This window comes from Burkholderia pulmonis (genome assembly GCF_984667975.1).
The window spans coordinates 2,954,000-3,181,977 of the sequence record NZ_OZ480187.1; the positions used below are offsets into that span (position 1 = coordinate 2,954,000).

General features: G+C 66.0%; 212 protein-coding genes (2 of these 212 running past the window's edge). 106 read left to right on the forward strand and 106 right to left on the reverse strand.

Annotated elements, in window-relative coordinates:
- Positions 1-484, reverse strand: partial view of an NAD(P)/FAD-dependent oxidoreductase gene (locus tag AC5LXK_RS30000; RefSeq protein WP_493392267.1) — the 5' portion only. Its footprint begins 977 nt before the window's first position; 484 of the gene's 1,461 nt are visible here — the first part of the coding sequence; the start codon lies at positions 482-484; the stop codon falls past the left edge of the window.
- Positions 485-569: 85 nt separating this feature from the next.
- On the reverse strand, positions 570-914 hold the full coding sequence (locus AC5LXK_RS30005; protein ID WP_493392268.1) for a cupin domain-containing protein: 345 nt from the start codon (positions 912-914) through the stop codon (positions 570-572).
- Between the two features lie 197 nt (positions 915-1,111).
- On the opposite strand from AC5LXK_RS30005, the gene AC5LXK_RS30010 reads away from it, so the two are divergent.
- The 7 genes from AC5LXK_RS30010 (at position 1,112) to AC5LXK_RS30040 (ending at position 9,073) form a co-directional block, all read left to right on the forward strand.
- A complete protein-coding gene (locus AC5LXK_RS30010) occupies positions 1,112-1,993 on the forward strand; it encodes a helix-turn-helix transcriptional regulator (protein WP_493392269.1) in 882 nt (293 codons plus the stop codon).
- 159 nt (positions 1,994-2,152) lie between these two features.
- Complete coding sequence (gene speB, locus AC5LXK_RS30015) at positions 2,153-3,103, forward strand: agmatinase (protein ID WP_493392270.1); 951 nt, start codon at positions 2,153-2,155, stop codon at positions 3,101-3,103.
- 22 nt (positions 3,104-3,125) lie between these two features.
- Positions 3,126-4,607 carry an aldehyde dehydrogenase family protein gene (locus AC5LXK_RS30020; protein ID WP_493392271.1) on the forward strand — a complete coding sequence of 494 codons (1,482 nt, stop codon included), beginning with the start codon at positions 3,126-3,128 and terminating at the stop codon, positions 4,605-4,607.
- A gap of 474 nt (positions 4,608-5,081) precedes the next feature.
- Positions 5,082-5,951, forward strand: coding sequence for a flagellar motor stator protein MotA (gene motA, locus AC5LXK_RS30025; RefSeq protein WP_493392272.1), 870 nt, complete (start codon positions 5,082-5,084; stop codon positions 5,949-5,951).
- A gap of 27 nt (positions 5,952-5,978) precedes the next feature.
- The gene (gene motB, locus AC5LXK_RS30030; protein WP_493392273.1) at positions 5,979-6,947 is read left to right on the forward strand and encodes a flagellar motor protein MotB; all 969 of its coding nucleotides are present in this window, start codon (positions 5,979-5,981) and stop codon (positions 6,945-6,947) included.
- Between the two features lie 119 nt (positions 6,948-7,066).
- Positions 7,067-7,606 (forward strand): hypothetical protein, encoded by a 540-nt coding sequence (locus AC5LXK_RS30035; RefSeq protein WP_493392274.1) that lies wholly within the window; start codon positions 7,067-7,069, stop codon positions 7,604-7,606.
- Between the two features lie 120 nt (positions 7,607-7,726).
- Positions 7,727-9,073 carry a DUF2325 domain-containing protein gene (locus AC5LXK_RS30040; protein ID WP_493392275.1) on the forward strand — a complete coding sequence of 449 codons (1,347 nt, stop codon included), beginning with the start codon at positions 7,727-7,729 and terminating at the stop codon, positions 9,071-9,073.
- Positions 9,074-9,090: 17 nt separating this feature from the next.
- On the opposite strand, the gene AC5LXK_RS30045 is transcribed toward AC5LXK_RS30040, so the two are convergent.
- The 4 genes from AC5LXK_RS30045 to AC5LXK_RS30060 form a co-directional block, all read right to left on the reverse strand.
- A complete protein-coding gene (locus AC5LXK_RS30045; protein WP_493392276.1) occupies positions 9,091-9,414 on the reverse strand; it encodes a winged helix-turn-helix domain-containing protein in 324 nt (107 codons plus the stop codon).
- A 120-nt stretch (positions 9,415-9,534) separates the two neighbouring features.
- Entirely contained in the window at positions 9,535-10,026 is a 492-nt protein-coding gene (locus tag AC5LXK_RS30050; RefSeq protein WP_493392277.1) for a molybdopterin-dependent oxidoreductase, read from the reverse strand.
- Between the two features lie 141 nt (positions 10,027-10,167).
- The gene (locus AC5LXK_RS30055; RefSeq protein ID WP_493392278.1) at positions 10,168-10,935 is read right to left on the reverse strand and encodes a DeoR/GlpR family DNA-binding transcription regulator; all 768 of its coding nucleotides are present in this window, start codon (positions 10,933-10,935) and stop codon (positions 10,168-10,170) included.
- Positions 10,936-10,979: 44 nt separating this feature from the next.
- Positions 10,980-11,660, reverse strand: coding sequence for an MgtC/SapB family protein (locus AC5LXK_RS30060; protein ID WP_493392279.1), 681 nt, complete (start codon positions 11,658-11,660; stop codon positions 10,980-10,982).
- Positions 11,661-11,914: 254 nt separating this feature from the next.
- On the opposite strand from AC5LXK_RS30060, the gene AC5LXK_RS30065 reads away from it, so the two are divergent.
- From AC5LXK_RS30065 to AC5LXK_RS30080, 4 genes are read left to right on the forward strand one after another with little or no spacing between them, the layout of a single operon-like run.
- Entirely contained in the window at positions 11,915-12,859 is a 945-nt protein-coding gene (locus tag AC5LXK_RS30065) for a choline ABC transporter substrate-binding protein (protein ID WP_493392280.1), read from the forward strand.
- 23 nt (positions 12,860-12,882) lie between these two features.
- On the forward strand, positions 12,883-13,563 hold the full coding sequence (locus AC5LXK_RS30070) for an HAD family hydrolase (RefSeq protein WP_493392281.1): 681 nt from the start codon (positions 12,883-12,885) through the stop codon (positions 13,561-13,563).
- 45 nt (positions 13,564-13,608) lie between these two features.
- Positions 13,609-13,869: a hypothetical protein gene (locus AC5LXK_RS30075; RefSeq protein WP_493392282.1), complete on the forward strand. Its 261-nt coding sequence runs from the start codon at positions 13,609-13,611 to the stop codon at positions 13,867-13,869.
- Positions 13,870-13,910: 41 nt separating this feature from the next.
- A complete protein-coding gene (locus AC5LXK_RS30080) occupies positions 13,911-16,355 on the forward strand; it encodes a phosphocholine-specific phospholipase C (protein WP_493392283.1) in 2,445 nt (814 codons plus the stop codon).
- A 75-nt stretch (positions 16,356-16,430) separates the two neighbouring features.
- On the opposite strand, the gene AC5LXK_RS30085 is transcribed toward AC5LXK_RS30080, so the two are convergent.
- Entirely contained in the window at positions 16,431-17,090 is a 660-nt protein-coding gene (locus tag AC5LXK_RS30085) for a M24 family metallopeptidase (RefSeq protein WP_493392284.1), read from the reverse strand.
- Positions 17,091-17,249: 159 nt separating this feature from the next.
- Positions 17,250-18,413 (reverse strand): porin, encoded by a 1,164-nt coding sequence (locus tag AC5LXK_RS30090; protein ID WP_493392285.1) that lies wholly within the window; start codon positions 18,411-18,413, stop codon positions 17,250-17,252.
- A gap of 755 nt (positions 18,414-19,168) precedes the next feature.
- Between AC5LXK_RS30090 and AC5LXK_RS30095 the strand changes: the two genes are divergently transcribed.
- A complete protein-coding gene (locus tag AC5LXK_RS30095) occupies positions 19,169-19,759 on the forward strand; it encodes a GNAT family N-acetyltransferase (RefSeq protein WP_493392286.1) in 591 nt (196 codons plus the stop codon).
- A gap of 30 nt (positions 19,760-19,789) precedes the next feature.
- Here the strand turns inward: AC5LXK_RS30095 and tam are convergent, their stop codons facing one another.
- Entirely contained in the window at positions 19,790-20,575 is a 786-nt protein-coding gene (gene tam, locus AC5LXK_RS30100; RefSeq protein ID WP_493392287.1) for a trans-aconitate 2-methyltransferase, read from the reverse strand.
- Positions 20,576-20,713: 138 nt separating this feature from the next.
- Here tam and AC5LXK_RS30105 point away from each other — a divergent pair, with 138 nt between their 5' ends.
- From AC5LXK_RS30105 to AC5LXK_RS30115, 3 genes are all read left to right on the forward strand, one after another.
- Positions 20,714-21,610 carry a LysR family transcriptional regulator gene (locus AC5LXK_RS30105; RefSeq protein ID WP_493392288.1) on the forward strand — a complete coding sequence of 299 codons (897 nt, stop codon included), beginning with the start codon at positions 20,714-20,716 and terminating at the stop codon, positions 21,608-21,610.
- A gap of 140 nt (positions 21,611-21,750) precedes the next feature.
- Positions 21,751-23,034: a cystathionine gamma-synthase family protein gene (locus tag AC5LXK_RS30110; protein ID WP_493392289.1), complete on the forward strand. Its 1,284-nt coding sequence runs from the start codon at positions 21,751-21,753 to the stop codon at positions 23,032-23,034.
- Positions 23,035-23,224: 190 nt separating this feature from the next.
- The gene (locus tag AC5LXK_RS30115) at positions 23,225-23,749 is read left to right on the forward strand and encodes a hypothetical protein (protein ID WP_493392290.1); all 525 of its coding nucleotides are present in this window, start codon (positions 23,225-23,227) and stop codon (positions 23,747-23,749) included.
- Between the two features lie 28 nt (positions 23,750-23,777).
- Here AC5LXK_RS30115 and AC5LXK_RS30120 read toward each other — a convergent pair whose 3' ends face one another.
- From AC5LXK_RS30120 to AC5LXK_RS30160, 9 genes are all read right to left on the reverse strand, one after another.
- Entirely contained in the window at positions 23,778-24,212 is a 435-nt protein-coding gene (locus tag AC5LXK_RS30120; RefSeq protein WP_493392291.1) for a GNAT family N-acetyltransferase, read from the reverse strand.
- A 95-nt stretch (positions 24,213-24,307) separates the two neighbouring features.
- The gene (locus AC5LXK_RS30125; protein ID WP_493392292.1) at positions 24,308-25,138 is read right to left on the reverse strand and encodes a hypothetical protein; all 831 of its coding nucleotides are present in this window, start codon (positions 25,136-25,138) and stop codon (positions 24,308-24,310) included.
- A gap of 187 nt (positions 25,139-25,325) precedes the next feature.
- Positions 25,326-26,165 (reverse strand): ABC transporter permease subunit, encoded by an 840-nt coding sequence (locus AC5LXK_RS30130; protein ID WP_493392293.1) that lies wholly within the window; start codon positions 26,163-26,165, stop codon positions 25,326-25,328.
- Positions 26,162-27,148, reverse strand: coding sequence for an ABC transporter permease subunit (locus AC5LXK_RS30135; RefSeq protein WP_493389652.1), 987 nt, complete (start codon positions 27,146-27,148; stop codon positions 26,162-26,164). Before AC5LXK_RS30135 ends, AC5LXK_RS30130 begins: the two co-directional genes overlap by 4 nt.
- A gap of 10 nt (positions 27,149-27,158) precedes the next feature.
- The gene (locus AC5LXK_RS30140) at positions 27,159-28,259 is read right to left on the reverse strand and encodes an ABC transporter ATP-binding protein (RefSeq protein ID WP_493392294.1); all 1,101 of its coding nucleotides are present in this window, start codon (positions 28,257-28,259) and stop codon (positions 27,159-27,161) included.
- 91 nt (positions 28,260-28,350) lie between these two features.
- On the reverse strand, positions 28,351-28,530 hold the full coding sequence (locus tag AC5LXK_RS30145; protein WP_493392295.1) for a hypothetical protein: 180 nt from the start codon (positions 28,528-28,530) through the stop codon (positions 28,351-28,353).
- A 254-nt stretch (positions 28,531-28,784) separates the two neighbouring features.
- Positions 28,785-29,252 carry a nucleoside deaminase gene (locus AC5LXK_RS30150; protein ID WP_493392296.1) on the reverse strand — a complete coding sequence of 156 codons (468 nt, stop codon included), beginning with the start codon at positions 29,250-29,252 and terminating at the stop codon, positions 28,785-28,787.
- Positions 29,253-29,357: 105 nt separating this feature from the next.
- Positions 29,358-29,828 carry a cyanase gene (gene cynS / locus AC5LXK_RS30155; protein WP_493392297.1) on the reverse strand — a complete coding sequence of 157 codons (471 nt, stop codon included), beginning with the start codon at positions 29,826-29,828 and terminating at the stop codon, positions 29,358-29,360.
- A 36-nt stretch (positions 29,829-29,864) separates the two neighbouring features.
- On the reverse strand, positions 29,865-30,524 hold the full coding sequence (locus AC5LXK_RS30160; protein WP_493392298.1) for a carbonic anhydrase: 660 nt from the start codon (positions 30,522-30,524) through the stop codon (positions 29,865-29,867).
- A gap of 113 nt (positions 30,525-30,637) precedes the next feature.
- Here AC5LXK_RS30160 and cynR point away from each other — a divergent pair, with 113 nt between their 5' ends.
- Both cynR and AC5LXK_RS30170 read left to right on the forward strand, forming a co-directional pair.
- Positions 30,638-31,534, forward strand: coding sequence for a transcriptional regulator CynR (gene cynR / locus AC5LXK_RS30165; protein WP_493392299.1), 897 nt, complete (start codon positions 30,638-30,640; stop codon positions 31,532-31,534).
- A complete protein-coding gene (locus tag AC5LXK_RS30170) occupies positions 31,476-32,069 on the forward strand; it encodes a DUF3304 domain-containing protein (RefSeq protein WP_493392300.1) in 594 nt (197 codons plus the stop codon). The genes cynR and AC5LXK_RS30170 overlap by 59 nt, the downstream gene beginning before the upstream one ends.
- Before the next feature lie 58 nt (positions 32,070-32,127).
- Here the strand turns inward: AC5LXK_RS30170 and AC5LXK_RS30175 are convergent, their stop codons facing one another.
- Together AC5LXK_RS30175 and AC5LXK_RS30180 are read right to left on the reverse strand one after the other, a co-directional pair.
- Positions 32,128-32,331 carry a hypothetical protein gene (locus AC5LXK_RS30175; protein ID WP_493392301.1) on the reverse strand — a complete coding sequence of 68 codons (204 nt, stop codon included), beginning with the start codon at positions 32,329-32,331 and terminating at the stop codon, positions 32,128-32,130.
- Positions 32,332-32,365: 34 nt separating this feature from the next.
- On the reverse strand, positions 32,366-33,685 hold the full coding sequence (locus AC5LXK_RS30180; RefSeq protein ID WP_493392302.1) for a DUF3422 family protein: 1,320 nt from the start codon (positions 33,683-33,685) through the stop codon (positions 32,366-32,368).
- A gap of 161 nt (positions 33,686-33,846) precedes the next feature.
- On the opposite strand from AC5LXK_RS30180, the gene AC5LXK_RS30185 reads away from it, so the two are divergent.
- Positions 33,847-34,722, forward strand: a complete 876-nt coding sequence (locus tag AC5LXK_RS30185; RefSeq protein ID WP_222905942.1) for a LysR family transcriptional regulator — start codon at positions 33,847-33,849, stop codon at positions 34,720-34,722.
- Here the strand turns inward: AC5LXK_RS30185 and AC5LXK_RS30190 are convergent, their stop codons facing one another.
- From AC5LXK_RS30190 to AC5LXK_RS30200, 3 genes are all read right to left on the reverse strand, one after another.
- Positions 34,723-35,283 carry a hypothetical protein gene (locus tag AC5LXK_RS30190; RefSeq protein ID WP_493392303.1) on the reverse strand — a complete coding sequence of 187 codons (561 nt, stop codon included), beginning with the start codon at positions 35,281-35,283 and terminating at the stop codon, positions 34,723-34,725.
- Between the two features lie 144 nt (positions 35,284-35,427).
- Positions 35,428-35,778, reverse strand: coding sequence for a hypothetical protein (locus AC5LXK_RS30195; protein ID WP_493392304.1), 351 nt, complete (start codon positions 35,776-35,778; stop codon positions 35,428-35,430).
- A gap of 157 nt (positions 35,779-35,935) precedes the next feature.
- Positions 35,936-36,949, reverse strand: coding sequence for a LysR family transcriptional regulator (locus AC5LXK_RS30200; protein WP_493392305.1), 1,014 nt, complete (start codon positions 36,947-36,949; stop codon positions 35,936-35,938).
- A gap of 326 nt (positions 36,950-37,275) precedes the next feature.
- Between AC5LXK_RS30200 and fae the strand changes: the two genes are divergently transcribed.
- The 4 genes from fae to AC5LXK_RS30220 all read left to right on the forward strand — a co-directional run bounded on the left by fae (position 37,276) and on the right by AC5LXK_RS30220 (position 41,826).
- Positions 37,276-37,800 carry a formaldehyde-activating enzyme gene (gene fae / locus AC5LXK_RS30205; protein WP_493392306.1) on the forward strand — a complete coding sequence of 175 codons (525 nt, stop codon included), beginning with the start codon at positions 37,276-37,278 and terminating at the stop codon, positions 37,798-37,800.
- A gap of 40 nt (positions 37,801-37,840) precedes the next feature.
- The gene (locus AC5LXK_RS30210; protein WP_493392307.1) at positions 37,841-38,863 is read left to right on the forward strand and encodes an aldo/keto reductase; all 1,023 of its coding nucleotides are present in this window, start codon (positions 37,841-37,843) and stop codon (positions 38,861-38,863) included.
- 26 nt (positions 38,864-38,889) lie between these two features.
- Positions 38,890-40,341, forward strand: coding sequence for an NAD-dependent succinate-semialdehyde dehydrogenase (locus AC5LXK_RS30215; RefSeq protein ID WP_493392308.1), 1,452 nt, complete (start codon positions 38,890-38,892; stop codon positions 40,339-40,341).
- An 87-nt stretch (positions 40,342-40,428) separates the two neighbouring features.
- Positions 40,429-41,826 carry an MFS transporter gene (locus tag AC5LXK_RS30220; protein WP_493392309.1) on the forward strand — a complete coding sequence of 466 codons (1,398 nt, stop codon included), beginning with the start codon at positions 40,429-40,431 and terminating at the stop codon, positions 41,824-41,826.
- A 158-nt stretch (positions 41,827-41,984) separates the two neighbouring features.
- Here the strand turns inward: AC5LXK_RS30220 and AC5LXK_RS30225 are convergent, their stop codons facing one another.
- Together AC5LXK_RS30225 and AC5LXK_RS30230 are read right to left on the reverse strand one after the other, a co-directional pair.
- On the reverse strand, positions 41,985-42,284 hold the full coding sequence (locus AC5LXK_RS30225; RefSeq protein WP_493394083.1) for a type II toxin-antitoxin system RelE/ParE family toxin: 300 nt from the start codon (positions 42,282-42,284) through the stop codon (positions 41,985-41,987).
- Positions 42,281-42,538 carry a type II toxin-antitoxin system ParD family antitoxin gene (locus tag AC5LXK_RS30230; protein WP_493392310.1) on the reverse strand — a complete coding sequence of 86 codons (258 nt, stop codon included), beginning with the start codon at positions 42,536-42,538 and terminating at the stop codon, positions 42,281-42,283. The genes AC5LXK_RS30225 and AC5LXK_RS30230 overlap by 4 nt, the downstream gene beginning before the upstream one ends.
- A gap of 227 nt (positions 42,539-42,765) precedes the next feature.
- Between AC5LXK_RS30230 and AC5LXK_RS30235 the strand changes: the two genes are divergently transcribed.
- The 3 genes from AC5LXK_RS30235 (at position 42,766) to AC5LXK_RS30245 (ending at position 44,669) form a co-directional block, all read left to right on the forward strand.
- A complete protein-coding gene (locus AC5LXK_RS30235) occupies positions 42,766-43,485 on the forward strand; it encodes a hypothetical protein (protein ID WP_493392311.1) in 720 nt (239 codons plus the stop codon).
- A gap of 75 nt (positions 43,486-43,560) precedes the next feature.
- On the forward strand, positions 43,561-44,319 hold the full coding sequence (locus AC5LXK_RS30240) for a hypothetical protein (protein ID WP_493392312.1): 759 nt from the start codon (positions 43,561-43,563) through the stop codon (positions 44,317-44,319).
- Positions 44,316-44,669 carry a hypothetical protein gene (locus AC5LXK_RS30245; RefSeq protein WP_493392313.1) on the forward strand — a complete coding sequence of 118 codons (354 nt, stop codon included), beginning with the start codon at positions 44,316-44,318 and terminating at the stop codon, positions 44,667-44,669. Before AC5LXK_RS30240 ends, AC5LXK_RS30245 begins: the two co-directional genes overlap by 4 nt.
- A 165-nt stretch (positions 44,670-44,834) precedes the next feature.
- On the opposite strand, the gene AC5LXK_RS30250 is transcribed toward AC5LXK_RS30245, so the two are convergent.
- Positions 44,835-45,710, reverse strand: coding sequence for a LysR substrate-binding domain-containing protein (locus AC5LXK_RS30250; RefSeq protein ID WP_493392314.1), 876 nt, complete (start codon positions 45,708-45,710; stop codon positions 44,835-44,837).
- A 228-nt stretch (positions 45,711-45,938) separates the two neighbouring features.
- Here AC5LXK_RS30250 and AC5LXK_RS30255 point away from each other — a divergent pair, with 228 nt between their 5' ends.
- From AC5LXK_RS30255 to AC5LXK_RS30275, 5 genes are all read left to right on the forward strand, one after another.
- Positions 45,939-46,877, forward strand: coding sequence for a LysR substrate-binding domain-containing protein (locus AC5LXK_RS30255; protein ID WP_493394084.1), 939 nt, complete (start codon positions 45,939-45,941; stop codon positions 46,875-46,877).
- A 304-nt stretch (positions 46,878-47,181) separates the two neighbouring features.
- The gene (aldA, locus tag AC5LXK_RS30260; protein WP_493392315.1) at positions 47,182-48,606 is read left to right on the forward strand and encodes an aldehyde dehydrogenase; all 1,425 of its coding nucleotides are present in this window, start codon (positions 47,182-47,184) and stop codon (positions 48,604-48,606) included.
- 130 nt (positions 48,607-48,736) lie between these two features.
- Positions 48,737-50,059, forward strand: coding sequence for an MFS transporter (locus tag AC5LXK_RS30265; protein WP_493392316.1), 1,323 nt, complete (start codon positions 48,737-48,739; stop codon positions 50,057-50,059).
- Complete coding sequence (locus AC5LXK_RS30270) at positions 50,056-51,273, forward strand: mandelate racemase/muconate lactonizing enzyme family protein (RefSeq protein ID WP_493392317.1); 1,218 nt, start codon at positions 50,056-50,058, stop codon at positions 51,271-51,273. The genes AC5LXK_RS30265 and AC5LXK_RS30270 overlap by 4 nt, the downstream gene beginning before the upstream one ends.
- A gap of 16 nt (positions 51,274-51,289) precedes the next feature.
- Positions 51,290-52,957 carry a GMC family oxidoreductase gene (locus tag AC5LXK_RS30275; protein ID WP_493392318.1) on the forward strand — a complete coding sequence of 556 codons (1,668 nt, stop codon included), beginning with the start codon at positions 51,290-51,292 and terminating at the stop codon, positions 52,955-52,957.
- A 130-nt stretch (positions 52,958-53,087) separates the two neighbouring features.
- Here AC5LXK_RS30275 and AC5LXK_RS30280 read toward each other — a convergent pair whose 3' ends face one another.
- The 4 genes from AC5LXK_RS30280 to AC5LXK_RS30295 form a co-directional block, all read right to left on the reverse strand.
- Complete coding sequence (locus AC5LXK_RS30280; RefSeq protein ID WP_493392319.1) at positions 53,088-53,390, reverse strand: barstar family protein; 303 nt, start codon at positions 53,388-53,390, stop codon at positions 53,088-53,090.
- A 211-nt stretch (positions 53,391-53,601) separates the two neighbouring features.
- The gene (locus AC5LXK_RS30285; RefSeq protein WP_493392320.1) at positions 53,602-54,423 is read right to left on the reverse strand and encodes a quaternary amine ABC transporter ATP-binding protein; all 822 of its coding nucleotides are present in this window, start codon (positions 54,421-54,423) and stop codon (positions 53,602-53,604) included.
- A 14-nt stretch (positions 54,424-54,437) separates the two neighbouring features.
- On the reverse strand, positions 54,438-55,403 hold the full coding sequence (locus tag AC5LXK_RS30290; RefSeq protein ID WP_493392321.1) for an ABC transporter permease: 966 nt from the start codon (positions 55,401-55,403) through the stop codon (positions 54,438-54,440).
- 70 nt (positions 55,404-55,473) lie between these two features.
- Positions 55,474-56,511: an ABC transporter substrate-binding protein gene (locus AC5LXK_RS30295; RefSeq protein WP_493392322.1), complete on the reverse strand. Its 1,038-nt coding sequence runs from the start codon at positions 56,509-56,511 to the stop codon at positions 55,474-55,476.
- A 571-nt stretch (positions 56,512-57,082) separates the two neighbouring features.
- On the opposite strand from AC5LXK_RS30295, the gene AC5LXK_RS30300 reads away from it, so the two are divergent.
- From AC5LXK_RS30300 to AC5LXK_RS30310, 3 genes are all read left to right on the forward strand, one after another.
- Positions 57,083-58,234: a porin gene (locus AC5LXK_RS30300; protein ID WP_493392323.1), complete on the forward strand. Its 1,152-nt coding sequence runs from the start codon at positions 57,083-57,085 to the stop codon at positions 58,232-58,234.
- A 307-nt stretch (positions 58,235-58,541) separates the two neighbouring features.
- Positions 58,542-59,351 (forward strand): OXA-1043 family class D beta-lactamase, encoded by an 810-nt coding sequence (blaOXA, locus tag AC5LXK_RS30305; RefSeq protein WP_493392324.1) that lies wholly within the window; start codon positions 58,542-58,544, stop codon positions 59,349-59,351.
- Positions 59,348-60,487 (forward strand): acyltransferase family protein, encoded by a 1,140-nt coding sequence (locus tag AC5LXK_RS30310; RefSeq protein WP_493392325.1) that lies wholly within the window; start codon positions 59,348-59,350, stop codon positions 60,485-60,487. Before blaOXA ends, AC5LXK_RS30310 begins: the two co-directional genes overlap by 4 nt.
- Positions 60,488-60,590: 103 nt before the next feature.
- Here AC5LXK_RS30310 and AC5LXK_RS30315 read toward each other — a convergent pair whose 3' ends face one another.
- From AC5LXK_RS30315 to AC5LXK_RS30335, 5 genes are all read right to left on the reverse strand, one after another.
- Complete coding sequence (locus AC5LXK_RS30315) at positions 60,591-61,328, reverse strand: hypothetical protein (protein WP_493392326.1); 738 nt, start codon at positions 61,326-61,328, stop codon at positions 60,591-60,593.
- A 34-nt stretch (positions 61,329-61,362) separates the two neighbouring features.
- A complete protein-coding gene (locus tag AC5LXK_RS30320; RefSeq protein WP_493392327.1) occupies positions 61,363-62,754 on the reverse strand; it encodes an alkaline phosphatase in 1,392 nt (463 codons plus the stop codon).
- A 32-nt stretch (positions 62,755-62,786) separates the two neighbouring features.
- A complete protein-coding gene (locus AC5LXK_RS30325) occupies positions 62,787-64,220 on the reverse strand; it encodes an alkaline phosphatase (protein ID WP_493392328.1) in 1,434 nt (477 codons plus the stop codon).
- A 153-nt stretch (positions 64,221-64,373) separates the two neighbouring features.
- Entirely contained in the window at positions 64,374-64,964 is a 591-nt protein-coding gene (locus AC5LXK_RS30330; protein WP_493392329.1) for a class I SAM-dependent methyltransferase, read from the reverse strand.
- A gap of 227 nt (positions 64,965-65,191) precedes the next feature.
- Positions 65,192-66,175, reverse strand: a complete 984-nt coding sequence (locus tag AC5LXK_RS30335; protein WP_493392330.1) for an aldo/keto reductase — start codon at positions 66,173-66,175, stop codon at positions 65,192-65,194.
- A gap of 112 nt (positions 66,176-66,287) precedes the next feature.
- On the opposite strand from AC5LXK_RS30335, the gene AC5LXK_RS30340 reads away from it, so the two are divergent.
- On the forward strand, positions 66,288-67,205 hold the full coding sequence (locus tag AC5LXK_RS30340; RefSeq protein WP_493392331.1) for a LysR family transcriptional regulator: 918 nt from the start codon (positions 66,288-66,290) through the stop codon (positions 67,203-67,205).
- A gap of 32 nt (positions 67,206-67,237) precedes the next feature.
- Here the strand turns inward: AC5LXK_RS30340 and AC5LXK_RS30345 are convergent, their stop codons facing one another.
- The 3 genes from AC5LXK_RS30345 to AC5LXK_RS30355 all read right to left on the reverse strand — a co-directional run bounded on the left by AC5LXK_RS30345 (position 67,238) and on the right by AC5LXK_RS30355 (position 70,226).
- On the reverse strand, positions 67,238-67,678 hold the full coding sequence (locus tag AC5LXK_RS30345) for a GNAT family N-acetyltransferase (RefSeq protein WP_493392332.1): 441 nt from the start codon (positions 67,676-67,678) through the stop codon (positions 67,238-67,240).
- Between the two features lie 62 nt (positions 67,679-67,740).
- Positions 67,741-69,462: a ubiquinone-dependent pyruvate dehydrogenase gene (gene poxB, locus AC5LXK_RS30350; RefSeq protein ID WP_493392333.1), complete on the reverse strand. Its 1,722-nt coding sequence runs from the start codon at positions 69,460-69,462 to the stop codon at positions 67,741-67,743.
- A 236-nt stretch (positions 69,463-69,698) separates the two neighbouring features.
- A complete protein-coding gene (locus tag AC5LXK_RS30355; RefSeq protein WP_493392334.1) occupies positions 69,699-70,226 on the reverse strand; it encodes an Lrp/AsnC family transcriptional regulator in 528 nt (175 codons plus the stop codon).
- Positions 70,227-70,390: 164 nt separating this feature from the next.
- Here AC5LXK_RS30355 and mdeB point away from each other — a divergent pair, with 164 nt between their 5' ends.
- Positions 70,391-73,123 carry an alpha-ketoglutarate dehydrogenase gene (gene mdeB / locus AC5LXK_RS30360; protein ID WP_493392335.1) on the forward strand — a complete coding sequence of 911 codons (2,733 nt, stop codon included), beginning with the start codon at positions 70,391-70,393 and terminating at the stop codon, positions 73,121-73,123.
- 128 nt (positions 73,124-73,251) lie between these two features.
- Here the strand turns inward: mdeB and AC5LXK_RS30365 are convergent, their stop codons facing one another.
- The gene (locus AC5LXK_RS30365) at positions 73,252-73,752 is read right to left on the reverse strand and encodes an Lrp/AsnC family transcriptional regulator (protein WP_493392336.1); all 501 of its coding nucleotides are present in this window, start codon (positions 73,750-73,752) and stop codon (positions 73,252-73,254) included.
- Between the two features lie 197 nt (positions 73,753-73,949).
- Between AC5LXK_RS30365 and AC5LXK_RS30370 the strand changes: the two genes are divergently transcribed.
- Positions 73,950-74,966, forward strand: a complete 1,017-nt coding sequence (locus AC5LXK_RS30370) for a 1-aminocyclopropane-1-carboxylate deaminase (RefSeq protein WP_493392337.1) — start codon at positions 73,950-73,952, stop codon at positions 74,964-74,966.
- A gap of 56 nt (positions 74,967-75,022) precedes the next feature.
- Here AC5LXK_RS30370 and AC5LXK_RS30375 read toward each other — a convergent pair whose 3' ends face one another.
- The 3 genes from AC5LXK_RS30375 to AC5LXK_RS30385 all read right to left on the reverse strand — a co-directional run bounded on the left by AC5LXK_RS30375 (position 75,023) and on the right by AC5LXK_RS30385 (position 76,338).
- Complete coding sequence (locus tag AC5LXK_RS30375) at positions 75,023-75,223, reverse strand: hypothetical protein (RefSeq protein ID WP_493392338.1); 201 nt, start codon at positions 75,221-75,223, stop codon at positions 75,023-75,025.
- A 105-nt stretch (positions 75,224-75,328) separates the two neighbouring features.
- Positions 75,329-75,811, reverse strand: coding sequence for a hypothetical protein (locus AC5LXK_RS30380; RefSeq protein WP_493392339.1), 483 nt, complete (start codon positions 75,809-75,811; stop codon positions 75,329-75,331).
- Entirely contained in the window at positions 75,802-76,338 is a 537-nt protein-coding gene (locus AC5LXK_RS30385; protein WP_493392340.1) for a pilus assembly protein, read from the reverse strand. Before AC5LXK_RS30385 ends, AC5LXK_RS30380 begins: the two co-directional genes overlap by 10 nt.
- A gap of 312 nt (positions 76,339-76,650) precedes the next feature.
- Between AC5LXK_RS30385 and AC5LXK_RS30390 the strand changes: the two genes are divergently transcribed.
- Positions 76,651-76,851, forward strand: a complete 201-nt coding sequence (locus tag AC5LXK_RS30390) for a hypothetical protein (RefSeq protein WP_493392341.1) — start codon at positions 76,651-76,653, stop codon at positions 76,849-76,851.
- A 119-nt stretch (positions 76,852-76,970) separates the two neighbouring features.
- Here AC5LXK_RS30390 and AC5LXK_RS30395 read toward each other — a convergent pair whose 3' ends face one another.
- From AC5LXK_RS30395 to AC5LXK_RS30415, 5 genes are all read right to left on the reverse strand, one after another.
- Positions 76,971-77,636: a hypothetical protein gene (locus AC5LXK_RS30395; RefSeq protein WP_493392342.1), complete on the reverse strand. Its 666-nt coding sequence runs from the start codon at positions 77,634-77,636 to the stop codon at positions 76,971-76,973.
- A 14-nt stretch (positions 77,637-77,650) separates the two neighbouring features.
- Entirely contained in the window at positions 77,651-78,205 is a 555-nt protein-coding gene (locus tag AC5LXK_RS30400; protein ID WP_493392343.1) for a CS1 type fimbrial major subunit, read from the reverse strand.
- Between the two features lie 8 nt (positions 78,206-78,213).
- A complete protein-coding gene (locus tag AC5LXK_RS30405; RefSeq protein ID WP_493392344.1) occupies positions 78,214-79,209 on the reverse strand; it encodes a hypothetical protein in 996 nt (331 codons plus the stop codon).
- A gap of 29 nt (positions 79,210-79,238) precedes the next feature.
- On the reverse strand, positions 79,239-81,368 hold the full coding sequence (locus AC5LXK_RS30410; protein WP_493394085.1) for a TcfC E-set like domain-containing protein: 2,130 nt from the start codon (positions 81,366-81,368) through the stop codon (positions 79,239-79,241).
- Positions 81,369-81,597: 229 nt separating this feature from the next.
- A complete protein-coding gene (locus AC5LXK_RS30415; RefSeq protein ID WP_493392345.1) occupies positions 81,598-82,128 on the reverse strand; it encodes a CS1 type fimbrial major subunit in 531 nt (176 codons plus the stop codon).
- A gap of 591 nt (positions 82,129-82,719) precedes the next feature.
- Here AC5LXK_RS30415 and AC5LXK_RS30420 point away from each other — a divergent pair.
- The 4 genes from AC5LXK_RS30420 (at position 82,720) to AC5LXK_RS30435 (ending at position 88,567) form a co-directional block, all read left to right on the forward strand.
- Positions 82,720-83,721, forward strand: coding sequence for a fimbrial protein (locus AC5LXK_RS30420; protein WP_493392346.1), 1,002 nt, complete (start codon positions 82,720-82,722; stop codon positions 83,719-83,721).
- 549 nt (positions 83,722-84,270) lie between these two features.
- The gene (locus tag AC5LXK_RS30425; RefSeq protein ID WP_493392347.1) at positions 84,271-84,861 is read left to right on the forward strand and encodes a fimbrial protein; all 591 of its coding nucleotides are present in this window, start codon (positions 84,271-84,273) and stop codon (positions 84,859-84,861) included.
- A gap of 133 nt (positions 84,862-84,994) precedes the next feature.
- Entirely contained in the window at positions 84,995-85,741 is a 747-nt protein-coding gene (locus AC5LXK_RS30430; RefSeq protein ID WP_493392348.1) for a fimbrial biogenesis chaperone, read from the forward strand.
- Positions 85,742-85,933: 192 nt separating this feature from the next.
- A complete protein-coding gene (locus AC5LXK_RS30435) occupies positions 85,934-88,567 on the forward strand; it encodes a fimbria/pilus outer membrane usher protein (protein WP_493392349.1) in 2,634 nt (877 codons plus the stop codon).
- Between the two features lie 130 nt (positions 88,568-88,697).
- Here AC5LXK_RS30435 and AC5LXK_RS30440 read toward each other — a convergent pair whose 3' ends face one another.
- From AC5LXK_RS30440 to AC5LXK_RS30470, 7 genes are all read right to left on the reverse strand, one after another.
- On the reverse strand, positions 88,698-91,682 hold the full coding sequence (locus AC5LXK_RS30440) for an ATP-binding protein (protein ID WP_493392350.1): 2,985 nt from the start codon (positions 91,680-91,682) through the stop codon (positions 88,698-88,700).
- 58 nt (positions 91,683-91,740) lie between these two features.
- The gene (locus AC5LXK_RS30445) at positions 91,741-92,400 is read right to left on the reverse strand and encodes a response regulator (protein WP_493392351.1); all 660 of its coding nucleotides are present in this window, start codon (positions 92,398-92,400) and stop codon (positions 91,741-91,743) included.
- Between the two features lie 303 nt (positions 92,401-92,703).
- Positions 92,704-92,889, reverse strand: a complete 186-nt coding sequence (locus AC5LXK_RS30450; RefSeq protein WP_493394101.1) for a hypothetical protein — start codon at positions 92,887-92,889, stop codon at positions 92,704-92,706.
- Positions 92,890-92,975: 86 nt separating this feature from the next.
- A complete protein-coding gene (locus AC5LXK_RS30455) occupies positions 92,976-96,065 on the reverse strand; it encodes an ATP-binding protein (RefSeq protein WP_493392352.1) in 3,090 nt (1,029 codons plus the stop codon).
- A gap of 389 nt (positions 96,066-96,454) precedes the next feature.
- Positions 96,455-97,471 carry a hypothetical protein gene (locus tag AC5LXK_RS30460; RefSeq protein WP_493392353.1) on the reverse strand — a complete coding sequence of 339 codons (1,017 nt, stop codon included), beginning with the start codon at positions 97,469-97,471 and terminating at the stop codon, positions 96,455-96,457.
- Positions 97,472-97,585: 114 nt separating this feature from the next.
- Complete coding sequence (locus tag AC5LXK_RS30465; protein WP_493392354.1) at positions 97,586-98,413, reverse strand: hypothetical protein; 828 nt, start codon at positions 98,411-98,413, stop codon at positions 97,586-97,588.
- Positions 98,414-98,534: 121 nt separating this feature from the next.
- A complete protein-coding gene (locus tag AC5LXK_RS30470; RefSeq protein WP_493392355.1) occupies positions 98,535-99,122 on the reverse strand; it encodes a tetratricopeptide repeat protein in 588 nt (195 codons plus the stop codon).
- 364 nt (positions 99,123-99,486) lie between these two features.
- Here AC5LXK_RS30470 and AC5LXK_RS30475 point away from each other — a divergent pair, with 364 nt between their 5' ends.
- From AC5LXK_RS30475 to atsR, 3 genes are read left to right on the forward strand one after another with little or no spacing between them, the layout of a single operon-like run.
- Positions 99,487-100,359 (forward strand): response regulator, encoded by an 873-nt coding sequence (locus tag AC5LXK_RS30475; RefSeq protein ID WP_493392356.1) that lies wholly within the window; start codon positions 99,487-99,489, stop codon positions 100,357-100,359.
- Between the two features lie 55 nt (positions 100,360-100,414).
- Positions 100,415-100,918: a putative pterin-binding protein gene (locus AC5LXK_RS30480; protein ID WP_493392357.1), complete on the forward strand. Its 504-nt coding sequence runs from the start codon at positions 100,415-100,417 to the stop codon at positions 100,916-100,918.
- Position 100,919: 1 nt separating this feature from the next.
- Positions 100,920-102,740, forward strand: a complete 1,821-nt coding sequence (atsR, locus tag AC5LXK_RS30485) for a hybrid sensor histidine kinase/response regulator AtsR (RefSeq protein ID WP_493392358.1) — start codon at positions 100,920-100,922, stop codon at positions 102,738-102,740.
- A gap of 41 nt (positions 102,741-102,781) precedes the next feature.
- Here the strand turns inward: atsR and AC5LXK_RS30490 are convergent, their stop codons facing one another.
- Both AC5LXK_RS30490 and AC5LXK_RS30495 read right to left on the reverse strand, forming a co-directional pair.
- Positions 102,782-103,201, reverse strand: coding sequence for a secondary thiamine-phosphate synthase enzyme YjbQ (locus AC5LXK_RS30490; RefSeq protein ID WP_493392359.1), 420 nt, complete (start codon positions 103,199-103,201; stop codon positions 102,782-102,784).
- A 10-nt stretch (positions 103,202-103,211) separates the two neighbouring features.
- The gene (locus AC5LXK_RS30495; protein WP_493392360.1) at positions 103,212-103,538 is read right to left on the reverse strand and encodes a thioredoxin family protein; all 327 of its coding nucleotides are present in this window, start codon (positions 103,536-103,538) and stop codon (positions 103,212-103,214) included.
- Between the two features lie 229 nt (positions 103,539-103,767).
- Here AC5LXK_RS30495 and AC5LXK_RS30500 point away from each other — a divergent pair, with 229 nt between their 5' ends.
- The gene (locus AC5LXK_RS30500; protein ID WP_493392361.1) at positions 103,768-104,469 is read left to right on the forward strand and encodes a flavin reductase family protein; all 702 of its coding nucleotides are present in this window, start codon (positions 103,768-103,770) and stop codon (positions 104,467-104,469) included.
- Positions 104,470-104,485: 16 nt separating this feature from the next.
- Positions 104,486-105,925 (forward strand): MFS transporter, encoded by a 1,440-nt coding sequence (locus AC5LXK_RS30505; protein WP_493392362.1) that lies wholly within the window; start codon positions 104,486-104,488, stop codon positions 105,923-105,925.
- A gap of 99 nt (positions 105,926-106,024) precedes the next feature.
- On the opposite strand, the gene AC5LXK_RS30510 is transcribed toward AC5LXK_RS30505, so the two are convergent.
- Both AC5LXK_RS30510 and AC5LXK_RS30515 read right to left on the reverse strand, forming a co-directional pair.
- A complete protein-coding gene (locus AC5LXK_RS30510) occupies positions 106,025-107,425 on the reverse strand; it encodes an APC family permease (protein ID WP_493392363.1) in 1,401 nt (466 codons plus the stop codon).
- Between the two features lie 75 nt (positions 107,426-107,500).
- Positions 107,501-109,072, reverse strand: coding sequence for a carboxylesterase/lipase family protein (locus AC5LXK_RS30515; protein WP_493392364.1), 1,572 nt, complete (start codon positions 109,070-109,072; stop codon positions 107,501-107,503).
- Between the two features lie 162 nt (positions 109,073-109,234).
- Between AC5LXK_RS30515 and AC5LXK_RS30520 the strand changes: the two genes are divergently transcribed.
- From AC5LXK_RS30520 to AC5LXK_RS30540, 5 genes are all read left to right on the forward strand, one after another.
- Positions 109,235-109,786, forward strand: a complete 552-nt coding sequence (locus AC5LXK_RS30520) for a TetR/AcrR family transcriptional regulator (RefSeq protein WP_493392365.1) — start codon at positions 109,235-109,237, stop codon at positions 109,784-109,786.
- Between the two features lie 369 nt (positions 109,787-110,155).
- Complete coding sequence (locus AC5LXK_RS30525; RefSeq protein WP_493392366.1) at positions 110,156-110,488, forward strand: DUF2322 family protein; 333 nt, start codon at positions 110,156-110,158, stop codon at positions 110,486-110,488.
- Positions 110,489-110,576: 88 nt separating this feature from the next.
- A complete protein-coding gene (locus AC5LXK_RS30530) occupies positions 110,577-111,428 on the forward strand; it encodes a hypothetical protein (RefSeq protein WP_493394086.1) in 852 nt (283 codons plus the stop codon).
- A 145-nt stretch (positions 111,429-111,573) separates the two neighbouring features.
- On the forward strand, positions 111,574-112,206 hold the full coding sequence (locus AC5LXK_RS30535; protein ID WP_493392367.1) for a LysE family translocator: 633 nt from the start codon (positions 111,574-111,576) through the stop codon (positions 112,204-112,206).
- 53 nt (positions 112,207-112,259) lie between these two features.
- Positions 112,260-112,445: a hypothetical protein gene (locus AC5LXK_RS30540; protein WP_493392368.1), complete on the forward strand. Its 186-nt coding sequence runs from the start codon at positions 112,260-112,262 to the stop codon at positions 112,443-112,445.
- Positions 112,446-112,490: 45 nt separating this feature from the next.
- Here the strand turns inward: AC5LXK_RS30540 and AC5LXK_RS30545 are convergent, their stop codons facing one another.
- From AC5LXK_RS30545 to AC5LXK_RS30555, 3 genes are all read right to left on the reverse strand, one after another.
- Positions 112,491-113,192 carry a YebB family permuted papain-like enzyme gene (locus AC5LXK_RS30545; RefSeq protein ID WP_493392369.1) on the reverse strand — a complete coding sequence of 234 codons (702 nt, stop codon included), beginning with the start codon at positions 113,190-113,192 and terminating at the stop codon, positions 112,491-112,493.
- A gap of 141 nt (positions 113,193-113,333) precedes the next feature.
- A complete protein-coding gene (locus AC5LXK_RS30550) occupies positions 113,334-113,903 on the reverse strand; it encodes a hypothetical protein (RefSeq protein ID WP_493392370.1) in 570 nt (189 codons plus the stop codon).
- A gap of 220 nt (positions 113,904-114,123) precedes the next feature.
- Positions 114,124-114,582, reverse strand: a complete 459-nt coding sequence (locus AC5LXK_RS30555; protein WP_006486309.1) for an Lrp/AsnC family transcriptional regulator — start codon at positions 114,580-114,582, stop codon at positions 114,124-114,126.
- Between the two features lie 125 nt (positions 114,583-114,707).
- On the opposite strand from AC5LXK_RS30555, the gene AC5LXK_RS30560 reads away from it, so the two are divergent.
- The 3 genes from AC5LXK_RS30560 (at position 114,708) to surE (ending at position 116,722) form a co-directional block, all read left to right on the forward strand.
- Positions 114,708-115,442 (forward strand): AzlC family ABC transporter permease, encoded by a 735-nt coding sequence (locus tag AC5LXK_RS30560; RefSeq protein WP_493392371.1) that lies wholly within the window; start codon positions 114,708-114,710, stop codon positions 115,440-115,442.
- Positions 115,435-115,743, forward strand: a complete 309-nt coding sequence (locus tag AC5LXK_RS30565) for an AzlD family protein (protein WP_059237885.1) — start codon at positions 115,435-115,437, stop codon at positions 115,741-115,743. The genes AC5LXK_RS30560 and AC5LXK_RS30565 overlap by 8 nt, the downstream gene beginning before the upstream one ends.
- A 199-nt stretch (positions 115,744-115,942) precedes the next feature.
- A complete protein-coding gene (gene surE, locus AC5LXK_RS30570) occupies positions 115,943-116,722 on the forward strand; it encodes a 5'/3'-nucleotidase SurE (protein ID WP_493392372.1) in 780 nt (259 codons plus the stop codon).
- A gap of 80 nt (positions 116,723-116,802) precedes the next feature.
- Here the strand turns inward: surE and AC5LXK_RS30575 are convergent, their stop codons facing one another.
- The 3 genes from AC5LXK_RS30575 to AC5LXK_RS30585 are packed head-to-tail and all read right to left on the reverse strand — an operon-like array spanning position 116,803 to position 119,625.
- Positions 116,803-117,624, reverse strand: coding sequence for an SDR family NAD(P)-dependent oxidoreductase (locus AC5LXK_RS30575; RefSeq protein ID WP_309286989.1), 822 nt, complete (start codon positions 117,622-117,624; stop codon positions 116,803-116,805).
- 14 nt (positions 117,625-117,638) lie between these two features.
- Positions 117,639-118,880, reverse strand: a complete 1,242-nt coding sequence (locus tag AC5LXK_RS30580; RefSeq protein ID WP_493392373.1) for an MFS transporter — start codon at positions 118,878-118,880, stop codon at positions 117,639-117,641.
- Between the two features lie 4 nt (positions 118,881-118,884).
- On the reverse strand, positions 118,885-119,625 hold the full coding sequence (locus tag AC5LXK_RS30585; RefSeq protein WP_493392375.1) for an MBL fold metallo-hydrolase: 741 nt from the start codon (positions 119,623-119,625) through the stop codon (positions 118,885-118,887).
- Between the two features lie 73 nt (positions 119,626-119,698).
- Between AC5LXK_RS30585 and AC5LXK_RS30590 the strand changes: the two genes are divergently transcribed.
- The gene (locus tag AC5LXK_RS30590) at positions 119,699-120,373 is read left to right on the forward strand and encodes an ArsR/SmtB family transcription factor (protein WP_493392376.1); all 675 of its coding nucleotides are present in this window, start codon (positions 119,699-119,701) and stop codon (positions 120,371-120,373) included.
- A 37-nt stretch (positions 120,374-120,410) separates the two neighbouring features.
- Here AC5LXK_RS30590 and AC5LXK_RS30595 read toward each other — a convergent pair whose 3' ends face one another.
- The 4 genes from AC5LXK_RS30595 to AC5LXK_RS30610 form a co-directional block, all read right to left on the reverse strand.
- A complete protein-coding gene (locus AC5LXK_RS30595; RefSeq protein ID WP_493392377.1) occupies positions 120,411-123,074 on the reverse strand; it encodes a GH92 family glycosyl hydrolase in 2,664 nt (887 codons plus the stop codon).
- A 64-nt stretch (positions 123,075-123,138) separates the two neighbouring features.
- Positions 123,139-125,622 (reverse strand): GH92 family glycosyl hydrolase, encoded by a 2,484-nt coding sequence (locus AC5LXK_RS30600; protein ID WP_493392378.1) that lies wholly within the window; start codon positions 125,620-125,622, stop codon positions 123,139-123,141.
- Positions 125,623-125,951: 329 nt separating this feature from the next.
- Positions 125,952-126,419: a cupin domain-containing protein gene (locus AC5LXK_RS30605; protein ID WP_493394087.1), complete on the reverse strand. Its 468-nt coding sequence runs from the start codon at positions 126,417-126,419 to the stop codon at positions 125,952-125,954.
- A gap of 119 nt (positions 126,420-126,538) precedes the next feature.
- Positions 126,539-127,762, reverse strand: a complete 1,224-nt coding sequence (locus AC5LXK_RS30610; protein WP_493392379.1) for a Zn-dependent hydrolase — start codon at positions 127,760-127,762, stop codon at positions 126,539-126,541.
- Positions 127,763-127,906: 144 nt separating this feature from the next.
- Between AC5LXK_RS30610 and AC5LXK_RS30615 the strand changes: the two genes are divergently transcribed.
- On the forward strand, positions 127,907-128,824 hold the full coding sequence (locus AC5LXK_RS30615; RefSeq protein ID WP_493392380.1) for a LysR substrate-binding domain-containing protein: 918 nt from the start codon (positions 127,907-127,909) through the stop codon (positions 128,822-128,824).
- A gap of 3 nt (positions 128,825-128,827) precedes the next feature.
- Here AC5LXK_RS30615 and AC5LXK_RS30620 read toward each other — a convergent pair whose 3' ends face one another.
- The 8 genes from AC5LXK_RS30620 to AC5LXK_RS30655 form a co-directional block, all read right to left on the reverse strand.
- A complete protein-coding gene (locus tag AC5LXK_RS30620; RefSeq protein ID WP_493392381.1) occupies positions 128,828-130,180 on the reverse strand; it encodes a pyridoxal phosphate-dependent decarboxylase family protein in 1,353 nt (450 codons plus the stop codon).
- Positions 130,181-130,200: 20 nt separating this feature from the next.
- Positions 130,201-130,500, reverse strand: a complete 300-nt coding sequence (locus tag AC5LXK_RS30625) for an ArsR/SmtB family transcription factor (protein WP_493392382.1) — start codon at positions 130,498-130,500, stop codon at positions 130,201-130,203.
- A gap of 279 nt (positions 130,501-130,779) precedes the next feature.
- Complete coding sequence (locus AC5LXK_RS30630) at positions 130,780-132,540, reverse strand: ShlB/FhaC/HecB family hemolysin secretion/activation protein (RefSeq protein WP_493392383.1); 1,761 nt, start codon at positions 132,538-132,540, stop codon at positions 130,780-130,782.
- Between the two features lie 112 nt (positions 132,541-132,652).
- Complete coding sequence (locus AC5LXK_RS30635) at positions 132,653-132,997, reverse strand: Imm42 family immunity protein (protein ID WP_493394088.1); 345 nt, start codon at positions 132,995-132,997, stop codon at positions 132,653-132,655.
- Between the two features lie 30 nt (positions 132,998-133,027).
- Positions 133,028-133,306 carry a hypothetical protein gene (locus AC5LXK_RS30640; protein WP_493392384.1) on the reverse strand — a complete coding sequence of 93 codons (279 nt, stop codon included), beginning with the start codon at positions 133,304-133,306 and terminating at the stop codon, positions 133,028-133,030.
- 362 nt (positions 133,307-133,668) lie between these two features.
- Positions 133,669-133,956: a hypothetical protein gene (locus tag AC5LXK_RS30645; protein ID WP_493392385.1), complete on the reverse strand. Its 288-nt coding sequence runs from the start codon at positions 133,954-133,956 to the stop codon at positions 133,669-133,671.
- A gap of 12 nt (positions 133,957-133,968) precedes the next feature.
- Positions 133,969-143,166 carry a hemagglutinin repeat-containing protein gene (locus tag AC5LXK_RS30650; RefSeq protein ID WP_493392386.1) on the reverse strand — a complete coding sequence of 3,066 codons (9,198 nt, stop codon included), beginning with the start codon at positions 143,164-143,166 and terminating at the stop codon, positions 133,969-133,971.
- A 317-nt stretch (positions 143,167-143,483) separates the two neighbouring features.
- The gene (locus tag AC5LXK_RS30655; protein ID WP_493392387.1) at positions 143,484-144,371 is read right to left on the reverse strand and encodes a LysR family transcriptional regulator; all 888 of its coding nucleotides are present in this window, start codon (positions 144,369-144,371) and stop codon (positions 143,484-143,486) included.
- Positions 144,372-144,498: 127 nt separating this feature from the next.
- Between AC5LXK_RS30655 and AC5LXK_RS30660 the strand changes: the two genes are divergently transcribed.
- Together AC5LXK_RS30660 and AC5LXK_RS30665 are read left to right on the forward strand one after the other, a co-directional pair.
- Positions 144,499-145,536, forward strand: a complete 1,038-nt coding sequence (locus AC5LXK_RS30660) for an aldo/keto reductase (RefSeq protein WP_493392388.1) — start codon at positions 144,499-144,501, stop codon at positions 145,534-145,536.
- A 252-nt stretch (positions 145,537-145,788) separates the two neighbouring features.
- On the forward strand, positions 145,789-146,265 hold the full coding sequence (locus AC5LXK_RS30665; RefSeq protein ID WP_493392389.1) for a GNAT family N-acetyltransferase: 477 nt from the start codon (positions 145,789-145,791) through the stop codon (positions 146,263-146,265).
- An 18-nt stretch (positions 146,266-146,283) separates the two neighbouring features.
- On the opposite strand, the gene AC5LXK_RS30670 is transcribed toward AC5LXK_RS30665, so the two are convergent.
- The 3 genes from AC5LXK_RS30670 to AC5LXK_RS30680 all read right to left on the reverse strand — a co-directional run bounded on the left by AC5LXK_RS30670 (position 146,284) and on the right by AC5LXK_RS30680 (position 147,801).
- Positions 146,284-147,009, reverse strand: coding sequence for a class I SAM-dependent methyltransferase (locus AC5LXK_RS30670; RefSeq protein WP_493392390.1), 726 nt, complete (start codon positions 147,007-147,009; stop codon positions 146,284-146,286).
- A gap of 121 nt (positions 147,010-147,130) precedes the next feature.
- The gene (locus tag AC5LXK_RS30675; protein WP_023477201.1) at positions 147,131-147,550 is read right to left on the reverse strand and encodes a type II toxin-antitoxin system VapC family toxin; all 420 of its coding nucleotides are present in this window, start codon (positions 147,548-147,550) and stop codon (positions 147,131-147,133) included.
- Positions 147,550-147,801, reverse strand: a complete 252-nt coding sequence (locus tag AC5LXK_RS30680) for a type II toxin-antitoxin system Phd/YefM family antitoxin (RefSeq protein ID WP_493392391.1) — start codon at positions 147,799-147,801, stop codon at positions 147,550-147,552. Before AC5LXK_RS30680 ends, AC5LXK_RS30675 begins: the two co-directional genes overlap by 1 nt.
- Before the next feature lie 183 nt (positions 147,802-147,984).
- Between AC5LXK_RS30680 and AC5LXK_RS30685 the strand changes: the two genes are divergently transcribed.
- From AC5LXK_RS30685 to AC5LXK_RS30695, 3 genes are all read left to right on the forward strand, one after another.
- Positions 147,985-148,986 carry a hypothetical protein gene (locus AC5LXK_RS30685; RefSeq protein WP_493392392.1) on the forward strand — a complete coding sequence of 334 codons (1,002 nt, stop codon included), beginning with the start codon at positions 147,985-147,987 and terminating at the stop codon, positions 148,984-148,986.
- Between the two features lie 221 nt (positions 148,987-149,207).
- Positions 149,208-149,798 (forward strand): DUF4410 domain-containing protein, encoded by a 591-nt coding sequence (locus tag AC5LXK_RS30690; protein WP_493392393.1) that lies wholly within the window; start codon positions 149,208-149,210, stop codon positions 149,796-149,798.
- A gap of 457 nt (positions 149,799-150,255) precedes the next feature.
- Positions 150,256-151,065, forward strand: a complete 810-nt coding sequence (locus AC5LXK_RS30695) for a TlpA family protein disulfide reductase (protein ID WP_493392394.1) — start codon at positions 150,256-150,258, stop codon at positions 151,063-151,065.
- 39 nt (positions 151,066-151,104) lie between these two features.
- On the opposite strand, the gene AC5LXK_RS30700 is transcribed toward AC5LXK_RS30695, so the two are convergent.
- Positions 151,105-152,136: a LysR family transcriptional regulator gene (locus AC5LXK_RS30700; RefSeq protein WP_493392395.1), complete on the reverse strand. Its 1,032-nt coding sequence runs from the start codon at positions 152,134-152,136 to the stop codon at positions 151,105-151,107.
- Between AC5LXK_RS30700 and AC5LXK_RS30705 the strand changes: the two genes are divergently transcribed.
- Positions 152,135-152,734, forward strand: a complete 600-nt coding sequence (locus tag AC5LXK_RS30705; RefSeq protein WP_493392396.1) for an FMN-dependent NADH-azoreductase — start codon at positions 152,135-152,137, stop codon at positions 152,732-152,734. The genes AC5LXK_RS30700 and AC5LXK_RS30705 overlap by 2 nt on opposite strands.
- 100 nt (positions 152,735-152,834) lie before the next feature.
- Here AC5LXK_RS30705 and AC5LXK_RS30710 read toward each other — a convergent pair whose 3' ends face one another.
- Positions 152,835-153,689, reverse strand: a complete 855-nt coding sequence (locus AC5LXK_RS30710; protein ID WP_493392397.1) for a hypothetical protein — start codon at positions 153,687-153,689, stop codon at positions 152,835-152,837.
- A 345-nt stretch (positions 153,690-154,034) separates the two neighbouring features.
- On the opposite strand from AC5LXK_RS30710, the gene AC5LXK_RS30715 reads away from it, so the two are divergent.
- The 3 genes from AC5LXK_RS30715 to AC5LXK_RS30725 all read left to right on the forward strand — a co-directional run bounded on the left by AC5LXK_RS30715 (position 154,035) and on the right by AC5LXK_RS30725 (position 155,244).
- The gene (locus AC5LXK_RS30715; protein ID WP_493392398.1) at positions 154,035-154,340 is read left to right on the forward strand and encodes a hypothetical protein; all 306 of its coding nucleotides are present in this window, start codon (positions 154,035-154,037) and stop codon (positions 154,338-154,340) included.
- Positions 154,341-154,585: 245 nt separating this feature from the next.
- Positions 154,586-154,927: a SymE family type I addiction module toxin gene (locus AC5LXK_RS30720; protein WP_493392399.1), complete on the forward strand. Its 342-nt coding sequence runs from the start codon at positions 154,586-154,588 to the stop codon at positions 154,925-154,927.
- Positions 154,924-155,244, forward strand: a complete 321-nt coding sequence (locus AC5LXK_RS30725) for a helix-turn-helix domain-containing protein (RefSeq protein ID WP_493392400.1) — start codon at positions 154,924-154,926, stop codon at positions 155,242-155,244. The genes AC5LXK_RS30720 and AC5LXK_RS30725 overlap by 4 nt, the downstream gene beginning before the upstream one ends.
- Positions 155,245-155,450: 206 nt before the next feature.
- Here the strand turns inward: AC5LXK_RS30725 and leuA are convergent, their stop codons facing one another.
- Positions 155,451-157,160 (reverse strand): 2-isopropylmalate synthase, encoded by a 1,710-nt coding sequence (gene leuA, locus AC5LXK_RS30730; protein ID WP_493394089.1) that lies wholly within the window; start codon positions 157,158-157,160, stop codon positions 155,451-155,453.
- A 945-nt stretch (positions 157,161-158,105) separates the two neighbouring features.
- Here leuA and AC5LXK_RS30735 point away from each other — a divergent pair.
- The 3 genes from AC5LXK_RS30735 (at position 158,106) to AC5LXK_RS30745 (ending at position 160,649) form a co-directional block, all read left to right on the forward strand.
- Complete coding sequence (locus tag AC5LXK_RS30735; RefSeq protein WP_493392401.1) at positions 158,106-158,495, forward strand: fucose-binding lectin II; 390 nt, start codon at positions 158,106-158,108, stop codon at positions 158,493-158,495.
- A gap of 82 nt (positions 158,496-158,577) precedes the next feature.
- Positions 158,578-159,039 carry a hypothetical protein gene (locus AC5LXK_RS30740; protein WP_493392402.1) on the forward strand — a complete coding sequence of 154 codons (462 nt, stop codon included), beginning with the start codon at positions 158,578-158,580 and terminating at the stop codon, positions 159,037-159,039.
- A 404-nt stretch (positions 159,040-159,443) separates the two neighbouring features.
- Positions 159,444-160,649: an NAD(P)/FAD-dependent oxidoreductase gene (locus AC5LXK_RS30745; protein ID WP_493392403.1), complete on the forward strand. Its 1,206-nt coding sequence runs from the start codon at positions 159,444-159,446 to the stop codon at positions 160,647-160,649.
- A 75-nt stretch (positions 160,650-160,724) separates the two neighbouring features.
- Here AC5LXK_RS30745 and AC5LXK_RS30750 read toward each other — a convergent pair whose 3' ends face one another.
- Positions 160,725-161,246: an RrF2 family transcriptional regulator gene (locus AC5LXK_RS30750; RefSeq protein ID WP_493392404.1), complete on the reverse strand. Its 522-nt coding sequence runs from the start codon at positions 161,244-161,246 to the stop codon at positions 160,725-160,727.
- A 169-nt stretch (positions 161,247-161,415) separates the two neighbouring features.
- Here AC5LXK_RS30750 and AC5LXK_RS30755 point away from each other — a divergent pair, with 169 nt between their 5' ends.
- Positions 161,416-162,255: an AraC family transcriptional regulator gene (locus AC5LXK_RS30755; protein ID WP_493392405.1), complete on the forward strand. Its 840-nt coding sequence runs from the start codon at positions 161,416-161,418 to the stop codon at positions 162,253-162,255.
- A 22-nt stretch (positions 162,256-162,277) separates the two neighbouring features.
- On the opposite strand, the gene AC5LXK_RS30760 is transcribed toward AC5LXK_RS30755, so the two are convergent.
- Entirely contained in the window at positions 162,278-163,651 is a 1,374-nt protein-coding gene (locus AC5LXK_RS30760) for a M23 family metallopeptidase (protein ID WP_493392406.1), read from the reverse strand.
- A 281-nt stretch (positions 163,652-163,932) separates the two neighbouring features.
- On the opposite strand from AC5LXK_RS30760, the gene AC5LXK_RS30765 reads away from it, so the two are divergent.
- The gene (locus tag AC5LXK_RS30765; RefSeq protein ID WP_493392407.1) at positions 163,933-164,802 is read left to right on the forward strand and encodes a mechanosensitive ion channel family protein; all 870 of its coding nucleotides are present in this window, start codon (positions 163,933-163,935) and stop codon (positions 164,800-164,802) included.
- A gap of 226 nt (positions 164,803-165,028) precedes the next feature.
- On the opposite strand, the gene AC5LXK_RS30770 is transcribed toward AC5LXK_RS30765, so the two are convergent.
- Together AC5LXK_RS30770 and AC5LXK_RS30775 are read right to left on the reverse strand one after the other, a co-directional pair.
- Positions 165,029-166,171, reverse strand: coding sequence for a branched-chain amino acid ABC transporter substrate-binding protein (locus tag AC5LXK_RS30770; RefSeq protein ID WP_493392409.1), 1,143 nt, complete (start codon positions 166,169-166,171; stop codon positions 165,029-165,031).
- A gap of 71 nt (positions 166,172-166,242) precedes the next feature.
- Complete coding sequence (locus AC5LXK_RS30775) at positions 166,243-167,280, reverse strand: histone deacetylase family protein (RefSeq protein ID WP_493392410.1); 1,038 nt, start codon at positions 167,278-167,280, stop codon at positions 166,243-166,245.
- A gap of 128 nt (positions 167,281-167,408) precedes the next feature.
- Between AC5LXK_RS30775 and AC5LXK_RS30780 the strand changes: the two genes are divergently transcribed.
- From AC5LXK_RS30780 to dbpA, 5 genes are all read left to right on the forward strand, one after another.
- Positions 167,409-167,897 carry an Lrp/AsnC family transcriptional regulator gene (locus AC5LXK_RS30780; protein WP_493392412.1) on the forward strand — a complete coding sequence of 163 codons (489 nt, stop codon included), beginning with the start codon at positions 167,409-167,411 and terminating at the stop codon, positions 167,895-167,897.
- 69 nt (positions 167,898-167,966) lie between these two features.
- A complete protein-coding gene (locus AC5LXK_RS30785; RefSeq protein ID WP_493392413.1) occupies positions 167,967-168,278 on the forward strand; it encodes a hypothetical protein in 312 nt (103 codons plus the stop codon).
- 550 nt (positions 168,279-168,828) lie between these two features.
- Positions 168,829-170,472 carry a malate dehydrogenase (quinone) gene (gene mqo, locus AC5LXK_RS30790; protein WP_493392415.1) on the forward strand — a complete coding sequence of 548 codons (1,644 nt, stop codon included), beginning with the start codon at positions 168,829-168,831 and terminating at the stop codon, positions 170,470-170,472.
- 330 nt (positions 170,473-170,802) lie between these two features.
- Positions 170,803-171,000, forward strand: a complete 198-nt coding sequence (locus tag AC5LXK_RS30795; RefSeq protein ID WP_124454371.1) for a hypothetical protein — start codon at positions 170,803-170,805, stop codon at positions 170,998-171,000.
- Positions 170,997-172,394: an ATP-dependent RNA helicase DbpA gene (gene dbpA / locus AC5LXK_RS30800; RefSeq protein ID WP_493392417.1), complete on the forward strand. Its 1,398-nt coding sequence runs from the start codon at positions 170,997-170,999 to the stop codon at positions 172,392-172,394. The genes AC5LXK_RS30795 and dbpA overlap by 4 nt, the downstream gene beginning before the upstream one ends.
- 47 nt (positions 172,395-172,441) lie before the next feature.
- On the opposite strand, the gene AC5LXK_RS30805 is transcribed toward dbpA, so the two are convergent.
- Complete coding sequence (locus tag AC5LXK_RS30805) at positions 172,442-173,266, reverse strand: phosphate/phosphite/phosphonate ABC transporter substrate-binding protein (RefSeq protein ID WP_493392418.1); 825 nt, start codon at positions 173,264-173,266, stop codon at positions 172,442-172,444.
- A gap of 243 nt (positions 173,267-173,509) precedes the next feature.
- Here AC5LXK_RS30805 and AC5LXK_RS30810 point away from each other — a divergent pair, with 243 nt between their 5' ends.
- Positions 173,510-174,535: a fatty acid desaturase gene (locus AC5LXK_RS30810; protein ID WP_493392419.1), complete on the forward strand. Its 1,026-nt coding sequence runs from the start codon at positions 173,510-173,512 to the stop codon at positions 174,533-174,535.
- Between the two features lie 192 nt (positions 174,536-174,727).
- Positions 174,728-175,930, forward strand: a complete 1,203-nt coding sequence (locus tag AC5LXK_RS30815) for a benzoate/H(+) symporter BenE family transporter (RefSeq protein ID WP_493392420.1) — start codon at positions 174,728-174,730, stop codon at positions 175,928-175,930.
- A 25-nt stretch (positions 175,931-175,955) separates the two neighbouring features.
- On the opposite strand, the gene AC5LXK_RS30820 is transcribed toward AC5LXK_RS30815, so the two are convergent.
- Together AC5LXK_RS30820 and AC5LXK_RS30825 are read right to left on the reverse strand one after the other, a co-directional pair.
- Positions 175,956-176,843: an NAD(P)H-binding protein gene (locus tag AC5LXK_RS30820; RefSeq protein WP_493392422.1), complete on the reverse strand. Its 888-nt coding sequence runs from the start codon at positions 176,841-176,843 to the stop codon at positions 175,956-175,958.
- 133 nt (positions 176,844-176,976) lie between these two features.
- Complete coding sequence (locus AC5LXK_RS30825) at positions 176,977-177,900, reverse strand: helix-turn-helix domain-containing protein (protein ID WP_493392423.1); 924 nt, start codon at positions 177,898-177,900, stop codon at positions 176,977-176,979.
- A gap of 192 nt (positions 177,901-178,092) precedes the next feature.
- Between AC5LXK_RS30825 and AC5LXK_RS30830 the strand changes: the two genes are divergently transcribed.
- A complete protein-coding gene (locus AC5LXK_RS30830) occupies positions 178,093-178,284 on the forward strand; it encodes a hypothetical protein (RefSeq protein WP_493392424.1) in 192 nt (63 codons plus the stop codon).
- Between the two features lie 21 nt (positions 178,285-178,305).
- Here the strand turns inward: AC5LXK_RS30830 and AC5LXK_RS30835 are convergent, their stop codons facing one another.
- Positions 178,306-179,259 (reverse strand): LysR family transcriptional regulator, encoded by a 954-nt coding sequence (locus tag AC5LXK_RS30835; RefSeq protein ID WP_493392425.1) that lies wholly within the window; start codon positions 179,257-179,259, stop codon positions 178,306-178,308.
- 99 nt (positions 179,260-179,358) lie between these two features.
- On the opposite strand from AC5LXK_RS30835, the gene AC5LXK_RS30840 reads away from it, so the two are divergent.
- The 3 genes from AC5LXK_RS30840 (at position 179,359) to AC5LXK_RS30850 (ending at position 183,282) form a co-directional block, all read left to right on the forward strand.
- A complete protein-coding gene (locus AC5LXK_RS30840) occupies positions 179,359-180,717 on the forward strand; it encodes an NAD(P)/FAD-dependent oxidoreductase (protein ID WP_493392427.1) in 1,359 nt (452 codons plus the stop codon).
- 326 nt (positions 180,718-181,043) lie between these two features.
- Positions 181,044-181,478, forward strand: a complete 435-nt coding sequence (locus AC5LXK_RS30845) for an HAD family hydrolase (protein WP_493392428.1) — start codon at positions 181,044-181,046, stop codon at positions 181,476-181,478.
- Between the two features lie 178 nt (positions 181,479-181,656).
- Positions 181,657-183,282: a histidine-type phosphatase gene (locus tag AC5LXK_RS30850; RefSeq protein WP_493392429.1), complete on the forward strand. Its 1,626-nt coding sequence runs from the start codon at positions 181,657-181,659 to the stop codon at positions 183,280-183,282.
- A gap of 22 nt (positions 183,283-183,304) precedes the next feature.
- Here the strand turns inward: AC5LXK_RS30850 and AC5LXK_RS30855 are convergent, their stop codons facing one another.
- Both AC5LXK_RS30855 and AC5LXK_RS30860 read right to left on the reverse strand, forming a co-directional pair.
- Positions 183,305-183,985, reverse strand: coding sequence for an alanyl-tRNA editing protein (locus AC5LXK_RS30855; protein ID WP_493392430.1), 681 nt, complete (start codon positions 183,983-183,985; stop codon positions 183,305-183,307).
- A gap of 36 nt (positions 183,986-184,021) precedes the next feature.
- Positions 184,022-185,044: a sterol desaturase family protein gene (locus AC5LXK_RS30860; protein WP_493394090.1), complete on the reverse strand. Its 1,023-nt coding sequence runs from the start codon at positions 185,042-185,044 to the stop codon at positions 184,022-184,024.
- Positions 185,045-185,138: 94 nt separating this feature from the next.
- On the opposite strand from AC5LXK_RS30860, the gene AC5LXK_RS30865 reads away from it, so the two are divergent.
- Positions 185,139-186,185 (forward strand): AraC family transcriptional regulator, encoded by a 1,047-nt coding sequence (locus AC5LXK_RS30865; RefSeq protein WP_493392431.1) that lies wholly within the window; start codon positions 185,139-185,141, stop codon positions 186,183-186,185.
- Positions 186,186-186,268: 83 nt separating this feature from the next.
- Complete coding sequence (locus AC5LXK_RS30870) at positions 186,269-186,574, forward strand: hypothetical protein (protein WP_493392433.1); 306 nt, start codon at positions 186,269-186,271, stop codon at positions 186,572-186,574.
- Between the two features lie 35 nt (positions 186,575-186,609).
- On the opposite strand, the gene AC5LXK_RS30875 is transcribed toward AC5LXK_RS30870, so the two are convergent.
- Positions 186,610-186,732 (reverse strand): hypothetical protein, encoded by a 123-nt coding sequence (locus AC5LXK_RS30875; RefSeq protein WP_493392435.1) that lies wholly within the window; start codon positions 186,730-186,732, stop codon positions 186,610-186,612.
- A gap of 161 nt (positions 186,733-186,893) precedes the next feature.
- On the reverse strand, positions 186,894-187,298 hold the full coding sequence (locus AC5LXK_RS30880; protein ID WP_493394102.1) for a hypothetical protein: 405 nt from the start codon (positions 187,296-187,298) through the stop codon (positions 186,894-186,896).
- Here AC5LXK_RS30880 and AC5LXK_RS30885 point away from each other — a divergent pair.
- Positions 187,186-188,790: an EAL domain-containing protein gene (locus tag AC5LXK_RS30885; protein WP_493392437.1), complete on the forward strand. Its 1,605-nt coding sequence runs from the start codon at positions 187,186-187,188 to the stop codon at positions 188,788-188,790. The genes AC5LXK_RS30880 and AC5LXK_RS30885 overlap by 113 nt on opposite strands.
- A 31-nt stretch (positions 188,791-188,821) precedes the next feature.
- On the opposite strand, the gene AC5LXK_RS30890 is transcribed toward AC5LXK_RS30885, so the two are convergent.
- The 4 genes from AC5LXK_RS30890 to kduI form a co-directional block, all read right to left on the reverse strand.
- Positions 188,822-189,193, reverse strand: a complete 372-nt coding sequence (locus tag AC5LXK_RS30890) for an SH3 domain-containing protein (RefSeq protein WP_493394091.1) — start codon at positions 189,191-189,193, stop codon at positions 188,822-188,824.
- Positions 189,194-189,282: 89 nt separating this feature from the next.
- Positions 189,283-190,176, reverse strand: a complete 894-nt coding sequence (kdgR, locus tag AC5LXK_RS30895) for a DNA-binding transcriptional regulator KdgR (RefSeq protein ID WP_493392438.1) — start codon at positions 190,174-190,176, stop codon at positions 189,283-189,285.
- Positions 190,177-190,232: 56 nt separating this feature from the next.
- Positions 190,233-191,039: a 2-dehydro-3-deoxy-D-gluconate 5-dehydrogenase KduD gene (gene kduD, locus AC5LXK_RS30900; RefSeq protein WP_493392440.1), complete on the reverse strand. Its 807-nt coding sequence runs from the start codon at positions 191,037-191,039 to the stop codon at positions 190,233-190,235.
- Between the two features lie 4 nt (positions 191,040-191,043).
- Complete coding sequence (kduI, locus tag AC5LXK_RS30905; RefSeq protein ID WP_493392441.1) at positions 191,044-191,880, reverse strand: 5-dehydro-4-deoxy-D-glucuronate isomerase; 837 nt, start codon at positions 191,878-191,880, stop codon at positions 191,044-191,046.
- 280 nt (positions 191,881-192,160) lie between these two features.
- Between kduI and kdgT the strand changes: the two genes are divergently transcribed.
- A complete protein-coding gene (kdgT, locus tag AC5LXK_RS30910) occupies positions 192,161-193,180 on the forward strand; it encodes a 2-keto-3-deoxygluconate transporter (RefSeq protein WP_493392442.1) in 1,020 nt (339 codons plus the stop codon).
- 76 nt (positions 193,181-193,256) lie between these two features.
- Here kdgT and AC5LXK_RS30915 read toward each other — a convergent pair whose 3' ends face one another.
- Entirely contained in the window at positions 193,257-194,174 is a 918-nt protein-coding gene (locus tag AC5LXK_RS30915) for a hypothetical protein (RefSeq protein WP_493392443.1), read from the reverse strand.
- Between the two features lie 531 nt (positions 194,175-194,705).
- Between AC5LXK_RS30915 and AC5LXK_RS30920 the strand changes: the two genes are divergently transcribed.
- Positions 194,706-195,020: a hypothetical protein gene (locus tag AC5LXK_RS30920; RefSeq protein WP_493392444.1), complete on the forward strand. Its 315-nt coding sequence runs from the start codon at positions 194,706-194,708 to the stop codon at positions 195,018-195,020.
- Between the two features lie 31 nt (positions 195,021-195,051).
- Here AC5LXK_RS30920 and AC5LXK_RS30925 read toward each other — a convergent pair whose 3' ends face one another.
- Positions 195,052-195,540 carry a hypothetical protein gene (locus AC5LXK_RS30925; RefSeq protein ID WP_493392445.1) on the reverse strand — a complete coding sequence of 163 codons (489 nt, stop codon included), beginning with the start codon at positions 195,538-195,540 and terminating at the stop codon, positions 195,052-195,054.
- A 248-nt stretch (positions 195,541-195,788) separates the two neighbouring features.
- Positions 195,789-196,163, reverse strand: coding sequence for a nuclear transport factor 2 family protein (locus tag AC5LXK_RS30930; protein ID WP_493392446.1), 375 nt, complete (start codon positions 196,161-196,163; stop codon positions 195,789-195,791).
- Between the two features lie 103 nt (positions 196,164-196,266).
- On the opposite strand from AC5LXK_RS30930, the gene AC5LXK_RS30935 reads away from it, so the two are divergent.
- The 4 genes from AC5LXK_RS30935 (at position 196,267) to AC5LXK_RS30950 (ending at position 201,640) form a co-directional block, all read left to right on the forward strand.
- Positions 196,267-197,247 carry a LysR family transcriptional regulator gene (locus AC5LXK_RS30935; RefSeq protein ID WP_493392447.1) on the forward strand — a complete coding sequence of 327 codons (981 nt, stop codon included), beginning with the start codon at positions 196,267-196,269 and terminating at the stop codon, positions 197,245-197,247.
- Between the two features lie 326 nt (positions 197,248-197,573).
- Entirely contained in the window at positions 197,574-199,958 is a 2,385-nt protein-coding gene (locus tag AC5LXK_RS30940) for a DNA polymerase II (RefSeq protein WP_493392448.1), read from the forward strand.
- Positions 199,959-200,113: 155 nt separating this feature from the next.
- Positions 200,114-200,431 carry a DUF4148 domain-containing protein gene (locus AC5LXK_RS30945; protein WP_493392449.1) on the forward strand — a complete coding sequence of 106 codons (318 nt, stop codon included), beginning with the start codon at positions 200,114-200,116 and terminating at the stop codon, positions 200,429-200,431.
- An 81-nt stretch (positions 200,432-200,512) separates the two neighbouring features.
- Positions 200,513-201,640, forward strand: coding sequence for a J domain-containing protein (locus tag AC5LXK_RS30950; RefSeq protein ID WP_493392450.1), 1,128 nt, complete (start codon positions 200,513-200,515; stop codon positions 201,638-201,640).
- 81 nt (positions 201,641-201,721) lie between these two features.
- Here the strand turns inward: AC5LXK_RS30950 and AC5LXK_RS30955 are convergent, their stop codons facing one another.
- The gene (locus AC5LXK_RS30955; RefSeq protein WP_493392451.1) at positions 201,722-203,098 is read right to left on the reverse strand and encodes a pectin acetylesterase-family hydrolase; all 1,377 of its coding nucleotides are present in this window, start codon (positions 203,096-203,098) and stop codon (positions 201,722-201,724) included.
- 66 nt (positions 203,099-203,164) lie between these two features.
- Complete coding sequence (plcR, locus tag AC5LXK_RS30960; RefSeq protein WP_493392452.1) at positions 203,165-203,875, reverse strand: phospholipase C accessory protein PlcR; 711 nt, start codon at positions 203,873-203,875, stop codon at positions 203,165-203,167.
- A 430-nt stretch (positions 203,876-204,305) separates the two neighbouring features.
- Between plcR and AC5LXK_RS30965 the strand changes: the two genes are divergently transcribed.
- The 5 genes from AC5LXK_RS30965 to AC5LXK_RS30985 all read left to right on the forward strand — a co-directional run bounded on the left by AC5LXK_RS30965 (position 204,306) and on the right by AC5LXK_RS30985 (position 210,631).
- Positions 204,306-205,532: an amino acid deaminase/aldolase gene (locus tag AC5LXK_RS30965; RefSeq protein WP_493392453.1), complete on the forward strand. Its 1,227-nt coding sequence runs from the start codon at positions 204,306-204,308 to the stop codon at positions 205,530-205,532.
- A 68-nt stretch (positions 205,533-205,600) separates the two neighbouring features.
- Complete coding sequence (locus AC5LXK_RS30970) at positions 205,601-207,001, forward strand: D-arabinono-1,4-lactone oxidase (RefSeq protein ID WP_493392454.1); 1,401 nt, start codon at positions 205,601-205,603, stop codon at positions 206,999-207,001.
- Positions 206,998-208,182 (forward strand): MFS transporter, encoded by a 1,185-nt coding sequence (locus AC5LXK_RS30975; RefSeq protein WP_493392455.1) that lies wholly within the window; start codon positions 206,998-207,000, stop codon positions 208,180-208,182. The genes AC5LXK_RS30970 and AC5LXK_RS30975 overlap by 4 nt, the downstream gene beginning before the upstream one ends.
- 138 nt (positions 208,183-208,320) lie before the next feature.
- Positions 208,321-209,517 carry a porin gene (locus tag AC5LXK_RS30980; protein WP_493392456.1) on the forward strand — a complete coding sequence of 399 codons (1,197 nt, stop codon included), beginning with the start codon at positions 208,321-208,323 and terminating at the stop codon, positions 209,515-209,517.
- A gap of 94 nt (positions 209,518-209,611) precedes the next feature.
- Positions 209,612-210,631, forward strand: coding sequence for an AraC family transcriptional regulator (locus AC5LXK_RS30985; protein ID WP_493392457.1), 1,020 nt, complete (start codon positions 209,612-209,614; stop codon positions 210,629-210,631).
- A 27-nt stretch (positions 210,632-210,658) separates the two neighbouring features.
- Here AC5LXK_RS30985 and ertE read toward each other — a convergent pair whose 3' ends face one another.
- Together ertE and ertD are read right to left on the reverse strand one after the other, a co-directional pair.
- The gene (gene ertE / locus AC5LXK_RS30990) at positions 210,659-211,936 is read right to left on the reverse strand and encodes an N-carbamyl-l-glutamate amidohydrolase ErtE (RefSeq protein WP_493392458.1); all 1,278 of its coding nucleotides are present in this window, start codon (positions 211,934-211,936) and stop codon (positions 210,659-210,661) included.
- Complete coding sequence (gene ertD, locus AC5LXK_RS30995; protein ID WP_493392459.1) at positions 211,933-213,318, reverse strand: hydantoin-5-propionate amidohydrolase; 1,386 nt, start codon at positions 213,316-213,318, stop codon at positions 211,933-211,935. The genes ertE and ertD overlap by 4 nt, the downstream gene beginning before the upstream one ends.
- A gap of 99 nt (positions 213,319-213,417) precedes the next feature.
- Between ertD and AC5LXK_RS31000 the strand changes: the two genes are divergently transcribed.
- The 7 genes from AC5LXK_RS31000 to AC5LXK_RS31030 all read left to right on the forward strand — a co-directional run bounded on the left by AC5LXK_RS31000 (position 213,418) and on the right by AC5LXK_RS31030 (position 222,715).
- The gene (locus AC5LXK_RS31000; RefSeq protein WP_493392460.1) at positions 213,418-214,308 is read left to right on the forward strand and encodes a LysR family transcriptional regulator; all 891 of its coding nucleotides are present in this window, start codon (positions 213,418-213,420) and stop codon (positions 214,306-214,308) included.
- A 260-nt stretch (positions 214,309-214,568) separates the two neighbouring features.
- The gene (gene ertC, locus AC5LXK_RS31005) at positions 214,569-215,660 is read left to right on the forward strand and encodes a thiohydantoin desulfurase (RefSeq protein WP_493392461.1); all 1,092 of its coding nucleotides are present in this window, start codon (positions 214,569-214,571) and stop codon (positions 215,658-215,660) included.
- Between the two features lie 12 nt (positions 215,661-215,672).
- Complete coding sequence (gene ertB / locus AC5LXK_RS31010; RefSeq protein ID WP_493392462.1) at positions 215,673-217,316, forward strand: thiourocanate hydratase; 1,644 nt, start codon at positions 215,673-215,675, stop codon at positions 217,314-217,316.
- A gap of 30 nt (positions 217,317-217,346) precedes the next feature.
- Positions 217,347-218,669 (forward strand): MFS transporter, encoded by a 1,323-nt coding sequence (locus tag AC5LXK_RS31015; protein WP_493392463.1) that lies wholly within the window; start codon positions 217,347-217,349, stop codon positions 218,667-218,669.
- A 17-nt stretch (positions 218,670-218,686) separates the two neighbouring features.
- A complete protein-coding gene (locus tag AC5LXK_RS31020) occupies positions 218,687-220,321 on the forward strand; it encodes an HAL/PAL/TAL family ammonia-lyase (protein ID WP_493392464.1) in 1,635 nt (544 codons plus the stop codon).
- Between the two features lie 158 nt (positions 220,322-220,479).
- Positions 220,480-221,580 (forward strand): porin, encoded by a 1,101-nt coding sequence (locus AC5LXK_RS31025; RefSeq protein ID WP_493392465.1) that lies wholly within the window; start codon positions 220,480-220,482, stop codon positions 221,578-221,580.
- 64 nt (positions 221,581-221,644) lie between these two features.
- Positions 221,645-222,715, forward strand: coding sequence for a porin (locus AC5LXK_RS31030; protein ID WP_493392466.1), 1,071 nt, complete (start codon positions 221,645-221,647; stop codon positions 222,713-222,715).
- A gap of 17 nt (positions 222,716-222,732) precedes the next feature.
- Here AC5LXK_RS31030 and AC5LXK_RS31035 read toward each other — a convergent pair whose 3' ends face one another.
- Entirely contained in the window at positions 222,733-223,437 is a 705-nt protein-coding gene (locus tag AC5LXK_RS31035) for a GntR family transcriptional regulator (protein WP_493392467.1), read from the reverse strand.
- Between the two features lie 183 nt (positions 223,438-223,620).
- Between AC5LXK_RS31035 and AC5LXK_RS31040 the strand changes: the two genes are divergently transcribed.
- The 4 genes from AC5LXK_RS31040 to AC5LXK_RS31055 form a co-directional block, all read left to right on the forward strand.
- Positions 223,621-224,841, forward strand: coding sequence for a pyridoxal-phosphate-dependent aminotransferase family protein (locus AC5LXK_RS31040; RefSeq protein ID WP_493392468.1), 1,221 nt, complete (start codon positions 223,621-223,623; stop codon positions 224,839-224,841).
- 150 nt (positions 224,842-224,991) lie between these two features.
- Positions 224,992-226,266, forward strand: a complete 1,275-nt coding sequence (locus AC5LXK_RS31045) for an MFS transporter (RefSeq protein WP_493392469.1) — start codon at positions 224,992-224,994, stop codon at positions 226,264-226,266.
- Between the two features lie 53 nt (positions 226,267-226,319).
- Complete coding sequence (locus AC5LXK_RS31050) at positions 226,320-227,081, forward strand: 2-keto-4-pentenoate hydratase (RefSeq protein WP_493392470.1); 762 nt, start codon at positions 226,320-226,322, stop codon at positions 227,079-227,081.
- A 40-nt stretch (positions 227,082-227,121) separates the two neighbouring features.
- Positions 227,122-227,978: the 5' portion of an FAD-binding and (Fe-S)-binding domain-containing protein gene (locus tag AC5LXK_RS31055; protein ID WP_493392471.1), read on the forward strand. 2,200 nt of this gene lie beyond the right edge of the window; 857 of the gene's 3,057 nt are visible here — the first part of the coding sequence; it begins with the start codon at positions 227,122-227,124; its stop codon lies off the right edge, out of view.

Genomic DNA, 227,978 nt, shown 5'->3' on the forward strand with positions numbered 1-227,978 from the left:
CCACCGTCATCTCGCCGTTCCATTCGATGTCGGCGTCGATGTCGTAGCGCTTCAGCGTTTCCTCGAAGCCGTCGAGGTTGTGGTGGCCGAACGTCTCGAGCTCCGCGATGTCGTTCGGGAACACGCGCACCGCATTCGGCAGCCCGTGCATCACCGACGTCGAAATGATCCCGCCCGCGCGGCCCGATGCGCCGTGCGCGACCTTGCCGGCCTCGATCAGCACCACGTTCAGGTGCGGCATCTGTTCCTTCGCCTGCACGGCCGACCACAGCCCCGTGAAACCGCCGCCGACGATCAGCAGGTCGGCCGTCACGTCGCCGACGAGTTCCGGCTCGATGGCCGGCGCGGCCGGGTTGTCGAGCCAGTACGGGAACAGCTTCGTGTTCGCGAGCGCCGCCTCGACGCCCAGCGCGACCGGCGCGCCACGCAGCGCGTGCGCCTGCACCGGCGCGGTCTGTTTTGCTTCGTTGACTTCCATTTCCATGATCCCAGCCATCACACGCGAAAAACGAAACCGCCGCCGGGTGCGCGTCACACGGACGACGACACCACGGCGGCGGCTTCGGGCATCACGACTTCTCGAGCAGCACGTAGAACTTCTTCGCGTCCTCGATCGTCTCCCAGCGGCCCGCGAAACCGGCCGGCAGCAGGTAGCCCTGGCCCGGCGTGAATTCCTTGCGGTTGCCTTCGACGTCGGTCAGCGCGATCCGGCCCTCGACGAGCCATACGGCTTCGTCGGCTGCCGTTTCCGGAAACTCCACCGAGCCGGCCTTGCCTTCCCACCAGCCGACGATGTAGTTGCCGCTCTTGCCTTCGGCCGCGCGCCAGTCGCTTTCGTCCATCCCGAAGTCGAGCTTCGTGAATTCGCCTACGCCTGCACCCAGCGGCAGGATGTCCTTGATCAGTTTGGTCATCTGAATCGTTCGTCTCTTGATTGAAAAAAGCAGAGACAAAGTTACTCATTTACACTGCCCCGGTATGCCCCCCTCCAGGGGGGACAAGCGATGTTTTGCGGGGCAAACGGGTCGGCAGGACAACCGACGGTGTTTCCCCCTAATGACGTTTCAGGCCCTGAACGCTACAATCGCGCCGCTTTTCACCGGGGAACCGCATGCTGCTGAACGTGAACCCCTTCCACCGCGACAACGACCGCTTCAACGTGTCGTTCAAGGCGCTGGGCGATCTGATCGAGACGGTCGGCACGCCGCACTTCGTGCCGCGCCTCACGCAACTGCTGAACGACGTCGTGCCGCTCGACGTCGCGCACGTCGAGCGCTCGCGCGTCGACGGCACGATGCCCACCGGCTACCGGTGCGAATGGATCGGCAGCAGCGGCATCGGCACCGAATCCACCGAAATCTCCGACGTGATGACGCTCTACTACGAGCGCTTTCTCGACAGCGATCCGCTGTTCGCGGGGCTGCGCGGCAAGACGGGCACGATGCTCGTCGTGCGCGACATCGCGGCGATTCCGCCCGGCGAATTCCGCCAGCGGCTGTTCGACGACGTGCGTATCGGCCACGAATGCGTGCTCGCGCGCGGCACGCGCTATTCGCAGCACTCGATCGCACTGGAGCGCGGCCGCGACCGGCCGCCGTTCACGCTCGCCGAGATGAATCGCTTCCGCAGCATCAGCGACGTGCTGTTCCCGCTGCTCGAACTGCATGCGTCGACCACCGCCGTGCGACGCGTCGCGCATCCGACACCGGAAGTCCATCCGCTCGCGCAGTTCGACGCGCGCATCGCGGCCGACGGCGTGAAGCTGTCGAAACGCGAATACGAAACCTGCAAGCACCTGATCTCCGGCAAGACCGTGCCGGAAACCGCCGACATCCTCGGCGTGCGCGTCGCGTCGGCCGAGTCGTACGTGAAGCGCGCGTTCGCGAAGCTCGGCGTGCGGACCAAACGCGAACTCGCCGCGTGGGGTTCGGCGACAACGGCCTTCCCTGCTGCCTCGCACGACGGCGCCGCGCCACCCGCCTTCTCCGACTGACCCGATCCGCTCCCCCAGCTTCGGTTGCGCCGCGTCGATGCGGCAGCGTTACTCGCATCGAGACCCGTCGATGTAAACGTTGCGACTTCAAAATCTTCGCGTGGGCGTTCTCCTCTACCATCGGCCGATCGCTTCACCTCAGAAAAAGGAGACGGCCCCATGCCCCGCGAACTCAATCAACCGATGGGCGGCAACGACATGCCGCGCTTTGGCGGCATCGCCACGATGATGCGGCTGCCGCAGGCCGCGACGACCGACGGCCTCGACGTATGCTTCGTCGGCGTGCCGCTCGATCTCGGCACGTCGAACCGCTCGGGCTCGCGCTTTGGCCCGCGCCAGATCCGCACCGAATCCGTGCTGCTGCGCCCGTACAACATGGCCACGCGCGCCGCCCCGTTCGATTCGCTGCAGGTGGCCGACATCGGCGACGTCGCGACCAACCCGTACGACCTGAAGGACTCGGTGCGCCGCATCGAGGAAGCCTACGACGAGATCGTCGCGAACGGCTGCCGGCCGATCACGCTCGGCGGCGACCACACGATCGCGTGGCCGATCCTGCGCGCGCTGCATAAAAAGTACGGCAAGGTCGCCGTCGTGCACATCGACGCGCATGCGGACGTGAACGACACGATGTTCGGCGAGAAGATCGCGCACGGCACGCCGTTCCGTCGCGCGGTGGAAGACGGGCTGCTGCAGTGCGACAAGGTCACGCAGATCGGCCTGCGCGGCACCGGCTACCACGCGGACGATTTCGACTGGTGCCGCGAGCAGGGCTTCACCGTCGTGCAGGCGGAAGAATGCTGGAACAAGTCGCTCGTGCCGCTGATGGCGCAGGTGCGCGAACGCGTCGGCGACACGCCGGTCTACCTGAGCTTCGACATCGACGGCCTCGATCCGTCGTTCGCGCCCGGCACCGGCACACCGGAAATCGGCGGCCTCACCGTGCAGCAAGGCCTGGAAATCATCCGCGGGATGAAGGGCCTGAATATCGTCGGCGCGGATCTCGTCGAAGTGTCGCCGCCGTACGATCCGGCCGGCACCACCGCGCTCACCGGCGCGAACCTCGCGTTCGAGATGCTCTGCGTGATGCCGGGCGTCGCCTACCGCTAACCCGACCGACAGGATGCCCCTCATGTCCACTGCCGAGCTTTCCCGTTCCATGACCTCGTTCGTGCTGCCCGCCGCGCGCATCGCCGGCCAGCCGGTGCGCACGCATTCCGATACCGCCGGCGCGCCGATCTTCAACGCGTCGACCGGTGTCGCGATCGGCTGGCAGGAATTCGCGACGCCCGCGCACGTCGACGCCGCGGTTCGCGCCGCGCGCGACGCGTTCGCCGGCTGGCGCGACACGCCGCCCGCCGAGCGCGGCCGCGTACTCGCGACTGTCGCCGAGCGCGTCGAAGCCGCGCGCGATCGTCTGGCCGCATTGCAGATGCAGGTGAGCGGCAAGCCGCCGTTCGAAGCGGAAGCCGATGTCGGCGACGTCGCCGCGACGTTCGCGTACTACGCGAAGCTGTGCGAAGACCCCGCGCTGTTCGCGGCCGAACCCGTCGCATTGCCGAGCGACGCCGTCACGGCCGAACGCTTCCACGACGCGGTCGGCGTCGCCGCGCTGGTGATGCCGTGGAACTTCCCGATGGTCACGACCGCATGGAAGCTCGCGCCCGCGCTCGCGGCCGGCTGCGCGGTCGTGCTGAAGCCGTCCGAACTCACTTCGCCGACCGAGCACGCGCTGCTCGACATCATCGTCGAAGCCGGCGTGCCGACCGGCGTCGTCAACGTCGTGAACGGCGGCGCCGATGTCGGCGCGGCGCTGACCGCGCATCCGCTGATCGACAAGATTTCGTTCACCGGCAGCACCGCGGCCGGCCGCAAGGTGATGCAGGCCGCCGCCGTCGACATGAAACGCGTGACGCTCGAACTCGGCGGCAAGTCGTCGCTGATCGTGCGCGACGATGCCGATCTCGACGTCGCGGTGTCGCTCGCGGTGGCGGGTGCGTTCGCGAACGCGGGCCAGATGTGCTCGGCCACCGCGCGCATCCTCGTGCACGACAGCCTCTACCGCAGTTTCATGGCCGCGTTCGAGACGGCCGTGCGCGCGCTCGTCGTCGCGCCGCCGGCCGCCGAACAGGTCGCGATGGGGCCGTTGATCTCGGCCGCGCAGCGCACGCGGGTCGAAGCGATGCTCCAGCAAGGCATCGATGCGGGCGCACGCGTCGCATTCAGCGGCCGCGTGACGGATGCCGGCGGTGAAGGCTTCTTCATGGCGCCCGTCGTGATCGCCGAACCGGCCGCCGACAATCCGCTGTGGACCGACGAAGTGTTCGGCCCCGTCGCATGCGTGAAGTCGTTCCGCACGGATGACGAAGCGATTGCGCTCGCGAACGACACGCGCTACGGGCTCGTCGCGACCGTCGTCACGCGCGACGCGGCCATCGCAAAACAGTTCCAGCAGCGCGTGCGCGCGGGGCTCGTGTGGATCAATGCGCCGCAGCTGATCTATCCGCACGTGTGCTGGGGCGGCTTCGGCCTCAGCGGGATCGGCCGCGAACTCGGCGTCACCGGGCTGCGCAGCTATCAGGAACTGCGCCACGCGATGCGCGCGATCGACTGACCAGTGCGGCCGTCCAGGCCGTTGGCGACATCGCGGAATGGGCCGCGATGTCGCTTTTTTTTCGTCTCTTCACCGCGTCAAACCGGACGGCCGGCAAGCGCCCCGTCATCCGCCCCGTTGTTTGAGGGTCGCATCGGCACACTTTTTTGATCTCGATCAAGAAAACCGCATGCCGCGTACCGCGACGTCATTGCGCATTCCGCAGCAACTCGCCCGCCAGCCCGGCACACCGGCCGTCAGCACACGAAAAGCGCGCCGCCCGTGATACACGGAATCACGGGTTCAGTTGCGCGGACCGCTGCCGTTATTGCATCAACACCCGCCGACGGGCAACGCAGCCGGATCGAACCTGCAACGCGATGCGCCACTGCCGTGCGGGAACGATGCGGAACCGGTCATGCCGTCCGGCAAACCCGTCCCGCTCGCATTTTCGATCACAACACGCAGCCGCGCACCAGTCGCAAAGAGGTAACCATGTTTGTCGCAATCGGGTGGATCGTCGTCATCGGGTCGGTGATCGGCAGTTTCGTCGGCGTCGGCGGCCATCTTCCGGCGCTGCTGCAACCGTTCGAGCTGCTATGCATTTTCGGGGCCGCGCTGGGCGCCTTCGTCGTCAGCAATCCGGTCACGACGCTGAAGAAGACGCTCAAGAGCCTGCCGACCTGCTTCAAGGGCGGCGGCTATACGAAGCAGCAATACGTCGAACTGATCGCGCTGCTGTTCGAGCTGCTGCAGAAGGCGCGCAAGGACGGCATGATGGCCCTCGAAGCCGACGTCGATGCGCCCGAGCAGAGCCCGCTGTTCCAGAAATATTCTCATGTACTCGAAGACCATCACCTGCTCGACTTCATCGTCGACTACTTGCGGATGATGTCGAGCGGCAACGTGAACGTGCTGGAAATGCAGGATCTGATGGACGAGGAACTGCACACGCATCATGCGGAAGCATCGGTCGCGGCCAACGCGATCCAGAAGATGGCGGACGGCCTGCCGGCATTCGGCATCGTCGCCGCGGTGATGGGCGTCGTGCACACGATGGGCTCGGTCGGCGCGCCGCCCGCCATGCTCGGCAAGATGATCGCCGGCGCGCTCGTCGGCACGTTCCTCGGCATCCTGCTCGCCTATGGCTTCGTCGGTCCGCTCGCGGATCTGCTCAACGCGAAGGGCCGCGCCGCGGGCAAACCGTTCCATTGCGTGAAGGCTGTACTGCTCGCATCGATGAGCGGCTACGCGCCGTCGGTCGCGGTGGAGTTCGGCCGCAAGGTGCTGTTCACCGCCGATCGCCCGAGCTTCAAGGAGCTCGACGAAGCCGTGCGCGCGACCAAGTCGCCCAAGGCAGCGTAACGGATACGCGAGGACACGGAACACGCCATGGCCGACCATCGCTCCAGTTCGTCGAAGCAGTCCGCAACGCCCTCGCTCGTCGTCGTGCGTCGCAGGAAAGGCGAAGACCATGACGCCCACCACGGCGGCGCGTGGAAAATCGCCTACGCCGATTTCGTCACGGCGATGATGGCGTTCTTCCTGCTGATGTGGCTGCTCGGCTCGGTCTCCAAGTACGACAGGCAGGGGATCGAGGACTACTTCAACACGCCGTTGTCGACGCTCCTGTCCGGCGGAAAGGACGCGGAAGCGCCGCGCCCGAACGTCGTGCAGGGCGGCGGCCGCGACATGTCGGACCCGGCGCCCGCAATCGACAGGAAGACGCCGGCGCCGGCCGATTCGCCCGCGGCGCTCGCCGGCATCGTGGATACGCAAAAGCTGGCACGCCTGAAGGCCACGCTGACCGCGGCGATTGCCCGCAGCCCGTCGCTGCGCGCGTACCAGGACCAGATCCGGATCGCGATCACCAACGAAGGCTTGCGCATCGAGATCGTCGATTCGCTCAAGCGCCCGATGTTCGCATCGGGGAGTGCGCAACCGGAAAGCTATGCGACCGCGATCCTCACGCAGATCGGCGCGGCGCTCGACAAGGTAGAGAACCGCGTATCGATCGCGGGGCATACCGATTCGACACCCTATCCCGACGGCCGCACCGGCTATTCGAACTGGGAGCTGTCCAGCGACCGGGCCAACGCCGCGCGGCGCGCGCTGGTCGCCGGCGGGTTGCAGGAGGACAAACTGCTCCAGGTGCGCGGGCTCGCGGACGTGCTGCCGCTCGACAAGAACGTCGCGGACGAGCCGACCAATCGCCGCATCAGCATCCTCGTGATGAACCATGCCGCCGAGCAGGCGTTCTTTCGCGACGGCGGCCGGACGACCGTCGACGAGACGCCCGGCATCCGGGCGGCCGTCCTGCCGGTTGCAATTACGCGGCAGCACCCGGCGGCGATCGACTGACGGGCACGGCCGTCCAGGCCGTTGGCGGCACCGTGTTTCGCGACACGGTGCCGCCCTTTTTTGCGCATTCGATATATTCCGTAGAATATATCGCTATCCACCCACCCCGGAGAAACACCATGGCCCGCCCGTCGACGGATCGCATCCCGCAGCACAGCGCCCGGGAACGGCCGCTCGCGCGCCGGATCAGCGCGCTCAAGCCGCTGTCGAGCGACGCGCGTGCGCAGCAGGTCACCGATGTCGTCGATGCGTTCCGGCGCCTGCGCGGCAGCATCGCGCGTTTCATCCGGATGTTCTCGGCCGCACACGCCGACGCCATGCCGGACGACGCGCTGTCGGCCATGAGCTTTCGTGAACTGCTGTCGACGCTCGAACACGAAGCCCGCACCGCACGCTTCGCGCGGCTGTCCGATCTCGAACGCGCGATCGGCCACGCGCGCCGCCTCGAACGTACGCGCGACGACGTGTTTTCCGACTCGTTCAGCAACGATCCGGCCGCAATGCGCAACGCGGTTACCGCACTGGAACGCGTCGACGTGCTGTTCGTCGGGCTGTGCGTCGAATCCGTGATGGCGCGCCATGCACCGGCATCGCTCCCCGTTTCGGCCGCAATCCCTGCCGTCCTGCCGCAAAACGACGATTCGACGGTGCCCTGCTGAGCGCGGCAACCGGCCGCGCCCGGTGGTTTCCCCCGAATTTCACCCGCTATATTCCGTGGTATATTTCGCGAATCTTTCGCGCATCCGTCTCCGGCATGATCGTGCCGGATAGAGGTCAACATGCACGCTCCGCCCTTTCGCCTTGCCCGCACGGCGGATCTCACGTCGCCGGGCGGCAATCCTCCCGCGGCCGCCGGCGCGCGGATCGACGCGTGCTGCGCGCCGTCCCGCGCACAGCAGGCCGAGCTGAAGCGCCGCACGCGCCTGTCCGAACTCGATGCCAACCTGCACTGCTCGATCATCGGCACCTGCCTGACCACGCACGAGCTGCGCAAGCTGGTGCCGAAGTTCGCCGATCTCGACCGCCAGCACGCGACCGATCTCGACATCCATCACGCGGCCGTCGAGCTCGCGATCGGCGGCGCGGCCGGCGCCAAGGCGTTGCACAAGGCGCTCGACGAGCGCTACGCCGGGGCGATACGCGCGTTCGACAGCGCGAAGGACGCCGACGAACTCCTCGCACGCTGGAAGGACGCACTCAAGAGCGGCGACATCCCGCCCGCGTACTGGGCGCTGATGACGCATCCGCGCACGACGATGGGCGTGCGCCAGGCCGCGTTCGGCGACCTGCACATGCTGTCGCACCTGGTCGGCGCGGCCAATCGCGCCGATATCCGGCGGCTGGTCGCGCTGGAAGAAGAGAATGCGGAACTGCACGCGAAGATCGAGCGGCAGCAGGCGCGCCTGCACGAGATGAGCACGCAGCGAGATGCAGCGCTGCAGGAACTGGAAGCGCTCCACGCGCGCCAGAATGCCCAGCCGCTGGCCGCCGAAAGCGTGTTGCGAGACGAAGTGCATGAACTGCGCGAAGCACTGGCCGCACGCGACGAGCGGCTTGCGCTGCACACGAGCCGCCGCGAGGCGGCCGAGCAGCGGATCGCCGCGGAACAGGCGAGCGCCCGCGCGATGCGCACACGGCTCGACGACCTGATGGCGATGGTGAAGACGCTGCGCGCGGAAGCGAGCGCGATCGAGCAGGCGGTGCAGGCGTCAACCGACGATCCGGCCGACCCGGCGACGGATTCGCTGTCGATGCTCCAGGGCAGGCGCCTCGTGTATGTGGGCGGGCGGCCCGGCTCGAACCGGGTGATCCGGCGGATCGTCGAAACGGCGGGCGGGGACATGACGCTGCACGACGGCGGCATCGAGGATCGCAAGGGCCTGCTGGCCGCGGCGCTGCCGGGCGCGCACATGGTCGTGTTCCCGGTCGACTGCATCGACCACGATTCGATGAACCTGCTCAAGCGCATTTGCGAGCGCCATCACATCGCGTACTACCCGCTGCGGACCGCCAGCGTGGCCAGCTTCGTCGAACTGATCGGGCGGCTCGATGCGCAGGCCCGCGACGTCATCGCGCCGGATGCCGCCGCGAGCGATACGTCACGCTTCTGCCTGCGGCACGGGTAATCGGGCGACAGCGCTGCTCAGCGGCGCACCATTTTCGTGAGCGAGGCGATCTCTTCAGCGCAGGCCGCATACGCGCGTTCTTCGATCCCGCGATAGAGGCGGATGATCTCCTCGCCGACCGGCGTCAGCACGCTGCCGCCGCCGCTCTGCCCGCCATGTTCGGACACCGTCGCCGGCGATTTCAGCGAACGGTTCAGTTCGTCCATCAGCAGCCATGCACGCCGGTACGACATTTTCAGGCTGCGCGCCGCCGCCGAGATCGAACCGTGCTCGCGCACCGCTTCGAGCAGCGCGACCTTGCCCGGGCCGAGCGCGATCGTGTCGGCCTGCTGGATACGCATTCTGAACCGCACCTCAGGCTTGGGGTGTGCCGAAGTCTTCATGTTGTCCGCCGAGTGATCGATGCGGGCAAGCATACACGATGGCCGGCGCGGCGAACGCCGGCGGCACACGCGCCGCGTTCAGAGCTCGAGCACGCGCGCGACGATGCCGGCCAGCCGCTTCACGTGGCGCGGCGCGGGCAACAGGTCGGCGCCCGAGAACAGCAGCGGCGCACCGTCGTCGATCGACAGCGGCGCGTCGCCGCATTCGAACGCGACGATCACGTGTTCGCCGACGGGCGTGTTGAACAGCTCGTGCCACGAAAACGTGACCGCATAGCCGTCGTGCGCATGCGCGATGAACACCATGCGCTTGAAGTCGCCGGGCGCGTCGTTGCGCAGGCCGGCCGCGTCGAGCAGGTCCTTCAGCCGCGCACCGCGATACGGCGCGACCGAGCGGATGAAGCGATTCGTCGTGAAGCAGCGCAGGTCGAACGGCGCGGCCGTCGCGCTCGCGTGCCGGCGCAGATCGTCGAGCGTCACCGTCATCGGCCGCTCGAACGCGCCCGTCAGCGCGATCGCGCCTGCCGCCGCCTGATGCGCCGAAGGCGCCGCCGTCCCTGCCATTTCCATCGCCCGCCTCCGTGACGGCCCGCCGGTGGGCGCGCCTGCGTTGTATCGACGGATATATTACGCCGGGAAAAAGCCGACAGGCAGAATGCGCGCCGCATGAGCGGTATACGAGCGGCCGATCGTGCCCCGCGCCAGCCGGCGCTATGAAAGCACGATGTTCCGGATCACCTTCTTGATGCTCTTGTAGCTGGCGACCGATTCCGCCTTCTGGTCGGTCACCAGCGTGCCGATGCGTGCCGGCTCGCAGAAGCCGATCCGGCTGTTCGCGCCGAGCTTGCTGAAATCGGCCAGGATCGCGACCTCCGCCGCGTTGCCGACCATCGCGCGCGCCACCTCGGTTTCCATCCGGTCGTAGTTCGTCGCGCCGCGCACGTGGTCGACGCCGACCGGCGACAGCAGCGCGAGATCGGCGCGATAGCGAAAGATTTCGGCAATCGTGCCGTCGCCGACCGTCGCGGCCGCGCGGCTGCCGATCATCCCGCCCAGCAGGATCGTTTCGTTCCTGGTCTGCCCCGGATCGCCCGAGCGCATCTTCAGCGCTACGTCGATCGAGTTCGTGACGATCGTGAGGCCCGACAGCCTCGCCAGTTCCTCGGCCAGCAGCGTGGTGGTCGTACCGGCGTCGATGAACAGCGTCTGCGAGCCCGTGACCAGCCGCGCCGCCGCGCGGGCGATCGCCAGCTTCGCCTTCACGTGCGTCTGCGCGCGCTCGGCGATCGGCGCTTCGTCGCCCACCTGCACCGCGCCGCCATGCACGCGCTTCAGCTCACCGAGCGCCTCGAGGTCGACGAGATCGCGCCGCACCGTTTCCCTCGACACGTTCAGGTCTGCCATGATCCGGTCGGTGGAAACGCGCTGCGTCTTCGATAACAGAAGCCGGATCCTCTGGTATCGCTCTTCTTGCCACATGAAATGTCCTCGGAAATGTCTGTCAATATTATTCGAACGACCGTCTACCCAGCACTTTCTTCCATCTTTTTGATCCCGACGAGGGTCTGCAGGGATTGACGGACCAACTGGAACTCGCTGCTCGTCATCTTCGAAAACACCACGTGGATGCGGTCGTCGTCGGGCGTCGCGTCGTCCTGCTCGATGATGAACTGGACGATCCGCGCCTGATCGATGCCGGGCATCGCCTGCAGCGACGTCAGCTTCACGGCGCCGCGGCTCGCGAGGATCCGCACGCCCCAGCGCTGCCGTGCGGCGAAGAAGCGCTTCTCGATCGGCTTCAACCCGGCCAGGATCGCCAGCACGATCGCCGTCGCGGCGATCGCGGCCACGTACATCCCGCCGCCCACGGCCAGCCCGACCGCCGCGACGACCCACAGGCTCGCCGCCGTCGTCAGCCCGCGGATGATCTCGCCGCGCAGCATGATCGACCCTGCACCGAGAAAGCCGATACCCGACACCACCTGCGCGGCGACCCGCGACGGATCCAGCGACACGTTCTTCGCGTCCTGGATATCCGCGAAGCCGAACGCCGACACGACCATCACGAGCGCCGCGCCCACCGCGACCAGCATGTGCGTGCGCAACCCGGCCGCCCACGACAACCGCTCGCGCTCGATGCCGACGATGCTGCCGAGCAAGGCTGCCAGCAACAGGCGGGCAATGATTTCCATTTGACTGATCATTGAGGTCTCCTCTTTCTTTCGATCCGCTTGATGAAGCGCCTGTCCCGGCCGCCCCGACTTGTCCTGATTTCATCCCGCTGCCGTCACATCCGGCAGGTTGTATTTTTGTGCGATCTTGCGATTTTGTGCGTTCTAATATACGGTACGCAAAACGACAAAGCCAGACCCAAGTTCGTTTGTTTCATCCGATCCACACGATCAATCGTCAGACCAATCAGGCAACACGATCCGAAACACTTGCTTAGGATACCAACATGATCAAGAAGGCATGGATGCTGGCCGCAACGCTGCTGGCGGCACTGGTAACGGCCCCCGTTCACGCGTCCGAGGGCGACGTCTGCAAGAAGGTGACGCTCGGCGACGTCGGCTGGAGCGACATCGCGGCCACCACCGGCGTCGCGATGATGCTGCTGGACGGGCTCGGCTACGAGGCGACCAAGACGATCGCGTCGCCGCCGATCGTGCTGGCCGGCGTGAAGAAGGCGCAGATCGATGCGTTCCTCGGCTACTGGGATCCGAGCATGACGCCGACGGTGAAGCCGTTCGTCGATGCCGGCGCCGTTCACCTGCTGCCGCAACCGAACCTGGTCGGCGCGCGCTACACGCTGGCCGTGCCGCAGTACGCATCCGACAAGGGGCTCAAGAGCTTTGCCGACATCGCGAAGTTCCGCGATCAGCTCGACGGCAAGATCTACGGGATCGGCGCCGGCAACAACGGCAATGCGCTGATCCAGCGGATGATCGACAAGAACGAGTTCGGGCTCGGCGGCTTCAAGCTGGTCGAATCGAGCGAAGCCGGGATGCTCGTGCAGGTGACGCGCGCGGTGCAGGAACACCGGATGATCGTGTTCCTCGCGTGGGAGCCGCATCCGATGAACATCAACTTCAAGATCACCTATCTCGACGGCGGCGACACCGTGTTCGGCGCGAATTACGGATCGGCGAAGGTCTACACGCTCGTTACGCCCGGCTATCTCGAACGCTGCCCGAACGTCGGCCGGCTGCTGACCAACCTGAAATTCACGACCGACGAAGAGAACCAGCTGATGGTGCCGATCATGAATCACGCCGATCCGGTCGCGGTCGCGAAGGAATGGGCGAAGAAGAACCCCGGCGTGCTGTCGAAGTGGCTCGACGGCGTCACGACCATCGACGGGAAGAATGCGAAGGACGCGATCGAGAAGCTCATCGGCGCGTAAATACGTCACACAAGGAACGACCCATGCACAAGAATCTCGCGCTGTTCGACCTCGACCATACGCTGTTGCCGCTCGACAGCGACCAGGCCTGGAGCCGCTTCATCACGCGGGTGGGCTGGCGGGAAGACGACGCGCATACGGCGCTGATCGACGAGCACTACGGCCACTACGCGGCCGGCACGCTCGACATGGACGCGTATCTCGCCGTGACGCTCGCGCCGCTCACGCGCTATCCGCGCAAGCTGCTCGAAAGCTGGCACGCGCAGTTCATGGACGAGGTGATCCGGCCGGCCATCACGCCGCAGGCGCGCGCGCTGGTCGACCGGCATCGCGAGAGCGGCGACCTGTGCTGCATCGTGACGGCGACCAACGTCTTCGTCACGCGACCGATCGCGGCCGAGTTCGGCATCGAGCACCTGCTCGGCATCGAACTCGCGACCGACGACGGTACGCCCGACGGAGAGTTCACCGGCCGCAGCATGGGCGTGCCGAGCTTCCGCGAAGGCAAGATCGTGCGTACGACCGAGTGGCTCGAATCACTCGGCTATGCACCGTCCGATTTCGAACGAACCTACTTCTACAGCGATTCGATCAACGACGTGCCGCTGCTCGACTACGTCACGCATCCGGTCGCGACCAATCCCGACTCTAGGCTGTCCCAGATGGCCGGCACGCGCGGCTGGCCTGTCATGAAGTTGTTCTGATTCGGGCGATATTCTCTGCTGTCCATTTTCATGTCTGGAGGGGAAATGAAATACGGAGCACGCAGTAACCAAGCCAATCAATCAGGAATCCGATTCGAATCGGATCACCAGAACGTCGTACCGCCCCGCCATGCGGAAAACCGCATTCCGCACTGGCGCGGCATTTTCATGATCGCACTCCTGTGCACGCTGGCCGCCTGCGGCGACGGCGATTCGGGCCCGGCGGGCACCGTCGCCGCCGCACAGGCGTCGGCACCGGGATCGGCATCCGCGCCGGTCATTCACTGTGCCAGCGAGTGTCACTGACCGGCGCAAGCCCAACCTGCCATCCAGGACAGAGAGCGATCATGCAAAACAAACCCACGACACGACGTCAGTTCCTCGCCGATGCGCTGAAACTCGCGGGCGCCACCGCGGTGACGGGCATGCTGCCCGAAAGCATCCTGCGCGCGCAATCGATCCGGGCCGCGACCGTCACCGGCACCATTCAGGACGTGCAGCACGTCGTCATCCTGATGCAGGAGAACCGGTCGTTCGACCACTATCTCGGCACGCTGCAAGGCGCGCGCGGCTTCGGCGATCCGCGGCCGGTCGTGATTTCCAGCGGCTATCCGGTCTGGCGCCAGCCGTCGGCGCTGTCCTACGTGTTTCCGTTCAACCCGTCGCCGCCCGTTTCCGGCGTCGCGAACGGCGACACATACTACGGCGACCTCGATCACAGCTGGAGCACCACACACAGCGCGTGGAACAACGGCCGCTACGACAACTGGGTCGCGGCTAAGACCAGCGGCACGATGTACTACTTCACGCAGAACGACATCCCGTTCTATTACGCGCTGGCGAGCGCATTCACCGTGTGCGACGACTACCACTGCTCGATGCTCGGCCCGACGGATCCGAACCGGCTGTATCTGTGGACCGGCTGCTGCGGCAACGTCGCCGGCTATTCGCCGTACACGGACAACACGATGACCGGCACCGGCTGGACCACGATGCCGGAGCGGCTGAACACGGCCGGCGTCACGTGGAAGTTCTACCAGGACAAGGGCAACGGGGTGGATGCCGCCCACCAGTACGGCTATGCCACCAGCAGCGGCAGCGAACTCTGGTGGAACGGCAACTACGGCGACAACGTCATCCTGAACTTCAACCAGTACCAGAACCTCGGCGCAACCGATCCGCTTGCGCCGGCGCTCAACGGCACGCAGATCTCGCCGACCGGCAGCGGCACCGAGTACGACACGAACCTGTTCAGCCAGTTGCGTGCCGACGTCGCGAACGGGACGCTCCCGCAGGTATCGTGGATCGCCGCTCCCTACGCGTATTGCGAACACCCGTCGTGGGCCGCGAGCGGCGGCGAATGGTACGTGAGCAACGTCCTCAATGCGCTGACCTCGAATCCGGCGGTGTGGGCCAGCACGGTGCTGCTCGTGATGTACGACGAGAACGACGGCCTGTTCGACCACGTGCCGCCGGCCGTCCCCGCGAGCACGGCCGCCGGCACCGGCCAGTCGACGGTGTCCACGGCGGCGGAATTCGTCGCCAGCAGCGGCAGCGCATCGGACGGCTCGGCAAGCGGCGACGTGCCGATCGGGCTCGGCCCGCGCGTGCCGATGTTCGTGATCTCGCCGTGGTCGAAGGGCGGCAAGGTCAACTCGCAGGTCTTCGATCACACGTCGGTGATCCGCTTCCTGGAAGCGCGCTTCGGGCTGCAGGAAACCAACATCACGGCGTGGCGCCGTAGCGTGTGCGGCGACCTGACGTCGGCTTTCGATTTCACGAATGCCGACCAGACGCTTCCGGCGATTCCGGCCGCAGTCAGCAACATGAACCCGAACGGTTCGACGGTCGCGATTCCCGCGGCGACCACCACGGCGGTCCCGTCACAAACGGCCGGACGCAACACCGCGTGCCGGTTGCCGTACGAGTTCTTCGTGCAGGGCCGGGTCAACCGGTCGGGCCAGACGCTCGCGCTGACGATGACGAATACCGGCACGGCCGGCGTGCATCTGCAGGCATGGGTGGACGGCACGAGCACGACGCCGCGGCAATACACGATCGGCGCCGGCACGGGGACGTGCGTCACGGATTCGCTCGCGCTGAATTCGGGCGGCTACGACTATTCGGTCTACGGCCCGAACGGCTTCCTGCAGACGTTCCGCGGCAACATCGGCGCGTCGGGAAACGCGGGTTCGACGGCCGAAATCACCCTGTGCTACGACGTGCAGAACGCCAACGTGCAGATCACGCTCGACAACTCCGCCGGCTCGAGCGCAACGACATTCCAGCTCGTCGACAACGCATACGGGATGAACACCGCGCAATCGGTCAGCGTGCCGGCCGGCGCGACGCAGGCCGTCACGTGGTACGGCGACGCCGGCTGGTACGACGCAAGCATCCGCGACGCGAACGATCCGAACTTCCTGCGCCGCATCGCCGGCTGTGTCCAGGCGCAATCGGGCACGGTGCTGACGGATTCGGCGATCGGCAATACGAACGGGAAGTTCGTCCCGGTGCTGGCGTCGCAGGGGCCGTCGTACGGCACGCTGCGGTTCGACTACGTCGTGCCGCCGTGGCGCCACAGCCCGAAGAACTGGGTGGGCATCTATCCGCGCGGCGCGCAGCCGACCAAGGGGGGCTACCAGTCGTGGGCGTACCTGCCCAAAAGCACCGGCTCGCTGCTGTTCTCGTCGACCGCGAGCAGCTCGCTGGCATCGGGCCAGTACGACGCGTGGCTGCTGTTCGACGATGGCTACACGCCGCTCGCCGGCCCCATCGCGATCAGCATCTGAGGTCGCGGCGGTTGCACCGTCGTTCCAACGTCCCGGCCGGCGCGCATGCGTGACGCGCGCCGCCGGGCGTCACGCCTATACGAGCAGGTCTTCGTAGAACGCGCCGAACGGCCGCGTCGGGTGAGCGATCTGGATTTCGAGGATCCACAGCCCGGCGGCCGGCGCGGCATCGAAATCGCCGAGATTGCCGGCCTTGTAGATCGCGTGCGGGAAATCGCTGACACGATGGCCCTTGATGTCGACGTTCAACCGGAAGCCGTGCGCATCCGCGCGCTGCGCCGCGAATTCGTACAGCGCGATGCCCGCGCAGCCGGTGGTCCGCCAGTGATGCTCGACTTCGCCGTAGATGATGCCCGCCGCACGCGCACAGGCATGCATGTCCGGATCGTCACCGCACTCGAACGTCGCGCCCGCGTCGCCCTCGTGCCGTGCCCAGACGGCGCCGAGATCGATGAAGAAAATGTCGTCGTCGGCAAGGACGGGGTCCGCCACCGAGCGCTCCTTGAACGTGCGCAGCGTGTTTTCGCCGAAGCGCACGAGGACCGGATGCCAGATCCGGTCCATGCCGAGATCCTTCAGCACGCTCATCCCCAGCGCGTTGGCCTCCGATTCCCGCATGCCGGGCCGGACGCCCTTGGCGATCGCGTCGACGGCCTGCCAGGTCATGGTTCTTGCGTGCTGCATCGCGTCGAGCGAAAAGGCTTCGCCGACGGCTTCGCGTTGCGTCGAATTCAAGATGATGCTCCGTGCAGTGAATGTGGGTCGGGTCAATCGTCGCTTCGTTATGCACAGGAGAATATATCGATTTGCCAACCGGCGCTGTGTTGCGTTTCGTCGCGCGCCACAGCAAAACGGGCGCCCCGACGGGGCGCCCGTTCCCGGGTCATGCGTCGATCAGAACTTGTGACGCAGGCCGATCCGCGAGACGAACTGCGTGTTCGCGCCCGCGTTGCCGATGAACGACCCCGACGAGCCGATCTCGGCCTGCACCGGCGTCGCGCGGCCGTTGATCGTGTTGCTGCCCGATGCCTTCTGGTAGGCCGCGCTCACGTATACGTCCGTGCGTTTCGACAGCGCATAGTCGACTGCGGCGTTGACCTGGTGCCACTTGCCGTCGAAGCGGCCGTCGAGCTTCGAGAACGTATAGCCCAGGCCGCCGCTCAACGCCGGCGTAAACGCATAGCGGCCGCCGATTTCATAATTGTTCAGCTTCGACGATTCGCCCGACAGCGGCGTGAACTTCGTATGCGTCCAGTTCGCCCACACGAGGCCCGCCGCGATCGCGTAACGCGCACCGACACCGACCGTCTCGAGATCGCGCAGCCCGAGCGTGTTGATGTTCGCGATGCTCACGCCGAATGCCGGCGTCGCGCCGTTCGGGAAGCGGATGTTCGTGTACGCGGCGCCGATGCCGAACGGCCCTTGCGCGTAGTTCGCGCCGAAGCTGTACGCGCTCGACGAACCCTGCGAACCGTTCGTGCCGGTCGTCGTCGGCGTACCCGCGAACTGCGTCGAGTTCGAGAAGCCGTACATCGCACCGAACGTGAGGCCCGCGAAGTTCGCGCTCTGGAACTTCACCGCGTTGTTGATGCGGCTCGACGTCAGCTGGTCGAGATCGTTGATGTGATACGCGTAGTTGCCGGCCGGCGTCTGGCTGCCCATCGTGTAGTTCGCGCCGATGTAGTCGGTCGAGAACGAGTACTGGCGGCCGAACGTCAGCGAGCCGATCCCGTTCTTCGACAGGCCGACGAACGCCTGCCGGCCGAACATCGCGCCGCCCTGGCCGATCGTGCCGTCGCCGCTGCTGAAACCGTTCTCCAGCACGAACAGCGCCTTCAGCCCGCCGCCGAGATCCTCGGTGCCGCGAATGCCCCAGCGGCTGCCCGATGCCACGCCGTCACCGTACTTGACGAGCTTGCCGTGGCCGCCCGGCGTCGCGACCTTGTTCGAATACGTGATACCGGCGTCGATCAGCCCGTAGAGCGTGACGCTGCTTTGCGCGTGTGCGGCGGTGCCGAACATCCCGAGTGCGGCCGCGGCCACGATGGTCTTTTTCATGCTGTTTCCTTTTGTTGTAGGCGCGCGCCTGCATCGCTGCGAAACGCGCGGCGAGTTGACGAAAAACGTATGACGGACGGGCGCAAGCCTGCGGACCGACGGAACGCCGGACACGCCGACACCTCATGCGTGCGCACGAAGTTCCGTTTCGATGCCGATGTGGGCTTGCTGAAGCGGCATGCCACAGGGCGGCCGCTCGTGTTGCGGCGTCGGGAAGCGCGCGCACCGGATGCGCATGCCATGACGACGCCTTGCTCCGGCGATGCAGGTCAGAATCTCTTCCGGCTTTCGTGGAGCGGGTGGACGGCGTGACACCTGACGGCATCACGACCTTCGATATATATTTCGAAATATATCGAGTTGTCACCAAACGGTAAACAATTATTCGGGTTCCTGTCGTCTTTCATCCACAGGCGATCGGTATCGAGCCGGGGGCAGCGTGCGGCGCGTGCGGGTATTCATCAGACGGGCGACCGAATCTGGGCAGCGCCGAAATCCAGCATAATCAGGCGGTTGAACGCGCACCCCGGCCGGACGCGCACCCGTCGCAAACGTGTGCGACGCCGCCCGGTTCGCGGCTGACCGCGTTCGGCCGTCGCCAACGCGACCGGTCTGTGCCGGTTTCGCGCGCGGCGAACTGTGCAGGTGCAAAAACGAAGAACGGAAGACGATGCGATCCGGCGCAGGTCAAGGCGCCGGCGATCGCGTCGCTAACCAGACCACACGCCATCCCGCCGAAGACAGGACACCGACATATGGACCGAGCCGAACACATCAGCATCGAACCGGCGAACGCGCTTGCCGCCGACGAACTGGACGGATGCGATTTCTCGTTCGACATCGCATGGGAATTGAACGCGCCGTATCAGGACTTGCTCGACCTTCGCGCGCTGCCGGTGCAACGCAAGGACTACGGCTTCGATCCGGCCGGCTGGGCGGGCGAAGCGTCGGGCAGAACGGCGCTCTTTCGCGCGACGGCGGGCGAGCGGCTTGCCGGGTTCGTCGCGATCGAGGAGAGCTGGAACGGGATGGCCGAGATCGCGGAACTGGCCGTCGACCGCCACTGCCGGCGCCAGGGCATCGGGCAGTTCCTGCTGGCGGCCGCGGAAGCCTGGGCGCGCAGCCACGGGTTCGGCTTCATACGGCTGGAAACGCAGGCGAACAACGTCGCGGCCTGCTCGACGTACGCGCGCGCTGGCTTCGCGCTCGGCGGCCACGACCGCTTCCTGTACGCCGATGGCGAGAACGCCGGCGAAGTCGCCCTCTTCTGGTACAAGGACCTGCGCGACGGGCAGACCGCGCGCAGCCGCACGGTCGACCCGGCATCGGTGCAGCCGGTGCGCTGACGCACCGCCGCCCGTCACGTCATGGCCGCGTTACTTCCGGGTCGCGACGATGAACAGGCGCGGGAACGGCAGCAGCACGGTGCCGTCGTCTTGCGCCGGATAGCCGTTCGGCCCGGCGATCGCATCGCGATAGCGCGCGACGAATGCGCGCTGTTCGGCGTCGTCGAGCGCGGCGAGGAACGGCCGCAGCGCGCTGCCCTTGAACCATTCGACGACCGCGTCCGCGCCGCCGCGCAGCGGATGGTAGTAGGTCGTGCGCCATACGTCTACGCGCGAACACAGCGGCGACAGCAGCGCGTAGTAGTACCGTGCATCGAACCGCTCGGTGCGCGCCGCCCCCTTCAGCTTGTCTGCCCACGGCCCGGCCGCGGCGACTTCGCGCATCAGCCGGTGCGCCGGTTCGTCGAGGTTGTCGGGCATCTGCACCGCCAGATGGCCGCCCGGCGCAAGCCGGCCGACGAGCGACGGGAACAGCGTGTCGTGCGCCGGCACCCATTGCAGCACCGCGTTCGACAGGATCAGGTCGTAGCCGCCCGGATCGTCCCACGTGGCGACATCCGCGATATCGAAACGCAAGGCGGGCAGGCGCTTGCGGGCGGCCGCGATCATGTCCGCCGACGCGTCGATCCCGTGGATCGTCGCGTCCGGCGCGCGGGCAATCAGCGCTTCCGTCGAATTGCCGGGCCCGCAGCCGATGTCGATCGCGGTATGGATCGGCGTCTTCGGCACGGCGGCCAGCAGGTCGCGCACCGGCCGCGTGCGTTCGTCCTCGAACTGCACGTACTGGTTCGCGTATTGATCGAGTGGGGTCGTCATGATGGTTCTCCTTGTCGGCGTGGGCAGCTGCGGCGCATCCTGATACGGACTGCGACGAGCCGCCGATGCAGCGCATTCTGCGACGACCGCCAACCTTCAGTAAAATGAATTTAATATCGTGATTGATTCAAAATTCTGATGAAGATCGATACGCTCGGTGTCCAGGCTTTCGTCGCCATTGCCGACGGCGGCAGCTTCAGGCAGGCAGCCGACACGCTGCACGTCACGCAAACGGCGATCACGCAGCGGCTGCGCAAGCTCGAATCGTATCTCGGCGTTGCGCTGGTCGAGCGCACGACGCGCCGCACCACGCTGACCGAGATCGGCCGGCGCTTCCTGCCGCAGGCGCGCCGGCTGCTGAACGAGCTGTCGGACGCGCTGACCGAAATCCGCGAGACGGGCCTGAGCCAGCGCGGCGACGTCACGATCGCGTGCGTGCCGACGGTCGGCGTGCAGTACCTGCCGCGCATCCTGCGCGCGTTCTCCGGGCACCGGCCGCACGACCGCGTGAAGATCCTCGATCACGCATCGGCGTCGGTGCTGCAGGCCGTGCTGCGACGCGAGGCCGAATTCGGCATCAGTATCGCCGGCGACCAGCACCCCGAACTCGTCAACGTGCCGCTCACGCACGACCCCTATGTGCTCGTGTGCCGCGACGATCATCCGCTCGCGAAGCGGCGGCGCATCCGCTGGGCGGCGCTGCAGCCGCATCCGCTGATCTTCGCCGGTGAAGTGAGCGGCAATCGCGGGCTGCTCGAAGGCGCACTGAAGACAAGCGGCGTGTCGCTGCATTCATTCTACGAAGTACAGCGCAGCTCGACGGCGCTCGGGCTCGTCGCGGAAGGGCTCGGCGCGGCCGTCGTGCCGAAGCTCGCGATCCAGAAGAATGCGTATCCGATGATCCGCACGATCGAGCTCGTCGAGCCGTCGGTGTCGCGCACGCTCGTGCTCGTCACGCGCAAGAGCGCGCAACTGTCGCCGGCCGCCCGTGCGCTGTACGACATGATCGTCGAGCGGGCGACACCCTGTCCATAGTGTCAGTAGCGCGTCACGCAGCAGCGCCTTAGGGTTAGTATCGGCACATGCGGCCGCCACGAACGGCGCCTACCCGGCGCTGCACGCGTGATGCCGCCGCTGCAACGGCCGTTCCTCACCACCCCTGCACGGAGCACTGCATGGCCTATCGCAACTACCACAAGCGCAAGATTGCAGACCGGGAACTCCATCCCGAAACCCAGATGATGTCGTACGGCTACGATCCGTTCCTGTCGGAAGGATCGGTGAAGCCGCCCGTGTTCCTCACGTCGACGTTCGCGTTCCGCACGGCCGAGGACGGCGCCGAGTTCTTCGACGTCGTGGCCGGGCGCAAGCCGCTGCCGGAAGGCGAAGGCGCGGGCCTCGTCTACAGCCGCTTCAATCACCCGAACCTGGAGATCGTCGAGGATCGCCTCGCACTGCTCGACGATTCAGAAGCCGCCGTCGTCACGTCGAGCGGCATGTCCGCGATCGCGGCGATCCTGCTGACGTTCCTGCGGCCGGGCGACTGTGTCGTCCAGTCGGTGCCGCTGTACGGCGGCACCGAGACGCTGATCTCGAAGTTCCTGCCCGAGTGGGGCATTCGCTCCGAAGCGATTGCCGACGGGCTGTCCACCGGTGCGATCCGCGCCGCGCTCGAAGCCGCCGCGCAAAAGGGCAACGTGCGGATGTGCTACATCGAGACGCCCGCCAACCCGACCAACGCGCTGTTCGACCTCGACGGGCTGCGCCGCGAGATCGACGCGTTCGAGGCGCGCCACGGCTATCGGCCGCTGTCGGTCTGCGACAACACGCTGCTCGGGCCGCTGTACCAGAAGCCGTCGCGGCACGGCATCGACCTGAGCGTGTACTCGCTGACGAAATACATCGGCGGGCACAGCGACCTCGTCGCCGGCGGCGTCACCGGCAACCGCGACCTGATCACGAAGATCCGCTCGCTCCGCAGCACGCTCGGCTCGCAGCTCGACCCGCATTCGTCGTGGATGATCACGCGCTCGATGGAAACGCTCGTGCTGCGCATGCAGCAGGCGGCGCGCAGCGGCAGCGCGGTCGCCCGCTGGCTCGCCGGCAATCCGCATCGTCCGGTGCGCGTGCTGCATCCCGAGTTCATCGACGATCTGGCCTACCAGGCCGTCTATCAACGCCAGTGCAGCGGGCCCGGCTCGACGTTCGCCTTCATCCTCGACGGCGGCCGCGAGCAGGCGTTCCGCTTCATCAACCACCTGACGCTCTTCAAGTCGGCCGTCAGTCTCGGCGGCACGGAATCGCTGATCTGCCATCCGGCATCGACCACGCACTCGGGCGTGCCGGCCGATGCGCGCGCCGCGGCAGGCGTATCGGAAGGATTGATTCGCGTATCGGTCGGGCTCGAACATCCGGACGACCTGATCGCCGATCTGTCGTACGCGCTGGAGCATTGCTGATTCAGGTAGCGTGTGCCCCGTCGCCGTTCGCACGGGGCACCGGCCGGTGCGGCAGGCTGGCGGCCGTGCCTGCCGCACCGGGATGCCGGCATTCCAGCACCGTCATCGTGTCTGCAAAAGGACATGCACCATGGACATCGCACGGCATCGATACCGGATCACCGATCTGCAGAACGCGTGGCTCGCGACGATGACGATCGCGCAGGGGATCGACGCGGCCGGCGGGCAGTCCGTCCAATACTGCACGGGCCGCGTGACTGTCGAGTTCGAATACCTGGACGCGTCATCCGGATCGCCCACGCCAGCCACGAAATTCCCGCTCGACGCGAAGTGGTTTCCCGAACATCCATCGCCCGTACCGTCGTTCACGATGCGCATCGGCGACTTCATCCTGCCACCGGAATTGTGCCGGCGCGGCATCGGCACACTGTGCTGGTCGGAGATATATCGAACGTTTCCCCTTCCGCCCGGCTTCTCGCTCATCCTCAGCGGCGGGCTCAGCGACAAGGATGCGACGATGACCGGCACGATCCTCGGAAAGGCACAAACGATCGACAACATTGCTCGCCGCGATTCGTTCTGGCAACGCATGCTGGATCCGGCAACGCTGACGTTCGAATCCGACGAGCAAGGCGAAGGGTTTTTCCGGGGCCGGTTCGTGGATCCGGCCGGTCATCTCGGCTATATCCCGAAGGCGATCGCCACGAGAATCTGACCGCGCGCCGCGAACCGGTTGAACCGGTTTACAGCGCCTTCACCATGAATACGCGCGACGTTCCTTCCGGCTCGCACGGCACTTCGCCGAATGCTTCGTAACCCTGCTTCCGGTAGAAGTCCGGCGCCTGGAACGAGATCGTGTAGAGCACCGCGCGTGCGCACCCGCGCCGCTTCGCTTCCGTTTCGGCCTCGCGCAGCAGCCGGCTGCCGAATCCGCCGCCGCGCAGCGACTCGGGCAGGTAGAACAGGTCGATGAAGAAGAGGCCGAGCGACGTCCGGCCGGTGAGGCCGCCCAATACCTCGCCGGTCGCGGGATCCGTCACGTAGACGTCGAGCGCGGCAGCATCGGTGCGCCCCGTCATCGCATGGTTGAATTCGCCGAGCTTGCGGCTGATGAAGTCTCGGGCCGCCGGCTGCTCGGTGTCGGTCAGTCGAAGGATCACGTCGGAATGGGCTGTCATCGGAAGCACGCTTGTGTGAAAGGGACGTCGGGGGTGCCGCACCGTGAGCGGGCAGCGCACAACCATCGCGCATCGCCCGCTGCGTGGAGACCGTGCTATTCGCGCGCGATATCGCGCGCCATGTGGAATTCCCACGCATTGTTCGGCCACATCGGGAATCCGAATCCCGGCACCGAAGGCACCGTCGCGAATCGCGACGGCTGTGCGGCCTTGCAGGTGGCATCGTCGCCGTAGCCGACCAGCTCGGTCACGAGCGCCCCCGCGTTCTTCAGCGACTCGTCGGCCGAACCATCGACCATCGAAGGTTCGAACCCGCTCTGCACATTCGCGCGCAGGACGACCCGTCCGACCGACGGCGCATACCACGACACTTCCCTGCTGTAACCGGACACCGTGCACTCCGGCTTGTCGCAATGCATGCCCATGTCGCGCAGCGTCGCATCGGTAGTACCGGGATCGCTCTTGGTCCACGACGTGGTGCGCACGATCACGAACGTGTCGTACGTGCCCGCGCCAACCTGCCGCTTCTCCGTACCGATCACCTCGCTCGACGCAACGGCCTTGTAGCGGTAGTGCCACGCCCAGCCGCGGCCGATGCTCGCGGTCACGGTTTCGTCGAAACGGTCCTCCCACTGCTTGCCCTGCTTCAGCGGAAACACGAGCAGCCTGCGCTCGCCGTGGCGCGCCGGATTCGGCGTCGTATAGGTCGGGATGTCCTCGTCGATCTTCACCGGCGCGGCGGCCGGCCCGACGTCATAGCTCGCGATGCCGTCATGCACGGCCTTGAGCGTCATCGGCGTCATGCGGCCCTCGCCGATGCTGTAGCACCACGTCGTGCCGACGGCCGGCAGTGTCCGGGCGTCGGCGTCCGATGCGGCGGCGGCCCATTGCCCGTGGCTCATCGCGGCGACGGCAATGCCGATCATCGGCGCCATTCTTCTTGTCAGGTGGCAGTACATGGCAGGATCGCATGTCGTGGAATTGTCTGACATGATGCCAGCAAAGCACGCGGCACACGACCGTCCGGCGACGCTGCCCCGCAAGCGCTCGACTCACGCAAACGGCGGGCCCGCTGCACCCGCCGTCGCTTTCGTCACGCCGTCACGCGTGCGCTCACGCCATCGCGAACGCCGCCTTCAAGTCAGCCATGCGGCGTCGTTCCCGCGCGATCATCATCCGGTTCACGACGATCACGCCGATCGTCACGGCCGTGATGAACAGCGTCGCCAGCGCGTTCATCTCCGGGTTCAGCCCCAGCCGCACGCGCGAGAACACCACCAGCGGCAGCGTCGTCGACCCCGGCCCCGACAGGAACGCCGACAGCACCAGGTCGTCGATCGACAGCGTGAACGACAGCAGCCACCCCGACAGCAGCGCCTGCGAGATCAGCGGCAGCGTCACCACGAAGAACACCTTCAGCGGCGTCGCACCCAGATCCAGCGCGGCCTCCTCCAGCGATTTGTTCATCTCCTTCACGCGCGACTGCACGATGATCGCCACGTACGACACGCACAACATCACGTGACCGATCCAGATCGTCACCATCCCGCGACCCTTCGGCCACCCGAACATCTGCTCCAGCGCCACGAACAGCAGCAGCAGCGAGATGCCCTGGATCACCTCCGGAATCACCAGCGGCGCGTTGATCATCCCCGTGTACAGCGTGAAGCCCCGGAAGCGGCCGAAGCGCGCGAGCACGAAGCCCGCCCACGTGCCGATCACCACCGACGCGGTGGCCGTCAGCAGGCCGATCTTCAGCGACAGCCACGCGGCCGTCAGCAACTCGTCGTCCTGCAGCAGCGCCGCATACCACTTCAGCGAGAAGCCCGACCACACCGTCACCAGCTTCGACTCGTTGAACGAGTACACGATCAGGCTGATGATCGGGATGTACAGGAACAGGAAGCCGAAGGCGAGAACGCCCGTCGACAGCGGTTTGCTCGGCTTGATCATTTCGCGTCCTCCAGTTCCTTGACCTGGTAGTACTGGAACAGCGCCATCGGCACCAGCAGCAGCATCACCATCGCGACCGTCACCGCGGACGCCATCGGCCAGTCCATGTTGTTGAAGAATTCATCCCACATCACGCGGCCGATCATCAGCGTGTCGGCCCCGCCGAGCAGCTCCGGAATCACGTACTCGCCCACCGCCGGGATGAACACCAGCAGGCTGCCGGCGATGATCCCGTTCTTCGACAGCGGCAGCGTGATGCGCGTGAACGCGACCCACGGCTTCGCCCCGAGGTCGTATGCGGCTTCGAGCAGCGTCAGGTCCATCTTCACGAGGTGCGCGTACAGCGGCATCACCATGAACGGCAGGTACGAATAGACCATCCCGATGTAGACGCCCGCATCGCTGTGATAGAGGCGCAGCGGCGTGTGGATGATGCCGAGCGCGATCAGCGTGTGGTTCAGCAGGCCGTCGTCCTTCAGGATGCCGATCCAGGCGTACACGCGGATCAGGAACGAGGTCCAGAACGGCAGCATCACGGCCATCATCAGCACGTTGCGGCGGTTCGGTTCCGAGCGCGCGATGTAGTACGCCATCGGGTACCCGATCAGCAGGCACAGCACCGTCGACACGGCGGCCATCTTCAGCGAGCTGAGGTAGGTCGCGATGTACAGGTCGTCCTGCAGCAGGAACGCGTAGTGCGACAGCTGCAGCGCGAAGTGCACGACGCCGTCCTTGAACTCGACGAGCGACGTGTACGGCGGGATGCCCATCACCTGGTCGGCGAAGCTGATCTTCAGCACCAGCACGAACGGCAGCGCGAAGAACACGGCGAGCCACAGGAACGGCACGCCGATCGCGACGCTGCGGCCCGACGGCAGGAAGCGCGACAGCACGGCGAAGCGGCCCGGGCGCGACCGGCCGGCGCCGGCGCTCGCGGCGCCGGTCGACACCGGCGTGGAGGGCGTGGAAGCGGAGGTTCTCATCGTGTCGTCCTCATTGCGTCAGCACGACGCCGCTGGCGGGCGACCACGACACGAACACGTCGTCGTTCCACGCCGGCGCATCGTCGCTCATCAGGTGCGAGCTCGACAGGTTCGACACGACCGTCTTGCCGCTCGGCAGGCGCACGTGGTACAGCGAGTAGCTGCCCATGTACGCGATGTCGGTCACCACGCCGCGCGCCCAGTTGTGTTTCGAGCCCGGCTTCTCGCGCGACACGTGCACGCGCTCCGGGCGCACCGAGATGCCGACCGGCATGCCGAGCGGGCCGGTGATGCCGTGGCTCACGTGCATGCGTGCTTCGAGGTCGTCGCTCTCGACGAAGATGTGATCGGGTTCGTCCTCGACCACGCGGCCCTCGAACAGGTTGGTCGAGCCGATGAACTCGGCGGAGAAGCGGCTGTTCGGAAACTCGTACACCTCGCCCGGCGCGCCGATCTGCACGATCTTGCCTTCGCTCATCACCGCGAGGCGGCTGGCCATCGTCATCGCCTCTTCCTGGTCGTGCGTGACCATCACGCAGGTCACGTCGACCTTCTCGATGATGTTCACGAGTTCGAGCTGGGTCTTCTGGCGGATCTTCTTGTCGAGCGCGGACATCGGCTCGTCGAGCAGCAGCAGCTTCGGGCGCTTGACCAGCGAGCGGGCCAGCGCGACGCGCTGCTGCTGGCCGCCGGAGAGCTGGTGCGGCTTGCGCTTCGTGTACTTGCTCATCTGCACGAGCGCGAGCGCATCGGCCACGCGCTCCCTGATCTCGTTCTTCGGCGTGCCTTCCTGCTTCAGGCCGAACGCGACGTTCGATTCGACCGTCATGTGCGGGAACAGCGCGTAGGACTGGAACATCATGTTCACCGGGCGGCGGTACGGCGGCAGCGACGCGAGATCCTCGCCGTCGACGAAGATCTTGCCGGAGGTGGCCGTCTCGAGCCCGGCGAGCATGCGCAGCAGCGTCGACTTGCCGCAGCCGGAGCTGCCGAGCAGCGCGAACAGCTCGTTCTTCGCGATCGTCAGGTTCACGTTGTCGACGGCCGTGCTGTCGCCGAATTTCTTCACGACGTTCTCGATTCGGACGAATGCGTCGTTCGGCTTGAGCATGTCCGTCGTCGCGCGATGCAATGCATCAGGGTTACTGAATGAATCCCGTTTCATGATGGTCCGTATTGGGCAGGTAGGCGAAACTCGGGCGTCAGGCGCGACCGGTCGACCGGTCGCGCAGCGTCGGTGGAGCGGAATCGAACGATTCCTCGTCCGGAACGCAAGGCGCAACGAAGAACGGGCGGGGGACAGGCACGGCGATCCGCGGCAATCCGCGTCGCCCGGCATCGGCCGGCGCACTGGCTGTCATGATCATTTCATCGGTTTTCATCGGGCTTTCCGCACGTTTCCGTCGTCTCCAGGGCGAATTTTTAAACGTGTCAAAAACCTTTTGGATCGCGGATTTCCGTTCCGGACATTGAGCGGAATCGATGTATGGGGAGGTGGGAAAACGGGGCACGCCACGAACGCGTGCTGCAGTGCGGGCGCCCGGCGGCACGGGCGCCGCCGGGCGAATCGGATGGGTGGGGAAAACGAGCAGCCGGGGAGGCTGCCACGCGCGGCTCGGGCGCCGCGCGGGTTACGTCACTTCGCGTTCAGTTCCTTCCAGCGCCGGTACACGTCGATCGCGCCGCTGTGCTTCTGCTGCACCATCGGCAGCCGGCGTTCCTCGATCGGCTTCGCAAATTCGGCATAGAACGTGTCGAGTTCGAAGTACTTGCGGTCGTCGCGGTAGAACGGCGCGTAATCCTCGCGCGTCGTGATGTAGATCACGCGCTTCGGGCTGCAGTAGTACAGCGAGCCGAGGCACATCGGGCACGGGCTCGCGAGGATGTAGATCTCGCAGTCGGTCAGGTGTTCGGTGCCGAGCTTGCGGCATGCGTCGCGCACCGCGAGGATCTCCGCGTGCGCGGTCGGGTCGCTGGTCTGCGCGACGAGGTTCGGACTCTGAGCGACGATCTCGCCGTCGCGAACGATCACCGTCGCGAACGGGCGGCCGCCCTCTTCCACGTTCTTCATCGCGAGATCGATCGTGCGTTTCACAAAATCCATGACTGTGTCCTCGTTGAAACGGAATGGCGGGAACGCGCGCCGGCCGATGGCCGGCGCACGTCGGGCGAACCGGTGCGGCACCGCCGCTGCGGCACCGCGCGGGCGTCAGAACGGCTTGGTCGGCAGGTACTTGCCGTCGAGCGTGATCACCGCGCGCGAACCGCCTTCGGGATCGTCGACCTTCTTCACGTCGAGCCGGAAATTGATCGCGCTGATGATGCCGTCGCCGAACTTCTCGTGGACGAGCGCCTTCAGCGTCGTGCCGTACACCTGCAGCATTTCGTAGAAGCGGTAGATCGTCGGATCGGTCGGCACGCGATCGTCGATGCTGCCGCGCAGCGGGATCGTCTGCAGCAACAGCACCGCATCGTCGTCGAGGCCGAGCTTGTCGGCGACGACGCGCGCCGCATCGGCCGGCAGCGCATGCTGGCCGAGCAGCGCGGCCGTGACGAACGCTTCGCTCAGGCCCGTGCCTTCGGTGAGCTGCGCGAACGACAGGTCTTTACGCGCCTTCGCGAGGACGACGGTTTCCGCAAGTGCGTGGCGGGCAGTCTGGCTGTGCTGGGACTGGATCATGACAATTCCTCGTAGTGGGGTGGGAGCAATCCGGATTCAGGCCGCGACCGGAAGCGTCGCGGGAGTGGCGCGGACACCGGGATGGTCCGCGAGGGACACGAACCGGCCGGTCGCGCCGTCATGGGCGTCGATGCAGCCCGATTCGATGTCGTAGACCCAGCCGTGCAGCGCAAGTCGCCCTTCTTCGAGCGCGAGCCGCACGGCGGGGTGCGTCTTCAGGTTGGCCAGTTGCGCGACGACGTTCTCGCGCACCATCGAGTCGATCCGATCGCGTTCGCTGTGATGCGTACGCGCCTCGTTCACGACGCGCGCCGAATCGGCATAGCGCAGCCAGTGGCCAACGGCCGGCATGTGGTCCATGCACTGGCACGTCGCGATCGCGGTCATCGCGCCGCAATCGGAATGCCCGCAGATCACGACGTCGGTCACGCGCAGCGCGGCGACCGCATATTCGACCGACGCCGACACGCCGCCCGGCTCGGGGCCGTACGACGGCACGATGTTGCCGGCATTGCGGATCACGAACAGGTCACCCGGTTCGCGCTGCGTGACGAGTTCGGGTACGAGGCGGCTGTCCGAGCACGAAATGAACAGCGCCCGCGGGTTCTGGCTTCGGGCGAGATCGCGGAACAGCGCGGCGCGTTCCGGATAGGCGTCGCGCTGGAACTTCAGGAAGCCTTCAATGATGTCCTTCATCGCGTGTTCTCCGGTGCAGGTGGAATCGATGAAGAGCAGGTTACGCCGGACTTCCAATAACGTAAAAGACTGATTTATGATCTACTGGATAAGCACGACTTATAGGAATCGCCATGCTGCTGCGCCATATCAACTACTTCCTCGCCGTGGCCGAACACCGCAGCTTCACGCGTGCGGCCGCCGCGCTGCACGTGTCGCAACCCGCGCTGTCGCAGCAGATCCGCCAGCTCGAGGAGACGCTCGGTGCGCAACTGTTCGATCGCACCGGGCGCGTCACGAAGCTGACGGACGCCGGCGATGTCTATTTCCGCTATGCGCGGCAGGCGCTGCACGATCTCGCGGAAGGCCGGCGCGCGATTCACGACGTGCAGGACCTGAGCCGCGGCTCGCTGCGCATTGCGGTCACGCCGACCTTCACGAGCTATCTCGTCGGGCCGCTCGTCGAAGCGTTTCACGGCCGCTATCCCGACGTGTCGCTGTCGGTGCGCGAGATGTCGCAGGAGCGCATCGAGGCGCTGCTCGTCGACGACGAGCTCGATGTCGGCATTGCATTCGAGGATGTGCAAACGGCGGATATCGAAGCGCAGACGCTGCTGGTCGAAACGCTCGCGCTCGTCGTGAACCGCGGGCATGCGCTCGCCGGAAAACGCAAGGCCGGCCTGCGCACGCTGCATGACGCGACGCTCGTGCTGCTCACCGCCGAATTCGCGACGCGCGTGCAGATCGACCGCTATTTCCGCGAGCACGACGTGCAGCCGCGCGTGCTGATGGAGGCGAATTCGCTCGGCGCGGTGATCGAGATCGTGCGCCGCACGAGCCTCGCGACGCTGCTGCCCGCGACGATCGCGACCGGCCACGACGATCTGGTCGCCGTCGCGCTCGATCCGGCCGTATTGCGGCGCACGGCCGTGTTGCTGCAGCGCAAGGGCGCGTACCGGAGCGCGGCCGCGCGTGCATTCGTCGAGCTGGCGCTCGCGCACGGGAAGGGAGCGGCGACGCGCCAGCGATGACACCGGCCGCCGCGGGAAATACCGGGTTCGCGCACATCACCGGCGACGACTCGCCGGACACGAACCGACTCACGGCAGCATCGACATGCCGAATCAGCTGCGCCGCTTTGCACTCGCGCCGCTGGCCATCACCGCGATGCTGACGGGGGCTGCGGGGACGCTACGCGCACAGATGCTGGCTGACGGCCCGTATCGCGTCGTCGGATTCAATTACACCGAGCGCGGTGTCTACAACTTCGTGGTCGACGGCTTCGGCGCCGGCAGCGTGCACGCGCGCCAGTTCGGCGGCGGCACGGTGTGCTGCATGAGCGTCCCGCGGAGCAAGAAGAATTGGCACGTCAGGATCACATACGACCTGACGCCAGAAGAAGACGCCCGGAACCAGGCGCCTGAAATCGATGAAACCGACGTCGCCGTGCCCGCGCTGCCGGACAGGCACGACGGTCATATCGAGTTTCATTTTCTGCCCGGCCGCAAGGTCGACGCCCGGTGGGTCAATTACCCGACGATGCCGCGCATGCGTGCCGGCGACTAGCCCGGCGACGCACGCATGCGAGCCCTCCGCGACCGGGCGAAACGCACGTTCTGCCGCGTCAGTTGTACCCGAGAATCGCTACTGCCGCGACATCCGGTCGATCGTGCGTATTCCCGACGAGCGACGTCATCGGCTCCTGCAGCACGGCCTGATACGACGTCACGCGCGCCGCCTCCGGCACACCGGCATCGTCCGCTGCCGGCTCGTCGAACGCGGCATCGAAACCGCCATGAAACCCTGCTTGATTGTGCGAAAAAGTCATCTCCACTCCTTTCCTTGATTATGTTTTCGTTGGTCTAACCGGCCTGCTTCAACACCGCCGCATGCGCAGGCGTACCGTCCTGCCCCGCTTCCGATCGCGCCAGCTGCGCACGCGTGCGCCGCGTAATGTGAATCACGGCAAACACGACCGGCGCGATCAGCAAACCTTCCGCCAGTTCCGGATCGACCGGCAGGTTCATCACGTGCAGCGCCTTGAACGCCGCCGTTGCGAGCGACAGCACGTAGTACGAAATGGCCGCCACCGACAGCCCTTCGACCGCGTGCTGCAGATGAAGCTGGTTGCGCGCGGTGCGCTCCATTCCCGCCAGCAGGCGCGTCACGTCCTTTTCCTGCGCGAGATTCACGCGCGTCCTCAACAGGTCGACCGCGCGGGCGATCCGCGCGGCGATCTGCTCGTGGCGCGCCCACACGCTGCGGCACGTTTCCATTGCGGGCGCGAAACGCCGCTCCATGAATTCGGCGATCGTCGGCATCCCTTCGATCCGCTCTTCGCGCAGTTCGTGAATACGCGCCAGCACGAGCTTTTCGTATGCGCGTGACGCACTGAAGCGCGCGCCCGCCCCCGCCAGCGATTCGACCCGCACCGCGAGATGCGTGAGCTTGACGAGCAGCGCCGTATCGTCGCCGTCGGTGCCGCTCGCGTCCATCCGCTGCATCAATGCATGCAGCGCAGCATGGATCTCGTCGAGCTCGCGGCTCATCCGGCGCGCGACGGGCAGCGCAAGCAGCGCCATCATCCGGTACGTTTCGATTTCATACAGGCGCTGCAGCAGGCGGCCGCCCTGCTCCTCGCGGAAATCCTCGTCGACGACGAGAAAGCGCATGAAGCCGTCGTCGCGCACGTGCCAGTCGCAGAACACCTTGCCGCCGCCGAGCACGCTGCTGCCGACGAGCGCGGGCCCGTCGATCCAGCGCCGCAGGTCGCCGCAGACGAGCCACGCGGCATCGCCCGACAGCAGTTCCATCCGGACTGCTACGAAACGGATGCCGGCCAGCCGCGCGAACCACGCGGCCGGAATGCCTTCGATCGCGAGATCGTCGAAGTAGCCGGTGTCGCGGCGCGGCGCGACGAACGTGAAGGTCGAGAATTCGGTGTGGCGCTCCCACTTCAGGTGCCAGCCGCACGGCGACTGCACCGCGTAGTGCGTCGCGCCTTCGTGCGGCGCGGCGATGCCGGTATCGCGGCACAGCGCGTGCAGCAGCGTTTCGTGGATGTCGGGCTGGCCGTCCGCGTAGATCGCGTAGTGCGTGAGCGACACGGCTTCGGCGAGCCGCAGGAACGGCCGGGCATGCAATTCCGCGGCCAGTGCGGCGCGCAACGGATGGTCGATCATCGATACACCACGCTTCCTTGTTCAGTCCCGCCCGCCGGCTTGGCCGGCCCGACCGCCGTACACCCTTCGGGCGAAACGCCAGCGTGATCGCACTATGGCAGACACACATCAACAATAAAAACGCATAATGCTGATCGTTACGTTCAGTTTTCCTGATACCGATGAAGATGCTCGATCACGACGTGCTGACCACCGTCGTCGCCGTCGCGGAGACCGGCAACATGACCCGCGCGGCCGAAGCCGTGAACCGCTCGCAGTCGGCCGTGAGCATGCAGATCAAGAGCCTGGAAGACGCGATCGGCCGGCCGCTGTTCGTGCGCAAGCCGCGCAGCATCGTGCTGACGCGCGAAGGCGAGGTCCTGCTGGGATTCGCCAGACGAATGCTGGCGCTGCGCGACGAGGCATGGGCGGCCGTCGTGCGGCCGGAAGTGACCGGCAAGGTCGTGATCGGCGTGCCGGACGACTATGCGTCGTCGCTGCTGCCGTCCGTCCTGAAGAAATTCTCGGCAACCTACCCGAAGGTCGAGATCCAGGTGATGGGGCTGCCCAGCAGCGCGCTCGCGCCGCTGATCAAGGACGGCACCGTCGATCTCGTGTGCGGTACGCGCATCAAGGGGCTGACCGGCGATTTCATCCGCCACGAGCCGATGGCGTGGGCCGCGATGACGAACGGGCCGCGCGTATGGGAGGAGCGGCCGCTGCCGATCGCGGTGTTCATGCCGGGCAGCGTCGCGCGCGAGAACGCGATCCGCAGCCTCGAACGCGCGAAGGTGCCGTACCGCACGTCGTATGAAAGCCCGAGCCTGCTCGGGCTGCTCAGCATGGTCGAGGCCGGGCTCGCGGTCGCGCCGCTCGCACGCTGCGCGATTCCCGCGCAACTGTCGATGCTCGGCCGCTCGCACGGGTTGCCCGACCTGCCGCCGCTCGAGCTGATCCTCGCGCGCAGCACGAAATCGAAGCGGCCGCCGTGCGACTTTCTCGCGGAACAGTTGATGGAAGACCTGCAGCGGCAAACCGGGCAGACCGGCGACGCGTAATCAGCGCGTCGTACCGAGCCCGGCCTCGGCCAGCGCCGCGTTGACGTTCGCGGCGATCGCATCGACGAGTGCCTCGAGCGTATCGCCGTACACCATCCGGTGTTCCGGCGCGATGTGCTCGGCACGTTGCCAGCCCCACTGCGCGCCCGACGCGACCGACAGCGTCGCACCGAACCGGTTGCCGTGGCGGTGGCCGAAGATGCTCACGCGCCGCTCGGCCACATATTCCTGCTCAGGCAGACAGAGCCGGATCTCGACCGCGACCTGGCCGGGATCGTTGACGCGCGCGGCCGGGCTGACCGTCGCCCCGAACACCTTGCCGATACGCCAGGTCACACAGCTCTCCCAGGCCGCGAGCGGCCCCCCGATCGCGTCGACCCGCTCGGTGTCGACCGACCACTGATGCCTGGCAGGCAAAACGATCGCCTGATGCAGCAGCACTTCCGCCACGCGCACCGTCGTCAGGAGCTGACGCGCGAGCTGCTGGCCCGACGGCAGCGCCGCCGTCCGCGCGCGGCGGCTTGCCGGCCGCGCGACATGCACTTCTTCCGACAGGTACATGGACACTCCGTATTCAGGGGGTGGCGCCGCGTACGGCGCGGCGCACGAACGTCCGCCGCCACCGGCTGGCGGGCAACATGGCGACCGGCGAACCGGTGCGGCGCAGACGAACCATCAACGCATGAGCAACAACCGTTCCCGGTTTCACCGGGCCTTCGGCCCGACACGCAACCGGCGCGCGACGGGCCCGATCACCGCATCGGCCTGCTGCGCGATCAGCATGTGCAGCGTGAAATCCAGGTCTTCCGGCGCGATGTCGAAGTGCACGTGGATCACGTCGCGCACGGCGCGCGCGCGGACGACGTACACGCCGAGCGGCGAATGCAGCAGCGCGGCCAGCCGGTCGCGCGCGTGTTCGCCCGAATCGGCCGTCAACGTGACGGGCAACTGCAGGCGCGGGCGCGGCGGTGGAAACGGAATGACGTTGGTACGGGTACCGGCGCGCACCTGGCGGCCGGCGACATCGAAGGCGGGAAACGGATGGATGAAGGTCATGGAGCGGACGGAAGCCGTCCCGGCTGTTCGACACACCCCCAGCTTAGAAGAGACCGCATAAACGTCGTGCAAAAAAACGGGGCGGCCGTGCAAAAAGCGGCATGCGGGCGTCGCGATCGCGCCCCGCGCGCGCCGCCGCCCCTTCGCGATCGCCGCGTTACGCGAACGCCTCGAGCGACGCGCGCCGCCGTTCGTCGACCATCGATTCGATCAGCGAGACGAGATCGTCGGTCAGCGGATCGCAGATGCCGGGCGAGCGATGCAGCTCGAGATCGGCCGCCGGCAGCGGCGGCAGCCCGTCCGCCTCGCCGAGCACGCGCCAGTTCCCGGGCAGCGTGCAGCGATCGATCATCGTCACGGCCGCGCCGTGGTTCACCGCGATCTTGATGCCGGTCGGGCTCTGGCTCGTATAGACGACGTGATACGGCCGCTCGGCCGTCGCCAGCGCCTGCAGCCCGCGCTGCCGGTAGCAGCACGTCTCGGGAAACAGCGCGAGCGGCACCGACGCATGCGGGCCGAGCGCGAAATCCCGGTGCGCGGCCCACACGACATCGTGACGGCCGAGCAGCCGCCCGCCCGCGTTCGGCCCGTGCCGCACGACAAGCGCGACGTCGAGCTCGCCGGCCTGCAGCCGCTCGAGCAGTTCGAGCGACGTGCGGCAATGCACGTGCAGGCGCGCACCCGGCCGCAGCGCATAGAACGACTTCAGCAGGTCGGGCAGCCACAGCTCCGCGTAGTCCTCCGGCAACCCGAAACGCACGATGCCGCGATCGCTGCTCGCCTGCTTCAGCGCACGGATCGCATCGTTCTGCACCTGGATGATCCGCCGGGCGTGAATCAGGAAATTCTCGCCGTCGCGCGACAGCTCGAGCCGCCGGCTGTTGCGCATGAACAGGTGCGTGTCGAGTCGCTCCTCGAGCGTGCGGATGCGCAGGCTGATCGTCGACTGCGTGCGATGCAGCTGCCGGGCCGCCGCGGTGAAGCCGCCGCTTTCGACGACGGCGACGAATGCGCGGATCAGCTCGGGGTCGAGCGACGTCAGTTTCGACCAGTCGGGCTTCGAGAAAGCGCCGGGCCGCCCCAGGTTCTCCGCCCCGGAGGAAGTCGCCTGGAACGCGTGCTCCCCCTGGGGATGCGGGCGCGAAGCGTCGGATTTCTCAATGGCAGCCATCGGAATTACTCGCTTTCGAAAATGGAAGGGAAGACGAAAGATAGGGCTCGGAGTACGCCGATTGTTGTCCGGATGCGCCCGGCCCTCCAACCCCTGCCCGGGTATGACAAACCCGGAGCCGGAACGCGAACGCCCTTCCGCCCGCCCCACGCCGCCCGTCGTCAGAACGGCGGCCGCGGGCCGCCCGGCGGGCGTCTGCGTGCCGGGTCAAGGGCTTTCCCGGAGACGACGAAAACTCATACCTCGATCAGAAAACATCGATTCACCGGCCGTGTCGCGGCCCACCACAATCGCCTCACACCCAACCTCATCGACGAGACACCGCAATGACCGCATCCCAATCCAGGCAGCTTTTCATCGGCGAAGGCTTCGAAGGCCCCGGCGTCAACCTCGCGCACATCAACGTGCTGGTCGGCCCGCGCAACGGCCCGGCCGGGCAGGCCTTCGCGACCGCGCTCGCGACGCCGTCGGCCGGCCATGCGCCGTTCGTCGTGATCGCGCAGCCGGGCGTGCCGACCAAGCCGCTCACGCTGTACGTGAACAAGGCGCAGATCGCCGGCGACTTCCACGGCAATGCCACGTGGGGCGCATCGCAGGCCGGCATCGCGAAGGCCGTGGCCGAAGCGCTCGAGAACGGCACGCTGCCGCCCGAAGCGGAGAACGACTGGGTCGTCGTGTCGGCCAACTGGGTGAACCCGCAGACCGACGACCTCGACGCGGTGTTCGAGAACAACTACCGCGCGTGCCGCAACGCGATCGTCGCCGCGATGGAAGGGCTGCCGCATCGCGATGCCGTGTTCGCCGCCGCGCGCGACGTGTCGAACCCGTTCTACACGCCGAAAAAGAACTGACAGACAACGCACGGCCGGCAAGGCCGCACCAGGAGGAAGCATGGAATACGTCCGCCTCGGCCAGTCCGGCCTGAAGGTGTCCCGCCTGTGTCTCGGCACAATGAACATGGGCACGCCCGAGTGGAAGCCGTGGATCTTCGACGAAGCGCAGAGCGAGCCGATCGTGCGCCGCGCGCTCGACGCCGGCGTCAACTTCATCGATCTCGCCGATTTCTATTCGACGGGCGTCGGCGAGGAAGTGGTCGGCCGCATCCTGAAGCGCAACGCGCGCCGCGAGGAGCTCGTCGTGACGACCAAGGTCGGCTACGACATGGGCAGCTATCCGAACGCGGGCGGCCATTCGCGCAAGCACGTGCTCGACGGCATCGACGGCTCGCTGAAGCGGCTCGGGATGGATTACGTCGACATCTTCATGCTGCATTTCTTCGACGTGAATACACCCGTCGAGGAAACGATGAGCACGCTGCACGACATCGTGCGCGCCGGCAAGGCGCGCTATATCGGCGTATCGACGATGTACACGTGGCAGTTCGCGAAGATCATGCAGGCATGCGAACGAAACGGCTGGGACAAGCCGATCAACATGCAGCTGCAGCTCAACCTCGCGTATCGCGAGGAAGAGCGCGAAATGGTGCCGTACTGCATCGACCAGGGTGTCGGCGTGTCGGTGTTCAGCCCGCTCGCGCGCGGGCTGCTGACCTGCGAGCCGCAATCCACGCGCAACCAGACCGACTTCTTCACCGCGCAGATGTACGGCGACGCATCATCGCTCGCGATCGCCGCGTCGGTCGCGAAGGTCGCGAAGCGGCGCGGCGTGCCGCCCGCGCAGATCGCGCAGGCGTGGGTGCTGAGCCGCCCGGGCATCGCGAGCATGCTGGTCGGCGCGGATTCCGTCGCGCAGTTCGACAGCGCGCTCGGCGCGCTCGAAACGCGGCTGACCGACGAAGAGCTGCACGAACTGGAACGCAACTACACGCCGTGCGACCTGATCAACGACTACACGGCCGGCAAGCGCATCGCGCGCGAATCGCGCGCGGCGCAGGGCAGTTTCGCGACGGACTGAAGCACTGAAGGAAGGAACGACAGACGATGAACGAATTTCTGAGGACCGGCCATTACATCGGCGGTGAATGGTACGAATCGCACGGCGCGAGCGACGCAACCTATCCGGTGCTGAACCCGGCGACCGGCGAAACGATCGCAAAGGTCGCGAAAGGCGGCGCCGACGACACGCAGCGTGCGATCGATGCGGCCGCGCACGCGTTCCCCGCGTGGCGTTCGCTGACCGCGAAGGAACGCGGCGCCCGCGTCAAGCGCTGGGGCGAACTGATGCTCGAACACCGCGACGCGCTCGCCGAACTGCTGACGCGCGAGCAGGGCAAGCCGCTCGCGGAAGCACGCGGCGAAGTGGCCTACGCGGCGAGCTTTCTCGAATGGTTCGCGGAAGAAGCGAAGCGCATGTACGGCGACGTGATCCCGAGCCCGAAGCCGGATTCGCAGATCGTCGTCACGCGCGAGCCGGTCGGCGTCGTCGCGGCGATCACGCCGTGGAATTTCCCGCTCGCGATGATCACGCGCAAGGCCGGCCCCGCACTCGCGGCCGGCTGCACGATGGTGCTGAAGCCATCCGAGGAAACGCCGCTGTCGGCGTTCGCGCTCGCGGTGCTCGCCGAGCGTGCAGGCGTGCCGGCCGGCGTGTTCAACGTGGTGTCGGGCGACGCGGTCGCGATCGGCGAAACGCTGACGAGTTCGTCCGTCGTGCGCAAGCTGTCGTTCACGGGCTCGACGCGGGTCGGCAAGCTGCTCGCGAAGCAGTCGGCCGACACGCTGAAGAAGCTGTCGCTCGAACTCGGCGGCAACGCGCCGTTCATCGTGTTCGACGATGCCGATCTCGATGCCGCGGTCGTTGGCGCGATCGCGTCGAAGTTCCGCAATACCGGGCAGACCTGCGTGTGCGTGAACCGCTTCCTCGTGCAGGACGGCGTGTACGACGCGTTCACGCGCAAGCTGGCGGACGCCGTGCGAAAGCTGCGCGTCGGCAATGCGCTCGCCGGTGAAGTCGACCAGGGGCCGCTGATCAACGAAGCGGCGCTCGCCAAGGTCGAGCGGCACGTGGCCGATGCGACCGCGAAGGGCGCGCACGCGCTGACCGGCGGCAAGCGTCACGCGCTCGGCGGCACGTTCTACGAGCCGACCGTGCTGACCGGCATGACACCCGACATGCTGATCGCCGAAGAGGAAACCTTCGGCCCCGTCGCCGGCTGCTTCCGCTTCGCGACCGAAGAGGAAGCCGTCGCCGCGGCCAACGACACGCCGTTCGGGCTGTCCGCGTACTTCTATACGCGCGACCTCGGCCGCGCATGGCGTGTGTCGGGCGCGCTGGAAAGCGGGATGGTCGGCGTCAACGACGGGATCATCTCGACCGAAGTCGCGCCGTTCGGCGGCGTCAAGCAATCGGGGCTCGGCCGCGAAGGCTCGAAGTACGGCCTCGACGAATACGTGGAACTCAAGTACACGCTGATGGCCGGCCTCGGCCGCTGACCGCTCCCCGCGGTCGATCCGCGCCGCGCGCCGCCCGGCCGCGCGGCGCCTCGCACGGCTCGCGCGGCGTCGTCCGACGCCCGCCCCATGCATGACAATTCCGGAGGCAGCTTGACCCAAGCCAACGTTCCATCCGGCACCGCGCGCGCGTTGCCGCTGCCGCGCGGCGCCGATGCGCCGCACCGCCCCGTCGCGCTCGACGACGTGCCGCTCAACCGCTTCCACGTGAAGATCGCCGGCCTGACGTTCGGCGCGCATTTCACCGAGGGCTACACGCTCGGCACGATCGGCTATGCGCTCGCCGCGCTCGGCAAGCAGATGCCGATCGACGCATTCTGGATGGGGATGATCGGCAGCTCGGCGCTGATCGGCATCTTCTTCGGCAGCCTCGTGTTCGGCTGGCTGTCCGATCGGATGGGCCGGCAGAAGATCTTCCTGACGAGCTTCGTGATCATCACGGCGGCCGCGTTCGCGCAGTTCTACGTCAGCTCGCCGCTCGAACTATGCGTGCTGCGCGTGCTGATCGGCTTCGGGATGGGCGGCGATTTCACGGTCGGCCACGCGATCCTCGCCGAATTCTCGCCGCGCAAGCATCGCGGCGCGCTGCTCGGTTCGTTCAGCGTGATCTGGACGATCGGCTATGTGGCCGCGAACGTGCTCGGCCTGGCGTACAGCGATGTCACGCCGGACGCATGGCGCTGGCTGCTCGCGTCGGCCGCGTTGCCCGCGCTGGTCGTGCTCGTGCTGCGGATCGGCACGCCGGAATCGCCGCGCTGGCTGCTCGGCAAGGGCCGCGTGCAGGAGGCGCGCGCGATCGTCGCGAAGCATTTCGGGCCGCACGTGATGCTCGACGGCTCGGCCGAACCGCATGCGAATGCGGGCTTCTCGCGCTTGTTCCAGCCCGACCTGATCCGGCGGACGGCCTTCAACTGCGCGTTCTTCGTGTGCCTCGTGATTCCGTACTTCGCGATCTACACGTTCCTGCCGACGATCCTGAAGACGATCGGCCTCGCCGAAGGCTTCGGCGCGGACCTGCTGCTGAACGGCTTCCTCGTGCTGGGCGCGCTGATCGGCATCTGGCTGACGATCCGGCTGTCGCGGCGCGGCTTCCTGATCGGCTCGTTCGCGGTGACGTGCGCATCGCTCGTCGCGCTCGCGGTACTGCCGTCGGCGGCGGCCATCGCGATGATCGTCGCGTTCGCGGTCTTCACGCTGACGATGTCGGCGTTCAGCAATCTCGTCGGCGTGTTCCCGCCCGAGTGCTTCCCGACCGAAGTGCGCGCGAGCGGCGTGGGCCTCGCGATCGCGTGCAGCCGGCTCGGCTCGGCGATCGGCACGTTCCTGCTGCCGGTCGGCATCGCGACGCTCGGGTTTCACGCGACGATGTTCGCGCTGGCGGGCGTGCTGCTGGTGGGGATGCTCGTATCGATCGCGTGGGCGCCGGAGACGAAGCACCTGACGCTGGAGGAGGCGTCGGGGCATTGACGATGGCGGCGGGTGACGTGCCGGCCGGCGTCGTCACGATCGAAGTTGATGCGTCGACGGGCCGGGCAGGCGCTGTGCGCGTGACGCAATCCGGTTCGAACGAACCCGGCTACGGCCGGGTTCTCGCATTCCAGGCCCGATGCGATACGCGCATTCGCTCAGAACAGAATCGACGCGTAGTCCCTCGCGCCGTGCAGGACGTGAAGAATGTCGATCCGCACCGGCGGATCGCCGACGACCCGATAGAAGATCTGATAGTTGCCGTACACGCGATGACGCACACCGTGGCGCTCGAAACGCGGCACCAGCGGAAACGCCAACGGCATCGCGGCAAGACTCAGGCACTTGTCGCGAATCTCCCGCACGAAAGTCACCGCACGTTGCGGATTGTCACGCGCGATGTAATCGGCGATCGCTTCAAGTTCAGCAATCGCGAAATCAGACAGCCGCACGGTCAGTCCTGACGATCCGCCCGGGCCCGGTACTTCGCCTCGAGACGATCGAACACCTCCGCCGCATCGGCGCCGCGTCCGGCTTCCGCATCGGCCAGGCTGCGCGCGATCACCGCATCCAGCGCGTTCAATTGCGCCTCGCGATCCTGGATCAGCCGCACGCCTTCGCGAAGCACCTCGCTCTTGGATCCGTAACGCCCCGATTCGACCAGCTTCGCGACGTAAGCCTCCAGTTGCTGGCCCAGTTCCGCACTGATCATGGCGACCTCCCGACTGCGATGAATTCGATGCACGGAGCGTATCCCGGTTATCAACTATTATCAAGAAGGTGATCTCCAGACGGATCGGTGCGGATGCTTGCGCGACCGATCGGGTGGATGGACGAAACGGATGCGCTTCGGGCGCGCTGCAGCGGCACCGGGCACTCATCCGGCCTTCGCATGCGCTCGTGTAGCCTTGCTGAACCGTCACAGTGCTAACCCCGATCATGATCGAAAACATCGTCACGCCTCAACCTGGCCTGAAGGTCTATCCGTCCGATGCCGACGTGTTCGCCGAGCCCGCTGCCGCGCTCGCGCGCCACCTGCATCCGCTCGTATCGATCGACCTGTCGGCGGTCGATCCGTCGTGGCAGGGCTGGATCCACCTGCTCAGCCCCGTCGAACCGGTCGACGGGCTCGTCGGGCAGAGCACGACGGCCTTCCACAACGACTATCTGCGCGCGAACTGGATCGGCTTCCGGCTCGACGAGAACAACCGCTATACGCTGCTCGGCGACCTCCGCTACTTCTATCTGGAAAACGCGCCCGGCCCGCGCGACGCGCGCTACCGCGAGGAACTGGCGCAGCACTACGCCGAACAGCAGGCCAGCCTCGAAGCCGCGCGCCTGCGCTTCGCGGAACACGGGCGCCTCTACTCGTCCAACCGGTATGCGCCGGCCGGGCGCGATTTCAGCCAGGAAAAGCCGTGCAACCTGATCGACCAGCTCGGCGGGACGGTCGGCTGGGGCAACTGGTCGGGCACCGCCGACTTTCCGGTCGACGACAGCGATCCGGACGACATCCGGCCGATCGGCCCCGACGGTGCGCGCTTTCGTTTCGTCGCCGGCGTGACGGGGTGGGAATACCGCGCGATGGGCGCGGACTGGATCCTGCTGTTTTACGAACCGGTCAGCCGCCTGGCGCTGCTGACGTTCGACTGGTCGTAACGCGGGCGAGCGCGGCGACCGCGCCGTCTCTTGATTGGCCGTTTGGCGGACTCTGCGAACCGGATTCGCGGCGATATGCTGGGTGCTTTCCACTCACCGCCCGCAGCCATGCCCGCCCAGCGCGTCGATCTCAGCCATGTCCTGCCGTACGAGACGACCCACTTCGACGATCGGCTCACGATCGATCGAAACGATCTCGATATCGCTGCGTTGCTCGGCGTGGACGGCGGCGTTTCCGATGCGCTGCTGGTTTCGTTGTGCGGGGCGCCTGCCGGGTCGGACATTCAGGCGTATCTCGACAGCGCGGACAGGTTGACGTTCGGTGTCACGCATCCGGAATTGATCCGGTCGGAGAATCGCATCTCCGTGCTCAAAACCCCGGACACACGCGTACTCGAATTGGGATCCATCGATCTTGTCGATACCGCCGTCGCCGGACTCGGCGCAGCGATGCTATGGCGAATCGTAAGAGCATGCGATAGGTTGAGGATTGCCCGGATCAGTGCGTTCGCGATAGGCGGTCGCCAAGCCGCTCCGGAACCCGGCGGGCCAAAGCTCTCCGGATACTACGCATGGCCCAGGTTCGGCTTCGATGCGCCGATTCCGAATCGGCACGGTGACGAGGCTGCGCTGTTCCAGCATTTCCCCGGATATCCGGTCGGGTTGGCCGACCGGTCGCTTCGGTCGCTACGTGCACTCTACGCAACGCGATTCGGGCGGGACTTCTGGCGAGTCGCCGGGTCACATCGCTGGATGACATTCGAGGTTGCCCCGCATGGTCATTCGGTGCTGACGCTGCAGCAATACCTGATCGAAAAAGGAATTTACGAATGACCCCAAAGCACCAACCGATCACGGGCTTCCGTTTCGTGAAGCAAATAGCCAGGCGTAGCCGCACGACGAACAAGCATCGCCCCATTCGTCTCTCGGAAATCCGGCTGCTCATTGGCGAACTCGTCGCGAGCACACGCCATCACGGTCAAGCGCAGGCGACGCTGACATCTGCCGTCGAATACCGCGCACAACAGGCCGGCAAGCCGGTATCACCGCCGCAAAGAAAAGTCTTCGACGTGGGGCCGATCGATCACTCGAAGAGCACATTGCAGATCATATCGATGGCCGATGCAGAAGCCCGTTGTCGCCGGGAAACACTCCTGCACTTCGGACAGGACCCCGACCTGTAACCCGCGGCAATGGAACGCAACCGCACGGCTCGGTTCAACGACGATCTGGCCAGTCTTCGGTTCGTAACGATCTTTGACAGACACCCAAGCAGGAAGCACTGCACGACAGGCGCGGACTGATCCGATTTTTCCCACATTCCAATCAGCCGCGTCCCACCCCGCCCCCTACCCCCGCCTCGCCGCCTGCTCCCGCAACCACGCGGCAAACGCAACCACATGCTCGACCGCGACACTCTCCGGCTCGACATCGAGCCAGTAACCGAACGGCCCGATCGGCTGCACCGGCGACAACCGCACGAGGCTGCCTTCGCCGATCTCCTCCTCGATCATGTTCAGGTCGACCACCGCGAGCCCCGCGCCCTTGCGCGCCGCGCGGATCGCCTGTTCGAGCGTGGAGAATTCGATGCCGTCGCCGATCCGCTCGAGCGGCACGCCCGCCTGCCCGCACCAGTCGGCCCACAGTGCGAGGCGCTTGCCCTCGTGCAACACGTGCAGCGACGGCAGCCGGCCGAGCAGCACGTCGAGCGCGTCGCCGCGATAACGCGGCGCACCGACGAGCGCATGGCGCTCCATCATCAACAGCTCCGATTGCATCCCGGCGCGCGCCACGCGCCCGAAGCGGATATGGCAATGACAATCGTCGTCCGGCTCGGTGCGGATCGACAGCTCGACGTCGGGCAGCGCCTCCGCGAGCGTGCCGAGCCGCGGCGAGAACCACTGCGTCGCGAACGTCGGCGGCAGCGACACCGTCAGGCGCCGCTTCGCGCCCGGCCGCGTGGCGGCGATTTCACCGACGCCGCGCTCGATCGTGTCGAACGCCTGTCCGATGAACGGCAACAGGCGCTGCCCCGCATCGGTCAGGCGCACGCCCTTGTGATCGCGCTCGAACAGCCGCGCGCCGAGCGCTTCCTCGAGCAGCCGGATCTGCCGGCTTACCGCGCCTTGCGTCACGCACAGCGAAACCGCCGCGCGATTGAAGCTCAGGTGACGCGCGGTCTCCTCGAAAAATCGCAGCGCGATCAACGATGGCAGGCGTCGCATGATGTGTGTCCCTTTCGTTCGTATTGTTTGTATCGTTCGTCGTGTTGCCGGCCGGCAGCGCCGGCCATCCTGCGGGCAGCTTGATCGCAAAAGGCGCGCCGGCCGTCATGCCGTGACAACCCCGAGGCCCGGCGCCCTCCACCGCTTCATTCATCGCCCCGCCGCACCGGCCTCCCGCCTACAATAAGCATCCCGCACCAAACACGACACCGCCCCGTGAGACGCAAGATGCCGGCGCTGAATGCGCTGAAAGCCTTCGAGATGGCCGGCCGCACCGGCAGCTTCACGCGCGCGGCCGAACTGCTCAACGTGACGCAGAGCGCGGTGAGCCGTCAGGTCCGCCAGCTCGAAGGCCAGCTCGGCGAAACGCTGCTCGAGCGGCGCCATCACCAGCTCGAACTGACGGCGGCCGGCCGCGTGCTGCTGCGCGCGCTGCAACAGTCGTTCGACAAGATCGAGCTGACCGTGCGCAGCCTGCAGGAAAAAACCCACCTGAACCGCCTGCGCGCGAACGTGCCGCCGACCTTTGCCGCGCGCTGGCTGATGCCGCGCCTCGGCCGGCTGCGCGACGCGCATCCCGAATTCGAGCTGAGCCTCACGACACGCATCCACGACAGCCTCGGCGAATCGCGCGTGCTCGACTGCGCGATCCGGTTCGGAGACGGCGAATGGGACGGCTTCGACAATGCGCTGCTGATGCAGGAGCAGCATATCGCCGTCTGCGCACCCGCGCTGTATGCGCGGCTGCGACAGGACGGCGCGCCGATCGACCTGAACCGTTTCACGTTGCTGCACGTGCTCGCGACCGACGACCAGCGCTACCTCACCTGGCAGCATTGGCTGAAGGCCGCCGGCATCGCCGACGTCGACACGCGCGGCGGCTACGAATTCGACCTGCTCGACCACGCGATCCGCGCGGCGATCGACGGCCTCGGCATCACGATCGCCGACCGCCACATGGTCGCGCGCGAACTCGCCGCCGGGCAACTGATGCAGGTACTCAACGTGCACGTCGACGGCCACCAGTCGTACTGGTTCGTCACGCGCCCCGAGCAGACGAACCTGCCGCACATCGTGCAGTTCCGCGACTGGCTGCAGCAGGAAGTCTGGCTCGCGAAACGCCACCTCGAGCCGTCGTCGCCGCTGCCGCAGGTGCCGCTGACCTGACGCGCGATCCCGCCCCGGCCTTCGGCCGCGGGGCGACACCTTACCGGCTCCCGCGCCGGTCCGCATGCCCTCTGCCGGAAATACGACAGGGCCGCCGCACGCGCCCCGTCCCGCCGTGCCCACGGCAGCCTTGCCGGACGGGCGACTCCGGTCGATTCGCCAAGTAACGTGCATTTTTCTCATACTCGGCACGAAAATAAGTCGTTTGTCGTGCGCTAAACGCATGAACAGAATGGTCTCTGTCCCGTGCCGCGCGTGTCGCCACTCGAAGCGATCCGCCCGCATTCATCGGAGGAGTCACTTCATGCGCACCGAACGCAACTACGTGAACGGCCGTTTCGTCGCCCCCGAAAGCGACGCGTTCATCGTCGTCCACAATCCCGCCACCGAGGCGCCGTTCGCGCGTGTGCCGGCGGCCACCCCGGCCGACGCGCTCGCCGCCGTCGACGCCGCGGCCGCCGCGCAGAAAGCGTGGCGCAGGCTGCCGAGCGTCGAGCGGGCCGCGTACCTGCACCGCTTCGCCGATGCGCTGACCGCCCGCGCGCCCGAGATCGGCGCGGCGCTCGCGCAGGAATCCGGCAAGAGCGTCGACGATGCGTCGAACGAAGCCGTCTACGCGGGCCAGATCACGCGCTACCACGCCGAGTGGGCCCGCCGGATCGAAGGCGAAATCATCCCGAGCGACACGCCCGACGAGAACCTGTTCCTGCAACGCGAGCCGATCGGCGTCGTCGCATGCCTGATCCCGTTCAACTATCCCGTCTACACGCTGCTGCGCAAGGTCGCGCCCGCGCTGATCGCCGGCAATACCGTGATCGTGCGGCCGAGCAACCACACGCCGGTGTCCGCGTTCGAGATCGCGAAGGCCGTCGACGATGCCGGCTTCCCGCCGGGCGTCGTCAACATCCTGACGATGGACCACGCGACGGCCGAGGCGCTGTGCACGCATCCGGCGGTCGGGATGATCACGCTGACAGGCAGCGTGAACGCGGGCCGCAAGGTGCTCGACTACTGCAAGGCGAACATCGCGAAGCCGTCGCTCGAACTCGGCGGCAAGACGCCTGCGATCATCGAGCCCGACACCGACCTCGAACGCGCGGCCGCCGCGCTCGTCGCGTCGAAAACGACCCATTGCGGCCAGCTCTGCACGGCGATCGAGCGCGTGTACGTGCACGACAGCGTGCACGACCGCTTCGTCGCACTGCTGAAGGAAAAGATGGGCGCGGTGCGCAGCGGCGACCGCGCGGAAGACGCCGCGCGGATGGGCCCGCTCGTCAGCGCCTCGGCGCGCGCACACATCCACGGGATGGTCGAACGCGCGATCGCGGCAGGTGCGACGCTCGAAACCGGCGGTGCGATCCCCGACGGCCCCGGCTTCTTCTACCCGGCCACGCTGCTGACGAACTGCCGGCAGGACATGGAAATCGTGCAGGAGGAAACCTTCGGCCCGATCATGCCCGTGCTGCGCTACCGGACGATCGACGAGGCCATCGGCTTCGCGAACGACCACCAGTTCGGGCTGTCGTCGGTGCTGTACACCGAGAACTACCGCACCGCGATGACCGTCGCGAACGCGATCGAGGCGGGCGAGCTGTACGTGAACCGCACGCCGGCCGATCCGTACCAGGGCTTCCATGCCGGGTGGAAACGCTCGGGCCTCGGCGGCGACGACGGCAAGCACGGGATGCTCGAATTCACGCAGACGCGCCTCGTCGTCATGAAGTACTGACGCAACGCCGACGCACCGTTTCCGGCGCGCGCACCCCGACACCACGCCGCGCACGCCGCCCCCGATCCGAACCAACACAAAACAAATCTGCAGACCTCCGAACCAAGGAAGTCTGATGGAGGAAGACATCATGCCGACCCAACCGTCGACGCCTGCCGCGTCGCTCGCGTTGCACGACGACGCACACGCGCCGCAGCACGCCCGCACGCAACGCTACCTGCAACTGCTGCTGCTCGTGATCGCCGCGGGCGCGATCTACCCGATGCTGTACCTGCGGCAGGTGTACCAGCCGACGATGCTGCAGTTCTTCCGCATCGACGACGTGCAGCTCGGCTACCTGTACTCGTCGCTCGGCACGATCTTTCTCGTCAGCTACCTGCCGAGCGGCTGGCTCGCCGACCGCCTGTCACCGCGCTGGCTAATCTGCTTCTCGCTGCTCGCCACGGGCGCGCTCGGGCTCGTCTACGCCACCGGGCCGTCGTTCGACACGCTCGTGCTGATCTTCGGCGGCTGGGGGCTGACCACCGGCCTCACGTTCTGGGCGGCCGTGATCAAGCGCGTGAACATGATCGCGGGCCCCGACGAACAGGGCCGCTTCTTCGGGCTGCTCGACGGCGGCCGCGGGCTCGTCGAGGCGCTGCTCGCGACGATCGCGATCACGCTGTTCGCCTATGTGACGCAAGCGCACGGCGGCACCGATGCGGCCGGCTTCAGGCTTGTCGTGCACCTGTATGCGTTCTTCTGCGTCGCGCTCGGCGTGCTGCTCGCACTGGTGAAGGATCCGGCGCGCGACGGCGACCGTGCCGCGGCCGCGACGCGCGCCAAGGGCAACGTACTGACCGACCTCAGGACGCTCGCGGCGATTCCCGAGCTGTGGCTCGTCGCGGCGATCGTGTTCTGCGGCTACCAGGTGTTCTGGGCGACCTACAGCTTCTCGGCATACCTGCACGAAGGCAACTTCGGGCTCAGCGCGACGGCGGCCGGATTCATCACGACGCTCAAGCTGTGGATGCGCCCAGTCGGCGGCATCGGCGGCGGCTTCCTTGGCGACCGCGTGTCGAAGGTATCCGTGCTGTTCTGGGCGCTCGTGCTCGCCGCGCTGTCGCTCGTCGGGCTGATCGCAGCGCCCGCGCACAGCCCGCAGGCGATGCTCGTCGTGCTCGTGCTGTTCATCGGCATCCTCACTTACGCGATCCGCGGCCTGTACTGGTCGCTGCTCGACGACTGCAAGGTGCCGACGCATTGCGCGGGCCTCGCGATCGGCCTGATCTCGGTGCTCGGTTACTCGCCCGACGTGTTCGTGCCGCTGATCAACGGCTACGTGACGCAGACGTACCCGGGCGCGCACGGCTACCAGCTCTATTTCGGCTATATCGCGGCGATCGCGCTCTGCGGCGCGGGCGCCGCCGCATTCCTCAAATACCGCCTCAACCGCCTCCAGGAGTCCGCATGAAGATCGTTTCGCTCGAAACCCATATCGTCGCCGTGCCGCCGCCGCATGTCGGCGGGATGTACTGGATCTTCGTGAAGCTCACGACCGATGACGGCATCGAAGGCGTCGGCGAGATCTATGCGGCAACGTTCGGCCCGAAGGCCATGGCACCGATCATCGACGACGTGTTCGACCGCTACCTGCTGAACCACGACCCGCACCACGTCGAGCGGCTGTTCCGCCAGGCATATTCGAGCGGCTTCACGCAGCGCCCCGATCTCACGATGATGGGTGTCGTCAGCGGCCTCGAGATGGCGTGCTGGGACATCATCGGCAAGGCCGCCGGCAAGCCCGTGTACGAGCTGCTCGGCGGCAAGATCCACGACCGGCTGCGCTCGTACACGTACCTGTATCCGAAGAACGCACAGGGCGAATACGACTACGACGATCCCGATCTGGCGGCCGAATGCGCGGCCGAGAACGTGAAGCTCGGCTTCACGGCCGTCAAGTTCGACCCGGCCGGCCCGTACACGGCCTACTCGGGCAACCAGTTGTCGCTGGAAGTGCTCGACCGCTGCGAGCTGTTCTGCCGGCGCGTGCGCGAGGCCGTCGGCAGCAAGGCCGACCTGCTGTTCGGCACGCACGGGCAGATGGTGCCGTCGTCGGCGATCCGGCTCGCGAAGCGGCTCGAAAAGTACGACCCGCTGTGGTTCGAGGAACCCGTGCCGCCGGGGCAGGAAGAAGCGATCGCCGAAGTCGCGAAGCACACGTCGATTCCGATCGCGACCGGCGAGCGCCTGACGACCAAGTACGAATTCCACAAGCTGCTGCAGGCCGGCGGCGCATCGATCCTGCAACTGAACGTCGCACGCGTGGGCGGCCTGCTCGAAGCGAAGAAGATCGCGACGCTCGCCGAAGTGCACTACGCGCAGATCGCGCCGCACCTGTACAACGGGCCGGTGGGTGCTGCCGCCAGCATCCAGCTCGCGACCTGCACGCCGAACTTCCTGATCCAGGAAAGCATCATGACGTGGGGCGGCTTCCATTCGGAAGTCGTGAAGACGCCGATCCGCTGGGAAGACGGCTACATCATCCCGTCGAGCGAACCGGGCCTCGGCATCGAGCTCGACATGGACGTCGTGCGTCGTCACACGCCGTACACGGGCAAGCGGCTGCACCTGCAGATGGGCGAGAAGCCCGTCGACGTGAAAGATCTCGCGCCCGCGAAAGGCTGAGCACACAGGACACGACATGAGCTACGACTACATCATCGTCGGCGCGGGCTCGGCCGGCTGCATCCTCGCGAACCGACTCAGCGAATCGGGCCGGCACTCGGTGCTGCTGCTCGAAGCGGGCGAACGCGACGCATCGTTCTGGTTCAAGGTGCCGGTCGGCTTCACGAAGACCTACTACAACCGCCGCTACAACTGGATGTACTACAGCGAGCCCGAGGCACAGCTCGCCGACCGCAAGCTGTACTGTCCGCGCGGCAAGGTGGTCGGCGGATCGGGCTCGATCAACGCGATGGTCTACGTGCGCGGCCAGCGCAGCGACTACGACGACTGGGCGAACGCCGGCAATCCGGGCTGGGCGTACGACGACGTGCTGCCGTATTTCCGCAAGCTCGAAACCCATGCGGCCGGCGCGACCGATCCGCAGCATCACGGTTCGACCGGGCCGATCCACATCACGTCGATGAAGGCCGACGTGCATCCGATCGTCCACGAGTTCCTGAAGGGCTGTGGGCAGTTGAACCTGCCGCGTACCGACGACTTCAATGGCGCGCAGTTCGAGGGCGCGGGCATCTACGACCTGAACACGAAGAACGGCGAACGCTGCTCCAGCAGCTTCGCGTACCTGCGGCCCGCGCTGGGCCGCTTGAACCTCACGCTGCGCTCGGGCGTGCTCGTGCGGCGCGTGACTTTCGACGGCACGCGTGCGACCGGCGTGGTCGTCGCGGGCGAGCAAGGCGATGAAACGCTCGTCGCCGCGCGCGAAGTGATTCTTGCGGCCGGCGCGGTCGATACGCCGAAGCTGCTGCAGCTGTCGGGCGTCGGCGATCCCGCGCTGCTCGCGCGCCACCGCGTGCCGCTCATCCATGCGCTGCCGGCCGTCGGCCGCAACCTGCAGGATCACCTGTGCGTGAGCTTCTACTTCAAGGCGAACCGGCCGACACTGAACGACGAAATGGGCACGCTGCTCGGCAAGATGAAGATTGGCTTGCGCTACCTGCTGACGAAGCGCGGCCCGCTCGCGATGAGCGTGAACCAGGCCGGCGGTTTCTTCCGCGGATCGGACGACGCGCAGGAGCCGAACCTGCAGCTGTACTTCAACCCGCTGTCGTATCGGATTCCGAAGAGCGACCGTGCGAGCATCAAGCCCGAGCCGTATTCAGGTTTCCTGATCGCGTTCAACCCGTGCCGGCCGACTAGCCGCGGCACGATCGAGATCGCATCGAACCGGGCGGAAGACGCCGCGAAGATCCACATCAACGCACTGACCACGCAGAAGGATCTCGACGAAGTCGTACAGGGCAGCAAGGTGATCCGTGCGCTGATGCGCGCGCCGGCGCTGAAGTCGATGACCGTCGAGGAAATCTCGCCGGGGCCGCAGGTCGATTCCGACGCAGCGATGCTGCAGTACTTCCGCGAGCAGTCGGGCTCGATCTACCACCTGTGCGGCTCGTGCGCGATGGGGCCCGACGCGGCGACGTCGGTCGTCGATGCGTCGCTGCGCGTGCACGGGCTGCAGGCGCTGCGGATCGTCGATGCGTCGGTGTTCCCGAACATCACGTCGGGCAACATCAACGCACCGACGATGATGGTTGCGGAGAAAGGCGCGGATCTGGTTCTGGCGGATGCGGTGCGGGGTGACATGACGGCCGCTCCGGCGAGCGCGCGCGAGACTGTCGAGCACTGACGTCCGCGCCGACGGCGATCGGCATACGCAACGACCGAACCCGTACCGTCTGACAACAGATCAGAATGGGCGACGACCCCGGTACGGATGACCCGTACCGGGGTTCTGCTTTATCGATCGTCCCGGCAATCTATGCCCAGAAAGACAACACCATCAACGGGTCGCCGCCTGCTTTCGTCGCCCGCCAATTGATGAACGCACTGCACTCCACGAGCGCGTCAAAGACCTCCCGGTTCATCGCCTTCAGTTCGGCTGCATCGTCGATGTGAAGCGACACCATGCCGTGCTCGTAGCAGTAATCGCTCATGCAATCGTTCCATGCATCCATGTTCCGGCCGTAATAAGCCGGGAAACGAAAGGTCTCCACGAAGAAGTCGTGAAACGCCGGCCAGTTCGCGATTGTCTTCCCATTCACATTGAACTTGCTTACCACGCTGTTGCCCTCCCGCATCCATACCGTTCAGCCTGCAGCCGCTGATGCGCCCGCCCGTCGCCACGGACATTGTGGCTGAGGTGCATCGTGTCAGACTTTCCGGCAACGCGTTCGTCAACCGCCAATAAAGGCCAGCATCGGCGCGCTCGCCGCAAGCAAAAAGGCGCACCGCGATACGCAGTGCGCCTTTCTCACATCCTGCCGCGATTGTTCAGTTCACACTCGTCCGCTTCTCCACAAACCTCCGCACATAATCATCCGCCGGCCGCGACAGAATATCGTCCGGCGTGCCGACCTGCACGAGCGCGCCGTCGCGCAGGATCGCGATCCGGTCGCCGATGCGCAGCGCCTCGTCGAGATCGTGCGTGATGAACACGATCGTCTTCGCCAGCGTCGCCTGCAGTTCGAGCAGCTGATCCTGCATCTCGGTGCGAATCAGCGGATCCAGCGCCGAGAACGCCTCGTCCATCAGCAGCACGTCGGTGTCGGCCGCCAGCGCGCGCGCCAGCCCGACGCGCTGCCGCATCCCGCCCGACAGCTCGTCCGGGTAATGATCGCCGTAACCGTCGAGCCCGACCTTCGTCAGCCAGTTGCGCGCCGCGTCGGCCGCGTCGTGCCGCTTCTCGCCGCGCGTGCGCAGCGCATACGCGGCGTTGTCGAGCACGGTCTGGTGCGGCAGCAGCCCGAAGTTCTGGAACACCATGCTGACCTTGAAGCGGCGCAGCTCGCGCAGCCCGTGCGCATCGAGCTTGATCACGTCGCGGCCGTCGATCACGATCTCGCCGGCCGTCGGCTCGATCAGCCGGTTGAAGTGCCGCACGAGCGTCGACTTCCCGGAGCCCGACAGTCCCATGATCACGAAGATCTCGCCGGATTCGATGCCGAGGCTCACGTCGTTGAGCCCGACGTTGCAGCCGGTTTCGGCCAGCACGTCGGCCTTGCGCTTGCCGGCCCGCAGCAGGTCGAGCACGCGCGCATGCACAGCCGGCGGCCCGAACAGCTTGTACACGTGTTTGACGTCGATGGTCTCCATGTCTGTCTCCGTTCCTATGCGCGCGACGACTGCGTCGCCTGATTCGAATCGACGCCCGCCGCCGACGCCTTGCGCGGCAGCCGGTACGGCACGCGCGACGCGCCCTTCTGCCGGCGCTGCTGCGCGAGCCGTCGCCGCGCGCGCCGTTCCTGGCCGAAGCCCTGGCTGATCCGGTCGATCACGATCGCGAGAATCACGATCGCAAGGCCGGCCTGCGTGCCCTTGCCGACGTCGAGCGTCTGGATGCCGGCCAGCACGTCCTCGCCGAGCCCGCGGGAACCGATCATCGACGCGATCACGACCATCGACAGCGCCATCATCGTCGTCTGGTTGATGCCGGCCATGATGCTCGGCCGTGCGAGCGGCAACTGCACGTTGACGAGCAATTGCCAGCGCGTGGTGCCGAACGCGCGCGCGGCTTCCGTCACGTCCGGATCGACCTGGCGGATGCCGAGATCGGTCAGGCGGATCAGCGGCGGCAGCGCGTAGATGATCGTCGCGAGGATCGCGGGCACCTTGCCGAGGCCGAACAGCATCAGCACCGGGATCAGGTACACGAAGCTCGGCAATGTCTGCATCACGTCGAGCACCGGCAGCAGCATCCGGCGCAACCAGGCGCTGCGCGAGGCCAGAATGCCGACCGGCACGCCGACCGCAACCGACAGCACCGTCGCGACGAGCATCAGCGCGAGCGTCTGCATCAGCTTGTCCCACAGGCCGAAGCAGCCGATCGCGTAGAGCAGCAGCATGAAGAGCGCGCCGAGGCCGATGCGGCGCGTCGCATTCCACGCGATCGCACCGACGACCACCAGCACGAGCCACGGCGGCGCCACACGCAGCGCACCCTCGAGCGGTACCAGCAGGTAGCGCAGCACCAGCACGCTGAAGTGATGAAAACTGTCGCCGTATTGCGCGACGAAAGTCTCGAGCGCGCTGTTGACCCAGTCGGCGATCGACAGGTGCAGGAAGAAGCCATTCATCTTGATTCTCCGTCGCGCCGCGAAGGCGCGTGACGGCGGCGGCGAGCGCGGGCCCGCCGCCGCGCGCAGGTTACGCGCCCTTCAGGCTGCCGGCGATCTTCTGCGCGACGTCGGCCGGCACCCACTGCTTCCACATGTCCGGGCGGGTCTTCAGGAACTGCGTGGCCATTGCCGCGCCGTCGATCTTCTTCGTCGTCATCTCGAGGATCGTCTGGTTCAGGAAGTCCATCGGAAAACGCACCTTGCCGAATACGCCGACGAGGTCGGGGTTCGCATCGGCGAACGGCTTCGACACGCCGACCGTGAGCCGCGACACCATGTATGACGACGCGCACTGGTGCGTGCTGCTCTCGTCGCGCAGCGTCTTCCAGCAGGCTTCGTTATAGGCCGGCATCTTCAGCGCGGTGAACTTGTATTTCGCCATCAGCGCGGCCGGGCCCCAGTAATAGAACACGATCGGCGCGCCGCGCTGGTACGCGGACGCGATCGCGGCGTCCAGCGCCGCCCCCGTGCCCGGATGGAAGTTCGTGTACGACTGGTCGAGCTTCAGCACGCGCAGCAGGCGCGTGTTCACGCGCTCGCAGTCCCAGCCGGTCGGGCAATTCAGGAAGCGGCCCTTGTCCGGCTCCTCCTCGTCGGCGAACACCTGCTTGTACTTCGGCAGATCGTCGACCGACACGAGCCCCGGCGCGACCGGCTTGATGTTGCGCGCCGGGTCGCCCTTCACCACGTAGTCGGGCACGAACCAGCCTTCGGTCGTGCCGCCCGGCAGCGTGTCGCCGATCAGCTTCACGGCACCCGACGCGACGGCCTTCGCGGTGATCTCGCTGCGGCCCGTCCACTGCTCGGCCCAGATCTGCAGGTCGTTGCGCGCGAGCGCCGTTTCGGTCGCGGCCGTGCTGCCCGGCACGACGTCCGTCTTGCAGCCGTAGCCCTTCTCCATGATCTGCCGCAGCACCTCGGTCGCGAACGACCCGCTCTCCCACGTGATGCCCGCGAAATGGACCGTCTTGCCGTCGGCGCACGCGCCGGCGGCCGCGTGGGCCGCGGGCGCGGACAGGATCGCCGCGGCGGCGAGAAGGACCGTTTTCAGTCGTCGAATCTGCATGGTGGGTCGTCTCCGAATCGAATCTGTTGTTTGTGCGTCGCGGCATGCGCGGCGGCCGGCGAATCGTGAACGCATCCACGCCCGGTCAGCCTGCATGTTTGAGCGGCCAATTTGTTTAGGGAAACGAGTAATTCCGATCATTGCAATCGGCAGCGCCAATCGATCCCCGGAAACCCTGCCAGCCCCGCCGGGCGGGCTTCCCGGCCGATCTGGCAAAGCCTGGCGCGGCCCGGTGCCGGCTGCATCTGGCCCCCGCGCGACGGTTGCCCGGCCGGCATCGGCCGACGGCATCGCGCACGCCGTTCCGGCCATCGAAACAACCCGTCGCGCCCCATTGGCGAACCCGATTCCATCCATCGAAATTACTCGCTTTCGATTCCTTTTCGGCTTGGGAAGAATGCGCGGTGTCATCGGAGGAGACACGGCCCGACGCCGCCCGTTGCCGCGCCGCCGCGCATCGCGCGATCCGGCGCCGCGCGCGCTGCGCCGGATCGCCCCGGATGACGGGGTGCGCCTCGCCGGACGCGCTCACGACAACCGATACAAGCTGGATATCCCGGAGATCTCATCAATGAAAAAGACCCTGACGGCGCTCGCCGTAACGGCAACCTTCGCCACGCCCGTGTTCGCGCAAAGCAGCGTCACGCTGTACGGCGTGATCGACGAAGGCCTGAACTACACGAACAACGTCGGCACCGGCCACGTCTACGAGATGGCGAGCGGCTACGCGCAGGGCAGCCGCTGGGGCCTGAAGGGCAACGAGGATCTCGGCGGCGGCATGAAGGCGATCTTCCAGCTCGAAAACGGCTTCGACGTGAACAGCGGCAAGCTCGGCCAGGGCGGCCGCATGTTCGGCCGCCAGGCGTACGTCGGCCTGAGCCAGACGCAGTACGGCACGCTGACGTTCGGCCGCCAGTACGACTCTGTCGTCGACTATCTCGCGCCGACCACCGCCAACGGCAACTGGGGCGGCTACCTGCTCGCGCACCCGTTCGACAACGACAACACCGACAACTCGTTCCGCCTCGACAACACGGTCAAGTACGCGAGCCCGAATTTCGGCGGCTTCACGTTCGGCGGCGCGTACAGCTTCAGCAACAGCACGAGCTTCTCGGACAACCGTGCGTACAGCTTCGGCGCGCAGTACCAGAACAACGGGCTCCTGATCGGCGCCGCGTACCTGCAGGCGAACCATCCGGGCGACGGCTCGGCCGGCGCGATCACCGCGAACGACGCGAGCTACATCGCGGAGCGCATGCGCGTGTTCGGCGCGGGCATCAACTACACGTTCGGGCCCGCGACGGTCGGCTTCGCGTACACGAACTCGAACTACAAGAACCCGACCGGCAACGGCTATCTCGGCACACCGGGCGCGATCATCGCGCCGGGGGCGACGGTCAGTGCGATCAAGTACCAGAACTTCGAGGTGAACGGGTCGTACCAGATCACGCCGGCGTTCATGGTCGGCGCGCAGTACGTGCTGTCGCTCGAGAAATACGACGCCTCGACCGGCGACGCGAAGCCGAAGATCCACTCGGTCGGGCTGATGGCCGACTACAACCTGTCGAAGCGCACCGACGTGTACGTGCAGGCCGCGTACCAGCACATCGCCGGCGACAAGACGAACTCGATCCTCGACAACGCGTTCATCCCCGGCACCGACGCGCCCTCGTCCACGTCGAACCAGTTGGCCGTGCGTCTCGCGCTGCGCCACAAGTTCTGACGCAACCCGGTTCTCCGTTCTTCACGCGACACCCGCGCCGGTCGGCCCGAGGTGTCTTCGCCCGCCCGCAGGTGCAAGCCTGCCGGCGGGTTTTTTCATGGATGACGCAACGCGTGGCCGGATCCGCCGAAAGCCGCGCGCGCTGACAACCATGACAGTTCGGGTGCCGGCGTTCCACCGATACACTGTGTACCATCCCGACGGCCGCGCTTCGCATCATCCCCGATACCGGCCGCCGCTTCGGTTGCGCACGGCGTCCCGCTTTCCGCCCGCCCCGCGCACGGTCCGCCCGCTCAAGGAGCCGCACTTGAAGTACTGGTGTCGCACGCTGTTCACCTTCGCCGCAGGCCTCCTGGCCGCCGCATCCTCTCAGGCCCGTCCCGTCTGTACCGTCGTCGCCGACGCCGCCACCGGCCAGGTGCTCGTGCAGCAGGGCGACTGCGCGACCCGCGTGACGCCCGCGTCGACGTTCAAGGTCGCCATCAGCCTGATGGGCTTCGATGCCGGCGTGCTGAAGGACGAGCACACACCCACGCTCGACTTCCACGCGGGCTACCCCGACTGGGGCGGTGCGCCGTGGCGCGAGCCCACCGACCCGGCGCGCTGGATCAAGCTGTCGGTCTTCTGGTATTCGGAGCAGGTCGCACAGGCGCTCGGGCAGGCACGCTTCCAGCAGTACACGAGCGCGTTCGGCTACGGCAACGCCGACGTCACCAGCAAGCAAGGCGAACTGAGCGGCGTGATGGGTGCGTGGGTCAACTCTTCGCTGCGGATCTCGCCGCTCGAACAGGTCGCGTTCATGCGCAAGATCGTGCGCCGCACGCTGCCCGTCAGCGCGCACGCAACCGACATGACCGAGCGCATCACGCTGATCGACGCGCAACCGGGCGGCTGGACCGTGCACGGCAAGACCGGCACCGGCTCGCCGGGCCTCAAGTACGACGCCGCGCACGCGTACGGCTGGTTCGTCGGCTGGGCCACGAAGGGGCCGCGCACGCTGGTATTCGCGAACCTGATCCAGGACGACAAGCGGCAGACGCCGAATGCCGGCCTGCGCTCGCGCGACACGTTCCTCGCCGCGCTGCCGGCGCTTGCCGAACCGGGCCGCGCACAATGAGCGCCGGGCCGCGTAACGCTCGGATCGACCTGCTGCGCGGCGTGTCGATCCTGCTCGTGCTGCTACATCACTTCAACATCGCGTATCCGCTGCGCGACACGGCGCTCGCGCGCGTGTTCGGCTGGGATGCGATCCATGCGATCGTGCGCAACGGCAACTACGGCGTGACGATGTTCTTCGCGATCTCGGGCTACCTGATCACGTCGAATGCGCGCCGCCGCTGGGGCAGCCTCGGCGCGCTCGACGTGCGCGCGTTCTATGTGTCGCGTGTCGCGCGGATCGTCCCCTGCCTGCTCCTGCTGCTCGCGCTCGTCAACGGCCTCGCGGCAGCCGGCGTACCGATCTTCACGAACCATGCGCCGCAGGGCATCGCCGTGTCGTACTGGCTCGTGAATCTCGCATCGCTCACGTTCTGGATGAACGTGCTGATCGGCGCGTACGGATGGGTCAATTACGCACTCGGCGTGCTGTGGTCGCTGTCGGTCGAAGAGGTGTTCTACCTGTCGTTTCCGCTGCTGTGCATCGCGTTGCGCCGCGACGCGCGGCTGGTCGCGTTCTGGCTGCTGATTGCGGCGATCGGTCCCGTGTACCGCTACACGCATCCGGGCGACGAAGGCGGGTTCCTCTACGCGTACTTCGCGTGCTTCGACGGCATCGCGATCGGCTGCTGCACCGCGCTGCTGGCCGAGCGCGCGCACTGGCAGCGGCTGGCGGCCGCGCCCGTGCAATGGCTCGTCGCGGCGCTGATGGCCGTGCTCTATCTCGCGTGGCCGATCGCCGAAAGCCACGTACTCGGAGTCTCCGCAATGGCGCTCGGCACGGCCGCGCTGCTGATCGGTGCGCATGCCGAACGCGCACCCGCACACGGCCGCGTGCTCGCGGCGCTGCGCTGGAGCGGCCGGCTCAGCTACGAGCTGTATCTGTTCCACCTGATCGTGCTCGGCGCGCTGCGCACGTTCCGGCCGCCTTCGGCGATGCACGGCGACGGCAAGCTCGCGTTGCTCGTCGCGTATCTGGCGCTGTCGGCCGGATTGAGCACGGCGATCGCGCGTGGTTATGCGGCGCCGCTCGACCGCTTGATCAAGCGGGTCGCGTTACGGCCGGCGGCGCACGTGACGGACAGTGCGCGCGTGTAGCGTCCCGCGCATGACGGCGAGCAAAGAAAAATCGGCCAGGACCCGGCCGTATCGTGCAACGATACGGCCGGCCTGACCGCAAGCCCCGCCAACGACACTTCGATCAATCGAGATAATCCGCGTATTCCTTGCGCGCGTAACCGGCGAGCGTTTGCCACGGCAGCGTGTCCCGCCGCGCAGCCGGTGCCGGCGTCAGCGTCAGCTTGCGTACGGCGCGCCCGTCCGCACTCCGGTATTCGACCGACAGCGGCGCCTGCAGCCGTTCGCTCCACAGGATCCGGTTCACCCCGCGCGCACCGGGCGTGTCGACCGCCTGCTCGTACCAGACGGTACCGGGCGCATTGCCGCGCTTCGCGACCGCGAGCCGCTTCAGCTGCGACGGCGGCGTGACGTAGTACGCGTTGTCCCACGAGCCGTCGAAGCCCGTGGTTTCGTACTCGGCCGGCGGCACGCTGACGACCGTCCGGTTCGCGGCGTCCACGTACTCGATGCGCGCCGTCTTGCCGTCGTACGTGACGTGCCGCGCGGCCGCCTGGAAGTTGAAGTGCTTGTGGCCCGCGTGAGCCGCGGCCGGCTGCACACCGGCGCGCCGGCCGGCGTCGTGGTCATGGTCGTGATCGTCGCCATGACTGCCGCCCGCCACCGCGGCGGGCAGCACGCGCTCGACCCACACGTGCCCGTCGCGCCGCACCATCCGTTCGCGATACGACGTCGTGCGCGTCACGCCGTCGGCCGTGACCGTACGGCTTTCGTGCTGCAACACGGCGTCGAGATCGGCCGCGGCAAAGGCCGGCAGCGCGGCCAGTCCGCAAGCGAGCGCACAGAGAAGCTGACGTTTCATCGATCGTTCCCGTTCATACACGCGATCATCGGGCTCAGAAGCCGAACGCCGAGCGCACGAGACCGAACACCTTCGTGTTGTCGATCGTGCCCTTGAACGCCTTCGCGTCCGCGCCGTCGGCAAACAGCATCACGTCGCCGCCGCCGTGCGTCTCGGAACCCGCGCTGCCCATCCGCACGCCGACTTCCTGCAGATACGCCTCGTTCGTCGCGGTGGCCGAATCGACCGACGTGCGCACGTTCGGCCGGTTCGCGCCGTTGCCGAACACGAGCGTCGTGTAGGTATTGCCGTCGGCATCCTTGCTCGGCTGGCCATCGCGATAGTTGCGGCTGATGTCGAGAATGGGATTGCCGCGCTTCGAATAGCCGTTGATCGTCATCGTGTGGTCGTGGTCGGCCGTCACGACGATCAGCGTATTCGACAGGTCGACCTTCGACAGCGCGACGCGGATCGCTTCGTCGAACGCCGCCGTATCCTCGAGCGCGCGCTTCGCGTTGGTGCCGTGCAGCGCGTGATCGATCCGGCCGCCTTCGACCATCAGGAAATAGCCGTTCGAATTCTTCGACAACACGTCGATCGCCTTCGACGTCATGTCGGCCAGGCTCGGCTGCGTCGGCCCTTCGCCCTTGCCCGCGACGCGGTCGAGTTCATACTCGAGATGGCTCGTCGAACTGAAGAGGCCGACCAGCTTGCCGTTGCCGGCCTGCGCGAGCTGATCCTTGGTCGCGACGACCGTGTAGCCCTTCGTCTTCATTTCGTTGAGCAGGTTGCGCCCGTCCGCGCGCCCGCGCTTGTTCGACACCGAATCGAACGGCGTCCAGTGGTTGCGGCCGCCGCCCATCAGCACGTCGACGCCGTCGCCGAGCGCCGCGTTGTAGCCGGCGCCGCCCGGTGCCGCCTGCGCGGCGATGTCGTACTGCGCATCGCGATGGCAGATGTGCGAATAGGTCGCGGCCGGCGTCGCGTGCGTGAGCTCGGTCGTCGTGATCGCGCCGACCGCCTTGCCGCGTGCCTTCGCCAGTTCCAGCAGCGTCGAGACCGGCTGACCGTTACCCGGCGCGCAGTTGTTGACCGTCTTGTTGCCGTTGGCGTCATTGCCCGGCGCGACCGCCCGCGTGTCGGACGACATCGACAGCACTTCGTTGTTCATCTTCACGCCGGTCATGTACGCGGCCATCGACGGTGCGCTGTCGGTCGTCTGCGCGTCGTTCGAGAAGGTCTTGACGCGCGCGGTGCGGGCCAGCTTCTCCATCGTCAGTTGTCCCGACTCACCGACCTTGTAGATCCGGCTCGCCGTCACCGTCGTCGGCCCCATGCCGTCGCCGAGAAAGAAAATCACGTTCTTCGCCTGGCCGGCGGCCTGCGCCGCGCCGCACGCGAAACCCGCGACGGCCAGCGCCGCCGCGATGCATTTGATGGTCGACATCCTGTATTCCCCTGTACCCGTGTTGTCGGCGCTCAAAGCTGCACCGCGTTGCGCACCAGCTCGAAAACCTTGTTGTTCTCGATCACGCCGTGGAACGCATCCGCGCCGCGACCGATCGCACCGAGGAACACATCGGTGCCGCCGTGCGTCTCGTTGCCCTTGTCCATCCGCACCACCGCCTCCTGGCGATAGTCGTCGGCGCCCGTCACCGCATCGGTGAGCGCGGTGCCCGCGCGGCTGCCCTGCACGCGGTTCTCGCCGTTGCCGAAGCCGATGATCGTGTACGGCGCGCCGTCCGCGTCCTTCGCGATCGCGCCCGTCTGATAGCTGCGCAGCACGCCGAGCACACCGGGCTTGCCCGCTTCGGTCTTGCCGGTGCGCGCCGCATAGCCGTTCAGCACCAGCGTGTGGTCGTGATCGGCCGTGACGACGATCAGCGTGTTCTTCAGGTCGGGATCGGTCTTGCGCACCTTGTCGAGCGTCGCCTTGATCGCGTTGTCGAACGCAACCGTGTCCTGCAGCGCGCGCTTCGCATTGGTGTCGTGCAGCGCGTGATCGATCCGGCCGCCCTCGACCATCAGGAAATAGCCGTTCGGGTTGTTCTGCAGCACGTCGAGCGCACGCGTCGCCATGTCGGTGAGGCTCGGCTCTTTGGTCGCGCCGCGATCGAGGTCGTAGCTCATGTGGCTCGACGAGAACAGGCCGACCAGCTTGCCGCTCTTCGTCGCGTCGGCGGACAGCAGATCGTCGCGGTTCTGCGCGACCGCGTAGCCCTTCGCCTTCAGCTCGTTAACCAGGTTGCGGCCGTCGGTGCGCTTGCCGCCGCCGTCCTTCGGCACGAAGAACTGCGTGCCGCCGCCGAGCACGACGTCGACGCCGTCACCCAGCGCGCCGTTGTAGCCCGCGCCGCCCGGCACGAGCTGCGCGGCGATGTCGTTCTCGGCATCGCGATGGCACACGTGCGCATAGGTCGCAGCAGGCGTCGCGTGCGTGACGCGGGTGGTCGTCACGACACCGGTGGCCAGCCCCTTCGCCTTCGCGATTTCGAGCAACGTCGCTGCCGACTTGCCGTTGTTCGCGCCGCAGTTGCCGGTGAGGCCGGCCGTCGGCTCGATCGCCTTCGTGTCCGGCGACATCGAGATCACTTCGTTGTTGGTCTTCACGCCGGTCATGTACGCCGACATCGACGGCGCGCTGTCCGTCACCTGTGCGTCGTTCGAGTAGGTCTTCACGAACGCGGTTTCCGGCAGCGTGTCGATCGTGAGCGCGCCGTCTTCGCCGACGCCGTAGATGCGCGCGGCCGTCAGCGTCGTCATCCCCATCCCGTCGCCAAGGAAGAAGATCACGTTGCGCGCCGCCGCCTTCACGGGCGCGGGCGTCGAGCTGGTCGGGCCGTCGTCGCTGCCGCAGCCGGCCAGCGCAAAGGCGCCGGCACACAGCAGCGCCGCCATTTTGATTCGATTCATGTACCGGTTCTCCCCGCCGTTGATGCTTTCGAAATGAAAGGCGATGGTAGGAACCGGATGTGACGTCAATGTGAATGGTAATTGGAAGGATTCGTATGGCTGATGAAAGAATCCATCGAAGCGCCGTGTCCGGCCGCCTCGCGCACGGCCGGGTCAGCCGGCGTGTTCGGCGGCGGCGCAGCGTACGGTCACGATGCGCGCCGGCGGGATATTTGCCCAGACGATGCGGCTGTCGCGGGTAACGAATGCCGGATCGCCGAGCGGATGACGGCTAGGCGGCCGCAGGTCGTACGTGAACTGGATCATCACGCCGTCGGCCGACAGCACGCGATGGCATTGGTCGACGATCGCCGTCACGGCCTCGCGCGGCAGCGTGCGCAGCGGCAGGCACGACACGATCGCATCGACGCGCGCATCGGGCGGCAGCAGTCGTTCGAGCTGCCGCGCATCGCCCGACACGATCGAGATCCCGGGAAAGCGCCGTCGCAGGTGCTGCACAAACGCCGGCGCGCGTTCGACCACGACGAGGCGCTGCGGCGCGACGCCGCGCTCGAGCAATGCCGCGGTGATCGCGCCGGTGCCGCCGCCGAGTTCGACGACCAGCCCGTCGCCGTCCGGCACCGCGTCGGCCATCTCGCGCGCCAGGTGCCGCGAACTCGGGCACAACGCGCCCACCGCGGCCGGCCGGCCGACCCACTCGCGCACGAACAGTGCCGAGACCCGCCACGCGTTCGGCCACATCATCGGCAGACCTTGAGCGGTTGCGCCGTCGGCTTCGACGTGCCGGCGGCTTCATGAAACAGCGCTACGGCGACACGGGGCGTTGGCATGCGCATCCTCCTGGACGAATCGGTCCGTCGCAGGAAGAGCGACGATCAAATCGATTCTAGGAAACGCAAACTTAAGGCGACGTGAAGATTGTCCCTGATTTGCCTGATCAATTCGTGCCCGATCGGCCGCCGGGCGCCCGGTCAGCGGTCGACGCGCTGCTGCAGGTGCGCGGGGTAACGTTCGCCGACGATCCGGATCTGCTGCAGCGCGGCCTCGATCGCGGCGAGATCGTCGGCCGTCAGCGTGACGGCGGCCGCGCCGACGTTCTCGTCGAGCCGGTGCAGCTTCGTCGTGCCCGGAATCGGCACGATCCACGGTTTGCGGGCCAGCAGCCACGCCAGCGCGATCTGCGCGCGCGTCGCGCCTTTGTCGGTCGCGATCCGGCCGAGCAGATCGACGAGGCCCGCATTGGCCTTGCGGTTTTCCTCGGAGAACCGCGGCACGACATTGCGGAAATCGTTGTCGGCGAACGTCGTGTTCGCATCGATCGCGCCAGTCAGGAAGCCTTTCCCGAGCGGGCTGAACGGCACGAAGCCGATGCCGAGTTCCTCGAGCGTCGGCAGAATCCGCGCCTCCGGCTCGCGCCACCACAGCGAGTACTCGCTCTGCAGCGCGGCGACCGGTTGCACCGCGTGCGCGCGGCGAATCGTCTGCTCGCCGGCTTCCGACAGCCCGAAGTGCGCGACCTTGCCCTCGCGGATCAGGTCCTTGACCGTGCCGGCCACGTCCTCGATCGGCACGTTCGGATCGACGCGATGCTGATAGAACAGATCGATGCGATCGACCTTCAGCCGCTTCAGCGCCGCCTCGGCCACCTCACGGATATGCGACGGCCGGCTGTCGACGCCCTTCATCGCCTCGCCGTTCTCGAAGCCGAACTTGGTGGCGATCACGACCTGGTCGCGAAACGGCGCAACCGCCTCGCCGACCAGTTCCTCGTTGACGAACGGGCCATACGCTTCCGCCGTATCGAAGAACGTCACGCCACGCTCGAACGCGGCACGAATCAGCGCGACGGCGCTGGTCTTGTCGGTCGCCGGGCCGTAGCCGTAACTCAATCCCATGCAGCCGAGCCCGATTGCCGAGACTTCGAGGCCGCTGTTTCCCAGTGCACGTTTTTGCATCACTTGCTCCTGCCGAAAGTTGAAGGCGAATGTCGAGGAAACCAGTGTAGGTTGATGGATACCGCTCAACAATCGGCGTACCATTTCATGCGTTATTGAGGAAATTTCACAAATGCTGCGCACGGGCATCGGCGAACTGACGACTTTCATCACGATCGCGGAGCAGCGCAGCTTCAGCGGGGCGGCGCGCATCCTGGGCGTCTCGCCGTCGGCGCTGAGCCATGCGATCCGCCACCTCGAAGCGCGGCTCGGCGTGCGCCTGTTCAACCGCACGACGCGTTCCGTCGCGCTGACGGAAGCCGGCGAACAGCTGCTGTTGCGCGTACGGCCCGCGGTGGTCGATCTCGAGGATGCGCTGAACGATGCCGCGACCGCCCGCAACCGGCCGTCCGGCCAGATCCGGATCAGCGCATCGGAAGCGGCCTCGCGTCCGCTGATCCTGCACGTGCTGCCGGCGTTCGCCGCGCGCTATCCCGATATCCATGTCGAATTCGTCGTCGATTCGCGGCTGATCGACATCGTCGAGCACGGCTTCGACGCCGGCATCCGCGTGCACGAAGACGTGCCGCGCGACATGATCGCGGTGCGCTTCGGCGATCCGATGCGCTTCGTCGCGGTGGCGTCGCCCGCCTACCTGTCGCGGCACGCCGCGCCGGAGAGCCCGCAGGACCTCACGCGTTACCCGTGCATCCGCTTCCGGTTCGAAAGCGGCGCACTGTATCGCTGGGACCTGATGCGCGACGGCAAGCGCGTGAGCGTCGATGTCGACGGGCCGCTGACGCTCGGCAACCAGAACCTGATGATCGATGCCGCACTGTCCGGCATCGGGATCGCATGGGTCGCGGAATCGCGCGTGACCGATCACCTGGCAGCCGGACAACTGGTGCGCGTGCTGCCCGAGTGGAGCCAGACCTTCGACGGCCTGTGCCTCTACTATCCGGCGAACCGCCATCCACCGGCCGCGCTGCGGCTCTTCATCGAAGCCGTGCGCGAATGGGCAGCTGCCGGACGCGAAGCAGCCGCGGACTGAGCGCACGCGGCACGCGAATCTGGCCGGCGCGTTCAGCGCGTCGAACGCATCAGGATGTTCGCGAACGGCAGGCCGTCGTCGTCTTCGTCGCGCCGTGAAATTTCCTCGAAGCCCAGCCGTTCGTAAAACGCGCACGCGCCGCGATTGTCGGCGTAGACCTCCAGGTCGAGCGCGCCCTTGATCGCGAGCGCATGCTCGACCAGCGCGCGGCCGATCCCGTGGCCATGCATCGACGGCGCGACGAACAACCCGCCGATCGACGCATCGAGCAGGCCGATGAAGCCCACCGGCTCGTCCGCTCGACACGCGACCCAGGTTTCCGAACGAGGCAGGTAGATGTCCTCGACGAGCGTGCGCTGCCGGCGCAGGCGCGCAGCGCCGAGGAACGGATGCGCGAGCAGCGATGCATCGAACCAGATGGCCGACAGTGCGTGCAGGTCGGATGGCGTATAGGCGCGAATCGGGATATCCATGCTTCCGTGTTGTTCGACCGGCTGTGCAGAACGGGCGCGGCCTCGACGCGCCCCGTCCCGCCTCACCGCAGGTTGGTTCTCGCGAGCTCGACGATCTCGTCGCCGCGCCCGCTGAGGATCGCGCGCAGCATGAACAGGCTGAAACCCTTCGCATGCGCGAGCTCGATCTTCGGCGGCATCGCCAGCTCGTACTTCGACGTGACGACGTCGACCACCGCCGGCCCGTCATGCGCTAACGCCATGCGCAGTGCTTCCTCGACGTTCTCCGAATGTTCGACGCGCACGCTGAAGATGCCCGCGCCCTTCGCGATCGCCGCGAAATCGGTCGGACTCAGGTCGACGTTCGTGTCGAGATAGCCGGCCGCCTTCAGTTCCATCGACACGAAGCCGAGCAGGCTGTTGTTGTACACGACGATCTTGATCGGCAGGTTGAGCTGGCGCGCGCTCAGCAGATCGCCGAGCAGCATCGACAGCCCGCCGTCGCCGGACAGCGACACGACCTGCCGGCCCGGATGCGCGCCCTGCGCGCCGAGCGCCTGCGGCATCGCGTTCGCCATCGACCCGTGATTGAACGACCCGTGCAGTTGCCGCTTGCCGTTCATCGTCAGGTAGCGCGCGGCCCACAGCGTCGGCGTGCCGACGTCGGCCGTGAAAATCGCGTCGTCGGCCGCGACTTCGTCGACGATCTTCGTCAGGTACTGCGGATGAATCGCGCGGCCCGGCGGCTCGGCCACCGCGAGATCGTCGAGCCCCTGGCGCGCCGCCGCGTAGTGCTTCAGCGCATTCTCGAGGAAGCGCCGCTGCGTCTTGCGCGTCAGGCGCGGCAGCAGCGCCGTGATCGTTTCCTTCACGGTGCCGACGAGGCCGAGCGCGAGCGGCGCGCGGTGGCCGAGCTGCGAGCCCTTCCAGTCGATCTGCGCGACCTTCGCATTCGCCGGATAAAACGGCCGGTACGGGAAATCCGTGCCGAGCATCAGCAGCGTGTCGCACGATTCCATCGCGTGATAGCCCGAGCTGAAGCCGATCAGCCCCGTCATTCCGACGTCGAACGGGTTGTCCCACTCGACGAACTGCTTGCCGCGCAACGCATGCACGACCGGTGCGCCGAGCGTGTCGGCCAGCGCGACCACTTCGTCGTGCGCGCCCTGCGTGCCGCTGCCGCACAGCAGCGTGACCGCGTCCGACGCGTTGAGGAGCGCCGCGAGCCGGTCGAGATCGGCATCGGCCGGCAGGATCGACGGCGGCGACGATTCGCTCCACGCAGGCGCCTCTTCCGGGCCGTCGCCGAGCGCGATATCGCCCGGCAGCACGATCACCGCGACGCCGCGCTCCTCGATCGCGGTGCGCATCGCCCGCGCGAGCACGCGCGGAAACTGCGACGCATTCGTCACGAGTTCGGCGAAGTGGCTGCACTCGCGGAACAGTTCCTGCGGATGGGTTTCCTGGAAGTAGCCGAGGCCGATCTCGGTCGACGGGATGTGCGCGGCGATCGCGAGCACCGGCTGGTGATTGCGGTGGCAGTCGTACAGCCCGTTGATCAGGTGCAGGTTGCCGGGGCCGCAGCTGCCCGCGCACACCGCGAGCCGCCCGGTCGACGCCGCATCGGCGCCGGCCGCGAACGCGGCGCTTTCCTCGTGCCGCGTATGCATCCAGCGGATCGAGCCGATCTGGCCCAGGCTGAACGACAGGCCGTTCAGGCTGTCGCCCGTCACGCCCCAGATGCGCTCGACGCCCGCTGCCGCCAGCGTCTTCGCCAGATATTCCGCCATCGTCTGTCTTGCCATGATGCCCTCATTCGTTGATTGACCGAGACATGCATGAACCGTCCGCGCATTCACCTGCGCCGTCGACCGGACGAGCATACGCGCGTTGCCCGCTCGACGTCGTGGCCGCGAGAGCGATCCGACTGACGTATGAGGGGCGTTCACGCGATTCGTTCGATGCGCGGTGTGCGCGCATTCGTTCGTCATCGAATCGTCACCGCCGCGTCAGCCCGTGGACAGCCCGACGGCCGGCGCGTTCAGCTCCAGTCGGACGCCGCTTCGTCCGGATCGACGAGCGTGAGCCCCGCCGCCGGCAGCGGCAGCGCGGTCTTGTAGCGCACCTGCTTCAGCGCGAAGCTCGACCGGATGTTCGACACGCCGGGGATCGTCGTCAGCCGCTCGATGATGAAGCGCTCGAGCGTGCGCATGTCGGGCATCACGACGCGCAGCAGGTAATCGGCGTCGCCCGACATCAGATAGCACTCCATCACCTCGGGCCGGTGCGAGATCGCCTCTTCGAAGCGCTGCAACGCATCCTCGACCTGCTTTTCCAGGCTGACCTGGATGAACACGTTGATCCGCAGCCCGAGCGGCTCGGGATCGAGCAGCGTGACCTGCTGCCGGAACAGCCCGAGCTTCTCCAGCGCGCGCACGCGGTTGAAACACGGGGTGGCCGACAGGTTCACCGCCTTCGCGAGTTCCGCGTTCGTGATCCGCGCGTTCTGCTGAAGCTGGTTCAGGATGCCGATGTCGATGCGGTCGAGCCGCCGCGGGTTTGCGCTCATGGTCGAAATATTCCGGAAGAGTGGCCATAACCGGAATATTTACACTATCCGCGATGGAAATCCCAATGAAATCAGACGCATATTTTGCCGATCGGCGGGTAGCATGATCCGACCGATTGCCACTGATTGCGCGCCGCCCCGAACCGGCGCGCGGGAGACCTGCGATGACGGACCTGTCGAACGGAATCGACGCCACGCGGCGCGCGGGCCTCGCGCACGCCGATGCCGACCCCGAAGAAACCGCCGAATGGCTGGAAGCGCTCGATGCGGTCGTCGCGCACGTCGGCAAGGATCGCGCGCAATTCCTGCTCGACCGGCTCGCCGCCCATGCGCACACGCGCGGGCTCGCGGCGGCACGCGGAGCCGTCACGCCGTACGTGAACACGATCGCCGCGCATGAGCAGCCGGCGTATCCGGGCGACGCCGATCTCGAAGAACGGCTGTCGGCCGCGCTGCGCTGGAACGCGCTCGCGATGGTCGTGCGCGCGAACCGCGCGTACGGCGAACTCGGCGGCCACATCGCGAGCTACGCGTCGGCGTCCGACCTGTTCGAAGTCGGCTTCAACCATTTCTTCCGCGCGGCGACGGCTGACGACAACGACGGAAGCGGCGCCGGCGGCGACCTCGTCTACTTCCAGCCGCATTCGTCGCCGGGCGTCTATGCGCGTGCGTATCTCGAAGGCTTCCTCGACGAGGAACACCTGAAGCACTACCGCCGCGAAATCGCCGGGCCCGGCCTGTGTTCGTATCCGCATCCGTGGCTGATGCCCGACTTCTGGCAGTTCCCGACCGGCTCGATGGGCATCGGCCCGATCAACGCGATCTACCAGGCGCGTTTCATGCGCTACCTGCAGCATCGCGGCCTCGCGAACACCGCGAACCGCACCGTGTGGGGCTTCTTCGGCGACGGCGAGATGGACGAGCCCGAATCGCTCGGCGCGCTGTCGCTCGCCGCGCGCGACGGCCTCGACAACCTCGTGTTCGTGATCAACTGCAACCTGCAGCGGCTCGACGGCCCGGTGCGCGGCAACGGCCGCGTGATCGACGAGCTCGAGGCGCTGTTCGCCGGCGCCGGCTGGAACGTGATCAAGGTGTTGTGGGGTTCCGACTGGGATCCGCTGTTCGCACGCGATCACGCGGGCGCCCTCGCCCGTGCGTTCGCCGATACCGTCGACGGCCAGTTCCAGACCTTCTCCGCGAACGACGGCGCGTACAACCGCGCACGCTTCTTCAGCCGCGACCCGACGCTCGACGCGCTCGCCGCCCAGCTCACCGACGCGGAGATCGACCGCCTGCGCCGCGGCGGCCACGACGCGCGCAAGCTGCACGCCGCGTATGCGCGCGCGCTCGGCCATCGCGGCCAGCCGACCGTGATCCTCGCGAAGACGATGAAAGGTTACGGGATGGGCGCGGCCGGCCAGGGGCGGATGACGACCCACCAGCAGAAGAAGCTCGACGTCGACGACCTCAAGGCGTTCCGCGACCGCTTCCGCCTGCCGCTGTCGGATCTCGACGTCGAGCAGCTCACGTTCTACAAACCGGCCGAAGACAGCCGCGAGATGCGTTACCTGCATGCTCGCCGGGCTGCCCTGGGCGGCTATCTGCCCAGAAGGCGGATGGCGGCATCGAAGGGGCTGACCGTCCCGCCGATGCCGGCCTGGGGTGCGTTCGCGCTGGAAGCGGCGAACCGCGAGATGTCGACGACGATGGCGCTCGTGCGCATGCTGGCCGCGCTGCTGAAGGATCCTGCGCTCGGCCCGCGCGTCGTGCCGATCGTCGCGGACGAAGCGCGCACGTTCGGGATGGCGAGCCTGTTCCGGCAGGTCGGCATCTATTCGCCGCTTGGGCAGCGCTACGAGCCCGAGGATCTCGGCTCGATGCTGTACTACCGCGAGGACACGCGCGGCCAGATTCTCGAGGAAGGGATTTCGGAGGCCGGCGCGGTGTCGTCGTGGATCGCCGCCGCGACCGCGTACAGCGTGCACGACCTGCCGATGCTGCCGTTCTACATCTACTACTCGATGTTCGGCTTCCAGCGCATCGGCGACCTGATCTGGGCGGCCGCCGACCAGCGCTCGCGCGGCTTCCTCGTCGGCGCGACGTCCGGCCGCACGACGCTCGGCGGCGAGGGCCTGCAGCACCAGGACGGCAGCAGCCATCTCGCCGCTTCGACGATCCCGAACTGCCGCGCGTACGATCCGGCGCTCGCATACGAAGTCGCGACGATCGTCGATGCCGGCATGCGCGAGATGGTCGAGCAGCAGCGCGACGTGTTCTATTACGTGACCGTCATGAACGAGAACTACGCGCAGCCGTCGATGCCCGACGACGACGCGGCCGCGCGACGCGAAGGCATCCTGAAGGGGATGCACCGGCTGCCGTCCGGTTCGAACGCAACGGCGCGCGTGCAGTTGCTCGGCGCGGGCGCGATCCTCGGCGAAGTGCTCGCCGCGCAGCGGATGCTGAAGGATGAATGGGACATCGATGCAGACGTGTGGAGCGTGACGAGCTTCAGCGAACTGCAGCGCGACGGGATGGAAGCCGAGCGGCTGTCGCGGCTCTGTGCGACGGCGGATGAGCCGTATGTCACGCGGACGCTTGCGGCAACGCAAGGCCCGGTGATCGCCGCGACCGACTACGTGCGCGCCGTGCCCGAGCTGATCCGCGCGTATGTGCCGCGCCGCTACGTGACGCTCGGTACCGACGGGTTCGGCCGCAGCGACACGCGCGAAGCGTTGCGTGCGTTCTTCGAGGTCGATCGCGCGAGCATCGTGCTTGCCGCGCTGAAGGCGCTGGCCGATGACGGTGAAATCGATGCGCAGGTGGTCCACGCGGCGCGCGAACGGCTCGGCAAGCGTGCACAATCGCCCGATGGTGCCGCACCCTGGCAGCGCTGAGCGCACGCACGTTCTCCATCACGCCACGCTGCCCCTTTCGGCAACGCCATCAATCTCTCCCTTTTCCGCCGGGCGTGCTGCTGTAACGCAGCACGCCCGGCCGGCCATTCGTCACGCATGCCGCCGCGCTACAGCGGCAGCGCGTGCGTCGACAAGATCTCCTTGAGCACCATGAACGAGCGCACCTGCCGCACACCCGGCAGGTAAAGCAGCTGCTCGGCGTGCAGCCGGTTGAAGCTGTCGTTGTCGCGCGTGCGCACCAGCATGAAGTAGTCGAATTCGCCGGTCACGACGTGGCACTCGACGCACCCCGACACTTTCTGCGCGGCCTTCTCGAACGCGGCGAACGCTTCCGGCGTCGAGCGATCGAGCACGAAGCCGATCACGACCAGCATCCCGGCCCCGAGCGGCTTCGGGTCGAGCAACGCGACGATGCCGCGGATCAACCCCATTTCCTTCAGTCGCTCGACACGCCGCAGGCACGCGGGCGCGCTCAGCTTCACCTTCGCCGCGAGGCTCACGTTCGAGATCGATGCGTCCTGCTGCAACTGCCGCAGGATCGCGCGGTCGATGCGATCGAGCGCCGGCGCGGCGTCGGCCGGTGTTGCATTGCTGCGATCTAATTTCATTGCGTCATCCTCCACTTCAACGAATCGAAATTGTTTATTCCATGATCGTCTCGTCGATAACGTAGGTCACATCCATTTATTTCGCAAGCTCATTTCTCGCGCTTCTGCCTATCATTTTTCTCATCGGAACACGGCCTGCCGGCCTGACCCGATCGATCCGATTTCCCGCCCAGTCCACTGCTTTCCGGAGCCCGCCGATGAACCTGCAACGCTTCCCCCGTTATCCGCTGACGTTCGGCCCGACGCCCATCCAGCCGCTCAAGCGCCTGAGCGCGCATCTCGGCGGCAAGGTCGAGCTGTACGCGAAACGCGAGGACTGCAACAGCGGCCTCGCGTTCGGCGGCAACAAGACGCGCAAGCTCGAATACCTCATCCCCGATGCGCTCGCGCAAGGCGCGGACACGCTCGTGTCGATCGGCGGCGTGCAGTCGAACCAGACGCGCCAGGTTGCAGCCGTCGCCGCGCATCTCGGGATGAAGTGCGTGCTCGTGCAGGAGCACTGGGTCAACTATGAGGATCCGGTGTACGACCGCGTCGGCAACATCCAGCTGTCGCGGATGATGGGTGCCGACGTGCGGCTGGTATCCGACGGCTTCGACATCGGCATCCGCCGCAGCTGGGAAGAAGCGATGGAGAGCGTGCGACAGGCGGGTGGCAAGCCGTATCCGATTCCGGCCGGCTGTTCCGAGCATCCGCTTGGCGGGCTCGGGTTCGTCGGCTTCGCGGAAGAGGTGCGTGCGCAGGAAGCGGAACTCGGGTTCAAGTTCGATTACGTCGTCGTCTGCTCGGTGACGGGCAGCACGCAGGCAGGGATGATCGTCGGCTTCGCGGCCGACGGGCGCGCGGATCGCGTGATCGGCATCGATGCGTCGGCGAAGCCCGAACAGACGCGCGAACAGATCACGCGGATTGCGCGCCATACGGCCGAGCTGGTCAGCCTTGGTCGCGATATCGTCCCGCAGGATGTCGTGCTCGATACGCGGTACGGCGGGCCCGAGTATGGGTTGCCGAGCGACGGCACGCTGGAAGCGATTCGTCTGTGCGCGCGGCTGGAAGGCATGCTGACCGATCCCGTCTATGAAGGGAAATCGATGCACGGGATGATCGACAAGGTGCGGCTCGGGGAATTCGAACCGGGGTCGAAGGTGCTGTACGCGCATCTCGGCGGGGTGCCTGCGTTGAGCGCGTATAGCAGGATTTTCGCGGAAGGTTGAGGCAGGCAGGGCGCATGCGCAGCATGCGCCCACTTCGGCTCCGCGCATATGCCCGACTATCGCAATACCGTCATCTCGATGTCGCCGTAGTACCTCGTCCGTTCGGTTACATCGGACGGACGAGTCTTCCACCACCACTTGTAGAGGCCGAGCTTGAAATAGGCCTGATCGTCGGTCGGGAACGCGTTCGGTACGCCCGCGACATGCACGACGCGCTCTCCGTTCCGGAACACGTCGGTCTGCACTTCGACGCCCAACTGCGCGTTCCAGCGATTGATGAAGTTCTATTTGCGCGGCCACGTGATCGCCACGAACAGCAACCGCTCCCCCAAGCGACGGATATCGATTGACGACTCACATCGCTACCGATCCGAACCGCTGCGTTGATAAATCACGACGCCATACCCGATGCTGATCAATATCGGTGCTGCCAAACCGTCTTGCGCGCCATTGGTCACCGCCACGCGCTGCGTCGGGCGAAACGTGACTCGCCACACCTGCGTCTGTTGCGGCTCACCAAACGCCTTCATGTTCATCTGGTATGTCTGACCGGGCGCCAGCGCGAGCCGATTCGGCTGAACCAGCAAGCCGGGCCGTTCGACCTCGGTGACCGGAACGAGACGCTCCGGATACTCCCCAGGGTTCGTCACCAGATGCTGATCGATATTCAGGTAGAGCGGCGTATCGCCCACATTCTCTACATTCAGTTCGCCGGCCGGCTTACCAGGTTCCAGCGTCAATTCGACGCGAGACAGCTTCAGGACGCCCTCGGCCATGCAGGACGAACACGCCAACGCGACGAGCATGGGCAGTGCGACACGTAACCCGGCCGCCATCACGGACATGTCAGCGTCGCGGGATTGTCGTCGACCTGCATCGACATATGCTTCGTCGCAAAATGCTGCGGCGTGCCGGGAAACACGGCGATCGTTTGCGGCGTCTTCACCTTGTCATAGACGACATTCGCAAACACCTGACGCACATTGCCGGTATTTTCGAGCGTCATGCCGTTGGCGTCGCAACGATGCGTCCACGCCGATTTCTGCTTGCCTGGCGCCGGCATGTGCCGGACCAGTACGCCGTAGCCGATCGCCACCGACATCGGCGCAGTGATCTTGTCGTCCGGCGCATTGTCGATCTTCAGCGACCTGACGGGCAGGACGTACAACCGATACAGTTCTTCCTGCTCCGGTTCGGCCAGCGACTTCAGCGTGATCGAACGCGTCTGGCTCGGGCCGAGCGTCAGCTTGTCGGGACTCGCCAGCATGCCCGGCCGTGCAACGTCACCCAGATCCACCTTCTTTTCCGGCGTGACGCCGGGGTTCATGACCTTCTGCACGTTGATGTTCAGATATAGCGGCGCGTCGCCCATGTTCCTGACCGTCACGGTCTGCTCGTGCGCATTGAAGACCTTCGTGGATGCCGGCATCACCATCAACTCGCCTTCCGCGTGAGCGAATTCGGCCGAAGCCATCAGCATGCCGAACAACAGTAAAAGCGGCGTCACTCGTTTCATTGCATATCCTCTGTTAGATTTTCGCGATCGTCATTTGCAGCGAAATGCGTTTTCCGTTGCGTCCTTCGGATCGCATGTCGTACGGTTGTATTCGTTCGCGACCATCGCGAACCTCGGCCTCTTCTTGCAGACAACCGAGCGCAGACGAAGCCCCATGGCGGCGACCTGTTGAACAACGCCTGGATCACGCCCAGCCTGCGGCTCGCACTGCAGGCGTATCGCTGCGTATCGCCCAACGGCAATCAGGTCGGACTGATTGCCCGCGTCATCGAAGCAAGCTCTACCGTCGGCATGGTCGGCAGTACCGCTACCGTCCGCCTCGACCTCGGTTCGGTTGACGGCAGCAGGCACTTCGCGCCGATGCGGTAGCGCTCCGTGAAGCCGGCCGGTATCGGCCTGCCGGATACGTGAAATTGAAGACTCAGCGAGCACGGCCCGGGACGCGCACGAAATTCCGAGACTCGCAACGTGCTCGGTCATTCGTCAAACTAACGTCCCTCGCAGATTTGATGCCCCGGGATCTCGACCACGCGCCCCGGAACGGAAATAGGCACGCCCGGATAGACGTTGAAACCATCCAATGCCACGTGGTCGGCCTTTGCTCCAGCGACACGGTATCGAACGGTTCCCGTCGCCTTCAGCAAAGCCCCGTCGGCTTCACACGCTACTGCGAGCTTCTCGTGTTGCTTGGCAGGTAGCTGTCGAACCAGACCACTAAAGGCCAAGTTGACGACAACGCTTCCCGACGTCGTTTTCGAATCCGTACCCAATACCTTGACGATCGGCTTCACATCGAGCCGGTACACCACCTCGGTCTCGACCGGTTTCACGGCTTTGAGCGTGACAACCTTCGTCTGTCCCGGGCCCAGGCTCATGCGAAACGGCGAAGCATAGAGAGATGGCTGGCTGACTTCGGTCACGGGATCGAGTTGCTCCTCGTCCACCGGTACGCCCGGATTACGCAAACGCGACAACGAAATGCTGACGTACTCCGCCCGTTCGCCGTTATTGATCACTCTGACCTTCGCGATACCCTGCTCGATCGTGATCTCTTTCGGAATCAGATCGATTGCCGCGAACGACGACACCGGCACGCTCAAACCAACCGCCACACCGACGACAGCCGATACCGAACAAAGCCTCGCCATGCTCATGTATTCATCTCGCATCAAGGTGCCTTGATCAAAGGTTCGAACGTCATGGACAGGACACCGCTATATGTGCCGGTAGTACTCTTGAAGTCACCCACTGGGGGATACGCCGACACCGCAAGACTGTAGTAGCCCACCGAATCGACATCGGGCGCCGGCGCCGCAGGATTCCGAAACTCGATATTGCTTCCGACCACGAGTGGGATGAGCGTCCCGCTCTCCGCCCCAAGCTTGACAACAGGGGTTCGGAATACCATCGCCGGATTCGACTGATGCGTGATCGCCAACGGCGAATCCAGCCGAACCTGAAACACGCCGGTCGTCGACACCACCTTCAAACGTGCCTGCACTTCGTAGGGTGTGTCCCATCCACCTAGTTGCTCCATCTTCAGGCCCCCGTCAAACCAGGTGCCTTTGTCATCGGTAACGAACAAGTTGTTCGGTCGCTTCACGCGTGCGGTGACTTTGCTGGAAATTTTTCCAGTCAGCGTCACGTCAACCGTTTCGGAGAACGCTGTCAGATGAAACATGCCGAACAAAATCACAAGCACGTACTTTGCCGAATTGGACACGCCACCCCCTATGACTTCGTAATGACAGTGAATGTCAATACATCGCTATAATCCCCCTCCTTCATCGACGACTTCACCGATGCGTTAAATACAGGCACAAAACACGTTGCCCCGGAGCTATCCAGCTCGACCGCACTAAAATTTGAATTCGGCAAATTGAAAGAACCCACACCACCAACCATTTTCACGGAATACGGGACAATCTGCGCTGAATCATCAGCATTCTTCAGCTGAAATTTATTATTGGCAATGCCATTTGAATTAGTTGCATAGATGATAAATTTCTTGCTCTCAACCATCGATGCGGTGTAAGTCAAACACAGCTGATCCTTTCTTGCCGTGAATATTTTTTCACTCTCACCCACCGGCAACTCGCCCAAATCCCAATCAGGGGCAGTCATATTGATGGAAATAGCAGGCGGCGGGGGCAACGTCGGATCAATCATTGCGCACGTACCATCTTCTTGATAAGCGCCTATATAGGCGCTTTTCGAATTCTCCAAATACATCCCATTCAGATACAAATTCCCCGCACGGATCGAAACTGCCTGCCACTGCTTGACAGCATGAGCCGTCAAAGCAACCTTCACATTAGTCGAAAATGCATACGGATCGGACCAGGGTCTCTGGTACAAAGAAGAAAACACTGCATATTCATCTGTCGAGGACTCCGCGCCGTGCCTCTTGTCATCCAAATACGCCCCTCCGCTATTCAACGGCATAGGAACCATTGACCCGTTTTTGTCATAGGTATACACCACAATAGCTCGCGATAGAAACAATCCGTACTTTTCATCAAACGGCGCCACCGTTGATTTAAATTTAATCGTCACATTCGCATAGGCCCCTTCGTTCCCCACCCGCTTCACCCACGAACAACTACTGTACCCATCGATAATCGAGGCTTCTGTCACGTTTGCTTTTGCAAATACCACCTCACACATACCAAACTGAACAATTGCCACCATCACAATGAGCAGTGAAAGTGAGTTGTGCTTTTTCATTGATCTTTCTCTTGGATAGTTAGCAACCACTACTTGCAAATGAAGCGACTTTCCTTGGCATTCCTCAGATCACACGTCACTTGACTCCCTTCGCGTTCGACGGTAATGGTGGCGAGAAACTTCTTGCTGACCATGGAGAACAACCCGTTCTTGTGAGCCGTATCTCCCGTCTCGACGATCGTTCCGGTGACCGGCTTCCCGCCCTCGTCTTCCAGGAAGCCGCTGTAAATCATGCTGATGTCGACGCGCGCCTTCGCCGAATACACCTGCCCCGGATGCGCCCGTACGACATTCGCCGGCACTTCGATGTTCATGTCCAGATTCTCGTTGTTGCCGAACACGCGAGCGAACGGCACATCGTTGTATGCGTTGAGCGGCACAGCGTAGGTACCGCCGCCCGCTACCGGGCTACCTTCGACGTTGAATCCGTACTTCATGCCGTCCAGATTCGGTGTCCTCAGCAATAACGCGCTGCCGCTCGAGCTGTAGCGCCCGAAAGCCACACCGTCCTTGCTTGCCGCGACCATGCCGCGATAGTTGAAGTCGACGTTGCTGCCGCCATTGCCGGCGCCGAGGTTCAGCGATGCATCGCCGCGCGTACCGGAACGCGTGCCGTAAAGATTGACTCCGTAGTTGTTGCCCGCACGGTTGCCCGAGACACCGACCGTCGACATGCCGAAGCCGTCCGTGAAATCCTTGCGGACATCCCCGCTCAGCGTTGTCTGGCCGCCCGAATGGGCGGCACTGAAGCTTCCCTGGACCTTGTCCAGCGTCATCGTCGTGTTGAAATACACGCCGTATCCACCGCCACCGCTCTGGTAGCCGCCTTTCTGCACACCGAGCGCGAACGTCGCCCACAGGCCGTTCGGCCGGTAGTTCCAGCGGACTTCCGCCTGATGCGATGCCCCGCCGAAGCCGGCCTTCTGGTAGTTGTAGCCGAGAATCACCTTGCGGACGTTACGGCTATACGACACGCTCGTGCTCGGCTGCCCGCTGTAGAAACGCGACACGTCCGTGCTCTGGTAACGGCTCACCGTCAAGCTGCCGAGCGCCTCGCTGGCCATCGAGATGTTGATGTAACCACCCACGCCACGCTCACCGCCCAGCACACCGAGCGTCGGTGCGATATCAAGGCCCGCAACCTGCGTCGGGCGCGTGACGTTGATTTCCGCCGCCCACTTGCCGCCCTGACCGGCCAGCGCCGATGCGTTCATGTAGAACTGCTTCAGGTTGCGGCTGACCGCAGCTTCGAGCAAAACCCCGCCGCTGCCCATCTCCTTGCCGGCCGTGAAATGCCACGCATTGCCGGAGGCGCCGAAGTTCAGGTTGTTGACTTCACGGCGCTCGCGGCTGACCACGTTGCCGTTGCGATCCACAAGGCGGACTTCGAGCGAGTAGTAGCCGCCCGGCAGGTCGGCAAAACTGATTTCGTTACGGCCGATCGATGCCGGCCGCTTCAGGATCAGACGGTCGTTGCGGTAAAACTCGTAGTTGCCTTCGGCCGTCGCATACAGGATCAACGAACCGGCGTTGGTATTGACTTTCAGGTGCGCCTGGCTGCCGACCGTCACGAACTGATCGAAGCTCGGCGATAGCAGCGTGCTGACCGATCCCGATGAATAGTCAATGCTGTTTTGCCTACCCGCACGCACATACGTACTGGCAAAATTCTTCTGAAGATAGTACGACGACACGCCACGGTCGTTGCCGCTGTAACCACGCGCGGTCGTCTGGTTTGCGTACCAGCTCACATAGCCGAAACTCTGCGACGGCAGCCCGACCCAGGTGTTGGCGTTGATGTTCGCCGCGCGGTAGCCGTCGGACGACGCGCGCAAGTCGAACGACTGGTTGTTGACGATACCCAGATTCGTCTGCGGCGCGACGTAGTCCTCCCGAGCGTCACGGATGGCGATCGACCGCTTCAGCTTGTCGACGGTGACGTGGTAGCCGTCGATCTCCAGATCGCAGCCCTTGCTGCAGCGCTTGTAATCGAGTTGTGCGACGACACGCTTGAGCGTCGCGACATCGTCCGCCGAAATACCGTTTGCTTCGAATTTCGCGGCATCGAACGTCAGCACGCCATCCGTTTGCGAGAAACCGATAAACCCTGGCAGGGTCTGCCCGTTGAACGTCGCAACGAAATTGGCCGTATCGTCCATTTCGGCCGCACTGAATCCCTCCGGGACGCCGTACGAAATCTTCACCTCTGCAAATGCATGCGACGAAGCGAATAGAAACGCACCCAACCACAGCTTGTTGAAGCGAAAAGGGATTTGATCGGCGAACACGCTTTATCTGCTCTACGGGGGAAGAGAGGGGATGGGCATGAAGAAACTTGCCAGCCCTGTGTAGGGAGGAAGCCCTGCAGCGAGGGCTTCCCGCGCCCCCTTACTTCGTTTCTGCCGCGGCCAGCGGCTCGAACACGGCGACGAGATCGCCGCTGTAGCTGCCGTTCGTGCTCAGCGTGCCGACTTGCGTGGGCGCGTCGACGCTGATCTTCAGATCGTGGATTTCGTCGTAGCCGCCGTTGCCGGTGGTGGTCTGCGTGATCTTCTGGACTGCGCCGAACTGGACTTCCGAGTCGCCCGCGGTGCTGCCCATCGTGACCTTCACGTTCTTCATTTCGTACTTGCCGTTCGACATCTTCAGCGGCTGCGCCAGCGAGACGTTGAAATCGGGGTTCTTCGTCCACACGCGAACCGGCAGCGACTTCGAGAACTTCGTCTGCGTGTAGTCGTTGGCCTCCAGCGCTTCCGTGCCGTACCAGGTCGAGCCGTCCGGCTTCGACACGAAGATGCCGTCGTTGATTTGTGCCGTCAGGGTGACCTTCTTCGACGTCGCGTCGGCTTGCGCCGTATTTGCCACGCCGAACAGTGCCGTGGTCACGCCCAGCGCCAGAACGAGTTTGTTGAGTTTCATCGGATGGTCTCTATAAAGCGAGTTTCGGAAACGAGTTGTCGAGATTAATCAACACTCAGTACGTGGAAGATCATTTCCACTGACGCTATTTTCCGAGAGAGACTTCCGGCACTGAATAGGATGCCCCTTACAACTACGGCAGCAAAGGGTCGTACCGGTACGAATATTTAATCCCCGAGAATTCGATCTCACGAATACCCGATCACGTTTGCACCTGCAAGGTGTCTGACGACGCTAAATCACATCAGCCGCATCGCAGGATTCTGATGTTCGGCGGCATCGGCTGGCCGCCACTCGGGCATCATCCGTTCATACGCTCCTTCATCCGACAACACGCCGCTCGACATGTATTGCCGAAATCACATCTTCACCATGCCTTGCATACCGAGACGCATTACGCTCACTTCCTGAGTTTCAATTTAGTACTTGTCCCATTAGATCTCGATGAGCTTTCGTACATTTCCCGTACAAAGCACACAATAAATCCAATAGTCTTAACGACTTCCTCTTATCCCTGCTCCGAATCGACAATGCACTGGCGACAGGCGAATGCGTTCGCGTGAGCAGCCGCCCTCTCATCACGAGTCCGCCATGAAACGTCTAACCTTATGCGCCGCCGCTGCCGCGATCGCATCACTCCCGGCTTCCGCTTTCGCGAAGTGCACGGTCGAACTCAATGACGGAACGCCCGTCGACGCCCAGGAACTGGTTTTTCCAGCCTTCAAACCCGCCGTTTTCGATCCCAACGTTCCCGACGGAACCGTCCTGTTTGAAAGCGCCGGCACGGCAAGCGGCCAGGCGGCCCAGGTGACTTGCGACGCCAACGCCGGCAAACGGATTTATGCCGGTGTCGGCACTTACAACGAAACCTACAAGACTTACCCCACCCCCATCTCGGGAATCGGCTATCGGATCAGGGGAGCGCTCAACCCCGATCAATGGTGGCCACAAAGCGATATCTACAACGGCAAGTGGCCACCTTTGGGCGGCGGGGCAAACTTCACGATCCAGTTGGTCAAGACAGGGCCGATCACGGCCACCGGCAGTTTGTCCGGCCTGGTCGGTACGACGAGTTTCCCTGATCACGACAACAAGGTCGTTCGACGCATCATGATGACGGGCGGACTGCCGATCAGGCCGACCGTACCGACATGCACCGTACAGAAATCCGCCATCGGCGTTCCGCTCGGCTTCGTCACCACATACGCCCTTGATCAGGGGAACTCTTCGCCATACAAACCGTTCTCGATCGATCTCAAGTGTTCGGGTGGCTCGACGGGAACCGCGACCAAGATGCACGTCACCCTGACCGACGCGACCGACCCTGCCAATCGAAGCGGCCTGCTGTCGCTGTCATCCACTGGCGCCAACGCGGCGCAGGGGGTCGCCGTCGAGATCCGGCGCGCGGACGATTCGGTCGTCCATTTCGGTCCCGATTCGGCAGCAACCGGCAATCCCAATCAATGGTTCATCGGCACATTCGGCAATATCGACGTGTCGATTCCGATGAAGGCGCATTATGTGAAAGTACCGGGCACGGTCAAGGCAGGCGAGGCCAATGCCAAGGCTACATTCACGATGAGCTATCAATAACCTTCGATGTCCGGGCGGGCCTCCTTCGCGGAGGCATCCGCTTGCGCGTGGCAAATCCGGCCGCCCACGTTACGCGATCGCAACGCAGCGCCTGCGCTCCCAAGCCGACGTTCAGCTTCGCCTCCTAAAGCAACGCAGCCGCCGCTCCCCATTCAACACGACCAACGCCTGACAAACGGCATCGTCCGACGTGACGCATGGCGACATTCGTCATGCGCCGCCATACCCCATCCACATTCGGCGAGGATGCGGCCTGAATGGATCGCGGCCCTCCACTTCGATCGCTTTATTCCGCCCACTCGTCACCACTCTCTGACATTGCATGGGCAGATCTTCGAGCAAAACGATTCAATGCGATTCGTAAAAACTGGATTTCTTAATAATTTCGTACTTGTCCCATGCTTATCAAAAAACCAATCGTTCTCGTCCTGTTTAGACAAGTCCCACAAGTCCAGATAATTGATCCTGATTCGCATCGCTCCATCTCAATGCACGCATTACATGGTGCGTCGCGTTTCATCACATCAACCATCCGTAAGGGATCAAACAATGAAACTCGCGACGAGTACTAAAGTCATTTCCACGCTTCTGGCAGTTGCCGGCATCGGCCTGACGTCGGCCGCTCACGCTGCTGACGGCACGATCACGTTCACCGGCAACGTTACCGCGTCGACCTGCAAGATCGACGGCTCGGACGCCTCGCTCACGGCCGACAAGTCCGTCACGATGCCGACGGTCAGCGCACGCTCGCTGAACGCGTCCGGCTCGGTCGCAGGCCGTACGGCATTCGGTTTCGCACTGACGGGTTGCAAGGTCGACGACGAAACGAGCAAGGGCAACCCGACCAAGGTCCAGGTCGCGTTCGAAAACGCAACCAACGTGACGACCGACGGCAAGCTGTCGCTCGACAAGGGCACGACCGAAGCACCGGAGGCCTCCAATGTCGTGCTGCAGATCCTGAACGACAAGCAGGAGCCGATCAAGGTGGGTGCCAACACGCCGGACCAGAACTCGCAAGTCGTGTCGATCAACACGGACGGCACGGCGCAACTGAACTTCTTCGCCGAATACCTGGCAACGGGCGCGGCAACCGGCGGTTCGGCCAACTCGAAGGTCCAGTACTCGCTGACCTACCAGTAACACGACGCATGTTCGAGGCCTGCCCGTCAGGGCAGCCTCGTCAGCGACGCGCGTTGCGCGTCGCTTCCCTCCGTTGTCCCTGTAACACCCATCGACGGAAATCATCACCACGCCCTTACTATTCCGAGCCGCCATGAAAGTCATCCCCCGATCGTTCAACGCCATTGCCCTGATATCCGCCCTGTTCGCCTCGCACGCTTATGCCAGCGTGGTGATCTCCGGCACCCGTGTGATCTTCCCCGGGGACGAACGCGAGGTGACGGTCAAGCTGACGAACGACGGCAAGATCCCCGCACTGGTGCAGACGTGGATCGACCGCGGCGATCAGGATGCGTCGCCGGATACGGTCGAGGTGCCGTTCGTGATGACGCCTGCGATGTTCCGCATGGAACCGAACAAAGGTCAGACGCTCCGCCTGATCTATACGCACGATCCGCTCCCGTCGGACAAGGAATCGCTGTTCTGGCTCAACGTGCTCGAGATTCCGCCGAAAGCAACGGATGGCGCCGATCGCAACCAGCTTCAGATCGCATTCCGCTCCCGTATCAAGCTCATGTTCCGTCCGAAAGGATTGCCGGACAGCTCGGCTGCGGCACCGGCCAAACTGAACTGGAAAGTCGCGCATGACGCAAATGGCAAGTATGTGCTGAAGGCATCCAATCCGACGCCTTACGTCGTCAATCTCGGCAGCATCCAGTTTCAATCCGGCGGCCACAAGTTCGAAGCCGGTTCGGGCTACGTACTGCCAGGCGTCAGCCAGGATTTCCCGATCCAGGGGCTTGGCTCGCCGCCGTCACCCGATGCCAAGGTCCGGTTCGGCAGCATCAACGACTGGGGCGCATCGACCAACAACGAGCAGCCCGTTTCGCTGCAGCCTTGACGCCGAATTTCGCGCATCGCGATTGCCTGTGAGGGAGGCATCCGTTTCGCCACGCCCCGTCGGCGTGGCACCGCACTCACCTCGCTCACATTGAGACCGCACAGATCTGACCCGTGACTGGCGTGCGGCGACTTAAACGACATCGCCGCTTTCCCCGGCCGATCTCATAAATGAATTAAGGAGTCCGGGCTAATGAACTCGCCGATTCGGCATCCTCGCCTGGATGCGCCCAACCCGCCACGGCTCAGCCCGATGTATGCGCTGGTACTGTCGAGCCTCGCCGCGTGGTCTACCAACGCTCGCGCGGACACTGCCGATTCAGCGCCGGCGCTGCCGGAATCATTCCAGATCGCGCAAACCGAATTCGCACAGGTTCAGTTCGATCCCGGCTTCCTGAACAACGGCACCCACCAGCCGATCGACATCTCGCGCTTCGAGCGCGGCAACTTCACGCAACCGGGCACCTACAGCGTCGATCTCGTCGTCGGCCAGAACTGGATCGGCCGCTACGACGTCACGTTCAAGGCCGCGTCCGGCACGCCCGAAGCACAGCCGTGCTTCGACGAAGCGACACTGCGCCGAATCGGCATCGACTTCACGAAGTTACCTGCGGAAACGGTCGCCGCGATCGCCGTCAAAGGCGAGTGCCGACGTATCGGCCAGATCGTGCCGGAAGCCAGTGCGTCGTTCGACTTCAGCGAGCAGCGCCTGACGCTCAGCATCCCGCAGGCGTCGCTCGTGCGCACGGCACGCGGCTATGTGAGCCCCGACCAGTGGGATTCGGGGGTCCCCGTCGCGATGGTCGGCTACCAGGCGAACGTCTATCGGTCGAAGGCCAAGGGTGCCACCGCCGATACGCAAGCCTTTGTCGGCATCAACGGCGGCTTCAACCTCGGCAACTGGCATTTCCGGCACAACGGTTCGTATTCGTGGTCACCGCGTGGCGGCAGCCAGTATCAGGCCGCCAACACCTACGTCAAGCGTGACCTCCCGTCGCTGGAGGCCCAACTCACGCTCGGCGACGCCACGACGACGGGCGACGTGTTCGATTCGTCCCAGTTCCGCGGCGTACGTCTCGCGACCGACGATCGCATGTTGCCCGACTCGCTGCGCGGCTATGCGCCGGTCGTGCGTGGCCTCGCCAACACCAACGCGAAGGTCACGATTCGCCAGAACGGCGTAACGCTCTACGAAACCACCGTTTCGCCTGGGCCGTTCGAGATCAACGATCTTTATCCGACCGGGTACGGCGGGGACCTGCAGGTGACCGTTACCGAGGCGGACGGATCGACGCATTCGTTCGCGGTGCCGTACGCGGCAGTGCCGATGTCGCTGCGCCCCGGTATCCAGCGCTACAGCTTCGTCGCGGGCACGCTGCGCAATCAGCAGGATTCCAGCAATCCGCTGTTTGCACAGGTGACCTACCAGCGCGGCCTGTCCAACCTGCTGACCGGATACGGCGGCATCACCGTCGCTGCCGGCTATGCGGCCGCGATGATCGGGGGCGCATTCAATACGCGCGTCGGCGCATTTGGCCTCGACGTCACGCAGGCCAGCACATCGATCCCGGGCGTGAAGCGCTTCAACGGATCGAGCGTGCGCGTCAGCTATGCGAAGTCGGTCGAGCCGACCGGCACGGACATCTCGATCGCCGCCTACCGCTATTCGACGAACGGCTATTTCAACCTCAACGACGCGATGAGCACGCGCGACGCGGTTCGCAATGGCTATTCAGTCGATACGGTCTGGCGTCAGCGCAATCGCGCCACGCTCACGCTCAACCAGCGCCTTGGCGAGAAAGCCGGCCGGCTGAACATCAGCGCGCTCGCCGCCAACTACTGGAATCGCCCCGGCTCCGACGTCAGCTATTCGGTCGGCTACAGCAACTCGTTCCGCAACCTCTCGTACAGCCTGTCCGCGTCACGTCAGCGCAACTCCGGCGGCGAAATGAGCACGCTGTACTACGCCAGCGTAACGATCCCGCTAGGCAAGACGCGCCCGGCATCGCTTACTGCGAACGTGTCGCAGGACACGCGAGGCCGCACCCAGGTGCAGTCGATGCTGTCCGGTTCGCTCGGTACGGACAACAACCTGTCGTATGGCGTTTCCACCGACTATTCGAGCGGCCGGGGCAACACCACCGCCGGCGGCAATGCGAACATGACGTATCGCGGTCGCTATGCGGAGCTGGGCGTCGCCGCAGGTGGCAGTTCGGATTACCAGCAGGGCTCGCTCTCGCTGCGCGGCGGGGTGGTCGCACACCCGGGCGGCGTCACGCTGTCCCAGCCGCTGTCCGACACGTTCGGGATCGTGGAGGCGAAGGGCGCCGAAGGTGCGCGCGTCACCAACGCGTCGGGCGTGAAGATCGACGGCCGCGGCTATGCAATCGTGCCGTATCTCACGCCGTACAACCTGAACACGGTCGAGATCGATCCGATCGGCACCTCGATGGATGTCGAGCTGAAGGAAACCAGCCAGCAGATCGCACCGCGCGACGGCGCGGTACCGTTCCTCAAGTTCAGCACCAGCACCGGGCGCTCGGCCGTGATTCAGGCACGCAAGTCGGACGGCACACCGCTGCCGTTCGGTGCCGCAGTCACCGACGAAACCGGCAAGGAGTTGGGCGTTGTCGGACAAGCCAGCAGGATTTTCGCGCGCGGCTTGAACGACAAGGGCGAACTCACCGTCAAGTGGGGCGACAACAACAGCTCGCTGTGCCGCATCAGCTATGACCTGCCGGTCAAGACAAGCGTACGCAAGAACGCGTCGTTCCAGCTTGTCACCGGCGTGTGCCAAACCGGGAAATCCGTGCTCGGTTCGAAGTAATGTCCTCAAGCGGGGCGATCATCCGGCCGTCGATACCGTCGGCTGCGTGATCGCCCCGCTCGCTTCGCGTTAGCGCTCGACACATTCCCGTCGCTCTTCCATCACCCCGCAATTACGCGGCATGTGCGAGTCAGGCCGTTTCCGACAGCCGCACCAACGCCGCGTCAATTTCGGCTCGGCATTCCGGCCAATCGGCTGCCAATGCATCGATACCGCCCACGGCCAGGCGCTGTTCGGCCCGCGCACACGCATCGCTCACCGTCGCATCCCCTGCCAGCGCGAAACCGCCACGCATTGAGTGAAGTTCAATCCGGATCGCATCCACGTCGCGCGCTGCCAATGCATCGCGCATGACGTCGAGCGACTGCAGCGTCGCCTCGCGCAATCGTTGACGAATCTCGTCTGTCAGCGCCGGCGAAGGTCGCGCGCCGAGCCTGCGATCCACGGCCTCGGGCTTGCGCACCGCATGCCGCCGCAGCACGGCATCGAGCGCATCGATCGACAGCGGCTTCAGCACAACCTCCACCGCCCCTGCCTGCGTGCAACGCCGATAATCGTCGTCCGTCGCGTGCGCCGTCATCGCAATCACCGGCACGGTCGCACCTTGCTCCCGCAGGAAATTCGCAAGCGCAAAGCCATCGAGCTCCGGCATGCCGAGATCGGTCAGCACGAGGTCGAACGGCTGTCCGAAATACTCACGCATTGCCTCCTTGCCGTTCGTCACGATCGTTGCATCGTGGCCCAGCACGGCGAACTGGTCACGCAGCAGCGCGCGACTGGCCGGGTGGTCCTCGGCGACCAGCACGCGTAACGTCGGGATGTCCTCTTCATCCGGCGCGGTTGCCGATGCGGCATCATCCCCGGCATGACTGGCTCGCCACCCGGCAGGCGCTTCCGGCAACGGCAACACGGCGACGAACGTCGATCCCTCGCCTGGGCGGCTCGCGACCGTCAGTTCACCGCGCATCGCCTCCGCGATCCGGCGGCACAGCGGCAATCCGAGCCCGGTGCCGCCGAAGCGCCGAAAGATCGACGGATCAGCCTGGATGTACACATCGAACAGCGTCGGCAACGCGTCCGCGGGAATGCCCACGCCCGTATCGCGCACCGCGATCTCGATGCGTCGCGTGCCCGCGCGGTCCCCCGCCAGCCGTGCGTCGATCACGATGCCGCCCTGTTCGGTGAACTTGATCGCATTGCTGACGAGGTTCGATACGATCTGGCGCAGCCGGGTCGGGTCGCCGACATACCCGTCGGCCAGATCCGGTGCGACGCGGCAGTCGAGCGTCAGGTGCTTCGCATCCGCGAGCGGCCGGAAGATCGCGACGACGTCGTGCAACACGTCGCGCACATCGAACGGCAGTTGCTCGAGCATCATCTGGTTCGACTCGGCCTTCGATAGGTCGAGTACATCGTTGATCATGCGCAGCAGCACATCCGACGACGACATGATGGTCTTCAGGCGCCGCGCTTCCGAAGGCGGCAGCGTCGCGCGCTCCATCAGCTCGAGATTGCCGATGATTGCGTTCAGCGGCGTGCGGATTTCGTGGCTCATCGTCGCGAGGAACGTCGATTTCGCGCGATTCGCGTCGTCGGCCGCTTCGCGGGCGTCGCGCAGCTTGTCCTCGGCTTCCTTGCGTGCGGTGACGTCGGTCAGCGTGCACAACAGAACGTCAACACCGCGGTAGCGGGTGCGCAGCACGTTCGCCGCGAGATACGTCGTACCTTGCCCGGCCAGCTCGACCGCCAGTTCCTGCGTCACCATACGTGCACCTGGCGCGCGTTCACCGAAAGCCAGCCAGATCCGCTTGCCGATCGGCTGCCCGGCCACTGCTTCGTCGTATGCGCGCATCGTATCGTTGCGCACCATCGTCTCGCCGTCCTTGACCGACAGCAGCATGAGCCCGGCAGGCGCCGCGCGGATCAGCGTCCGGTTGAGCGCCTCGCTCTCGATCAGCCGGATCGCACGACGATTCGCGGGACGCAGCGCGCGCCGGTCGAAGGTCACGATGGCGACCCACAGCAACACGATGGCGATCAGCGCCAGACCGAGCGTGGCGCCCACGCCGAGCCACGTGGCCTGCACGATGCTGCGCCACGAGAAGGTCGTCACCATGGCGAGGCTGGAGCCGGGCAGCCGAGTGCCGATGACGAAGCGCGCTCCGACCCGGCTCATGACCACGTGCTCGCCGGACAGCCCGCGCTCATCGTTCGGCCACTGCTCGAGCGCGACCTGATAGCGCAGCCTTCCGATCACGATGTTCCCGCGTGCATCGATGATCGCCGTATCCTCGTCGCTCGACTGCGGCGCCATGATGTCGGCGGCATCGAACGGGCCATTGATGACGAGCCACCCGAACGGCCGGCCGTCCCAATCGTCCAGGCGCCGCGCGAACCGCAGGACTTCACGCCCGACGATGGGATCGAACCGGCGGTCGAGCATGAAGACGCCGTTCTGCAATCCGGATTTCTGCTTCTGTGCGCCCGTCGGCATCAACGCGGCAAGCAACGACGGCAGGTCACTGCCCGCCTGGAGCGCGCGAGCGACGAGCGATTGCCCCAGCACGGCGAGAAAGCGTCCATCCAGGCCGATCAGGTAGGCGCCAGAAGGTTCGTCGCCGGCGACCCGCATCGGCGGCGGCCCGACCGGATCGAGCCAGCCGATCGCCGCCGCGAGATAGCGCGCGTATGACCGGGCCGGACGATCCGACGTCACGTCGGCCAGCGCGAGCACTTGCTCCGCGCCGTTGGCGTTGCGCCGGAGCAGCCGGCCGCGCCCTTCGTCGAACTTCCGGAGCATGTCCGGCGTCACCGCCTCGCCGCGGCTCCAGGCTCGTTCGATCCGCTTGCCGTAGGCCTCCAGCATCGCATCCGTCGCATACGTGCTGGCGTAGAACTGCGCCTCACGCTGAAGAAACGTCGATCGCGCCTGCGCCAGATAGTCATGCACGTCGAGCCGCACGACCAGCGCCGCGCACACCAGAATGAACAGCGTGATCGCCGTGCCGCCGCCGTACAGCAGCCACTGCTGCTGGCGCCGGACTCGGCCCGGGTCGAACGGCCGGCGCGCCGCGTCGGCCGCCTGCGCGATGAGCGTTTTCAGTGTGGAAGGCATGGATCGTCCGCGTGGCTCATATCGGCGGCGCATCGATGCGCGGCGCCGCGCCCGCCCGCTATTCGGTGCCTCCCGATTCCACGGGAAGGTGCCCTTCGCTCGCGTAGCGAATCAGGTCCACGTCGCGCAGGATGCCCAGCTTCTTCATCGCGCTGGATTTTTGCGAACTGATCGTCTGCTTGCTGCGATGCAGCTGGGTCGCGATCTCGCCAACCGTATAGCCCGCGCAATAGAGCCGCACGACTTCGATCTCGCGGTTCGTCAGCGGCCGCGTGCTCGGCGTGATATCGCTGTTTTCGAGCAGCTGCTTGATGAACGGCGACAGGTAGTTCGCGCCGACGAACGCGGCATGCACCGCGCCGACCAGATGCGAAATCGCATCCGACTTGCTCAGGATGCAGCTCACGCCCTGCTTCTGGATTGCACGCAACACGCTCGGGTTGTCGAGCATCGTGATCGTCACGAGGTGAAGCGCGGGGAAACGGCGCTGCAGAAACGAGATCAGCGAGAGGCCGTCGCCGAACTTGCCGCCCGGCATCACGTAATCGACGACGAGGACGTCGCTCTGCTGCTCGTCGAGCATGGCCACCAGGTCGGTCGAATTCGACACGGTGCCCAGCAGCTTGATCGTGCTGCTTCCCGAGAGCGCCTGCGACATCCCGAGCGCGGACGACGGATGATCATCCGCCACGATCACACGCACAAAAAATTCATCCATGACTTCAATTCTCCCCGATACGCGCGGCGTGGCATCTCATATCCGGACTGAATGACAATCGGGCTACCCTCGACACGGACAGGCGACCGTGCCGATCAAGCCGGATCGTATTCGTCACATTCTAAGATAACTGCCGGAACCGGCGTCATACCGGCTATGCGACACCGCAACATACCGTGCGCGTTGACGTATTCGCGACGGCCGGAGCCGTCGCGGGATTGTCGGGTAGAACGGCGCGCGCCATCCGCGCCGTCGCGGACGCAAACGGCCGGACTGAATGCCCGGCGCACCGGCCTCGATGCCCTACCGCTTGGCGATCGTCCCGTCGTGTTCGTCCGCCGTCCGTTGCCACTCGATGAGCGCGCGCCGCTTCTGCGACGGCGACATCATCATGAACTCGTTCAGCATCGTCAAAAAGTCCCGCTTGGACTTCTCCGGCAGCATCGCAAATCCCAGCAACAGCCCGAACACCTTCCCCATATAGCGCACGGCCCTCTCCTTTCTTCTTCAGTCGTGATCGCGACACATCGGAGCGATGCGCCGCGTCTGCCTTCTTTGTTCTTTACGTATAGCGGTCATCGCGCGCCTGCGGCACGCTGCGCCCCGGTGGATCGCCCGGCCGTCCCCCTCGACGCATTGCGACGTTGCACCTCGGCGGCAGTCGAATCGGGTCCCCGCCGTCGTGCAATGCGGGCGAGTGCGCGACGCAGGTCAGCCAGCATCACCGGCTTGGTCAACACGCACTCGACATTCGCCGCCACGTAACGACGTGCTTCGTCGGGCGCCAGATGCGATGCGACGACGATCACGTCACACTGCGGCGTGCGCTCGTGCACGATTTCCGCCAGTGCACTCGCTCGCATGTCGGGCAAATCCGCACCCAGCAGCAGGACGTCCCATCTGCCACGCGCAAGCATGTCGAGCGCATCGCCCGCGCGTGCCGCGCCGCCGACCACGCACCCCAGTGCGTCGAGCTGCTCGCTGAAGATCGACCCGTTGACGGCCGCATCGTCAGCCACCAGCACGCGCAACGCGCGCGGCCCCGGCGTGGACGCCGGTACGTCGACCGTACGAAGCCCCGCTCCGTGCCGGCCGTGGGACACGCGGCCCGCCGCACCAGCCTGCGTCATCGCCGCGCGCAGCCCGCTCAGCGCGTAACTCGATACGCGGATCGTGCAGCCCGCGACATCGGGCTGCAACGGACCGTCCGGCGTGGCCAGCACGATTGGCGTCCGCCCGACGAGACTGTCGAGTTCGTCGCGCCGCCACCGGTCGGAATCGCCGAACAGCACGATCGCATGCGCACGCGCGAGGCACCCGGCGGCGATACCGATCGGACTTGCATGCATCGCGACGTCGAAACCCCACGCACGCAGATGCGGGAATGCGTACGCCCGCCACGCATCGTCCGGCGACACGACGACCAGCGTGCGCCCGACGAATGCATCGGACGCAGTTTCCGCAGCGATGCCGATCCCCAACGGCAAACGCACCGCAAAGCAACTGCCGACACCCGGCGTGCTGTCCACCGCGATCGTGCCGCCCATCGCGACAACGAGCCGGTCGCACAGCGCCAGGCCGAGCCCCGTGCCGCCGTAGCGCCGCGTGATCGACGCATCGACCTGCGAGAACGGCTTGAACAGTCTCGCCTGCTGCGCCACGTCGATCCCGATGCCGGTATCCTCGATGGCAATCGCAAGCGTCGCCGTGCCATCTGCATTCCGGGTCACGGACACGCGTGCCATGACATACCCGTCGCCCGTGAACTTGATCGCGTTGCCCAGCAAGTTCGCCAGCACCTGTGCAAGCCGGGTCGGATCGCCACACATCCGCTGCGCGCCGCTCGCATCGATATCGACGAACAGCGACAGCCCTTTCGCTTTCGCAACGGGTGCGAACGCGGCGAGCTCGCGCTCGATCACCGCGATCACGTCGAACTCGATCGACTCGACCGACATCGCGCCGGCTTCGATCTTCGAGAAATCGAGGATGTCGCTGACGATCGCGAGCAAGCCCTCGGCCGACGCGCGCACGGTCTGCACGCGGCTCTGCTGGGATGAATCCAGCGCAGTGCGTCCAAGCAGTTCGAGATTGCCGAGGATCACGTTCAACGGTGTACGGATTTCGTGGCTTGTCGCGGCGAGAAACGACGACTTCGCCGCATTCGCCGATTCGGCCGCGCGCACGGCTTCCTCGAGCGTGTGCACGAGCCGGTGCCTGGCGCTCACGTCGGCGATCGCGGCAATCAGCACGTCCTCGCCCTGGTAACGCGCGCTGCGCGCGGTGACTTCGAGATGCACCGGCGGGGCAACACCGTCGTCGAGCACGAGATCGCTCTGCATCGTTCCGCCCGCGCCGCCGCTCGCGACGAACGCGTCGTACTTCGCCAGCACCTGCCCGGACAGCGCATGCTCACCGCCGTCGTGCGACGGAACCATCTGCGTGAGCGTATCGCTCGCCAGCATCACGCGACGATCGGACAGCGACACGAGACCGATGCCGACGGGCGCCATCCCGATCACGCTGCGGCACAGCGCCTCGCTGTCGAACACGCGCGCCGAGCGCCCGTAAACGGGCACAAGCACGCGCCGATAGAACCGCACGAGCAGCAGCCACATCACCGCGATCGCCAGCAGCGACGTCGCGACGATTGCGCCGGCCTGCACGCCGATCGCGGCGGCGACGTCGGCCCAGGGCAACACATAGGCGATCGTCCAGCCGGTCGCGCCGAGCAGGCTGCGGAACACGATCGTGCCGTCGCGGAACATCGTCTCGCCGGCCGCGCCTTCCCCATGTGCAACGTCCAGCTCGAGCAGGCGCGCATCGAGCGCCTGCGTGCGCTCGACCCCGGGATCGAGCGTGATGAGCCGGTTGTCCGCCGTCGTGATGAAGAACACACCTGCCGTGCGACGATCCTGCAGCCACGACAGCAGGTATTCGGGCGCATATTCCGTCACCAGCACCGCGAACGGCTGGCCGTCGGCACGCGCCTCGGCGGCAACCCGGATGCGGGTCTGGCCGGTGACCGGATTGACGTAGGGCGACAGCCACTGCAAGTGCGGCAGGCCATCCGCACCGAGCGGCGGCACGTCGGCGAAATCGATGCGCAATGCGTCCAGCACGCGCGCACGCGCGTCGGTCGAGGCAAGCGCCGGATTGTCGCGCGACAGGTGCGGCACGAGGCCGAACAGCCCCGTACGCGTGCTGTAGTGGTATCCCTCTAATGTGCGCCCGCGATTGATCGAACTCGCCGCGCAGATGCGCGACAGCAGGAACGACAGCGCGATATAGCGCGCGACCTCGTCGCGCTGCGCCGTTTGCCCCGGCACGCCGACCACGAGCGACGGATAGGGCTTGATCGCGATCTGCTGGCCGTGATCGAAGAAATCGTTCACCACATCGGCAGGCGCCGCACCGAGTTCACGCCAGATCAGCTGCGTGTTCGTGACGCCGTTGCGGAACGACGTCTCGCTCACCTGGAGCTCGTCGACGGTTTCCTCGACGCCATTCAGGAAATTGCGCCGCTCGCCGTCCAGATGGCCGTATACGATCGACGCGATCCCGAGCCCGCAGGCGATCAGGATCAGGATCGTCACGACGATGGCGCCGCCGAACATCGAAATGCTCTGATAGCGGCGAATGGACTGAAGCGTGCTGTACGGCATGGCCTGGCGCGACGGCGCGTCGGGCTCGGCAGTCGGGCGAATGCCCGGCCCGAACGGACGTCACGATGGAAATGAAAGGGATGGAGGTGTCCCGATCATGCCAAACGACACGAGGGAAATCAGTCACGCCAAGCCGTTTTAGTACACGTCTGACTTGTTTGATTAATGCTTTTGAACTTGACTGATTCTTTGATGCGGATTTGCGGGGTGATCGTGTCCGACCCGTAGCGGAAAGAGGCCGCGTACGCGTAAACGAAACACCGCCGGCAAGCCGGCGGTAAAAGATGCGCCCACGGAGGACGTGGCGCACCTGAGGCACTCGATTCAACGCGCGCGGGTCATGCACGCATGAACGACCCGCGCGATGCAACGACGCCGCACGCGCCCGCTCAGTTCTGCGTGAGCGGATTCAGCGTCGTGCACAGGAAGCCCGTGCAGTTCTTCGGCGTGAAATAGTACGACGCCATCACCGGCGACGAAACGCCGAGCGCGATATCGCTCAGATACGCGGCGCCCTGTGCGCCGAACGTATTCGACTGCTGGACGAAGCTCGCGCCGGTCGACTGGATCGTGGCCGACTGGTACGTGAAGGTCGGCGACTGCGTCTGGTCCTTCACGTAGACCCACGAGATCGTCGAACCGAACAGCATCCCGCCCTTCGCGCGATAGCCCTTCGCGCCTTCGCTGTTGGCCTGCGCAATGAAATCGCTGACGGTCGTCGTCGGCACCAGCGCATCGTACGTATAGGTCGCGTTCGACGCGTTGTTCTTCATGTACACGTTCGCCTGCGTGGCCCCGACCGCCATCGGGCCGAGGAACCAGTAGCCCGACTGGCCCTGGCCGTTCGCCTGCGTGAGGAACGCGTTCGTGTCGGCCGGCAGGCCCGTCGTCGTGTACGTATACGTGGCCGACGAGCCGCCATCCTTGCGATACAGCTCGCCGAACGTGAGCGGCCCTTCGTAGCGGTAGCCGCTCGCGCCCTGCGCGTTCGCCTGGCTGACGAAGGACGGCATGTCGGCCGCGGCCGTCTGCAGCTGATACGTGTAGGTCTGAGCTGTGCCGTCGTTCACGAAGATCGATTGCGAACCGCCGTTGCCCGCGTTGTAGAAGTAGTCGCCGAGATAGCGGTAGCCCTTCGCGCCTTCGTTGTTGACCAGCGTCAGGAAGCTCGCCTTGTCGGCCGCGACCGGCTGCGCCTCGTAGCGCCACGTCAGCGTGCTGCCGCCCGAGCCGCCCGAGCCACCCGACCCGCCGCTACCGCCGCTTCCCGTCCCGCCCGAGCCCGTGCCGCCGCTGCCACCGTTGTTGCTCGTGCCCGAGCCACCGGCGGGCGAGGAATTGTCGTCGCCGCCGCCGCAAGCGGTCAGCGCCAGACAGGTCAATGCGATCAATGCAACGGCTTTCATCGGGATCACCTCAATGCAAAAAGGACGAACGAAGCCGGTACGCGCGGCTCACGCCGCGCGCACGGACAGTCACGACTCAGGAATCGGCCGGCGGCGCTCCGCCGGCCGGGAACGTCAGTTGACCTGGAGCTGGCCACCGCGGCCGAGGCCGCCCTTGACGTCCTGCGCCTTGTAGCTGCGCAGTGCAACGACCATCTTGTTGTACGCGTCGATGAACGCGACGACCGTCGCCTTGCCTTCCGGCGTCGACGAGAAGCCGGCCAGCGCACCGCCCACGCCGCCGCCGAAACCGCCCAGCGCCGCGCCGTAGTTGGTCGCCGTCGAGCTGCCTTCCGACGCCGCGATCTGCACGGCCGAACGCACGTCGAACAGCGTCAGCGTCACGACCGACGCCTTCGTCTGCAGGTGGCCGGCCACCGCCGCCACCGCGCTGTTGCCGATCAGCCCGCCGATCATGCTGCCGATGCCGCCGATCGGCGAATCGTTGATGACGATCTGCGGTTCCATGTAGTAGTCGGCCGCGACACGCTGGCCCTTCTGCTGCTTCGAGCCCGCGCGGTATTCGCCCGAGTTGCGCTGCAGCTGCGTGATGCGCGACAGGCGCGCGTCGCTCTTCTGGTTGCCGATCGACGTGATCACGAAGCAGTTCGACTGCTGCACCGCCAGGCGCAGCAGCGGGTCGATGGTCGTCATCTTGGTCGCGCTTCCGAACGGGCCCCACCAGTCGGCGTTGCGGCCGTCGTCGACGGCGATCGTGCCGAGCGGCGACGTACAGCGCTGCAGCCCCGAATCGGCGCCGGCGCTCGTGCCGCCCGCCGCGGCGCCCGTCACGCCGGCGTTCTGGCCGCCGGGCGTCACCATGCCGCCGCAGCCTGCGACGGACGCGCAAAGCGCTGCAACCAGCGCACCTTGAGTGAGACGATGGGAAAGGTTGGTCTTCATGTCGTTGTCGATCGATTAGAGTCGTTGTTCGGCTTATGTGTTCGTGCGAACTTCGATAAGCCCCCCGGCGTGGCGCGCGATGGTGGTCTCCCCGCTGCTGCCCCCGTTGCTTTATGCCCGGTCAGTAGTACCAGTACGTCTGCTGCCAGACGCCGTAGTACGGATAGCCCGAGTACCAGTAGCCGTAATAGACGTCACGCCATTGCGTGCGCCATTTCCAGTCTTCCTCGTCTTCTTTCTTGGCCTTGCGCGCGAGATCGAGCAGCTTTTTCGATTCCTTGTCGCCGCGGCCCGCCGCGATCGACAGCCACTTCTCCGCTTCGCGCGCGTCGGAGCCCATTTCCTCGAGGCCGAACAGGTAGAAACTGCCGAGCGCCTTCTGCGCCTGGAGGTCGCCGCGTTCGGCGGCCTCGCGCATCCACTTGAGTGCCTGGTAGCTGTCCTGACGCACGCCGTCGCCGCGGAAATAGCGCAGCCCGAGGTCGTAGGCGGCCTTCGGCTGGGTCTTTGCAGTCTGCTTCAGCGCGGCGATGCGCGGATCTTCCCGGTCTTCCGTTTCGTCCCTTTTTTGATAGGACACCTGATCTTTGGGACGGTCGGAACAACCTGTGTCGTCGCAGATCCGCACCGTGTTGCTGGTGACGGACGGATCCTGCGCGCACGCGGCCAATAGCAACAGCAGCCCCGGTGCGAGTAAACGGCGATACATTGGTACTTTCCTCAAGTTTTATTGGCGCCGCAATTCTTCGAGCTATCCCACCCCGTGAGCTCGTAGCCGGTTGCGCGCGGCGCAGCAGATACAATCCCTATCCGCCAACGCCGACACGCAGCCCCAGGCTCTCTCAGGTTCTCTCTTCGAATCGTTCCGTCACTGCTTCACTGCTGCCGCCTTTCCTGTACCGACTGTTGCCGGCATCGGTCTCCAAACATGACGCGACAAACAATAGTGACGTGGTGAGCAATAATAATGAAGAAAAATGGCATGTCAAGGTCATTCGCTTTTTCAAAGCTTGCATGACGCGTCAACTTTGATATGCTCTTCCTCGCCAAAACCCCCTGGAGACCCCATCGAGATGTCCACCACCGAGCAGGCCAATGTCGATCTCATGACCGCCAACAAGGTGCGCGATCTACTGAACCGGAACGGCATTCCGCCGCGAAGTCACAACACGACGATCGCGAACGTGCTCGGCCTGAGCTTCTCGGTCGTCACGCGCAAGATGAAAGGCCTGATCCCGTGGAACCTGTCGCAGTTGCAGGACATCGCGACGCACTTCGGCGTGCCGCCCGCGATCCTGCTCGACGACAAGGGCACGCAGCCGGCCGCCGCCGAGATGATCGATGCGACGCTCGTGATCGAATCGCGGCGCTTCCGCTGCCGCGCCGCGATTTCGGCGAAGGCCAGCAGCCAGATCGAAACGGATTTCGTCGCGCTGCAGTGGCAGGGCGAATGGATCGTCACCGAACGCCAGCACGCACGCGAGGGCCGCACCTATCCGGTCGACGTGATCGAGCTGCGCTCGGCCCAGCCGAACGTGTATGCGGCGCGGATCGCCGTGGTCGACGATTCGCAGGACGTCGCCGAAACGGTGTGTGAATACTTCATCGAGAAAGGCGTGAACGCGATTCCGTACTTCGACGGCGCGTCGTTTCGCAAGGCGCTGGAAGTCGAGGATTTCGACGGCTACATCCTCGACTGGATGCTCGGCGACCAGACGGCCGCCGAACTCGTGCGCGGCATCCGCTCGAGCGAGAACAGCGGCGCGCCGATCTTCCTGCTGACCGGCAAGATCTCGACCGGCGAAGCCAGCGAGGACGAAATCGCGCACATCGTGTCGCACTACAACGCACGCTGCGAAGAAAAACCGGTGCGCCTGCCGATCCTGTTCGCCGAAGTGGCGCGCGAACTGAAGATCGCGCTGCCGGCCGCGGCCGCCGCGAACTGAGCACCGAAGCCAGTACGACACCCCACCAAACGAACCACAAGACCGAGGGAAAGACATGCGCGTTTCAACCATCTGGACCAAGAGCCTGCTGACGGCCTGCCTGCTCGGCATGGCCGCCGCGGCATGGGCCGCCTCGTCGTTCACGTTCACCGTCGACGGCAAGATCAGCAAGGGCAACCAGCAGGGGAAGATGACCTACATCTTTTCCGAACAGGAACTGATGGCGCTGCCGCAGCACACGATCGTCACGTCGACGAGCTGGACGCCGAAGTCGACCTTTACCGGCCCGCTGCTGTCCGACGTGCTGAAGACCGTCGGCGCGCACGGCACGCAGATCGAATTCCGCTGCATCGACGAGTACACGTTCACGATTCCGGTATCCGATGCCGACCGCTACGGCGTGATCCTCGCGCGGACGATGAACGGCAAGGTGCTCGGCAACGACAACTACGGCCCGCTGTGGATCATGTATCCGCGCGACGAGTATCCCGACGAGCTGAAGACGCCGCTCGGCGAAGCCAAGTTCGCGTGGCAGATCATCGGCCTGACCGTGAAGTGACATGAAGCGGCGGCGGTGGAAGAACAGAAAGATCATCCTGGTCCTCGGCTCGCTGTGGATCATGGGGTTCGCCGCGTGGGCGTTCCTGCTGTGGGATCTCCTCGCCACCTCGGTCAACGAAGGCGTGCTCGAAGGGCCGCGCGAAGGCGTGTTCTGGACCGCCGCGCAATACCGTAACGTCTACACGCGGTTCGACCGCCAGCTGATTCTCTACGCGACGCACGAGGACGACGATTTCGATCACGTGCAGATGCAGCTCGACAGCCTGTCGGTGTCGTTCGGGTTCCTGCAGCGGCCGTCCGAAGTGTCCGAATACTGGCTGCGCATCCCGCGCGCGCGCAACGAAATCGACGCGCTCGGTGAATTCATGACGCGCCTGAAGCACGACGTGCCGCTGCTGCGCGACTCGCCGAAGAACGCGCAAAAGGTGCTCGACGAGGTCAATGCGTACTGGCCGAAGGTCAACGGCCTCGCGAACTACTTCCGCGCGATCGAGATGGCGCAGCGCGACTTCACGTTCCATCAGCTGAAGGAAAAGCAGCGCGCGATCCTGATCCTCGGCATCGTGCTCGGCGTGATCCTGTGCGCGCTGTTCCTGCTGCTGTTCTACACGATGCGCACGCGCGACGATCTGCTCGAACGGCAAAACGCGGCGCTCGACGCCGAACGCAAGGCGTCCGACCGCGCGTTCGAGATGATCGAGGCGAAGAACGCGTTCCTCGGGATGGTGAGCCACGAACTGCGCACGCCGCTGCAGGCGATCTGCGGGTCGATCGAGATCCTGCTCGCGCGCCCGCAGTCGGACGCGAACCTGAAGACGATCCGGCGGCTGCAGAATTCCGCGCTGTCGCTGGAAGCGCTCGTCAAGGACCTGACCGACTACATCAAGCTGCGCTCGACGAAACGCCTCGCCGAGCTGGATACCGTCGGCATCGCACCGCTGCTCGCCGAAGTGCTCGAACCGCTGCGCGAGAAAATCGCCGCGAAGCGGATCGCGGTCACGCAGCTGGTCGAGCCGCCCGGCCTCGCGATCCGCTCCGATCGCAAGCTGCTGAGGCAGGTGCTGTCGAACCTGATCGAGAACTCGGTCAAGTACACGCTCGGCGGCTCGATCCGGATATCGATCACGCTCGCCGATGCGCCGGCCGGCCAGCAGGCGAGGATCGCCGTGCGCGACACCGGCGCCGGCATCGCGAAGCAGCATCTGTCGAAGATCTTCGAGCCGTTCTATCGTGCGAACGACGCGGTCGGGCTGCACGTGGACGGGATCGGGATGGGGCTCGCGGTCGTGCGCGAAATCGTGACGACGCTGCGCGGGCATGTGGACGTGCGCAGCGTGGTCGGCGAAGGCAGCGAGTTCGTCGTGACGCTGCCGGCCGAAGTGCCGGGCGTCGACACGGCCGGCCACGCGGCCGGCGACGGGCCCGCGTTGCCGCTCGCGATCCCGCATCGCAACCGGCGCGCGCTGGTGGTCGACGACAACGACAACGCACGCGAAACGCTCGGCGCGATGCTGTCGGCGCTCGGCATCGAGGCCGATCTGTGCGGCACCGGGCAGGAGGGCGTCGCGCGCTTCGGCACGGGCCGCTACGACATCGTCGTGCTCGATCTCGAACTGCCGGACCTGAGCGGCTTCGAAGTCGCGCGGCGCATTCGAGCGGTCGCGGAACCCGACGACGACGGCCGCCATCCGGCCATCCTCGGTGTCAGCGCGTACGAATCGGCTGCGTTGCGCGAGAACAAGCGGGTATTCGACGCATTCCTGCCGAAGCCCGTCCACCTGCGCGAACTCGGCGCGCTCGTCGAGAAGCTGCTCGCCTGAGCGGGCGAGCGGCCGGCAGGCTGACGACGAGCGCTGCCCGCCTATTCGCCGATCACGTGCAGCACGATGTCGCGCCGGTGTGCCGCGCGGCGATGCTCGAACAGATAGATCCCCTGCCACGTGCCGAGCACCATGCGGCCGTGCTCGACCGGAATCGACAGCTGCACCTGCGTGAGCGCCGTGCGTAGATGCGCGGGCATGTCGTCGGCCCCTTCGGTGTCGTGCTCGTAGCGCGTGTCGTCCTCGGGCGCGAGCGTCGCGAAATAGCGTTCGATGTCGCGCTGGACCGACGGATCCGCGTTCTCCTGGATCAGCAGCGAGGCCGACGTATGGCGGCAGAACACGGTGAGCAGGCCGGTGCGGATCGCCTGCAGGTCGACGAACGCACGCACCTGCGACGTGAATTCGACGAGGCCGCTGCCGCGCGTGTCGACGCCGATGTGCGTGATGGCCTGTTGCATCGCCGTGACCTCAGGCCAGCGCGGCGAAGCCGTCGGCTTCGATCTGTTTCGCGTCGGCGGGGCGCACGACGCGCGCGACTTCGATGCCATCGCGCAGGAATACAAGCGTCGGCCACAGCTTCACGCCGAACGAGCGGCCGAGCGGGCGGCCCGGGCCGTCCTCGATCTTCAGGTGCCGCACCGCGGGATGCGCGGTGAACGACGCGACGATCGCGGGCTGCGCGCCTGCGCAAATTCCGCACCAGTTCGCGCCGAATTCGATGACGGTGGCGCCGCCCAGTGCGTCGACTTCCGCGCGTGTCGGCGCGTTGGCGGTGTAGCGTTGCTCGGTGTCCATCAGGCCCTCGTGTGCGTTGGCGGAACGTGGCCGCGCCCGCTTGCGTGGTGCGGCGGGCACGGCCTGCGATTTCCTACTGTAGCGGAAAAGCGTTCGCGCTGCCGACCGGTCCGTTGCCGCGCCATCGCCGCCTGCGCACATCGCTCGGAATGACACGACAAGATTCGGAGCGCCGCGCCGCGGCGGCGGGATCAGCATGTGGACTGATCCGTCACCGAGGGCTCCAGCCATGAATGCACCGCATTGCGTCACCGAACCGAACATCCTCTATTTCGGCACGCCCGTCGTGCTGGTCAGCACGCTGAACGAGAACGGCACGGCCAATCTCGCGCCGATCTCGTCCGCGTTCTGGCTCGGCTGGCGCGGCGTGATCGGCATTGCCGCCAGTTCGCAGACCACCCGCAACCTGCTGCGTACCGGCGAATGCGTGCTGAACCTGCCGTCGTCGGCGCAGGCGGACGCGGTCGACCGGATCGCGCGCACGACCGGCACGTATCCGGCGCCCGACGGCAAGCGCGCGAAAGGCTACGTATTTGAACCCGACAAGTTCGGCACGGCCGGGCTCACCGCGGCCGCCTCGCAAACGGTCGCGCCGCCGCGCGCGCTCGAATGCCCGGTGCATATGGAAGCGGTCGTCGCGGCCGCGCACGGGATCGGCGAAGAAACGCCGGACCTGCGTGGCCATATCCGCGTGTTCGAGCTACGCATCCAGCGCGTGCACGTCCACCCCGACCTGCTGATGGACGGCCAGCCGGACCGCATCGATCCGGACAAGTGGTCGCCGCTGATCATGAGCTTCCAGAAATTCTACGGGCTGGCGCCGCGGCAGGTGCATGCGTCGCGGCTCGCGGAGATTCCGGAGCGCGCGTATCGCAGCCCCGACATCGAGCGCTCGCGCGACGCGGGCGTGCTGACCGGCACCGGACGGTAATGGAACGCCAAGGGGAATGCCCGTGAACCCGACGTTTCGTCCTGCTTCCACCGGCGCGGCCGATGCCGTCGCGCCCGCCCGGCACCGCCTCGTGCTGCCGGCCCTGTGCATCGCCGTGCTGATCGCGCAGATCGACACCGCGATCGTCAATCTCGCGACCGAACCGATCGGCGCGGCGTTCGGCGCGCGTGTCGGTGCGCTGCAATGGGTCATCGACGCGTACAACCTCGCGTATGCGGTGCTACTGCTCACCGGCGGCCTGATCGGCGACCTGTACGGCCGGCGTCGTGCGTTCGTGCTCGGCGCGGCGGTGCTGAGCGGCGCATCGGTCGTGTGTGCGCTCGCGCCGACGCTCAGTGCGCTGATCGCGGGCCGTGCGCTCGCCGGCGCCGGCGCCGCGCTGCTGATTCCCGCTTCGCTCGCGATCGTCCGCGTGACCTGGCGCGATCCGGTCGAACGTGCGCGCGCGCTCGGCATCTGGGCCGCGTGCGGCGGCATCGCGATGATCGTCGGCCCGACGCTCGGCGGCGTGCTGATTCATGCATTCGGCTGGCGCAGCATCTTCGGTGTCGTGATCCCGTTCGGCGTTGCCGCGATCGCGCTCGCCAGCGCCGTCGTGCCGGAATCGGCCGATCCGCAGGGCCGACGCTTCGATCCGGCCGCGCAGGTGCTCGGCGCGATCGCGATCGGCTGCGTCGTGTTCGCGACGATCGACGCACGCCACGACACGCTGCGCGCGGTGCTGCTGGTCGCGATTGCGGCTGCGGCCATCGCGCTGTTCGTGCGGATCGAACGGCGGCTCGGCAAGGCCGCGCTGGTGCCGCTCGACCTGTTCGCGAATCGCGCGTTTCGCGGGATGCTCGTCGGCAACGGCTCGATGACGTTCGGCGGCTACGGGATGCTGTTCGTACTGCCGCTCGCGTGGCAGAGCCACCACGTGCTCGACGCGACCGGCGCGGGCCTCGCACTGCTGCCGATGTCGATCCCGTTCGCGCTCGTGTCGTTCGGCTCCGGCGCGGTCGCGGCCCGCATCGGCGGGCGCACGGCCGGTGCGGGCGGCGTCGCGCTGATGGGGCTCGGGCTCGCCGCGATCGGCATCGGCGCGGCCGGATCGACGGATCCTCACGCACCGATGCTCCTGTGGGCCGAAGCGGGGCTCGCGCTGACGGGCACGGGGCTTGGCCTGGCCGTCGGATCGCTGGCCGCGACGGCCGTCGGCGCGGTCGACGCGGCGCGCGCGGGCACGGCCGCGTCGCTAATGAACGTGACGCGGATGATCGGTGCGGTGTTCGGCGTCGCGATGCTGGGCGCGCTGTACGACGCGTGCGGCGGCGGCGCGACCGGGCTACGGGTCGCGATGCTGACGGGCAGCGCGCTGCAGCTCGCGGGCGCGGCGCTTGCGTGGCGCACGGCCGGGTCCGGCGCGGAGGCCGGTACGACACGGCCGGACAGATAATTACTCGCGGCCCGTCATTCCGGCAACCTCCCGATATGAATTATTGATTTGTATACCTAATTATTAAGAGGTCGCCGGTTTCCGAAATATTCCGCGTGGTCAGCTGTCGCTCAGGAATCGTCCCAATCGGGTATAGACCGTCGGCCGCGCGTGCCGCAGCCATGCCGCGAATATCGCACCGATGACAGCGATCGCCGGTGTCGTCCAGGGCAGAATCGACACGACGACCGACGACGTACCGGCCATCAGCGAGACGTTGCCGATCATCGCGTACAGGAAGTAGCCGAATCCCGCGAAGCTGATGGCCGGGAAAACAGCCCACCGGACGAACCGCGTCTCGCGCTCGCGACGGGCGGCGAAGAACCGGATGACCGCGAGCGCGGTCAGCGCCTGTACGCACACGATGCCGATCGCGGCCGGAATGCTCAGATACGGTGCGATCACCATGACCGGATCGACACGATAGAGGGCAAACAGAACGATCATCGTGACCATGATCGTCGACTGCATGTTCGCAGCGTGGATCGGAAGCCCCTTCTTCACGCTCAACCGCGCAAGCCACTCGAACGCAATGCCGTCGCGGCCGAGCGAATACCAGTAACGCACGGTCGCGTTGTTGAAGCTGATGATCGCGGCAAGCATGCTGGTGATCAGCAGCGCATTGGTGACCACCACCATCTGCCTGCCGAGTACCCGTTCCGTCACCGCGAACCACAGATCAGCCGGGGACTTCACCGCAAGGGAAACGACTTCGGCATAGCCGAACGCGTTGGACATCTGCACCGTCGACACCACGTAGATCGCCATGATGACCGCGACGCTGACGTACGTGGCAATCGGAATCGACCGGCTCGGGTTCCGAACGTCGTTCGCGTAGATCACCGTCGTCTCGAATCCCATGTAGGCAACCACGACGAACACGAGTGACGTGCCGAACTTCGCGGTGAATACGTTCGCGGGATGCAGCGGTGCGAGGCTGAAGTGCTCCACGCCTCCGCCCGTGGCAGCCACCTTGATGTTGAAAGCGACGATCAACCCGATCTCGACGATCATCAACAGGAACAGCACCGCGCCGTTGAACTGCACGTTGTTGATCGCGAACACGTGTACGACAACCGCCGCGCCGAGCGTGCTGAGCCACCACGGCACGGTCACGCCGGTCAGCGTGCCGATGAAGTAGCTGATATAGAAGCCGAGCAGCGCGTAGCACGCGAGCGTGATCACGAAATAGGATGCGACAGCCATGAACGCGGCTCCCACGCCTGCCGGCCGGCCGAGACCTTGTCCGACGTAGGCGTAGAGCGCGCCGGCATTGCTCACGTGGCGACTCATCGCCGTGAAGCCGACCGCAAAGAACAGATAGATCAGCCCCACGCACAGATAGGAGCCGGCGATCCCGATTCCGTTTCCATACGCAACGCCATACGGCACGCACCCGATGAGGCTGGTGAGCGGCCCGTTGGTGGCAAGCACGAAAAATACGATGGCAATCCAGTTCAAGGGCCGCGTGGGTGCGGATACAGGTGTTGCCGCTGACGTCTCCATGGTTGTTCCTTGTAGATGATGGGAGGTGCGTTACAAGCCCGCGTGCCCGGCGAACAGCGCTCGCCGGCGCTCGGCATCGGGATCCTGGTCGATGCGGCAGGTGCGGTCGAAAATCCGTGTCGAACGCGCCTCCGTCGTGTAAAGCGGCCACACCGGGGCGCCGCGCGCCGATGGATCGCCGTATCGGGCGAAATCGGCCCATGCGCGCCGCATCCGCGCAGCCAGTTCGAAGCGGTCGCCTCGCGTGTCGCCCGGATATCGGTTGCCCGGAAAATCCGTGCTGTCCCAGGCCGGAAGCGGGTAATCGAGCGTACCGAATACGAAAGGGATCTCGGCGCCGTGAATCGAGTAGCTGCCGCCGCAGCACGGGAATTCCCAGTCGAACCGGTACATGAATGTGTCCGCCCGCCGGCTGTTGCGCTCCGCCAGCGCCACCGCGGGCATCCAGAACACGGCGTCGGTCAGGTTCCGGCCGATCGTGCCGGGCTCGATTTCATGGGCACGCCATGCGGCTCCCACGGTTGCCATCACATCATCCGGGCCGGTGCTGAATGGCCGGACGCCGTTCTCCAGCGCGTCGCGATGGTCGGTCGAGTCGAGCGAACCGTGCGCGAGCAGCCCGGGTTCCAGAAAGTACGCCGCCTCGTGACGCGTCGTCCCGATCATCATCGGTATCGACGGGCTCCGGCTTCTCGACGCATCGATGACGACACCATCATCGACGGGCCAGAACGCGGTATAGCCATGGCGATCGAACAGACGTCGCGCGGCGTCGAGCACCTGCTTCTCCGGCACCCCGTCGAGCGATCGCACATCGGTGCCGAGCATCGAAAGGAATTCATCGGCCCTGACGTTCGCCTGCTCCCGCGACAGCGTCGTGAGAAACGCGCCGCTCTGAATGATGGCCTTGTGATACAGGCCGTCGGCTGACGGCATCGTCGTCAGCGCGCAGATCTTCCCGCCCCCGCCCGATTCGCCGAACAGCGTGACGTTGGTCGCATCACCGCCGAATGCGTCGATGTTCGCCGCGATCCACTCGAGGGCCAGCACGATATCCTGCTGTCCCACGTTCGCCGCGTGCGAATAGCGGGCATCTCGATCGCACAGGTACAGGTAGCCGAACGCATTGAGGCGATGGTTGATCGACACGACCACCACCTGCTGCTCTTCGGCGAGCGTGCGCCCGTCGTACAGCGGCAGGTTTGCGGAACCCGACAGATACGCGCCGCCATGCAGCCACACCATGACGGGCAGACGATCGCCACGCGCCGCCGCGACCGGCATCCAGACATTGAGGTTCAGGCAGTTCGCCGAATGGCCGCCATCAAACTGCCAGGCCGGCAAATCGTCATTGAACTGCGGGCACGCATCGCCATAAGTGCCGCAGTCGCGGATACCGTCCCATCCAGGTGCGAGCACCGGCGGCTTGAAACGCAGCTCGCCATTCGTTTGCATTCCATATGGAATGCCAGCGAACCGGATGCTGTCGCCCAGGTGGACGCCGCAGACCTTCCCTTGCGAAAGCGTCAATACGCAGTCGAGACGTTCGGTGCATTCGTCGATCGCGGAGAAACTCGTGTACTCGTTCATCGTTCTATTCATACCGGGGCAGATGGGATTCAGATTGGCGCACGTCTTGTGTACCGTCCAGCCGGTACAGTAACGAAATCAAAAAAAATGGCAAAGGGAATTTGTATAATGCACCGTCCAGCCGGTACGGCACTTTTCGGATCATTTTCACTGCAATATTCCGTTAGATAGAACATGGATAACGAAATCAGCGAGACAAAGAGAAAAATATTCGAAGCCTCGCGAAACATCCTGCAAGACAAGGGCATCCTGGGATTAACCCTTGCAGAGGCCGCGTCGGTTGCCGGCATCAGCAAAGGAGGACTGCTCTATCACTTCTCGAGCAAGTCCGAGCTTCTGGCCGGGCTGCTGCACTTCGAAGCCACCACTTTCGAGCGGGCAGTCACCGAAGCCGCACAGGCCGATGGTCAGCCAGGCGCCTGGACGCGCGCCTATATCATCGCGAGTTCCGAACAGGCGCTGCAAGGGAGAAGCCTTTCCGCCGTGATCGGCAGCCTGCTTCTGGAACCCGGCCTGCTGCCCGTCTACGCGACGCATGCGGCCCGCTGGGCAGAATTGCTGAGCCGCGACCAGTTGCCCGAACGCACCGCTCATATCATCCGCTTTGCGGTGGAAGGTCTGTGGTTCGACGAAGTGTGCGGACTGCGTCCGCTGGACCCGGCGCAACGCGAGGCATTCGTCGACTCGCTGCTGGCCATGACACGTCCGGCCGCCCAGAGCCAATAGCCGACTTCCGCGAGCGCGCTCGGAAGAGTGCGCGTGAATCGTCGCCAGCGATCACCACTGGCCTCCCCGATCGGTTGCAAGCGTCCTGCCAAGCCGCCCACCGTTGCGCCGGTGCCGACGACGAGTGGAAGTCCCTGCCTGGACCATTGGGCGCGCCAGATCCGACCGGCGTCATCGTTGCCATGTCGCGTCAGTCATGCTCCCGGATTCAGGTGCCGTTCACGTCGCCCTGTCCCCGGCGAGTCCGTGACACGGAAGGCAAAGCGCTGTCGGGTACGCCGCCGCGCCATCCAGTTCGCCGAAGCCGATCGGATAAGATACGGCCGGCCACGCACTTTGGCCCATGACCGAACCGACGGAGTGTTTTCAGTGATTCAACCGACCCCAGTATTCAAGGACAACCTCGCGCAACTGCCGGCCATCGACGGCGTCGCGCGCATCGATCTCGTCGGCGCGAGCGGCGACGTGGTCGCCACCATCGAGAACCAGCCGGGCAAGCAGGGCTCGCTCGCGGTGTACAACTATCTGCAGCAGGCCTTCGGCACGCTCGACGCGAAAGCTGCCGAGCACGGTCTCGCGGTGTTCGCCGAGCATACGGCCGACGCGCGCAACCGTCCGGGCGCACATCCGAACGTCGATCGTCTGCTGGCGATCGTCGGCGGCGGTGAAGCGCTGCGTATCGACGTCGTCGCGAAAGACTGAGTCGTCGGCGACACGCGCGCGGGAAGCCGCGATCGTCGCGTCCGCATTCCTTTCGCCGGAGACCGCCCGCGTGTTTCGCTTCATTGCCCTGCTTTCAGCCCGACGTTTCGCCGCTGCCGCCACGATCTCCGCCGTTGCCTGTACTGCGCTCGGCGGCACAGCATCGGCCGAAACGCCGCGGACGGCCTCCGATATCGCCGGTGCATCACTGGTGCCGCTCGGCGTGCTGCCGCACTCGCCGGAGAACGGCTCGCTCGACCCGTTCTGCGCACGATATCGCGCGAAGACGACCACCGCAGCCGGCCGCGAAGTCGCCAGGCTCGACTGGATCGTGACATCCGAGGCGCCGCTGGGCCGCTATACGGTCGTCACGTTCTCGAGCGGATTCAAGCCCGGCACGAGCGCGATCTGTTACGCACGCAACAGCAACATCGGCGTGTTCGACGGTACGACGCTCGTCGCGCTCGGCTATACCGCACGCAACGCCGGCTGGCAGCTCGGCTCGGCCGACCGGCTGGAAAACGGCGCACTGCGGATCTGGGGCGGCGACGGCCCCGCGCCGCCCGTCGGCGACCTGCATGAAGAGAGCGGCGACCTGCGGCTGACCCGCGTCGCCGCCGAAAGCACGTACTGCAGCGGCCGCGCGGTCGTGCCGAACGTGTACGGCAAGCCGCTCGACGCGGCACGCAGGATCCTGATCGCACGCGGCTGGCAGCCGCTGCGCCCGCGCGAAAAGCCGGACGCGATGGATGGCGCGGCAACGCTCGCGAAGCACGGCATCATCGAAGCCGAAGCGTGTTCGGGCACCGGGATGGGGTATTGCGCGCTGCGCTACCGGAATACGGCCGCCGTGCTCGGCGTGACGACGGTCGGCGGCGAGCCGGACCAGCCTTCCGCGAACACCGTGATCGACTATCAGGTCGCTTGCCGCAAGCAGTAAGCGCTGTGCCGATTGCGCGCACGTGATGCCCGCGTCACGACGCGATCTGCGCCGCCGGGCCATTGTCCGTTCGCCCGATTGACCGGCTTCGCGCGCCCTCCTAAACTGACCTCCCTTTTACGCTGCATCGACAAAAGGGACTGCCATGATCGACCTCTCCACGCTCGCGCTGTTCTCAGGCGCGTGTCTCGCGCTGACCGCCACGCCGGGCCCCGACATGCTGCTGATCGCGTCCCGCAGCGTGAGCCAGGGCCGGCGCGCAGGCTTCGCGACGCTCGCGGGCATTCAGGCCGGCACCTACTGCCACGCGCTCGCGGCCGCGCTCGGGCTGTCGCAGCTCTTCGTCGCCGTGCCGCTCGCGTACGACGCCGTGCGCTTCGCGGGCGCCGCCTATCTGCTGTATCTCGCGTGGAAGACGTTCCGTTCGGATGCGACCGCGCTGTCGCCCGTCGCGTCGCAGCGTCGCCACTCGACCGCGACGATCTTCCGTCAGGGGCTCACCACGAACCTGCTGAATCCGAAGATGGCGCTGTTCGTGCTCGCGCTGTTCCCGCAGTTCGTGCGACCCGAGCACGGGTCGATCGCCGTGCAGATTCTCGTGCTCGCGACGGTGCTGAACCTGATCGGGATCGTCGTCAACGGCGCGGTCATTCTCTCCGCGAGCCGGCTGAGCCAGCAGATCGGCGCGCGCCGCCGGCCGTCGAAGCTGCCGCAGTATCTGCTCGGGTCGGTGTTCGTGGGGCTGGCGGCGCGGCTGGCGGTGGCGGGGCGGCAGTAGTTGCAAACGTGCCAGGCAATCGTGCCGGCACAATCGAACTCGCGAGGTTTGAGATGACAACATATGACGCACTGCGCGAGCATGCATTGGCCGACCCAGAGGTGCGTGCCGAATACGAACGCCTGAATCGCGAGGATTTTGCGCTGCTCGGTACGATGCTTGCTGCACGACGAGCGGCCCGCACGACGCACGCAGATTCCGAGGAATGCACCGAAACGAGCACGGCCGCCGTGAAGTAAGGGCGACTTGCTTTCGCCGCGGGCCGATGTTCGTCATCGCTCGCTTCAGGCGCTGCCCGGATTGTCACCTTCGGACACGTTTTCAACCCGGTCGCGCGTATCCACCACCACCCGCAACGCGCCGCTATCGAGCAAGCTCGCCGGCGTCACCGTACGGCGGCGCCACGGAATCCGGCCGAAATACCAGATCTTCCAGAAGCCGAGCGGATGATCGGGATTCCGGCGCAGCAGCGTGTCGAAGGTCTCGACGTCGCCGAGCACGATCCGCGTCGCATCGCGCACGACCTCGCGCACGAACCGCGAGCAGAACTGCCGGCGCGACGCGAGATTGAACCCCGTGTCGTAGACCACACCGATCCGGCGCATCGCCGCGTCGACGAGCCGGCGCCGTTGCGCGGCGTCGAGCGGCTGCCTGAGCCGCGCGATCACGCAGGCGCCGCGATCGGAGCGCGCGAGAAACCGCGACATCGTCGTCACGCGCGACAGCGGGAACGTGCTCTCCGCGATCAGCGCCTCCCCGCCGCGCTCGCCGACGACGATCCCGACGTGATTCGTCCACGAGCGCGTCGCGCTCGCCACTTCGAGGAACGGCCGCACGGTCACGCGGATAAAGACGATGTCGCCGATTTCCGGTTCGACCGGCAACGGCGTGTCATGCGTTTCGGCAGAAGCAACGGAGAAAAAGCGCCGCCGGCCTGCGCCAGGCGAGCGGATCATGAGCGGCCGGCAGCCGGTGTAGACGACCATACGAACCTCGCGCGAGTGGTAATGGCGCGAGCATGTCAGCAGCAGCCGTGCGCTGCATCCGCTTCATGTGCGAGGGTGCGTATTCGCGCCGCCCGGTGGCGGATTTCGATACCGGCATGAGGCGCCCAAGCGCCGGGCATGTCAGCGTGTCGCGCCCAGCGCCACGCGCAGCCGCTCCATCAACTGCGTGTAATGCCGCAGCACGTCGTCCTTCGGCACGACATTCGCGGTCGCGAAACGGTCGGACCACGCCGCCTTCCATTCATACGAGCCGTGCACGCTGCGATCGCCGTCGGGCGCCTGGATCAGCGAGCGGATCCGTGCGTCGCGACCCGGGCCCGTATGCACGTCGAACAGCGCGTGAATGTACGTGTGGTACGCGTCGTACACGTCGTCGTCGAACAGGTAACGGTAGATATGGAACGTGCGGTCGAGGTCGCGCTTCGCACGGATCACGTCGTCCGGCGAGATGTCCTTCCAGTAGCCGATCCACGTGTAGAAGCACAGCAGCGCATTGAGCTGCGGCGCGACCGCGTCGTACAACGCGAGCCGCTTCTCGATCAGCCGCTGGTTGGTCCACTGCACGAGTTCGAGCCGCTTCAGCCGGCGTGCGACGAGCCAGCCGAGACACGCGACCGACAACGGCGTCAGCACGCCGAGCGCGAGCTTGACGATTTCCAGCGAATTCCACGGGTTGTTGAATGGCTGCATGAGTGGCCCGACAAGAAGAAACGCATTCGCTCCAACGCATGACCCGGCGCGCAGCGCCGCCGGCCCGATCGCGTCGACATTGACCGTTAGTTGCTTGCACATCGAACGCCGCACGACTTCACAGGCAACACGTGCGATGCGACTTGTCCCGCCAGTTTATCCGGCGATTGTCACTGCGCCATGACCATGCGTCGACGCGCCGGCGCGCGCCCGCGCCGCACTAGGTCGGTAGCGCCGACGTGAGCTTGACCTTCTGCATCGGAATGTCGGTCTTCACGCTGAGCACCCCCGGAATGCGCGTCAGGTATTCCATCTGGAAGCGCCGGTAGTCGTCGATGTCGGCCGCGACGACGCGCAGCAGGAAATCGCAATCGCCGGCCATCAGGTGGCATTCGACGACTTCCGGCATCTGCTGGACGGCCTCGGCGAAACGGTTCACCGATTCCGCGTCCTGCCCCTTCAGCCACACGCGCGTGAAGATCGTCAGCCCCTTGCCGACCTTCGCAGGGTTCAGCACGGCCACGTATTTCTCGATCACGCCCGCTTCCTCGAGGAGACGCACGCGCCGCAGGCACGGCGACGGCGACAGCCCGACCTCGTGCGCGAGTTCCACGTTCTGCATCCGGCCGTCGCGCTGCAGCGCGCTCAGGATCCGGCGGTCGATAGCGTCAAGTTTCATTTGGCATCCGATTCCAAAAAAATCGTGTATCACGTGTTCAATGCCAAATTCTGAGAAAAATCTGGCCACAACGCAACCCGATTCGAGTCAAAAAAGCAGACAATCCCTCCCCCGAAGGAGGAGTAATGAGCAGTAGCGTTTCAACGTCGTCCGGGCTTCGCGACAAGCCCGCCTATGTCGCCGAGATGGGTCGCGGATTGCGCGCGGCGCTGCCCGTCATGCTGGGTTTCGTGCCGTTCGCGCTCGTGCTGGGCGCGCAGGCCGCGCAAAAAGGGCTGAGCCTGTTCGAGGTGCCGATGATGACGGGCCTGAACTTCGGCGGCGGCTCGGAATTCGCGGCGATCCACCTGTGGACGTCGCCGCCGCACATCGCGCTGATCGTCGCGATGTCGTTCCTCGTGAATTCGCGCCACATCCTGATGGGCGCCGCGTTCGAGCCGTATATCCGGCACATGCCGCGCCGCCGCGCGCTCCTCGCGCTGTTCTTCATGTGCGACGAGAGCTGGGCGATGTCGCTCGCCGACGCCAGGTCGCGCTCGGCCACACGCATCAGCGTGCCCTATTACGCGGGCATCTGCATGGGGCTCTATCTGACGTGGATCTCGATGACGACGCTCGGCGCGGCGGTCGGCCCGACGATCGGCAACGTCGAGCAGTACGGCTTCGACATGGCGTTCACGGCCGTGTTTCTGGTGCTGCTGCGCGGGATGTGGAAAGGGATGCGCGCGAGCCGCCCGTGGTTCGTGAGCCTCGTCGTCGCCGCCGCCACGCACCTCGCCGTGCCCGGCGCGTGGTACGTCGCGGCCGGCGCGTGCGCGGGGCTGATCGCCGCGCTGCTGTGGGAGCCGCGCGATGCCTGAGCTTCCGGATTTCAGCACGGTCGCGACGATCGTGCTGATGGCGTCGACGACGTATCTGTCGCGCATCCTCGGCTACGTGCTGCTGCGCAACCGCACGCTGAGCCCGCGGATGGCGTCGGTGATGGAGAACGTGCCCGGCTGCGTGCTGATCTCGGTGATCGCGCCGGCCTTCGTGTCGACGCGCCCCGCCGATCTGCTCGCGCTCGCAATCACGCTGCTCGCGGCAACGCGCCTGTCGATCCTGCCGACCGTGATCGTCGGCGTCGTGTCGGCCGGCCTGCTGCGCTACCTGCTCGGCTGAACGGTTCCGACCCGCCGCATGCGCGGCACATTCCACGACGAACGGGCGCGCAATGCGCCCGTTTTCACGTCCGCGCCGCCGTGCACCGACTGCGCGACACGACGATCCTCACCCCGGAGTGCTAGCCTTGTGGCTTGCGCCACGAAGGCAGCGGCGCAGCACTCCCCTCTCATTGCCCATCTCCGCGAGGATCGTCCCGATGCAAGAAACCCGCCCGCTGTTCGACCGTGTCCTGCTCACCAACGACGACGGATTCGACGCCCCCGGCCTGGAAATACTCGAACAGGTCGCCACGCAACTGGCACGCGAAGTGTGGATCGTCGCGCCGGCGGAAGACCAGAGCGGCACGTCGCATTCGCTGAGCCTGCACGAGCCGCTGCGCGTGCATCGCAAGGGCGAGCGCCGCTTCGCGGTGCGCGGCACGCCCGGCGACTGCGTCGCGATCGCGGTCAGCCACCTGATGAAGGACGCGCGGCCCGACGTCGTGCTGTCCGGCGTGAATCGCGGCGCGAACCTGGGCACGGAGACGGTGTTTTCCGGCACGGTCGGCGCCGCGATGACGAGCATGCTGGTCGGCGTGCCGGCCATCGCGCTGAGCCAGGCGTTCACCGATCGCAACGCGGTGCCGTGGCACACGGCGCTCGCGCATGCGCCTGACGTCATCCGCCGGCTCGCCGCCGCCGGCTGGGACAGCGACGCGTGCCTCAACGTGAATTTCCCGCCGCGACCGGCCGGCGACGTACGCGGGCTGAAGGTGACGAACCAGGGCGCCGGCACGCTGCAAGGCGTCGAGATCGTATCGGGCAGAGATCCGCGCGAGATCGACTATCACTGGCTGAAGCTCGCGCGCGGTCCGCGCGACGACGATGCGGATTCGGAAACGGTCGCACTCGGCGAAGGGTATATCGCGGTCACGCCGCTGAAGTTCGAGCGCACGCACGACCAGGCGCTCGCGCGGCTGCGGTCGAACCTCGGCTGACCGGATCGCCCGGTTCGTCGAACGGGCCCGGCGGTTGCGCGCGCGAAGCCTGCGCGCCGCCATGTCACCGCCTCACCGCCTCACGTCAGGTTCAATCCGCCGTCGAGCATCACGATCTCGCCCGTCACGTAATCGGAGGCGACGAGCATCGCGACCGTCTGCGCGATGTCGTCCGGCGTCGCCGCGCGGCGCATCGGCGCGCGCTCGCGCCACAGCTGCTGCGCGTCCGTCCAGTCGGCGGTCAGCGGCGTATCGACGAGCCCCGGCGCGACCGCATTGACGCGTATCGCCGGCGCCAGCGTGCGCGCGAGCAGCCGCGTCGTGTGATTGAGCGCGGCCTTCGCGGCCGCATACGGAATCGACGCGCCCTTCGGCCGCACGCCCGCATGCGAGCTGACATTCACGACGCACCCGGCCCGCCCGTGCGATGCCGCCTCGCGCAGCGCGGCCTCGGCTTCGGCCACGAGCCGGAACGGCGCGATCACGTTGATCTCGTGCATCTCGCGCCATACGTCGGGCGTCGCCGCCGCGAGGTCGTCATGCGGAATCACGCGGCTCACGCCCGCATTGTTGACGAGCACGTCGAGCCGCCCGTGCAAGGCGAGCGCATCGCGGATCAATCGAACACGCTCCGTATCGTCGGCGAGATCCGCCTGCACGTAAGCCCCACCGAGTTCGCGGGCCATCGCACGCCCGGTGTCGGCCGAACTGCGCGAATGCAGGATCACCACGTAGCCGTCCGCCGCCAGGCGGCGCGCGACGGCCGCGCCGATTCCCGACGTCGAGCCGGTGACGAGCGCGACCGGCCGATGCACGCGCGACGCGCGCGGCTCGCCGGCGGCTTCGGTTTCAGGGGCCGTTTCGGCAATCGGGGCAGACATCGGCGGGAGCGGCGCGTCCATATCGGGGAACCCTGTCAGTGGCGTTCCCGCATCATAAGCGCGACGACGGCCCCCGATGCAAACGTGACGGCCGCCACCACGAGGATCGCCGCGGCGAAACCGAAGCGGTCGGCCATCAGGCCGGCCGACAACGCACCGACCGCATAACCGAGATCGCGCCAGAACCGGTACACGCTCAGCGAACGCGCGCGCCAGCCGGGCTCGGACGCATCGGACACGGCGGCGATCAGGCTCGGATAGACCATCGCGGTGCCGAGGCCGAGCAGCACGCTCGCGACGAGCCACCAGCGGAACTGCCCGGTCAGCGCGGTCAGCGCGAGCCCGGCCGCCTGCACCCACATCCCGGCGACGATCAGCCCCTTGCGGCCCCACCGGTCGCTCAGCGGGCCGGTGACGATCTGGCAGCTGCCCCACACGATCGGATAGACGGCCTTCAGGATGCCGATCCGCTCGATGCCGAGCCCGAGCGTCGTGAAGAACAGCGGGAAAATGCCCCAGCTCATCCCGTCGTTGAGGTTGTTGATCATGCCGGCCTGCGACGCCGCGAACAGGTTGCGGTCGCGGAACGATGTCAGCATGAAGACCTCGCGGAACGACAGCGCGGACGCCCCGTCCGGCTTGCCGCTTTCGAGCCGCACGTGCTCGCGCGTGTCACGCACGACGAGGATCGACAGCAGCAGGCCCGCAAGGGCGTAGAACACGCCGAGATAGATCGGCGTCGGCCGCAGCCCGTAGCGGCTCGCGAGATAGCCGGTCGCGAACGCGGTCGCGCCCACCGCGAAATAGCCGGCGAATTCGTTCAGGCCGACCGCGAGGCCGCGACTCTTCGGGCCGACGAGATCGACCTTCATGATCACCGTCATCGACCACGCGAAGCCCTGGCTCAGCCCGAGCAGCACGTTCGCGGCGATCACCCTTTCCCAGTTCGGCGCCGCGATGATCATGAACGGTACCGGCAGGCCGAACAGCCAGCCAACGATCAGTACGCGCTTGCGCCCCCACGTATCGGCAAGCTGGCCCGACACGAGGTTCGCGAATGCCTTGACCAGCCCGAAGCTGACGATGAACGACGTGATCAGCACGGTCGATTCGAGGTGGAACTGTTCCGAGCCGATCAACGGCACGACCGTGCGCTCGATGCCGACCATCCCGCCGACGAACGCGTTGACCAGCACGAGCAGCGCGAATTGTCGCCCGTTCTCGCGCAGGCCGAGCGCCACTGCGCGCCCGCCGCGCGCCACCGCTACGTTCTCCATCGCATCAGCCTCCCGCCGCGTCGCGCCCCGCGTTGGCCGCGCGCAGCTGCGCGGCGGCCGGCGGGGCGGGCGGAACGTCGGTCAGCATGAAGCGGACGAACGCGTCTTCGTCGTCGATGCGCAGCGCCGCGTTGTAGCGCTTCTCGAACCCGATCGTCGATGTCGGTTTGCCGCTGAGCCCGCGACCGCACACGGAGCCCGAGAACGCGCCGGGCAGCACTTCGACGTGATCGGGCAGCGCGGCGAGCCGCCGGACGCTGCGGAACAGGTCGCGCGCGCCCGTTTCGGCGCTCACGGCCAGCTCGGTACGGCCGACGTCGCCGATCATCAGCGTGTGGCCGGTCAGCACGAACCACGGCTCGTCGGCGCGCGTGCGATCCGTCACCAGCAGGCTGATGTGCTCGGGCGTGTGGCCCGGCGTATGCAGCACGTCGACGACGACATTGCCGAGCGCGAGCCGGTCGCCTTCGTCGACGCCGGCAAACGGCACGGCGACGTCGGCCCGCGCGGACAGCACGTACGCCGCGCCGGCCGCGTCCGCCAGCGCACGGCCGATCGACAGGTGGTCCGCATGCACATGGGTGTCGATCACGTACGCGATCTTCATGCCGACGGCCTCGGCCGCGCGCAGGTAGTCGTCGGGCGGCGCGACCGGATCGACGACCGCGCCGGTCGCCTTGCCGCCGCAACCGAACAGGTATGAAATGCCTCCCGTATCGGGATGGAGGAATGGTCTGAGGATCATCGGATTTGCTCCCGTCCCGCGAATGCGGTAACATTCAATCACTTTGATGAATGATTGATCGATGGGAGGCGACTTGTCAAGCACCGGACCCAAGCAAGCGATTTACGCGAGCCTCGCCGAGGTCGCGCAGGCGATCGGTCACCCGAACCGGCTCGAACTGCTGGAACACCTCGCGCAGCGCGAGCGGTCGGTCGAGGAACTGACGACGCTGTCGGGGATGACGTTCGCGAACACGTCGCGGCACCTGCAGATCCTGCGGCGCGCACGCCTCGTCGATACCGAGCGGCGCGGCAAGCACATCGTGTACCGGCTCGCCGGCGACAACGAGGTCGTCGTGCTGATGAAGGCGCTCGGCCGCGTGGGCGAGCGCAATGTCGCCGAGGTCAGCCAGGTGCTGGGCGACTACTTCCATGCGCGCGACGCGCTGGAGCCGGTGTCGCGCGGCGAACTGACCGGCCGGCTGGCCGACGGGCTCGTCACGCTGCTGGACGTGCGTCCGCACGACGAATTCGCGCTCGGGCACCTGCCGGGCGCGGTGAACATTCCGTTGAGCGACCTCGACGCGCGGCTGGGCGAGCTGCCGGCCGGCACGGAAATCGTCGCGTACTGCCGCGGCCCTTACTGCGTGCTGGCGTTCGAAGCCGTCGCCGCGTTGCGCGCACGCGGCTTCAAGGCCGCGCGGCTCGAAGACGGCTTTCCGGAATGGAAGGCGGCTGGTCTCGCGGTCGAGACCGACACGGCCGGGTGAAGGAATGCGGCCCGCGTCGACGCGGGCCGCTTGCCGCTTACTTGCCGGCGAGCGCCAGCGACGGCGCGAGTGCGCTGTTCGGGTCCTGGCCGTTCCACTGGCCGACCCACGCATCGTTCGGCGTCGCCCCCATCACGAAGTCGAGCGTGCCGCCGGCCTTCATCTCGTCATAGGTGATGTACGGCCGGTGCAGCGCCGTGCCATTCAGCCTGACCGACTGCACGTAACGATTGACCGACGACGGCGCACCGCCGCCCGCCGTATGCGCGGTCACCCTGAAGCGCCGCGTCGCACCGAATTTCAACGCGCCGCCCGACCCGCCGCCCGACGCAACCGGGATGTCGATCGTCGCTTCCTCGAACAACGGCGTGCCGAAGTAGAACACGCCGCCGACCGGATTCAGCGAATAGATACCGAGTGCGGACAGCACGTACCACGCGGACAACTGGCCGCAATCGTCGTTGCCCGGAATCGCCGCATCGCGCACGCGCCGCGGATCGTTCACCGCGGCCTTCAGGCTGTCGCCGCTCAGCAACGCACGGTCGCCGGCCGTCAGCGTCAGCGAGTACATGTCGTCCATCACCGTGCGCACGCGGTCCTGCGTCTTCGACGGCATGCCCGCGACGTCGTACAGGTACGGCAGGTGGTTCGCCGGCTCGTTGCCCGCGAAGAACTGGCCGCTGCGGCCGGTCAGGTCAGGGAAGCCCTGGTTGTCGAGGAAGGTCAGCGGGTTGGCCAGATCGAACGTGCGGTCGAGCTGCGCGATGAACTGGCTCTTGCCGCCGAGCAGCGCGACGAGGCCCGGGAAGTCGTGGAAGATGTTCCATGTATCGACCCACGAATTCGATTCGGAGAAGTCGGTCTTCTCGGCGGCCGTCGGATCGAAGCCCGCGACCCAGTTGCCCTGCGAATCCTTCGGCTGCGAGAACTTCCAGCCGTTGTTCAGCACCGGGTTGAACACGTTCCGGTAGTTCTGGCTGCGTTGCAGGTACGGCCGGTAGTCGGCCGTGCCCTTGCCGGCCGCCTTGCCGACCGCCGCCGTCGCCCAGTCGTCGAACGAGTAGTCCTGCGTCGTCGATACCGATGCGTTGTCGCCAGCGTACACGTAGCCGCTCTGGCGATACTGGTCGAAGCCGTGCGCGCTTGCGCCCTGCGTGGTCGTCAGCGCGGTCCAGATGTCGTCGATGCCCGCGCTCGTCAGGTGCTTCAGGTACGCATCCGCGATCATCGGGATCGACGGGTGGCCGGCCATCGTGAAGGTTTCCGTTTGCGCAAGCGGCCACACCGGCAGTTCGCCCTTGCCGTTCTGCTTGAACTGCGTCAGCAGCGACTTCACCCAGCCGTCGACGCGCTCGGGCTGCACGAGCGTCATCAACGGCGATTCGGCACGGAAGGTATCCCACAGCGAGAACGTCGACGAATAGTCGAAGCCCGGGTTCGCATGCTTGCTCGTGGTCGGCGGCGACGTCGTGCCGTCGTTGGTCGAATCCATCCCGACGTAGCTGCCGTCCGCATTGTTGTAGACCGTCGGCGCGAGCATCGTGCGGTACAGCGACGTGTAGAACATCGTCCGCTGGTCGGCGGTGCCGCCCTTGATCCGGATCCGGTCGAGCGCGGCGCTCCACACGCGCTCGGCCGCGCCGCGCACCTGGTCGAACGACTTCGGGCCGACTTCCGACGCGAGATTGGCCTGTGCATCCGCGATGCTCGACGGGGAAATGCCGACCTTCACCGTGACTGCGCCGCCGTCGCTACCGTCGGCGAACGTCAGGTAGGCCTTGAAGCCGTCCGCGCTGAACGCGACGTGCTTCGTATCGAACGGCTTCGAGAACCGCGCGACGAAATACGTCGGCTTGTTGTTCGCCCAGTTGTTCGTGAACTGCCAGCCGGCGATCGTCTGCGCGTCGATGACCTGGATCTTGCCGCTCGCGGTCGAGCCGCCGATCGGGTTGTCGATGCTCACGATCATGCTGCGCTTCTGCGTCGCCGCACTCGGGAAATACGTATAGCGATGGACGCCCGCGTGCGTGGTCGCCGTCATCTCCGCGACGATCTTCGCGCCCTGCACGTTCCATGGCGTGTTGCCGCTGCCGACCGGCGCCATCTTCACTCGGTAATAGCCGGGGCTCGCGGTTTCGTCGTCGTGGCTGAACGACGCGTTGTAGGTGATCGACGTATCGGCCGCGACCTTCGCCAGCGTTGCGGTGTCGACCGGCGCGAGCGTCGGCAGGAACCGCACTTCGCCGCCCGACCCGATGCCGGTGCCCGACAGGTGCGTATGCGTGAAGCCGGTGATGAACGGATCGTCGTACTGGTAGCCCGACGTGCGATCCCAGTTCCACGGCAACGTATGCGCGCCGCCCGTCGTGTCCGGCCCGAGCTGCACCATCCCGAACGGCACGGTCGCGCCCGGGTACACGTGGCCGTGGCCGCGCACGCCGCTGCTCCAGTCCGCGTTGATGTCGAGGTTCGCGGTGCCGATCATCGGATCGACGCTGCGCAGCACCGACCGCTTGCCCGCGCCGCCGTTCTCGCCTTGATCGTTCCGATCACCCTGGTCGTTCTGGTTGCCTTGATCGTTCTGGTTACCCTGCGCGTTCGACATCTGCGCCAGCACGCTCGCATCCGTCGAACCCTGATCGCCCCCGCAACCCGACAACACGGCAAGGCACCCGATACCCACCACCTGACGTAACTTCATCCGTTCGTCCCTCCCTCTCTCTCGTCGATCCTGTTCACAAGAACCGCTCGTTGATTCCCTGGATTTACTGCGCGCCGCCCGCCCGCGGGAACGACGGCATCGCGGAGGCATCGGTGCCCCACGTCGTGGCGCTCGCATCGGCCGTCATCGAATACGACAGCTTCCCGCCCTTCGCGATGCGCTCGAACGGCAGCCACGCGGTCGAGTAAGGCGCGCCGTTCAGCTTCAGCGACTTCACGTAGAACGACGCGCTGTCGCCCGAGCCTGCGCCCGGCGCGGCGATGTGCAGCAGACGGTAGCTGCCGTCCTGCTGGCCGACGCGCACCGTGATCTTCTCGAACTGCGGGCTCGACAGCGCGACGCCGCTCACGCCCGGCACGACCGGATAGAGACCGAGCGCGGCCCACACGTACCAGCCGGAGATCGCACCGAGATCGTCGTTGCCCGGCAGCCCTGCCGCACCGGTGCCGAACTCGTTCGCGAGCGACGCGTGCAGCACGCGCTGCGTGTGCGACGGCGCGCCGGCCCACGCATAGGCCCACGGCACGGCCATCGTCACTTCGTTGCCGACGTAGAAATACGGCTGGACGGTGCCGATGTTCAGGTGCGTGAAGAACGTGTCGAGCCGCTTCACGACCGGTGCGGCGCCGCCCGCCTGCGCGACCACGCCGGCGAGATCGTGCGGTACGTACCACGTGTATTGCTCGGAATTGCCTTCCATGAAGCCCGACCCGTCGGTGACCCACGCGCCGGCCGACGTCTTCGGCTGGATCGCGCCCTGGTCGAACAGGTTTTGCCAGTTGCCGCTCGACTTCAGCAGCGTGCCGGCCGTCGCCGTATCGCCGAGTGCCGTCGCAAAGCGCGACACCGCGAAATCGCGCACTGCGTATTCGAGCGTGTTCGACGCGGTCTGGTTGTCGCCGTTGCCCGATGCCGGCACGTAGCCGAGCCGGTCGTAATCCGCGCGGCTGCCCATCACCGGCGTGCCGGCGCATGCGGCGCCCGGCGCGGTGCTGCTCTTCATGATCGACAGCGCCGACTGCGTATCGAAATTCGTCGCGCCGAAGGCATACGCGTTCGCGGCAATGATCGAACCCGCGTCGCCCGGCATCACCGCCGTCTCCGTATTGAAGTACGCCCAGCGCGGGAACGCGCCGCACGCCTTCGCATCGAGCACGAGCGACTGCACGATGTCGCCGGTGCGCACCGGGTCGAGCAGCGCCTGCAACTGGATGAACGAGCGGTCGATGTCCCAGCCGGAGAAGTTCGCGTACATCGTGCGGCCCTTGTCGACCTGGCGCGTCGGCGCCGTCGATGCACCGTTCGACGCGTAGAAGTCCGGATACTGGCCGTTCACGTCGTTGAACACGTTCGGATGCAGCGATGCGTGATACAGCGCGGTGTAGAACTTCGTCTTGTCGGCATCGCTGCCGCCCGTCACCTGGATTGCATTCAGGCGGGCATTCCATGCGGCGCTCGCGGCGCGGCGCACCTTGTCGAAACGCCAGTTCCGGCTGCCTTGCTCATCCGTTTCCGGATTCTCCGCGCGCAGGTTCGCCTTCGCATTCGCTTCGCTGACGAACGAGATGCCGAGCTTCATCATCACGTCCGGATGCTTGCTGTCGACCTTGAACGTCACGGTCACGGGGCTGTTGCTCGACAGCGCCGGCTTCGCCGCGAACGGCTGGCTGAATTCCGCGTAGTAGTAGACGGGCACCGCATGCCCGGCCCAGCAGAACCCGCCGCCCGCGATCGTGCCCGACAGCGCGCGATCGCCGACCTGGCTGATCGTGTCGCCCGTCGTGCCCTGCGCACGGTTGTTCAGCACGGTCGGATCGATCGCGATCGTCGCCTGCTGGCCCTGCGCGAGCGCCGGATACGTGAAGCGCGCGAAGCCGGTGCGTACCGTCGTCGTCAGTTCGGCCTTGATGCCGTTGCCGAGCGTGACGCCGTAGTAGCCGGCCTGCGCGGTTTCGTTCGCGTGATCGAAGCTGGCCGGCGTGCCGGCGTCGCCGGGCGCGAGTTGCGGCATCACGTTCAGGTAGCCGCCGTTCGCCCAGCAACCGGTGCCGCTCAGGTGCAGGATGCTGAATGCGTTGATCGACGTGTCGCCATACCAGTAGCCGCCGGAGAAGCCGGAGCCGTCGCCTTTGCTGCTGTCGTATTGCGCAGTGGGCGTCATCGGGCTCCACTGCATCATCCCGAACGGGACCGTCGGCCCCGGGAACGTGCCGCCGCCGAGCCCCGAGCCGACCGGGTCGGCCGGCTGGTCGGTCGCGTAATCAGTGCCGATCAGCGGATTGACGTACTGGGCGACGCGCATGTCGGCGTTCTTCTTCGACGCTTCGTTGCCGTTGCCGTTGCCGTTGCCATTGTCGTTTTCGTTACCGTTGTAGTTGCCGCCATTGCCGTTTTCATTGCCCTGCGAATTCGCGGACGCCGACAGGTTCGTGGCCACCGCCGATGGCGAATCGCCATCGCCGCCGCATGAAGCCAAGACAACGCACAGCGCCAGCAGCGCCGTTCCCAACCCCCAGTTCCTCGACATCGCCTGTCTCCGTTTCGTTCTTGAATCAAGCTGTTGGTTCGAACTACTTAGCTTTAAATCAGAAATCTTTTCGTGAGTTGCCGCGCATCCGGCCAATCGGTCGAAAATGCCGGGCGCGTGTATTTATTTCCGCATTCCGATACCCGAAAAAAGGAGGCGCCGGTATGTCGAAATACCGGCGCTCAGGAACGGACAATGCGCACAAGCGTGCCCAAATAAACGCGATTTCTCTACCCCGTGTTTTTACGAATTTTTATTTTGTTTATCTAAACACGATAGAGTTGATTCGATTTTTATATGAAATCCGGCATCGCGAACGCGATGGGTCATCACGGCTGCTTCGGTATCTCGACATAGTCTTCAAGCTCGCCCGCGATATAAAGCCGCTTGCCGCTTCGCGGGTATTCGCAGACGTCGTGTTCGAGCCGCTGCCCGCCGACGAGCAGCTCAAGCGGCGCATCGCCGGTGTTCTGCACCGTATGCGCTTCACCGCCGCGCGGAAAGCCGATGAAATCGCCAGGCCCGATTTCGCTCGTACGTTCACCGATCGTGACCGCGCCGGTGCCGGACAGTACGTACACGAATTCTTCTTCGTACAGGTGACGGTGATACTCGGCCGATTCGTGACCGGGCATCAGCGTGAGCAGGTGAACGCCGAATTGCGTCAGGCCGGTCAGGTCGCTGAGTTGTCGCTTGAGACGAACGGCATTGGGGTTGAGCGAATGCACCGCGCGCGTCGGTTCCATCTTCTCGATATCGGCGGCCTTCAGCAGTTCCCGGGGAAAGGGAGTCGACATGGGGATCTCGCAAGCATGAATGCTTCGGTTGGACGCTGCGCCGGCTCGGCGCGCGCAGCGGCTATTGTCCGACATTTTCACGCTTGCGGACGTGTCGCAAGGCTCGCCATCACACGCGACTAGCGCGCGCAATCGGCCAGCAGGTTCGCCAGCACCGACGCGCCTTGCGCGAGGCGCACCGGATCGGCATCTTCCGCTTCGTTGTGGCTCAAGCCGGCCTTGCACGGCACGAACACCATCGCGGAAGGCGCGACGTATGACAGGTTCACCGCGTCGTGACCCGCGCCGCTGCACATCTCCAGGTACGGGTAACCGGCGGCAGCCGTTGCCTGCCGCACATGCGCGACGCATTCCGCATCGAACACCACCGGCTCGTATTCGGCGATCGTCTGCACGTCCACGCTCGTACCGCGCAGCGCGGTGCGGTCAACGCAGATCGCTTCGATGTCGGCGACGAGTTGCTGCAATGCCGGCCGCGACGGGTGCCGCACGTCGACGCTGAAGCGGACCTTGCCCGGTATCGTGCTCGGCGAATTCGGCTGGCACGCGACATGGCCCACCGTCACGCGTGCATCGGCATCGAACGCATGGCCGTGCTCGACGATCGCGGCGATCATCGCGGCCGCCGCGCCCATCGCGTCGAGGCGCACGCTCATTGGCGTCGTGCCCGCATGCGATTCGAAACCCGTCACCGTGACGTCGAGTTCGTAGATGCCCTGCACCCCCGTCACGACGCCGATCGGCAAACCGGCCTGCTCCAGCACCGGCCCTTGCTCGATATGCGCTTCGAAATACGCTTTCGGCATCTGCCGTTCGCGCGCGGGGCCGGCGAAGCCGGTGCGGACAAGTTCGTCCCGGAGCAATGCCCCCGTCTGCATGCACGGGCGATCGAGTGCGTAGTCGAGATCCAGCGACCCGGCATAGACGGCCGAGCCCATCATGCCCGGCGTGAAGCGCGAGCCTTCTTCATTGGTCCACGCGACGACGTCGACCGGATGCCGCGTCGCGATGCCGTGCTCGTTCAGCGTGCGGATCGCTTCGAGGCCCGCGAGCACGCCGTAGACGCCATCGAAGCGGCCGCCGAGCGGCTGCGTGTCGAGATGGCTGCCGCACATCACGGCCGGCAGGTCGGGCTGCGTGCCGGGACGGCGCGCGAATATATTGCCGATCGGATCGATGCGGATCTCGCAACCGGCCGCTTCGCACCACGCGATGAAGCGGCGCCGGCCGAGCGCGTCGTCGTCGCTCAGCGCGAGCCGGCAGCTGCCGCCGTGCGCGGTCGCGCCGATCGTCGCCATCTCCATCAGCGAATCCCACAGCCGTTGCTGGTTAACGAGAATCATCGTGACCGCTCCTGAAAAGCACCGAGCATATACACTCGACCCAATAAGAAAAATCCAAGATTTCGTTGTGAACGATAAATTTTCCTTGTCACCCGGCGTTCCGCCCGGAACCCCGTACCTTCTTCGTCACCGGATCGGTCGTCCATGAAGCTCAAGCAGCTCGATGCGTTTCTCGCGGTCGCCGAGCATCGCACCATTCGCGGCGCGGCGCGTGCGCTCGGCGTCACGCAACCGGCCATCAGCAGCATCGTGCGCGAGCTCGAACAGGAACTCGGCGTCCCGCTCGTCGTGCGCAGCGTGAAAGGGATCGCACTGACCGACTACGGCAGCGCATTCGCGATTCGCGCACGGCTGATCGTCGAGGAGATCCGGCGCACGCGCGACGAGATCGAACAGTTGCGGCTGGGGACGACCGGCTCGGTGTCGGTCGCGGTCAGCCCGACGGCCGCGCTGACCCTCCTGCCGCGTGCGTTCGCGGCATTCGCACGCGACCTGCCCGGCGCAACGCTGAACGTCGACGATGCGCTGACCGCGACGGATCTCGCGCGGCTGCGCGACGGCTCGCTCGACTTCATCGTCACGCATCAGCTGTCGAACGCCATGCCGGACCCCGACGCCTTCGCGAGCATTCCGTTGTTCCGCACGGCGTTCGCGGTCGTCGCGAGAAGCCGGCACCGGCTCGCACGTGCCCGCTCGCTGCGCGAGCTCGTCGATGCGCAATGGTGCGTGCCGAGTTACGGCGAAGGCGGGAACGACCTGGTGCGCTCGATCTTCATGCCGTTCGGCATCGACGTGCCGAAGCGCGTGGTTCACTGTCCATCGTTTGCCGCGACGCTCGGGCTCGTGTCGCAGACGGATGCGCTCGGTGTGTTCGCGCGACCGCTCGCCGACGTCGAGCGCAAGTCGCGCGGCATCGTCGCGCTGGATCTCGCCGAGCCGATGCCCGCGTTGACGGTCGCGATCGTGATGCGGCGGCATGCGTTGCTGACGCCGGCCGCGCTGCACCTGATCGAATGCCTGAAGGTTGCGTCCGCAACCGTCACGGGCCAGGACGACGCTTGACGCTCAGCGTACGTGCACGCCGCGCAGCTCCGTCAGCAACGCGACGAGCCGATCGATATGCGCGTCTTCGGTACGCCACGACGACACGCTGATCCGGAACGCCGGCCGCCCCTGCCACACGGTCGCGCCGAACCATACCTCGCCCGACTCCTGCGCGGCATCGAGGATCGCCGCCGTTTCGTCGTCGGTACCGGCGCGCACGAGCACCTGGTTCAGCACGACGCGGTTCAGTACGTCGTAGCCGGCCGCACGCAGGCCGTCTGCAACCCGCGCCGCTTGCGCGCAATGCCGCTCGACCATCGTCGCCACGCCGGCGCGGCCGAGCGAACGCAGCGCAGCCCACACGGGGATGCCGCGCGCACGCCGCGAGAATTCGAGGTTCAGGTTCTTCTGCGCATCCTGCGCACCGCTCAGGTAAACGGCGTCGCTGTTCATCGCGGTCGCGAGCGCAGCCGCGTCGCGGCAGATCACCATCGCGCCGTCGTACGGCGTGTTGAGCCACTTGTGACCATCGGTCGTCCAGCTGTCCGCGCCGTCGATGCCGTCCGTCAGCACGCGTTTCGACGACGCACGCGCCCACAGGCCGAACGCGCCGTCCACGTGCACCCACGCGCCGGCCGCCTTCGCGGGCGGGATCAACGCCGCGAACGGATCGAATTCCCCGGTGTTCACTTCGCCAGCCTGCACGCAGAGGATCGTCATGTCGTCGAGCGGCGGCATCTGCGCCGGGTCGATGCGGCCGTGCACGTCGACCGGCGCGACGACGATGCGCTTCATCCCGAAGCCGAGCACGCGCAGCGCCTTCTTCACCGTGATGTGCGCGAGCGCGGAAATCACGACCTTCACTTCCGGCGCGCCGATCAGGCCATCTTCATCGATATTCCAGCCCTTGCGTGCGAGCAGCGCGCGACGTGCGGCCACCAGCGCGACGAGCGTGCAGGCCGTCGCGCTCGTACCGAACCCGACCGCGCTGCCTTCCGGCAACGCCAGCGCGTCGACGACCCAGCGTGCGGCCTGCCGCTCGAGCGTCGCGGCCACCGGCGAATTCGCGTACGACGACGCGCACTGGTCCCACGCAAGCATCAGCCGCTCGGCCGCCGCCGCGGCCGGCAGCGTCGCACCGATCACGAAGCCGAAGTAGTTCGGGCCGTTCGACGCGACCGTCGCGGGCGTGCCGTGCTCGTCGAGCAGGCGCAGCACGTCGTCGGCCGGGCGGCCCGTATCGGGCAGCGGCTCGTCGAACGCGGCGAGGCCGGCCAGCGCGGCGGCGTCGGGGAATGCACGCCGGTCGGCGGTTGCAGCCAGATATGCGTGTGCGCGCCGGTCGGCGTCGGCCAGCAGTGCGAGTTCGTCCATGTCGGTTGCCTCGGTGGGAGTCAGAGTTGCGAGAGATCGTGGCCGAGCTGCTGCAGCGCGCCGTCGATCCGCTTGTAGTACGTGAACTTGCCGACGCGGGTCGCCTGCACGAGCCCGGCATCCGCAAGGATACGCATGTGGCGCGTGGTCGTGGCCGGCGCGATGCCGAGCTTCTCGGTGATGTACGTGCAGCACACGCCGAGCTCGTCGAAGTCGCCGTGCGGCTGCGGCGGGAAATGCTTGCGAGGCTGCTTGAGCCAGCGCAGCACGGCCAGACGGCTTTCGTTGGCCAAAGCGCTGATGCGGGTGACGTCGTCCATGGGGTGCGGTTTCGTTTGATGTTTTGAATATTAGCTAAATGACGAAATGTGGGCAAATGGTTTGGTGGGGATTTTTCGCCGCGCCTGTTATTCCCGCTCCCGGCGGGAGCCATTTCCTTATAGCTTCAGTTGCTGCGACAGTTCGGTCCCGGGGCCTCCGACACTCGAGTGCCGGGTAGACCACCTCCGGCGACCAACAGAGCCGATCGGGATCGCGACGATCCCGGCCAGTGCCGTCTCCAGCGACAGCGGGCCGGGTATTGGATCGCGGTTACTTCGTCAGAACTGTGCAGTGACCTGAAAACCAACCGTCACGCGTGCCGTCGGGAATCCGGATGGCTTGTAGATCGGTGTGCCGGCAAACAGGTCGTAACCGTAGGCACCCAACCGGGTCGCGACGCTGCCCTTCACGCCGATCACGGCGCCCGCCAGTTGCGTGCCGACGAGCGTGATCGGCTGCGGACCCCACACGCGGCCGTAGTCGATGCCGGCATAGACCACCTGCCCGGTTTGGCCGATCGGCGCCTGCAGCTCGTTGCGCCAGTAGATGCCACGGGAGGCAGCCAGCATCGTTTCCCCGTCGAATCCGCGCACCGTGTAGCGGCTGCCGATCGTCAGGTCGTCGATGTAGTACAGCGTATTGCCCGTGTACTGGCCGTGGAACGTCGTCACGTAGCGGAACGACTGCTGCGCGATTGCGAACGGCACCGACAGATTCGCGTCGAGCACGGCCATCTTGTAGCGGTAGGTCGGGCCGCCGTCGGCTGCGATTATGTCGTCCTGCGCGCCGAATGCGCCGATGCCCTGCCGGTACGCGAGCGTGCCGTCGAACTGCGCGTTGCCGAAGTAGTGCCGATCGGTCAGGCCAAATTCGACGAACGTGTTGTTACGCCGCTGCTGCGGAATTTCGGTGTCTTCGATGAAGCTTTGGCCGAAGCGGCGCGACAAGCGGAACTGTGCGCCGAACACGTCGTTCTGGCTACGCGACAGCACGCGGTTCAGCTTGAAGTCGATCGTCTTCGAATTGCCGCTCGCGATGAACGTCTGGTTCACGCCGGCGATCTGCTGGTAGTACGTGTTGGTGTACGCCGACAGCGTCGCGGTCCAGTAGCCCCACGGGATCGAATAGAAACCGTTCCAGCCGTGCGAGCCGAGCCGTTTGTCGCCGAATTCTAGATCCTGGCTCACGCCGATGTTGAAGATATCGTTCAGGCCGAGCGGGTTGTCGATACCGAGCGACAAGTTACCCTGAAGGCGGCCCGTTGCGCGTGTGCCCGAGTTGTCGATCGAGGCGACGACGGTCCAGGGTTTGCCGCGCTTTACGTCGAGCACTACGTCGCTTTCGCCGGGCACGTCGGCCGGGACGATCTGCATCGATACGTCCTGGCTCGACACGCGTTTCATCTGCTCGAGGCCTTGTTCGAGATCGCGCAGGTTCAACAGTTCACCGTCGCGGGTCGGGAAGGCGGTTTTCCAGGTGCCGCGGAGTTTTTCGTCGGCGAAGCGGATGTGGCGGATTGTTCCAGGAATCAACGCGAGTTTCAGCATGCCCGTAGTCAGATCCTGCTCTGGCACAAGCACGCGCGTCGTCACGTAACCACGTGACAGGATCGCTTGTGACAAACCCTTGACGAGCACATCAAGGCCCTGCTTGCCGACACACTGCCCCGCGTAGTGGTCGAGCCATTCGCGGGCGAATGCGAAACGATCCATCGGTAGCGCGGAGGCACCACGCGCTTTTACCGCGTCGGGCAGCGAGTCCGGTACGTCGAGAGAAAACTTGTCGATACGGAAACACGGCGTTTCCGCTGGCAACGTCGGATAGCTGCCTACGTGAGGAACCTCGGATCGCACCGAAGACGCTTGCACAACGGCTTCACGCTGCTGCACCTCTCGTTGCTGCTGGGTCTGGCGGTCCTGTTCTGCGTTAGCGCGTGCGGCAGCCGCACGATCAGCAGGTGTAGGAGCTTGTTGAGCGGAAACGATGTTCGGCATAAGCCATGCGACCGACAGCAATATGGCGGATGTACGGGTAATCATGCGCGTGGTTATTTAATTCTTAATAACAGCTATTTTTACGACGAAAATCAGCGAAAATTCCCGATGCATATCGACACATCGCCTTCAAAAATATTAAATCAGGAACAGGCCATTAAATCGCTGCGGCAGCTTCACGTATCACTCGTTGGCACTCTCCGCGATCAAGAAGCACATCAAAGACGCTAGATAGGTCATCATCAAACCCATATATCAACCTAGCCTGCGATCCAAATTCGATCAAAAAAAATTTATGCCCCTCATCCAACAGGCTCGGAGCAGAGATCAAATTCGAATAATCACTCACCTCCGCATCCGAATCCGCAGGCGGAAATGCACGCCCACAGAGTTCGGAATACGCCTCGATCAATGGCATATTAAAGATACGACCATCCTCAACTGAATTATTGAGAGAGTGAAATTTCGAAACTGAGTAAAGATCAACACCAAACGACGATATAAATCGATATTAGCGGACCACTTTAACGTTCTACTTACTCTCACTCAAAGGATTTTCCTCTACATATCTATTAATATCGATCTCCGAAATTCCAGGTGCCCCCGCATTTAACCATCTATCAAATTCATCAGGATATGACGTGTACACTTTTTCGCCAGACGATTGAACTACCGCGCCACTCCCAAATTCAGCCAAAAAACGCAAATGATGTACCACCATAATCCAAATTCGCTTGAGTTCCGGATCTTGCGGCACACCACCAGACGCATCAGAAAGATAAGGCGACTCGCCTTCGACGAAGGCCAACATGTCCTTCGCCCTTCCGGAATTCAGCAATAACCTTATGAGTTCAACCTTCCCCACTTTCAATCCACCCACCATCCAGGGCAGCACAAATCTCGATTTCACAATCGCACCCCAACTTCTTCGAGATTTCCGCAGCCGTTGATTTTCACACCGACCTTAGAAAACCACGCTCTCTTGATCTGGCAAATTAATAATCAACCCCAGAAATTTACTGTTTTTTTCAATTAAAATCGAGCAACGAATTTTCCATAAAGCCCACAATTAACCGACATCTCCTCGAGACGACCTGCAATATCACTGCAGCCCTTGTAGAGTAGCTTCCAAGTGCTCTCCAGATATACTCACTGACCAAATCAGGTGTCGAACTAATCTTCTTTGGCTTTCTTGGCAGCGCCGCGACCAAGGTACGCGACAAACGTCGCGCTCGCCGATAGGCTTGCAAAGATTAACAAGGGTAACGGGGCAAACAATTCAGAAAATATTGGCCGCGCCCTTTCAAAACCCACCAATATAACCCCCATCAAAAATGCTCCCCCATATAAAATGACAAATGTCATTACAAATACTTTCCATAAGCGAAATCTTCCGAGAACCTTCGCAATGAATGTTCCAAACACCCCACCAATTAACCCACTCACAATCTCGCCTGACATAACCTCTCCTTACTATTTCTTGGAATCTCCAGACGTTGCAATCTCTCGCGTAGCTCGGCCCACTGTCTGCCCCAGTGCGACACCCATTCCGCGGATCACCACACCCGGAATTGTCGCGATGTTTGCGATTGAGTTGGGAATACCAGCCCATCCAAACATCGAAGAGGTAAACATACCGTTATATGCTCCGAAGGTAGATGCAGCAACCAATCCGACCACGGAAAAACGTTGATCAAATCCTTCTCCTAGCGGCTTCCCGTTCAAATACCGGTCGGCAAGTGCCCCAGCACCCGCTACACCTGTATAAATTGAACCGGTTACTACGGCCCCCGTTGCTGCCGCTGTCGTCAGCGAGTATCCGGCCTGTGCAACCTTATATGCAGCAAACAGGTCTTGGGCATACGATAGCCCTGCCGACCCGCCGGAGATTATTTCTGGTGCAAGGCCGGCAGTAGCAAGACCACCAACGATCACCAGGCCCGCTGTCGGGTTTGCCACAGATCCCGGTAAAGCTCGTTGCTCCGGCGTCAACGCGCCGCCCTTGTTGCCGTACAGGAACGGGCTGTTGTACTCCGCCGACGTTGCGTGGAACAGCCCGCCACTGTTCTGGCTGATATACGCCACCGCCGTCGCATCCCCTCCCGGCCCCTTACTTGCCGTCGCATCCACCAAACGATAACCGTTCGCCAGAAGCATATTCTGCGCCTGCTCCGCAGTGAGTGACTTGCCAGTCTTTTCTTCATAGAACTTCGCGAAGTCCTTCGCCTTATCCTTCGCCCACTGTCTTTCGTCAGGGTGGAGCTGCCGGTTAAACCGATCGACGTTGTATCCAGAAAACGCCCCCGATTCCCCGCCCACGGCTGCACCGGCCCCCGTCGCAAGCGCATTCGCCACAATGTTCCCCAGCGCCTGATTCATATTGGCATTGCCGGTCGGATCACTACCCGCAATCGCGCTGCTCAGTTCGTTCAGCTTGCCCGACGCGATCGACGCAATCGCCGCACCGGCTGCACCGCCTACCGCATTACCGCCCGCCAGTCCGGTCACCAGCGCCGCGCCTGCACCTTGCATCAGTGCGCGGTTCGTTCCGCCTTCCTTCCACGCGTCGACACCTGACGGGTCGCCATTGGCCGCGGCATCCTTCATCATCTTGTCCGCGTAGTCCCCAATCCGGCGTGACACGACTTCACCCGCCGCGCTGGCCGCAGCCATCATGTCCGACTGCTTAGCCAACAGGTTCTGCATATCGGGGCGTTTGGCGACCGTACCGTTGGTGTCCGCCGTATCGCGATTCAGGCTCGCCACATCCTGCTTCTGGTTCGCAGAATCCGTAATCGTGACCGCCCCCGCACTGACGCCGCTCTTCGTCATCGCGCTATCACTGCCGCTGTCGTTCTGACCAAGCATCGGTGCGGCGCCACCCGCATTCTTGCCCGACGTGCTGCCGTGCGTGCTGTAGTTCATCCCGCCGTCACCAGTCGTCGCCCCTGCACTGAAGCCGCTCGAGCTTGCATCGTAGTGCGACTGGTTCTGGATGTCCGAGAAGGACAGCGACCCCGTCGTCAGAGAATTCTTCGACGGATCCGCATCGCTCGCGATCAACCCGCCTTTCAGATCCGTATTGCCAGTGACGTTGATATTGAAACCACCATCGCCTGCTTGAATCCCTGCTTGCTCATTGACGCCCGCATAGCTGCCCGATGCGTTGCCCTTGCTCTGGCTGAGGTTCGCACTGGCACCACCTTGACTGACGCTGAAACCACCGCCTGCGCTCGACTGATGTGCCGCGCTCGACAACGTATCCTGCACGCTCGCGATGCTCAGGTTTCCGCCCACGTCGGCATTCACCTGATTGCCTTTCACGTTCGAGCCGATGATGTTCGTGTCGCCGCCCGAGATGATCGTCACGCCGTTTACGGCGTTCACATGGCTGTTGTTCTGCGTGGCCAGGTCGCTATTGCCGTCTCCGTTGGCTTTCGACATCGCCGCCGAAACACCGAACCCGCCCGTGCCAACCGACACGCTCACGCTCGCGCTCTTCGATTCATTCGTACTGCGCGTCGAATCCGTATCCGTCGTATTGACGATATTGATCTGATTTTTTGCTGCTAGGATCACGTCGTTTGCGTTCACGTTCGAGCCAGCGATCGTCACATTGCCGCTGCCTGCCTGACCGTTGCCGGTCGCCGCAAACGCCACCGTCCCGCCCGCATTCACATTCGAACCGCGATTCGTCGCGCTGTCTTCGGAGAACGCGCTCTTGCTGTGACTACTGCCGAGGCTGGCTTCGACCTTGAACTGAGGCGTCTCGCCCGCCCCCAGCGCCCTCACCAGGTCGCCCGCGGCCTGGTTCGCGTCCCACGCCGCACTCGCCGCGGCCATCCCATGCAGCGCTGCTGCACGGCCATCCTGGCTACTGCTGGACGCGCGCGACTGCCCCACCGCGTTCGACACCGCGTCGATCACCGGCGCTTTCAATGCCAACGTCAGGCCGCTTTTCGAGACTTCCTGCGTTTCACCGCGATGGTTCTTGTCCTGCGCAGCATCGATCGCTACGTTCGCGCCTGTCCCGCTGAGATTCTTCGCTGCGACCAGGTCGCTTCCGGTCACATGCAGATCGTTTCCAGCCGTGATACTGAGGTTGCCCTTCAGCGAACCGACCGTACTGCCGTTGTTCGACACCTCGGTTGTCTGACTCGTCGTCTTAAGTGAACTGCTGCCGACCGACACCGACAGCCCCCCGCCCGACATCAGCCCGGACTCCTTCTTGTCGTAGTAGTTCGACGACTGCAAGGTATCCTGCGACGTCGTCACCGTCACGTTGCGCGCTGCCGTCAGTGTCACGTCGTTCGTTCCGACGATAGTGCTACCCTGAACATTGACGTCCTTCCCGCTGACGATATTCACGCCGTCCGCCGACACCAGACTGCCACGATTGAGCGTCATCGTCTGGTCGATACCGCTCGCGACTTTCACGCCGCTCACGACATTGCTGTGGCTATGCGTCTCGTGCGAGTTCAGCTCGTGCTTTTCGGTTGCCGCGCCGACGTTCACATCGCCGGCCGCCAGCAGGTTCGCGTTGCCCTTGTCGAGGCTGATCGCGCTGCCGGAGAGCGTAATGTCCTTGCCCGACACGATATTGACCGTATCGCCGCCCTTGAGCGTCGTCCCGGTCAGTGCCTGATCGGACGTGTGCAGCGTCTCCGCGTAGCTGCCGTGACTGTCGCTGCCCGAACTGTTGCTGTTCACCGTCGACGTGGTGCTCGCCGCGCCGAGCGTGACATTGCCCTTGGCCGCAATCGTGCCGCCCTGACCGAGATCGATCTGCGCGCCCTTCGCCGTCAGATCGCCGCCAACGACCACGTTCGACTGCCCGCCGACCGTCACCGAGCTGCCGGTGACCTTGTTGATGTCGGTGTTGGACACGCCATTCGCCCGCTGCACGATCTTGTGCTCGCCGGTCTGCACCGCACCGAGATCCCAGTTGCCGCCGACATTCATCCCGAGGTTGCCGCCGACCGACAGATTGCCCGCGTTCTGCTGGAAGTTGCCGCCGGTGACGATCGACGCATCGCCCGCGACGTCCAGCTTGGCGGTCGGCCCGAGCGTCGTCACCACGCTCGTCGCACCGTCTCGGCTCACCCGCGTGCTGGTATTCGTCACGGTGTTGAGGATCAGGTCCTTACCCGCGTCCACCTGCAGACTGCCGGCCTTCACGTTCGCCGACGTCAGGTCGACGTTGTTCTCGGTCTTCAGCGCCATCAACCCGCCGTTTTGCAGCGCGCCGAATGCGTTGTCGATCTGCTTGCCCTGGATCGCCAGCGTGTTGTCCGCCTTGATCGTGCCGCTGTTCGTGAATGACTGTGCGTTCTGGAAGTCGATGTTCGTCGCGCTGATCAACGGGCCGTCGATATTCTGCTGGCTGGCCTTCGCGAGATACACGACCGGCACGAGCACCGACTGGCCGTCGACCACGCGCGTTTCCATCATCACCACATTGCTGGTCAGCTTCGACACCTGATCGGCCGACAGGCTCGCGCCTACGGCCAAATCGAGCGACTTCGACAGATCCGCACCGGCTGCCATCAGCGATTGATACATCGTCTGCAGATCCGCATACGGTCCGAGCACCGCCTTGCCGGTCAGCGCGGTGACTTCGTTGCGCACGAGCTGCTGTTCGTAAAATCCGTCGCCAAGACGCTTCGGAATATGCGTGAGATCGACGCCGATCTGCCCGAAGAAGTAGTCGCTCGAAATGAAATTCTTCTGGTTCGTGAATGCCGGATTTGTCTCGATCACGTAGTTCGCGTTCGGCGCGGTGGTCGGCCGGTAGAGCCCGCCCTGCGGAATCGTGAGGTTGTTCAGCACGTTCAGTGCCGTCGCACTGGCGATGACCGGATCGACCGGCACCGGCGGGCCACCGTGCACCGCTGAAGCCCCTGATTTCGCGCCGCTCGCGTCACCGCTCAGGTTCGTCGGCGTGAGACCCGGCACCGACTGTCCCGGCAGCAAGCCGAGCGACGGAATCGATGCGTTGCCGGCCGTGTTGTTGACACTCACGCCCGTACCAGAAATCGTACCGTTCGAACTCGTCGTCGAAAAATAGCCAGGCAGCTTGTAATCCTTGATCGATGCCGGTGCCGCCTGCGTGTAACCGCCCGGTCGCCCCGTCACGAACGGCGCGTTGCCGAACGGCAGTTGCCAGTCGTGTTCGGTGTTGTCGTAGTTGTTGTAGTGATACTGGCCCGAGTAGGAGACCGACACGCCCGGCAGATTCTGACCGGACGCCGCCCAACCGTCGGAGTCGTAGTGGGCCGGCATCTTGATGTCGCCGACTGCCGCGAGGTTGCTCCAGTAGTTTTGCAGCGTGCCGACCGACGACGCATCGATCTTGCCACCCGACACGATCTGGGCGGCCGGGCTGATGTCCGTCACGGTCGTCGCCGTCGCGCTGTCCGCGTAGTAGGTTGTCTTCTGGTAGCCGCTGTTCCACTGCCCGCCATGAGGCGGATCGGTCGGAACCCCACCCACGAAATCCAGAAAAAGTTCACGCACTTCGGGCTTGCTCAGGTCGGCCCAATTCACATCCCGACCGGAGCAGGCCTCCATGTGGATCGCCACGCATCCGGACATGCTGATGCCGAACTGCGCAAGCGATGCCGGATCGATCCGGCTCGTGGACGTCTTCATCACGCGCCGCGTGCTCGTCACTTTGTCGGCATGCAGTTCCATGTCGCCGCCCGACTGGATCAATGCCGACACGTTATTGACCAGCGCCGCGTTCGTGTAATTGCCGCTCGCGTCCTTGCCGCCTGCCAGCACGACTTTGCCCATGCCGAAGATGGCGGTCGTCGCCATCGAGTCGTTCGCGGTCGTGTCGTCGCGGTTTTCGATATCGCGTGCGAGGATTTCGAGCGTGCCGTTGCTGTCTGATGCACCGATGAGTGCGGTCGGCCCAATGTTCGAGATCGTATTCGTCGCGTTGAGCGACGCGCTGGCGCCCACGAGTGCGCCCGTATTGGTCAGGTTGGTCGATTGCGTACGCAGCAGGCCGCCGGCAGTCAGCGCACCGACGTTGACGATGTTGCCCGCGTTGACGCTCAGGTTGTTGACCGACTCCAGATTCGCATTGTTCGTGAAGATGCCGGGCAGCGTGAAAGCGAGATCATGACCGACGTTGAATCGGGTATCGGACGCTGTCGTGTAATCGCCCTTCAGGTTCACGTTCGCATCATGCGTTGCGCTGTACGTGCCGCCGCCCTGCAGGGTGGTCGCCGCGACCGTCAGGTCGTGCGTCGAGCTGATCTGGCCGTTCGTGTTCGTGATCGCGCCGGTCGTCGCGACGTTCACGTCGCCGTTCGAGTTCGCGACATTACCGATAGTGCCGCCACTATTGTCGAGCGCACTCCCCTGGACATGCAGGGATGCGCCGCTGAGCTGACCGCCTTGCGTGTTGCTGATCGACGCTGCCCGGATCGTCACATCGCCGTTGCCGGTGATCGCACCCATGCCAGACACGCGGCCGGCATGACTGTTCGCGATCCGGCTGCCGCCTTGCACCGTCATCTTGCCCGCACCGAGATCGACAATGGCGCCGTCCGCGTTGTCGATCGACGCCGATTGAATGTCGAGCGTGCTGGTGTCGCCGACGGTCGATTGCCCGGCCTGAACGTGACCGCCACGGTTCGACAACGCACCGCCGCTCGTCAACGACAGTGACGTGTCCGATCGCAGCAAGCCCTGCGCGTTGTTCACGTCGCCCGCGATCGTAGCCTTGATACCGCGCTGCGCGGCAAGAATGCCGCTCGCGTTGTTCCAGCTGCTCGCATCGACGATCGCTTGCCCCTTCGTCACGATAGTGCCCGACGCGTTGTTCAGTGCGCTCGCCCCATTGCCCGGCGCGATCGTCAGCGTGCCCGCACCCGCATGCGTAATGGTGCCTCCCGCGTTATTCAGCTCGGCCGGCTCAAGCGTCAGGTCCGTGGCGTTGGTCTGGATCACGCCGGCGGCCGAGTTATCCAGCATGCCACTGACGTTGATGCCCATTGCCGACGAGCCGTATTGCGTGATCGTGCCGCCGTGGTTGACGAGGTTGGCGGCCACAAGCGCAAGCTGATTGGCCTCGAGCTTGCCGCCGCTGTTGTCGAGCATCGAATCGGCAGTGACAGACAGGTTCGGCGCAACGATCGAGCCACCCCGATTCGTCATGGAGCCTGTGTGGATCGTCGCATTCGTGCCGGCACCGATCTGGCCGCCGTCGTTCGACAGCGTACCGCTGGTAATGCTGGCGTCCGTGTTCGACAACAGCTTGCCGCTCGCATTGTTCAACGTGCCGGCGACGGTTGCGGTCAGTCCGTTCTGCGCGTTGATCGAGCCTGCCGTATTGTTCAACGCGCCGGTTTGCGCGACGACGCGCCCGTTGCTTGCGATCGAGCCGCCCACGTTCGACACCGAACCCGAACCGCTTCCGAGCGTCAGTGTGCCGTTGCCGGCATGCGTGATCGTGCCGCCGTCGTTGACGATCGCGGCCGGCGCGAGCGTCAGGTCGGTACCGTTGGTTTGCAGCGTGCCGCCGTTGGAATTGTCGAGGGTGCGCGACACATTGACGGCTATCGGGCCAGTTCCGGTCTGCGTGATCGTGCCGCCATGGTTCACGAGGTCGGTCGCCGTCAACGACACCTGGCTCGCCTGCACGGTGCCGGCGCTGTTGTCGAGCGTCGCTGCGCTGACCGTTGCCGCCTGGCCGACAATCGAACCACCGCTGTTCGTCAGGTGCGCGCCGGCATCGACCAGGATGTTTTGCGCAGCCTGCAGGGTACCGCTGCCGTTATCGACCGACTGGCCCGCAATACGCAGATTCGTGTTGGACGTGATCGTGCCGCGGTTGACAACGTTTGCGCCGCGGACCGAAACATCACCGTTGCCGCCGATGACACCGCCTTGCGCACCGTTCGCGGTAGCGCCCGCAGCGTTGGTCAATTGGCCGCTCGTCGTCACCGACAGACCCTCGCCGTTGAGCGACGTGATCCGACCTGCCGTGTTGTCCAGTGACGCACCGGCCACCGTCATGCCGGCTGCGCTTTGGATGGTGCCCTGGTTGTTCGCGAGGGCACCGCCCTGGATGTCCGCCGTACTCTCCGAGATCAGCTCACCTGACTGGTTGGCGACCTGGCCGGCCACGTTGACCGACAGCGGCCCCTGCGACGAAACCTTGCCGCTCCGGTTCGAGAGCGCGCCACCGGTCAGCGTCGTGCTGCCGCCGCTCGACAGGCTGCCGTGATCGTTGATCACCGTGCCGGATGCATTCGTCTGAATGGCGCGTTGTGCGCTCGTCGTCGCGTTCGACAGATTCAAGTCGCCTGCCGTCGCGTTCAGCGACAGATTGCCGTTTGCCGCCGTCTGGCTGCCGGCGAGATTCACACTCGCGCCGGTCAGCGCCGCATTGCCGCCCGCTACGTTCTGCCCCGTTGCGCTCAACTGGCCCGAGGCCGTCAGGCTCAGATCGCCGCCCTGGCCGACCGAACCGTCGTTGTTCACGCCCGCGCCAAGCGTGCCGGTCGAATTGACGCTGCCGGCATTGACCGTCGTGTTCTGCTGTGCAGCGAGCGTCCCGGTGTTCGTGAGATCGGCACCTGTGCCGGCCGACAGCGATTGCTGCGCGTATGTGGTGCCGCTGTTCTGGATGCCACCTGCGGCCGACAACGCAACGTTGCCGCTCGCGGTCGTCTTGCCCGTCAGTACGAGCCGGCCGTTCGACTGCAGCGTCAGGTCGCCCGCCTGCGCCGCGATCGTACCGGCGTTGGCCACCCCCACACCGTTCTCGTTCGAGGCGAGGAAGATCCGATTGCTGTACATGCCGCCCAACTGGCTCACGTCGATTGCAACCGCCGGGGCCGGGCCGTCGCCGGCGATCGGTGTCGCCGCGAGCGTGTCGTGGTTGACCTGGGCGGCGCCTGCGATCACGTTCAGATTTTTTGCGTAGACCGCCGCGTTCACCTGCACCGCGCGTGCAATCAGATCGACCTGATCGATATTGGCCGCATTCAGGCCTGCGCCTGCAACGGTCACGAGGCCGCGGTTGACGTTGTAGCCGGCAAGCGCCCCGTCGGCACCGTAGAACGGCACGCCGGTTGTCAGGGTCGCGCGACTGGTATTGAGAAAGCCGCCGCCGTCGACAAAAATCCCGGACGGGTTAGCGATGACGAGTTCCGCGCGAGCGCCTGCTATCTCGACTGTGCCGCGGATCTGCGACGGGTTCGGGCTGTTGACCTGATTGACGATGATGCGCGCAGCCTGCCCGGCTCCGTAATTCGGATTGCCGTTGATCCAGCCCGCTTGCTGTGTCTGAACCAGCGTGGCCGAGTTGTTCAGGATCGCGCCGGCCTTTTGAACATCGAACTGGTTGTAGGTGTTGACCGATACGCCCGCACTCGATGGACGCGCCACGTTGACCTGCGGCAAACCGTTAGGTGTCTGGATCACCTGCGTGCTGGTGCCCGGCGTCGGGACGATCTGCGCACCGGACAGGGTGGGCAACATGCCGAGCGCGGCAACGCCCGCCATCACAACGCGAGCGCCGGACGTCGACGACCGCCGCCGCGCGCGCACCTCGCCCGTTGCCGACTTCCCCTCGGCCGTCGCAGTCTCCGCGACGGCCACCACCATTCCCCGAAGCCTGGAATACACCAGGCGGTGCGTGTTCTTGTTCATTCTCGCCGACGCGGCCTGCGTCCATTCGTTTGGTTATTGAAAGCGAGCTTACTTAAATCCCTACAAATTACTGTCAGAAATTGCCAAACTGTTGAACGAGAACCACAAATTTCGAATTTCTGTCTCGTCTGATTGACGCGTGATCGGACATCTCGGCCCGAGTTTCCAAAGCGGAGAGACGGCTTAAAGTTTGTTTATTTCCTTAAAGTATTCAATACGCATTCCGAATTAAAACTATCGTTCAATCTTCATGCGCTGCGTCGCATTCGACACTACGACTGCTGAATTGACATTGAATGGCGTCCGGCGCCGCGCGCTCACGCCGCCGTCAACGCCAGCACCAGCCTGTCGATCAACGCACGCACCCGCCTCGGCTGCGCGGCACTGCCCGGATAGACGATCTGCAGATCAACTTCGCCCGGCGAGAACGCACCGAGGACTTCAACGAGCGCACCGGACGCCAGATCCCGCTCGACGTCGACCAGCGACTTCAGCGCGACGCCATGCCCCGCGATGCACCACGCGCGCACGAGCGCGCCGTCGTTGGCCACGCGCCGGCCGCGCACCATCACACGCTTCGGTTCGCCGTCGATGCTGAACGGCCATTCGGCATACAGCTCCTGTCCGAAGCGCATCACGATGCAGTCGTGAGCAGCGAGATCGTCCGGATGCGCGGGCGTACCGCGCGCCGCAAGATACGCCGGCGACGCGCACACCACGCGCCGTGCCCGGCCGAGCGAACGGCTGCGTAGCGAACTGTCCGCGAGCGTGCCGCGGCGAATCGCGAAGTCGAGCCCTTGCCCGACGAGGTCGACATAGCCGTCGCCGAGATGCAGGTCGACCGTCACGCCCGGATGCTCGGCCAGGAATGCATCGACGACCGGCACGACGCGCTCGCGCCCGAGATCGGCCGGCGCGCTCAGCCGCACGGGCCCCGACAGCGTCTGCACGCCCAGCCGCACGCGGCTTTCGAGCTCGTCGGCCTCGGCCAGCAGGCGCCGCGCGCCGTCGACGAGCGTGCGCCCCTCGTCGGTCAGGCTGATCGCGCGCGTCGTGCGCGTGAGCAGCGCCGCACCGTAGTGGCGCTCGAGCGCCGTCAGCCGCTCGGACACCGTGGCCGGCGACAGGCCGACCTCGCGGCCTGCCGCGGCCAGCCCGCCCTTCTCCACGATGCGCAGGAACAGCGCGAGGTTGTCAAGCAGCATTGTTCGCCTCTTCCGAAGGATATTTTCGCTATCTTCAGGATTATCAGGAAAAGTCGCAAACGGTACAGTGATCGCCTGACCCACGACACGCGGCCCCGCTCCGCACTCACGACGAGAGGAAACGCACATGGAATACCGCACGCTCGGCCGCTCCGGCCTCAAGGTTCCCGTCCTGAGCTTCGGCGCAGGCACGTTCGGCGGCACCGGCCCGCTGTTCGGCGCATGGGGCAACACGGGCGTCGACGAAGCGCGCCGCCTCGTCGACATCTGTCTCGAAGCCGGCGTCAACCTGTTCGACACGGCCGACGTGTATTCCGACGGCGCATCCGAGCGCGTGCTCGGCGCCGCGATCAAGGGGCGGCGCGACCAGGTGCTGATCTCGACGAAGACGGGCCTGCCGACCGGCAGCGGCCCGAACGACGCAGGCACGTCGCGCGCACGGCTCGTGCGCGCCGTCGACGATGCGCTGCGCCGCCTCGACACCGACTACATCGACCTGCTGCAACTGCACGCGTTCGACGCGGGCACGCCGGTCGAGGAAGTGATGTCGACGCTCGACGATCTCGTGCGTGCAGGCAAGCTGCGCTACATCGGTGTGTCGAACTTCGCCGGCTGGCAGATCATGAAATCGCTCGCGGCAGCCGACCGGCACGGCTGGTCGCGCTACGTCGCGAACCAGGTCTACTACTCGCTCGTCGGCCGCGACTACGAATGGGACCTGATGCCGCTCGGCGCCGACCAGGGCCTCGGCGCGCTCGTATGGAGCCCGCTCGGCTGGGGCCGGCTCACCGGCAAGATCCGCCGCAACGCGCCGTTGCCCGAAGGCAGCCGCCTGCACGAAACGGCCAGCTACGGGCCGCCGGTCGACGACGAACGCCTGTACGACGTGGTCGACGCGCTCGACGCGATCGCGGAGGAAACCGGCAAGACGGTGCCGCAGGTCGCGCTGAACTGGCTGCTGCAGCGGCCGACCGTGTCGTCGGTGATCATCGGCGCGCGCAACGAGGAGCAGTTGCGCCAGAACCTCGGCGCAGTCGGCTGGGCGCTGACCGATGCGCAGATTGCAACGCTCGACGCGGCGAGTGCGGTGGAAGCGCCGTATCCGTACTTCCCGTATCGCCGGCAGGCAGCGTTCGCGCAGCTCAATCCGCCGATGCGCGGGTAAGCACCCGCGTCGTACCCGTCGGCGGGATCGATGTCCGCGAAGTCGCGATCGCGGTCGAGCCGTCGACGCATCCTGCACGTGTTGCCGGCGCTTCGTGATCGCGTTGCGCGAATGCTTGACGCGTAGCCGTGGCACCAGAAAGCGTGGTCGTCATGGGCCTACCCGTCGTGCCGCGAACTGCCTATCGTAGAGACCTGCGACGTGCCTGCCGGACGGGTAACGCGCCCAACCCTCTTCGAAAGGTTCGCAAACATGAGCGCCACCGACACGGGCCTGACCGTACGCGCAGTGCGGGAAGACGACTACGACCACTGGCTGCCGCTGTGGGACGGCTACAACCGCTTCTACGGCCGCTTCGACGCCACCGCGCTGCCGCTGTCCGTCACGCAGCTCACGTGGTCGCGCTTCTTCGACGGCTACGAACCCGTGCATGCACTTGTCGCAGAGCGAGACGGCCGGCTCGTCGGGCTCGCGCACTTTCTGTATCACCGCAGCACGACGCACGCCGGGCCGTCCTGTTACCTGCAGGACCTGTTCACGCTCGACAGCGAACGTGGCAAGGGCGTCGGCCGCGCGCTGATCGAAGCCGTGTACGACGCCGCGCGCCGGCATCGCGCCGAACGCGTGTACTGGCAGACGCACGAGACGAATCACACGGCGCAGCGGCTCTACGACACCGTCGCGGAAAAAACGGGCGGCATTGTTTACAGGAAGGCGCTGCCGCGCTGAGAGCGCGGAGCCGGGCGCTCACCCCAGCGGCCGCGCCTTGATCCACAGAAACAGCGGCACGCGCGCCCACTGCTTCAGCTGATCCGTATCGGCATGATCGGGCGGCGGCTCGCGCAGCGACGCGATCGCGAACCCGGCCGCTTCCAGCGCCTCCATGTACGCCTGCAGCGGCAGCGACCAGCCCGCGAAGTGCATCGACAGCCCGTCGCGCGTTTCCACGCCGTCGAAATGCTCACGCCCGAAATAGCTGCCCTTCAGCACGAACGGCGCATCGGGTTGCGGCCCCGCGAAGCCGCCGCGATCGCGGAACGGATGCACGAGCGAGATGAACAGCGTGCCGCCCGGCTTCAGCACGCGGCGGGCCTCGTTCAATGCGCGCTGCATGTCGTCGAGATCCATCAGCACGTTGTACGCCATCACGAGATCGAAGCTGGCTGCGTCGAACGGCAGCGCCGCCGCGTCGGCCAACTGGTAGTGATGCGCCGAATCGGCGTGGCGCGCGGCGTCGAGCATGGCGGGCACCGCATCGCTCGCGGTCACCTCGTAGCCGAGCGCCTTCAGCTCGCGGCTCACGCGGCCCTCGCCGCAGCCGATTTCCAGCGCGAGGCCGGTGCCGCGGCCGATATACGCCGCGAGCCCCGCGCGGTATTTCCAGAACGCATCGTGCCCCGGCTTGCCGGCCCAGCCGATCCATTGGTCGGCGACCTGCGCCCAGTGTTCGGTAATGGCTTTCGTGTCGGTCATGAGGGCTCCCGATCGGTAGGCGTCGTTGGCTCAGGATGCGCATGGTAAGCCGAAGCAAATCGACACGCGATCGCACTCAAGCGGAATCCGATTTCCGTCGTGAGCAAGTTGATTGATTCGCTCAATCCCACGGATTCAGGATAGCGACACCGGTTTCAACAAAATCGGCAACGTTGCGTGTCACGACCGTCATCCCATGCACGATCGCCGTCGCAGCAATAAGCGCGTCCCGCTCGGACCGCCGGTCCGGCACATGAAGCCGTGCGCATCGTTGGGCAACTGCGGTATCGACCGGCAACACGCGACCGGCGAACTCGGGCAGCACATGCCCGTCAAGCCATGCCCTGAGCAGCGCGCCCTGTTCCGCGTCTCTGCGCTCGATCTGCAAGACACCTGTCTCCAGCTCCATGATCGTGATGGCAGAGACAAACAGCACCGACGCATCGACGGTCGAACACCAGGCCGCCACGTTCCTGTCCGCCTTGCCCGCCCGCACTTTCCGGAGTTCCGAAACCACGTTGGTATCGAGAACGAACATCATCAGAAATCGACCGCCTTGATCTTGACGTTTGCGCGCGGCGGATCGAACTCGATGTCCTCGACACCCGGCATGGCGAGCGAGTCGGCAATGTTGCGCCGCTGCCGGGTGAGACGCTGGTATTCCTCGAAACTCAGCAGCACGTGGGCAGGCCTGCCGCGGTCGGTAATGAACACGGGCCCATCCTTTGTCGCCTTCTTGGCTTTGGTCACGTCCTGGTTGAGTTCGCGACTCGAGAGCGTGGTGATGGTCACGATGAACTCCTGGAATTCATATATGTAGGTATGTTACTACAATAAATGAATCCACGTTGCTCCTTGCCCTGCGCGCCGGGTTCCTCGCGATACCGGCCGCAACGTCCTACAGTTACGAGAAACGACCCGCGCCACCGCGCATCGCCCCGCTCGACGATGCGCCCCCGATTCCGAGGACAGTCCATGCCGAGCATCCTGGCCGCCCAGGCCAATCTCCCCCCGAGCCCCGTCGCGGCCGAAACGCGCATGGTGCACGATGTGGCGACGCTGCAGCCGTCCGACTACCGTTCGGCCGATGGTGCATCGTGGGTCATCTCCACCCTCACGCCGGCCAAAGACAGCGGCGAGAACGTCACCGGCGCGACGTATTTCGACACAGCGAAAGGCAGGACCGTCGCCGTGCCCGATGCACGCCGCCGCTATGCGAATCGCGGCACGTGGCAGGTCGTCGCGAGCTCGAGCCCGTCGGTGCCCGCGACGGGCCGCTACGACTGGCTGACGCTCGCGTGGCTGCCGATCAACCGCCGGCCGCTGCCGCAAACGCCCGAGCACCTGTATTCGCCGTTCATTCGCGGCGGCACGATCGTCTATCGGTGGAATCCTGCGGCGGAAGGCGGCGAGCAGTTCGGCAACGTGCGCATGATCTTTCCGGCGTGGACGCAGCAGGTGGCCGACGCGCTGAGGTCTGCGCCGGCTGCGGCGCCCGACGGCGCGTCGACGGCCCCGCCTCCACTCGATCGCCTGAAAGCGGACACGAATCCGATGACCGCCGTGCTCGACTTCAGCGATGCGCTGCGCGAGGAGCCGGTCGAGCGGGTCGTCGCGCGGCTGCCCGAATTGCTGCAGGTGAAGGACTTGCATGAACTGTCGGCGATCGTGTTCCTGTGCCTGTCCGGGTCGCGCGCGGAAGACCGCCCGCGCTTCGCCGAGACGATCAACGGCGCGATCGCATCCACCGACGACAGCGCCCGCCTGCTCGCGATCGCGTACGGCGCGTTCGCGGCGGGGCGATCGCGGCCTTATCCGTTCAACGATGCGGGGCAGACAGCGCGCATCAACGACGTGTTCGGCGCATTGAAGCAGCGCACGGCAGCGCTCGGCGTACCGGTTGCGCAAGGGTCGCCGTGGTACGAGTTCTTTACCGCGTATCGACTGGGTGGGGCGGCGTCGGGCAACAGCCAGTAATCGCCTGCCCATTGCCGACGCCGTGACGGCAATAGCCCGCCTCCAGCGCCAGTCATCACTCATCACGCATTAATCCGGTTATTCATCGACGTAAAAACACCACGCCGATTAAACACCGAATCGATTTTCGATCCATTCGACTATTTGAATCGGATCGCTCGTGTTAAATTTCCGCTCGGCCACAGAGCCAATTCTAATAACCCCAATCAAAAGACCAAATCATGAAATCTCTTATCCGTCATGCCGCTCTGGCATTCGTGACGATCGGCTTCCTGTCGGGCTGCGCCAGCAGCGTGACACGCGACGCCAGCGATCCGGCAGGGGCTGCCGTGACCGCATCGACGACCCATTTCGGCACGAAACCCGTGTTCGTGAAGGTCACGCTCGACAATGCCGCGCAGGAAGCGTTGAAAGACAACCTGAAGTTCGACGCGAAGAAGCTGCAGGAGAAAATCGAAAGCGCACTGGACGCACGCAAGCTGCTCGCCAAAGCGGATTCAACCGATGCGATGCACCTGAATGTCGAAGTCACCGGCATTCGCGTGCGATCGAGTTTCTCGGCCGTGATGTTCGGCTTCATGGCCGGCAACGATTATGTCGACGGCACCGTCACGCTCACCGATGCCGACAATCGTCCGGTCGACCACTTCAAGGTGTCGGCGTCGTATGCGCTCGGTGGCATCGCCGGCGTCGACAGCATCCGCATGGACTGGCTGTACGAGAAATTCACCGAGAAGACGCTCGCGACACTCGATCCGGCGACGGCGGCCACGCAGAGTGACGCAGCACCGGCAGCATCGAAGAAGCTGTAAAGTCCGCCGCCCGACGGATCGCGCATGCGCGGCCCGTCGGGTCATGGCGGCAGCCCCTATGCCGCCGCCATCGAACGGGTCCGCCGGACGCGAGCCGACCGCCACAAGACACACCCGCACGACGATAAAAAAGCGGACTCTCACGAGAGGAGCGGGCGTCAAGGAGAGATCCCCGTTCGGGATACCGGAGGCCACTGCACCTTACCAGCCGGTATCGTGTTGACGAGCGGTATTCCACTGATCATCGGACTGGCCTGATTCGCTGCACGCCCGCGTGAAAACGATGCAGTCCCGCCCCCCACACGCATCGAATCCGCAATACGCCGTTACGTTCTCGAAAGGAACCCGCGTGCGCGAATGCCGGTCGAACCGCGTCACGACCGTCGACGGTTTCCTCGCCGCGGCGGACAATCAGTTCTCCTGCCCCGCTCGATCACCCCTCCACCCTTCTTACTTCATGCTGAGCATCGGTCCCTTCTCGATCCGCGTCGTCGCGGTAGCTGCCGCCGCGCTGCTGGCGTGGCTCGTCGCGCGTATCATCCAGCGCCGCCCGCCGGACGGGCATCACAAGACCGCGCCGAGCCTGATTCTCGACGTACTGCTGCTCGGGTTGATTGCCGCGCGTGTCGGCTATGTCGCGCAATGGTGGCCAGACTATGCGGCATCGCCGCGCTCGATCGTCTCGCTCGGCGACGGCGGCTTCGACTGGCGCATCGGTCTTGCGGTCGCGCTGGTGTTCGCGGGCTGGCGCCTGCGCCGCTTGCCCGCGCTGCGCCGGCCGGTGCTCGCCGGCATCGTCGCGGGCCTCGGGGCGTGGGGTATCGCGCAAGGCACGCTGGCGACGTTGCAGCAAAGCGCACCGCCGCTCGCCACGATGCAACTCCAGGCGCTCGATGCAACGCCCGTGCTGCCCGCGAGCTTCGTCGGCAAGCCGGTCGTCGTGAACCTGTGGGCAACATGGTGCCCGCCGTGCCAACGCGAAATGCCGATCCTCGAACAGGCACAGCGCGATCATCCGGGCATCACCGTGTTGATGCTCAACCAGGGCGAAAGCGCGCAGGTCGTGCGCGCGTTCCTCGAACAAAAGGGCCTGCGCTTCGATCACGTGCTGCTCGATCCGTCGCTGCACACGATGCATGCATACGGTTCGCGCGGGTTGCCGACCACGCTGTTCTTCAACGCAAAAGGCGAACTCGTCGAATCGCACATGGGCGAGCTGACCGCCGCGCGGCTGAAGGATGCCGTCGCGCAACGCTTCGGGCAGTAACGCTCGTCGGCTGGCGGAACGCGGCGCTACGCTCCTTCGTCACATCCGCGCTTCGACCGCCGCCAGTCGCGCGGGAAGATGTTCCAGCAGTGCGTCGACGGCGGCCCGGACTTTCAGCGGAAGATGCAGCGTGTATGGCCACACGGCCTGGATCGGATAGATCACGCCCGGTCGATCGGCCAGCAACTCGCGCAACGCGCCGCTGCGCAGCGCGTCGCGCACCAGCCAGTACGGCAGCCACGCCACCCCGAGATCGGCAACGGCCGCATCCATCAGCGCGCGCAGGTCATCCGACAGCAACCGGACGGCGGGCTGCAATTCCACGCGCTGGCCGTCGACGATGACGGGCCAGCGATGCACCTGACCAAAGCGCGTGTAGGCCAGCGCCTTGTGCTGCGCCAGTTCCTCGTAGGTCCGCGGTTCACCGAAGCGATCCAGGTAAGCCGGAGACGCGCAGAACGCCATCCGGTGCTCGCCCAGCGGACGCGCGACCAGCCCGCTGCTGTTCGGCAACGTGCCGATCCGGATCGCGAGATCGAAACGCTCCTCGATCAGATCGACGGACCGGTCGCTGAACGACAGATCCAGTTCGAGATCGGGGTGCGCCTTCGCCAGTTCGATCAGGATCGGCGCAACGCACAGATGGCCGAACAGCGTCGGCATCGACACGCGCAGGCGCCCTTTCATCTGCCATTTGCCGGTTTCGAGCAGCGCCTCACCCGCCTGGATCTCGTCCATCGCACGCAAGCAATGCTCGTAGAACAACGACCCTTCATCGGTCAGGCTCTGGCTGCGCGTCGTGCGCTGAAACAACACGACACCCAGCCGCTCCTCCAGGCGCGCGATGCTCTTGCCGACCGCCGAGCGCGTGATGTGCAGCTTTTCCGCAGCCTGCGCGAAGCTGCTCGCTTCCACCGCGGCGACGAACACGTCGATGCCTTTCAGGTTGTTCCGCATGCCATTGAGGACAAATACGCTACACAATGCGTCGATCTTATCGCTTTTGGCGATAAAAAGTGAATGATAGGATCGATTCCAATCCTCACCATTCGCAACGGAGTACGCCACCATGGCCCGGATCCTCGCCCTCAAATCCAGCATCAACGGCAGCCAGTCGCAAACCGGGACGCTGATCGACACGTTCCTCGCGCAGCGCCAGGCCAACGGCCACACGGATGAAGTAATCGTGCGTGACCTCGTCAGCGACGACCTGCCGGTGCTCGACAGCGAGCTGTTTCACGCGCTGCGCGGCGCGGAGAATGCGGGCGAACGCGCGCAGCATGCGATCGCGTTGTCCGACAAGCTGATCGCCGAACTCAAGGGCAGCGACCTGCTGCTGATCGGCGCGCCGATGTACAACCACAATGTGCCGACGCAACTGAAGAACTGGTTCGACCTCGTCGCGCGTGCACGCGTGACGTTCCACTACACGGAGACCTATCCGATGGGCCTCGTCGAAGGCGTCAGTGCGATCGTGTTCAGCTCGCGCGGCGGTGTGCACGTCGGCCAGGCGACGGATGCCGTCACGCCATACCTGCGCGCCGTGCTCGGCCTGATGGGTATCAATGAGGTGGACTTCGTCTATGCCGAAGGGCTGGACATGAAGCCGCACGGATTCGATGCCGGCCTGGAGAATGCGCGCAAACAGATGGAAGCGCTGCATGCATGAGTGGCGGGCGATTGCGGGAGCATGAACAAATCGTCGCGCGCAGGACAGACGAGATCAGGTACCGGACCCAGTCGTGATGAACTCCGGCACCCTACGCACATCAACGGCACGCAAGGACCACCACCCCGCCCATTCCCTGCGTGCTTGACGACGTGGTCGCATAGCCGACGGCGACTAACGGCTGAGTCGCATCGTGACCCACGACGACCGACTGAACCGACAACTCGCCGCCCGTCGACACGCCATTCAGCGGCGACTGTGCGTTCGTCAGCGTATAGCGCTCATTCGACAGATTGATCGACAAGCTCAGGTTGTTGAGGGTGCGCGTCGCAAGATCCAGCGTGGCCGAACTCGATCCGAGCGTGCCGCCGGGGCCACCGTAGTCGGTCGACACGGCGTCTGCAATCAATTGTGTACACGCCAGCGTGCCGCTCGTTGCAGTCAACGACAGCGGCGTGCCTACCGCGTAGTGCACGCCTTGCCCGCGGCTATAAGTATTGCCGTCCGTGTCCATGGCCTGGTTCCAGCGACCGATCGCTACATCCGCACCGACACTCTGAATCTCGGTCACCGCCCCATGGTCGAGCCCGAGGCAGCCAGTCGCGTCAGCCGACGACGCAAGCGTCGTAAACGCACCGCTTGCCTGCTGAACCTGACTCGATGCAGGCGCATTCGGCGCCGTGAAGTTTCTGTTCTTTTGATAAGCCACCGGCAGATTGGGGACCACTACCACGGCCAATCTGCCGTTGCTCGCCTTGATCTGAGATGCGGAGCCCGAATAAGTAAAGCTGCCGGCAGGTCGGCATGCCGCCTGGGCCGAAGGCGGCGCTGTGGTACCCGGCTCGGGCGTCACGGTCTGGCTATTGTCCGACGCGCCGCCGTCGCCACCGCCGCATCCGGCCAACACGACTGCCGATGCCGTCACCCCAGCCGAAAGCAGTTTCTTCACTTGCATCTCGTTCCTCTCATTCCGTGTTCATCGTTCTTCGTTCTTGACCACACCTACTGACTGGCGAACGATAAACGCGACTCGATGCGTTGCCGCGTCAAACAGGATGAACCGTATGAAATACGCGACGAAAACCTGCAAATCTGACTTGTCTTATTGTCACGACATTAAATCATCCAAGCCAAACTCATCTCGCACGAACGGAAATCACATGATCAAGTATCACCACACGCATTCCCATATACATCGATATCCTAATCAATATAACTAAATCTGATATCGATAAATGCTTGTCGAAAACAGATCCGGCCCGCCTGGAACGCAATGTCTCGCCCGGCAATCTTGATTTGCGTGACACACGATACCGGCCACGATCGAATCGGGCCCGCGCGTCAGAGGAGCCGTCTGCCGAAAAAACGCTCGCGCATCGAGCCAATCAATTCGATACGCGCGTTTGCGGACAATTTTTCACAGTTTCTGCAACTGATCGGCGTATCCCGTCTGCTCGATGACCGAGCTAGCGTCGAACATCACGACCGCGTACCGATAACGACTGATCTCGACGCGCCGAACCTTGATGGCACAACGCTTTCACGCGTGTCTTGCGTGCTGCTGGCTCTACCGGCGGCCGCGCATGAATTGCGAGCGCATCGTTGAAGAGACGATCACGCAGTGCATCGTCCGAATGGCCAAAGTTAGGAAAACGCATCTTTCCGTAACCCGCCCCAATCGCGACTACGCTACAGTGGTTGGGCGTTTTCGCAAGGATGAGCGACTATCGAGCACGTCATGCATGTGATGTGCCTTGTCGATAAAAATCCGTCGTGTAAACGAGCGCGGCCCGCAGGTGCAGGAACACCCACGAGCCGCTGACCGCAACCAACTCAACACAGGAGTTAGCCATGGCTGACGCGAATCATAGCGCACCGGTTTATTTCCACGATTGTTTCGCCACCACACAGGCGTCGCTTCGACATCGCCGCATCGTTCCCCACCTCCGACTCACCGACATGGCACCGCCCGTGTTGCATCTGTGGATGAAGCTGTCTGGCCGGTGGATCGAGGCAGCGGGTTTCGTTCCCGAGCAGCGCCTGCGCATCGAGGTATCGCACAAGCGGCTGGTGATCACGCCGATCGACGAAAGCGACTGCGATTCTTTCGCGAACGAACGATTCCCCGATCTCGATCCCACGACGGAGCAGCAGCCGCAACCGCTCTCGCTGATGACGGAAAACGCACAATGAATCGCAACGCCCCGAACCCACATACCGACGACGTGCCGGCCGATTTCGATTTCTATGACGTCGGGGAGCTGGCGGCCAAGTCCGCGCTCGTGCTGAAGCTCAACGCATTGATGGCGTCGCGCGGCCTGAGCGACGATGAAGCTGCGGTGCTCACGGAAATGGCCCGACCGGTGGTCACCCCGGAGCAGCGCGACAGGCTCCGGAACGTTTCGCTGGATCAACTGATGCTCACGTTGGTAGCGTTTGGGCAGCAGGTGGAAATCGTCGTGCGCCCTGCCGGGCACTCGACTTCGGCAGGCATCACGGTTTCAGTCTGACGGCCGAAGCTGGGCTTCCCCAAGGTTGGTCAATCACGCGTCCGATAGCGGATACGTACCCCGCGGCCCCCACGTGCGCGGGACAAGGCACGGTCCGGAACTGAAGCAAGCGCTGCACGACGCCCTTGCCGGGTCATGCAGCAGCAACGAAACGGCCGACGAGACTGCCGCGCCGGAGCGCCCCGGCGCGGCCACCCCGGCCCCGCTTACGCGACGGCCTTCACCGCGGGCCGTGCGCCAAAAAACGTCGCCTGCACCGCTTCGTCCGCACGGGCATACGCGCGGTTGACGCCGCTGATCACCGCACGAATCGACGCGGTCGTCAGGTTCGCGTCGACGCCAACCCCGAATGCACTACCGCGCACGCCCGTGCCGGCCATCTCCGCGATCGCGATCGCCTTCGCATCGGCGCCCTGCGACAGCGCGCGTTCCTCGTAGTGCTGGATCCGCAGCGGCGTGTGCAGTGCATGCATCAGCGCATCGAGCGGGCCATTGCCTTCGCCGCGCAACACGCGGCGCTCACCGTGCACGTCGGCGGTCAGCACGATCGTCTCGCGGCCGTCGCGTTCGGTCAGCTCGTGGCCGACATAGCGCAGCGGCGCATCGCCTTCGACGTATTCCTGCTGGAACAGCGACCAGATCTGCGCGCTCGTCACCTCGTGCCCGCTTTCGTCGGTCAGGCGCTGCACGGCCGCGCTGAAATCGACCTGCAGGCGCCGCGGCAGCGCGACGCCATAGCCCTGTTCGAGCAGGTACGCGATGCCGCCCTTGCCCGACTGGCTGTTCACGCGAATGATCGAATCATAGGTGCGGCCGAGATCGCTCGGATCGATCGGCAGGTACGGCATTTCCCATACGGCGTCGGGGCGCTGCACCGCGAAGCCCTTCTTGATCGCGTCCTGGTGCGAGCCGGAGAATGCGGTGAACACGAGGTCGCCGACATACGGATGGCGCGGGTGGATCGGCAACTGAGTGCATTCTTCCGACGTGCGCGCGACTTCATTGATCTGCGAGAAGTCGAGGCCCGGATCGACGCCCTGCGTGTACAGGTTCAGCGCGAGCGTCACGAGATCGACGTTGCCCGTGCGTTCGCCGTTGCCGAACAGGCAGCCCTCGATCCGGTCGGCGCCGGCCATCACCGCCAGCTCGGCCGCCGCGACCGCGGTGCCGCGGTCGTTGTGCGGATGCACGGACAGGATCAGCGAATCACGGCGCGCGAGGTTGCGGTGCATCCACTCGATCTGGTCCGCGTAGAAGTTCGGCGTGCCGACTTCGACGGTGGCCGGCAGGTTCACGATCGACTTGCGCTCGGGCGTCGGCTGCCATACGTCGAATACGGCATCGCAGACTTCCTTCGCGAAATCGAGTTCGGTCGCGGTAAAGGTTTCCGGGCTGTACTGCAGCGTGAACTGCGTGTCGGTCGCCGCATCCGCGCAGCGCTTGATCGTGCGGGCCGCGTTCACCGCGAGCTGCTTCACGCCGTCGCGATCGAGCCCGAACACGATCTTGCGGAATTCCGGCGCAGTCGCGTTGTACAGGTGCACGATCGCGCGTTTCGCGCCGCGCAGCGATGCGAAGGTGCGCTCGATCAGGTCGTCGCGCGCCTGCGTCAGCACCTCGATCGTCACGTCGTCGGGGATGTGGCCGCCCTCGATCAGTTCGCGGACGAAATTGAAATCGGTCTCCGACGCGGACGGGAACGCAACCTCGATCTCCTTGAAACCGATCGCGACCAGCGTCTTGAACATCCGCATCTTGCGCGCGGCGTCCATCGGCTCGAACAGCGCCTGGTTGCCGTCGCGCAGGTCGGTGCTCATCCAGATCGGCGCCTGCGTGATCGTGCGCGACGGCCACGTACGGTCCGGCAGGTTGACGGGCGTAAACGGTCGGTACTTCGTCGCGGGGTTCTTCAGCATCATGATGTTCGGTCCTCGGTCTGTGTGTCGGGAAACCGCTGCGCGGCGGCTCTCGGTGGGAGAGGCCAGCTGCGCGCGCAGCGGTGACGGCGATGAAACGGCACAACGGCAAAGCAGTACGGCGAACGACAGCCTTGGCGGTTGAGCGACCGGGACGGAGCGGAGCGATACGGAAAAAAGACGAACTCAGGCGCCGGTCGATAACCGGGGCCAGGTCGGTGATACGGGGGAAATCTGGCGCTTCAGGAAAGAAGCAGATGGAAAGCGCGCAGCCGCAGACCCAGCCCGGAGAAACGGGCTAGTAGTCGTAGCGAGAAGAGGGGCTGGGCGGCTTGCATGGCCGGAATCAAATCACAGGGTGGCCGGGGCTGTCAACGGGGGCGCGTGAATCGCGCGGCTTTTTGTGTGCGCAGAATCAGTCCCGTCCGATAGGCGGCGGCTTTCCCCGTCGATATGCTTCACGGGTGCGGCGCCGGTGGGGTCCTATTCATGTTCGGAGTGAGTCGGTCCAATCCTCTTTGCCGGTGGCCGCACCCCTTCCCCTTGCGATCGGGCTTCGGTGCGGGCGTTCGACGGTGGCCGGTGGGCGCGGCCACGACAGAGATGCTGATGTTGAAACAGACCGCTGCCATATGCGAGCGACGAGCGTCTGCCCCGAAGCCCGATTGTCCCTCCTGCCCTCCGCCCCTCCCGCCGGCACGGCCACGCATCGTTCAATAAAACGATACGCGCATCGATATCATTTCCCGAACACGGCGGCATTCACCTCATTAAGACCATTTCATTCAATCGATTAACCCTGATTTTTGATTTATCGAACAATAATCGTTCCAGAACGAATATTTTTTCATTTATTTTTCGGCATGCTCGCGAGGTCGCATTTCAAACTGCAAACGTTTGCGCGACGGGCACCCAGCCCTATCCGACACTCCTCAGGAGGCACGCATGGCCGACTCTCAAACGTCTTCCAACCGCGCTGGCGAGTTTTCGATTCCGCCGAATATCGATTTCCGCGCGATTTTCTTCGCGAACGCGGCCGAGCAACAGCACATCAAGCTGTTCATCGGCGACAGCAAGGAACCCGCCGCGTATCACAAGCTGACGACGCGCGACGGCACACGCGAAGCCACGCTGAATTCCGGCAACGGCAAGATCCGCTTCGAAGTGTCGGTGAACGGCAAGCCGTCGGCCACCGACGCGCGCCTCGCGCCGATCAACGGCAAGAAGTCGGACGGCTCGCCGTACACGGTCAACTTCGGGATCGTCGTGTCGGAAGACGGCCATGACAGCGATTACAACGACGGCATCGTCGTGCTCCAGTGGCCGATCGGCTGATCACGCGGCAGTCAACGGGGAAGCAATCGCCGGGTGTCGATTCACCCGGCGATCGCCAGGAAATGGATCGGGCGAGGAAACCATGCCAGCAGGCAAGGCAATCATGAAATGGGTCGGTCGTCGCAGCGACACCCGACACCTGTTGAAACCGCTGCCGACCGACATCGTGCAGACCCTGTCGCTGGCCCATCATCTGGCGCTGGAGTCGGTAACGTCGGGCGGCGGCAACCTCGATCAGGTCGGCTATCTGGTCCGCGTCGTCTACCTGACGTTCTTCCTGCGCGAGACGGCGTCGGTCGACACGAACGTCACGCCTTACCGGTACGCGGAACGCGCGCTTCATGCGTGTGTCGCACGCGTCGACCGGGGCGCCTCCTGCCGGCTGGTCGATCAAGAACCGGAAGCAGTCAGCCGCATCCTGCTGATTCACGATCAGCAACTGGCGGCCACCACCGGGCACCTGTATCTGACCGCCCGGGAACGCCTGCGTCATCACGTCGCCAACGGCAGGCGCTCGCCGATCGCGCTCGCGGCAGGACGCTGAGTACCGTCGGCGAAAGCCGGCGACCATGAAACCGGACGCCGGATCACGACGCCGACTCGTTCCGCTCGCGCCTCATCATCGCTTCACGCTACGACGCAGCAACGGTCGCCCGTTCAACGACGGCGACATCGTTACGGCGCGGGCGACGGATCCGCATCAGGCCAAGCCGATCCTTCGCCAGTCGCGCAGAAATACGCCGCGAGCATGCCCGCAGACCGGCTCCGGACCGGGTTCGCAGCGCACTTCCCACCGGGTCACTCCCTGATTTTTCGCCGGGTCATCCTGCACACAGGACTTGCGCTCCATAACTACGACTCATAGAATCGTAGTTATGGAGCGCATCGATGCGGGAGGCAACGTCGGTGTTCTGCCAACCTCGTGCATCAATCAACCGGAGTGGAACAGTGGCACAGCGAATTCTTGTTATCGGAGCCGGCTTCGCCGGCATGTGGAGCGCCCTGAGCGCAGCGCGCCTGCTGGACGAGCAGGGCCGGACCGACGTGGAGATCACCGTGGTGGCGCCCGATGCGCACCTGCACGTGCGTCCGCGCCTCTATGAAGAAGGCCCGGCGAATTTTCGTGCGCCGCTCGGCGAGATCTTCGACGCAGTGGGCGTGACGTTCGTCCAGGGCACGGTCGAGCATATCGACGTCGCACGCCAGGCCGCCGACGTGCTGCGCACCGACGGGCAAACGTCGACGCTCGACTACGACCGCCTCGTGCTGGCGACCGGCAGCCGCCTGTTCCGCCCGGCGATTCCGGGCCTCGCCGAGCACACGTTCAGCGTCGATCAGACCGACGAAGCCGTCGAACTCGAAGCGCATATCCGCGATCTGGCGAAGCAGCCGGCTTCCGCTGCGCGCAATACCGTCGTGGTGGCCGGCGGCGGATTCACGGGCATCGAGACGGCAGCGGAAATGCCGGCCCGCCTGCGCGCCGCGCTCGGCGCGCAAACCGACGTGCGCGTCGTGATCGTCGAGCGCAACGACGCGATCGGCCCCGACCTGGGCGCGGGCCCGCGGCCCGTCATCGAGGAAGCGCTGCGCTCGCTCGGCGTGACGTGGAAGCTCGGCGCCGGCGTCGCGTCGGTCGATGCGGCCGGCATCACGACGGCCGACGGCGAACGGATCGAATCGCACACCGTGATCTGGACGGCCGGCCTGCGTGCAAGCACGCTGACCGAACAGATTCCGGGCCGCCGCGACGCGACGGGCCGCCTGCACGTCGACCGCAACCTCGCGGTCGACGGCGTGCCGGGCGTCTACGCAACGGGCGACGTCGCGTATGCGGCGACCGACGACGAAGGCAACCACACGATGATGTCGTGCCAGCACGCGATGAACCTCGGCCGTTCGGCCGGGCACAACGTGGCAGCCGATCTGCTCGGTCTGGAACGGATTCCGTACAGCCAGCCGAAATATGTGACGTGCCTGGACCTCGGCCCGTGGGGCGCCGTCTATACGGAAGGCTGGGAGCGTGAAGTCAAACTGAAGGGAGCCGAAGCGAAGCAGCTCAAGCACCGGATCAACTCGGAGTGGATCTATCCGCCGCGCGCGGATCGCGCGGAAGCGCTGGCCGCCGCGAATCCGTTGCGGATCGTCGTGGCCTGATCGGCGCGCGTGTGCCGGTGATACGCGGGGTGCAATATACGCATCCCGCGTATTGTCGTTCCATGCGAACGCGAATCAGCGCTCAGCGCCGCGGCTTGCCGCGCGATCGGCAAACCAGCCGACCACCTTCGGGCCGTAACCGGCCGGCGCCTTCGACCACGCGCGTTCGGCGAGATCGGCGACCGACTGCTTCTTCAGCTCCTCGCGCATCGCCTGTTCGGCCGCCTGCATCACCGCATGAATCGAACAGGTGCCGCGCGTCGCCCATGCCGGTGCGTCGCCCTCGAACACCGCGCACTGGCTGCGGACCTCGCGGCAGTCGAACAACCGCTTGTCGCCGTCGATCGCTTCGACGACATCCTGCACGGAGATGTCGCGTGCCGGCTTCGCCAGCGTGAAGCCGCCGCGAATGCCTTCGCTGGACACGACGATCCCGGCCTTCGCGAGACGCGTGAACAGCTTGGCCGCGTAGTCGACGGACACGCCCTGCATCTCGGCCAGATCGCGCACGCTTGCGTCGCGCACGCCCGTGGAAGTGTCGGCAAGGTAGAGCAGGCAATGCAGGCCATACTCGACACCGGTGCTGATGAACGACATGCTATTACGACTCGGAGTATCGGAGTTGTGAGCGTAGCGCAGGTCGGCGGCAAAGTCACTCGCCGCGCTGCACCGTTTATCCGCTCCCTTTTTTCTGCGCGCGCAAGAACGATCAAATGCCCCGTCCGCCGATATCCTATAGTCCGCCCGACACCCTCATTGGCACGCTATGAACCCGGTTGGACAAGCACTCTGGTTTATCGAAACCAAACTGGACAGGGAACTGACGCTCGACAGGATTTCCACGAACTGCGACATGTCGCGCTTCGGCTTCTCGCGCCTGTTCTCGATGAACACCGGCTGGCCGGTGATGCGCTATGTCCGCTCGAGACGGCTCACGCGCGCGGCGCATGCACTGGCCCAAGGCGCGCCGGACATCCTGCAGGTGGCGCTCGATGCCGGCTATGGCTCCCATGAGGCGTTCACGCGCGCCTTCCGCGATCTCTTCGGCATCACGCCGGAAGACCTGCGGGCACGGCGTACTCTCGACGGGTTGTCTCTTGTGGAGCCGCTACGCATGAAGGAACTGAAGATCATCGACGTCACGCCGTCACGTTTCGAAACCACCGGAAAGCGGCTGATCGCGGGCATGAGCGACCGCTATACGTTCGAAACCAACGAAGGGATTCCGGCGTTGTGGCAAACGTTCACCCCATACATCGGTACCCTTCCCGGCCAGGTCGGCGACGCGACCTACGGCGTGTGCTGCAACCCCGATGCCGATGGCAGCTTCGAATACATCGCGGGCGTGGAAGTCACGAGCCGTGACCGGCTGCCCGCGCCGTTTCGCTGGGTCGAGCTGGCGCCGCAACGGTATGCGGTCTTCGAACACGTGGGGCACATCTCGACACTGCACCAGACCTTCTACAGCATCTGGAACGGCTGGCTGCCGACGTCGGGGCTCAAGGCGGCGGATGCGCCCGAGTTCGAGCGCTACAGCGGCGACTACGATCCGGTGACGGGCGCCGGGGTGCTGGAAATCTGGTTGCCGGTGGAACAGGTTGCTTGAGTAGCCCGCATTTCGTTCGCGGTTAGCCGGCTCGCGATGTGCCGGACTTCGACATCGCGACCGGTTGCACCAACGTGGCCGACGCCAGCTGCGTGCGTGCGTCACGGGCCACACGATTGAACGCCACGCGCTGCGCGCCCTTCAGCTTCGCCGCGTTGGCGGCGTGCACCAGCCCGATCGGATCGACCAGGCGAGCCTGCCTGCGCACCTCGAAATGCAGATGCGGCCCGGTGGCCGTCCCGGTGCTGCCGACCGCGCCGATACGCTGACCGCGCACGACCCGCGTGCCGGTACGCAGCGCCGGCTCGAACGCCGACAGGTGCGCGTAGTACGACGCATAGCCGCCGTCATGACGAATCACCACGTATTTGCCGTAGCCGCGCGGCTCGGTGCCGATGAACGTCACGACGCCGCGCTCCGACGCATGAACGGCGCGGCCCGCCGGCGCCGCGAGATCGACGCCCGAATGCACGTGACGCGCGCCGCTCACCGGATGCACGCGCGCGCCGAACGGCGAGCTGATGCGCGTCGCGGCGACCGGCATCGCAAACCGCGAGCCGGCGAGCGGGATGCCGTCGCGGTCGTAGTAGGCACCCGGCGCACCCGCCTGCGGTGCAAACCACACACCCGTGACGTGCTGCCCGCGAAAGCGGATGTCGATTGCCGTCACGCGCATGCGGCCCGGCCGCGCTGCGCTTTCGTCGGGTGCATAGGCCACGCGGAAGGTATCGCCCGCCGCGCCGCGCTGTTTCGGATCGATACGCCCGGCCAGCACGCGGACGACTTGCGCCGCCACGCCCGCTGGCAGATCGGCACGCGCCAGCGACGCATGCAGGCTGCCGGCAATCGCACCGGCGCGCGTGCCGCGATCCGGCTGCACGAGCGTGAACGGCTCGGCGGATGCCAGGTCGACCGCGCTTCGCGCGAACGCCGGCGGTGCGCCAAGCGCAGGCAATGCCGATGCCAGGCCGTAATCGAACCGCAGCGCGTAGCCACGCTCGACCGCCCCGCGCGCCGTATCGCACAGCACGCGATACGCGACGCATGCGCCGAAGCGCGCAACGGGATCATCCCGGTCGGTGCCGATCGGCACGTTCAACGCATGCGATGCGTAGGCAACGTCGAGCGGCGCTGCCGACGATGCGTGCAAGCCGCCCCACGTCGTGCGTGCGGCGTTGAAAAAAGGCACGTCGGCAAGGTCTGCCGTTTCCGCCGTCACGGGTGCGAGCGACACAGCATCGGGAGACGCCTGCGCTGCCGCGCCCTGAGCGCCGGCCACGCAAGCTGCCGCGACGACACCGCGCAGCCAGGCGCGGCACATCGGGAAACGGTGAGCGCCATATGGCGCGGGTTGACCTTGCTCGCGTGCGACACGGAAACGCAGGTCTAACCGCATGACGTCGTCACTCGCTGTTCAATGCAATGAAAAATCGGGAAGGAACCGGGTATCACGGAGGTCGATCATCGCGATCCGGCAACATGAAGACGAGTGTATCGGCGCGCTCGAAACGGCTGAATAGGACCAATCCTATTTTTTGTAATCGCCGCTTAGTACCAGTATTAAATCGGCGCACGCCCATGCCAGGCATTCGCGCGAACCACCATGCGCCGTGTACAGTCGAACGCTGCCGGCGCGCGACGCGCCGCGCACGCTGCCTTCAACTCCGGAATCCCGCCATGTTTCTCGATCACCTTCACCCGGAACGCTGGACGTTCCTGTGGAACGCGTTGTCCACCCTCTCCCTCAAGCTGTGCGGCGCGTTGGCGCTGCTCGTCGCCGGCTGGTGGCTGTCGAAACGCATCGGCAACTGGCTGAACCGGCTGCTCTCGAACAAGGAGCGCGTCGACGACACGCTGCGGCCGATCCTCTGCGACGTCGCGGTATGGGGCATCCGCATCGTCGCGATCGTCGGCGCGCTGTCGCAGCTCGGTATTGAAACCGCGAGCCTCATCGCGGTGCTCGGCGCGGCCGGCCTCGCGATCGGGCTCGCGCTGCAGGGCACGATGCAGAACATCGCGGCCGGCATCATGCTTCTGCTGCTGCGGCCGTTCAAGGTGGGCGACTACATCGACGGCGGCACGGGCGTCGCGGGCACCGTCGACGAAGTCGGGCTGTTCATGACGCGGCTGACGAAGCCGGACGGCATTTGCGAATACGTGCCGAACAGCGCGCTGTGGGGCAGCTCGATCCGCAACTACACGCGCAACCCGACGCGCCGCCTCGATCTCGAAGTGGAAGTGTCGGTGCATGACGACATCGATCGCGCGCTCGACGCGCTGCGTGCGCTGGCGGCGGCCGATCCCGACGTGCTGCAGGATCCCGCGCCGGACGTGATGGTGATGCGCTTCGACGACAGCACGGCCGTCGCGAACCTGCGCGTGTGGACGCATACCGACAAGTTCTGGGCAATGCGCTGGCGCCTCGCGCGCCAGGTGCGCAAGACGCTCGCCGACGCGAATTGCGCGCTGCCGATCCGCACGCGCGAGCTGCACATCGTGCATGACGCGGCGCGCCGCACCGACGGCGCGCAGGCGCAGCGGATGTAACGGCGACGCCCGACGAACGGGATCGCGCGCGGCGCGCGGATCGACCGTCAATCGCCCGGATCGCTGCACGGCAGCCAGCCGACGTCGCTCATCGTCGAGCGTGCATTCGACTGGCTGCGGCAGCCCCGCCTCGTGCCAGGAGTGGCCGTCCACGACGTGCTCGCCGGTATCGCGGCCCGAGGTCTGCGCCTGCGGTGGATGCGCGATACCGGTTTGCCGCGTTGCGTTACATCTTGACGATATCGAGCAGCGCCTTCTTGCCGCTCTTGTACGTAAACACCGAGATCGCGCCGTGCTTCAGGTCGCCCTGCGGCGTGAAGCTCGTTTCGCCGATCACGCCGCGATAGTCGGTGGCCGGCATCGCGGCCAGCACCTTCGCCGGATCGGTCGAATTCGCGCGCTTCATTGCGTCGACGATGATGTACACGGCGTCGTACGAGAACGGCGCATACACCTGCATCGGCTGGTGATAACGCGCCTCGTAGCGCTTCGCGAACGCCGCGCCGCCCGGCATCTTCTCGAGCGCGATGCCGGCTTCGGAACACACGACGTTGTCCGACGCCGGGCCCGCGAGCTTCGGCAAATCGGTCGAGCACACGCCGTCGCCGGCGAGGATCTTCGCGCGCATGCCGAGCTGGCGCGCCTGCTTCGCGAGCGGGCCGCCCGTTGCGTCCATCCCGCCGTACATGATCGCGTCCGGGTTCTCGCCCTTGATCTTCGTGAGGATCGCGCGGAAGTCGATCGCCTTGTCGTTGGTCGCGTCGCGCGACACGACCTTCATTCCCGCCGATCTGGCGGCCTTCTCGAACTCGGTCGCGAGGCCCTGCCCGTATGCGGTCGAATCGTCGACCACGGCCACCGTCTTGATGCCCATGTTCTTCGCTGCGTACATCGCGAGCGCCGGCCCCTGCTGCGCGTCGGTCGCGACGACGCGGTACGTCGTCTTGAAACCCTGCTGCGTGTACATCGGGTTGGTCGCGGCCTGCGAGATCTGCACGACGCCGCCGTCGCGATACACGCGCGACGCCGGAATCGACGTGCCCGAGTTGTGATGGCCGACGACGCCGACCACCTTGTCGTCGACGAGCCGCTGCGCGACCTGCGTCGCGGTGCGCGGATCGCCTGCGTCGTCCTGCGCGTCGAGCTGCAGCGTGACCTTCTTGCCGCCGATCACGAGCCCCTTCGCATTGATCTCCTCGACCGCGAGCCGCGCGCCGTTCTCGCTGTCCTTGCCGAGGTGCGCGATCGCGCCGGTCAGCGGCGCGACGTGCCCGATGCGCACGATGTCGTCCGCGTGCGCGGGCCCTGCAGACAGCGCGCACGTCAGTGCGGCCGCGGTGGCGAGTGCCGTCTTGTGATGCCGGTTCATGCTTGTCTCCTTCCTTGTCGCACTTCGTTCGTGTTCAGGTCCGTCGTTTTCGTCGAAGTCATGCCGCCCGCTCACGCGCGCCCTTCGAATCCCAGCAATACGTTCACCGCGTTGATGCCGATCTCGTCGACCATGTAGCCGCCTTCCATCACGAACAGCGTCGGCAGGTTCAGGCGCGCGAGCGCTTCGCCGATCCGCAGGTAGTCGGGCGAGCGCAGCTTGAAATGGCTGATCGGGTCGTGCTCGAACGTGTCGACGCCGAGCGACACGACGAGCAGGTCGGGCGCGTGTTTCGCGATCGCCGCAGCAGCCTGGCCGAGCGCCGCCGAGTAGGTGTCCCACTGCGTGCCCTTCGGCAGCGGCAGGTTCAGGTTGAAGCCTTCGCCATCGCCCGCGCCGCGCTCGTCCGCGTAGCCGGAGAAGTACGGGTACGACACCGGCGCCTCGCCGTGCAGCGATGCGAACAGCACGTCCGACCGCGCGTAGAAGATGTCCTGCGTGCCGTTGCCGTGGTGGAAGTCGACGTCGAGTACCGCGACGCGCGCGGCGCCGCTTGCAATGCCGTGCTGCGCCGCGATCGCCGCGTTGTTCAGGTAGCAGTAGCCGCCCATGTACTCGCGGCCCGCGTGGTGGCCGGGCGGGCGGCACAGCGCAAATGCGGCGCGCGCGCCGCCGCCCGACAGCAGGTCGGCGCCGGTGAGCGCCGAGTTCGCGCTCGCGCTCACCGCGTCCCACGTGCCCGCGTTGATCGGCGCGCCGGCATCCATCGCGAAGAAGCCGAGCTTGCCGTCGATGAAGTCGGGCAGCGTCGCCGCGCCCGGCATCGCGCGCACCGGCCACACGAGCGGCAGTGCCTGGCACGTGCGGCCGGTCGCCGTCCATTCGTCCCATGCGCCTGCGAGGAAATCGACGTAACGCCGGCTGTGCGCGCCGGCGTAGCTCGCACGGTCGAACGCACGCGGCGCGATCACGTCGCCGAGGCCGGCTGCGCGGACCTGCGCGAGCACCGTTTCGGCGCGAAGGGGGTTTTCGAACGACTCGGTGATCGCGCCGTCCTTCAGTTCGACGCCGCGATGCAGGTGGTGATCGCTGCTGTAGACCGTGAGCATGGTTGACCGTTGCAGGATGACTGGGGGAAAGGGGTAGCAACAGTCTATTGAGGCCAGCAGGCAATAGCTTTGCTTTTCGCCTCTGCGTTTCGTACAATTTTGAGAAATCTGTCTACGGAACACCGGATATGAGCAAAAATCGCGCTTCAGTTGAACTGGACGGCGTCGACCGCGCGATGCTCCGCCTGCTGCAGGAAGACGGCGCGCTGTCGAACGCGACGCTCGGCGAGAAGCTGTCGCTGAGCGTCACGCCGTGCTGGCGCCGCCGCAAGCGGCTCGAGGACGAGCACGTGATCACCGGCTACCAGGCGAACCTCGACCGGCGCGCACTCGGGATGAACGTGTTCGCGTTCGTGCAGGTCACGTTCAACATGCATTCGGACCAGGATTCGGATCACTTCGAGGAAGTGATGCGGCGTCACGACGAAGTCACGTCGTGCCACAAGATCACCGGCGCGGCCGACTACATCCTGCAGGTCGTCGCAGCCGACCTCGACGCGTACGCGGAATTCGTCGAGCGCGTGCTGAGAAAGCAGGCCGGCGTGTCGTCGATCCAGTCGAGCCTCGCGTTGCGCGAAGTGAAGTTCTCGTCGCGCGTGCCGGTGCCGGCCGCGTGACCGTGCATGTTTTCAAGCGCCCGCATCCGGGCATCCGCTGTCGATCGTCATCCCATGGAGCGCTACCTGATGAAACGTTACCTTCCCTCCGCGTCGCTGGCCGCCGCGATCGCCTGCGCATTCGCATTGAGCGCCTGCGCGGCGCAATCGTCCGCACCGGCCGATACGCCGGCACCGGCGCCGGCCGATACCTCCGCGCAAGCGGCCCCGCCGATGGTCGGCGGCGATCGCGATGCGCACGGCTGCATCGGCTCGGCCGGCTACGCATGGTGCGAGCGGACGCAGCAATGCGAGCGGCCGTGGGAACTCGCGAAAGCGCATGGCTTCGCGAATTCGGCGCAGGTCTATGAACAGTTCTGCCGCAACGGCGGCGCGAAGTGATGTGAAGTGAAGTGATCCGATGTGAACGGGCCGCGGTGCAACGCCGCGACCCGACGCAGTACCGGCGGTGTGCACGACGTGCCCGCCATGCGCATTTCGCCCCGCCGATCCCCGCCGATTTTCCCGCGTCGCACACTGTCATTCCGGAAACCCGGACACGCAAAAAACCCCACGAAAACAGGGGTATTCCGCGTCTGCGACACGTTGTCCGAGTTCGGTTATATTACGCGCCCCTTGCCACCCCGCCCCCGCAAAAACGCGTCGCGCGCGGCCTCTTTCCATGCAGCCTGAAGCGCCGTCCGCTCAGGCTTGCCACGAGGGCCCGGGCGCGTTGCGCACCCTCGCGACGCAGGCGATTGCCTGCCCGCGGGAAGCCGATCCGAAGGTGTCCTGCCGAACGGCTTCGCGTGCGCAAATGCAACGGCGCGCAACGCCGATCCGGAATTCCGGATTCGCGATCCGGATCTCCGGACCCGCGTGCCGGCGCAACGAAAGCGCGCGCCGGGCGGCATGGCAAACCGATGTATCCAAGTTGAAAAAGGGATCTGCTGTGATCAAAACGTTACGGGTAATACTGTCGGCGCTCGCGCTGTGCGTCGCGACATCGTCCGCGCACGCCGCCGACACGAAGAAGGTCGACGTCCTGCTGGTGGGCGGCGGCATCATGAGCTCGACGCTCGGCGTCTGGCTGCACGAGCTCCAGCCGGACTGGTCGATGACGATGGTCGAGCGCCTCGACGGCGTCGCGCTGGAAAGCTCGAACGGCTGGAATAACGCCGGCACCGGCCACTCGGCGCTCGCCGAACTGAACTACACGCCGGAGAAGGCGGACGGCAAGATCGACATCTCGAAGGCGATCGAGATCAACGAGTCGTTCCAGATCTCGCGCCAGTTCTGGGCGTGGCAGGTCAAGCAGGGCGTGCTGAAGAACCCGCATTCGTTCATCAACTCGACGCCGCACATGAGCTTCGTGTGGGGCGACGACAACGTCCGCTTCCTGAAGAAGCGCTACGAAGCGCTGCAGGCGAGCCCGCTGTTCCGCGGGATGCAGTATTCGGAAGACTACGACCAGATCAAGCAGTGGGTCCCGCTGATGATGGAAGGCCGCGACCGCAACCAGAAGGTCGCGGCGACGTGGACGCCGATCGGCACCGACGTGAACTTCGGCGAGATCACGCGCCAGTTCGTCGGCTACCTGAAGACGCAGCCGAACTTCACGCTGTCGCTGTCGAGCGAAGTGCGCGAGATCACGCGCAACGCCGACGGCACGTGGCACGTGTCGTGGGTCAAGCTGCATTCGGATGAACCGCCGCAAGCCGTCGACGCGAAGTTCGTGTTCATCGGCGCGGGCGGCGGTGCGCTGCACCTGCTGCAGGCATCGGGCATCCCCGAAGCGAAGGACTACGGCGCGTTCCCGGTCGGCGGCTCGTTCCTCGTGACCGACAACCCCGACGTCGTGAAGCAGCACCTCGCGAAGGCGTACGGCAAGGCATCGGTCGGCTCGCCGCCGATGTCGGTGCCGCACCTCGACACGCGGATCATCGACGGCAAGAAGATCATCCTGTTCGGGCCGTTCGCGACGTTCTCGACCAAGTTCCTGAAGAACGGCTCGTACTTCGACCTCGCGAAGAGCACCAACCTGCACAACGTCGCGCCGATGATGCGCGTGGGCGTCGACGAATTCCCGCTGGTCCAGTACCTCGCCGGCCAGCTGATGCTGTCCGACGACGACCGCTTCAACGCGCTGAAGGAATACTTCCCGAACGCGAAGAAGGAAGACTGGCGCCTGTGGCAGGCCGGCCAGCGCGTGCAGATCATCAAGCGCGACCCGGTCAAGGGCGGCGTGCTGAAGCTCGGCACCGAGATCGTCGCGTCGCAGGACGGCAGCATCGCGGGCCTGCTCGGCGCATCGCCGGGCGCCTCGACGGCCGCGCCGATCATGCTGAACCTGATGAAGAAGGTGTTCAAGGACAAGGTCGCAACGCCCGAGTGGCAGCAGAAGATCCGCCAGATCGTGCCGAGCTACGGCACGAAGCTGAACGACAGCCCGGCGAAGGTCGTCGAGGAATGGACCTACACGAGCGACGTGCTGCAACTGTCGCCGCCGCCGAAGATCGACCTGACGACGCCGGCGCAGGCCGCCGGCGCGGCCCCGACGCGTCCCGCGAAGGCGTCGGCCGACATGGCGCTGTAACGCATCCGGCCCCGTTTCATCGCACTGCACGGCCGCCCCACGGGGTGGCCGTTTTTCATCTTGGATGCGCATGGCGCGGCGTGCGCCGTACGCCCGGACCCTCGACGATCGTGCCGCGGCCGGGCCGTCCGCCGCCGATAGCCGGCTGCCCGCCCCCCGCTTCCGCTAGAATTGCGGGCACGCGCGACCCCGTCGCCGCCCGATCCATCATCCGCATCGACGCAATCCAAGTGACGCCGGTGCGGCCCGCGCCCGAGCCGCGCGAGCGCCGCCCGCCGTTGCCGCGCCCGCCCGGGCGCGCCATCAACCGAATTCAGCTGGAGAAAGACCGTGTTTACCTGCCGAAACCAGAGCTGCGGCACGCAGTGGGAGCAATCCGACGTCGTCATCAAGGACGAAGGCCAGGGGCTGCTGTTCCGCTGCCCGCTGTGCGGCGCGCGCAACTACCTCGAACGCTTCGAAGACGACGAAGGCACGGTCGTCTACGAGCAGATGGAAGGCCGCCCCTACCTCGGAGACCTGTCTTGACGCAACCCACCGCCACGCCGTTCAGCGCGCTGCCGCTGACGCCCGCCACGCTCGCGAACCTCACGCAGCTCGGCTATGTCGACATGACGCCGATCCAGGCCGCGAGCCTGCCGGTCGCGCTGGCCGGCCAGGACCTGATCGCGCAGGCGAAGACGGGCAGCGGCAAGACCGCCGCGTTCTCGCTCGCGCTGCTCGCGCGGCTCGACACGCGCCGCTTCGACGTGCAGGCGATGATCCTGTGCCCGACGCGCGAACTCGCCGACCAGGTCACGCAGGAAGTGCGCCGCCTCGCCCGCGCCGAGGAGAACGTGAAGGTGCTGACGCTGTGCGGCGGCACGCCGATGCGCCCGCAAACGCAGAGCCTCGAGCATGGCGCGCACATCGTCGTCGGCACGCCGGGCCGCATCATGGATCACCTCGAGCGCGGCAACCTGAAGCTCGACGCGCTGAACACGCTGGTGCTCGACGAAGCCGACCGGATGCTCGACATGGGCTTCTTCGACGACATCGCGAAAGTCGCGCGGATGTGCCCGACGACGCGCCAGACGCTGCTGTTCTCCGCAACCTATCCGGACGGCATCGCGAAGCTGAGCCAGCAATTCCTGCGCAACCCGAAGGAAATCAAGCTCGCGGAACGCCACGACGACAGCAAGATCCGCCAGCGCTTCTATGAAGTGACCGAGGACGAGCGGCTGCACGCGGTCGGCCAGTTGCTGAACCACTTCCGGCCGGTGAGCACGATCGCGTTCTGCAACACGAAGCAGCAGTGCCGCGACCTGCTCGACGTGCTGCATGCGCAGGGCTTCCACGCGCTCGCGCTGCACGGCGAGCTCGACCAGCGCGAGCGCGACCAGGTGCTGATCCAGTTCGCGAACCGCAGCTGCTCGGTGCTGGTGGCGACCGACGTCGCCGCGCGCGGGCTCGACATCGCGCAACTCGAAGCGGTGATCAACGTCGACGTGACGCCCGACCCCGAAGTGCACGTGCACCGCATCGGCCGCACGGGCCGCGCGGATCAGGACGGCTGGGCGCTGAGCCTCGCGAGCATGGACGAGATGGGCCGTGTCGGCGGGATCGAGCAGGCGCAGAAGCGCGAAGTCGAATGGCATCCGCTCGCGGAACTGAAGCCGGCGGACGACAGCGTGCTGCTGCCGCCGATGGAAACGTTGCAGATCCTCGGCGGACGCAAGGACAAGATCCGTCCGGGCGACGTGCTCGGCGCGCTGACCGGCGACGCCGGCTTCGACGGCAAGCAGATCGGCAAGATCAACGTGACCGAGTTCTCGACCTATGTCGCGATCGAGCGCGGCGTCGCGCACGACGCGCTGCGCAAGCTCAATGCCGGGAAGATCAAGGGCAAGCGGGTGAAGGTCCGCTTGATGGACGAAGAGTAAGCCCGGCGCGGCGCGGACGGCCACACCGATCCGCGCCGCCGCTCGCCTCAGGCGAGTTCGGGATAGCCGTGCGCGGCCGCGTCCTGCGCGAACCGTGCAATCGTGTCGTAGTCGGCCGGCGACAGCCGTTCGAATCCCTTCAGCCTCAGCACGCACGCCCGCTCCGCATCGGCGGCGACCGCGCGATCGAGCGCGTCCCGCAACGCGGCGACCTGCGTATCCGTCAGCGCCCGCGACGCAATGAACGGCAATCCCGGCGCGGCGGCCGTCGTGCCGATGATCCGGATGTCCTTCAGCAGATCGGGCAGCGCGTCGCGCACATAGGCAAACGTCACGCAGTCGATCGCCGCGCAATCGGCTTCGCCTGACGCCAGCGCACGCAGCACGTTCAGGTGCGACCCGAACGGCGTGACCGATCCGAAGAAGCGCCCGTCGTGCGCATGCGGTGCGACCGCGTGCCGAAGCGCATTCATTCCGCTGTGCGAATCCTCTCCGTTGAAGGCGGCACGCAGCCCGCGGCATGCGGCGAGCGTCGTCGCACCGCCCGCATGCACGCGCGCCGACACGACCAGCACGCTGCGGTAGCGCGCACCGTCACAACCGTCCGCGTCGAAAGACGGGGTCGCGATCAACCGCACGACGTCGCGCAAACCGAGCATCCGGTACGGGTAGCCGCAGGTCTGCGACAGCAGCAGATCGTCGCGCCGCCACAGCGCATGCAGATCGTCGAACGGTGCGTCGGGCAACGCGACGTCGGCAGGGCCGCCCGCATTCGCGAACGCATCGAGCGCGTCGCGCAGCAGCGCGCGCCACAGGGCGGCGTGGCGCGGTGTCACGTTGTACATCGGCAGTACTGCGATCCATGGGTTCATGCGGGCATTCTACGCATCGGCGGCGGCCCGGAAGCTTATCGGCCGCACGGCGATAAGCAAATACGAATCGATTGGTTGGCCTCGCCGCCCCGCCCCGGTACCGTTCGAATGCCTGCCGGCGCCGCCACCATGCGCGATGCCGGGCAGGCCGACCGTGATCCGCGAGACACCTGCGCACCCGGACCGAGCGCACCGGTTCTACCGCTCGTTACCCGCACTGCCCGATCCATCCGCCTCAACGCCATGGCCGAATACTTCGACGTCGATCACGCGCGGGCGATTGCCGCGCTCGACGCCCGCTTCACCGCCCGCACCGAGTGGCCGACCTGGCTGCTGGTCGTCGTCATCTACGGCGGCTGGCTGGCCGTGCTGCTGCTCGTACGCGACGGGCACCTGTCGCTCGCGGCCGCGACGCCGCCGTTGATCCTGCTCGGCGCGTGGCATATGTCGCTGCAGCACGAGCTGCTGCACGGCCATCCGACGCGTTACGCCCTCGTGAACAAGCTGCTCGGCTACCCGCCGCTGACGGTCTGGTATCCGTTCACGCTGTATCGCGACACGCACCTCGACCATCATCGCGACGAAGACCTGACCGTGCCGGGCGTCGATCCCGAAACGAACTACGTGACGCGCGAACGCTGGGCGCGGCTGCCGCGCTGGCGCCGCGCGCTGACGGTCGCGCGCAAGACTTTCGTCGGACGAATCGTCGTCGGGCCGCCGCTCTCCGTCGCGGCGACGGTCGCCGATGCGGTCGCCGCGTTCCGGCGCGGCGACTTCCGCTATCTGCCGATGTGGGTGACGCACATCGCCTGCGTGGCCGCGCTGCTCGCGTGGCTGCAATGGGCGATCGGCGTGCCGTGGTGGTGGTACCTGCTCGTCGTCACGTGGCCGGCGCTGTCGCTCGCGATGATCCGCTCGCTGTACGAGCACCGCGCCGCACGGCATCCGAAGGCGCGCATCACGATCAACGAAGCCGGCTTCGCGATGCGGCTGCTGTACCTGAACAACAATTACCACCTCGTTCATCACGACCTGCCGAAGCTGCCGTGGTACGACCTGCCCCGTGCATACCGGATGCGGCGCGACGCGTATGCGGAGAAATGCGGCGGCTTCGTGATCCGCGGCGGATATCGCGAGTTGCTTGCACGCCATGCGTGGACGCCGACCGATACGCCCGTGCATCCGTTCGACGAAGGCACGGCGTCGCTGTCGACGGGGAGCGGCATCAAGGTGGCCGTGGTCGACCAGGTGCTGCAGATCAGCACGTGACGTTCGGCGGGGGGCTTCGATCCGTCCGCACCTGCGCCCGCGAGAATCCTTACGAAATGCCGACATCGCCAATCATCGTCGGCGAATTGCCAATTGCGCCGGCAATGTCCAGAATGGCGGCTCATCCGGGGCTTCCAACAACCATTCGCCCCGGTTCCGCTTCACGGCCGCGCGCCGTATTCCCCGACGATGATGCAACCGAACACCCCGCCCGGCGCGACCCGCACGATCGGCAACGACTGGTCCGTTTCCGCGATCACCGCAGGCTTTCTGGCAGTCCTGATTTCCTACGCGGGCCCGCTCGCGATCTTCTTCCAGGCGTCGCAAGCCGCACACGTATCCAACGAAATGGTGTCGTCGTGGGTCTGGGCGATCTCGATCGGCGCGGGCGTATCAGGCCTGTTCGCCAGCTGGAAACTGAAGGTGCCCGTCATCACCGCATGGTCGGCGCCCGGCACCGCGCTGCTCGTCGGCCTGTTTCCGCAACTGACGCTCAACCAGGCCGTCGGCGCGTACATCACGGCGGCACTGATCATTCTCGTGATCGGCGTCACCGGCTATTTCGACCGGCTCGTGCGCCACATTCCGCGCGGCATCGCGTGCGGGATGATGGCCGGCATCCTGCTGCCGTTCGGCATGCATGCGTTCTCCGCCGCGTCGGACCAGCCCGTGCTCGCATTCGGAATGATCGCGGCCTACGTGATCTTCAGGCGCCTGCTGCCGCGCTACAGCATCGTGCTCGTGCTGCTGACGGGCGCCGCGCTCGCGACGCTGCTCGGGATGACGCATCTCGGCAACGTGTCGCCGAGCCTCGCGCGGCCGGTCTTCATCGCACCCGAATGGACGCTCGGCACGACGCTCAGCCTCGCGCTGCCGCTCGTCGTCGTCAGCCTCACCGGCCAGTTCCTGCCGGGCATGACGATCCTGCGCGTGTCGGGCTATCACACGCCGGCGCGCCCGATCATCACCGCGACCAGCGTGATGTCGCTCGTCGTCGCGTGCTTCGGCGGGATCACGATCGTCGTCGCGGCAATCACCGCGGCGCTCTGCACCGGCAAGGACGCGCATGAAGATCCGGACCGGCGCTACATCGCCGGGCTCGCGAACGGTACGTTCTACCTGCTCGGCGGGCTGTTCGCGGGCACGATCGTCACGCTGTTCTTCGCACTGCCGAAGGCGTTCGTCGCGATTCTCGCGGGGCTCGCGCTGATCGGTGCGATCAGCGCGAACGTGCACGGGATCTTCGAGGACGAGAACCATCGCGAAGCATCGGTGATCACGTTCCTCGCGACCGCATCGGGGATGACGTGGCTCGGGCTCGGATCCGCGTTCTGGGGGATCGTGATCGGATCGGTGGCGTATGTGGTGTTGAACAAGGTGCGGCGACCCGCTTGAAGTTCATCACGCGCTGCCGCGTCGATCAGCGCGCGTGCTGGCGCACGAGTTGCGCGAGCGCATCCGCCGGCGCCGTCGTCCCGTAAACCCGCTCCGACACGCCCGCCTCGACGTCGATGTGCCCGGCGTTGTGCACGTCGTACAGATCGACGATCAGCTGCGCATGGCCTTCGCCGAGCCCGGCGCGCAGCAGCGTCGCATTCCATGTGTCGCGCGGCAGCTCGTGCGCGACGATCGCGCGGCCGGCCGCCGCGCCGAGCGTATCCGCGATTGCCGTCACGCTCACCCGTCGCGGCCCCTCGACGCTGACGATGCGCGGCCCGCTGCCGCCTTCCGGCGCGTCGAGCAGCAGCCGCGCCGCGACGACGCCCACATCGGGCGCCCATACCGTCGGAAATACCTTGCCGACCGGATGATGGAAGCTCGGCAGCACGCCGGTGCCGAGCGCGACCGGCAGGACGCGCGCCCAGTTCTGCAGATGCTCGGCCGACCGCAACAGCGTCAGTTGCGTCGGGATCGCCTTCAGCCGTTCCTCGAAATGATGAAACAGGCGCGTGATGCCCGTATTGCCGTCAAGCTCGGCGCCATAGTCGGACAGCGCGAGCAGCACCGGCGGCGGGTTCGCGGCCAGCGCGGCGGTCGCCACATCGATCGTCCGCGTCATCGTCGCGGCCGGATCGGGGTCGGCGGCCGGTACCGGGCACAATATCTGCACGGCCTGCGCGCCGTCGATCGCCGCGGCGATCGCATCGGCGTCCGTCAGGTCCGCGATTGCGACGTCGCAGCCGAGTTGCACGAAACGGTCACGATGGCGCGCATCGCGCAGCACCGCGCGCACGGAATGGCCTGCGTTGCGCAAGGTCGTCACGGTCGACAGGCCGACGTTGCCTGATGCTCCGAAGATCACGAACACGATTCGCTCCTGGGGGATGAAGGTGTCGTGATTGTCGGCATGCGCAGCCGGGAAGGCGCGCAGGGAGGGATGAATCGAACAGGAAAGGATGACGGGATGCAAGGGCGTGCCCGACGCGCACGCCCACCGGCATCTACCGACGCGAAGGCCCGTCGCCGTCCTCGCCATCATAAGCAAGCCGCAACCCGCCCCGCGCGCCCGACCGCGCAATTTCCGTCGGCGTCGCACCGAGTACGCGGTTCATCCAGTTCGCCATGTGGCTCTGGTGCGCAAACCCGGCTTCCAGCGCGATCTGGCTGATGCTGAGCCGGCCTTCGAGCAACAGCGCCTTCGCACGCTCCACCCGGCGCCGCACGACGTACTGGTGCACGGGCATCCCGAGCGTCTCGCGGAACAGCACCTTGAAATGCGGCACGCTGATCGACACGAGCGCCGCGAGTTCGGCCAGCGTCATGCGTCGTTCGAGATTCGCTTCCACGTAGTCGATCACGCGCGCCGCCGCCTTCGGCGCAAGCGTGCGCCGGCGTTCGCGGAACGCGGGCTGACCGTCGACCAGCCGCGCGACGAGCGCCGTGCACAGGCTTTCCGCATAGAGCGGATCCGACGCGTCTTCCGCTTCGAGCTCGGCGGCCATCGCCCATGCGATGTGCTGCAGCCGCGGGTCGCGCACCTGCAGCCGGCGGCGGATCTGCGCCTGCGACGGCTTCAGTTCGAGCTGCTCGACGGTGCGCCGCACGAACGTGTCGCTGAGCGCGATGTGCAGGATCCGGCAGTCGGCGCTGTCGGTCCACTGGCCGGGCAGGCCGGCCGGAATCACGTCGACGTCGCCGTGCGCCTGGATGCGCGACACGCGCTCGCCGTCGCACACGCAATCCGCACGAACCGGCGAACCGATATGCACGCCGATCCGGTGATGCTCGGCGGCCGGAATCCGGTACGTACCCGCGCGGATTTCCAGCAGCGCCGCGCCAAAGCCCTGCCAGCCCAGCCCGCGGCTGGAGCGCAGGCTGACCGGGACGCCGTTGTCCGTCGGCGCGGCAAGAATCGGATCGCTCATCGCTTGTCTCCACCAGATCGGGTGCCGAACGCGCATTGTGACGCGTTTCGAGCCGGCGTGCCGGGCCTGCGCGGCCGCCCCGGCGTCGAGCATGAAAAGATCATCCGTTTCTGCTCGAAACGATCCTTGCGTGCGCGCCGGCGGGCGCCGTGACGCCTACGATCGCTCCATCCGACACCTACGGAGCCCGTCATGCCCCATTTCTGCCCGCTGCGCGCGTCGTTCATCGCGCCCTCGCCTTCCGGCGCCGCCCGTCCTGCGTCCGCCCCCCTCACCCGCCGTCGCGTGTTCGCCACGTGGTGCCTGCGCCTCGTCGGCTGGTACCGGCTCGAACGGTTGCTCGCGTCGATTCCCGACAGCAACGACGACTTCGGGCTCGTCTGACCGGCCGGTCGGCGCATCCGCCTACTTGCGCCGCCGCTCGTGCGGCGCCACCGTCGCGCCGTCGATCACCGGCGCGCCCTCCTTGATCAGGAAGTCGCGGAACAGCCCCGTCACCTGAGAAATCCGCCGGTCGGCGAGCGTGACCACATACCATTCGCGCTCGATCGGGTTGCCGGGAAACGGTAGTTGCCCGAGCAGGCCCGTGCGCAATTCGAGCGCACACGCATGCAACGACAGGAACGCGATGCCGAGCCCCGCTTCGGCCATCTGCTTGATCGCCTCGTTGCTCGACAGTTCGGAGCCCACATGGAACCGGTAGCCGGCGTTCTTGAACAGGCTCTCGACGGTCGAGCGCGTGCCGGCGCCGCGTTCGCGCACGAGCAGGTGCGCGGATTCGAGATCCTTCAGCGCGACGCGCTTGCGCTGCATCAGCGGATGGCCGGGCGCCGCGACGAACACCATCGGATGCTTCGCGAATTCGACCGCATGCGTGCGCAGCTCCTTCGGCGCGCTGCCCATCACCGCGAGATCGATTTCATGCGTCGCGAGCATGCGGATGATGTCGTCGCGGTTGCCGACCTTGAAATATGTCTTCACGTGCGGACGCGTCGCGGTGAACTTGACGAGCAGCGGCGGGATCAGGTATTCGGCCGTCGTGATCGCGCCGATCCGCAGCGTGCCGCCGAGATCGCCCGTCAGCGCGGCCACTTCGTCGCCGGCCTCGCTCCACAGATGCAGGATCTCGCGCGCGTAGCGCGCCACGATCTCGCCGGCCGCGGTCAGCTGCACGCCGCGCCCCACCCGCTGCAGCAACGCGGCGCCCACGGCTTCCTCGAGCAGGCGAACCTGCAGCGACACGGCCGGCTGCGTCAGGTTCAGTTCCTCGGCCGCGCGCGACACGCTGCCGAGCCGCGCAATCATGTCCAGCGCCTTCAGCTGCCGGAACGTCGCGGTCTTTCCTATAAGTGAATACATATGAGTCGCTTATAAACATTAAATTGTTCGAGTGGGTTCCAAACTATATCGTCGGTTCTTGAGCAATGTCATCCGAATCGTCATCAGCGGGAGCCCAACATGGACAACACCACGCCCAACCTTGCAACGGACCGCGCACCGCGCCTGCCGCGCATCGTGATCGTCGGCGGCGGCGCCGGCGGCCTGCAGCTCGCCACGCGTCTCGGCGATACGGTCGGACGCCGCGGGCAGGCCGAAGTCGTGCTCGTCGATCGCTATCCGACGCACTTCTGGAAGCCGCTGCTGCACGAAGCCGCATCGGGCCATCGCGATCCGGCCTCGCACACGATCGAATACGCGGCGCAGGCGAAGGGCCACGGCTTCCGCTTCGTGCAGGGCGCGCTGCAGCGGGTCGACCGCACGGCACGCACGGCGACGATCGCGGCCGTGCTGGACGCGGACGGCACGGAAATCCTGCCGCAGCGCGAGCTCGGCTACGACGATCTCGTGCTGGCGGTCGGCAGCGTGACGAATTTCTTCAACGTGCCGGGTGCCGCGCGTCATGCGCTGCCGCTCGAAAACCTCGACCAGGCCGAAGATTTCCGCCGCAAGTTCCTCGCGGCCTGCACGAAGGCGAATCACGTCGCCGAGCAGCAGCCCGCGCGGCGCGCGGCGCCGATCTGCATCAACGTGATCGGCGCGGGCGCGACGGGCGTGGAGCTGGCCGCCGCGCTGCGCCACGCGGTCCAGCAACTGACGACGTACCGCTTCAAGGCGCTGGTGTCGGCGCGCGACGTGCACATCCGGCTGATCGAAGGCGGCCCGCGCATCCTGCCGGCGCTCGACGCACGGCTGTCCGGCAAGATGCACGCGCAGCTTCGCGCGCTGAACGTCGACGTGCTGACCGATACGCGCGTGGCGGAAGTCGGCGCGGACGCCGTGACGACCGCGACGGGCGAACGGCTCGCGAGCGACATCACGATCTGGGCCGCCGGCGTCGCCGGCCCCGCGATCCTGCGGGACATCGGCGACATCGCGCTCAACCGCTCGAACCAGGTGATCGTGACCGACACGCTGCAGACGCCCGACGATCCGCACGTGTATGCATTCGGCGACTGTGCCGCGTGCCCGTCGTCCGGTGCAAGCGGGTTCCTGCCGCCGCGCGCGCAGGTCGCGCACCAGCAGGCCGTGTATCTGGTCAACGCGTTCGCGCGCCGCGTCGCCGGCAAGCCGGTGGCCGGTTTCACGTTCCGCGATGCGGGCACCGTCGTGTCGCTCGGGCAGGCGGGCGCCGTGTACCAGGCCGACATCAGCGTGCGCTCGCGCTCGCTGATCGTCGACGGGCTTGCGGCGATCGGGCTGTACAAGTTCCTGTACCGCAAGCACCTGTTCAGCGTGGTCGGTGTGAAGGGTGCGCTGTTCCAGTCGCTGAGCCACTGGCTGCAAAGCCGCAACCAGCCGTCGATCAAGCTGCACTGATCGCGCCTGTTCGCACGCGGCATCGCAGGACGGCATGTCGGGCGACCATCGCTCGATATGCCGTTTTTTTATATGCATATGCGTGATTCATTCAGAACGTGCGCCACGCTGGTGCATCACATCGAAGGCCGTCGATGCGACACGATTCGCGCGGAAAACACCGCGAGACACGTATCCCGCGCCCGCTCTGGCTTGCGACCCGATTCATTAGCCAAATCGTATGAGTCGGATAAAAATATTAATTGGTCGCATTTTCCGGATCGACGCTAAGGTGTGTGGCATTCCCGTCGGCGAACGGATCATCACGTCTCTGAAGAGGAATCACCGTGGTTATCGAAGCCATCGTCACCCGTCTCGACGCAGCATTCGCGCAGATCGAAGCAACACCGGATTCGCGCGAATCGCGCCATCAGCGCGACGCGATCATCCAGTGGCTCGACCGTGCATCGGAAGAAGGATACCGGCTCGGTCTCGTCACGACGCTGCCGGCCGCACGGCTCAGCGACATGTTCGAAGGCCAGTTCGGCCGCGCGAGCCTCGACCGCTTCTCGGTCGTCGTCACGGACGCAAATCAGCAGGACTCCAGATCAAACCAGCATCCGTTCGACGTTGCACTGCAGGCACTCGGCGTGCCGCCCGAGCGTGTGGTCGCGATCGCGAGCAGCGAGCCGGAACGCCGTGAAGCCGAGCATTTCGGGCTGTCGCGCTGCGTGAACATCACCGATACGGTGCGCTCGATCGCATCGGCCGGCCTGCACTGAACGCCGGCACACGGGCCGGCCACGGCCGGCCAGCCTGATCCGGCGGCAATCCGACGATTGCCCGACCGCATCCTGACATTCTGCTGTCAAAGTCGCTTGCAACACTTCCGGGCTTGACCCAACTCTCCCGGAGACGGGACGACGCGAAGCCGCATCGTCCCGTCCGTTGCACGCCACGATGACACGCCCGACCCGCACCGCCACCGCCCTCACGATTGCCTGCCTGCTGCTCGCCGCTTGCGGCGGAGAAGACTCGACGCCGCCCGCCTCGTCGGCCGACAACAGCGGCACGACGCCCGCACCGCAGCCGCAACCCCAGCCCACGCCGACACCGACGCCCGCGACCTACTACCAGACGAAGACGCCGTACCGCCCGCAGCAGGACGCCGCGACGTACGAAGCACCGCCTGCCGGCTATGCGCCCGTCTATACCGAGCTCGTCGCGCGCCACGGCTCGCGCGGGCTGTCGGGCTTCAAGTACGACGGCGCGATCTACGCGATGCTGCTCAAGGCCGAGGCCGACGGCGCGCTGACCGCACTCGGCACGCAGCTCAAGGCCGACACGTACGCGATGATGAAGGCCAATGCGCTGCTCGGTTATGGCGTGCAGGGCATTTCGACACCCGGGTACGGCAACCTCACGCAAACGGGCATCCGCGAGCACCAGCAACTCGCCACGCGTCTCGCGCAGCGGCTGCCCGCGCTGTTCGCGGCAGGCAACCGGCAGGTTGTCGTCGTCAACTCGGGCCAGGATCGCGCGGTCGACAGTTCGACGTATTTCTCGGCGGCCCTCGTGGCCGCAAAGCCAGCACTCGCGCCGGCGATCACGCTGCCGGCCGCGCCGTCAGGCTATCCGGCCAACGCGCCGGTTGCGCAGCCGGCCGGCACCAACCGCTTCCTGCTGTACTTCCACTCGCTGAAGCCGGCCACCGATCTCGTGACCGATACGAGCGATCCGTACTACGCGACCTATCAGGCGAGCCAGACGTACCAGGCGTATGCGAACGACGCGACGGTCGCCGCGAAGCTCAACGCGATCAAGGCGGCGCCGCAAGCGGCCGACGTCTCGCAAGCGGTGCTGTCCGCGCTCGTGTCGCCTGCATTCATCGCGAAGCTCGGCACCGACGGCTACACATTCTCGAACACGGGGACCTACGCATTCACGTCGGCGGACGGCAAGTTCACCAACACGCTGAAGGGCGACGGCAAGACGAAGATCGCGACGGCCGTCGACGCGGTCAACGTGCTGTACAACCTGCTGCAGGTCGCACCCGCGATGATGGCGGAGACCGGCGGCGTCACGATGGAGAAATACATCGGCGCGGAGCAGGCGCAGTATCTCGCGTATCTGCAGGATGCCGAGGATTACTACCAGAAGGGCCCCGGCATCCGGGAAGCGAACCCCGTCACGTACCGGATGGCGAAAGTACTGCAGGACGATTTCTTCGGCGAAGTCGACGCGATCGCGCGCGGCGACCTCACGCGTGCCGCGAAGCTGCGCTTCACGCATGCGGAGATCGTGATCCCGTTCGCGTCGATCATGAACCTGAAGAACGTGTTCGTGCCGACGCCGCAGGCGCAGACGTACGCGTATGCGAACAACCCGTGGCGCGGCGACCAGGTGTCGCCGATGGCCGCGAACATGCAGTGGGATGTCTATCGCAACGGGTCGCGGCTCATCGTGAAGATGCTGTACAACGAGCGCGAGACGGATTTCCAGGCCGCGTGCGACGGCGCGAAGATCGCGTCCGGCAGCCACTTCTACGACTACGCGGGGTTGAAGCAGTGCTACGGGTATCAGTGATGCGACGGTGACGCGGCGCGGCTCACGCGAGCCGCATCGCCGAATGCCCGTTCGTCACCTGCGGATCGAGCAGCATCACCTCGATCCGCTCCTTGCCCTTCCCGGTGTTCTTCCGCTTGAGCGTCAGCATGCCGATCTCGCCGGTCGTCGCCGGATGCGTGCCGCCGCACGCCATCGTCGCAAAGCCGTCGACCGTCCAGAACCGGCGCTGCGCAGCGACGTCGCTGAAATCGGTGACGATGCGCAGGTCGCGCTTCGACAGGTCGGCCGCGGCCGATTCGATCTCGGGAAACAGCGGCGACAGGCTCGTCTCGCTCGCGAAGTCGATACGCGCCTTGTCCTGCGCGATATGCGCACCGATGCGCTCGATGCCGGGCCGGAGCCGATAGACGAGTTGCAACACCATTTCGGCCGCGAAGTGCAGCCGCATCAGCCGATACCGCCGCGCCCAGTCGATATGCCAGGTCACATGATCGCCGACGCGCAGCGCATGGTCGTGCGCAAGCGTGTAGACGATGTCGAGGCCCTGCTTGTCGGCCCGGACGACCGGATAGTCGCCCAGCCGCCCCGCGTCGCTTTCCTGGCCGCCCGAGAACGCGAAGAAAATGGTCGCGACCACCTGCACGCGATCGCCGTCGACGTGCGTGACAACGGTATCCAGCGTGGTCCGGTACGGATCGTCCCAGAAAACTTTCTTCGTCATCGCCCGCCCTGCCTGCCGCTGAGGAAAACGGGCAGGTTAGCCGGAGTGCGTCCGGGTGGCTTGTACGATCTTGCGCCCGGATGCCGCCGCCTCTTCCGCAGGCACGGCTCGCGATACCGTCGCGCCCACCTCGTCCTCCCCTTTTCGCTCGACGCTCCACGTATGGATCGGCCGATGCCCTGGCCGCTCCCACTCGGGCGGCATCCACAGATGCTTCAACCGCTGCAGCACCGGCCCGGGCGCAAATACGTCGCGCCACATGTCGACGAATTCATGCACGTTCAGCACCAGGAAGTTGTACGAAAGAATCTGCTGCGTGATCCCGTAGTCGACCCGCTCCGTTTCCTCGACATAGGTGCCGAACATCCGGTCGAAGATGATCAGCACGCCGCCGTAATTCCTGTCGATATAGCGTGGATTGCGGCCGTGATGCGCGCGATGATTCGACGGCGTGTCGAACACGTACTCGAACCAGCGCGGCAGCCGCCCGATCGCTTCGGTATGCACGAAGTACTGGTACACGAGATCGACGGCGAGCAGGAACAGCACGACGGCGGGCGGAATGCCGAGCCACACCGGCGGCAGGTAGAACACGAACACGCCGACGAACGCGTTCAGCAGCGACTGCCGCATTGCCGTCGTGAAGTTCATCACTTCGCCGCTGTGATGCGGCACGTGCGCGGACCAGAACCAGCGCACGCGGTGCGACGTGCGATGAAACCAGTAATAGCAGAACTCGACGACGATGAAGATCGGCACGATCGTGAGGCCGTTCACGGGCACGTCGAACAGCCGGTGCCGATAGACCCACGTGAAGATCGCGCCGGTAAACAGCAGCCCCATCACGGTCTCGGCCACCTGGTAGCCGGCGCCGAGCGACAGGTTCGCGATGATCTCCCGCCAGCGAAACGGCTCTCGGCGGCCGCGCCGGGTCATCACCGCATATTCGATCGCGAACGCGATCAGGAACACCGGCGTCATGCCGATCAGCAGCACCTGCTTCCAGTCCACGTCGTTACCCAGGAACGCATGGAGCCACGTCATCAACTCGGTCGGCATGTCGACAGCCTCGATCGGGAACTGCCGGGCAGTATGGTCGCGCACGGGTCGTCCCGCGTTGACACTTGCCGACGATTACTTGACACTTTCCGCCATGCCCGCCGCCTCCCCGCTCTCGACCCAGCGCGTCTACTACTCGAGCACCTATGTGCGGCTGCTGTTCGACTACCTGTCCGAGCAAGGCAAGGATGCGGCACGCGTGCTCGGCGAGGCGCGGCCGCCCGAGGACGACCGCGGGCTGACGCTCTATGCGAGCGCGCACTGGCGAGGCCTGCTCGAACGCGCGGTCCACGCGCTCGACGATCCGCTGCTCGGCCTGCACGTCGGCCAGCGGATCACGCCCGCGCATCTCGGCGCGCTCGGCTATGCGCTGCATGCGTGCCGCGACGCCGGTACCGCGCTCGCGCGCTGGCAGCAGTACGAACACCTGATCGCGAACGTCGCGCGCATGGAAGTGCGCATCGAGGCGGCGTCGGTCGCGATCGAATGGCACGATGCGCCCGAACCGCTCGGCCCGCTCGTCGACGAAGTCGCGCTGACCGCCGTCGTGCAGTTCGCGCGCAACATCACCGGCACACGCAACGGGCCCGACGAAGTCTGCTTCGTCCACCCGTCGCCCGGCGACGAACGGCCGTACCTCGACTACTTCGGCTGCCCGGTACGCTTCGGCCAGCCGGTGAACCGGCTCGCGTTCCCGCTGCACCTGCTCACGCAGCCGCTGCAACAGCCGGACGACGCGCTGCGGCAGATGATGGAGCGCCAGGCGGGTGCGCTGCTCGCCGAGTTGCGACAGACGGACGATCTCGAACAGTCGGTGCGCGAAGCCGTCGCGCGCCTGCTGACGCAGGGCGAGGCGAGCATCGAGCAGATCGCGTCGGAACTGCACGTGTCGTCGCGCACGCTGCATCGCCGGCTGGCCGAACTCGGGCTGAACTACCGGATCCTGCGCGAGGACACGCGGCGGCGGCTCGCGATCGACCACCTGAACGATCCGCGGCTGACGCTTGCGGAAGTCGCCTGGCTGCTCGGCTATTCGGAGCACAGCGCATTTACGCGCGCGTTCCGGCGCTGGACCGGGGAATCGCCGCAGCAGTGGCGCAGCCGGCAGCCGGCGCGGGCGGCCAGCGTCGCGCGCGGCTGAGCGGACGAACCGGCAACGCGATCGCGCCACCGACGAACTCGCCGCCGCCCGCACGGTCGAACGGGCATCGCCGGAGAATCCTCATGAAACACGTTGCCGCCGTCGTTGTCCTGACCCTGCTTGCCGCCGCCAGCGTGCCGGCCACCGCCGGTGCACTCTCCGGTGCCGCCGCGCCCGGTCCCGCCCAGGCCCATGCGAAGAATTGCGTGCCGTCGCGGGATGCCGCGCAGAACGCCCGCTCGCCGTCGACGGCGCCGCCGATCCGCGTATGCGTCGGCGATTCCGATACGCAACTGAACCTGCCGTGGTTCGTGACCGACGTCCTCACCGCGGTGGACACGCACCAGTCGGCCGGCGACCTGCTGCACAAGATGCGCAACGATTTCTGAATCGCGGCCGGCGCCACGCGCCGCCACCACGTCCCTCATCCCACGTCAGGCCGCTTCGGCGCCTCGATGAACGTGCCGACGATGCCGGCCCGCATCGCCGGATCGGCGATGCGCTCCAGCAGCCCCCGCCATTCCTGTCGTTCTCCTTTCGACAGCACGCCACCGCTGATCGCGTCGTAACGCGGCGTCCCGCGCGACGCGAGCGCGCTGGCGGCTGCGCACCGAAAACGGCGCCTCGGGGAAATGTTTCTTTTTGCGACACAATCACAAAACTTCACCATTTTTTAGACAACAATATTTCGTAATATCGCGCCGCATCTTATACTTGCCGCGCACCATCCTCGTGCCAAGAGACGGTGTCTTTTGTCCCGGCTGCACCCTCGTGCGGCCGGGGCTCTTTTCGGTACGCTGCGCCGAAATACATGCTTGGTGGAGGCATGTTATTGAGGAATGCTGCCAGATGAATGGCCGATCGCGCACAGGCTGCGTCCATGCCCGTCGCGACGGCCGGATCGACCGGCGTCCCGAATCCGGCGCGCGAGCCGCACGGCCCAAACCAGGCATGCGGCATGCGCGCCGTTTCCGCGTCGACCGGTTCGACTTGCCACGCCATGCGTACAACACCAAAGGCAATCGCGGGAATGTCGGCGCTCACGCCAGGCTCGAAGCCAGTTTTCCAGCGCAGCGGCGCGTGGCCGCGTGTTGTCCTGTTCATCGCCGTCATCGTTTGCGTGCTCGTGCCCGCATTCGCGATCGCGCTTGCCGATCGCTACGCGCGCGAGGCCGTCACCACGCATGAGCGCGTCGTCGCGAACGACATCGTGGCTTCCGTCGACCGCATCCTGGACGGCGTGCGCCTCCGGCACGCGGACGAACTGACCGCGCTGGTCGGGCGGCCCTGCCCGACGGTGTTCCGGACACTGGCCGAAGTGAGCACTCGCCTGCGCTACCTGCGCGCGGTCGCGCTGGTCAACGACGGCCGCGTCACGTGCTCGTCGGCGCTCGGTGCGATCGACCTGCCGCTCGATGCGTACGCGCGCGAGCCCAAACCGGGATCGATGGTCGTCACGCTGCTGCGCCAGACGCCGTTTCAGCACGGCATTCCGGTGCTGTCCGTGTTCCGGTCCACCGCGCACGGCGCGGGCGTCCTGTATCTGATCGAGGGCGACTACGTGGCCGACGCGCTCGCGCACGGCGACGGCGACGGCGCGACCGTCGCCACGCTGTCGATCGCCGGCGCGGGCCGTCTCGACCAGCACGGCAAGTTCGCGCCGGAAGCGGATGCGGCGCCCGCGGACGGCAGCACGATCGCGTCACGCCGCTGGCCGTTCACGGTAACGGTCGCCGCATCGGCGAACTACGCGTCACAGGTCGAGCGCCACTACCGGTTCATCTGCGCAACGATCGTGCTGCTGGCGGATGGCCTCGTGATGGCCGCCTACCTGCTGGCGATGGCCCCGCGGCGGTTGTTGCTGAAGGCCGTGCGCCAGGCGCTCAGGCGCAACGAGTTCCATGTCGTGTACCAGCCGATCGTCGATGTGCAGACGCGCAGGACGGTCGGCGTCGAGGCGCTGCTGCGCTGGCATCATCCGAAGTGGGGGGCCATCAGCCCGGCCGTATTCATCCCGCAGGTGGAATCGAGCACGGTACTGCCGAAGATCACCGAATTCGTGCTGCGCACGGCCGTGTCCGAACTGACCGCGCTGACGCCGTCCGTGCCGCTGCGCATCGCCGTGAACGTTGCGCCGAAGGATCTCGAGCGCGTGCGGTTCGTGTCCATCGTCGAGGAAGCGATCCACGCGCTGCCGCCCGGCTTTACGCTGGTGCTCGAGATCACCGAGCGCATCCTGCTCGAGAAGAACGCGCGCACCACCGAGATCTTCCAGGCGCTGCGCTCGAAGGGCGCGAAGTTCGCGATCGACGATTTCGGCACGCATCACAGCAATCTCGACATGCTGTCGCGCTTTCCGTTCGACTACGTGAAGATCGATCGGCAGTTCGTCACGCAGCTGAACGACGGCGGTGCAGGACTCATCGAGGGGATCGCCGCCGTCGCGCATCACTACGACCTGAAGATCATCGCGGAAGGCGTGGAGACGGAAACGCAGCATCGCGCGCTGCATGCGGTCGGGATCCAGTATGCGCAGGGCTACCTGTATCAGCGGCCGCTGCGCGCGGAGAGCCTGCAGCGCGATTTCGCGTGGGCGTCGGCGTAGGAGCGCCGCCGCCTGCGCATGCGGCCGGCGACTACTGCGCGCCGTATTGACCGCCGAGGTGAACGCGGCCCTGCTCGACCCAGCCCTCGAAGTCGTCGCCGGTCTTGCCGTTCACGTACATGATGTTGTACCAGCGCCCGTGCGACTTGTAGACGGTCACCGAATCGCCGGGAACGATGAAGGTCCGCTTCGTCACGCATTGCGCATCGGGCGCCGAGTAGAAATACGCGCGCCCCGCGCCGATGACCGTGCCGAACGCCGGCGGCCGGAAGTTGTCGTCCGGGCCGCTCGTGGCCGCGTCGAGCTTCCCGCAATCCACCGTGCTCTTTGCCTGCGCGCCGTTCGCGCCCAGGCTCGCGCCGATCGCCAGCATCGCGATGCACGCACGCATCGCCATTTTCATCCGCATGATTGGTCCTTCACGTCGTCGTGTTCCGGGTTCGCCGGTTCACGACCGGCGCGGCGCAGATTGTAGCGCCGTATCCGGCGCGCTCAATCCTGCGCGACCGTCGTCGGCTCGACGCCGGCCGCTGCCGGACGATGCCCGAGCCGCGCGGAAATCGCCTGCCCCGCTTCCTTCAGCAGTGCGACGTAATGGGCCTTCGTGTCCGCGCCGCAACGCATCGTCGGAAACGACAGCGACAGCCCCGCGATCACGCGATCGAAACGGTCGAACACGGGCACCGCGAGGCACAGCAGGCCGTCTTCCTGTTCCTCGTTGTCCTCGCCGTAACCCTGCTGCCGCACGTGCGGCAGGATGCTCAGCACTGCGTCCGCCGACGCCAGCGTCTTCGCGGTCGACTTCCTGAACTCGACGCCCGCCAGCACCGCGCGCGCCTCGCCGGGCGACATCCACGCGAGCAGCACCTTGCCGATCGCGGTGCTGTACAGCGGATTGCGCCGGCCGATCCGCGACTGCATGCGCAGCCCGTAATCGGCGTCGATCTTGTGGATGTAGATGATCGCGTCCTCGTCGAACGCGCCGAGATGCACGGCTTCGCGCGTCAGTTGCCCGATGCGGCGCATCTCGAGATCGGCCTCACGCACGAGGTCCACGCTCTCCAGCGCCTTGCTGCCGAGTTCGAACAGCCGGATCGTCAGCCGGTAGCGGTCGGTCTCGCCTTCCTGCGCGACGTAGCCGAGCGTCTTCAGTGTCTGCAGGAAGCGATGGACCGTCGTCTTCGACATGCCGAGATGCTGCGACAGTTCGCTGATGCCGATCTCGCGGCGATCGCCGAGCGCGGCGAGGATCGTGAAGACCTTGCCGACGGCTGCAACCGAATCGGCCTTCTCGGCGCTGCCGGCCGCCGACGGGTCGCCCGCCGGCTGGCCGGCCGCTTCCTGGTTCGCCTGATCGCGCTTGCGCTGCCTGGGCGTTGCTGTCATGTCCGTGAATCCGTAAGTGCGAATCGGGAAAGCATAACGCGTCCGCCGCGGCGCGGTCAGCGCGCGAGCCACCCGCCGTCGACGGCGAGCGTGTGACCGTGCACGTAGTCCGACGCGCGCGATGCGAGGAACACGGCCGCGCCCGAGAGATCGTCCGGCACGCCCCAGCGGCCGGCCGGGATGCGGCCGAGGATTTCGTCGCTGCGCCGGCTGTCCTCGCGCAGCTGTGCGGTGTTGTCGGTTTCCATGTAGCCGGGCGCGATCGCGTTCACGTTGATCCCGCGCGCGGCCCATTCGTTCGCGAGCAGGCGCGTGAGGCCCAGCACGCCGCTCTTCGACGCCGTGTACGACGGCACGCGCACGCCGCCCTGGAACGACAACATCGACGCGACGTTCACGATCTTGCCGCCGCCCCCCTGCCGCACCATCTGCCGCGCGACGGCCTGCGACAGGAAGAACACGCTCTTCAGGTTCACGTCGATCACGGCATCCCAGTCGGCTTCGGTGAATTCGAGCGCATCGCAGCGGCGGATCATGCCCGCGTTGTTGACGAGGATGTCGACGTGACCGAACGCATCGACCGCGCCGCCGACGATCCGCTCGACCGGCTCGAGCGTCGACAGATCGGCACGCACGTCGACGAAGCGCCGCCCGGCGGCTTCGACGCGCGCCGACGTCGCATCGGCCGCCGACCGGTTCGCGCCGACGATGTCGCACCCGGCCGACGCGAGCGCGACGGCCATCGCCGCGCCGAGCCCCGTGTTGCAGCCGGTGACGATCGCGACCTTGCCGGTCAGGTCGAACAGGCCGGCGAGCGCGGTACGCGCAGCGGCGGCAGGAAGATCGGGCGTCTCGCGTTTCATGATGTCAGCGCAGGTCGGCAACGGCGATGTGATCCATGTCCTTGAACACCTGGTTCTCGCCGACCATCCCCCAGATGAACGTGTACGCCTTCGTGCCGACGCCCGAATGGATCGACCAGCTCGGCGAGATCACCGCCTGCTCGTTGTGCACGACCACGTGGCGGGTTTCGTGCGGCTCGCCGAGCAGGTGGAACACGGCCGCGTCATCGGCGAGGTTGAAGTAGAAATACACCTCCATCCGCCGCTCGTGCGTATGGCACGGCATCGTGTTCCACAGGCTGCCGGGTTCGAGTTTCGTCATCCCCATCGACAGCTGGCAGGTGGGCAGCACGTCGGGCACGATGAACTTGTAGATCGTGCGGCGATTGCCCGTGGCCGCATCGCCGAGCGCTTCGGGAGACGCCTGTGCGAGCGTGATCGTGCGTGTCGGACAGGCCGTGTGTGCGGGCGCGCAGTTCAGGTAGAACTTCGCGGGATGCGCGCGATCGTCGCTGCCGAACACGACACCCTGCCCGCCTTGCCCGATGTAGATCGCCTCCTCGGTGCCTACCTTGTGACGCTGCCCGTCGGCCTCGACCCAGCCGGGGCCGCCGATGTTGATCGCCCCGAGTTCGCGCCGCTCCAGCAGATGGCTCACGCCCATCGCCGCGCCGAGCGACGCCGGCACCTCGACCGGCCGCGTGGCCGGCCACGCGCCGCCGACGATGATCCGGTCGATATGGCTGTAGGTGAGCGACAGCGCGTCCGGCGCGAACACGTTCTCCACCAGGAAATGCCGGCGCAGGCCGGCCGTGTCGAGCGTCTTTGCGTGTTCGCCGTGTATGCCCTGTCGCACTTCCATGCCGGTTCTCCGTGGGGAATGAATACGCGGCCGGCACCCACTCCGCCGGTCGCCCTGATGAAGATTGAAGCATACATTCATCAAGTTCGGAACGTCGATCCGGATTTTTGATTCGATCCTGACGGCCGATAAATTCCTTTCCAATCAATCCAATAAAGCCTTACGGGTATACGACTACCGTCGAATTTCACAAAAACGGACCAGCGTTCCGAATCATGTTCTATAGTCAGTCAGCAGACATCATTCGACAACGGGACGCATCGACGTCCACGGAGGAGACGTGAAGCTGAAACAGGCCATCGACCGCATTCCGGGCGGGCTCATGCTGGTCCCGATGCTGCTCGGCGCGTGCGTGCACACGTTCGCGCCGAACGCCGGGAAGTACTTCGGCTCGTTCACCAATGGCCTGATCGCGGGCACGGTGCCGATCCTCGCCGTCTGGTTCTTCTGCATGGGCGCGACGATCAACCTGCGCGCGACCGGCATCGTGCTGCGCAAGTCGGGCACGCTGCTCGTGACCAAGATGGTGGTCGCGTGGCTCGCGACGGTGATCGCCGCGCAGTTCATCCCCGACGACGGCATCCGCACGGGCCTGTTCGCCGGCCTGTCGCTGCTCGCGATCACGACGTCGATGGACATGACCAACGGCGGCCTCTATGCGGCCGTGATGCAGCAGTACGGCAGCAAGGAAGAGGCCGGCGCGTTCGTGCTGATGTCGATCGAATCGGGGCCGCTCGTCAGCATGCTGATCCTCGGCGCGGCCGGCATCGCAGTGTTCGAGACGCGGCTCTTCGTCGGTGCGGTGCTGCCGTTCCTGATCGGCTTCGCGCTCGGCAACCTCGATGAAGACCTGCGCGAACTGTTCGGGCGCTGCGTGCATCCGCTGATCCCGTTCTTCGGCTTCGCGCTCGGCAACGGCATCGATCTCTACGTGATCGCGAAGAGCGGGCTGCCCGGCATTGCGCTCGGGCTCGCGGTGATCGTCGTGACGGGCGTGCCGCTGATTCTGGCGGACAAGTTTCTGGGCGGCGGCAACGGCACGGCCGGGCTTGCTGCATCGTCGACGGCCGGTGCCGCGGTCGCGAACCCGGCGATCATCGGCGAGATGATTCCGAAATTCAAGCCGATGGTGCCGGCCGCAACGGCGATCGTCGCGACGGCTTGCCTCGTGACGGCGATTCTCGTGCCGATATTGACTGCGATGTGGGCGAAGCGGGCGGCTAAAGCGTCAGGGGTGCCGGTGAGGGTGGCGGGACCGACGGGGCATGGTGGAGCGATCGAGCATGAGGGGCATGTTTGAGGGGGGTGGAACCGGTGATCGTCCGGTGATCCGCCGACGCATCATGCGCCGGCGAATCGCCCCCCGCCTTCGACTTCTACGACGACGGCATTCCCTGGGACGTTTCCACCGTGTCGCGGCTCACGGGAGCGTAGAACACGCGGAACCACACCCGGTAAGCCACAAAGGCGCCGCCGAGCGCGACGATCGCCATCGTTCCGGACAATACGCTCGTCCCCAGCATGCTGCCAAGCAAGCGCAACACCAGATAGAACAGCACAGCGATGGAGGCCATCGCCGCGAGCGACGCGCCCAGCAAGCGCCAGCCGTGCAGTCGAACGAGATCACGAGGCAGGCCGAGCTTCGCTCCCGCAAAGACCAGTGCTGCGGGAACCGCTGCCGCACCCACGTAACTGACCATCACGCGCACGAGGCTGTCGTCGAAGGTGTCGAGCAACATCGGCACCGTCCACGTCACCCAGAGCATCCATACGCTCGCGAACAGCCAGGCCGCGAGACCTGCGATGTACGGCGCTGCATGACCGCGCGGCGCGTCGGGTAACGCATCGTTGCGAAACATGCGCGTGACGAACCACCACGCAAGCCAGGCCCCGAACACAAACAGAACGGCATTCACCGGTGCCATGAGCCCGGTGATGACCGTCAGATGGACGCCATTGGCAACCAGGCTGTGCAGCACGACCGGGTACAGGAACATCTGCGCGATCTGCCACGCCAGCAGGCATAACGCGTAGCTCGCGAGCAGCCACGCGGGACGCCGGAACGCCAGCTGACCGCGATGCTCCCCGTGCCATCGAACGATCAGATAGACCAGGCCGGTACGAAACACCAGGCCCTCGATGAAACTGGTCAGTTGCAAAGCCATCATCTGCGAGTTTCCCGGGAACCTCTGCGATATCACGTAGAGGCTGGACAGAGACAGCACCGTGATGAGAAGCGCGATGACGAGTGCCGCCGCACGAGGTAACGAGGCAGGCCGAGCGGGTGAATTCATGTGGATTCCGGGTCAGTGGGACATCGGTTGCGCGGCGCCGGACTTGCCGGCCTGTGGGTCGATGGACGGTAACGCGACGTCCTGGAGAGGCCTGTGCCGCCTATCGTCAATCCGGGCGGTTCCGTGTGACGCGCGCCATGCGCCGTGTCGCGGGCAGGCTGCCGGCAGGCACGAAACCCGCACGAGGACAGGCGCGCTACGCATGATGTACGAACCGGCTTCCCGTGGCCGGCGCCAGGCAAGCGATGGGTCACGCGGCATTGCGGCATGATTCGATCAGGCCTGATCGACGTACGCGACGGGTGCCCACGCAATCAGCCGGACGTTTGCGTGTCGTGCCAAGCGGAGTATCGAGCTCGAGAAGCCGTTCCTGCCGAACCGGCCCACTCGCGATCGCCGCGATCATGCTGCGCGCATCCATAGCGCCTCTCTCGGAATTGTGTTGTTCTTGATCGAGCGATTCTACGAATGACGATTCCGTGGCGTCAACCGGGTGGCATTCAATTAATTGAAAATTGTGCTGACCTATTCATGACGATGAACGAATCCGGTAATGGCACCCTCCTGCTGCGCGCCCGCCATTCGCACCTCTATCCCGGCAGCATCGTGACGCTCGACAACGACGCGCCGCGCACCGCGCAGCCGCATTCCGCCATGATCGAATTCGCCGACGGCTCCGGTGCCGCCGCAACGCTTTCCCGCGTCGGCGACGATACCCTCGAACTCGCGGTGGACGAGTACGTCACGCAGAAACGGCACACGGTCGTCGCCAAATGCTGGCTGCTGCGGCCGGACGACGCGGCACGCACGACGTGGCGCGTGACCCGACGCGTATCGGGTGCCTGAATCGTCCGGAAGCGGTCGCGAGCGCAGTGTGTCAGCAAGCCGGCGGATGATCGGGATCGGAGCGGCAGGTGTCCTGGTAGGCGTCGTCGACGGCACGCAGGAATGCTTGCCGTCCGTTTTCCAGCGCCGTCGCGATTTGCGCGCGAGGCGACACGGGCATCACGCGGCCATCGGGCGACATCGCATAGTTGAGATCGACGTACGCATCGTCCGGCTCGCGCTTCGTTCCGATCCAGTAGCCGATCGTCACCGCATCGGCAACGCCGGTCGCACCGTTGTAACCGACTTCGATTCGGCCGGCCTTGAAAACACGCGGCCTCATTTTCTCCGCATAAGCCAGCACTTCGGCAACGGTTGCGCCGTCCTTGGTCCGATGCTGCTTGACTGCCTGTATCCAGTTGGCTTCCGTGGCCGCCGGCAGGATCTTCAGTTTCGGCGCGGCGAATGTCGCGTTCCCGCTTCCGCACAGACAAGCCGCGACCACTGCATGCGCCACAACACGTGCGACGCGACTCTTCATGATTTTCATTGAACGACGTTTGGCCGATTGAATTGACCCCTAATTCTACGATCATTGCACGCCATTCCGGCAAGCCGTCTAGCAAGGCACCGAAATCCGCCGCCCGCGCATCCCGCACCAGGTTCGACGGCGTAAAAAAACCCGGGCAAATCATCGATTCCCCGGGGTTTTTCGTTCGCCGGTGTTCGCCTGTTTTCTGTCGCGCGCTCATGCGTCCGGACACTGATGCGCATCTGCAGCGCGGCGCTTCAGTCGAACGTACCCACCACGGCCGACGCCTTGGTTGCGATCAACCAGTTGCCCTCCACCTTGTGCATGACGAAGTGATCGTTGAACAGCCTGTTTCCGATCCGCACCCGCACGGTAGCGGTTGAAAGACCGTCCGAGATATTCTCCATCGAGAGGATCGCTTCATCCCTGGGCGCACCGGTCGATCGAGGGCTCGGCCGCCCGTTGACGAGCGCCGCATACTCCTGCGCCGACAGGGTGCGAAACCGGCCTTCGTCCAGCCACTGAATCATGCAATTCGGATGAAAGACCTTGTCGAAGTCACGGCTCTTCGGCTCGTAAGCCAGATTGAAATAGTCGTCGATCAAGGCGACGACGGCCTGGGTCTGGGTCATGGTTCGCTTTCCTCAATGGTGAACGGCTCGTATAGTGAGCGATCGTCCCCGCCCCCGGCTACGGCGACCCGGTTATCGCTGCCATTACAGGAACGCATGGATCATGGAAGACCTCGATGGAGGACTGGTCAGCGGCTTGCTCGTCCTTGCGGCCATCGCCGAATCCGGGAGCTTCGGTCGTGCCGCATCTCGTCTGGGCAAGACTCAGCCTGCCGTCAGCCGCGCCATCCAGCGACTGGAAGACCGCTTGCGCGCGAAGCTCGTGCATCGCACCAGCCGGCACGTTGAAGTGACGGACGCCGGCCATGCGCTGTTGTCGAAGGTGCTGCCGTTGCTGCAGGGAATCGAAGAGGCGACCGCCGGCGCTTCCGGCCAGACCTCGGTCGTCAACGGAACGCTCCGCGTGGCGTGCGATGCCGCGTTCGCCCGCCTCGTGCTGGCGCCGGAGCTGTCCCAGTTCATGAAGGATCACCCCGCGCTTCACCTGAAGCTGGAAACCCGCAACGACCTCCCGGACCTGGTCAGCGACGGATTCGATCTCGCCATCCGGTTCGGACCGCCCTCCGCTTCGACACTGGTCTGTCGCCGGCTATACAGTCCGCGCGTGCTGACCGTGGCCGCGCCGTCCTACCTGGCGCAACGCGGTCGGCCCATGTCGCCACAGGATCTGGTCGACGATGGCCACGAATGCATCCTGGCCATCGACCCGGCTAGCGGCAGACCCTTCGACTGGGAGTTCTGGCGTGACAACGAGAAAGTGAAAGTGGCCGTCCGCGGGAACCTGATGGTCACGGATGCGGGCACCAAAATCGGCGCCTGCCTTGCAGGCTACGGAATCGCGCAGGTGATCGACCTGGGAATCGACCCGCACCTGCGGGCGGGCACGCTGGAGCCGGTTCTGACGGACTGGTGCGACGAGACGTTCCCTCTTTACGTCTACTATCCGAGTCGGAAGCACGTTCCGGCCAAGGTCAGGGCCTTCATCGACTTCGTCGTCGGCATGATGCCCGGGTTGCAGTCGAAGGGAGAGAGTGCTTGCCGGCGGCCGTCATCCGCCGTGCCCGACATGCTGCGGAGCGGGTAGTCTTCCCGCCGTCGCGGCCTGCGTCGCCATGTCCTCGCTTCCATCGCATCGCATGCATTGCACGAGCGTCATTCGTCGGTCGCTTCCTCTTCCCGTCGACACGACGTGCGCAGGATGCGCAACGGCACCCTCCTTCGCCTGCCCAGCCCGCGAACTGTCGCGCCTGCCGTTGGCAGCGCCGAGAAATCGGGACGCCAGTCGGCCCGTACGGGACGGCGCATCGTCCGATGGCGTCCTGCCACCTGTTGCCATGCGCGCCGCCGTCGGCACGACCTGCATTCAAGCGCTAAAATCCGCCGCCTGAGCATCCACGACGAGCAAGCGTTTTGACGGCGTTCGAGCAGGGTTTCATCCTCACCCGCCACTGGCGGGACACCGCATCCGGTATCGAGATCGAGTTCTGGCTGGCAACCGAACACGGTCCGCGCCGCGTACGGTTGCGCCCGCAGGAAGCCGTCGCGTTCATTCCGGCCGAGCAGCAGGCGCTCGCCGAACGCACGCTGGCCGGCGAGCGCGAGGCCGAATTGCGCCCGCTCGCGCTGCGCGACTTCCGGCAGCGCCCGGTCGTCGGCCTCTACTGCAAGCGCTACCGCCATCTGTCCGGGCTCCAGAAGCGGCTCGCGGCCGCCGGCGTCGACGTCTACGAGGCGGACGTGCAGCCGCCCGACCGCTACGCGATGGAGCGCTTCATCACGGCCTCCGTGCAGTTTCGCGGCCAGCCCGGCGGCGACGGCACGCTGACCGTCGGCGAACTGAAACCGGCCGACGGCTACCGCCCGACGTTGCGCTGCGTGTCGCTCGACATCGAAACCAGCGTCCACGGCGAACTGTATTCGATCGCGCTCGAAGGCTGCGGACAGCGGCAGGTCTACATGCTCGGCCCGCCGAACGGCGACGCGAGCGGCGGCGCGAACGCCCTGGACTTCGCCCTCGACTACTGCGACAGCCGGCCCGCGATGCTCGCCCGGCTCAATGAATGGTTCGACGAACACGATCCCGACGCGGTGATCGGCTGGAATCTCGTGCAGTTCGACCTGCGCATCCTGCATGCCCATTCGGAGCAATACGGCATCCCGCTGAAGCTCGGGCGCGGCGGCAGCGTGCTCGACTGGCGCGCGCACGGCCAGCAGCCCGACCACTTCTTCGCGGGCGCGGCCGGCCGGCTGATCCTCGACGGCATCGACATGCTGAAATCCGCGACGTGGACGTTCCCGTCGTTCAGCCTCGAATACGTGTCGCAGTCGCTGCTCGGCGAAGGCAAGTCGATCGACAACCCGTACCAGCGGATGGACGAGATCCAGCGCCGCTTCGATCACGACAAGCCCGCGCTCGCGCGCTACAACCTGAAGGACTGCGAGCTCGTCACGCGCATCTTCGACAAGGCCGACCTGCTGTCCTTCGCGCTCGAACGCGCGAGCGTCACGGGCCTCGCGGCCGATCGCACCGGCGGCTCGGTCGCGGCCTTCACGCACCTGTACCTGCCGCGCATGCACCGGCTCGGCTACGTCGCGCCGAACCTCGGCGACGTGACGGGACAGAACAGCCCCGGCGGCTTCGTGATGGATTCGCGCCCCGGCCTGTACGACTCGGTGCTCGTGTTCGACTACAAGAGCCTCTACCCGTCGATCATCCGCACGTTCCTGATCGATCCGGTCGGCCTGATCGAAGGGCTCGCGCACCCCGGCGACGATGCCTCGGTGCCCGGCTTTCTCGGCGCCCGCTTCTCGCGCACCGCGCACTGCCTGCCCGGTATCGTCGGCCGCGTGTGGGAAGGCCGCGACGACGCGAAGCGGCAGCGCAACGCGCCGCTGTCGCAGGCGCTGAAGATCATCATGAATTCGTTCTACGGCGTGCTCGGCTCGACGGGCTGCCGCTTCTTCGACCCGCGCCTCGCGTCGTCGATCACGATGCGCGGCCACGAGATCATGCACCGCACGCGCGAGCTGATCGAAGCCCAGGGATACGAAGTGATCTACGGCGATACGGACTCGACATTCGTGTGGCTCGGCCGCGCGCATGACGATGCCGAAGCCGGCGCCAAGGGCCGCGCGCTCGTCGAGCGCGTGAATCGCTGGTGGCAGGCGCACCTGCGCGAACACTTCGGGCTCGACAGCGCGCTGGAGCTGCAATACGAGCGGCATTACCGCCGTTTCCTGATGCCGACGGTGCGCGGTGCGGAAGAAGGCAGCAAGAAGCGCTACGCGGGGCTCGCGGCCGCGGCCGACGGCGGCGAGGATCTCGTCTTCAAGGGTCTCGAAACGGTGCGCACCGACTGGACGCCGCTCGCGCAGCAATTCCAGCGCGAGCTGTACCGGCGCGTATTCCGGCGCGAGCCGTATCAGGACTTCATCCGCGACTACGTGCAGCGCACGCTGTCCGGCGAATTCGACGACCAGCTCGTCTACCGCAAGCGCGTGCGCCGGCCGCTGCGCGAATACGAGCGCAACGTGCCGCCGCACGTGCGCGCGGCGCGGATCGCCGACGAGTTCAACCACGCGCAGGGGCGGCCGCTGCAGTACCAGCGCGGCGGCTGGATCAGCTACGTGATGACGACGGCCGGCCCCGAGCCGCTCGAGACGATGCGTTCGCCGATCGACTATGCGTTCTACCTGAGCCGCCAGCTTCAGCCCGTCGCCGATGCGATCCTGCCGTTCCTGCGCGACGATTTCGAGCGCGTGATCTCCGGGCAGGGGCAACTGTTCGGCGACTGACGCAACGGCGGCATGCACGGCCCACTCTCGCGCATTCTGGAATACTGTTCGCCAGGATTCGCTGTTTATCCGGCCGCTCCGGGTTCCTAAACTGGTGTCGTCGGTTCGGCCGCGCGAATGCGTGCCGGACCGCAACGAAACCGTCTGGGGAAACCGTGAAATACGTCATCGTCATCGCTGCCGTCGCCGCTGCCGCCACCGCCCTCTTCGCCAGCCCCGCCGCGTCGTACGCGCAGTCGTCGCAGTCGACCGTCACGCGCGCCCAGGTGCGCCAGGAGCTGCTCGACCTCGAATCGGTCGGCTACGACGCGGCCGAGGCCGGCGGCGACAACTATCCGGGTGACATCGCCGCCGCGCAGGAGCGGCTGGCGGCGAAGCGCGCCGCCGAACGCCAGCCCGCCGAAGCGGCCTACGGGTCGAACGGCGCACCGCGCGCGGAATCGGGTGCGCCGGCGGTTACGGGGAAACCGTAACGCGCCGCCGGCCGCTCCGCAGCCCATCCGGCTAAAATACCGGCCTGCCGGGCCTCCCGCCGCGGCCGGAGGATCTTCATCATGACCGCACGTCGCGGTGCCGCGGTCGTCATCGCACCCGGCCACGAGACAGCCAGCCTGTCCAAAGCCCAGAACACGTTCAACACGCTCGTCGAGCAGATCGAGAAGCGGCGCGAGCGGCTTGGCGCGTGGGACGCCGTGACGCCGACCTTCCAGACGAAATTCGTCGACGGGCTGCTGCCGCTCGAACAGGCGTCGACGGCGTTGAGGATCAGGCTGCTCAACCTGCTCGACGACGCATTCTTGCAGAAGGGCCTGAGCAAGGCAGAGCAGCGCACGCTGTCCGGGATGATCGCCGACATGGCGCGCAACCTGCTCGACGTCAGCGACGACGCTGCGTTGAAAATCATCTACAACCGGCACAACGCATCGGGCGACGACGACCATGCCACAGTCGATCGTGCACCGGCGAAGCCAAAGCCGGAGCCGGCACCCGCCGTCGAACCGAAGGACGATCTCGACGGGCTGTCACCCGACGAACTCGCCGAGCGCATGCAGGCGGAACTCGACGCGCAGTTCGAGCGCGACATGGCCGCCCACGAGGCCCGCGAGGCACAGCGCGCGAAACGCAAGAAAGCGCCCCGGCAATCGGCCGCGGCGGCCAAACGCGAAGCCGAGCAGGCCGAATCGAGCAAGTCGATCCGCGAGGTCTATCGCAAGCTCGCCAGCGCGCTGCACCCCGATCGCGAAACCGACCCGCAGGAGCAGGCACGCAAGACCGTGCTGATGCAGCGCGTCAACCACGCGTATGCGAAAGGCAATCTCCTGCAGCTGCTGGAGCTGCAGCTGGAGATCGAACAGATCGACCGGCGCGCGATCGACGGCCTGAGCGAAGCGCGGCTGACGCACTACAACGGCATCCTGGAGGAGCAGCTTCGCGAGCTGGACCAGGAAATCGAGCATGTCGAAACCGGCTTCCGGCGCACGTACGGGATCGCGTCGTCCGTGAAGATCGCGCCCGATACCGTGATGCGCATGCTCACGCGCGACATTGCCGGCATGCAGCGCAGCAACCACGACCTGACCGTGGCGCTGCGCGAGTTCGACGATCCGGACAAGGTCCGGGACTGGCTGAAGGACCTGAAACGCCGGCCGGCTTCGTCCCGCTTCGACGACGAGCCGTTCTGAACGCACAACTGCAACTGCGCTGACGAAACGGCGGCATGCACATGCACACACGCGCGCCGCCGCCCGCTCACGCAAACCGCGTCACGCCCTGTGTCCGGAGATCGGACCCGCTTCGCCGGTCAGGTTGAACACGCTGTCGATCCACGCGAGAAACGTCGAGAACGTGAAGTCCGACCACTGCTGCGTGCGGAACGCCTTCATCACCGGTGTATCGGCCGGATCCTGCTGGTTCAGCAGGTTGTCGACGAAGGTGCCGATATCGGCATCGGTGCCGTTCTCGTGGATCCCGGACCCGGTGAAACTGACCGCCGTCACCTGGTGATTGTCGATGAAATCGTTGCGCGCCCACGGCATGAAGTAGCCGAAGTTCGGCAACGGGTTCAGCGTCTGCTTCAACCCGTCCAGCTCCGTCGCGAACATCGCGAGCGACAGCGAATCCTTCGTCGCGTCGTCGGGCGCCGCGATCACGGCCGGCACGAACGCGCGATAGTGATACGCAGCGATGATCTTGTCGCGCTGATAGCTCGAAAAACCGAAGCGGTCGTGCGGATAAGTCGCCGACAGCGCCGCATACGCGCTCCCCATGTTGTCCGGATCGAAATGGCTGGTCAGCCGGCTGTTCACGGTGATCATCCCGTCGGGGCCCGTCATCCCCCATTCGGTGCGCACCTTGTCATACAGCCCGACCGACGGATGCGCGGCGGCATCGGCGTCGAACGGCGTGTTGAACACGGTGCCCGCATCGTCGAGCAGCGAGCTGTGCGCCTGCGGCTGCAGCGTGTTGCGCAGCGTCGCATAGTTCGCGAGCGTGCCGTAGCCGCCTGCGCTCATCCCGTACACGAGCAGCCGGTTCGGCTTGCCGAAACCGTGCGACGTCAGCCACTGCGCGACGGCCTGGATGTTCTTCAGCCCGCTGTAGTGCTGGAGGCGCCAGTCGCCGGTCGGCGACGTGTAGTTGCGCACCGCGCTGCCCATGTGGATATCCCCGGTGCAATAGGGCACGAAAACCTGTGTCCATTGCTGCGTCTCGACCTTCGGTTCGCCGACGAGAATGTGCGCGAGATCCATGCGCGTGAGCAGCGGCGACAGGAACGACGACAGCAGCGCCTCGTTCGCGGTGCCGTTCATGTAGTTGTGCGGGATGCCGTCCGGATTGAAGCCGCCGAGGCCGGCCTCGGCGCCGGTCGACGTCTGCGTGCAGGTGCCGTAGTCCCAGCACGCGCCGCCCGGCTCCATCATGTACAGCAGGTTGTCCGACTGCGCGCGATTGATGTAGAAGCGCATCGGCGTCCCGTTGCCGCACGACGCGCCGCTGCTTTCCGGCAACGTCACTTCGTACCACGAATAATATGGAATCGACGGATCCGGCATCGTCGTGTCGGCCGCGTGGCCGTTCAGTGCCGCGCAACCGAGCAGCGTCGCAACGGCGACGCGCAGCAGGCATCGTGCTGTGGACATCTCCCCTCCTGGTCAATGAACATGACGCGGCCGCCGGGCATCGTCCCGGCGTCGCGGATTCGGCGCTCAGTGCGCGCCGGACGGTGATGCGCCGTCGAACAGCTGGACACGCAGCGCCTGCAGGCGCTGCGCGATGACGGTCTGTTGCTGGTCGGGATCGGGAATGCTCGCCTGAACCTGCCGGACGACGTCGCGGCTCTGCTGTTCGTACGCGAGATAGCGCGGATCCTGCGCGGGCGACGGGCCGACCGTCTGCTGCGCATACGCATCCCATTGCGCGCGCATCGACTGGAGCGCCGCGCTGCGGGTCGCGGGATCGGCCTCGGTATCGGTCAGCAGCGCTGCGCTGAGCGCTTCGGCCTGCACGGGCACGATCTCGTTGCGCGCGACGTGGTCGGGCAGCTCGTCGAGAATCCGGCGCGCGAGCGCGGTGCGCTCGGCCTGCGGCAGGCTGTTGCGGCGATCGCCGTACGCGGCGACTTCGTCGCGGAACCTCGCGAACGCGACGATGCGCTTCACTTCGGCATCCGCGTCGGGGCGCCCCGCGAGGCTGCGGCGCAGCGCGTCGACATCGAGCCGCCGCTCTTCGGGCCCGGGTGTCGTGGCACCGGTACCGAACGCATCGGCCGCGACGGCCTGCGTGCCGGCCATCTCGGCCGGCGTGCCGGACGACGCGGCCTCGGCCGGCGTCGCCGCTTCGTACCGCCAGATCGCAACGGCCACGCCGATCGTCACGATCGCGCCTGTGCGCCGCCAGAAAGCCCTGTTCTTCTTCACGTCGCCTCCTCGTCACGTCATGCCGTTCTTCGCCGGTGCATCCGCGAGTAGGTTCTAGGTCGAATCCGGCACGCAGTCAAAAGCGGATCTAGAACGCGGGCACTAAACGTGCGCACGCCGGCCACGCCCGGCACGACGTTTGAAACGCATTTCGTTGCGGCATAGACGAACCCGCGCATGGGCGCGCCGTGCCCGCGCGGCGGCGGTTCGGGCCCGCACGCGCGATGCGCGTCGCGGCACCAAGCAAGGCGCGGTCCAGCCGCACGGCGGGCGGGGATGTGCTGCCGACGTGGCCGATGCGGATGGCCGGATCGGACCCGTCTAACGACCCGCTCAGCGCTTGGTCACCATTTTGGCCGGCCCTATGCTGATTTCCGACACGCGCCGAACGGTCGGCGCGACGCACAACCGACCCAGCCGAGCCCGTTCCATGAGCCGTGCAGACCTCCCGCTTCGCGCCCCTGATGCCGTCCGAGACTATGCGTACTATCGCGACGCGCTCGCGGGCCGCCGGCTCCCCGCCGCGTTCGTCGATCTCGATTGTCTCGATGCGAATCTCGCCGACCTGAAGCGCCGCGCACGCGGCATGCCGATCCGGCTCGCGACGAAATCGGTGCGTTCGCGCGAGCTGATCGGCGCGGTGCTCGCCGCCGGCCCGTTCATGCAGGGGCTGCTGTGCTATTCGGCCGCCGAAGGCGCGTGGCTCGCGGAAGGCGGGTTCGACGACATCGTCGTCGCGTATCCGACCGTCGAGCCCGACGACCTGCGCGCGGTCGCCGCCCAGCTCCGGCAGGGCCGCTCGATCACGCTGATGATCGACGACGGCGCGCAGGTCGACGCGATCGACCGCATCGCCCGCGACGAACGCGTGACGATCCCGCTCGCGATCGACCTCGACATGTCGTCCGCGTATCCGGGCCTGTACTTCGGCATGTACCGCTCGCCGGTGCGCGACGCGGCCGGTGCGCTCGCGCTCGCGAACCGCATCCGCGAGCGGCAGCATGTGCGGCTCGACGGGTTGATGGGCTACGAAGGCCAGATTGCCGGCGTGGCCGACACCGAACCCGGCGGCGGCGCACGCAACGCGCTGGTGCGCCACCTGAAGCGCCGCTCGGCGCGCGAGATCAACGCGCGCCGCCAGGCCGCCGTGCAGGCGCTCGTCGCAGCCGGCCACCGGCTGCGCTTCGTGAACGGCGGCGGCACCGGCAGCTTCGAGAGCACGCTCGGCGACCCGTCGGTCACCGAGCTGGCGGCCGGCTCCGGCCTCTACGCGCCGGCGTTGTTCGACCACTACGCGGCATTCCATGCGCAGCCGGCCGCCGGCTTCGCGCTGCAGGTCGTCCGGCGGCCGCAGCCGGGCATCGTGACCTGCCTGGGCGGCGGCTACGTCGCGTCGGGCCCGGCCGGCAAGAGCCGCCTGCCGCGCCCGTGGCTGCCGGCCGGCTGCACCTTGATCGCCAACGAAGGCGCGGGCGAAGTGCAGACGCCCGTGCGCGTGCCGCACGGCTTCGCGCCGGCGATCGGCGACCCGCTCCTGTTCCGCCACGCGAAGGCCGGCGAACTGTGCGAGCGCTTCAACACGCTGCTGCTGATCCGCGGCGGCCGCGTGGTCGGCGAGGCGCCCACCTATCGCGGCGAAGGCAAGAGCTTCTTCTAGCGGGCTGCACGGCCTTCGTTCAACCCGCTCCGCCTCAATCATTCGAACGAAACCCAGGGAGACAACGCATGTGGCGCAACTGGTCGGGATATGTCTGCAGTCCTGATGCAACCGTGTCGACGCCCGCGTCGCGCGCCGCACTCGCGGCCGTGCTGCGCGATGCGGCGGCGTCCGGCGCAACCGTGCGCGCGGCCGGGGCCGGTCATTCGTTCTCGCCGCTCGTGCAGACCGACGACGTGATCCTGTCGCTCGACGCGATGCAGGGCGTGATCGACGTCGACCGCGACCGGCGCGTCGCGCGCGTGCATGCCGGCACGCGGCTGTGGGCGCTGGGTCCCGCGCTCGCCGCGCACGGCCTCGCGATGGAGAACCTCGGCGACATCAACGTGCAGTCGATCGCCGGCGCGACCAGCACCGGCACGCACGGCACCGGCATCACGCTCGGCAACCTGTCGACGCAGATCGACAGCCTGACTTTCCTGTGCGCGGACGGCAGCGAGATCCGCGCGACGGCCGACACGCATCCCGAACTGTTCGCGGGCGGCCGGATCGGGCTCGGAGCACTCGGCGTGCTGACCGAAATCGGCCTGCGCCTCGTGCCCGCATTCAACCTGCGCCTCGAACGCGGCGGCATGCAGCTCGACGACTGCCTCGCGCAGGCGGACGCGCTGATCGCGAAGCACCGCTCGTTCGAGTTCTACTGGTTCCCGCATACCGATACCGTGCTGACCAAGGCGTGGGACATGACCGACGCGCCGGCCGACACCGTGCACTGGGCTAACCGCGCGTCCGAATCGTTCCTCGAGAACACCGTGTTCGGCGCGCTGTGCGGGCTCGGCCGGCGCATGCCGTCGCTGTGCCCGTCATTGAGCAAGCTGTGCGCGTCGACCGTCTCGCCCGGCCGGCACGTCGATGCGAGCTACGCAATGCTGTCGACGGTGCGTCGCGTGCGCTTCAACGAGATGGAATGGTCGGTGCCGGCCGAACGCGGCGCCGATGCGCTGCGCGAAATCCGCGATTTCATCGCGCGCCGCAGCTTCCCGCTGATGTTCCCGATCGAGTACCGCTGGGTGCGCGGCGACGACATCTGGCTGAGCCCCGACTACGGGCGCGACAGCGTGCGCATCTCCGTGCACCAGTATCGCGGGATGCCGTTCGACGCGTACTTCTCGGGCGTGCAGGCGATCTGCCGCAATCATGGCGGGCGGCCGCACTGGGGCAAGGTGCATGCGCTGCGCGCGGCCGAGCTCGCCGCGTGCTACCCGCACTGGGACGACTTCCTCGCGCTGCGCGAACGGATGGACCCGCACGGCCGCTTCCTCACGCCGTACCTGCGCACGCTGTTCGGGCTGCAGCAAAACGCAACCGTCTCCGCGCCGGCTGCGACGGCCCGCCGAGGGACATACCCGATGCACGAAACGGCCGGCGTCGCGCAAGATCGGCCGCGATCGAACCAGGAGGCCTCATGAGCACCGTCACGCTGCACGCCGCCGCGCAGTCGCGCCCCGATCCGTCGACGGGCGCCGTCGTCCGCCTCGCGCTCGCGTTCGCGGCGGCCACCAACGGCCTGATCCTGTCGCCGTTCCTCGTCGCGGCCGTGATGACGCGCTTCCGGCTCGACGAAGGCACGGCCACCGCGCTCGTCAGCACCGAGATCCTCGGCATCGCGATCAGTTGCGCGCTGCTGTCGCACCGGATCGCGCGCGCCGCGCGGCCGTTCACGCTGGCCGGCATCGTGGGGACCATCGCCGGACAGGCGCTCAGCGCGGTCGCGCCCGGCCTCGTGTCGGCGGCTGCCGCGCGCGGGATGACGGGGCTGTTCGAAGGGATGCTGTTCGTCGTCGTCGCGTCCGGCGTGTCGCAGCGCGCGTCGACCGATCGCCTGTGGGGGCAAATCAACCTGCTCGCGGGCGGCATCAACGGCGGCATCCTCGTGCTGATCTCGGCGCTGCCGGCCGCATGGCTCGGCCGCTGGGTGTTCGCGCTGCTGGCGGCCGTCGTCGCGGTGCTGGCGCCCGCGATCCGCGGCATCGACGCATTCGCGAGCGCGCAGTCGCAGGCGCGCGCGCGTGGCCACGCGCTGCCGTGGCGGCCGGTGATCGCGATCTGGGTCGTCACCGCGCTCGTCTATGGCGTGCAGGCGTCGCAATGGGCGATCGCCGGCTTCGTCGGCGAGCGCGCCGGGCTGTCGCCGACGACGATCGGCGTGCTGCTGTCGGTGTCGTCGCTGCTCGGCTTCGTCGGCGCGGCGATTCCGTCGCACCCGGCCAGCCACAAGCACCGCCTCGTGCTGATCTGGGCCGCGCAGCTCGCGATGATCGGGTCGATCGAATGGTTCTTCAGCGCGCGCAGCGGCAGCGCGTACTTCCTGAGCCAGTTCGTGCTGAACGGCGCGTTCTTCGTGATCGTGCCGTTCCTCACCGGCATGCTGTCCGACGTCGACCCGGACGGCTCGCTCGTCGCCCGCACGCTCGTCGTCACGTTCTTCGCGGCCGGGATCGGCACCGCACTGTCCGGCGCGCTGCTCGGCCGCTTCGGCGGCCAGCACGTCGCGCACGTGCTGTGCGTGGCCGTGCTGGCCGCCGCGCCGTGCGTGCGGCTCGCGCTGCGCCGTGCCGAACCCGGCGCCGTGGCCCGCGCGGCGCCCTGACCGCACTGCGCAACGGCGTGGCCGCGACGCACCACGAGATTGGCCGCCGCAGCCGTGGCCCGCGCAAATTTGGCTTTCTACAGTCGTTTCCGGCGGTGCAACGCCGCCGGCCCCCTGACCGATGCGGAGTCCAGAATAATGAATCGTCCCGATAGCATTCGCGCGGCGTGCTGCGCAATGATGGTCCTGGCCAGTGCCGGCGCGCACGCGCAAAGCAACGTGACGCTCTACGGCGTGATCGACGCGGGCATCCGCTACGAAACGCACGGCGTGTCCTACGGCGCCGACGGCACGCCGGTGTCGACCGGCCGCAAGATCTCGATGGCCGACGGCGGCGGCCTGACCGAAAGCTACTGGGGCCTCAAGGGGCAGGAGGATCTGGGCGGCGGGCTGTCCGCGCAGTTCAACGTGGAAAGCCACTTCGGCCCGAACAGCGGCGCGATCGTGCCGGCCGGCTCGCCGAACTTCTTCCAGGTCGCCTACGTGGGGCTCACGTCGACGTCGCTCGGCCAGCTCTCGCTCGGGCGGCAGTACAACGTCCCGTTCGAGATGGTGTCGCTGACCTACGGGTCGAACCTGTGGGCCGGCCCGCAGGATCCGTACTTCAACCTGTTCAAGCCGGAGCAGACGATGCTCGCGGGCGCGCGCACCAGCAACATGATCCAGTACGGCGCGCAGCTCGGCAGCCTGTACCTGCTCGCGCAGTACGCACCGGGCGGCCGGGCGGGCGGCGGCGTGCTCGGCAGCCAGGCCGGCGCGGCGATCGCGTATGCGCCGGACAAGGGGCCGTTTACGGTCGGCGCGTCGTTCATGCGCAGCTGGGACGACGTCACGCACGCGAAATTCGACATCTACGGCGGCGGCGGCTCGGTCACGCTCGGCAACGCAACCGTCAACGCCGGCTATATCGAGAACGCACGCGACAACGACTTCACGTCGTTCGAGAACGGCCCGTTCGGCCCGACCGATCTCGCCGCGCTCGGCATCATCTCGCCCGCGCAGGTGGTCGATCCGTCGACGCCCGGCGGTTTCCGCCGCCGCAAGATGGCGCTCGCGGGGCTGACCTACCGCGTCACGCCGGTATTCACGGCGGCCGTCAACGCATGGTGGACCACGCAGTCGGGCTACACGCCGGATTTCGACGGTCGCGCGCGCCAGTTCCAGGTGATCGCCGGCTACAACCTGTCGAAGCGCAGCATGCTCTACGCGGAAGTCGACTACGCGATCTACCGCGGCGGGCTGATCGGCGCGCAGCTGGTCGGCGTGAACGGGCAGGCGCCGAGCACGAGCACCACGCAGCTCGGCGCGACGGTCGGCCTGCGCCACTACTTCTGACGCGGGGTCGCATGGCATGTGGGCGATAACGGCCGGGGCGGCACCCCGGCCGGGCGGGACGAGTACAATCCGTGGAAAAAAACAGGGAGCATCCATGGACGATACCGCCCGTTATACGACGGCGAATCTGCCGGTGCATTTACTGCGGTGCCTCGCGGAGACAAGCAAGGAACTGGGCATCGATCCCGTGCGGCTGTGCCTCGGGCTCGGCTTCGACGTGGCCGACCTGTCGAATCCGTCGTGCCGGATTTCGTTGCGCCAGGCCAGCACGATGATCCGGCGTGCGCTCGAGATGGCGCCGCGGCGCGCGCTCGGCCTCGAACTCGGCACGAGCGAGACGATCGCGTCGATCGGGCTGGTCGGCTACGCGATGCTGACGAGCCCCACGCTGAAGGACGCGATCACGGTCGGCCTCGAGCTGCAGCGCCACACGGGGCCGCTGATGCGCTTCGACCTCGTGTCGGACGCGCGCACGCTGTCGATCCGCGCGACCAACGTCTTCCTCGAGCCGGACATCGAGGCGTTCCTCGTCGAGGAAGCGTTCAGCAGCTTCATGAAGATCGGGCGCTCGCTCGTCGGCCCGGCGTTCCAGCCGAAGGTCATCGATCTCAGCTACCCGCCGCCCGCCTATGCGGAGCAGTACGCGCGCGTGTTCCCGTGCCCGGTGCGCTTCGAGCAGGAGCAGAACCTGCTGTCGTGCGACGCGTCGCTCGGCAGCCGCGCGATCCCGACGCACGATCCGCTCGCGCACCGGCAGGTGCTCGAATTCCTGCAGCACGCGCTGCCGCCCGAACCCGAAGGAACCGAATTTCTCGAATCGATCGAACGGATCATGCGGCGCGACCTGCGGCATACGCCGTCGCTCGCCGAAATCGCCGCGCAGCTGTGCATGAGCGAGCGCACGCTGCGGCGGCGGCTCGCCGACCAGGGCGCGTCGTACCAGACGGTGATCGACACGATCCGCCGGAAGCGCGCGTTCACGCTGCTGAGCAACCCGCGGCTGTCGATCGAGGACGTCGCGCACGAAGTCGGGTTCAGCGACGCCCATAACTTCCGGCGCGCGTTCAAGCGCTGGACAGGGCACGGGCCGCGCGAAGGGCAGCGCACGGCGTAGGCATCACGCCGCGCGGCTGCCCCGCGGTCATGCCGCGCCCGCCAGCGAGCGATCGAGCGCGACGAGCGTCCGGTACAGCACGCGCGTGCCGTCGAGCAGCTGCTGCGGCTCGATCCACTCCTCCGGGCAATGGCTGCGGCCGCCCAGGCACGGAATGAAGATCATCCCGATCGGCCCGGTGGGCGCGACGTACACGGCATCGTGCCCCGCGCCGCTCGGCAGCCGCATGCTCGGATAGCCGAGCTGCGCGGCCGCCTGCTCGACCGCGTCCATCACGAGCGGCTGGCAGTCGGTCGGCCGCGCACGGCTCACGTGCTCCGCGCGCGCGGTCAGCCGCAACGCATCGAGCCGCGCGGCCGCACCGGCCAGCAGCGTCTCGGGGAAGTCGTCGAGCACCGCATCGCTGTCGCTGCGTACTTCCAGCATCAGTTCGACGTGCCCCGGCACCGCGTTCGGCACGTTCGGCGTCATCGCGATCCGCCCGATCGTCGCCACCACGTAGTGCGGGTTGCCCGACAGCGCCGACGCGCGTGCATGCGCGGCCTCGATCAGGTGCGCGGCGCCGACGAGCGCGTCGCGGCGGATGTCCATCGGCGTCGTGCCCGCATGGTCGGGCTGGCCGGTCACGGTGATCAGCACGCGCCGGATGCCGACGATGTTGGTCACGACGCCGATCGGCAAGCCGCGCGTTTCGAGCACGGGCCCCTGTTCGATATGCAGTTCGACGAACGCGGCCGTGCTGCCCGGCGCGCGCAGCGGTTCGCGCAGCGCGTCCGGATTGCCGCCGATGCGGCGCAATGCCGCCGCGAGCGTTTCGCCTTCGGCGTTCGTCGCGCGCAGCATGCCCGCGTCGAGCACGCCCGACAACGCGCGGCTGCCGACGCACGAGATGCCGTAATCGCTCGGCTCCTCGGACAGGAAGTCGATCACCTCGAGCGGATGGTCGAGCACGATCCCCTGCTCGTTCAGCACATGCGCGACCTCGATGCCGGCGAGCACGCCGATGATCCCGTCGAAGCGGCCGCCGCCGACCACCGTGTCGCAGTGCGAGCCCGTGACGAGCGGCTTCGTGCAGCGGCCGCTGCCTTCGCGGCGGCCGATCAGGTTGCCGCCTGCGTCCATCGACACCGACAGCCCGGCCTCGGCGAACTGCGCGGCGAGCCATGCGCGTGCTTCGGTGAACAAAGGCGAGAACGCGCGGCGTGTCCACGGCACGTCGGGCCGCGTGAAGCGCGCCAGTTGCTCGACGCGTGCGTTCAGGCGTTCGGCGTTCAGCGGCGGGAAAGGGAAATCCGTCGGATTCATGCTTGCTCCTGTTGCGACGCGATCGAGCGGCTGCCGTGCGGCTTCAGGAAGCGGCCCGAGCCTGCCGCGTTGACGACGCGCTCGCCGTCGTACACGAGCGCGCCGCGGCAGTAGGTGGCGGCAATCCGCACCGTGAATTCCATCCCTTCGAATGCGCTCCACTGCACGGCCGACAGGCTGCGCGACGGATCGAACGCGTAGCGTTCCGGCGTGAGGATCACGAAGTCCGCATCGGCGCCGACGTCGAGCGAGCCCTTGCGGTCGTCGAGCAGGAAGTGCCGCGCGGGGTTCGTCGCCAGCAGCTCGGCCACGCGCGTCGGCGCGATGCCATGCTGTTCGCACCCGGTCCAGAACGCCGGCAGCAGCGTTTCGAGCCCCGGGCCACCGGACGCGTTGCGGAACACGTTCGGGTCGCCCTTGCGTTCGAGCCCCCAGCTCACGTGATCCGACGACACGAACGTGCATTCGCCGCGCGCGATGTGCGTCCACAGCAGGTCCTGCTCGGCGCGTGGCCGGATCGGCGGGTAGTGCTTGGTTTTCGCGCCGAAGCGCTTCGTATGCGTTTCGTGATCGAGCATCAGGTACTGCACGCAGGTCTCGATGCTCGCGCGGTGGCCGGCTTGCCGGAACATGTTGCACAGCGCGAAGCCGCGCGACGTCGACACGTGCACCGCGTGCGCGCGAGCGCCCGTCTCCGCGCCGATCTCGTAGATCAGTGCGGTCGCGAGGTTCTCGATCAGCGGCGGATGCGCGCGCAGGAATGCGTCCCAGCCCGTGTCGCCGGCTTCGATCATCCGCGCGACGTTCTTGCGCGTCATGTCCTGCATCTGGTTGTGCACGCCGCACGCGAGGCCCGACGGCGCGATCAGCCGGAACGCGTCGTACAGCACGTCCTCCTCGACGCGCGGAAACCGGCCGGGCGTCGCCTCGAACGTCGAAAACTTGAACGCGCACACGCCGCCGTCGATCAGCCCGGCCGCCGCTTCTAGGCCGTGCTTCGCGTTGAGCGTGCCGTACAGCGCGACGTCGACGTGGCAGTCGCGCCCGGCTTCCGCGATCTTGCGGTCGAGCTGCACGCGCGACGCGACCGGTTCCGGATCGTCGTACGGCATGTCGACCATCACCGTCACGCCCCCCGCGGCGGCCGCACGCGACGCGTGACCGAGCCCCTCCTGGTTGGCCTGGCTGGCCGCATGCACCTGCCCGTCGACAACGCCCGGCAACACCCACTGCCCGCGCGCATCGATCGTGTCGCGCGCCGCCGGCGGCGTGCCCGTCCCGCGCGCGGCGATCCGCCCGCCACGGATCGCGAGCCAGCCGTCGTCGGCCACCTCGCGCGCATCGACCAGCCGGCCGCGCACTACCTGTTCGAATTCGCTCATCTTCGCCTCCTGCTTTTTTGATCACGAGCAGTTTAGGCAGCGCTCTGCCAGAATGTCTCATGCCGATTTATCACCCCCACATAACATGGAGTTAAGGCTGTGCGTCTGAACCTGCGCCAGATCGAGGTGTTTCGCGCCATCATGCTGACCGGCTCGATCAGCGGCGCCGCGAAGCTGCTGCACGTGTCGCAGCCGGCCGTCTCGCGGCTCATTTCGTATGCCGAACAACGGCTCGGCCTCGCGCTGTTCGAGCGCATCAAGGGGCGGCTCTACCCGACCCCGGAAGCGCAGCGGCTGTTCGTCGAAGTGAACGCGGTGTATCAGGGCGTGCAGCGCGTCAACGAAATCGCGGAAGACCTGATCGAGAACCGGATGGGCCACCTGCGCATCGCGTGCAGCCCCAATCTCGGGCAATCGCTGCTGCCGCGCGCGATCGCGGCGTTCTACGAGCGCTTTCCCGACGTGCGCATCATCCTGCACACGATGATCCCGAGCGTGCTGCTGCAGGCGGTGCTCACGCAGCAGGTCGAGCTCGGCATCGCATTCCTGCAGGACACGCACCCGAACGTCGAAAGCCAGCCGCTCTATGAGAACCGGATGGTCGCGGCCGTGCCCGCATCGCATCCGTTCGCGCGCCGCAAGACACTGGCCGTGCGCGATCTCGCGAACCAGCCGCTGATCGGCTATGGCAGCGACATTCCGCTCGGGCAGCTGGTGCGGCGGCTGTTCAGCGACGAAGGGCTCGTGCCGCAGGTCAAGATCGAGGTGCAGCAGGCGCACGTCGCGTGCGCGCTCGCGCAGGCCGGCACCGGCATCGCGCTGATCGACGAGCTGACGGTCGCGGGGCCGATCTGGCCGCAGATCGTCGTGAAGCCGATCGTGCCGACCATCGCCGCACCCGTCAGCGTGCTGCACCCCGTGCTCGCACCGCTGTCGCGGCTCGCACACGAGTTCATCGACACGCTTCACGCACTGTCCGCGAACGCGTGAATTTCGTCGCCTGAACGGGCTGAAATCGTTGTCCAGCCTGCGTTTCGCCGTCGCACCGGCGGCGGCGTATCACCCCTTTTGCGCCCCGTCGCTCGAGCGTCACCGGGATTACCCTACGCTTAACATCGCGTTATGAAGTCTCCATAAAATAGCAATAACGCTCAATATTCGGCGTCCCTAGAATCGTTTGGACAGTACCGCCACACAAGGCTTTCCGGCCGGCGCGTACAGCCCTTTTTCCCTCTCAGGACAAACGACACATGGGACGCATTCTGTCTTCGAAGGACGTCGAAGCCGCCGTCAAGGGCGGTTCGGTTTTCGCATGCGGCGGCGGCGGCTGGGCCGACCACGGCCGTGAACTCGGCACGCTCGCCGTCACGATCGGCCGCCCCGAGCTGGTCACCATCGACGAGTTGCCGGACGACGCATGGATCGCCACGGCCGCCGCGATCGGCGCGCCGGGCGGCCTCACCGACTGGCAAATGCTCGGCGCCGATTACGTGAAGGCCGCGCAGCTCGTGCAGGACGCGCTCGGCGCGCCGCTCGCGGGGCTCATCATCGGGCAGAACGGGATGTCGAGCACGCTGAACGCCTGGTTGCCGTCCGCGCTGCTCGGCACCAAGGTAGTCGACGCGGTGGGCGACATCCGCGCCCATCCGACCGGCGACATGGGCTCGCTCGGCCTCGCGTCGAGCACCGCGCCGATGATCCAGGCGGCAGCCGGCGGCAACCGCGCACAGCATGCGTACATGGAAGTGGTCGTGCGCGGCGCGACCGCGCGAGTGTCGCCGGTGCTGCGCAAGGCCGCCGACATGGCCGGCGGCTTCATCGCGAGCTGCCGCAATCCGATTCGCGCATCGTACGTGCGCCAGCATGCGGCGCTCGGCGGCATCAGCCGCGCACTCGCGCTCGGCGAGGCGATCATCGACGCCGAACGGCGCGGCGGCCACGCGGTGATCGACGCGATCTGCGCGGCCACGCAGGGCGAGATCATCGCGAGCGGCAAGGTCGAGCGCAACACGCTCGAATACACGCGCGAAGCGTTCGACGTCGGCCTCGTCTATGTCGGCAGCGGCGCGCAGCGCGCGGTCATTCACGTGATGAACGAACACATGGCGGTGGACGACGCGCACGGCGAACGGATCGCGACCTACCCCGACGTGATCACGACGCTCGATGCGCAAGGCCGCCCCGTCAGCGCGGGCCAATTGAAGGAAGGGATGGAGATCCACGTGCTGCGCGTGGCGAAGGCGCACATTCCGCTGTCGTCGTCGGTGTTCGATCCGGCCGTCTATCCGCCGGTCGAAGCCGCACTCGGCATCTCGATCGCCGACTATGCGCTCGCACGCTGAACGGAGGGCACGATGACGAACCGCACCTTCGAAGTCACGTCGGGCACCACGCTGCGCTGCAAGGGCTGGCGCCAGGAAGCGCTGCTGCGCCTGCTCGAGAACGTACTCGCCGTCGGCGAGGCTCCCGATCAGCTGATCGTCTACGCGGCGCTCGGCCGCGCGGCGCGCGACTGGCCGTCGCACGACGCGATCGTGCACACGCTGAAGACGATGGACGAGGACCACACGCTCGTCGTGCAGTCCGGCAAGCCCGTCGCGCTGCTGCGCACGCATGCGAGCGCGCCGCTCGTCGTGATGGCGAACTGCAACCTGATCGGCCAGTGGGCAAAGGCCGAACACTTCTACGAGCTGGAACGGCGCAACCTGATCTGCTGGGGCGGGCTCACGGCCGGCGACTGGCAGTACATCGGCTCGCAGGGCGTGATCCAGGGCACCTACGAAATCTTCTCGCGGATCGCCGAGCGCCATTTCGACAACGACCTGCGCGGACGCTTCATCCTGACGGCCGGCCTCGGCGGAATGGGCGGCGCGCAGCCGCTCGCGGGCCGGATGGCGAACGCGGCCACGCTCGTCGTCGAGATCGACCAGACGCGCATCGACAAGCGGCTGCAGATCGGCTTCCTCGAACGGCAGGCGCGCGATCTCGACGAAGCGCTCGCGCTGATCCGCGACGCCCAGGCGCGCCGCGAGCCGATCTCGGTCGGCCTGCTCGGCAACGCGGCCGACGTGTTCCCGGCGATCCTCGCGCGCGGCGTCGTGCCCGACATCGTCACCGACCAGACGGCCGCGCACGATCTCGTGTACGGCTACGTGCCGTCGGGCTACACGCTAGACGACGTGCGCGCGCTGCGCGACAGCGACCGCACGAAGCTGATGGACGCGAGCCGCGCATCGATCGTGCGGCACGTCGAAGCGATGCTCGGCTTCAAGGATCGCGGCGCGATCGTGTTCGACAACGGCAACCTGATCCGCACGCATGCGAAGGACGGCGGCGTCGCACGCGCGTTCGAGATCCCGGTGTTCACCGAGGCGTTCCTGCGCCCGCTGTTCTGCCGCGCGATCGGCCCGTTCCGCTGGATCGCGCTGTCGAACGACCCGAACGACATCCGCGTCATCGACGACTACCTGCTCGAACACTTCCCGGACAACCGGATCGTCACGAACTGGATCCAGCGCGCCCGCGAATGCGTGCCGTTCGAAGGGCTGCCGGCGCGCATCGCGTGGCTCGGCCACGGCGAGCGCACGCGGCTCGCGCTCGCGGTCAACGCGATGGTGCGCGACGGCGTGCTGGCGGGGCCGATTGCGTTCACGCGCGATCACCTCGATGCCGGCGCGATGGCGCACCCGAACATCATGACCGAGAACCTGCGCGACGGCTCCGACGCGGTGGCCGACTGGCCGCTGCTGAACGCGATGATGAGCTGCTCGTCGATGGCCGACCTCGTCGCGATCCATTCGGGCGGCGGCGGCTACAGCGGCTACATGACGAGCGCGGGCATCACCGTCGTGGCCGACGGCAGCGCGGCGGCGAACCAGCGGCTCACGCTGTCGATGACCAACGACACCGCGCTCGGCGTGATCCGCTACGCGGACGCCGGCTACGAAGAAGCGCTCGACGAAGCGGAACGCAAGCAGATTCCGCACATCCGGCTGTAAAGCCGTCCCGCACGACGACAGGAGATCGAAGTGAAGCAAACCGCGGTTCCCCTCGACACGGCCACGGCCGTGTCGCCCCCCGCCTCGAGTGCCGGGCGCGCGATCGCCGCGGCGTCGATCGGCAACGCGCTGGAGTGGTACGACTTTTCCGTCTACGCGTTCTTTGCCGTGTACATCGCGCAGAACTTCTTCCATCGCGGCAACACCGGCACCGAGCTGGTCGAGGCGTTCATGGCGTTCGGGATCGGCTTCATCGCCCGGCCGCTCGGTGCGCTCGCGATCGGCGTGTACGGCGATCGCGCGGGCCGCAAGGCCGCGCTGACGCTGACCATCCTCGTGATGGCGGCCGGCACCGGCATCATCGCGTTCGCGCCGCCGTACACCGCGATCGGCATCGGCGCGCCGCTGCTGATCCTGTGCGGCCGGCTGCTGCAGGGCTTCTCGGCCGGCGGCGAAGTGGGCGGCGCCGCGGCGTTCCTGATCGAGCACGCGCCGGCTGACCAGAAGGGCCGCTACGCATCGTGGCTGCAGGCGAGCATGGCCGCGTCGAACATTCTCGGCGCGCTGGTCGCCACCGCCGTGACGCTCACGCTGTCGCGCGAACAGATCGGCGACTGGGGCTGGCGAATTCCGTTCATCCTCGGCCTCGCGATCGCGCCGGTCGGCCTGTGGCTGCGCAAGACGCTCGACGAGACGCCGCATTTCCGTGCGGAAATGGCACGCGCCGCGCGCGCGCCGGCCGAGCACAAGACGCCGCTGCTGCAGGTCGTGCGCGACTATCCGCGCGCGCTCGTGGTCGGCACCGGGTTCTCCGTGCTGTGGGCCGTGTGCGTGTATGCGCTGGTGATCTACATGCCGACGCACGTGCAGCGCGCGCTGCACTTCGACGGACGCGACGCGTTCATCGCGTCGCTGGTCGGCAACTGCCTGATGGCCGTCACCTGCGTGTGCGCCGGGAGCTGGTCGGACCGATTCGGCCGGCGCACGGTGCTGACCGTCGGTGCGGTGCTGATGCTCGTGTCGGTGTATCCGCTGCTGCACTGGCTTGCCGACGTGCACACGCTCGCCGCGCTGGTCACCGTGCAAAGCGCGTTCTGCATGATGGTCGCGATCTTCACGGGCGTCGCACCCGCCGCGCTGTCGGAACTGTTCCCGACGAGCGTACGCGCCACGGGCATGTCGCTGTCCTACAACATCGCCACGACGATCTTCGGCGGCTTCGCGCCGGCGATCCTCGCGTGGCTCACGCAACGCTCGGGCAACCCGTTCGCACCGGCCTGGTACGTGATGGCCGCCAGCGCCATTGCACTCGCCTCGATCGCCGCACTGTCTTCCACCTCACGTCACGCCTGAAACCGGAGAACTGCTTCATGCAACGCTTCCTCATGCGGAGCGCGGTCGCGCTCGCGCTTTTCGCCGCCGTCCCGGCTTTCGCGGACGTCACGCTCGACGGCCGGTCCGTCACGCCCGAATCGATCGCACGCATCGCCGACGGCGAAGCCGTGTCGATCGCGCCGGCCGCCCGCCAACGCGTCGTCGCCGCGCACGACGTGCTGCTGAAGGCCGCCGCGGCCGGGCAGCAAATCTACGGGCTGACGGTCGGCGTCGGCCTCAACAAGGACCGCGAGATGGTCGATGCGCACGGCAAGCTGAGCCAGGAGGTCATCGACGCGTCGACACGCTTCAACATCGGGCTGATCCATGCGCACTCGGGCAGCGTCGGCCCCGACATGAGCGTGCGCGTGGCCCGCGCCGCGATGGCCGCGCGCCTGAACGCGATGCTCGACGGCGGCGCCGGCGTGCAGCCGGCGATCGTCGACGCATACGCGCAGTTCCTCAATCGCGGCGTCACGCCCGCGATGCCGGCGGACGGCTCGATCGGCGAAGCCGACATCACGATCCTGAGCCATGTCGGCCTCGCGATGCTCGGCGAAGGCGACGTGTACTACCAGGGCCGCAAGATCACGGCAGCCGATGCGCTGAAGTCGGCCGGCATCGCGACGATCCGCCCGTACGGCAAGGACGCGCTCGCGATCCTCAGCTCCAACGCGTATTCGGCCGGCATGGGTGCGCTGGCGCTCACCGACATGGCGCGATTCGCGCAGGTATCGAAGGTCGTGTTCGCGCTGAGCCTGCAGGGGCTGAACGGCAACGTGTCGCCGTTCCGCGAGGACACGCTCGCGCTGCGGCCGTTCCCGGCGACGCTGCGCGCAGGCGCCACGCTGCGCACGCTGCTCGCGGGCAGCAGCCTGTGGAATCGCGATCCGGACCGGCCGCTGCAGGATCCGCTCAGCTTCCGCTCCGGCGTCTACCTGCTCGGCGAAGAGGATCGCACCTACGACGAAGCGCGCGCGCTGCTGCAGGTGCAGCTCAATTCGAGCGACGACAACCCGGGTGTCGCGGTCGGCGTCACGCCGAAGTCGGCGCGCGCGCAGGATGCGGCCGGCTACGTCGACGGCGGCGGCGCGGTGCTGCCGAGCGCGAACTTCGAGCCGCTGCCGTGGGTACTCGCGTTCGAACAGCTCGGGCTCGCGCTCGGCCACAACGCGCTCGCGTCCGCGCAGCGCATCGTCAAGCTGAACGACCCGCACCTCACCGGCCTCTCGCGCTTCCTCGGCACCGAGGACACCGTGCATGCGTTCGGCGCGATGGAGAAACCGCCGACCGCGCTCGCGATGACGGTGAAGTCGCTCGCGATGCCCGTGTCGCTCGACTACCTGCCGGTTGCCGGCGGCATCGAGGACATCGCGACGAACGCGCCCGAAGTCGTGCAGCGCGTGCAGAAGCAGATCGACGCGAGCTACACGCTGCTCGGCCTGGAGCTGATCGAGGCGTCGCAGGCGATCGACCTGCGCCAGCGCAAGCAGCCGTCGTTCACGCTGGCGCCGGCCACGCAACCGCTGTATCGCGCTTTGCGTTCGAAGGTCGCGTTCCTCCAGAGCGACCGTCCGCTCACGCCGGATTTCCGCGCCGCCGATACGCTGCTGCGCGCGTATCGCGACTGAGCGGCGCACTACCCTCCCTTCGTTTCACCCGATAGCCGTCACACCCGCCGCCGCGATCGTCGTTCGATCGCGGCGCGGGGCACGCAGCCCGTGCCCGCACGCAACCGCATCGAACCACCGCTCGCCGTCTTTCACCCACTACGCACCGGACCCTCATCATGAAAAAAATCCTGTTCGCGCTGCCGCTCGCCGCGGCCGCTACCGCCCACGCGCAAAGCAGCGTCACGCTGTACGGCATCGTCGAAGACGGCGTCGACTACGTGTCGAACGTGCAGGGCAAGCACCTCGTGCAACTCGCGTCGGGCGTGACGGCCGGCAGCCGCTGGGGCGTGCGCGGCACCGAGGATCTCGGCGGCGGCCTGAGCGCGATCTTCCGGCTCGAAAGCGGCTTCGACCTCAACTCCGGCCGCCTCGGCAGCGGCCTGGCGTTCTCGCGCAACGCGTACGTCGGCCTGAACGACACGAAGCTCGGCACGCTCACGCTCGGCCGCCAGTGGGATTCGATCGTCGACTACGTCGAGCCGTTCACGCTGAACGGCAACATCGGCGGCTACTACTTCGCTCACCCGAACGACATGGACAACACCGACAACGGCTTCCCGATCTCGAACGCGGTCAAGTACCGCAGCCCGACGATCGCGGGCATCACGTTCGGCGGCCTCTACGCGTTCGGCGGTCAGCCGGGCCGCTTCTCCGACAATGCGACGTTCAGCGTCGGCGCGAGCTATGCGGCGGGCCCGGTCGGCTTCGGCGTCGGCTACCTGCGGATCAACAACCCGGGCGTGTCGACGCAGGGCTACCAGAACTATCCGGGCTTCACGAACGCGATCTACGGCAACTACCTCGATGCGGCACGCGCGCAGAAGGTGTTCGGCGTCGGTGCGTCGTACCAGGTCGTGCAATGGCTCAAGCTGCTCGCCGACTTCACGAACACGAACTTCCAGCAGGGCAGCGCGGGGCACGACGCGACGTTCCAGAACTACGAGCTGTCGACGCTCGTCACGCCGACGCCGGCCGTGACGATCGGCGCCGGCTATACGTACACGACGGGCCGCGACCACGCGACGAACGCGGAGCCGAAGTATCACCAGTTCAACCTGAGCGTCGAATACGCGCTGTCGAAGCGCACGAGCGTCTACGTGATGGGTGCGTTCCAGAAGGCCGCCGGCGACGCGCCGGTCGCGCAGATCGCGGGCTTCAATCCGTCGGGCAACCAGAAGCAGGCGGTCGGCCGCGCGGGTATCCGCCACGCGTTCTGACGTTTCGTTCGACGGGTGCCGGCGCGCACCCGTCTGCGCTCTTTCCTTACATGATTCAATCAGTATGCCTATTCATTCAGTCCGAATTTCCGGCCGGCGTCGTCGACTGCTGTCGGCCGTCGGCGCATCGCTGCTCGCCTGCACGATCGCCGACGATGCGACGGCCCAGTCGTCCGTCTCGCTGTACGGGCTGGCCGACGTCTATGTCGGCACGCAAAAGAGCCTCGGCAAGCCGCGCGCGTACGCGATGAACTCGGGCGGCTTCACGACGAGCTTCTGGGGGATCGGCGGCCGCGAGGAGCTCGGCGGCGGCTACGCGCTGCAGTTCGCGCTCGAAGCGTTCATGCGCCCGTCGAACGGCGGCGCCGGCCGCTTCGGCGGCGATACGTTCTTCGGGCGCAACGCGTATGTCGGCGTCGCGACGCCGTACGGCGTGCTGCGCGCGGGACGCAACACGACGCCGTATTACATCTCCGTCGTGCGCTTCAATCCGTTCTCGACGTCGTTCGGTTTTTCCCCGGCGCTGAACCAGATGTACAAGGGGGTATCGGGGCAGGGCCTCGTCGGCGACAACGGGTGGAGCAATTCGGTGTTGGTCTCGACGCCCGGCGAGCACGCGCTGCAGGCGAGCCTAATCTATGCGACGGGCAACGAACCCGGTCACACCGGTGCGAACCAGTGGGGCGGCAGCGTCACCTACGACGGGCATCGCGCGTTCAGCGCGACGCTCGCGTTCCAGCAGGCGAAATTCGACCGGATGCCCGGCGACCTGAACGCATCCATCGCCGGCTTCACGCAGCAGGACGCCGTGCTGGCCGGCGTCGGTTACGACTTGAAGGTCGTGAAGTTCACCGCGTTCTATCAGTACGTGCACGACGCGATCGACGGCGGCGGGCTCGGCACGCACAGCGGGCAGGTGGGCGCGGCGGTACCGATCGGCTTCGGCACGGTGCTCGCGTCGGTGATGGCCGCGAAGAGCCACGGCCGCGACCGCCCTTCAAGAACGACCTGGGCGCTCGGCTACGACTACCGGCTGTCGAAACGGACCGACGTGTATGTGGCCTACCTGCGCGACCGCGCGAGCGGCTACGGCAACGGCGATTCGGCCGGGATCGGGCTGCGCACGGCGTTCTGAGCCCGCGCGCGGAGCGGCTACGCGTCGACTTCCGCGTGCAGCAGCAACACCGCGTCGCGCTTCTCCAGCAAGTGCCGCCGCAGGATCCCCGCGAGCGCCTTGCCGTCGCGCGCTTCCAGCGCCTTGATCATCTCCTCGTGATCGTGCACCGCGCGATCCCATTTCTCGACGTGCTGGTTCGAGCGGAACCGCATCGACATGATCCGCCGGTTGATCGCCTGGTACGTGCCGCGCAGCGCCGAGTTGCGCGCGGCCTCGTTGATGCGGTCGTGGATTTCCTGGTTGCGGCTGTAGTAACCGGGCAGGTCGTTCTGCATCCGGCACGCGAGCATCGAGTAATGCAGCGCCTTGATCTCCGCGAGCTCGGCGGGCGTGATGCGCTCGCACGCCAGCTCGCCTGAAAACGCCTCCAGCCCCGACATCAACTCGAACGTCTCGCGGATCTCCGATTCGGTCATCCGGTACACGCTCGCGCCGCGGTTCGGCGACAGCACCAGCAGCCCCTCGGACGCCAGCACCTTGAACGCCTCGCGCAGCGGCGTGCGCGAGATGCCGAGCGTCTCGCACAGCTCGCGCTCGTTCAGCCGCATGCCGGGCGTCAGCACGCCTTCGACGATGAACTTGCGCAGGTGCTCGACGACCGTGTCGTGCAGTCGTTGCCGCTCCAGTTTCGGCAGTGCCGGCGCGCCGCCGGCATGCTCCAGATCATTCAAATCTTGCATGCAAAGTCCTTCCTTCTTGCTTCCCGCGATTCTACTGCAACTCGCCCGACCCGAATATCGCCCCGCCAATATCGGGTAAACACCGGCATTTTCGGTGAAATCAGCGCTTGGTTCTACCGCGATCGCTCTGCTAAAGTATTTTGCATGCAAAATTCAAAATGCAACCAAGGAGACAGAACGACCATGCTGCAACTCGACTTTCACCCGTCCGGCCGCCACTTCCTGCAGATTCCGGGGCCGAGCCCGGTGCCCGACCGCATCCTGCGGGCAATGAGCTATCCGACCATCGACCACCGTGGCCCCGAATTCGGCGCGCTCGGCCTGAAGGTGCTCGCCGGCATCAAGAAAATCTTCAAGACCACGCAGCCGGTGATCATCTATCCGGCGTCGGGCACCGGCGCATGGGAAGCCGCGCTGACCAATACGCTGAGCGCCGGCGACACCGTGCTGATGTATGAGACCGGCCACTTCGCGACGCTGTGGAAGAAGATGGCCGAGGCGCTCGGCCTGAAGCCCGAATTCCTCGGCCTGCCGGGCATCGAGGGCTGGCGCCGCGGCGTGCAGCCGGACCTGATCGAAGCGCGCCTGCGCGCCGACACCGCGCACGTCATCAAGGCCGTGTGCGTGGTGCACAACGAAACCTCCACCGGCGTCACGTCCGACATCGCGGCGGTGCGCCGCGCGATCGACGCGGCCGGCCACCCGGCGCTGCTGATGGTCGACACGATCTCGGGGCTCGCGTCCGCCGACTACCGCCATGACGAATGGGGCGTCGACGTGACGGTGTCGGGTTCGCAGAAGGGGCTGATGCTGCCGCCGGGCATCAGCTTCAACGCAGTGTCGCCGAAGGCGCTCGCGGCGAGCGAGCACGCGAAGCTGCCGCGCGCGTTCTGGGGCTGGCAGGAGATCATCGAGGCGAACAAGAACGGCTACTGGCCGTACACGCCGAACACCAACCTGCTGTACGGGCTCGCCGAAGCGCTCGACATGATCCTCGGCGAAGGGCTCGACAACGTGTTCGCGCGCCACCAGCGGCTCGCGGAAGCGACCCGCCGCGCGGTGCGCGCATGGGGCCTCGAAATCCAGTGCGCGGACCCGGCCGTCTACAGCCCGGTGCTGACCGGCGTGATGATGCCCGACGGCGTCGACGCGGATGCCGTGCGCAAGCTGATCTACGAACGCTTCGACATGTCGCTCGGGCAGGCGCTCGGCAAGATGCGCGGCCGGATGTTCCGCATCGGCCATCTCGGCGACTGCAACGACCTCACGCTGATGGCCACGCTCGCCGGCTGCGAGATGGGGCTGAAGCTCGCCGGCGTGCCGGTTGCCGCGAGCGGCGTCGTCGCGGCGATGGACTACCTCGCGTCGAACACCCACACGCCCGCACTGCGCGCGGCGGCCTGACCGCGTGTGCCTGCGGCTCGCCGCAGGCACACCGCTCGCTCCCTCTTGCGGCCCGCACGACGCGCGGCCGCGGCGCTGCATCGGCATGAAACCGGCCTCAGAGCCGGCGCGGGTGCAGCAGCAAGCCAGACAACATCAAGGAGACGCAACATGAAGCTGTTCCGGGCGACCGGCATCGTGCTGGTGATGCTATGCGTGATGTACTTCATCACGTACCTCGATCGCGTGAACGTGAGCACGGCTGCCGCCGGGTTCGGCCGGGAATTCGGGCTGAACAAGACGGAGATCGGCCTCGTATTCTCCGCGTTCGCGTATCCGTACCTCGTATTCCAGATCATCGGCGGCTGGGTCAGCGACCGCTTCGGCGCGCGCCGCACGCTGCTCGCCTGCGGGCTGCTGTGGGCCGTCGCGACGCTGCTGACCGGGATGGCCGGCGGCCTCGCGTCGCTGCTCGCCGCGCGCCTGCTGCTCGGGCTCGGCGAAGGCGCGACGTTCCCGGCGGCCACGTCGGCGATGTCGCGCTGGGTGCCGCGCGAGAAACGCGGTTTCGCGCAGGGCATCACGCATGCGTTCTCGCGCGTCGGCAACGCGGTCGCGCCGGCCGCCGTCGTCGCGGTGATGGCCGTGTACGGCTGGCGCGAATCGTTCTACATCTGCGGCGTGATCAGCATCGTGTGGGTCGTGGTCTGGGCGCTCGTCTATACCGAGCATCCGAAGGATCACCCGCGCATCACGCAGGCCGAACTCGCCGCACTGCCGCCGCCGAAGCAGAAACCCGCGACCGTGCCGTGGGGCCCGCTGTTCCGCCGGATGATGCCCGTCACGATCGTCTACTTCTGCTACGGCTGGACCCTGTGGCTGTTCCTGAGCTGGATTCCGCAGTACTTCCTGCACAGCTACGACCTCGACCTGAAGAAATCGGCGGTGTTCGCGTCTGCGGTGTTCTTCGCGGGCGTGATCGGCGACACGCTCGGCGGCATCGTCACCGACCGGGTCTACGCCCGCACCGGCAGCCTCAAGCGCGCACGCAGCTGGATGGTGTCGATCTGCATGCTGTTCACGCTGCTGTCGCTGCTGCCGCTGCTGTTCACGCACCACCTGTACGTGTCGATGGCGTGCCTCGCGGCCGGTTTCTTCTTCGCCGAGATGACGATCGGCCCGATGTGGGCCGTGCCGATGGACATCGCGCCGGAATACTCGGGCACCGCGAGCGGGATGATGAACTCCGGCTCCGCGCTCGCCGCGATCCTGTCGCCCGTGATCTCCGGCTACGTGATCGACCGCTTCGGCAGCTGGGAGCTGCCGTTCATCGGCAGCATGGTGCTGATGGGCGTGGGCGTGCTGCTCGCGTTCCGCATGCAGCCGGAAAGTCGCTTCGCCGATGCCCCCGCCGAACAACCGGCCCCCAACCGCTCGCCGGCCTGATGCCCACCGGGCGCTGCCGCCGGCGGCGCCCGCCTTCTTCTTCAAGACTCACGATGACCCAAGCTACCCAAGACCTCGCCGCCCGGCTCGCCGCCGGCTGGCAACACGGCATCGCCTTCACCGCGCTGCCGCCCGAACTCGTCCCCGCCAGCGCCGATGCCGCTTATGCGGTGCAGGCACAGGTGCTCGCCGAACGCAGCGCCGCGATCGGCGCGTGGAAGGTCGGCGCGAAACAGCCCGACGGCCCGATCCAGGGCGCGCCGCTGCCCGACGACTGCCGGCATGCGAGCGGCGTCACGCTGCCGCGCGGCGCGTTCCGGCCGCTCGGCCTCGAACTGGAGATCGCGTTCCGCTTCGGCCGCGACTTCGCGCCGCGCGCGGCCGCGTATGCGGACGAAGAAGTGTTCGACGGCATCGCGCAGATGGGCGCGTCGATCGAGATCGTCGCGAGCCGCTTCCGCGAATGGCCGGACGTCGCGCCCGTCGCGCAGCTCGCCGACCTGCAGAACCACGGTGCGCTCGTGCTCGGCGAAATGACCGGCTACCGCGCGGATTTTCCGTTCGTCGCGCCCCGCCCCGCTTTCGCGTTCGACGGCCAGGACATCGCCGGCGCCGCGACCGGCACGAACCCCGCCGGCGACCCGCGCCGCCTGCTGCCGTGGCTCGTGAATCACGCGTCGCAGCGCGGCATCGCACTGCCGGCCGGCACCGTCGTCACGACCGGCTCGTACACGGGGATGTTTTTCCCGAACGCGGCGGGCACGGCCGTCGGCCGCATCCCCGGGCTGCCGCCCGTCAGCGTCACGCTCGCCTGAGCGTCGCCCGATCCGTTCCCACCCGATACCGATTGCCGCCATGAAATCCGCCGTCATGCCTTCGCTGGTTCGCCCCGTCCATCTCGTGCCGTCGCAAGGCGCCGCGCTGTCGCCGCTGTTCGAGCGGCTGCGCCGGGAAATGCGCGGCGACGTCCACGCCGACCGCGCGAGCCGCGGCCGCTACGCGACCGACGCGTCGATCTACCAGATCATGCCGCTCGGCGCGGTCGTGCCGCGCGACCAGGACGACCTGCGCATCGCGCTCGACATCGCGCGCGACCGCAAGATCCCCGTGCTCGCGCGCGGCGCCGGCACGAGTCAGTGCGGGCAGACGGTCGGCGAGGCGCTCGTCGTCGACAACGGCAAGTGGCTGAACCGGATCGTCGAATTCGATGCGCAGGCGCGCACCGTCACCGTCGAGCCGGGCATCGTGCTCGATCACCTGAACGCGTGGCTGAAGCCGCACGGGCTGTGGTTCCCGGTCGACGTGTCGACCGGCGCGCAATGCACGATCGGCGGGATGGCCGGCAACAACTCGTGCGGATCGCGCTCGATCGAGTACGGCAACATGGTGCACAACGTGCTCGCGATCGACGCGATCCTCGCGGACGGCAGCGAGTGCCGGTTCGGCTCGCTCGCGCAGCCCGTCACCGACCGCCGCACGCTCGACCTGCTGCACGGCGTCGAACGGATCGCGACCCGCGAGCGCGACGAGCTCGTCGAGCGCGTGCCGAAGGTGCTGCGCCGCGTGGCCGGCTACAACCTCGACCTGTTCGACTGCCAGAACCCGCGCGCGTACACCGACGACGGCCACGCGAATCTCGCGCACCTGCTCGTCGGCTCGGAAGGCACGCTCGCGTACAGCCGGCAGATCACGCTGAAGCTCGCGCCGCTGCC

Excerpts from the sequence above, each read along its gene's own strand:
- AC5LXK_RS30005 (WP_493392268.1), bottom strand. The coding sequence starts at position 914 with ATGACCAAACTGATCAAGGACATCCTGCCGCTGGGTGCAGGCGTAGGC.
- AC5LXK_RS30010 (WP_493392269.1), top strand. The coding sequence starts at position 1,112 with ATGCTGCTGAACGTGAACCCCTTCCACCGCGACAACGACCGCTTCAAC.
- speB (WP_493392270.1), top strand. The coding sequence starts at position 2,153 with ATGCCCCGCGAACTCAATCAACCGATGGGCGGCAACGACATGCCGCGC.
- AC5LXK_RS30020 (WP_493392271.1), top strand. The coding sequence starts at position 3,126 with ATGTCCACTGCCGAGCTTTCCCGTTCCATGACCTCGTTCGTGCTGCCC.
- motA (WP_493392272.1), top strand. The coding sequence starts at position 5,082 with ATGTTTGTCGCAATCGGGTGGATCGTCGTCATCGGGTCGGTGATCGGC.
- motB (WP_493392273.1), top strand. The coding sequence starts at position 5,979 with ATGGCCGACCATCGCTCCAGTTCGTCGAAGCAGTCCGCAACGCCCTCG.
- AC5LXK_RS30035 (WP_493392274.1), top strand. The coding sequence starts at position 7,067 with ATGGCCCGCCCGTCGACGGATCGCATCCCGCAGCACAGCGCCCGGGAA.
- AC5LXK_RS30040 (WP_493392275.1), top strand. The coding sequence starts at position 7,727 with ATGCACGCTCCGCCCTTTCGCCTTGCCCGCACGGCGGATCTCACGTCG.
- AC5LXK_RS30045 (WP_493392276.1), bottom strand. The coding sequence starts at position 9,414 with ATGCGTATCCAGCAGGCCGACACGATCGCGCTCGGCCCGGGCAAGGTC.
- AC5LXK_RS30050 (WP_493392277.1), bottom strand. The coding sequence starts at position 10,026 with ATGGAAATGGCAGGGACGGCGGCGCCTTCGGCGCATCAGGCGGCGGCA.
- AC5LXK_RS30055 (WP_493392278.1), bottom strand. The coding sequence starts at position 10,935 with ATGTGGCAAGAAGAGCGATACCAGAGGATCCGGCTTCTGTTATCGAAG.
- AC5LXK_RS30060 (WP_493392279.1), bottom strand. The coding sequence starts at position 11,660 with ATGATCAGTCAAATGGAAATCATTGCCCGCCTGTTGCTGGCAGCCTTG.
- AC5LXK_RS30065 (WP_493392280.1), top strand. The coding sequence starts at position 11,915 with ATGATCAAGAAGGCATGGATGCTGGCCGCAACGCTGCTGGCGGCACTG.
- AC5LXK_RS30070 (WP_493392281.1), top strand. The coding sequence starts at position 12,883 with ATGCACAAGAATCTCGCGCTGTTCGACCTCGACCATACGCTGTTGCCG.
- AC5LXK_RS30075 (WP_493392282.1), top strand. The coding sequence starts at position 13,609 with ATGAAATACGGAGCACGCAGTAACCAAGCCAATCAATCAGGAATCCGA.
- AC5LXK_RS30080 (WP_493392283.1), top strand. The coding sequence starts at position 13,911 with ATGCAAAACAAACCCACGACACGACGTCAGTTCCTCGCCGATGCGCTG.
- AC5LXK_RS30090 (WP_493392285.1), bottom strand. The coding sequence starts at position 18,413 with ATGAAAAAGACCATCGTGGCCGCGGCCGCACTCGGGATGTTCGGCACC.
- AC5LXK_RS30095 (WP_493392286.1), top strand. The coding sequence starts at position 19,169 with ATGGACCGAGCCGAACACATCAGCATCGAACCGGCGAACGCGCTTGCC.
- tam (WP_493392287.1), bottom strand. The coding sequence starts at position 20,575 with ATGACGACCCCACTCGATCAATACGCGAACCAGTACGTGCAGTTCGAG.
- AC5LXK_RS30105 (WP_493392288.1), top strand. The coding sequence starts at position 20,714 with ATGAAGATCGATACGCTCGGTGTCCAGGCTTTCGTCGCCATTGCCGAC.
- AC5LXK_RS30110 (WP_493392289.1), top strand. The coding sequence starts at position 21,751 with ATGGCCTATCGCAACTACCACAAGCGCAAGATTGCAGACCGGGAACTC.
- AC5LXK_RS30115 (WP_493392290.1), top strand. The coding sequence starts at position 23,225 with ATGACGATCGCGCAGGGGATCGACGCGGCCGGCGGGCAGTCCGTCCAA.
- AC5LXK_RS30120 (WP_493392291.1), bottom strand. The coding sequence starts at position 24,212 with ATGACAGCCCATTCCGACGTGATCCTTCGACTGACCGACACCGAGCAG.
- AC5LXK_RS30125 (WP_493392292.1), bottom strand. The coding sequence starts at position 25,138 with ATGATCGGCATTGCCGTCGCCGCGATGAGCCACGGGCAATGGGCCGCC.
- AC5LXK_RS30130 (WP_493392293.1), bottom strand. The coding sequence starts at position 26,165 with ATGATCAAGCCGAGCAAACCGCTGTCGACGGGCGTTCTCGCCTTCGGC.
- AC5LXK_RS30135 (WP_493389652.1), bottom strand. The coding sequence starts at position 27,148 with ATGAGAACCTCCGCTTCCACGCCCTCCACGCCGGTGTCGACCGGCGCC.
- AC5LXK_RS30140 (WP_493392294.1), bottom strand. The coding sequence starts at position 28,259 with ATGCTCAAGCCGAACGACGCATTCGTCCGAATCGAGAACGTCGTGAAG.
- AC5LXK_RS30145 (WP_493392295.1), bottom strand. The coding sequence starts at position 28,530 with ATGAAAACCGATGAAATGATCATGACAGCCAGTGCGCCGGCCGATGCC.
- AC5LXK_RS30150 (WP_493392296.1), bottom strand. The coding sequence starts at position 29,252 with ATGGATTTTGTGAAACGCACGATCGATCTCGCGATGAAGAACGTGGAA.
- cynS (WP_493392297.1), bottom strand. The coding sequence starts at position 29,828 with ATGATCCAGTCCCAGCACAGCCAGACTGCCCGCCACGCACTTGCGGAA.
- AC5LXK_RS30160 (WP_493392298.1), bottom strand. The coding sequence starts at position 30,524 with ATGAAGGACATCATTGAAGGCTTCCTGAAGTTCCAGCGCGACGCCTAT.
- cynR (WP_493392299.1), top strand. The coding sequence starts at position 30,638 with ATGCTGCTGCGCCATATCAACTACTTCCTCGCCGTGGCCGAACACCGC.
- AC5LXK_RS30175 (WP_493392301.1), bottom strand. The coding sequence starts at position 32,331 with ATGACTTTTTCGCACAATCAAGCAGGGTTTCATGGCGGTTTCGATGCC.
- AC5LXK_RS30180 (WP_493392302.1), bottom strand. The coding sequence starts at position 33,685 with ATGATCGACCATCCGTTGCGCGCCGCACTGGCCGCGGAATTGCATGCC.
- AC5LXK_RS30185 (WP_222905942.1), top strand. The coding sequence starts at position 33,847 with ATGAAGATGCTCGATCACGACGTGCTGACCACCGTCGTCGCCGTCGCG.
- AC5LXK_RS30190 (WP_493392303.1), bottom strand. The coding sequence starts at position 35,283 with ATGTACCTGTCGGAAGAAGTGCATGTCGCGCGGCCGGCAAGCCGCCGC.
- AC5LXK_RS30195 (WP_493392304.1), bottom strand. The coding sequence starts at position 35,778 with ATGACCTTCATCCATCCGTTTCCCGCCTTCGATGTCGCCGGCCGCCAG.
- AC5LXK_RS30200 (WP_493392305.1), bottom strand. The coding sequence starts at position 36,949 with ATGGCTGCCATTGAGAAATCCGACGCTTCGCGCCCGCATCCCCAGGGG.
- fae (WP_493392306.1), top strand. The coding sequence starts at position 37,276 with ATGACCGCATCCCAATCCAGGCAGCTTTTCATCGGCGAAGGCTTCGAA.
- AC5LXK_RS30210 (WP_493392307.1), top strand. The coding sequence starts at position 37,841 with ATGGAATACGTCCGCCTCGGCCAGTCCGGCCTGAAGGTGTCCCGCCTG.
- AC5LXK_RS30215 (WP_493392308.1), top strand. The coding sequence starts at position 38,890 with ATGAACGAATTTCTGAGGACCGGCCATTACATCGGCGGTGAATGGTAC.
- AC5LXK_RS30220 (WP_493392309.1), top strand. The coding sequence starts at position 40,429 with ATGCATGACAATTCCGGAGGCAGCTTGACCCAAGCCAACGTTCCATCC.
- AC5LXK_RS30230 (WP_493392310.1), bottom strand. The coding sequence starts at position 42,538 with ATGATCAGTGCGGAACTGGGCCAGCAACTGGAGGCTTACGTCGCGAAG.
- AC5LXK_RS30235 (WP_493392311.1), top strand. The coding sequence starts at position 42,766 with ATGATCGAAAACATCGTCACGCCTCAACCTGGCCTGAAGGTCTATCCG.
- AC5LXK_RS30240 (WP_493392312.1), top strand. The coding sequence starts at position 43,561 with ATGCTGGGTGCTTTCCACTCACCGCCCGCAGCCATGCCCGCCCAGCGC.
- AC5LXK_RS30245 (WP_493392313.1), top strand. The coding sequence starts at position 44,316 with ATGACCCCAAAGCACCAACCGATCACGGGCTTCCGTTTCGTGAAGCAA.
- AC5LXK_RS30250 (WP_493392314.1), bottom strand. The coding sequence starts at position 45,710 with ATGCGACGCCTGCCATCGTTGATCGCGCTGCGATTTTTCGAGGAGACC.
- AC5LXK_RS30255 (WP_493394084.1), top strand. The coding sequence starts at position 45,939 with ATGCCGGCGCTGAATGCGCTGAAAGCCTTCGAGATGGCCGGCCGCACC.
- aldA (WP_493392315.1), top strand. The coding sequence starts at position 47,182 with ATGCGCACCGAACGCAACTACGTGAACGGCCGTTTCGTCGCCCCCGAA.
- AC5LXK_RS30265 (WP_493392316.1), top strand. The coding sequence starts at position 48,737 with ATGCCGACCCAACCGTCGACGCCTGCCGCGTCGCTCGCGTTGCACGAC.
- AC5LXK_RS30270 (WP_493392317.1), top strand. The coding sequence starts at position 50,056 with ATGAAGATCGTTTCGCTCGAAACCCATATCGTCGCCGTGCCGCCGCCG.
- AC5LXK_RS30275 (WP_493392318.1), top strand. The coding sequence starts at position 51,290 with ATGAGCTACGACTACATCATCGTCGGCGCGGGCTCGGCCGGCTGCATC.
- AC5LXK_RS30285 (WP_493392320.1), bottom strand. The coding sequence starts at position 54,423 with ATGGAGACCATCGACGTCAAACACGTGTACAAGCTGTTCGGGCCGCCG.
- AC5LXK_RS30290 (WP_493392321.1), bottom strand. The coding sequence starts at position 55,403 with ATGAATGGCTTCTTCCTGCACCTGTCGATCGCCGACTGGGTCAACAGC.
- AC5LXK_RS30295 (WP_493392322.1), bottom strand. The coding sequence starts at position 56,511 with ATGCAGATTCGACGACTGAAAACGGTCCTTCTCGCCGCCGCGGCGATC.
- AC5LXK_RS30300 (WP_493392323.1), top strand. The coding sequence starts at position 57,083 with ATGAAAAAGACCCTGACGGCGCTCGCCGTAACGGCAACCTTCGCCACG.
- AC5LXK_RS30310 (WP_493392325.1), top strand. The coding sequence starts at position 59,348 with ATGAGCGCCGGGCCGCGTAACGCTCGGATCGACCTGCTGCGCGGCGTG.
- AC5LXK_RS30315 (WP_493392326.1), bottom strand. The coding sequence starts at position 61,328 with ATGAAACGTCAGCTTCTCTGTGCGCTCGCTTGCGGACTGGCCGCGCTG.
- AC5LXK_RS30320 (WP_493392327.1), bottom strand. The coding sequence starts at position 62,754 with ATGTCGACCATCAAATGCATCGCGGCGGCGCTGGCCGTCGCGGGTTTC.
- AC5LXK_RS30325 (WP_493392328.1), bottom strand. The coding sequence starts at position 64,220 with ATGAATCGAATCAAAATGGCGGCGCTGCTGTGTGCCGGCGCCTTTGCG.
- AC5LXK_RS30330 (WP_493392329.1), bottom strand. The coding sequence starts at position 64,964 with ATGATGTGGCCGAACGCGTGGCGGGTCTCGGCACTGTTCGTGCGCGAG.
- AC5LXK_RS30335 (WP_493392330.1), bottom strand. The coding sequence starts at position 66,175 with ATGCAAAAACGTGCACTGGGAAACAGCGGCCTCGAAGTCTCGGCAATC.
- AC5LXK_RS30340 (WP_493392331.1), top strand. The coding sequence starts at position 66,288 with ATGCTGCGCACGGGCATCGGCGAACTGACGACTTTCATCACGATCGCG.
- AC5LXK_RS30345 (WP_493392332.1), bottom strand. The coding sequence starts at position 67,678 with ATGGATATCCCGATTCGCGCCTATACGCCATCCGACCTGCACGCACTG.
- poxB (WP_493392333.1), bottom strand. The coding sequence starts at position 69,462 with ATGGCAAGACAGACGATGGCGGAATATCTGGCGAAGACGCTGGCGGCA.
- AC5LXK_RS30355 (WP_493392334.1), bottom strand. The coding sequence starts at position 70,226 with ATGAGCGCAAACCCGCGGCGGCTCGACCGCATCGACATCGGCATCCTG.
- mdeB (WP_493392335.1), top strand. The coding sequence starts at position 70,391 with ATGACGGACCTGTCGAACGGAATCGACGCCACGCGGCGCGCGGGCCTC.
- AC5LXK_RS30365 (WP_493392336.1), bottom strand. The coding sequence starts at position 73,752 with ATGAAATTAGATCGCAGCAATGCAACACCGGCCGACGCCGCGCCGGCG.
- AC5LXK_RS30370 (WP_493392337.1), top strand. The coding sequence starts at position 73,950 with ATGAACCTGCAACGCTTCCCCCGTTATCCGCTGACGTTCGGCCCGACG.
- AC5LXK_RS30380 (WP_493392339.1), bottom strand. The coding sequence starts at position 75,811 with ATGTCCGTGATGGCGGCCGGGTTACGTGTCGCACTGCCCATGCTCGTC.
- AC5LXK_RS30385 (WP_493392340.1), bottom strand. The coding sequence starts at position 76,338 with ATGGGCGACGCGCCGCTATATCTGAACATCAACGTGCAGAAGGTCATG.
- AC5LXK_RS30395 (WP_493392342.1), bottom strand. The coding sequence starts at position 77,636 with ATGAGCATGGCGAGGCTTTGTTCGGTATCGGCTGTCGTCGGTGTGGCG.
- AC5LXK_RS30405 (WP_493392344.1), bottom strand. The coding sequence starts at position 79,209 with ATGAAAAAGCACAACTCACTTTCACTGCTCATTGTGATGGTGGCAATT.
- AC5LXK_RS30410 (WP_493394085.1), bottom strand. The coding sequence starts at position 81,368 with ATGGACGATACGGCCAATTTCGTTGCGACGTTCAACGGGCAGACCCTG.
- AC5LXK_RS30415 (WP_493392345.1), bottom strand. The coding sequence starts at position 82,128 with ATGAAACTCAACAAACTCGTTCTGGCGCTGGGCGTGACCACGGCACTG.
- AC5LXK_RS30420 (WP_493392346.1), top strand. The coding sequence starts at position 82,720 with ATGAAACGTCTAACCTTATGCGCCGCCGCTGCCGCGATCGCATCACTC.
- AC5LXK_RS30425 (WP_493392347.1), top strand. The coding sequence starts at position 84,271 with ATGAAACTCGCGACGAGTACTAAAGTCATTTCCACGCTTCTGGCAGTT.
- AC5LXK_RS30430 (WP_493392348.1), top strand. The coding sequence starts at position 84,995 with ATGAAAGTCATCCCCCGATCGTTCAACGCCATTGCCCTGATATCCGCC.
- AC5LXK_RS30435 (WP_493392349.1), top strand. The coding sequence starts at position 85,934 with ATGAACTCGCCGATTCGGCATCCTCGCCTGGATGCGCCCAACCCGCCA.
- AC5LXK_RS30440 (WP_493392350.1), bottom strand. The coding sequence starts at position 91,682 with ATGCCTTCCACACTGAAAACGCTCATCGCGCAGGCGGCCGACGCGGCG.
- AC5LXK_RS30445 (WP_493392351.1), bottom strand. The coding sequence starts at position 92,400 with ATGGATGAATTTTTTGTGCGTGTGATCGTGGCGGATGATCATCCGTCG.
- AC5LXK_RS30455 (WP_493392352.1), bottom strand. The coding sequence starts at position 96,065 with ATGCCGTACAGCACGCTTCAGTCCATTCGCCGCTATCAGAGCATTTCG.
- AC5LXK_RS30460 (WP_493392353.1), bottom strand. The coding sequence starts at position 97,471 with ATGAAAGCCGTTGCATTGATCGCATTGACCTGTCTGGCGCTGACCGCT.
- AC5LXK_RS30465 (WP_493392354.1), bottom strand. The coding sequence starts at position 98,413 with ATGAAGACCAACCTTTCCCATCGTCTCACTCAAGGTGCGCTGGTTGCA.
- AC5LXK_RS30470 (WP_493392355.1), bottom strand. The coding sequence starts at position 99,122 with ATGTATCGCCGTTTACTCGCACCGGGGCTGCTGTTGCTATTGGCCGCG.
- AC5LXK_RS30475 (WP_493392356.1), top strand. The coding sequence starts at position 99,487 with ATGTCCACCACCGAGCAGGCCAATGTCGATCTCATGACCGCCAACAAG.
- AC5LXK_RS30480 (WP_493392357.1), top strand. The coding sequence starts at position 100,415 with ATGCGCGTTTCAACCATCTGGACCAAGAGCCTGCTGACGGCCTGCCTG.
- atsR (WP_493392358.1), top strand. The coding sequence starts at position 100,920 with ATGAAGCGGCGGCGGTGGAAGAACAGAAAGATCATCCTGGTCCTCGGC.
- AC5LXK_RS30490 (WP_493392359.1), bottom strand. The coding sequence starts at position 103,201 with ATGCAACAGGCCATCACGCACATCGGCGTCGACACGCGCGGCAGCGGC.
- AC5LXK_RS30495 (WP_493392360.1), bottom strand. The coding sequence starts at position 103,538 with ATGGACACCGAGCAACGCTACACCGCCAACGCGCCGACACGCGCGGAA.
- AC5LXK_RS30500 (WP_493392361.1), top strand. The coding sequence starts at position 103,768 with ATGAATGCACCGCATTGCGTCACCGAACCGAACATCCTCTATTTCGGC.
- AC5LXK_RS30505 (WP_493392362.1), top strand. The coding sequence starts at position 104,486 with ATGCCCGTGAACCCGACGTTTCGTCCTGCTTCCACCGGCGCGGCCGAT.
- AC5LXK_RS30515 (WP_493392364.1), bottom strand. The coding sequence starts at position 109,072 with ATGAATAGAACGATGAACGAGTACACGAGTTTCTCCGCGATCGACGAA.
- AC5LXK_RS30520 (WP_493392365.1), top strand. The coding sequence starts at position 109,235 with ATGGATAACGAAATCAGCGAGACAAAGAGAAAAATATTCGAAGCCTCG.
- AC5LXK_RS30535 (WP_493392367.1), top strand. The coding sequence starts at position 111,574 with ATGATCGACCTCTCCACGCTCGCGCTGTTCTCAGGCGCGTGTCTCGCG.
- AC5LXK_RS30540 (WP_493392368.1), top strand. The coding sequence starts at position 112,260 with ATGACAACATATGACGCACTGCGCGAGCATGCATTGGCCGACCCAGAG.
- AC5LXK_RS30545 (WP_493392369.1), bottom strand. The coding sequence starts at position 113,192 with ATGGTCGTCTACACCGGCTGCCGGCCGCTCATGATCCGCTCGCCTGGC.
- AC5LXK_RS30550 (WP_493392370.1), bottom strand. The coding sequence starts at position 113,903 with ATGCAGCCATTCAACAACCCGTGGAATTCGCTGGAAATCGTCAAGCTC.
- AC5LXK_RS30555 (WP_006486309.1), bottom strand. The coding sequence starts at position 114,582 with ATGAAACTTGACGCTATCGACCGCCGGATCCTGAGCGCGCTGCAGCGC.
- AC5LXK_RS30560 (WP_493392371.1), top strand. The coding sequence starts at position 114,708 with ATGAGCAGTAGCGTTTCAACGTCGTCCGGGCTTCGCGACAAGCCCGCC.
- AC5LXK_RS30565 (WP_059237885.1), top strand. The coding sequence starts at position 115,435 with ATGCCTGAGCTTCCGGATTTCAGCACGGTCGCGACGATCGTGCTGATG.
- surE (WP_493392372.1), top strand. The coding sequence starts at position 115,943 with ATGCAAGAAACCCGCCCGCTGTTCGACCGTGTCCTGCTCACCAACGAC.
- AC5LXK_RS30575 (WP_309286989.1), bottom strand. The coding sequence starts at position 117,624 with ATGGACGCGCCGCTCCCGCCGATGTCTGCCCCGATTGCCGAAACGGCC.
- AC5LXK_RS30580 (WP_493392373.1), bottom strand. The coding sequence starts at position 118,880 with ATGGAGAACGTAGCGGTGGCGCGCGGCGGGCGCGCAGTGGCGCTCGGC.
- AC5LXK_RS30585 (WP_493392375.1), bottom strand. The coding sequence starts at position 119,625 with ATGATCCTCAGACCATTCCTCCATCCCGATACGGGAGGCATTTCATAC.
- AC5LXK_RS30595 (WP_493392377.1), bottom strand. The coding sequence starts at position 123,074 with ATGAAGTTACGTCAGGTGGTGGGTATCGGGTGCCTTGCCGTGTTGTCG.
- AC5LXK_RS30600 (WP_493392378.1), bottom strand. The coding sequence starts at position 125,622 with ATGTCGAGGAACTGGGGGTTGGGAACGGCGCTGCTGGCGCTGTGCGTT.
- AC5LXK_RS30605 (WP_493394087.1), bottom strand. The coding sequence starts at position 126,419 with ATGTCGACTCCCTTTCCCCGGGAACTGCTGAAGGCCGCCGATATCGAG.
- AC5LXK_RS30610 (WP_493392379.1), bottom strand. The coding sequence starts at position 127,762 with ATGATTCTCGTTAACCAGCAACGGCTGTGGGATTCGCTGATGGAGATG.
- AC5LXK_RS30615 (WP_493392380.1), top strand. The coding sequence starts at position 127,907 with ATGAAGCTCAAGCAGCTCGATGCGTTTCTCGCGGTCGCCGAGCATCGC.
- AC5LXK_RS30620 (WP_493392381.1), bottom strand. The coding sequence starts at position 130,180 with ATGGACGAACTCGCACTGCTGGCCGACGCCGACCGGCGCGCACACGCA.
- AC5LXK_RS30625 (WP_493392382.1), bottom strand. The coding sequence starts at position 130,500 with ATGGACGACGTCACCCGCATCAGCGCTTTGGCCAACGAAAGCCGTCTG.
- AC5LXK_RS30630 (WP_493392383.1), bottom strand. The coding sequence starts at position 132,540 with ATGATTACCCGTACATCCGCCATATTGCTGTCGGTCGCATGGCTTATG.
- AC5LXK_RS30640 (WP_493392384.1), bottom strand. The coding sequence starts at position 133,306 with ATGTTGGCCTTCGTCGAAGGCGAGTCGCCTTATCTTTCTGATGCGTCT.
- AC5LXK_RS30645 (WP_493392385.1), bottom strand. The coding sequence starts at position 133,956 with ATGTCAGGCGAGATTGTGAGTGGGTTAATTGGTGGGGTGTTTGGAACA.
- AC5LXK_RS30650 (WP_493392386.1), bottom strand. The coding sequence starts at position 143,166 with ATGAACAAGAACACGCACCGCCTGGTGTATTCCAGGCTTCGGGGAATG.
- AC5LXK_RS30655 (WP_493392387.1), bottom strand. The coding sequence starts at position 144,371 with ATGCTGCTTGACAACCTCGCGCTGTTCCTGCGCATCGTGGAGAAGGGC.
- AC5LXK_RS30660 (WP_493392388.1), top strand. The coding sequence starts at position 144,499 with ATGGAATACCGCACGCTCGGCCGCTCCGGCCTCAAGGTTCCCGTCCTG.
- AC5LXK_RS30665 (WP_493392389.1), top strand. The coding sequence starts at position 145,789 with ATGAGCGCCACCGACACGGGCCTGACCGTACGCGCAGTGCGGGAAGAC.
- AC5LXK_RS30670 (WP_493392390.1), bottom strand. The coding sequence starts at position 147,009 with ATGACCGACACGAAAGCCATTACCGAACACTGGGCGCAGGTCGCCGAC.
- AC5LXK_RS30675 (WP_023477201.1), bottom strand. The coding sequence starts at position 147,550 with ATGATGTTCGTTCTCGATACCAACGTGGTTTCGGAACTCCGGAAAGTG.
- AC5LXK_RS30685 (WP_493392392.1), top strand. The coding sequence starts at position 147,985 with ATGCCGAGCATCCTGGCCGCCCAGGCCAATCTCCCCCCGAGCCCCGTC.
- AC5LXK_RS30690 (WP_493392393.1), top strand. The coding sequence starts at position 149,208 with ATGAAATCTCTTATCCGTCATGCCGCTCTGGCATTCGTGACGATCGGC.
- AC5LXK_RS30695 (WP_493392394.1), top strand. The coding sequence starts at position 150,256 with ATGCTGAGCATCGGTCCCTTCTCGATCCGCGTCGTCGCGGTAGCTGCC.
- AC5LXK_RS30705 (WP_493392396.1), top strand. The coding sequence starts at position 152,135 with ATGGCCCGGATCCTCGCCCTCAAATCCAGCATCAACGGCAGCCAGTCG.
- AC5LXK_RS30700 (WP_493392395.1), bottom strand. The coding sequence starts at position 152,136 with ATGGTGGCGTACTCCGTTGCGAATGGTGAGGATTGGAATCGATCCTAT.
- AC5LXK_RS30710 (WP_493392397.1), bottom strand. The coding sequence starts at position 153,689 with ATGCAAGTGAAGAAACTGCTTTCGGCTGGGGTGACGGCATCGGCAGTC.
- AC5LXK_RS30720 (WP_493392399.1), top strand. The coding sequence starts at position 154,586 with ATGGCTGACGCGAATCATAGCGCACCGGTTTATTTCCACGATTGTTTC.
- AC5LXK_RS30725 (WP_493392400.1), top strand. The coding sequence starts at position 154,924 with ATGAATCGCAACGCCCCGAACCCACATACCGACGACGTGCCGGCCGAT.
- leuA (WP_493394089.1), bottom strand. The coding sequence starts at position 157,160 with ATGCTGAAGAACCCCGCGACGAAGTACCGACCGTTTACGCCCGTCAAC.
- AC5LXK_RS30735 (WP_493392401.1), top strand. The coding sequence starts at position 158,106 with ATGGCCGACTCTCAAACGTCTTCCAACCGCGCTGGCGAGTTTTCGATT.
- AC5LXK_RS30740 (WP_493392402.1), top strand. The coding sequence starts at position 158,578 with ATGCCAGCAGGCAAGGCAATCATGAAATGGGTCGGTCGTCGCAGCGAC.
- AC5LXK_RS30750 (WP_493392404.1), bottom strand. The coding sequence starts at position 161,246 with ATGTCGTTCATCAGCACCGGTGTCGAGTATGGCCTGCATTGCCTGCTC.
- AC5LXK_RS30755 (WP_493392405.1), top strand. The coding sequence starts at position 161,416 with ATGAACCCGGTTGGACAAGCACTCTGGTTTATCGAAACCAAACTGGAC.
- AC5LXK_RS30760 (WP_493392406.1), bottom strand. The coding sequence starts at position 163,651 with ATGCGGTTAGACCTGCGTTTCCGTGTCGCACGCGAGCAAGGTCAACCC.
- AC5LXK_RS30765 (WP_493392407.1), top strand. The coding sequence starts at position 163,933 with ATGTTTCTCGATCACCTTCACCCGGAACGCTGGACGTTCCTGTGGAAC.
- AC5LXK_RS30770 (WP_493392409.1), bottom strand. The coding sequence starts at position 166,171 with ATGAACCGGCATCACAAGACGGCACTCGCCACCGCGGCCGCACTGACG.
- AC5LXK_RS30775 (WP_493392410.1), bottom strand. The coding sequence starts at position 167,280 with ATGCTCACGGTCTACAGCAGCGATCACCACCTGCATCGCGGCGTCGAA.
- AC5LXK_RS30780 (WP_493392412.1), top strand. The coding sequence starts at position 167,409 with ATGAGCAAAAATCGCGCTTCAGTTGAACTGGACGGCGTCGACCGCGCG.
- AC5LXK_RS30785 (WP_493392413.1), top strand. The coding sequence starts at position 167,967 with ATGAAACGTTACCTTCCCTCCGCGTCGCTGGCCGCCGCGATCGCCTGC.
- AC5LXK_RS30805 (WP_493392418.1), bottom strand. The coding sequence starts at position 173,266 with ATGAACCCATGGATCGCAGTACTGCCGATGTACAACGTGACACCGCGC.
- AC5LXK_RS30810 (WP_493392419.1), top strand. The coding sequence starts at position 173,510 with ATGGCCGAATACTTCGACGTCGATCACGCGCGGGCGATTGCCGCGCTC.
- AC5LXK_RS30815 (WP_493392420.1), top strand. The coding sequence starts at position 174,728 with ATGCAACCGAACACCCCGCCCGGCGCGACCCGCACGATCGGCAACGAC.
- AC5LXK_RS30825 (WP_493392423.1), bottom strand. The coding sequence starts at position 177,900 with ATGAGCGATCCGATTCTTGCCGCGCCGACGGACAACGGCGTCCCGGTC.
- AC5LXK_RS30830 (WP_493392424.1), top strand. The coding sequence starts at position 178,093 with ATGCCCCATTTCTGCCCGCTGCGCGCGTCGTTCATCGCGCCCTCGCCT.
- AC5LXK_RS30835 (WP_493392425.1), bottom strand. The coding sequence starts at position 179,259 with ATGTATTCACTTATAGGAAAGACCGCGACGTTCCGGCAGCTGAAGGCG.
- AC5LXK_RS30840 (WP_493392427.1), top strand. The coding sequence starts at position 179,359 with ATGGACAACACCACGCCCAACCTTGCAACGGACCGCGCACCGCGCCTG.
- AC5LXK_RS30850 (WP_493392429.1), top strand. The coding sequence starts at position 181,657 with ATGACACGCCCGACCCGCACCGCCACCGCCCTCACGATTGCCTGCCTG.
- AC5LXK_RS30855 (WP_493392430.1), bottom strand. The coding sequence starts at position 183,985 with ATGACGAAGAAAGTTTTCTGGGACGATCCGTACCGGACCACGCTGGAT.
- AC5LXK_RS30860 (WP_493394090.1), bottom strand. The coding sequence starts at position 185,044 with ATGCCGACCGAGTTGATGACGTGGCTCCATGCGTTCCTGGGTAACGAC.
- AC5LXK_RS30865 (WP_493392431.1), top strand. The coding sequence starts at position 185,139 with ATGCCCGCCGCCTCCCCGCTCTCGACCCAGCGCGTCTACTACTCGAGC.
- AC5LXK_RS30870 (WP_493392433.1), top strand. The coding sequence starts at position 186,269 with ATGAAACACGTTGCCGCCGTCGTTGTCCTGACCCTGCTTGCCGCCGCC.
- AC5LXK_RS30885 (WP_493392437.1), top strand. The coding sequence starts at position 187,186 with ATGCGTACAACACCAAAGGCAATCGCGGGAATGTCGGCGCTCACGCCA.
- AC5LXK_RS30880 (WP_493394102.1), bottom strand. The coding sequence starts at position 187,298 with ATGACGGCGATGAACAGGACAACACGCGGCCACGCGCCGCTGCGCTGG.
- AC5LXK_RS30890 (WP_493394091.1), bottom strand. The coding sequence starts at position 189,193 with ATGAAAATGGCGATGCGTGCGTGCATCGCGATGCTGGCGATCGGCGCG.
- kdgR (WP_493392438.1), bottom strand. The coding sequence starts at position 190,176 with ATGACAGCAACGCCCAGGCAGCGCAAGCGCGATCAGGCGAACCAGGAA.
- kduD (WP_493392440.1), bottom strand. The coding sequence starts at position 191,039 with ATGAAACGCGAGACGCCCGATCTTCCTGCCGCCGCTGCGCGTACCGCG.
- kduI (WP_493392441.1), bottom strand. The coding sequence starts at position 191,880 with ATGGAAGTGCGACAGGGCATACACGGCGAACACGCAAAGACGCTCGAC.
- AC5LXK_RS30915 (WP_493392443.1), bottom strand. The coding sequence starts at position 194,174 with ATGAATTCACCCGCTCGGCCTGCCTCGTTACCTCGTGCGGCGGCACTC.
- AC5LXK_RS30920 (WP_493392444.1), top strand. The coding sequence starts at position 194,706 with ATGACGATGAACGAATCCGGTAATGGCACCCTCCTGCTGCGCGCCCGC.
- AC5LXK_RS30925 (WP_493392445.1), bottom strand. The coding sequence starts at position 195,540 with ATGAAGAGTCGCGTCGCACGTGTTGTGGCGCATGCAGTGGTCGCGGCT.
- AC5LXK_RS30930 (WP_493392446.1), bottom strand. The coding sequence starts at position 196,163 with ATGACCCAGACCCAGGCCGTCGTCGCCTTGATCGACGACTATTTCAAT.
- AC5LXK_RS30935 (WP_493392447.1), top strand. The coding sequence starts at position 196,267 with ATGGAAGACCTCGATGGAGGACTGGTCAGCGGCTTGCTCGTCCTTGCG.
- AC5LXK_RS30950 (WP_493392450.1), top strand. The coding sequence starts at position 200,513 with ATGACCGCACGTCGCGGTGCCGCGGTCGTCATCGCACCCGGCCACGAG.
- AC5LXK_RS30955 (WP_493392451.1), bottom strand. The coding sequence starts at position 203,098 with ATGTCCACAGCACGATGCCTGCTGCGCGTCGCCGTTGCGACGCTGCTC.
- AC5LXK_RS30965 (WP_493392453.1), top strand. The coding sequence starts at position 204,306 with ATGAGCCGTGCAGACCTCCCGCTTCGCGCCCCTGATGCCGTCCGAGAC.
- AC5LXK_RS30970 (WP_493392454.1), top strand. The coding sequence starts at position 205,601 with ATGTGGCGCAACTGGTCGGGATATGTCTGCAGTCCTGATGCAACCGTG.
- AC5LXK_RS30975 (WP_493392455.1), top strand. The coding sequence starts at position 206,998 with ATGAGCACCGTCACGCTGCACGCCGCCGCGCAGTCGCGCCCCGATCCG.
- AC5LXK_RS30980 (WP_493392456.1), top strand. The coding sequence starts at position 208,321 with ATGAATCGTCCCGATAGCATTCGCGCGGCGTGCTGCGCAATGATGGTC.
- AC5LXK_RS30985 (WP_493392457.1), top strand. The coding sequence starts at position 209,612 with ATGGACGATACCGCCCGTTATACGACGGCGAATCTGCCGGTGCATTTA.
- ertE (WP_493392458.1), bottom strand. The coding sequence starts at position 211,936 with ATGAATCCGACGGATTTCCCTTTCCCGCCGCTGAACGCCGAACGCCTG.
- ertD (WP_493392459.1), bottom strand. The coding sequence starts at position 213,318 with ATGAGCGAATTCGAACAGGTAGTGCGCGGCCGGCTGGTCGATGCGCGC.
- ertC (WP_493392461.1), top strand. The coding sequence starts at position 214,569 with ATGGGACGCATTCTGTCTTCGAAGGACGTCGAAGCCGCCGTCAAGGGC.
- ertB (WP_493392462.1), top strand. The coding sequence starts at position 215,673 with ATGACGAACCGCACCTTCGAAGTCACGTCGGGCACCACGCTGCGCTGC.
- AC5LXK_RS31020 (WP_493392464.1), top strand. The coding sequence starts at position 218,687 with ATGCAACGCTTCCTCATGCGGAGCGCGGTCGCGCTCGCGCTTTTCGCC.
- AC5LXK_RS31025 (WP_493392465.1), top strand. The coding sequence starts at position 220,480 with ATGAAAAAAATCCTGTTCGCGCTGCCGCTCGCCGCGGCCGCTACCGCC.
- AC5LXK_RS31030 (WP_493392466.1), top strand. The coding sequence starts at position 221,645 with ATGCCTATTCATTCAGTCCGAATTTCCGGCCGGCGTCGTCGACTGCTG.
- AC5LXK_RS31035 (WP_493392467.1), bottom strand. The coding sequence starts at position 223,437 with ATGCAAGATTTGAATGATCTGGAGCATGCCGGCGGCGCGCCGGCACTG.
- AC5LXK_RS31040 (WP_493392468.1), top strand. The coding sequence starts at position 223,621 with ATGCTGCAACTCGACTTTCACCCGTCCGGCCGCCACTTCCTGCAGATT.
- AC5LXK_RS31045 (WP_493392469.1), top strand. The coding sequence starts at position 224,992 with ATGAAGCTGTTCCGGGCGACCGGCATCGTGCTGGTGATGCTATGCGTG.
- AC5LXK_RS31050 (WP_493392470.1), top strand. The coding sequence starts at position 226,320 with ATGACCCAAGCTACCCAAGACCTCGCCGCCCGGCTCGCCGCCGGCTGG.